This window comes from Ktedonospora formicarum (assembly GCF_016587355.1).
Taxonomy (GTDB): Bacteria; Chloroflexota; Ktedonobacteria; order Ktedonobacterales; family Ktedonobacteraceae; genus Ktedonobacter; species Ktedonobacter formicarum.
This window is the reverse complement of record NZ_BNJF01000001.1, coordinates 57672-288357: the sequence shown is the minus strand read 5'-3', so window position 1 is coordinate 288357 and position 230686 is coordinate 57672. Positions and strand designations below refer to the sequence as shown.

The 230686-nt window shown below is 50.4% G+C and carries 199 protein-coding genes and 6 pseudogenes (2 of these 205 only partly in view); 111 read left to right on the top strand and 94 right to left on the bottom strand.

Annotated features, from left to right (window positions below; translation table 11 throughout):
- Nucleotides 1-453: the 5' portion of a helix-turn-helix transcriptional regulator gene (locus K3T82_RS01230; protein ID WP_220191685.1), read on the bottom strand. It extends 180 nt beyond the left edge of the window; the window shows 453 of its 633 coding nt (coding positions 1-453); it begins with the start codon at nt 451-453; its stop codon lies off the left edge, out of view.
- 186 nt (nt 454-639) lie between these two features.
- On the opposite strand from K3T82_RS01230, the gene K3T82_RS01225 reads away from it, so the two are divergent.
- Nucleotides 640-1518 carry a Rieske (2Fe-2S) protein gene (locus K3T82_RS01225; RefSeq protein WP_220191684.1) on the top strand — a complete coding sequence of 293 codons (879 nt, stop codon included), beginning with the start codon at nt 640-642 and terminating at the stop codon, nt 1516-1518.
- A gap of 262 nt (nt 1519-1780) precedes the next feature.
- Entirely contained in the window at nt 1781-2383 is a 603-nt protein-coding gene (folE, locus tag K3T82_RS01220) for a GTP cyclohydrolase I (RefSeq protein ID WP_220191683.1), read from the top strand.
- A gap of 289 nt (nt 2384-2672) precedes the next feature.
- Here folE and K3T82_RS01215 read toward each other — a convergent pair whose 3' ends face one another.
- A complete protein-coding gene (locus K3T82_RS01215; RefSeq protein ID WP_236030928.1) occupies nt 2673-5204 on the bottom strand; it encodes a DNA polymerase domain-containing protein in 2532 nt (843 codons plus the stop codon).
- Nucleotides 5205-5826: 622 nt separating this feature from the next.
- Between K3T82_RS01215 and K3T82_RS01210 the strand changes: the two genes are divergently transcribed.
- On the top strand, nt 5827-6207 hold the full coding sequence (locus K3T82_RS01210) for a hypothetical protein (protein ID WP_220191682.1): 381 nt from the start codon (nt 5827-5829) through the stop codon (nt 6205-6207).
- A gap of 245 nt (nt 6208-6452) precedes the next feature.
- On the opposite strand, the gene K3T82_RS01205 is transcribed toward K3T82_RS01210, so the two are convergent.
- The 9 genes from K3T82_RS01205 to K3T82_RS01170 form a co-directional block, all read right to left on the bottom strand.
- A complete protein-coding gene (locus K3T82_RS01205; RefSeq protein WP_220191681.1) occupies nt 6453-7058 on the bottom strand; it encodes a class I SAM-dependent methyltransferase in 606 nt (201 codons plus the stop codon).
- A gap of 157 nt (nt 7059-7215) precedes the next feature.
- A complete protein-coding gene (locus tag K3T82_RS48925) occupies nt 7216-7338 on the bottom strand; it encodes a hypothetical protein (protein WP_268886608.1) in 123 nt (40 codons plus the stop codon).
- Between the two features lie 43 nt (nt 7339-7381).
- The gene (locus K3T82_RS01200) at nt 7382-7606 is read right to left on the bottom strand and encodes a hypothetical protein (RefSeq protein WP_476630033.1); all 225 of its coding nucleotides are present in this window, start codon (nt 7604-7606) and stop codon (nt 7382-7384) included.
- Between the two features lie 64 nt (nt 7607-7670).
- Complete coding sequence (locus K3T82_RS01195) at nt 7671-7862, bottom strand: hypothetical protein (protein WP_220191680.1); 192 nt, start codon at nt 7860-7862, stop codon at nt 7671-7673.
- 42 nt (nt 7863-7904) lie between these two features.
- Nucleotides 7905-8891, bottom strand: coding sequence for an NAD(P)-dependent alcohol dehydrogenase (locus tag K3T82_RS01190; protein WP_420799251.1), 987 nt, complete (start codon nt 8889-8891; stop codon nt 7905-7907).
- 33 nt (nt 8892-8924) lie between these two features.
- Entirely contained in the window at nt 8925-9635 is a 711-nt protein-coding gene (locus K3T82_RS01185) for a DUF4386 domain-containing protein (protein ID WP_220191678.1), read from the bottom strand.
- A gap of 70 nt (nt 9636-9705) precedes the next feature.
- Nucleotides 9706-9936 (bottom strand): hypothetical protein, encoded by a 231-nt coding sequence (locus K3T82_RS01180; protein WP_236030926.1) that lies wholly within the window; start codon nt 9934-9936, stop codon nt 9706-9708.
- Between the two features lie 270 nt (nt 9937-10206).
- Nucleotides 10207-12852 (bottom strand): winged helix-turn-helix domain-containing protein, encoded by a 2646-nt coding sequence (locus tag K3T82_RS01175; RefSeq protein WP_220191677.1) that lies wholly within the window; start codon nt 12850-12852, stop codon nt 10207-10209.
- A 312-nt stretch (nt 12853-13164) separates the two neighbouring features.
- Complete coding sequence (locus tag K3T82_RS01170) at nt 13165-13488, bottom strand: LLM class flavin-dependent oxidoreductase (RefSeq protein ID WP_220191676.1); 324 nt, start codon at nt 13486-13488, stop codon at nt 13165-13167.
- Between the two features lie 158 nt (nt 13489-13646).
- Between K3T82_RS01170 and K3T82_RS01165 the strand changes: the two genes are divergently transcribed.
- Nucleotides 13647-13904 (top strand): hypothetical protein, encoded by a 258-nt coding sequence (locus K3T82_RS01165; RefSeq protein WP_220191675.1) that lies wholly within the window; start codon nt 13647-13649, stop codon nt 13902-13904.
- 184 nt (nt 13905-14088) lie between these two features.
- On the opposite strand, the gene K3T82_RS01160 is transcribed toward K3T82_RS01165, so the two are convergent.
- Nucleotides 14089-16752 (bottom strand): GH116 family glycosyl hydrolase, encoded by a 2664-nt coding sequence (locus tag K3T82_RS01160; protein WP_220191674.1) that lies wholly within the window; start codon nt 16750-16752, stop codon nt 14089-14091.
- A 333-nt stretch (nt 16753-17085) separates the two neighbouring features.
- Here K3T82_RS01160 and K3T82_RS01155 point away from each other — a divergent pair, with 333 nt between their 5' ends.
- The 10 genes and pseudogenes from K3T82_RS01155 (at nt 17086) to K3T82_RS01105 (ending at nt 28445) form a co-directional block, all read left to right on the top strand.
- Nucleotides 17086-18456 carry an ABC transporter substrate-binding protein gene (locus K3T82_RS01155; RefSeq protein ID WP_220191673.1) on the top strand — a complete coding sequence of 457 codons (1371 nt, stop codon included), beginning with the start codon at nt 17086-17088 and terminating at the stop codon, nt 18454-18456.
- A 41-nt stretch (nt 18457-18497) separates the two neighbouring features.
- Entirely contained in the window at nt 18498-19466 is a 969-nt protein-coding gene (locus tag K3T82_RS01150; RefSeq protein ID WP_220191672.1) for a carbohydrate ABC transporter permease, read from the top strand.
- Nucleotides 19467-19481: 15 nt separating this feature from the next.
- Nucleotides 19482-20354, top strand: a complete 873-nt coding sequence (locus tag K3T82_RS01145; RefSeq protein WP_220191671.1) for a carbohydrate ABC transporter permease — start codon at nt 19482-19484, stop codon at nt 20352-20354.
- A 78-nt stretch (nt 20355-20432) separates the two neighbouring features.
- Nucleotides 20433-21470, top strand: a complete 1038-nt coding sequence (locus K3T82_RS01140) for a LacI family DNA-binding transcriptional regulator (RefSeq protein WP_220191670.1) — start codon at nt 20433-20435, stop codon at nt 21468-21470.
- A gap of 293 nt (nt 21471-21763) precedes the next feature.
- A complete protein-coding gene (locus tag K3T82_RS01135; RefSeq protein ID WP_220191669.1) occupies nt 21764-23131 on the top strand; it encodes a dipeptidase in 1368 nt (455 codons plus the stop codon).
- Nucleotides 23132-23764: 633 nt separating this feature from the next.
- A complete protein-coding gene (locus K3T82_RS01130) occupies nt 23765-24310 on the top strand; it encodes a hypothetical protein (RefSeq protein ID WP_220191668.1) in 546 nt (181 codons plus the stop codon).
- Nucleotides 24311-24684: 374 nt separating this feature from the next.
- Nucleotides 24685-25754 (top strand): annotated as a pseudogene (locus K3T82_RS49755) (lactonase family protein).
- A gap of 387 nt (nt 25755-26141) precedes the next feature.
- On the top strand, nt 26142-26600 hold the full coding sequence (locus K3T82_RS01115) for a BlaI/MecI/CopY family transcriptional regulator (RefSeq protein ID WP_220191666.1): 459 nt from the start codon (nt 26142-26144) through the stop codon (nt 26598-26600).
- Nucleotides 26600-27580, top strand: coding sequence for a M56 family metallopeptidase (locus K3T82_RS01110; RefSeq protein WP_220191665.1), 981 nt, complete (start codon nt 26600-26602; stop codon nt 27578-27580). The genes K3T82_RS01115 and K3T82_RS01110 overlap by 1 nt, the downstream gene beginning before the upstream one ends.
- A 223-nt stretch (nt 27581-27803) precedes the next feature.
- The gene (locus K3T82_RS01105) at nt 27804-28445 is read left to right on the top strand and encodes a DUF305 domain-containing protein (protein ID WP_220191664.1); all 642 of its coding nucleotides are present in this window, start codon (nt 27804-27806) and stop codon (nt 28443-28445) included.
- 141 nt (nt 28446-28586) lie between these two features.
- Here the strand turns inward: K3T82_RS01105 and K3T82_RS01100 are convergent, their stop codons facing one another.
- Nucleotides 28587-30824, bottom strand: coding sequence for a heavy metal translocating P-type ATPase (locus K3T82_RS01100; RefSeq protein WP_220191663.1), 2238 nt, complete (start codon nt 30822-30824; stop codon nt 28587-28589).
- 332 nt (nt 30825-31156) lie between these two features.
- On the bottom strand, nt 31157-31414 hold the full coding sequence (locus K3T82_RS01095) for a heavy-metal-associated domain-containing protein (RefSeq protein ID WP_220191662.1): 258 nt from the start codon (nt 31412-31414) through the stop codon (nt 31157-31159).
- A 773-nt stretch (nt 31415-32187) separates the two neighbouring features.
- On the opposite strand from K3T82_RS01095, the gene K3T82_RS01090 reads away from it, so the two are divergent.
- Complete coding sequence (locus tag K3T82_RS01090) at nt 32188-34176, top strand: hypothetical protein (protein WP_220191661.1); 1989 nt, start codon at nt 32188-32190, stop codon at nt 34174-34176.
- Nucleotides 34177-34457: 281 nt separating this feature from the next.
- Here K3T82_RS01090 and K3T82_RS01085 read toward each other — a convergent pair whose 3' ends face one another.
- The 3 genes from K3T82_RS01085 to K3T82_RS01075 form a co-directional block, all read right to left on the bottom strand.
- Nucleotides 34458-35735 (bottom strand): glycosyltransferase, encoded by a 1278-nt coding sequence (locus tag K3T82_RS01085; RefSeq protein WP_220191660.1) that lies wholly within the window; start codon nt 35733-35735, stop codon nt 34458-34460.
- A gap of 29 nt (nt 35736-35764) precedes the next feature.
- Nucleotides 35765-36403 (bottom strand): TetR/AcrR family transcriptional regulator, encoded by a 639-nt coding sequence (locus K3T82_RS01080; protein WP_220191659.1) that lies wholly within the window; start codon nt 36401-36403, stop codon nt 35765-35767.
- 440 nt (nt 36404-36843) lie between these two features.
- Nucleotides 36844-38073 carry an ISAs1 family transposase gene (locus K3T82_RS01075; protein WP_220191658.1) on the bottom strand — a complete coding sequence of 410 codons (1230 nt, stop codon included), beginning with the start codon at nt 38071-38073 and terminating at the stop codon, nt 36844-36846.
- 659 nt (nt 38074-38732) lie between these two features.
- Between K3T82_RS01075 and K3T82_RS01070 the strand changes: the two genes are divergently transcribed.
- Nucleotides 38733-40424, top strand: a complete 1692-nt coding sequence (locus K3T82_RS01070) for an ABC transporter ATP-binding protein (protein ID WP_420799280.1) — start codon at nt 38733-38735, stop codon at nt 40422-40424.
- A 159-nt stretch (nt 40425-40583) separates the two neighbouring features.
- Here the strand turns inward: K3T82_RS01070 and K3T82_RS01065 are convergent, their stop codons facing one another.
- Nucleotides 40584-42911, bottom strand: a complete 2328-nt coding sequence (locus K3T82_RS01065; protein ID WP_220195028.1) for a discoidin domain-containing protein — start codon at nt 42909-42911, stop codon at nt 40584-40586.
- A 173-nt stretch (nt 42912-43084) separates the two neighbouring features.
- Nucleotides 43085-43639 carry a discoidin domain-containing protein gene (locus K3T82_RS01060; protein WP_220191657.1) on the bottom strand — a complete coding sequence of 185 codons (555 nt, stop codon included), beginning with the start codon at nt 43637-43639 and terminating at the stop codon, nt 43085-43087.
- A 989-nt stretch (nt 43640-44628) separates the two neighbouring features.
- On the opposite strand from K3T82_RS01060, the gene K3T82_RS01055 reads away from it, so the two are divergent.
- Nucleotides 44629-45177 carry an RBBP9/YdeN family alpha/beta hydrolase gene (locus K3T82_RS01055; protein WP_236030922.1) on the top strand — a complete coding sequence of 183 codons (549 nt, stop codon included), beginning with the start codon at nt 44629-44631 and terminating at the stop codon, nt 45175-45177.
- Between the two features lie 98 nt (nt 45178-45275).
- Nucleotides 45276-45476 (top strand): hypothetical protein, encoded by a 201-nt coding sequence (locus K3T82_RS01050; RefSeq protein WP_220191656.1) that lies wholly within the window; start codon nt 45276-45278, stop codon nt 45474-45476.
- A gap of 244 nt (nt 45477-45720) precedes the next feature.
- Here the strand turns inward: K3T82_RS01050 and K3T82_RS01045 are convergent, their stop codons facing one another.
- Nucleotides 45721-47232 carry an FAD-binding oxidoreductase gene (locus K3T82_RS01045; protein WP_220191655.1) on the bottom strand — a complete coding sequence of 504 codons (1512 nt, stop codon included), beginning with the start codon at nt 47230-47232 and terminating at the stop codon, nt 45721-45723.
- Between the two features lie 663 nt (nt 47233-47895).
- On the opposite strand from K3T82_RS01045, the gene K3T82_RS01040 reads away from it, so the two are divergent.
- On the top strand, nt 47896-48159 hold the full coding sequence (locus K3T82_RS01040; protein ID WP_220191654.1) for a hypothetical protein: 264 nt from the start codon (nt 47896-47898) through the stop codon (nt 48157-48159).
- Between the two features lie 474 nt (nt 48160-48633).
- Here the strand turns inward: K3T82_RS01040 and K3T82_RS01035 are convergent, their stop codons facing one another.
- Complete coding sequence (locus tag K3T82_RS01035) at nt 48634-49269, bottom strand: LysE family translocator (protein WP_220191653.1); 636 nt, start codon at nt 49267-49269, stop codon at nt 48634-48636.
- An 806-nt stretch (nt 49270-50075) separates the two neighbouring features.
- On the opposite strand from K3T82_RS01035, the gene K3T82_RS01030 reads away from it, so the two are divergent.
- The 6 genes from K3T82_RS01030 (at nt 50076) to K3T82_RS01005 (ending at nt 57321) form a co-directional block, all read left to right on the top strand.
- Entirely contained in the window at nt 50076-53294 is a 3219-nt protein-coding gene (locus K3T82_RS01030) for a winged helix-turn-helix domain-containing protein (protein ID WP_220191652.1), read from the top strand.
- 142 nt (nt 53295-53436) lie between these two features.
- Entirely contained in the window at nt 53437-53667 is a 231-nt protein-coding gene (locus K3T82_RS01025; RefSeq protein ID WP_220191651.1) for a hypothetical protein, read from the top strand.
- Between the two features lie 96 nt (nt 53668-53763).
- Nucleotides 53764-54210 (top strand): YybH family protein, encoded by a 447-nt coding sequence (locus K3T82_RS01020; protein ID WP_220191650.1) that lies wholly within the window; start codon nt 53764-53766, stop codon nt 54208-54210.
- A 166-nt stretch (nt 54211-54376) separates the two neighbouring features.
- Nucleotides 54377-55234, top strand: a complete 858-nt coding sequence (locus K3T82_RS01015) for an SDR family oxidoreductase (protein ID WP_220191649.1) — start codon at nt 54377-54379, stop codon at nt 55232-55234.
- 199 nt (nt 55235-55433) lie between these two features.
- Nucleotides 55434-56978 (top strand): FAD-dependent oxidoreductase, encoded by a 1545-nt coding sequence (locus K3T82_RS01010; protein WP_220191648.1) that lies wholly within the window; start codon nt 55434-55436, stop codon nt 56976-56978.
- Between the two features lie 37 nt (nt 56979-57015).
- Nucleotides 57016-57321 carry a hypothetical protein gene (locus tag K3T82_RS01005; RefSeq protein ID WP_220191647.1) on the top strand — a complete coding sequence of 102 codons (306 nt, stop codon included), beginning with the start codon at nt 57016-57018 and terminating at the stop codon, nt 57319-57321.
- A gap of 502 nt (nt 57322-57823) precedes the next feature.
- Here the strand turns inward: K3T82_RS01005 and K3T82_RS01000 are convergent.
- From K3T82_RS01000 to K3T82_RS00985, 4 genes are all read right to left on the bottom strand, one after another.
- Nucleotides 57824-58009 (bottom strand): GyrI-like domain-containing protein, encoded by a 186-nt coding sequence (locus tag K3T82_RS01000; protein ID WP_220191646.1) that lies wholly within the window; start codon nt 58007-58009, stop codon nt 57824-57826.
- 117 nt (nt 58010-58126) lie between these two features.
- A complete protein-coding gene (locus tag K3T82_RS00995) occupies nt 58127-58336 on the bottom strand; it encodes a GyrI-like domain-containing protein (protein WP_220191645.1) in 210 nt (69 codons plus the stop codon).
- Nucleotides 58337-58655: 319 nt separating this feature from the next.
- Nucleotides 58656-59207: a cupin domain-containing protein gene (locus tag K3T82_RS00990; RefSeq protein WP_220191644.1), complete on the bottom strand. Its 552-nt coding sequence runs from the start codon at nt 59205-59207 to the stop codon at nt 58656-58658.
- A gap of 25 nt (nt 59208-59232) precedes the next feature.
- Nucleotides 59233-59676, bottom strand: coding sequence for a hypothetical protein (locus K3T82_RS00985; protein WP_220191643.1), 444 nt, complete (start codon nt 59674-59676; stop codon nt 59233-59235).
- 165 nt (nt 59677-59841) lie between these two features.
- On the opposite strand from K3T82_RS00985, the gene K3T82_RS00980 reads away from it, so the two are divergent.
- Nucleotides 59842-60402: a TetR/AcrR family transcriptional regulator gene (locus tag K3T82_RS00980; protein WP_220191642.1), complete on the top strand. Its 561-nt coding sequence runs from the start codon at nt 59842-59844 to the stop codon at nt 60400-60402.
- Between the two features lie 707 nt (nt 60403-61109).
- Here K3T82_RS00980 and K3T82_RS00975 read toward each other — a convergent pair.
- Nucleotides 61110-63674, bottom strand: a complete 2565-nt coding sequence (locus K3T82_RS00975) for a PAS domain S-box protein (RefSeq protein ID WP_220191641.1) — start codon at nt 63672-63674, stop codon at nt 61110-61112.
- A gap of 699 nt (nt 63675-64373) precedes the next feature.
- Between K3T82_RS00975 and K3T82_RS47440 the strand changes: the two genes are divergently transcribed.
- The 3 genes and pseudogenes from K3T82_RS47440 to K3T82_RS00970 all read left to right on the top strand — a co-directional run bounded on the left by K3T82_RS47440 (nt 64374) and on the right by K3T82_RS00970 (nt 67174).
- Complete coding sequence (locus K3T82_RS47440; RefSeq protein WP_236030920.1) at nt 64374-65225, top strand: MalT transcriptional regulator family protein; 852 nt, start codon at nt 64374-64376, stop codon at nt 65223-65225.
- Nucleotides 65210-65401: pseudogene (locus tag K3T82_RS50845) on the top strand (winged helix-turn-helix domain-containing protein); the annotation flags it as partial. The gene K3T82_RS47440 and the pseudogene K3T82_RS50845, both read left to right, overlap by 16 nt.
- Nucleotides 65402-65509: 108 nt before the next feature.
- Entirely contained in the window at nt 65510-67174 is a 1665-nt protein-coding gene (locus tag K3T82_RS00970; protein WP_476630035.1) for a LuxR C-terminal-related transcriptional regulator, read from the top strand.
- Between the two features lie 169 nt (nt 67175-67343).
- On the opposite strand, the gene K3T82_RS00965 is transcribed toward K3T82_RS00970, so the two are convergent.
- Both K3T82_RS00965 and K3T82_RS48920 read right to left on the bottom strand, forming a co-directional pair.
- Nucleotides 67344-67961, bottom strand: coding sequence for a TetR/AcrR family transcriptional regulator (locus K3T82_RS00965; protein ID WP_220191640.1), 618 nt, complete (start codon nt 67959-67961; stop codon nt 67344-67346).
- A gap of 219 nt (nt 67962-68180) precedes the next feature.
- Nucleotides 68181-68315 (bottom strand): hypothetical protein, encoded by a 135-nt coding sequence (locus K3T82_RS48920; RefSeq protein ID WP_268886607.1) that lies wholly within the window; start codon nt 68313-68315, stop codon nt 68181-68183.
- A 50-nt stretch (nt 68316-68365) separates the two neighbouring features.
- On the opposite strand from K3T82_RS48920, the gene K3T82_RS00960 reads away from it, so the two are divergent.
- Both K3T82_RS00960 and K3T82_RS00955 read left to right on the top strand, forming a co-directional pair.
- A complete protein-coding gene (locus K3T82_RS00960; RefSeq protein ID WP_220191639.1) occupies nt 68366-69253 on the top strand; it encodes an SDR family oxidoreductase in 888 nt (295 codons plus the stop codon).
- A 513-nt stretch (nt 69254-69766) separates the two neighbouring features.
- Complete coding sequence (locus K3T82_RS00955) at nt 69767-72361, top strand: glycoside hydrolase family 38 N-terminal domain-containing protein (RefSeq protein WP_220191638.1); 2595 nt, start codon at nt 69767-69769, stop codon at nt 72359-72361.
- 238 nt (nt 72362-72599) lie between these two features.
- Here the strand turns inward: K3T82_RS00955 and K3T82_RS00950 are convergent, their stop codons facing one another.
- From K3T82_RS00950 to K3T82_RS00920, 7 genes are all read right to left on the bottom strand, one after another.
- Nucleotides 72600-75002: a xanthine dehydrogenase family protein molybdopterin-binding subunit gene (locus K3T82_RS00950; RefSeq protein WP_220191637.1), complete on the bottom strand. Its 2403-nt coding sequence runs from the start codon at nt 75000-75002 to the stop codon at nt 72600-72602.
- Nucleotides 75003-75573: 571 nt separating this feature from the next.
- Entirely contained in the window at nt 75574-76743 is a 1170-nt protein-coding gene (locus tag K3T82_RS00945) for a hypothetical protein (RefSeq protein WP_220191636.1), read from the bottom strand.
- Complete coding sequence (locus tag K3T82_RS00940; protein ID WP_220191635.1) at nt 76736-77335, bottom strand: RNA polymerase sigma factor; 600 nt, start codon at nt 77333-77335, stop codon at nt 76736-76738. The genes K3T82_RS00945 and K3T82_RS00940 overlap by 8 nt, the downstream gene beginning before the upstream one ends.
- A gap of 362 nt (nt 77336-77697) precedes the next feature.
- Entirely contained in the window at nt 77698-78681 is a 984-nt protein-coding gene (locus tag K3T82_RS00935) for an aldo/keto reductase (protein WP_220191634.1), read from the bottom strand.
- A 180-nt stretch (nt 78682-78861) separates the two neighbouring features.
- Nucleotides 78862-79287, bottom strand: coding sequence for a PPOX class F420-dependent oxidoreductase (locus tag K3T82_RS00930; RefSeq protein WP_220191633.1), 426 nt, complete (start codon nt 79285-79287; stop codon nt 78862-78864).
- 549 nt (nt 79288-79836) lie between these two features.
- Complete coding sequence (locus K3T82_RS00925; protein ID WP_220191632.1) at nt 79837-81216, bottom strand: MFS transporter; 1380 nt, start codon at nt 81214-81216, stop codon at nt 79837-79839.
- A 125-nt stretch (nt 81217-81341) separates the two neighbouring features.
- Entirely contained in the window at nt 81342-81680 is a 339-nt protein-coding gene (locus K3T82_RS00920; RefSeq protein ID WP_220191631.1) for a helix-turn-helix transcriptional regulator, read from the bottom strand.
- 187 nt (nt 81681-81867) lie between these two features.
- Here K3T82_RS00920 and K3T82_RS00915 point away from each other — a divergent pair, with 187 nt between their 5' ends.
- The gene (locus K3T82_RS00915) at nt 81868-82305 is read left to right on the top strand and encodes a nitroreductase family deazaflavin-dependent oxidoreductase (protein ID WP_220191630.1); all 438 of its coding nucleotides are present in this window, start codon (nt 81868-81870) and stop codon (nt 82303-82305) included.
- Nucleotides 82306-82695: 390 nt separating this feature from the next.
- Here K3T82_RS00915 and K3T82_RS48915 read toward each other — a convergent pair whose 3' ends face one another.
- Both K3T82_RS48915 and K3T82_RS48910 read right to left on the bottom strand, forming a co-directional pair.
- Nucleotides 82696-83124 carry a YbfB/YjiJ family MFS transporter gene (locus K3T82_RS48915; RefSeq protein WP_220191629.1) on the bottom strand — a complete coding sequence of 143 codons (429 nt, stop codon included), beginning with the start codon at nt 83122-83124 and terminating at the stop codon, nt 82696-82698.
- A 94-nt stretch (nt 83125-83218) separates the two neighbouring features.
- On the bottom strand, nt 83219-84037 hold the full coding sequence (locus tag K3T82_RS48910; RefSeq protein ID WP_220191628.1) for a YbfB/YjiJ family MFS transporter: 819 nt from the start codon (nt 84035-84037) through the stop codon (nt 83219-83221).
- Between the two features lie 135 nt (nt 84038-84172).
- Here K3T82_RS48910 and K3T82_RS00900 point away from each other — a divergent pair, with 135 nt between their 5' ends.
- Complete coding sequence (locus tag K3T82_RS00900) at nt 84173-84319, top strand: hypothetical protein (protein ID WP_220191627.1); 147 nt, start codon at nt 84173-84175, stop codon at nt 84317-84319.
- Here K3T82_RS00900 and K3T82_RS00895 read toward each other — a convergent pair.
- Nucleotides 84312-85148, bottom strand: coding sequence for an alpha/beta hydrolase family protein (locus K3T82_RS00895; protein WP_220191626.1), 837 nt, complete (start codon nt 85146-85148; stop codon nt 84312-84314). The genes K3T82_RS00900 and K3T82_RS00895 overlap by 8 nt on opposite strands.
- 165 nt (nt 85149-85313) lie before the next feature.
- Here K3T82_RS00895 and K3T82_RS00890 point away from each other — a divergent pair, with 165 nt between their 5' ends.
- Nucleotides 85314-85631: a LysR family transcriptional regulator gene (locus K3T82_RS00890; RefSeq protein ID WP_220191625.1), complete on the top strand. Its 318-nt coding sequence runs from the start codon at nt 85314-85316 to the stop codon at nt 85629-85631.
- Nucleotides 85589-86281, top strand: a complete 693-nt coding sequence (locus K3T82_RS00885) for a LysR family transcriptional regulator substrate-binding protein (protein WP_220195026.1) — start codon at nt 85589-85591, stop codon at nt 86279-86281. Before K3T82_RS00890 ends, K3T82_RS00885 begins: the two co-directional genes overlap by 43 nt.
- 267 nt (nt 86282-86548) lie before the next feature.
- Here K3T82_RS00885 and K3T82_RS48905 read toward each other — a convergent pair whose 3' ends face one another.
- The 4 genes from K3T82_RS48905 to K3T82_RS00870 all read right to left on the bottom strand — a co-directional run bounded on the left by K3T82_RS48905 (nt 86549) and on the right by K3T82_RS00870 (nt 87988).
- On the bottom strand, nt 86549-86671 hold the full coding sequence (locus K3T82_RS48905; protein WP_268886606.1) for a hypothetical protein: 123 nt from the start codon (nt 86669-86671) through the stop codon (nt 86549-86551).
- A gap of 47 nt (nt 86672-86718) precedes the next feature.
- A complete protein-coding gene (locus tag K3T82_RS00880; RefSeq protein WP_220191624.1) occupies nt 86719-87045 on the bottom strand; it encodes a cupin domain-containing protein in 327 nt (108 codons plus the stop codon).
- A 218-nt stretch (nt 87046-87263) separates the two neighbouring features.
- Nucleotides 87264-87728, bottom strand: a complete 465-nt coding sequence (locus K3T82_RS00875; RefSeq protein ID WP_220191623.1) for a metallophosphoesterase — start codon at nt 87726-87728, stop codon at nt 87264-87266.
- Nucleotides 87725-87988 (bottom strand): metallophosphoesterase family protein, encoded by a 264-nt coding sequence (locus K3T82_RS00870; RefSeq protein WP_220191622.1) that lies wholly within the window; start codon nt 87986-87988, stop codon nt 87725-87727. The genes K3T82_RS00875 and K3T82_RS00870 overlap by 4 nt, the downstream gene beginning before the upstream one ends.
- Before the next feature lie 508 nt (nt 87989-88496).
- Between K3T82_RS00870 and pepF the strand changes: the two genes are divergently transcribed.
- Nucleotides 88497-90371, top strand: coding sequence for an oligoendopeptidase F (gene pepF, locus K3T82_RS00865; protein WP_420799250.1), 1875 nt, complete (start codon nt 88497-88499; stop codon nt 90369-90371).
- Between the two features lie 353 nt (nt 90372-90724).
- Nucleotides 90725-91258 (top strand): MaoC family dehydratase, encoded by a 534-nt coding sequence (locus K3T82_RS00860; RefSeq protein WP_220191620.1) that lies wholly within the window; start codon nt 90725-90727, stop codon nt 91256-91258.
- Nucleotides 91259-91334: 76 nt separating this feature from the next.
- Here K3T82_RS00860 and K3T82_RS00855 read toward each other — a convergent pair whose 3' ends face one another.
- On the bottom strand, nt 91335-91700 hold the full coding sequence (locus tag K3T82_RS00855; RefSeq protein WP_220191619.1) for a DoxX family protein: 366 nt from the start codon (nt 91698-91700) through the stop codon (nt 91335-91337).
- A gap of 90 nt (nt 91701-91790) precedes the next feature.
- Nucleotides 91791-92729, bottom strand: a complete 939-nt coding sequence (locus K3T82_RS00850; RefSeq protein WP_236030916.1) for an NAD-dependent epimerase/dehydratase family protein — start codon at nt 92727-92729, stop codon at nt 91791-91793.
- 300 nt (nt 92730-93029) lie between these two features.
- Here K3T82_RS00850 and K3T82_RS00845 point away from each other — a divergent pair, with 300 nt between their 5' ends.
- A complete protein-coding gene (locus tag K3T82_RS00845; RefSeq protein WP_220191618.1) occupies nt 93030-94208 on the top strand; it encodes a HEAT repeat domain-containing protein in 1179 nt (392 codons plus the stop codon).
- Here K3T82_RS00845 and K3T82_RS00840 read toward each other — a convergent pair.
- Entirely contained in the window at nt 94199-95164 is a 966-nt protein-coding gene (locus tag K3T82_RS00840; protein WP_220191617.1) for a helix-turn-helix transcriptional regulator, read from the bottom strand. The two genes, K3T82_RS00845 and K3T82_RS00840, sit on opposite strands and share 10 nt — an antisense overlap.
- Nucleotides 95165-95359: 195 nt before the next feature.
- Between K3T82_RS00840 and K3T82_RS00835 the strand changes: the two genes are divergently transcribed.
- Nucleotides 95360-96028: a GyrI-like domain-containing protein gene (locus tag K3T82_RS00835; RefSeq protein WP_220191616.1), complete on the top strand. Its 669-nt coding sequence runs from the start codon at nt 95360-95362 to the stop codon at nt 96026-96028.
- Between the two features lie 214 nt (nt 96029-96242).
- Here the strand turns inward: K3T82_RS00835 and K3T82_RS00830 are convergent, their stop codons facing one another.
- From K3T82_RS00830 to K3T82_RS00795, 8 genes are all read right to left on the bottom strand, one after another.
- Nucleotides 96243-96629 carry a PPOX class F420-dependent oxidoreductase gene (locus K3T82_RS00830; RefSeq protein WP_220191615.1) on the bottom strand — a complete coding sequence of 129 codons (387 nt, stop codon included), beginning with the start codon at nt 96627-96629 and terminating at the stop codon, nt 96243-96245.
- 298 nt (nt 96630-96927) lie between these two features.
- Nucleotides 96928-98001 carry an LLM class flavin-dependent oxidoreductase gene (locus K3T82_RS00825; protein ID WP_220191614.1) on the bottom strand — a complete coding sequence of 358 codons (1074 nt, stop codon included), beginning with the start codon at nt 97999-98001 and terminating at the stop codon, nt 96928-96930.
- A gap of 612 nt (nt 98002-98613) precedes the next feature.
- Nucleotides 98614-99213, bottom strand: a complete 600-nt coding sequence (locus K3T82_RS00820) for a TetR/AcrR family transcriptional regulator (protein WP_220191613.1) — start codon at nt 99211-99213, stop codon at nt 98614-98616.
- The gene (locus tag K3T82_RS00815; RefSeq protein WP_220191612.1) at nt 99210-100217 is read right to left on the bottom strand and encodes an aldo/keto reductase; all 1008 of its coding nucleotides are present in this window, start codon (nt 100215-100217) and stop codon (nt 99210-99212) included. Before K3T82_RS00815 ends, K3T82_RS00820 begins: the two co-directional genes overlap by 4 nt.
- Nucleotides 100218-100506: 289 nt before the next feature.
- Nucleotides 100507-101745: an MFS transporter gene (locus K3T82_RS00810; protein WP_220191611.1), complete on the bottom strand. Its 1239-nt coding sequence runs from the start codon at nt 101743-101745 to the stop codon at nt 100507-100509.
- Between the two features lie 390 nt (nt 101746-102135).
- Complete coding sequence (locus tag K3T82_RS00805; protein ID WP_220191610.1) at nt 102136-102945, bottom strand: ABC transporter permease; 810 nt, start codon at nt 102943-102945, stop codon at nt 102136-102138.
- A gap of 4 nt (nt 102946-102949) precedes the next feature.
- Complete coding sequence (locus K3T82_RS00800; protein WP_220191609.1) at nt 102950-103810, bottom strand: ABC transporter permease; 861 nt, start codon at nt 103808-103810, stop codon at nt 102950-102952.
- Nucleotides 103797-104927, bottom strand: coding sequence for an ABC transporter ATP-binding protein (locus tag K3T82_RS00795; protein WP_220191608.1), 1131 nt, complete (start codon nt 104925-104927; stop codon nt 103797-103799). The genes K3T82_RS00800 and K3T82_RS00795 overlap by 14 nt, the downstream gene beginning before the upstream one ends.
- A gap of 650 nt (nt 104928-105577) precedes the next feature.
- Between K3T82_RS00795 and K3T82_RS00790 the strand changes: the two genes are divergently transcribed.
- The 3 genes from K3T82_RS00790 to K3T82_RS00780 all read left to right on the top strand — a co-directional run bounded on the left by K3T82_RS00790 (nt 105578) and on the right by K3T82_RS00780 (nt 107453).
- On the top strand, nt 105578-106519 hold the full coding sequence (locus K3T82_RS00790; protein ID WP_220191607.1) for an aldo/keto reductase: 942 nt from the start codon (nt 105578-105580) through the stop codon (nt 106517-106519).
- Between the two features lie 107 nt (nt 106520-106626).
- Nucleotides 106627-106881: a hypothetical protein gene (locus K3T82_RS00785; RefSeq protein WP_220191606.1), complete on the top strand. Its 255-nt coding sequence runs from the start codon at nt 106627-106629 to the stop codon at nt 106879-106881.
- Nucleotides 106863-107453: a hypothetical protein gene (locus K3T82_RS00780; protein WP_220191605.1), complete on the top strand. Its 591-nt coding sequence runs from the start codon at nt 106863-106865 to the stop codon at nt 107451-107453. The genes K3T82_RS00785 and K3T82_RS00780 overlap by 19 nt, the downstream gene beginning before the upstream one ends.
- 224 nt (nt 107454-107677) lie before the next feature.
- Here the strand turns inward: K3T82_RS00780 and K3T82_RS00775 are convergent, their stop codons facing one another.
- Nucleotides 107678-108325, bottom strand: a complete 648-nt coding sequence (locus K3T82_RS00775; RefSeq protein ID WP_220191604.1) for a dihydrofolate reductase family protein — start codon at nt 108323-108325, stop codon at nt 107678-107680.
- Between the two features lie 312 nt (nt 108326-108637).
- On the bottom strand, nt 108638-109114 hold the full coding sequence (locus K3T82_RS00770; protein WP_220191603.1) for a carboxymuconolactone decarboxylase family protein: 477 nt from the start codon (nt 109112-109114) through the stop codon (nt 108638-108640).
- A gap of 210 nt (nt 109115-109324) precedes the next feature.
- Here K3T82_RS00770 and K3T82_RS00765 point away from each other — a divergent pair, with 210 nt between their 5' ends.
- From K3T82_RS00765 to K3T82_RS00755, 3 genes are all read left to right on the top strand, one after another.
- Nucleotides 109325-109819: an RrF2 family transcriptional regulator gene (locus K3T82_RS00765; RefSeq protein WP_220191602.1), complete on the top strand. Its 495-nt coding sequence runs from the start codon at nt 109325-109327 to the stop codon at nt 109817-109819.
- A gap of 282 nt (nt 109820-110101) precedes the next feature.
- Nucleotides 110102-113293 carry a winged helix-turn-helix domain-containing protein gene (locus K3T82_RS00760; RefSeq protein ID WP_220191601.1) on the top strand — a complete coding sequence of 1064 codons (3192 nt, stop codon included), beginning with the start codon at nt 110102-110104 and terminating at the stop codon, nt 113291-113293.
- Nucleotides 113294-113423: 130 nt separating this feature from the next.
- Nucleotides 113424-114596: a cytochrome P450 family protein gene (locus tag K3T82_RS00755; protein WP_220191600.1), complete on the top strand. Its 1173-nt coding sequence runs from the start codon at nt 113424-113426 to the stop codon at nt 114594-114596.
- 369 nt (nt 114597-114965) lie between these two features.
- Here the strand turns inward: K3T82_RS00755 and K3T82_RS00750 are convergent, their stop codons facing one another.
- From K3T82_RS00750 to K3T82_RS00740, 3 genes are all read right to left on the bottom strand, one after another.
- On the bottom strand, nt 114966-116792 hold the full coding sequence (locus K3T82_RS00750) for a S9 family peptidase (protein ID WP_220191599.1): 1827 nt from the start codon (nt 116790-116792) through the stop codon (nt 114966-114968).
- Between the two features lie 558 nt (nt 116793-117350).
- Nucleotides 117351-117854 (bottom strand): DUF302 domain-containing protein, encoded by a 504-nt coding sequence (locus K3T82_RS00745; protein WP_220191598.1) that lies wholly within the window; start codon nt 117852-117854, stop codon nt 117351-117353.
- Nucleotides 117855-118233: 379 nt separating this feature from the next.
- On the bottom strand, nt 118234-118479 hold the full coding sequence (locus K3T82_RS00740; protein WP_220191597.1) for a hypothetical protein: 246 nt from the start codon (nt 118477-118479) through the stop codon (nt 118234-118236).
- Nucleotides 118480-118499: 20 nt separating this feature from the next.
- Here K3T82_RS00740 and K3T82_RS49750 point away from each other — a divergent pair, with 20 nt between their 5' ends.
- The 3 genes from K3T82_RS49750 to K3T82_RS00730 are packed head-to-tail and all read left to right on the top strand — an operon-like array spanning nt 118500 to nt 119216.
- Nucleotides 118500-118811 carry a hypothetical protein gene (locus tag K3T82_RS49750; RefSeq protein ID WP_420799278.1) on the top strand — a complete coding sequence of 104 codons (312 nt, stop codon included), beginning with the start codon at nt 118500-118502 and terminating at the stop codon, nt 118809-118811.
- Nucleotides 118727-119044 carry an MDR/zinc-dependent alcohol dehydrogenase-like family protein gene (locus tag K3T82_RS00735; RefSeq protein WP_220191596.1) on the top strand — a complete coding sequence of 106 codons (318 nt, stop codon included), beginning with the start codon at nt 118727-118729 and terminating at the stop codon, nt 119042-119044. The genes K3T82_RS49750 and K3T82_RS00735 overlap by 85 nt, the downstream gene beginning before the upstream one ends.
- Nucleotides 118998-119216 carry a hypothetical protein gene (locus K3T82_RS00730; protein ID WP_220191595.1) on the top strand — a complete coding sequence of 73 codons (219 nt, stop codon included), beginning with the start codon at nt 118998-119000 and terminating at the stop codon, nt 119214-119216. The genes K3T82_RS00735 and K3T82_RS00730 overlap by 47 nt, the downstream gene beginning before the upstream one ends.
- Before the next feature lie 195 nt (nt 119217-119411).
- Here the strand turns inward: K3T82_RS00730 and K3T82_RS00725 are convergent, their stop codons facing one another.
- The 4 genes from K3T82_RS00725 to mgtE all read right to left on the bottom strand — a co-directional run bounded on the left by K3T82_RS00725 (nt 119412) and on the right by mgtE (nt 123107).
- Nucleotides 119412-120056 carry a DJ-1/PfpI family protein gene (locus K3T82_RS00725; protein WP_220191594.1) on the bottom strand — a complete coding sequence of 215 codons (645 nt, stop codon included), beginning with the start codon at nt 120054-120056 and terminating at the stop codon, nt 119412-119414.
- Nucleotides 120057-120119: 63 nt separating this feature from the next.
- Entirely contained in the window at nt 120120-120713 is a 594-nt protein-coding gene (locus K3T82_RS00720; protein WP_268886605.1) for a TetR/AcrR family transcriptional regulator, read from the bottom strand.
- Between the two features lie 263 nt (nt 120714-120976).
- On the bottom strand, nt 120977-121465 hold the full coding sequence (locus tag K3T82_RS00715) for a DinB family protein (RefSeq protein ID WP_220191592.1): 489 nt from the start codon (nt 121463-121465) through the stop codon (nt 120977-120979).
- A 214-nt stretch (nt 121466-121679) separates the two neighbouring features.
- Complete coding sequence (gene mgtE / locus K3T82_RS00710) at nt 121680-123107, bottom strand: magnesium transporter (RefSeq protein ID WP_220191591.1); 1428 nt, start codon at nt 123105-123107, stop codon at nt 121680-121682.
- Nucleotides 123108-123862: 755 nt separating this feature from the next.
- On the opposite strand from mgtE, the gene K3T82_RS00705 reads away from it, so the two are divergent.
- Together K3T82_RS00705 and K3T82_RS00700 are read left to right on the top strand one after the other, a co-directional pair.
- Entirely contained in the window at nt 123863-125026 is a 1164-nt protein-coding gene (locus K3T82_RS00705; RefSeq protein WP_220191590.1) for a tetratricopeptide repeat protein, read from the top strand.
- A gap of 81 nt (nt 125027-125107) precedes the next feature.
- Nucleotides 125108-125314, top strand: a complete 207-nt coding sequence (locus K3T82_RS00700) for a hypothetical protein (protein ID WP_220191589.1) — start codon at nt 125108-125110, stop codon at nt 125312-125314.
- 195 nt (nt 125315-125509) lie between these two features.
- Here the strand turns inward: K3T82_RS00700 and K3T82_RS00695 are convergent, their stop codons facing one another.
- Genes K3T82_RS00695 through K3T82_RS47430 form a run of 3 tightly spaced genes read right to left on the bottom strand, consistent with a single transcriptional unit; the run spans nt 125510 to nt 127502 of the window.
- Nucleotides 125510-126148: a response regulator gene (locus K3T82_RS00695; protein WP_220191588.1), complete on the bottom strand. Its 639-nt coding sequence runs from the start codon at nt 126146-126148 to the stop codon at nt 125510-125512.
- The gene (locus K3T82_RS00690; RefSeq protein WP_338001093.1) at nt 126145-127143 is read right to left on the bottom strand and encodes a GAF domain-containing sensor histidine kinase; all 999 of its coding nucleotides are present in this window, start codon (nt 127141-127143) and stop codon (nt 126145-126147) included. Before K3T82_RS00690 ends, K3T82_RS00695 begins: the two co-directional genes overlap by 4 nt.
- A complete protein-coding gene (locus K3T82_RS47430) occupies nt 127128-127502 on the bottom strand; it encodes a hypothetical protein (RefSeq protein WP_236031336.1) in 375 nt (124 codons plus the stop codon). Before K3T82_RS47430 ends, K3T82_RS00690 begins: the two co-directional genes overlap by 16 nt.
- 277 nt (nt 127503-127779) lie before the next feature.
- On the opposite strand from K3T82_RS47430, the gene K3T82_RS00685 reads away from it, so the two are divergent.
- The 5 genes from K3T82_RS00685 (at nt 127780) to K3T82_RS00665 (ending at nt 133052) form a co-directional block, all read left to right on the top strand.
- Nucleotides 127780-128658: an FAD binding domain-containing protein gene (locus tag K3T82_RS00685; RefSeq protein WP_220195024.1), complete on the top strand. Its 879-nt coding sequence runs from the start codon at nt 127780-127782 to the stop codon at nt 128656-128658.
- Nucleotide 128659: 1 nt separating this feature from the next.
- Nucleotides 128660-129172 (top strand): (2Fe-2S)-binding protein, encoded by a 513-nt coding sequence (locus K3T82_RS00680; RefSeq protein WP_220191586.1) that lies wholly within the window; start codon nt 128660-128662, stop codon nt 129170-129172.
- Nucleotides 129172-131541: an aerobic carbon-monoxide dehydrogenase large subunit gene (locus tag K3T82_RS00675; protein WP_220191585.1), complete on the top strand. Its 2370-nt coding sequence runs from the start codon at nt 129172-129174 to the stop codon at nt 131539-131541. Before K3T82_RS00680 ends, K3T82_RS00675 begins: the two co-directional genes overlap by 1 nt.
- Nucleotides 131542-131623: 82 nt before the next feature.
- The gene (locus K3T82_RS00670; protein WP_220191584.1) at nt 131624-132577 is read left to right on the top strand and encodes an XdhC family protein; all 954 of its coding nucleotides are present in this window, start codon (nt 131624-131626) and stop codon (nt 132575-132577) included.
- Between the two features lie 7 nt (nt 132578-132584).
- Nucleotides 132585-133052: an SRPBCC family protein gene (locus K3T82_RS00665; RefSeq protein ID WP_220191583.1), complete on the top strand. Its 468-nt coding sequence runs from the start codon at nt 132585-132587 to the stop codon at nt 133050-133052.
- A gap of 311 nt (nt 133053-133363) precedes the next feature.
- On the opposite strand, the gene K3T82_RS00660 is transcribed toward K3T82_RS00665, so the two are convergent.
- Nucleotides 133364-133543: a nitroreductase family protein gene (locus K3T82_RS00660; protein ID WP_220191582.1), complete on the bottom strand. Its 180-nt coding sequence runs from the start codon at nt 133541-133543 to the stop codon at nt 133364-133366.
- A 35-nt stretch (nt 133544-133578) separates the two neighbouring features.
- Between K3T82_RS00660 and K3T82_RS00655 the strand changes: the two genes are divergently transcribed.
- Nucleotides 133579-134016 carry an AAA family ATPase gene (locus K3T82_RS00655; protein ID WP_220191581.1) on the top strand — a complete coding sequence of 146 codons (438 nt, stop codon included), beginning with the start codon at nt 133579-133581 and terminating at the stop codon, nt 134014-134016.
- 457 nt (nt 134017-134473) lie between these two features.
- Here K3T82_RS00655 and K3T82_RS00650 read toward each other — a convergent pair whose 3' ends face one another.
- Complete coding sequence (locus tag K3T82_RS00650) at nt 134474-134998, bottom strand: MarR family winged helix-turn-helix transcriptional regulator (RefSeq protein ID WP_220191580.1); 525 nt, start codon at nt 134996-134998, stop codon at nt 134474-134476.
- Nucleotides 134999-135142: 144 nt separating this feature from the next.
- Here K3T82_RS00650 and K3T82_RS00645 point away from each other — a divergent pair, with 144 nt between their 5' ends.
- Nucleotides 135143-136507, top strand: a complete 1365-nt coding sequence (locus K3T82_RS00645) for an FAD-dependent oxidoreductase (protein ID WP_220191579.1) — start codon at nt 135143-135145, stop codon at nt 136505-136507.
- 496 nt (nt 136508-137003) lie between these two features.
- Here the strand turns inward: K3T82_RS00645 and K3T82_RS00640 are convergent, their stop codons facing one another.
- Both K3T82_RS00640 and K3T82_RS00635 read right to left on the bottom strand, forming a co-directional pair.
- Complete coding sequence (locus K3T82_RS00640; protein WP_220191578.1) at nt 137004-138053, bottom strand: phosphotransferase enzyme family protein; 1050 nt, start codon at nt 138051-138053, stop codon at nt 137004-137006.
- A gap of 80 nt (nt 138054-138133) precedes the next feature.
- The gene (locus K3T82_RS00635; protein ID WP_220191577.1) at nt 138134-138745 is read right to left on the bottom strand and encodes a TetR/AcrR family transcriptional regulator; all 612 of its coding nucleotides are present in this window, start codon (nt 138743-138745) and stop codon (nt 138134-138136) included.
- Between the two features lie 126 nt (nt 138746-138871).
- Between K3T82_RS00635 and K3T82_RS00630 the strand changes: the two genes are divergently transcribed.
- Nucleotides 138872-139816, top strand: a complete 945-nt coding sequence (locus K3T82_RS00630; protein WP_220191576.1) for an alpha/beta hydrolase family protein — start codon at nt 138872-138874, stop codon at nt 139814-139816.
- Nucleotides 139817-140218: 402 nt separating this feature from the next.
- Here the strand turns inward: K3T82_RS00630 and ctaD are convergent, their stop codons facing one another.
- On the bottom strand, nt 140219-141907 hold the full coding sequence (ctaD, locus tag K3T82_RS00625) for a cytochrome c oxidase subunit I (protein WP_220191575.1): 1689 nt from the start codon (nt 141905-141907) through the stop codon (nt 140219-140221).
- Nucleotides 141908-142214: 307 nt separating this feature from the next.
- Here ctaD and K3T82_RS00620 point away from each other — a divergent pair, with 307 nt between their 5' ends.
- The 5 genes from K3T82_RS00620 (at nt 142215) to K3T82_RS00600 (ending at nt 146102) form a co-directional block, all read left to right on the top strand.
- Nucleotides 142215-142661: a GNAT family N-acetyltransferase gene (locus K3T82_RS00620; RefSeq protein ID WP_220191574.1), complete on the top strand. Its 447-nt coding sequence runs from the start codon at nt 142215-142217 to the stop codon at nt 142659-142661.
- Nucleotides 142662-142873: 212 nt separating this feature from the next.
- Nucleotides 142874-143443 (top strand): DinB family protein, encoded by a 570-nt coding sequence (locus tag K3T82_RS00615; RefSeq protein WP_220191573.1) that lies wholly within the window; start codon nt 142874-142876, stop codon nt 143441-143443.
- Between the two features lie 262 nt (nt 143444-143705).
- Nucleotides 143706-144230 (top strand): YceI family protein, encoded by a 525-nt coding sequence (locus tag K3T82_RS00610; RefSeq protein WP_220191572.1) that lies wholly within the window; start codon nt 143706-143708, stop codon nt 144228-144230.
- A 604-nt stretch (nt 144231-144834) separates the two neighbouring features.
- Complete coding sequence (locus K3T82_RS00605) at nt 144835-145626, top strand: hypothetical protein (RefSeq protein WP_220191571.1); 792 nt, start codon at nt 144835-144837, stop codon at nt 145624-145626.
- The gene (locus tag K3T82_RS00600) at nt 145575-146102 is read left to right on the top strand and encodes a hypothetical protein (RefSeq protein ID WP_220191570.1); all 528 of its coding nucleotides are present in this window, start codon (nt 145575-145577) and stop codon (nt 146100-146102) included. The genes K3T82_RS00605 and K3T82_RS00600 overlap by 52 nt, the downstream gene beginning before the upstream one ends.
- Here the strand turns inward: K3T82_RS00600 and K3T82_RS00595 are convergent.
- The gene (locus K3T82_RS00595; protein WP_220191569.1) at nt 146091-146423 is read right to left on the bottom strand and encodes a DUF7007 domain-containing protein; all 333 of its coding nucleotides are present in this window, start codon (nt 146421-146423) and stop codon (nt 146091-146093) included. The two genes, K3T82_RS00600 and K3T82_RS00595, sit on opposite strands and share 12 nt — an antisense overlap.
- Nucleotides 146424-146782: 359 nt before the next feature.
- Between K3T82_RS00595 and K3T82_RS00590 the strand changes: the two genes are divergently transcribed.
- The 4 genes from K3T82_RS00590 (at nt 146783) to K3T82_RS00575 (ending at nt 151604) form a co-directional block, all read left to right on the top strand.
- On the top strand, nt 146783-148435 hold the full coding sequence (locus K3T82_RS00590) for a VWA domain-containing protein (protein WP_220191568.1): 1653 nt from the start codon (nt 146783-146785) through the stop codon (nt 148433-148435).
- Between the two features lie 10 nt (nt 148436-148445).
- Complete coding sequence (locus K3T82_RS00585; protein ID WP_220191567.1) at nt 148446-149069, top strand: 5-bromo-4-chloroindolyl phosphate hydrolysis family protein; 624 nt, start codon at nt 148446-148448, stop codon at nt 149067-149069.
- Between the two features lie 13 nt (nt 149070-149082).
- Nucleotides 149083-150222, top strand: coding sequence for a hypothetical protein (locus K3T82_RS00580; RefSeq protein ID WP_220191566.1), 1140 nt, complete (start codon nt 149083-149085; stop codon nt 150220-150222).
- Between the two features lie 74 nt (nt 150223-150296).
- Complete coding sequence (locus K3T82_RS00575) at nt 150297-151604, top strand: toxic anion resistance protein (RefSeq protein WP_220191565.1); 1308 nt, start codon at nt 150297-150299, stop codon at nt 151602-151604.
- Nucleotides 151605-151687: 83 nt separating this feature from the next.
- Here K3T82_RS00575 and K3T82_RS00570 read toward each other — a convergent pair whose 3' ends face one another.
- The 3 genes from K3T82_RS00570 to K3T82_RS00560 form a co-directional block, all read right to left on the bottom strand.
- Nucleotides 151688-152863, bottom strand: a complete 1176-nt coding sequence (locus K3T82_RS00570) for an alpha-D-ribose 1-methylphosphonate 5-triphosphate diphosphatase (protein ID WP_220191564.1) — start codon at nt 152861-152863, stop codon at nt 151688-151690.
- A gap of 180 nt (nt 152864-153043) precedes the next feature.
- Entirely contained in the window at nt 153044-153562 is a 519-nt protein-coding gene (locus K3T82_RS00565; RefSeq protein WP_220191563.1) for a 2'-5' RNA ligase family protein, read from the bottom strand.
- A 121-nt stretch (nt 153563-153683) separates the two neighbouring features.
- On the bottom strand, nt 153684-155405 hold the full coding sequence (locus K3T82_RS00560; RefSeq protein WP_220191562.1) for a PhnD/SsuA/transferrin family substrate-binding protein: 1722 nt from the start codon (nt 155403-155405) through the stop codon (nt 153684-153686).
- A 420-nt stretch (nt 155406-155825) separates the two neighbouring features.
- Between K3T82_RS00560 and phnC the strand changes: the two genes are divergently transcribed.
- From phnC to K3T82_RS00505, 11 genes are all read left to right on the top strand, one after another.
- A complete protein-coding gene (phnC, locus tag K3T82_RS00555; RefSeq protein ID WP_268886604.1) occupies nt 155826-156620 on the top strand; it encodes a phosphonate ABC transporter ATP-binding protein in 795 nt (264 codons plus the stop codon).
- Between the two features lie 114 nt (nt 156621-156734).
- On the top strand, nt 156735-158021 hold the full coding sequence (phnE, locus tag K3T82_RS00550; RefSeq protein ID WP_220191561.1) for a phosphonate ABC transporter, permease protein PhnE: 1287 nt from the start codon (nt 156735-156737) through the stop codon (nt 158019-158021).
- An 87-nt stretch (nt 158022-158108) separates the two neighbouring features.
- A complete protein-coding gene (locus K3T82_RS00545) occupies nt 158109-159044 on the top strand; it encodes a phosphate/phosphite/phosphonate ABC transporter substrate-binding protein (protein ID WP_220191560.1) in 936 nt (311 codons plus the stop codon).
- Between the two features lie 178 nt (nt 159045-159222).
- The gene (gene phnG, locus K3T82_RS00540; RefSeq protein WP_220191559.1) at nt 159223-159639 is read left to right on the top strand and encodes a phosphonate C-P lyase system protein PhnG; all 417 of its coding nucleotides are present in this window, start codon (nt 159223-159225) and stop codon (nt 159637-159639) included.
- A gap of 16 nt (nt 159640-159655) precedes the next feature.
- Nucleotides 159656-160342, top strand: a complete 687-nt coding sequence (gene phnH / locus K3T82_RS00535; RefSeq protein ID WP_220191558.1) for a phosphonate C-P lyase system protein PhnH — start codon at nt 159656-159658, stop codon at nt 160340-160342.
- A complete protein-coding gene (locus tag K3T82_RS00530; RefSeq protein WP_220191557.1) occupies nt 160339-161595 on the top strand; it encodes a carbon-phosphorus lyase complex subunit in 1257 nt (418 codons plus the stop codon). Before phnH ends, K3T82_RS00530 begins: the two co-directional genes overlap by 4 nt.
- Nucleotides 161596-161601: 6 nt before the next feature.
- Entirely contained in the window at nt 161602-162567 is a 966-nt protein-coding gene (locus tag K3T82_RS00525) for an alpha-D-ribose 1-methylphosphonate 5-phosphate C-P-lyase PhnJ (protein WP_220191556.1), read from the top strand.
- A 27-nt stretch (nt 162568-162594) separates the two neighbouring features.
- Entirely contained in the window at nt 162595-163458 is an 864-nt protein-coding gene (locus K3T82_RS00520; protein WP_236030907.1) for an ATP-binding cassette domain-containing protein, read from the top strand.
- Nucleotides 163459-163487: 29 nt separating this feature from the next.
- Nucleotides 163488-164189 (top strand): phosphonate C-P lyase system protein PhnL, encoded by a 702-nt coding sequence (locus K3T82_RS00515; protein ID WP_220191554.1) that lies wholly within the window; start codon nt 163488-163490, stop codon nt 164187-164189.
- Nucleotides 164190-164255: 66 nt separating this feature from the next.
- On the top strand, nt 164256-165458 hold the full coding sequence (locus tag K3T82_RS00510) for an alpha-D-ribose 1-methylphosphonate 5-triphosphate diphosphatase (RefSeq protein ID WP_220191553.1): 1203 nt from the start codon (nt 164256-164258) through the stop codon (nt 165456-165458).
- Nucleotides 165459-165509: 51 nt separating this feature from the next.
- Nucleotides 165510-166076 carry an HD domain-containing protein gene (locus K3T82_RS00505; RefSeq protein WP_220191552.1) on the top strand — a complete coding sequence of 189 codons (567 nt, stop codon included), beginning with the start codon at nt 165510-165512 and terminating at the stop codon, nt 166074-166076.
- Between the two features lie 540 nt (nt 166077-166616).
- On the opposite strand, the pseudogene K3T82_RS00500 reads toward K3T82_RS00505, so the two are convergent.
- Both K3T82_RS00500 and K3T82_RS00495 read right to left on the bottom strand, forming a co-directional pair.
- A pseudogene (locus K3T82_RS00500) lies at nt 166617-166892 on the bottom strand (SDR family oxidoreductase); the annotation flags it as partial.
- A 13-nt stretch (nt 166893-166905) separates the two neighbouring features.
- A pseudogene (locus tag K3T82_RS00495) lies at nt 166906-167205 on the bottom strand (aldo/keto reductase); the annotation flags it as partial.
- A gap of 245 nt (nt 167206-167450) precedes the next feature.
- Between K3T82_RS00495 and K3T82_RS00490 the strand changes: the two are divergent.
- Entirely contained in the window at nt 167451-167840 is a 390-nt protein-coding gene (locus K3T82_RS00490) for a cupin domain-containing protein (protein ID WP_220191550.1), read from the top strand.
- A 144-nt stretch (nt 167841-167984) separates the two neighbouring features.
- Here K3T82_RS00490 and K3T82_RS00485 read toward each other — a convergent pair whose 3' ends face one another.
- Nucleotides 167985-168761 (bottom strand): amidohydrolase family protein, encoded by a 777-nt coding sequence (locus tag K3T82_RS00485; protein ID WP_220191549.1) that lies wholly within the window; start codon nt 168759-168761, stop codon nt 167985-167987.
- Nucleotides 168762-169195: 434 nt separating this feature from the next.
- On the opposite strand from K3T82_RS00485, the gene K3T82_RS00480 reads away from it, so the two are divergent.
- Nucleotides 169196-169882 carry a dienelactone hydrolase family protein gene (locus tag K3T82_RS00480; RefSeq protein ID WP_220191548.1) on the top strand — a complete coding sequence of 229 codons (687 nt, stop codon included), beginning with the start codon at nt 169196-169198 and terminating at the stop codon, nt 169880-169882.
- 339 nt (nt 169883-170221) lie between these two features.
- Nucleotides 170222-171079, top strand: coding sequence for a sugar phosphate isomerase/epimerase family protein (locus tag K3T82_RS00475; RefSeq protein WP_220191547.1), 858 nt, complete (start codon nt 170222-170224; stop codon nt 171077-171079).
- A 192-nt stretch (nt 171080-171271) separates the two neighbouring features.
- On the opposite strand, the gene K3T82_RS00470 is transcribed toward K3T82_RS00475, so the two are convergent.
- Nucleotides 171272-171454 carry a hypothetical protein gene (locus tag K3T82_RS00470; protein ID WP_220191546.1) on the bottom strand — a complete coding sequence of 61 codons (183 nt, stop codon included), beginning with the start codon at nt 171452-171454 and terminating at the stop codon, nt 171272-171274.
- 42 nt (nt 171455-171496) lie between these two features.
- On the opposite strand from K3T82_RS00470, the gene K3T82_RS00465 reads away from it, so the two are divergent.
- The gene (locus tag K3T82_RS00465; RefSeq protein ID WP_220191545.1) at nt 171497-171874 is read left to right on the top strand and encodes a hypothetical protein; all 378 of its coding nucleotides are present in this window, start codon (nt 171497-171499) and stop codon (nt 171872-171874) included.
- A gap of 311 nt (nt 171875-172185) precedes the next feature.
- On the opposite strand, the gene K3T82_RS00460 is transcribed toward K3T82_RS00465, so the two are convergent.
- The gene (locus K3T82_RS00460) at nt 172186-172578 is read right to left on the bottom strand and encodes a hypothetical protein (RefSeq protein WP_220191544.1); all 393 of its coding nucleotides are present in this window, start codon (nt 172576-172578) and stop codon (nt 172186-172188) included.
- Between the two features lie 437 nt (nt 172579-173015).
- On the opposite strand from K3T82_RS00460, the pseudogene K3T82_RS00450 reads away from it, so the two are divergent.
- Nucleotides 173016-174088 (top strand): annotated as a pseudogene (locus tag K3T82_RS00450) (aldo/keto reductase).
- A 241-nt stretch (nt 174089-174329) separates the two neighbouring features.
- Here the strand turns inward: K3T82_RS00450 and K3T82_RS00445 are convergent.
- Entirely contained in the window at nt 174330-175496 is a 1167-nt protein-coding gene (locus K3T82_RS00445) for a helix-turn-helix transcriptional regulator (protein ID WP_236030901.1), read from the bottom strand.
- Between the two features lie 168 nt (nt 175497-175664).
- On the opposite strand from K3T82_RS00445, the gene K3T82_RS00440 reads away from it, so the two are divergent.
- Complete coding sequence (locus tag K3T82_RS00440) at nt 175665-176465, top strand: SDR family NAD(P)-dependent oxidoreductase (RefSeq protein WP_220191542.1); 801 nt, start codon at nt 175665-175667, stop codon at nt 176463-176465.
- A 342-nt stretch (nt 176466-176807) separates the two neighbouring features.
- Here K3T82_RS00440 and K3T82_RS00435 read toward each other — a convergent pair whose 3' ends face one another.
- Complete coding sequence (locus tag K3T82_RS00435) at nt 176808-177938, bottom strand: RNA-guided endonuclease InsQ/TnpB family protein (RefSeq protein ID WP_220191541.1); 1131 nt, start codon at nt 177936-177938, stop codon at nt 176808-176810.
- A 597-nt stretch (nt 177939-178535) separates the two neighbouring features.
- Between K3T82_RS00435 and K3T82_RS00430 the strand changes: the two genes are divergently transcribed.
- The 8 genes from K3T82_RS00430 (at nt 178536) to K3T82_RS00395 (ending at nt 188857) form a co-directional block, all read left to right on the top strand.
- Nucleotides 178536-179315 (top strand): L,D-transpeptidase family protein, encoded by a 780-nt coding sequence (locus K3T82_RS00430; RefSeq protein WP_236030899.1) that lies wholly within the window; start codon nt 178536-178538, stop codon nt 179313-179315.
- 295 nt (nt 179316-179610) lie between these two features.
- A complete protein-coding gene (locus K3T82_RS00425) occupies nt 179611-180675 on the top strand; it encodes a LacI family DNA-binding transcriptional regulator (protein ID WP_220191540.1) in 1065 nt (354 codons plus the stop codon).
- Nucleotides 180676-180743: 68 nt separating this feature from the next.
- Complete coding sequence (locus tag K3T82_RS00420) at nt 180744-182090, top strand: extracellular solute-binding protein (RefSeq protein WP_220191539.1); 1347 nt, start codon at nt 180744-180746, stop codon at nt 182088-182090.
- The gene (locus K3T82_RS00415; protein WP_236030897.1) at nt 182090-183061 is read left to right on the top strand and encodes a carbohydrate ABC transporter permease; all 972 of its coding nucleotides are present in this window, start codon (nt 182090-182092) and stop codon (nt 183059-183061) included. Before K3T82_RS00420 ends, K3T82_RS00415 begins: the two co-directional genes overlap by 1 nt.
- A gap of 18 nt (nt 183062-183079) precedes the next feature.
- On the top strand, nt 183080-183958 hold the full coding sequence (locus K3T82_RS00410) for a carbohydrate ABC transporter permease (protein WP_236030895.1): 879 nt from the start codon (nt 183080-183082) through the stop codon (nt 183956-183958).
- Between the two features lie 117 nt (nt 183959-184075).
- Nucleotides 184076-185467: a hypothetical protein gene (locus tag K3T82_RS00405; protein WP_220191537.1), complete on the top strand. Its 1392-nt coding sequence runs from the start codon at nt 184076-184078 to the stop codon at nt 185465-185467.
- A 22-nt stretch (nt 185468-185489) separates the two neighbouring features.
- Nucleotides 185490-187748 carry an FAD-dependent oxidoreductase gene (locus tag K3T82_RS00400; protein WP_420799277.1) on the top strand — a complete coding sequence of 753 codons (2259 nt, stop codon included), beginning with the start codon at nt 185490-185492 and terminating at the stop codon, nt 187746-187748.
- Between the two features lie 179 nt (nt 187749-187927).
- Complete coding sequence (locus tag K3T82_RS00395) at nt 187928-188857, top strand: LLM class flavin-dependent oxidoreductase (RefSeq protein ID WP_220191535.1); 930 nt, start codon at nt 187928-187930, stop codon at nt 188855-188857.
- 131 nt (nt 188858-188988) lie between these two features.
- On the opposite strand, the gene K3T82_RS00390 is transcribed toward K3T82_RS00395, so the two are convergent.
- A complete protein-coding gene (locus K3T82_RS00390) occupies nt 188989-189765 on the bottom strand; it encodes a GNAT family N-acetyltransferase (RefSeq protein ID WP_220191534.1) in 777 nt (258 codons plus the stop codon).
- 18 nt (nt 189766-189783) lie between these two features.
- The gene (locus tag K3T82_RS00385) at nt 189784-190638 is read right to left on the bottom strand and encodes a helix-turn-helix domain-containing protein (protein WP_220191533.1); all 855 of its coding nucleotides are present in this window, start codon (nt 190636-190638) and stop codon (nt 189784-189786) included.
- A gap of 453 nt (nt 190639-191091) precedes the next feature.
- On the opposite strand from K3T82_RS00385, the gene K3T82_RS00380 reads away from it, so the two are divergent.
- The 4 genes from K3T82_RS00380 (at nt 191092) to K3T82_RS00365 (ending at nt 196518) form a co-directional block, all read left to right on the top strand.
- Nucleotides 191092-192078, top strand: a complete 987-nt coding sequence (locus K3T82_RS00380) for a carbon-nitrogen hydrolase family protein (protein ID WP_220191532.1) — start codon at nt 191092-191094, stop codon at nt 192076-192078.
- A gap of 510 nt (nt 192079-192588) precedes the next feature.
- Nucleotides 192589-193350: an exonuclease/endonuclease/phosphatase family protein gene (locus K3T82_RS00375; RefSeq protein ID WP_220191531.1), complete on the top strand. Its 762-nt coding sequence runs from the start codon at nt 192589-192591 to the stop codon at nt 193348-193350.
- Between the two features lie 64 nt (nt 193351-193414).
- Nucleotides 193415-195052 carry an MAC/perforin domain-containing protein gene (locus K3T82_RS00370; protein ID WP_220191530.1) on the top strand — a complete coding sequence of 546 codons (1638 nt, stop codon included), beginning with the start codon at nt 193415-193417 and terminating at the stop codon, nt 195050-195052.
- A gap of 233 nt (nt 195053-195285) precedes the next feature.
- Nucleotides 195286-196518, top strand: coding sequence for a glycosyltransferase family 4 protein (locus K3T82_RS00365; RefSeq protein ID WP_220191529.1), 1233 nt, complete (start codon nt 195286-195288; stop codon nt 196516-196518).
- 27 nt (nt 196519-196545) lie between these two features.
- On the opposite strand, the gene K3T82_RS00360 is transcribed toward K3T82_RS00365, so the two are convergent.
- The 3 genes from K3T82_RS00360 to K3T82_RS00350 all read right to left on the bottom strand — a co-directional run bounded on the left by K3T82_RS00360 (nt 196546) and on the right by K3T82_RS00350 (nt 201853).
- On the bottom strand, nt 196546-199479 hold the full coding sequence (locus K3T82_RS00360; protein ID WP_220191528.1) for a tetratricopeptide repeat protein: 2934 nt from the start codon (nt 199477-199479) through the stop codon (nt 196546-196548).
- A gap of 415 nt (nt 199480-199894) precedes the next feature.
- Nucleotides 199895-200344 carry an RDD family protein gene (locus K3T82_RS00355; RefSeq protein ID WP_220191527.1) on the bottom strand — a complete coding sequence of 150 codons (450 nt, stop codon included), beginning with the start codon at nt 200342-200344 and terminating at the stop codon, nt 199895-199897.
- 303 nt (nt 200345-200647) lie between these two features.
- Nucleotides 200648-201853: a cytochrome P450 gene (locus tag K3T82_RS00350; RefSeq protein ID WP_220191526.1), complete on the bottom strand. Its 1206-nt coding sequence runs from the start codon at nt 201851-201853 to the stop codon at nt 200648-200650.
- 364 nt (nt 201854-202217) lie between these two features.
- Between K3T82_RS00350 and K3T82_RS00345 the strand changes: the two genes are divergently transcribed.
- Both K3T82_RS00345 and K3T82_RS00340 read left to right on the top strand, forming a co-directional pair.
- The gene (locus K3T82_RS00345) at nt 202218-202589 is read left to right on the top strand and encodes a VOC family protein (RefSeq protein WP_220191525.1); all 372 of its coding nucleotides are present in this window, start codon (nt 202218-202220) and stop codon (nt 202587-202589) included.
- Nucleotides 202590-202642: 53 nt separating this feature from the next.
- A complete protein-coding gene (locus K3T82_RS00340) occupies nt 202643-203011 on the top strand; it encodes a VOC family protein (protein WP_220191524.1) in 369 nt (122 codons plus the stop codon).
- Between the two features lie 140 nt (nt 203012-203151).
- Here the strand turns inward: K3T82_RS00340 and K3T82_RS00335 are convergent, their stop codons facing one another.
- Together K3T82_RS00335 and K3T82_RS00330 are read right to left on the bottom strand one after the other, a co-directional pair.
- Nucleotides 203152-203919 carry a ferritin-like domain-containing protein gene (locus K3T82_RS00335; RefSeq protein ID WP_220191523.1) on the bottom strand — a complete coding sequence of 256 codons (768 nt, stop codon included), beginning with the start codon at nt 203917-203919 and terminating at the stop codon, nt 203152-203154.
- Nucleotides 203920-204247: 328 nt separating this feature from the next.
- Nucleotides 204248-207169 (bottom strand): PAS domain S-box protein, encoded by a 2922-nt coding sequence (locus K3T82_RS00330; RefSeq protein WP_220191522.1) that lies wholly within the window; start codon nt 207167-207169, stop codon nt 204248-204250.
- Nucleotides 207170-207535: 366 nt separating this feature from the next.
- Between K3T82_RS00330 and K3T82_RS00325 the strand changes: the two genes are divergently transcribed.
- Nucleotides 207536-208078 (top strand): RDD family protein, encoded by a 543-nt coding sequence (locus tag K3T82_RS00325; RefSeq protein WP_220191521.1) that lies wholly within the window; start codon nt 207536-207538, stop codon nt 208076-208078.
- Between the two features lie 219 nt (nt 208079-208297).
- Nucleotides 208298-208924 (top strand): hypothetical protein, encoded by a 627-nt coding sequence (locus tag K3T82_RS00320; RefSeq protein ID WP_220191520.1) that lies wholly within the window; start codon nt 208298-208300, stop codon nt 208922-208924.
- A 296-nt stretch (nt 208925-209220) separates the two neighbouring features.
- Here K3T82_RS00320 and K3T82_RS00315 read toward each other — a convergent pair whose 3' ends face one another.
- Both K3T82_RS00315 and K3T82_RS00310 read right to left on the bottom strand, forming a co-directional pair.
- Nucleotides 209221-209436 carry a dodecin family protein gene (locus tag K3T82_RS00315; RefSeq protein WP_220191519.1) on the bottom strand — a complete coding sequence of 72 codons (216 nt, stop codon included), beginning with the start codon at nt 209434-209436 and terminating at the stop codon, nt 209221-209223.
- Nucleotides 209437-209640: 204 nt separating this feature from the next.
- A complete protein-coding gene (locus tag K3T82_RS00310) occupies nt 209641-210045 on the bottom strand; it encodes a nuclear transport factor 2 family protein (RefSeq protein ID WP_220191518.1) in 405 nt (134 codons plus the stop codon).
- A gap of 585 nt (nt 210046-210630) precedes the next feature.
- On the opposite strand from K3T82_RS00310, the gene K3T82_RS00305 reads away from it, so the two are divergent.
- The 4 genes from K3T82_RS00305 (at nt 210631) to K3T82_RS48900 (ending at nt 215984) form a co-directional block, all read left to right on the top strand.
- A complete protein-coding gene (locus K3T82_RS00305; RefSeq protein ID WP_220191517.1) occupies nt 210631-210963 on the top strand; it encodes a hypothetical protein in 333 nt (110 codons plus the stop codon).
- A 456-nt stretch (nt 210964-211419) separates the two neighbouring features.
- Entirely contained in the window at nt 211420-213543 is a 2124-nt protein-coding gene (locus K3T82_RS00300) for a TOMM precursor leader peptide-binding protein (RefSeq protein WP_220191516.1), read from the top strand.
- A complete protein-coding gene (locus K3T82_RS00295; RefSeq protein WP_220191515.1) occupies nt 213540-215549 on the top strand; it encodes a TOMM precursor leader peptide-binding protein in 2010 nt (669 codons plus the stop codon). Before K3T82_RS00300 ends, K3T82_RS00295 begins: the two co-directional genes overlap by 4 nt.
- Nucleotides 215550-215852: 303 nt before the next feature.
- On the top strand, nt 215853-215984 hold the full coding sequence (locus K3T82_RS48900) for a hypothetical protein (protein ID WP_268886603.1): 132 nt from the start codon (nt 215853-215855) through the stop codon (nt 215982-215984).
- 108 nt (nt 215985-216092) lie between these two features.
- On the opposite strand, the pseudogene K3T82_RS00290 reads toward K3T82_RS48900, so the two are convergent.
- Together K3T82_RS00290 and K3T82_RS00285 are read right to left on the bottom strand one after the other, a co-directional pair.
- Nucleotides 216093-217690: pseudogene (locus K3T82_RS00290) on the bottom strand (ISNCY family transposase).
- Nucleotides 217691-218052: 362 nt separating this feature from the next.
- On the bottom strand, nt 218053-218844 hold the full coding sequence (locus tag K3T82_RS00285) for an SDR family NAD(P)-dependent oxidoreductase (protein ID WP_220191514.1): 792 nt from the start codon (nt 218842-218844) through the stop codon (nt 218053-218055).
- A 151-nt stretch (nt 218845-218995) separates the two neighbouring features.
- On the opposite strand from K3T82_RS00285, the gene K3T82_RS00280 reads away from it, so the two are divergent.
- From K3T82_RS00280 to K3T82_RS00265, 4 genes are all read left to right on the top strand, one after another.
- Entirely contained in the window at nt 218996-219346 is a 351-nt protein-coding gene (locus K3T82_RS00280; protein ID WP_220191513.1) for a winged helix-turn-helix transcriptional regulator, read from the top strand.
- A gap of 314 nt (nt 219347-219660) precedes the next feature.
- Nucleotides 219661-220440 (top strand): aminoglycoside adenylyltransferase domain-containing protein, encoded by a 780-nt coding sequence (locus K3T82_RS00275; RefSeq protein WP_220191512.1) that lies wholly within the window; start codon nt 219661-219663, stop codon nt 220438-220440.
- Between the two features lie 278 nt (nt 220441-220718).
- The gene (locus tag K3T82_RS00270) at nt 220719-221594 is read left to right on the top strand and encodes a class I SAM-dependent methyltransferase (protein ID WP_220191511.1); all 876 of its coding nucleotides are present in this window, start codon (nt 220719-220721) and stop codon (nt 221592-221594) included.
- A gap of 383 nt (nt 221595-221977) precedes the next feature.
- On the top strand, nt 221978-223378 hold the full coding sequence (locus K3T82_RS00265; RefSeq protein ID WP_220191510.1) for a mercuric reductase: 1401 nt from the start codon (nt 221978-221980) through the stop codon (nt 223376-223378).
- A gap of 98 nt (nt 223379-223476) precedes the next feature.
- Here K3T82_RS00265 and K3T82_RS00260 read toward each other — a convergent pair whose 3' ends face one another.
- Entirely contained in the window at nt 223477-225111 is a 1635-nt protein-coding gene (locus tag K3T82_RS00260) for a glycoside hydrolase family 10-like protein (RefSeq protein ID WP_220191509.1), read from the bottom strand.
- 362 nt (nt 225112-225473) lie between these two features.
- On the opposite strand from K3T82_RS00260, the gene K3T82_RS00255 reads away from it, so the two are divergent.
- A complete protein-coding gene (locus K3T82_RS00255) occupies nt 225474-226229 on the top strand; it encodes an MBL fold metallo-hydrolase (protein ID WP_220191508.1) in 756 nt (251 codons plus the stop codon).
- Between the two features lie 112 nt (nt 226230-226341).
- On the opposite strand, the gene K3T82_RS00250 is transcribed toward K3T82_RS00255, so the two are convergent.
- Nucleotides 226342-226797, bottom strand: a complete 456-nt coding sequence (locus K3T82_RS00250; RefSeq protein WP_220191507.1) for a PPOX class F420-dependent oxidoreductase — start codon at nt 226795-226797, stop codon at nt 226342-226344.
- 227 nt (nt 226798-227024) lie between these two features.
- Here K3T82_RS00250 and K3T82_RS00245 point away from each other — a divergent pair, with 227 nt between their 5' ends.
- Both K3T82_RS00245 and K3T82_RS00240 read left to right on the top strand, forming a co-directional pair.
- Nucleotides 227025-230180 carry a winged helix-turn-helix domain-containing protein gene (locus K3T82_RS00245; RefSeq protein ID WP_220191506.1) on the top strand — a complete coding sequence of 1052 codons (3156 nt, stop codon included), beginning with the start codon at nt 227025-227027 and terminating at the stop codon, nt 230178-230180.
- Nucleotides 230181-230327: 147 nt separating this feature from the next.
- A protein-coding gene (locus tag K3T82_RS00240; protein ID WP_220191505.1) for a glycoside hydrolase family protein crosses the window boundary here: on the top strand, nt 230328-230686 show its start. The gene runs 1105 nt beyond the window's last position; 359 of the gene's 1464 nt are visible here — the first part of the coding sequence; its start codon is at nt 230328-230330; the stop codon falls past the right edge of the window.

The window sequence follows — 230686 nt, the reverse complement described above, 5'->3', positions numbered from 1 at the left end:
CCCTTGCTCTAGCTCTGCTAGCCCACCTAGCGCATCAAGGAGCGCAAGCGCTTGCTCCAGACGATGCACTGGATCTCCTTGCGAGGAAGGCCATAAGCCTGCAAGACGTCGACCCGTCGTTCGCATCAACCGATCAATCTCCTCAGTGGTCAACTGGTCTGTGAGTGTCTCTAGAAGTTGATGTAATACCAAGCCATATGCTTTTGGGAAGCGCTCCTCAGCGACTGAGGTAAGAGCATAGAGTGTTGCAGGTTTACTTCGACTCCTACGCTGTCCCTGCTGCTGGACTAACCCATCGCGTTCCAAAACCATTAATTGTGCACGGATCGCGTTGTCCGTGAGACCAAGTTGCTCAGCTAACTCTTCGACGGTATGACTGGATCGACGCAAGAGTCTGACCAGTTTCCCGCGCGTACTTGTAAAAAAGGGGGTATCATCTGGTTGCTGCTGCATATTTTTCTTCCCTTTTTCTCTCATTTCCCTCCCACTCTATCACGCTATCAATAATTAAGTCAAGAAAGTCAAGAAGTTATTTGACTTTCTTGTTGATTTATGGTATAGAGATAGGCAAGAGTCTATTCACGTTGTCGACTGGCTTTTTGGTCAGGACGTTCTGAGGCATATGAGAGGAGTACCATCATGGACGAAAACCCTCCTGTATCATTACCATTCGTAGAACGGTTGAGTGAGCAATTGCAGCACGTCATCCAGATTCTCACGGGAGCACAGCGCACCCCACCTCGGCATTTCAAAAGTTTCCTTACTGGAACCTGGTTTGGACATCCTCTACATCCGGCACTTATCACTGTTCCTATCACTGCCTGGCTGTTAACAACTATCTTTGACGTGCTTTGGATCATTGGATCTGGTGCTTTTGCCTGGGCTGCTCGTAGTGCGGAGATCACCATCCTGCTTGGTTTGCTTGCGGCGTTGGGTGCAATCGTCACTGGATTGACTGATTGGAGTGATACCTATGGAGCAGAACGACGAGTAGGACTGTATCATGCGGCTTTCAATGCAATTGCAACCCTTCTCTATCTTGTTTCCTCTGTACTGCGCTTCTTATATCCATCAGGTGAGAATCTTCCTGCGGCGGTGCTCAGTCTGGTTGGGTTAACTGCCGTCTTGTATGCGGCCTACCTGGGAGGCGATCTTGTCTTCACAAAAGGGACTGGTGTCAATCACACTGCCTGGGAAGCAGGAAGTGAACAGTATGAAGTGGTGCTCTCAGAACAAGAGGTCGAAGACGATAAGCTCTATCGGGTGACAGCAGCAGGTGTTCCTGTCCTCGTGCTTCGGCAGAGGGAACAATGGTACGCTATCTCTGCAACTTGTCCTCATGCCGGCGCTCCCCTCGATGAAGGAATGCTACAAGGAGACATTGTGGAGTGCCCTTGGCATGGGTCTCGTTTCTGTCTACGTGATGGACGTGTGCTCACTGGACCAGCCACCGTCAATGCTCCTCGCTATGATATACGAGTCCGTGAGGGTCAGGTAGAAGTCAAGCGCCAGGAGTGAAATGCCCACGAGGTGTGTCCGCAGAAACATTGATGCTCTTAGAGCATGCTCGAAAGAACCTGCCAGAGAATGTTTTGAGCTGTTGCTTGGCAGATGAAGGCCGGCAATGAAATGCTGCTCATATGCAAGAGAGCCAGGAGAAGATTACATTTTTTTATATGGGGATCTTCCCTGGTTCGACCATGAAATGCAGCAGAGGAAAAAGAGCCATATGTCAGTAATTTTTTCGTCTCTCTAGTGAATAATAAAGAAAGATATAGCGATGATAGAGAATGATCATCTTCGTAGCAATGAACTACTCTCCCACATGAAAGAGCCGCCAAAACGGGTCGACTATCAGAGGCTGCTCTCATTAGGTCGTGAGTTACTGATAGCTATTGGAGAAAACCCTGATCGTGAAGGGCTCCAGGAGACGCCCCGCCGCTGGGCAGACTCTTGGCGTGAATTTATTGAGTATGATCCTGGTGTGACTGAGACAACCTTTTCTTCGAGAACGACTGGTCAGATGGTGTGTGTTTCTGGGATACGAGTCTCATCACTCTGTGAGCACCATCTTCTTCCTTTCTGGTGTGATGTTTCAATTGGCTATTTTCCTCACGAAAACGTGTTAGGCCTCTCCAAATTTGCACGTATTGCCCATCAATTCGCTCATCAATTGCAACTCCAGGAGCAATTAGGGCAACAGATTGCTGATGAGGTCAGTCGCATTACAGGGTCAGAGAATGTGGCGGTTGTACTTAAAGGGGAACATCTCTGTATGACAACACGGGGCATTCGGACACCTGGAAAGATGGTTTCATCAGTGATGCGCGGTATTTTTCACTCCAAAAGCGAAGCGCGCATGGAGTTTTTGCAGCTCATATGATGAGTGACGCTGATTCCTGGTATCAAATGATCATTTCTCCAGGTGAAATATGATCCTGATGTTCGACCATTTTGGTCCAATTTGAAAACGTAGAATGGCGATCAGAATGAAGGATAAGGTGCTCTCTCTTTTAGGTAATTCAACCACAGTTTCTGCTCTCCATAGGCCTCCAGCCTGTTCATGCTACCTTCGCACAGCCATTGAGGCGATATCCCTCAACCGGTTCGAAATTTTTCTGGTGTTGAGATTTACACATACCCTTCTTTCCCTGGCCAAGATTCCATACGCATCAGTCGTGAGGATCTGTTAAGACAGGCACATCAGGCGTGCAGCGGATCCACCGTACCTGCATCTGCTCGATGGGACGGTCGAAAAAACTTGTTTGCGCGTCCAAACGAAAGAGTTGGAGAAAATCCTCTGGCTCCAGGGCAACTCGCAGGCGCTCGGCATACGAATGCAACAACACCTGTTGATAATAAGTGCTATCGTAGACTAATAGATCTGTGGAATATCGAAACGTAGAAGAGAGAGAGGAGACCCGTAACGTTTCCCCGTTGTCTTCTTCGTGCTCTTCCAGAGGGGAGATGTCGTCAATATCGTCAGGTAACCACACAGGAACGCCATTGAACGCACGGTAAAAACGAACATGCTCGCCACTCTTCCACTGCTTTCTCCCTGCCTCCAATAACGCTTCGTATTGCGCCTCTTTCTGCTTTGTGCGGCTGGCGAAATAGGTCCGCGCATCTTTGGTTAGCCGTAAGCGTGTAGCTACGTCAGAGGCAGGAAGCGATCGTGTCCGTAGCGCTTGAAGCATTTCCTGATACCCATGTGCTACTTTAACCAGATCCCCTTGCATTACCCAGCGCAATGCCTGACGTAAGAACCTCTCCCCATAGGGTTCTGAGCGGCTCGAACGCATAGCCGCCCCTCGTACAATCACTTCTCCTGAATACGTCAAGAGCGCATAATTCTTGATCGCGTGAGAAAACATTGCGGCATAGCGCGCTTCATACTCTAATTTCACTCCCTCAGGCAAGATTGCGCCTACCTCTTTGACTAATGCTCGTTCTTGCTCTTCATCCCACTCCTGAGGGACGGCAAAATAAACCCCATCAGTATCCGCCTCAATGGGCATCATTCCTCGCTCTTGTAGGGCGGTAAGGATTCCATCGAGCAGCGCTCTACCTCGCCTGGTTATCTCATTTGCTGCTTCAAGATCCGCAAAAAGCGCCATTGAAGTCGCGCCCAGATATCCATATGCCGCGTTAATGACTGTTTTCATAGCGGCCTGTGTGCCATCATGCTGATTGGCTTCCATTGAGCCCGCAGGAGCATCCCGAGCTGCTCGTTTATGGGTAAGGCGCAGCTCTGTTAACCGATCCAGAAAATGTAGAAACACCCCCAGGTGATCGCACTTGGGTCCAATTCTAAAAGCGCGAATTAGTGAGGGATACAGCGAAGCCACATCCGCCTTGACGACATGCTCCGCCACGCCCTCCGCCAACAGATATGAGGCACCACCTTGATGCTGCCCATAGCGTTCTACCTGACCAGCCGTATAGGGCGGCAGAGCCGCCCCTGCTCGTAGATATGCTCGAACCAACATCGGCTCCAGAATCCCCATAGCGGGACCAGCCGAAGCTACGCGTTCATAGCGACGTGGAGCCATTCCAGCAAGAGCGAAAGCTGCTCCCATCAGGCGACGAGAAAGCTCATCCACCTCACGCACATCGTCAAGCGCGTATCTACATACAAGATCTGGGTCTTGTTGATATGTCTCATAGATCTTGCTTCCTTCGAGGTAGACACGTTCTGGAGATGCCAAGCCGAAATAGCGAGCAACCTCTTTTAAGCGATAGGATGGCAGGGAACGCGCAACAAAATCATACCTACGCACCGCATCCAAGGTATCGATCAATTCCCGTCCCGCAATGCTAAAGCGCCTGCGTTTTCTACGATAGGCCCCTGCTTCATCAAATGATTCCAATGGTAACGGTGCCCCAGATCGCCCGAGCAGCAACGGTACATGGAGAGTTTGAGCGCGGGCCTCAAGAAATGGAAGATCAAAGCCAAACAGGTTATGGTTCTCAATGATATCTGGGTCCAGACAACGAATTAAAGCGCATAGCTCAGTGATGAGGGAACCTTCCTCCTTAGGAGTTGGTGCTTCCAAAATCTGTTCATGTCCCCGGTTGTCTCGGATCGCTACCAGAAAAATGCGACCCTGTGAAGGGTCAAGTGAGGTCGTTTCTAAATCAAATTGCAGGCGGTGAAGATCATCGTATGCCATCCCTCGAAAGAAGACACGACCAGTCTGCATCAGATACTGTTCCACAGGGCCAACGCGATAGTAGTCTTCCCACAAGGAACTCAGCGAGGTGACCTGTCGCCCCAGGCGTCGTGAGGCTCCCGCAAGTAGCATCCGTTCGAGCATTCGACCATCGCGAGCTGACAGCAGATATTGAAATGAGCCAGCAGAGCCGTCCAATATGCGATAGCTCACTGGAGAGTGGTCCATTTCCCAAGAAAGCAAAGCTGAAGACTGCACAGGAAGTTGAGGGAGATCCTCTAACGTTCGTGCAAAGAGCCAGGAGCGAAACGATGCTTGGGTACATATCACCTGCCCATCTTGTCGTTGCCAGATAAGCGCTTTCCCTGTTCGGGTTGCCCAGATGGAGACAATGCCAGGCATCGGATCCCAGCCAAAAAGCATCTTGTCATGATGGTGGGCAAGGGTACTCACTTCGGTATTCGCAGTCACTCGTTCGTCCTTTCTCATCAGACCGTTTTTATCGCTGCTCGCATATTGCAGACAAGTCATGCTCCTTTCATGATACTGGTGAAAGCGGTAAAATTCCATCCTGATTGAGAACATTCAACAAATGTGAGCACATTCGAGAAGGAGAGAACCTATGCATCTTGTTGTCTCTGAAAAAGCATTCTTGCCAGATCTCTCTAATTCCTTATTTATGTGAAAATACAAGTAAATTCCGTTCACTATCGGGAATCCTGGCAAGAGATCCCGACGCGCAGCGATTGAAGGAAAGGCAGTGTTATCTTCAAATGATGGATCTAGAACAGAGCAGGTTGATCGCAGATCGTGCCAGAGAAGATTGTCTCTCTGTTCTGGTGATGCTCCAACAGAACCATGCGCTCATGCGCAACAACTGGATCTTGATCGAACAGAGGAGCGATGGTAGACTGGTCAGGCATACCAGATGTAGGAATTCTATTGAAGAGCTTTATTGTTGGAATGATGGAAATAAACACTTTGGAAAGAAGTCCACTTCTTATTAAGCGGAAATGGTAGATGTGGTAAAACAGGTATAGATATTTTTCGATTCTGAGAAATACCGACTGTAACGCTCTTTGGGATTTCTAATCTTCACAGTGTAATATATTCGACCATAGAATCTCAAAGTGATTCTTTAAAAGGGCAACGCATGATACTAAATATCTTCACTCTTCTTATTCTAACGGGCATCGTATTGCTTGGACTCTTGATATTTATCGGTTTCCGTATCTATCGGAGTCGCTGGTATAAAACCCACGGGAAAGAGGTTGCTGCCACGGTTGTCGATATCGAGGAACGCGAACGCATCTATTTGCGCCGCACGAATGAGTCGAGCAACCTGTACACTACGGGGCGAGTATATACCAAATACAAAGTCTATGCACGCTGGCAAGATCCCTTAACTGAGCTCAACTATGATTTTGAAAGCCGTTGGGTGAATACTCTTCCACGCGTCCTCCATCCCAACAAAAGCAAAGTGAACGTCTATATTCAGCCAGATGAGCCTGGAAAATATCTCTTTGAATTATAGTTAGAGCCTGGAAAAAGATCATGGCGTAGCTTGTGCAAGATGACCACAAGCATCTGATCTAAAATCAATCATGCAATGTTTTTGGGATATGAATGAGCAGGGCTTTCTCGCTGATTGCATCCTGGAGACATCTAGTAACTCTGTAATCAGGCGTTCTAGTTGCATTACAGGCCCTTGCGTCGAGCTGGTACATTGGATGCGACGCGCGACAGATAGTGAGGCGCAATGGAAGCAATCGACGTCAGTCATCTGCTGGCGCGCGTCCCAATGGTGATACGCACAAAGCGCGAAACAATTTCTGGCTGTGCCTCTACATCCAGGCCCGCCTGTTCAAAAAGTGCACGCATCTGTGCTGCACTGTGAAAACGAGAACGTGAAAGCAGCCATACAAGCCAGGTAGGTAAGGTGAAATCAGCGAGAAGAAAGGTGCCACCAGGTCGTAGCACTCGGGCGACCTCACGCACACCGGCAGCCTGATCTTGCCAGTGATGAAATGAGATGGTCGAGAACGCTAGATCGACCGGGGCATCCACCAGTGGCAATGCCTCACCGGAACCTATGGAGAAACAAGCCTCTGGGGTGAGTTGGCGTGCAACTTCAAGCATTCTTTGCGCTGGATCGATCCCAACAAGGTGTGTCTCCGGCCAAGAGTCGTGTACTTTTCGCAAGAGCCTCCCGCTCCCACAGCCGATATCCAGCACACTCGCCGGTTTGAAGCGGCTTTCGGCTTGGCATAATACTGCAGCGTGAACCGGATCAAACAGGCGTTGCTGTATCCAGGAACGTTCGTACGTCGATCCCCAGGGGTCGAAGATCTCAACATCATGTGCGCGGGGTTTGCTTTTCATCATATATTTCCCCTTTTTCAAAAGCAAGCTTTGGATACTCATCTTTTTTTGACAGACAGGATCGACCTGTCATCTCCTTTCTCAACATCTTCTAGGTGTGGCTGGTTCAACCAGGAGTGAAATGCGCTCAAGATCATGTGTGATTCGCTCTCGACGACGTTTACTTCCCGGAGAGTCGGGCGACCACAGGGGCAAAGGCTTCCAGGTCCGGTTCGAAGACACTGATATAAGAAAGACCAAAGCGTTCACGGTTGGACAGCACCTGCTCACAGATCTGATCCACCGAGCCAACCAGAGTATAAATGCCTTGAGGGATCTGCTGCTCTCTAGTGGCCCGAGACCGAAAGGAAGACGCAATCCTTGGATCGACTCGCTGCTCTCTCTCCGTTCTCGATCTGGGAGAATCGGTCTCTAGCAGCCTCGCGAATCCAGGCAATTTGCTGGTCGGTCGCTTCCGCCGTAGCCCCGGCCATGGCAATGCTATTGCCGTCTGGTGCCACAGGAGGATTAAGGGTAATGATGTCAGCGAAGCGACCAGCAATCGACAGCATCCGTTTCCCTCCGCCAGCTAACAGTAGAGGAGAGTGGGGATGTTGGAACGGTTTGGGAAAGACTTCAAATCCGTTTATCTCGTAGTAGCGACCTGTTTACCTGGCTCTGTATGGCAAGCCCGTTCGCGCTTACCGCGTTGCTTGTGATCCGCTCTTTGGTTTTCTCAAAGAGAGCCGGGACACCAGCATCTGAGTTCATAGAGGCATCATAGACAAACATCTGATGCTGAAACGGAACAACATCAGCATGCTGCAAACGCCATGCTGATGTTGTTCCCGCTGGGTGCATAGAGTGGTGTCAGATGTGCTTGTTCTGTTGCACAGTAATGACAACATCTCCCTTTTTGTGCCCCTGGTCAACATACCTGTGTGCCTCGACGATCTGCTCCAATGGATAGCGTCGATCAATGATAGGTTTGATTTTTCCTGCTTCAATGAGTTCTTTGAGGGTGATGAGATCCTCAGTCTTTGGGGTTGCCGTCCCTCCTATGAGTGTCTTGCTGCTTGTCATCCCTGCCCAGAGCATTTGTATACTGAGTGCCGGTGCAGCGACAGATTGTAGATAGACACCTTCTTTCTTAAGCGATTTCAGACAGTCTGGAAATGAAGTCTTGCCTACCGTGTCAAAAAGTATATCATAGGTCTCACCACTGCTAGTGAAATCCTCTTTTGTGTAATCGATGACCTGATCTGCTCCCAACGATTTCACCAGTGTTACATTTGTTGTACTGCAGACAGCGGTAATGAGAGCGCCAAAGTGCTTTGCAAGCTGCACGGCATACACTCCGACGCTACCTGAAGCGCCATAGATCAGCACATGTTGTCCGCTGTGGATCTTCCCTTGTTTGAGGAAATGCAAGGCTGTGACGCCCCCAAAGGGAATGGCGGCAGCCTCCTCATAGGTAACAGTCGATGGTTTGAATGCTATCGCGCTGTTTTCTGGCAGACAGGTATACTCGGCATACGTACTGAATTTGGTAATATCATAGGCAAACACCTGATCCCCACCTTTAAAGCGTTTGACTTCTTTCCCTACAGCTTCAACTTCTCCGGCTACTACCATCCCCGGGATAGCTTTTTTGGGTTTTCTCAGACCAATCGTGAGTCGAGCGGGGAGCCAGTACGAGGGAGGCACTGTAAAACTTCGCATTCTGGACTCCCCTGCTGTTACGGTTGTCGTATAGATTTTTACTAAGACTTCATTGTCCCCGGGAACAGGTTTTTCAACATCCTGGAGTTGAAGAACTTCGGGTGGTCCGTATTTTGTACATATGATGGCTTTCATTTGATTATCCATTCTTCTTTGAATATGCTCATGCTATCTTGTTACTACTATTTTTGCAGACAGTGAAGCGATGGCAGGTGCATTGAAGCCTTTCACGATGAGCCAGAATGCGAGAACGATTTCTTGTAGGAAGATGGGAACAATCAGTACGATCATCAAAGGCGAAAGAGGTTTTTCGCCAAACATCATGAGTAAAGCCGCTGCGAGCGTGAGTGTCGCTGCAATCAATCCCCAACCTGAGAGCCAGCGAGGGATGAGTTGTGATTGATACAAGACCACATAATACATCAGAGCGCCCAGGCTAAAAGCGCTGACCCCAAACACATAGCCTGCCCAATTCCGAATTGCCAGGGCTAAAGTGCCTAAGAGTTGAAAAGAGGAATCCCCAGGTACCCTTGCTTTGACAAATTCCTGACTTAACAGCAAGAGTGCGAGCAGGCTTATGATATTCACTATATAGAACACTGCCTCAATAAGTCTGAAACCAACAGATGCGAGAGCCAGAGCTTCATTATATTTCTTCAAGACTGGATAGAGTGAAATGGCAATACTACCAGATACAACAGCAGCGATAAACGCAAAAAGTGCTCCTATCATAACCTGGTTGCCGTTTGCAGAAAGGCTCGTAAGGTAGTCTGGACCATCTAAATGAGACCCTATAAAAAAAGTAGGGAGTAAACCCGTAATCGTCCCAGTGAGAAACAATGCTCCGGCAATTCTTGCAATCGTTCTGTCTGAATTCATGGATTTCTCCTTTTTGATGCTATCGATGGTTTTCCTGTGTGTATCTCCTGGTCAGATGAGAGTGATGGGGTCAAGGTTTAACATCGGGTTCATTTGCCTGCTTGGGCTGAATACAAATGACTGAGACCAATGGCAGGCCAACATCACGTACTTTTCTGAGCAAGCTGTGCAACATGGCCTGATCGAGCACCGGGCCGGTTAACAATGTTTCGCCATTCTCAAGCGATGTGATGTTCAGGCCAGAAAACCAGTCGGCCCACTTGCGATCCAGATGACACTTGATTCTGATTTGATAGATCATAAGTTGAGCCTTTTCACCGCTCGAGTTGCTATCGTTTGACATGCCTTTTGACCTTTGTGTATCCGTCATCTCTACCTGCGCCACGTGCTTCATGTAGCTTCTTGCAAGGAGTATAGCTTCTCCTGAGCAGGAATAGAGAGGATCTAAAGTTATGTGTGAGGTTATGTTTTTTCTTCTCTGCGGTAGAAGCAGAGAAATACCAAAGGTATGTATGGGGAAGCGTTGTGGAATATGAACAGTTCCATGCGGGCCAAATGGCAACAGATCGGCTTATAGCAGTCCCAGCTCACGAGCTCGTGCGATCGCTTCGGTTCGCCGCTGGACTCCGAGTTTACCAAAGATTTTATGATTGTGGCCTTTCACGGTACCCAGAACCAGAAAAAGCCGCTCGCTAATCTCCTGATTGGAGAGTCCCTGAGCAATGAGACGGAGGACTTCCAATTCGCGTTGGCTCAATGGTTCGAGAAGGGGCTGGGCAGGAGGCGGAGACGAGATGTTTTCGTTCTGCTGCTTCTCGGCCTCATATGCAGTCAACAATTTCTTGATGTAGTTGGGCATTCTCCCAAGCGCCATCGATTCGGACAAGAGGGAAACCATCGGGAGACCTTCATTGAGGAAGAGGCGGATGAAACTGGCAGGTTCGGCCATTGCTAGTACATCAACGAGCAGGTGTACCGCCTGATCCTTTTCGCCATGGGCCTCTAGCGCGACCGCTTGCAGTACCATCACCTTGAGTTGCTCATCCTTCCAATCCTTTGCCTCCACCTGCTGGCGCCATGCAGAGAGTACCTTCAGTGCTGTGGATGGATCTCCCTGAGCCAGATGGACCCGGGCCTGGCTGAGAGGGAGTTCGTGTGCTTGAGCCAGATGAACCGCCGCTGTCAGATGACCCTGGCGAAGGAATGTGAGCACTTGCGCGTCTGCAATCTCAGGCATGCGAGCCACAAAGTTGTGCTGCTGCGCGGACTGACTGGCCTGAGAGAGCACCGTAGCCGCGTTGGACACATCTCCCCAGGCCAAAGAGAGGCGGGCAAGAAAGATTTCACAGACAATGAAGCGGTCAATCACCTTGTCATACTGCCTCGCCAGGTGAAGGCTCTGTTGCCCATGTTGCCAGGCTTCATCCAGATAGTTCCATTCGTAGAGGATACGGGCCAGGCCAAGATGCGCTTCGTAGATAATCTGAAGTGGCTGATCTCCCGCCAATTGCAGAACGCGTCGGTAGGTCTGGGCCGCCAGCACAAGCTGGTTGTCTGCTTCCTGTACCTGACCCAGGCCGATGGTCGCCAGAATGGTTGTGAAGATATTTCCAGATGCCTGGCTCAGAGAGATGGCTTCGGTAAGGGCCTGGCGAGCACTTGCTCGGTCTCCCTGGAACTGGTAGGCAGTTGCCAGCGTCCAGTGAGCGGTTGCACGCTCAAGCATGTTAGAGGGAGACAAATACTCCAGGGCGCGGCGCGACTGGATAAGCACGGCTTCTAGTTCGTAGCGAGTGAGAGCTAATGTGGAGCGTATGGCGGCAATTTGCCCGATAATGTTTCGGGTCGTTTCGTCATCCTCGCTGCCTTGTAGGGCAGCTTCAGCCGCCTGCAACTTCTCTTCCACGCCGGTTGTCTGGCCATTGACCACCAATAATGAGGCATACCTCACCCACAACCACGGCCTGACATCCAGTACGCTCGTTGGCAACGATTTCAGCCAATCGAGAAGAGTAGTCACCGCGCCACGAAAATGCCGGGGAATCTCCTTTTCTTCTATCAAACGCTCGGCGCGCTCCACATCATTGGCAGTAGCCGCATGATGAAATGCTTCCATCGTGAGGCCCTGGTTTTCATACCATGAACTGGCACGGATGTGCAACTCGTTCACCTGGCTTTGCGCAATTGCTGGAAAGGTGGAAATGCTTTGGTGGAGGCGCAGTCTGAGCAAATCCGCAAAGAGATGGTGATAGCGGTACCAGCGTCGCTCGTTGTCCAAGGGGATGAGGAACAGATTGGCGCGTTCGAGGTATTCCAGAGTGGCTTGCCCGCTCATAGTGGAGTCGAGCACCACGGCATCACACAAGGGTCCTGACATTCGGTCGAGGATTGAGGTGTGCAGCAGAAACTTCTGGACGCGCCCTGACTGCTGTCCGAGGACTTCTTCCATCAAGTAGTCCAGCACGAAATGGTGGCTGCCAGTGAATGATGCGATGAAACCGGTGGCATCTTCATGTCCCTGTAGTGAAAGCGCAGCCAATTGCAGACCGGCAATCCAGCCTTCGGTGCGCCTTTCCAGGGCGTCGATATCTTCGGCTGAGAGCGTGAGGCCCATCATCTGGTTGAGAAATGCGGTGGATTCGGAGGAGATAAACTGCAAGTGGATGGCCCGCAATTCGATCAATTGATCCCTGGCTCGCAGACGCGCCAGAGGTAGGTGAGGATCTTCCCTCGTGGCGATGACCAGGTGCATGTGTGGGGGCAGATGAGCGACAAGATACGCGAGGACCTGGTTAACTTGTTTGGCATCAATTGCATGGTAGTCGTCAAGGACGAGGACGAAATGGTTCGGGATGGTGGTGATCTCATTGAGCAGAGCCGTAAGTATCGCTTCGTTTGGCGGCGGCTGAGGAGATTGGAGCAGACCCAATACCCCTTCCCCAATGTTGGCCGCGATGGTCTGTAAAGCAGCGATCAGGTAAGCCAGAAACCGCGTGGGGTCATTATCCTCTTCGCCCAGGGACAGCCAGGCAACCGGTCGCTCAAGTCCCTCAATCCATTCACTGAGCAGCGTGCTTTTGCCAAAGCCAGCGGGAGCAGAGATGAGGATCAGTTTGCGGTGCAGCCCTTCGTTGAGACGCTCGATCAGCCGTGGGCGGAGAACAATATTTGGCCGAAGCGGGGGGATATACAGTTTCGTAGCTAAAATTGGCGTCACTTTTTTTCTTCCCTTTGAATAGATCAATGCCATCTGTTGCTGATGATCGCATCAGCATTCTTCTACACGAGTGGCCTGCGGAGCTTTCTCACGAAAAGCTAATCTGAGATGCGCGAACGCCATTGGCAAATCCCAGAGGCAGTATACCAGATCTAGAGCGTTTTTCCCAGATCCTGGATCATCACGCGGATTGCCCTAAAGTTTGGGTAATCTGCAGCGTCACGCATTAGGCATGAGCATTGAGACGATTGTCCTGGGAAAATAGCGCATCAGGTGCGCTTGTTCTGTTGCACAGAAATGACGACATCTCCTTTAGGGAGATATTGTGTCCATCATATGAGGCTTATCCTGGCTCCAGATGGCTAGCATGGCTTCCAGGTACTCCTCAGTGCGGATGCCACGATCCTCAAAGGGAACCCCTAGTGCTCGAAACTCTGGTTGAAGGTAGCCAACGCCAAAGCCTACCAGGACACGTCCGCCAGAGATGTGATCCAGACTGGCAATGGCTTTTGCCAGCACGAGTAGATGATGCTGCGAGAGAATAAGCACACCAGTTGCTAGCTTCAGTGTGCTGGTAGATGCGGCTACGTAGGCAAGTGCGACCAGTGAATCGAGAAAGCGTGACTCGGCTGGCATGTACCATCCTCGCTGAAGGATGTGATAAATTAACTCAAGGATGGAAATTTATGCTTCGATAACTCGCGCTCTTTGATCTTAGCCCTCTCTGCGTGGTTACTCTACTGGAAAACTCTGGAACTGGCCCCACTCGCCGGAGGCACTGTGTAGCTGGCATCATGCAATTGCGGTTGTTCGATCCCAAACCAATCGATCTGGCTGTAGGGACTGATGAAGGACAGGATGCGCCACCCCATACATACCCAGGTTCTGCTGGTTGGAGTGCTTGCGGTCGTTTCGACCGCATTGTTTCATCTGGCGCGGCCCACCATTCACCGAAACCGCCGCAAGGTGCCCTTGCCCTTTCAGACATGGGGAAGAATGCGACGTACTGGAGTGAACCCGAGATGCCAGCCCAGAGGTTGAGAGCGCTGTGATACAGTGAAAAGGCTTTCTCCGCCACTCTTCCATAGAAACGTATGAGTGTACGATTTTAAAAAACAACTTTGCACCTGTTCTGACAGTGCTCAAGAGGTAGGGGTGGTACGTGAAGTAATCGGGCGCCCGATTGCTTCACGTACCACCCCTACCTCATCGGCCTGGAAACGACTCGTATTGGACTTAATCAATCTCCAGGCAGGAGTCGGCAGGTAGTACAAGTGGTTCGGCGAAGACGAAGGTCTGGTTGTCGTCTTGCCGCGTTTCGACGCGAATGTGCTTGCCATCCAGCGTGACACGGGCGTTTGCTGGGCAGCCTGGCAGTGAGAGCTGCCTGATGTGAATTTTACCATAGGCACATGTGAGGCGAATGTGGTCTTCAGTCCACTCGAATGTACCCCAGCCGGAACCGGTGATGAAGGGAACGCGGAATTCAGGGGCTCTTTCTCGTGGCGCAAAGGAAAGCAGCCCCTTGACCGCGTGATAGGTGAAGCCACTGAGCGCCTCCAACATGGACCAACCTGCCATCGCGCGGGCGTAGTGGTCGCCACATTCAACTTCATTATAGGGATTGCGGTGTGTGCCATCATAGCGCTGACGCAGGGCGGAAAGAATGCTCAGTCCCTCATCATGAAGTCCCTCGAAGAGACAATGGACCCCCACCTGGTACTCCATGCCGGTCCAGACCTCATCACAGTAGCGCACCGGAATCTCCGGGCGTCCACCATGAGGCCAGGTACATACAAGCAAGCCACTATCCTCATCATTGGCGAAGACGCGATAGTGATGTTCAAAGTCGCGGAAACCGTGGCGCACATTGTATTGTACAATAGAGCGCAGTGTCGTTTTGACGTGTTGCTCAGGGAGAAGATAGCCCAGGTCCAGCATATGTGCCCACCATTGCCCGAAGAGCTGGTCTGCCAGGCAGCCCTCGCCAAACTGATCGGCCTGGGGCATGGTGTCATCGATGATCTGAATATAATATTCGCCATTCCAGAGCAATTCGTCATAGCGAGTACTACCACGCTCAAAACGTTGACGAACCTCGCGCGCAAAGGAGGCTTCACCCTGTTGCTTTGCTAATTCCTCTGTCGCTCGAAGCGCCGCCAGCCAGAGAGCGCCGATATACATATTGGGTCCATAGAACGCGATATCGTAGGTATTGGGCTGCTCGCCTTCCAGAACTCCATCATCATTTTCATCCCAGTGCGCTACGATATACTGGACAAGCATCTTCACGCGCGGCCAGAGGCGATCAAGCCAGGCATCCCCGGCCCCTTGACGCACCTCCCGATAGGTCTTGAGAATAGTGCCAAGCATTCCATCAAGCGCCGGATTGGTAGGACCGCCGATAGGCTCATTCCAGAACTGAGGCAGGTACAGAGGCAGTACCGTCCGATGAGGGATATAGCCTTCGGCGGACTGTGCATGCTCGAAGTCAGTTTCACGCATACTCTGCTCAAGCCTGGGGAAGAGCCGAGAGAGCGCCATCTCGTAGTTCCAGACATGGGTACAGTTGAGAGGACAGGAGCCACCATAGAGGGCATTCCACATCTGGGTCGAAGCGCCAAGCGAGCCTTCGAAACCATAGAAGCGACCATCCTCAGTCTGGAAGACTGTCGGGCTACGCATAAATATTCCCTGGGCAGCCAGTGCTTCCGCCAGCCAGGAGTCCAGTGTTGATTGGAAGATGCCCTCAGACCAGCGGCGCGAAGCATCTTCCAGACTCGCGCGGTTGTCTATGAGATATTCCGTTACCTCCAGGGCATCGGCGAAGCGTGTCGTGTAGGCGTTCCCGAGCCAGAACTTACTCTTGCCGTAGTCGCGCCGTGTCCCAAATTGATCGAAGTTAAGATAGCGGTTGGGGAAGTGCCAGCTCATAATGAAGATAATAGTGGTCGTTTCGCCAGGGGCTAGGCGGAACGGTGTGAGTAACCCGCCATTGCAGGTCTCTCCAGCAGGACTGGACCCGCCAGGCACCAATGGGCTGTTCTGACTGACCGGCTGGCGTGTAAAGCGCGTCCCCTGAGTAAAAAAAAGATTTCCCTGCATATATTGAATGAATTGCTCGGGCGTTGTCCAGCGCTCATACGTGATTGTGCCGGGAGTAAGGCATGAGAGGACCATTTGCCCCGCGCCTGGATGATCTCCTGACAGTGAGGGATTCTCCATCACAATCGATGTGTAGCGCGAACGCCGATGCACGCGGTTGACGTTGCCACCATACAGAGAGCAGCGATTGCCGGAGATAGGAGTCAGGCCATCCCAACCGATGGCGTTTTGCAGGGTCGCGCCCAGGTTTCCATGAACCTCATATGGCAGGCGGTTTCGCACATTGAAGGAGAAGAGAATTGCAGGGAGCGAACTCTTTTCGGCGTCCAGGGGAACGAAGGGTGTATATGCCTCCAACTCGACCTCTACTGGCAACTGTTCATCCTCATAGCCGATGCGAGCGAAAGGATAGGCGCCTGTGAATGTAGTACGTGTCACACCAGGGAAGCGTTGGAGCAGCATTCGCTGGTCCTCTGGAATAACGTTATCATTTACCAGTGGTGTCTGCTCCGTGGGAAGATTGAGTACCTCACGCGACTGCAAGATACGCACTTCATTGATGGGTGGTTCTCCACAGGTGGCACGAATGGCGAAGAAGCTATCGGGAACAAAGCCCAGATGATTGATCTGATTGACCATTTGCCATTGCCGCAAGCCTCCATCGCCTCCCAGGGCGATCTGTCCGCAGCCGATTCCTCCTAGCGGCATCGCTACGTGACGAAGAGTTTCTCCTCTATACAAATATCCAGTTCGGCGTTGTTCTGGATGCGTTGGTTTTGAGACAAGATCGGTCATTGTATCTCCTTACTATGTCATACAAAACGCTATCAAGTCCCATTTGGGGCAGGACCATTTCATTCTGTCATGGTGGACCCCTAGCCCGCTGTGTGGGCCTTGGGTAAGGGGCGTGCGTAGCAATCGGACATTCTCCTGATTGCTACGCGCAAAGGCTAATTATAGCCTACCATAGAACATCTTGTTTTTCAACTAAAAAAAGACTTTATTTTAAATATATTTTAAATTGTTTTTTGTTAAAAACATTGACAATTTTAAGCATAAGATGTTAAGCTGAACGCAAATGAGTCTGTCTGGCAACGAATGGCCATGAGAGAAAGCCAAGGAGGACTTATGGACAGCGAGAAATACGCTCTCTTTTCTCAACATGGAAGATGGAGAGATGTATCGCGCCGAGATTTTCTCAAGCGTGCTGGATATACCAGCCTCACAGCATTGGGTACGACCTCACTCCTGGCGGCATGTGGGACCAGTGTCGTCGCGGAAGACACGAAGCCCGCGCCCAAAGGTACGAAGATATCGGGTGAACTTACCCTGGTCTATATGGGATCGGCCCAGGATCAGGCAAGTTGGAACGCGCTATTTAATCTGTTCCGTTCGAAGTATCCTGATGTAACTTTTAAGGCCAAAGGTATTCCTAGTAGTAGTTGGGCCGCGTTCTTTGACGTCATCGCGACTCAAATCGCGGGTGGCGAGGCATTTGACCTTATTCAAGTCGCGACAGAGGGGCAGCGCCTCTTCGCCAGTCGGGGTCTTGTACAACATATCGACGCCTTTATTGAGCGCGACCAGGATGAATTGGCGGACTTCTTCAGCGACATCCATCCCAATCTCATCAAGTGGAATAAATTATCATCACCGGATGGTAAGACATACTATCTACCTGGCGAATTTAATACCATGTGCGTATGGTACAACAGCGAGATGTTTCACCAGGCAGGAATCGCCGATCCCACAGACAACTGGACCTGGGATGCATTCTTGGAGATCGCCAAAACGCTGACGAAGCCGAAGCAAACCTATGGAATCTATGTGCCTCCTGCGTATTTCGCTGGTATCATGTCCTGGTTGCTCACAAATGGCGCAAGTACCCTAAACGCTGACTGGACGCAAGCAACTGTAGCATCGCCCGCTGCAATTGAAGCCACGACGTTTATGCGCTCACTGATAGCTCAGGGGATTAGTCCATTGCCGGGCGGTGTCTTCGACAGTTTCGCGGCGATGGGCCAGGGGAAACTGGCAATGTTTGGCGGAGGTCGCTGGCCCGTGACAACAATGCGGGGCCTCAACATGATTAAGAAGCTCAAAATTGCCGCCTGGCCCCATAAAACGCAGCAAGGCTCTCCCATTGGCTGGAATGCCTATCCCATCCTCAAATCTTCTCAAAACAAGGAAGCAGCCTGGGCTTTTGTGAAATTCATTACCTCCAAACAGGCGAGCGAATATTTCGCGAGGCAGGGGGGAACGATTGTGCCGCCGCGCAGATCGGTTGCCCTGGGCGATGCCTTTCTCTCCAACTCGCCTGCTGGAAGCGAGAAACTCTACGAGGCCCTGGACTATTCAACTCCGATTCCCTCGCCGGATAAAGGGAACATTATACAGAAAGCCATTGAAGATTCCTATGCGCAACTCCTGACGGGCAACATGGACGTAGCGCAAGGGCTGAGAGATTTGAACGAGGTTATTCAAGAGAATCTTGTGTAGAGAACAAAGAGGTTATGTAATTTTCATACCAGGGAGGCAACATGTGTGCACAGGTAAACCTGGATACAACAAGGCAAACAGGGACACATGCCATTGTAGGTTCTAGTGGCGCAGGAAGAAAGCGGCGTTCGCCTGGAGAAAAGCGTGAAGCGTTGGTAGGCTATCTCTTCCTGAGCCCAGCCTTCTTTCTCTTCATCGTCTTTATCGGTGGTCCAGTCATTGCATCGATTGTCATCAGTTTTTACAAATGGGACATTCTGACCGCTCCGACTTTTGCCGGATTGGCGAACTATGCCAAGCTCTTTACGGATAAGGCCTTTCTCCAATCATTGCTCAACACCTTTATCTTCACTTTCTGGTCGATGGTGCTCCATATCGGCCTCGGTCTCTTGCTGGCTCTGGCCGTCAACCGCGCGATGCCCGCGCCATTGAAGTACTTTTTGCGCACAGCATACTTTTTTCCCATGCTTATGTCATGGGCCTCAGTTGCTCTAATGTGGAAATTCGCACTGGACCCAAGCTTTGGCTTTATCAACTACTATTTTGAGCTGTTAGGAATACAACCGCCTAACTGGCTCTTATCGCCACAATGGGCCATGCCCACGATCATCTTTGTTGATCTCTGGCGCACATTGGGCTTCACCTTTATTATCCTGTTAGCTGGCTTGCAAGGCGTTCCGGCGCATCTACATGAGGCTGCGAGGATAGACGGAGCGGGCACTTTTCAACGCTTCTGGCATGTGATTGTACCTCTCCTGTCGCCTACAATCTTCTTCACCAGCATCATGACCTTTATTGGCGCGTTCCAGGTGTTTGAGCCAATGTACATCATGACGCAGGGAGGTCCTGGTAACGCTACCAGAAGTATTGTGCAGCTTATCTTCGAGAGCGGGTTTCGCTCGTTCCAGATGGGATACTCTTCGACTATCGCGCTCGTTGTCTTTGTGGTCATTATGATGGTGACACTCATTCAGATGCGTGCAGGTCGCTACTGGGTTAATTACGATTAGAAAGGGGAAGAAACAATGGCAGTGACGTCGTTTTTTGCAACCACAAAAAGGAAAAGCCACATCACCCCGCGCCGAGTGGGAGGCTGGATTCTGAATCTCATATTGATTCTGATTGGTCTGCTCATGTTCGCACCGTTCTACTGGGTACTGGTCACGTCGATTTTGCCATCGGATCTGGCCTATGCGTTACCACCCACGTGGCTTCCAACACGAATCACTTTTGAAAACTTTGGAGAGGTCTTTAAACTGATGCCGTTCGGGCTGCTGGTATTCAACAGCCTTAAGATCTCGTGTCTCGTTACTGTTGGCTCAATTATTGTCTGCTTGCTTGCGGCATATGCCTTCTCGCGCTTGAAGTTCCGTGGCCGTGATACGCTCTTTATTATCCTCCTGGCGGCGCTGATGGTGCCTACTCAGGTGACGGTCATTCCCGTCTTTTACCTGATACGCGTCCTGGGACTGATGGACTCGCACGCGGCGATCATTCTCCCTGCGCTTATCAATGTGCTGGGAATCTTCCTGCTACGCCAGGCCTTTCTGACAATACCAAAGGAACTGGACGACGCGGCGAAGCTCGATGGAGCAGGCCATCTGCATATTCTCTTTCGGATCTATGTGCCGCTTTCGTGGCCCACGATTTCGGCGCTAGCAATCGTGATCTTCCAGGCGATCTGGAATGACTTCTTCTGGCCCAATCTCTTCCTGACCTCGCCAGAGAACATGACGCTGCCCGTTGGTCTGGTTGCCTTACAGGGACTGTATGCCAGCGGATCGCCAGCGGTAATTTTTGCCGCGATTTCTATGGTGCTCTTGCCTATTCTGATCTTCTTCATCTTTACGCAACGTGCCCTGACAGAGAGTTTAGCGACAACTGGATTGAAGAGATAGCGGAGTAGGTGCTACAATTGTGCATCGGGATAACATGTAATATGCCTGGAAAGAAAGTTTTAGGAGCAAATACACAACATGGCAACTGAAGGTACGGTAACACTGCGCGATATCGCCGAAGCCGCAGGAGTTTCAATTGGAACGGTATCGCTGGCACTCAATGAGGGGAAAGGTATTGCTCTTGCGACCAGGCAACATATTCTGGAAGTCGCTCGCACTCTGGGATATGAGCAACGTTTACCACGCCGAAGCGTCAAGGTTCCCAAGACCGTGGGAATCCTGATTGAACGCTTGCCCATAGCTCCCACCTCTGACCCGTTTAACAAAACCGTCCTGCTTGGTCTGGAGGCGGCAGCAAGACGCGAGGGCTATCGTATAGCTTTGGAGTTTGTACATCCCGATGATGGCCTGAATATGGATCATTGGACACCAGAGGTAACCGCTGGCATGATTATCCTGGGGGGGGGGGATCTCGATAGAAATCTCGTGCAGGCAGTCGTTGAGAGTCATTTACCTGTTGTCATGGTGGATCACTATATCCCTGGAATAGGCCTACCAGCTGTCGTACCAGACAACTTTGCTGGGGCTTATACGATGACCCAATATCTGCTGGAAAAAGGACATCGGCGTATTGGTTTTGTGCGAGGGCCTTCCAAGTACTGGACGCTGAGTGAGAGGTTGGCAGGGTATATGTTAGCGATGCAGCAGGAGGGCCTGGGTCCGGATCAAGAGCTTATCCCTCCACGCATTTCGAGCGGAGAAGAGAAGGGCTACGGGGAAACGCTCCGTCTGCTAGACCTTCCTGAGCCGCCAACCGCGATTTTCGCTGTAAGCGATAAAACAGCGGTTGGCGTGTATCGGGCGATCCACAAGCGGGGCCTCTCGATTCCTGGTGATATCTCTATTGTCGGATTTGACGATATTGAAATTACGCGCGTCTTGAGTCCCGCGCTCACTACAGTGCAAATACCGGCCGAGATGATGGGGCAGGTCGCCTTTGATCGGCTCCTCAAACTGAAGGACACACCCGAAGAGTCAGCCACGCTTCCGATAAAATGGTCGCTACCGACAAAGCTGATCGTGCGTGACTCGGTGCGCAACCAGCACACTGATTAAGCGTTGTTTCAGCTATCGGGTAAACCTTCGTGCCTACGTAGCTCAAGGCCCACTCAGCTAACCGCCAGGGGCGAACTGGATGCCCTGGCACAATGTGTGGCACAGTGAATGTGTCTGTCTGTCTTGCTAAAGAGCAGTTGTGGAGAGTATGCTGAAGCTTAGTGAGAAAAGTCGCATCGGTTCCAGCGTTGTTGTGCGGAACTGGGTATTCTGTAGGGACATATCCGTAGCTCGATATTTTGCAGAGAGCACCCTATGTACGCTTTCCTTTTAGAAAGGCAGAATCTACAATCATGACATGGGAAACGTATCTCGTAGAGCATCAGTCCCAATATCAGGACGAGCTTCTGCAATTTCTCAGCATCCCGAGTATTTCATCGCTGCCCGCACATGCTGTTGATGTGCAACGCGCTGCTCAATGGGTAGCTGATCGTCTGACAACTGCCGGTCTAGAACATGTGCAGATCTTAGCGACGGGAGGGCATCCAGTTGTCTACGGAGAATGGCTCCACGCGCCTGAGAAGCCAACTGTGCTGATTTACGGTCATTTCGATACCCAGCCGGTAGATCCGCTTGCGCTGTGGACACATCCACCATTTGAGCCGACAATCATCGAGGATCGCGTGTATGCTCGTGGTGCGTCAGATGATAAGGGGAATATGCTCACGCCTATCCTGGGCGTAGAAGCCTTGCTCAAGACAGAGGGAGCCTTGCCTATCAACGTGAAATTCTTCCTGGAAGGACAGGAGGAAATTGGCAGCCCGCAGTTGTCGTCCTTTATCACGAAACATCGTGATCTGCTGGCTTGTGATCTCGTACTCAGTTCCGATGGTGGTCAGTATAGCGAAGATCAGCCCTCGTTGATGCTATCCGCCAAAGGGTTGGCTGGTATGCAGATCGATGTGCGTGGCGCGAATGGTGATTTGCATTCTGGCATGTATGGCGGCGCCGTACCCAATCCCATTCACGCCTTGACTGCAATCCTCGCTTCCCTCCGTAGCCCCGAAGGCAAAATCCTGGTGGAGGGCTTTTACGAGAGTGTACTACCCCTCTCCAATGCAGATCGCGCTGCTATTGCCGCTCTGCCATTCGACGTGCAGGCGTATCAGGAAAAGATCGGTGTGACCACGTTGTTGGCTGAGCCAGGCTATACCTCTCAAGAGCATCTTGCGGCGCGTCCCACGTTGGAGATCAACGGTATCTGGGGAGGATTCCAGGGTGAAGGGGTCAAAACGGTTTTGCCAGCAGAAGCGCATGCTAAAATTACCTGCCGTCTTGTCGCAGATCAGGATCCAGTCGCCATCATTGATCAAATTGCCAAACATGTCGAGAAGCATACTCCTCCTGGCGTCCAGGTCGTAGTGCGTGCCCTTCCTGGCGCGGCGCAGCCATATCTGATCCCTGCGGAACATTGGGGCAATCAGGCGGCGGCAGCTGTGCTAGAGGAACTCTACGGCAAAGCCCCCTATCATAGACGTGTGGGTGGGAGCATTCCTGTCTGCGAGTTATTTCTGACCCATCTGGGCGCCTACACCGTTGGTTTCGCCTTTGGTCTAGAGGACGAGCAGATTCACGCGCCCAATGAATTTTTCCGTTTGGCCAGCTTCCGGCGTGGTCCTGTTGCGTACGGTAAGATTCTTCATCGTTTGGCTCACAAATAAAAAAGAAGAATTGATGTGTTTTTTGCAAGGTGCCACAACCTTTGTAAGTGATGAACGTGTTCCAGTGGCTTTGTGAAGTAAACGCAGGGGCGTTAGATGCGCTCTTGTTCAGTTGAATGGCACGGGCAGGAGGCGAGCAGCTGTAAGCGGACTTTTCCTCTGCGTGAGTTTGGGTCCGCTTACGAGCAATTTTAGTACATGTATTGTCGGAGGGCGTTGGGTTTCCTTTATCCCAGCGTGTAGATTTCCCCTCCTCTCTAGCTGGCACATTCGTCGCGGATACAAGTCATTTCTTCATGAACGTTGATAGCTTCTCCGGCGAACTTGAAGAGCAGGTGTATGGCAGTCTCGTTACTGAGCCAGCCGTGGGATAGAGCTGTGGTGAGCGCCTTGACGAGCGTATTGACCGTGCTGGCGTTCTTTCCCACTATCTATCAGTTGACCGGTTTGCAGAGAAAATGTGGCTGTGCATTGCGCTCCAGAATCGCGACCTCAGCCATGTGTAACCAACTGTTGTATTTGGGGAGGGGGAATCCCACAAGCTCGAGGAGACGGCTCGAGGGGAAGGATGCATATGGGTAAACTCTACGAGCAGCTGTAACCGCTTTTCTTGGCTCTCTCAGGAGGTCGCTTATGTCGTATCAAGAACTGCCATCAGACGTACTAAAGATGCTCACCAAATATGCGGCGCCACAGAGGTTAGTTGCTCATCTAATTATCGTGCATGATGTTGCTATGACCCTTGTGAAACAGATAGATGCGTGCTGGCCTCTGCTTGTCTATGACCGAGAAGGTGTTCTGATTGGAGCCGCAACCCATGACGTGGGGAAAATCGCCTATCCCAACGAACTGAACGGTCCCGGCTCTTACCATGAAGAGATTGGGCCGCAGCTCCTTCTGGAGAATGGCTTTCAGGAAACCCACACACGTTTTGCTCGTACCCATGGCCAATGGGACCGAGAAGCATCGGTGCAGTTGGAAGATACTCTGGTTGCATTTGCCGATACCATCTGGAAAGGCAAACGAAACGAATTGCTGGAACAAGAGATTGCTCAGCAAATTGCGAAGCAGCGTCAGGAAGAAATTTGGGAGGTGTATATGAAGCTCGACGATATGGCATGTGAACTGGCAAAAGATGCCCACAACCGAATTCTTTGGCAGGGAAAATATCCTCTCTAAGAGAACATCAAAGATAGGTAGGTCTTCGATGTTCCGCCCACTCATTTCTTGCTAGAGTGTCGATAACAGTCGTTTCTTTTCTAGAGTATCAAGAAATTCGAGGTTCTCAGGGTCCCTATCTGGACAAAACCATCCACCTTTCGCATTTCTTCCTTGGTCGCAAAGGCTTCGATCCGTCAGGGGTTCTGCAAGGTTTGCGACGAGTGCGCTTTACGTCACTCGCTATAAGCGTTGGGAATTGCACAAGTTGAATTGCTCCCAGACCACCAGTCGAAAATAGCTACAAAAAATGGTAATATGTGTCCTACAAGAGCAATCGATTGCCCTATCCCTCACGAAGACCAGTCTCCGTCTAGTTTAGGAGCTATTTGAGCATGAAATCCCAATATAGTGTGTACGTTGGCAGTTATGCCTCCTCCGATACTCCTGGCATTCATACCTTTCTTTTTGACACCGCAACTGGCAAATTGACGCCACAAGGATCTTCTTCTGGTATTACCCATCCATCTTTCCTCATCGCTCATCCCAACAGGCGCTGGCTCTATGCCGTCAGTGAGATGAATCAGCAAGAAGACGGCCAAGAAGGGAAAGTTTGGGCTCTGACTCTGGATGCCTTCGGCGAACGCGAGGTTTTTTCCCTCCTTAATAATCAGGCCAGCGGTGGTGATGCGCCCTGTCACCTGGCGCTTGATGCCAGTGGCAAATGGCTCGTTGTCTCCAATTATGGCAGCGGCACTGTTGCCATCTTTCCCATTCAGCCAGAGGGCAGCCTGGGCCCAATGAGCGACCTTGTTCAGCACCACGGGCGCGGACTACATCCAGCCCGGCAAGAAGGCCCCATGCACATTCGGCTATCTTTGCGCCTGATAATCGTTTTCTCATCGTGGCAGATCTGGGCATTGATCAACTAATAATCTATGCCTTTGATGCAGCCAAAGGGACAGCACACGCGCACTCCCAGGTACACACTCGGCCTGGAGCAGGTCCTCGCCATATGGCATTTCACCCACTGCGCCCACAATTTGCCGTTGCTTGTGAATTAGACAACACTGTTCTCATCTATGACTACACCACTGAGGCAGGTCATGTGGAGTTGCTCCAGGTCCTCGAAACAGTACCAGTACATGCTCCTGAGAATGCAGTCGCCGATATTCACTTTGACTCCGCAGGCGAACGGCTCTATGTTTCTAATCGTGGGCATAACAGCATAGCAGTTTTTGTGATCGGCCCAGACGGTCGCTGGCAGCGCTTGGCTACTGAATCCTCGGGTGGCAATTGGCCGCGTCACTTTGCTGTTGCTCCTGATGGACGGTTTTTACTGGTAGCAAACCAATATAGTGGTGAGGTCACGGTTCTCCCTGTCGTGGAAGGCACACGCGCCCTTGGGGAACCAATGACGAGCGTTACCGTTCCAGGCGCATCATGCGTGCAACTGATCAGTTGAGAACGCGCAGGCTAATATGCAACGGTCCTTCATTAAGGTAGAGAACATTGCTCTAAGAGCAATATCATATCTGCTTCCAGGTCTTGCACTCCAACAGGGCACAAGGCCTGGAAGCAGATATGATGGATCTGTGTGGGGAAGGAGGGTCATAAGCTGGGGCTCATCATTCGGAGGCGAGTCTCACGGGATGCGCGCCAGAGGCCTCTAAAGGGATGCCATCCTATTTTCGATTGAGTTCTTCTCCTTTGATGAGGTGTTCTGGCAGAACAACTTTGATTTGACAGAGATTGCGCTGTTTCCTATACTCTCTTAAGAGCTCGCATGAACAGCGCTCAGACCCATTGCATTCAGGAGTGTAACCATAGCATGATATGAAGGGGCAGGCATATGACGACAGAGCCACCAGAACCCGATATTACCACGTTTCGAACTGACCGTACCGGCATTCGCAAGGTATTGGGCGATTTGGAAGCAGAAATCATGGAACTGATCTGGGCTCGTTCTCCTGAGAAGGGGGTCCTCGTTCGAGATATTTTTGAGCCTTTGTATGAACGGCGACGTCTTGCCTACACGACAGTGATGAGCACGATGACACGGCTAGCCAAGAAACGCTTACTTCGGACTGAAAAGAGAGATGCTGCCTATGTCTATTATCCTGTCATGTCTCAGCAAGCCTTCATTGAGAGTTTTGTGGGTCGTATTTTAGAAGACCTCTACGTCAATTTCTCTGGGGAAACATTTGAGCACCTGAAAACGTTGCAGTCTTCACAACATGCTTCACATATGCGCGAACAATTAGACGATATTTTGCAACAGCGAGCAGAAGAGGAGGAGGAACCTGACTGATGCATACGGTGTTAAGCCTGATCAGTCTACTATTGGTGGTGGGGAATACATTGGTGTTGCGCTACACACTCAAACATGCGCAGTCCTGGCTCCAACGACAGTGGTTACAATTGAGCATCTTGCTCTTGCCGTTTCTGCTCCTTGCCATCGGAGTAAGTGGATTACATCATATACTGGGTGCATGGTGTATGCTTCCTACATGGGATGTGCTCCTCGGGATTGACCTTCCTCTTCTTGTTGCCGGGGTTGGTTGTGCTGCTATGGGGAGACGTGCGATTCATCTGCTGCGTATCAGGAAACAGGCTACCCAGGTTGGCTCTCCTGCCCCCCCTGTGCTGCAACAATATCTTCATCGACTGGCGAAGCAACGAGGGATCGCCTGCCCTCGCCTGCTTCTGTGCATGCTCTCCTTTCCCGTTGCCCTGACCTATGGCGTTACTCGACCCGTGATTCTCCTCTCAACCTGGATGATAGAATATCTAGATCCTCAGGAGATCGAAGGTGTTCTTGCTCATGAGTTGGAGCATGTGGTACGCCATGATTATCTGATACTCTTTCTTGCGACCCTGCTTCGTGATGCCTTCTTTTTCCTTCCCTGGCAAAAGACCATGTATTGGCAGATGCATCAGGAAAAGGAGTTGGCCTGCGACGAAGGCGCCGCCTTTACGACACGCCGTCCTCTAGCTCTCGCCTCGGCCCTGCTCAAAGTCAATTTATATGCGCTTGAGCAGGCGTCTCAAGGGAAATGCCTTGAAACGTTGCCATCCTTTGCAGATGAGCAAACGATTATAGAACAACGAATCGCGAGATTGCGCCACTGGAAGAAACAGTTGGGTGCTCAAGATGGGTTGGCACAAGCATTCCAGGAGCGGCACCTCAATCTGAGATGGCGTGTGAGCTTTGTCATCTTTTTTGCCCTTCTGGGGACAAGCCTGTGTGTCCTTGTCTTCTACAGTGTGCAATGTGCACTAATGCTCTAGATTGCTGCTTGCAAGAAGGGCATATTCCAACCGCACTCTCTCTCCTACATTTGGAATCTGATTCCCCGAAACATCTTCTATTATTGACATGCGTACTATTGACGATAGTAGAATGGATTTTTATAATATTCCTATCGGCGGAAGAATGCCAAGAAAGACAAAAAACAAATCTTGAGCTTGTTGATTGAGACCTGTACCGGACAATAAAGGATAGAGGGTGGTTATGAAGAAAAATATAGGACTTTTCGTGATTGTTTCCCTGTTCATTATGCTCGTGCTCGCCGCATGTGGGGGAACGTCATCAGGTGAGGGCAGTATGACTGGTATGGATCATTCCGGCATGACCAGTACAGCAACTGCGACGACAACGACGGGAAATGATCCCATGACCGAGAGTCTGAAGCCGTTGAGTGGCAAAGACTTTGACATCAAATTTTTGCAAGAGATGATAGTGCATCATCAGTCCGCGATTGATATGGCAAAGTTGGTTCCTTCGCATACCAAACGCCCAGAACTCATAACCCTGTCGAATAACATTATTACAGCGCAGAGCAAAGAGATCGATGAAATGAAACAGTGGCTGATTCAATGGTATAATGAAAAACCACTCACCGATACTATGAGTGTTCCTGGAATGATGAATATGATGGGGGCTATGGATCAACTCAAGAACGCGAAGGACGCAGCGTTTGATAAGCAATTTACCGATATGATGATTGAGCATCATCAGCAAGCCATCAATATGGCAAACCTGATTCCTCAGAAAACCCAGCGTGTCGAGCTGAAACAACTGGGGCAAAATATTATAAAGACACAGTCCCAAGAGGTTCAGCAGATGCAAGACTGGCAGAAGGCGTGGTTTTAGACTCTCCATTATTGCAAACTCATCTCTTTGAAGGCTACGAGTATCTATTGGCCTCTTGAAAACATATCCGCCTCTTCCTCATCAAAGGGAAGGGGCGGATGTGTTTTCTGTTGAAGAAATGAAGTTATTCGCCTTATTTGCTTAGGCTAGCCGCAGTTGTCGTAGGGTTTGGGCATTGAGCGCGACAATGATGGTTGAGAGCGACATGAGCACCGCTCCAAAGGCTGCCGGAAGCACAAACCCAATTGGGGCTAGGACACCTGCAGCGAGAGGTAGGGCTATCGCATTGTAGCCGACTGCCCAGGCAAGATTCTGGATCATCTTCCTGTAGCTCGCTTTGCTCAAGGTGATAATACGTGCGATATCGCGGGGATCATTCTTGACCAGGACAATGCCAGCCGAGGCACGCGCCACGTCCGTTCCCGCCCCAATAGCAATTCCCACGTCAGCTTGCGCAAGGGCTGGCGCGTCATTGACGCCATCACCCACCATCGCTACCTTCGCCCCAGTCTGCTGTAAGGCGATAATCTTCTCGCTCTTGTACTCTGGGAGCACCTGGGCAAAGACTTCTTCAATCCCCAGTTCAGCTGCAACCCAATTGGCAACTTCATGTGAGTCCCCTGTAAGCATAGCGACGCGTATCCCCTGTTGCTTGAGCGAGGCAAGCGCTTCCCGACTCTCTGGCCGTATGACATCCGCCAGCGCAAACGCTGCCAGTACGTTTTGTTGTTCAACTAAGTAGACCACAGTCTGCCCACGCCGCCCCCACTGCTTGACCTCCTGGGACAGATCAGCGGGGAGTTGAATCTCATCCTGTTCGAGCAAACCCGGTCCGCCCACTTTCAAGATTCGTCCCTCAATCTGCGCCTGCACGCCTTTACCAGCAAGTGCCTGGAAATCGGTCGCAGTTGGAATGGAAAGATGCTTTTCCTGTGCCGACCTCACCAGGGCGCGAGCAATGATATGTTCACTATCGTGTTCAATGGCGGCGACCAGCGCAAGGGCCTTCTCCTCACTGCTGCTACTCGTTGTGCGAAGTGCCACCAGCCCCTGTTCGCCTTTCGTGAGCGTGCCTGTTTTGTCGAAGACCACGACATCCAGGAGTCGGGCCTGTTCGAGTGCCAGTCGGTCGCGCACCAGGATACCATGACGGGCGGAAAGCGCTGTGGAGATGGCAATCACGAGCGGAATCGCGAGCCCAAGTGCATGCGGGCAAGCGACCACTAGTGTGGTGACCACTCGCTCCAATGTGGCATCATTGAACCCCTGCACGATTGTCCAGGCAATCAAGGTCACAAACGCAACTCCTGCGGCAATGAAGGTCAACCAGTAGGCTGCGCGGTCCGCCAGAGCTTGGGCCTGGCTACGACTCTGCTGAGCCTCCTCAACCAGGCGCATAATGCCTGCGAGCATCGTTTTATCACCTGTATGTGCAACCTGGAGTCTGAGCGATCCGCTTCCATTCACCGTTCCAGCAATGACCATATCGTCTGGGTGCTTATGAATAGGGCGCGATTCCCCGGTGACCATGCTTTCATTCACCTGACTCTCGCCCTCAATGACCCGTGCATCAGCGGGAACCTGCCCACCAGGGCGAACCAACACAAGATCGCCCTCTCGCAACTGGCTCACAGGAACGCGTTCAATCTCCCCATCAACAATGCGTTCGGCCATATCAGGAAGCAGTTTTGCCAATTCTTGTAATGCGCTTTGTGCACTTCCAATGGCTCGCATCTCCATCCAATGCCCCAACAACATGATCGTCACCAGGGTTGCCATCTCCCAGTAGAAGTCCATGCCCTGGACCAGATGTAAGGTTACGGCCAGGCTATAAAAGTAGGCGGTTGAGATCGCGAGTGAAACCAACGTCATCATACCCGGCTTTTTGGCTCGTACTTCTGAGAAGGCCCCACTGAGGAAGACCCAGCCTCCATACCAGAAGATGATGCTTCCTAACACCGGAGCGAGCCAGGTCGCTCCGGGGAAGGATGGGATTTGTAAGCCCACGGCCATAGACAACATGGGTGCTGTGAGAACAACAGGAAGAGTCAGGATCAGTGAGATCCAGAAGGGGCGCTTGAACATGTCTGCATGATGTCCTGCATGATCTCCGTGCTCGGTATGGCCCGCATGAACTTCATGCTCACTGTGCGCCCTCTGGCCTTCAATGCGTCCAACATACTTAGTATTTCTGATATGCGCAGCATGCGCTGTATGATCCCTTTCCTTCCCATGTTCTCTATGCTCGTCATGAGCACGCGAAGGAGAGGCATGTCCATCACGTTCCAGATGCGAATGATGGTGGTGTTCCTGATGTTTACTGTTCCCAGGCTCAGGAGTAGATGTCTCATGGGTTTCATGCTCGGGTACATGATTCATGGTCAAGCTCCTTTTACAGACATTCGATTTCTACCATGTGTTGTACCCACGCGCCTGCCCTTCAATATGGCACAATCGCGTGAGTACATTCTTTTTCTCGGTATCATATGCTGCTGTCATCACCTCTTCAGAAGTATGCCAGGAGTGGAATGTAGTGAGTGAGGGATTATCAGCAATTCTGTTCTGCTGGTGTATTCTCGCTTTGCTCTGCCCATACTCAGGAGAGTGAGGTAGTGTGCAGCGAAAAAGTTTCTGCGAGAACCCAGAGAACAGTGGTTGAGCCTTCACTTAAAGAGGAAGCACTTGCCCTTCGGCTGCCTCCTCAGTAGCAATTAGATCAGAGGAAGAGCTTTCCCTTTAGAAATTCCAGGTCGTTTGGCAACAGGATATCCTGCGTCAGCAAGGGCAGATTCGATGCCTGAACGTGGTACCGCTTCTGTATCAGTAGTCAGCCGAACTGTTTTTGTTGCGAGATCGACCTGAACATTCTGTGTTCCGGGTAAGCCAGCGAGCGTCTTTGTAATTGTTTGCACACAATGCTGGCAACTCATGGCTGGTATATTCAACGTGATTTCTTGATCGTTTATCATGGTCACAACTCCTCTCACAAATATCCTCTCCATATCAGCCCTCAAGGGTGAATGAGCGTTAAAGCACAATGTAGATATTTCCCTTATGGAAGAGGATCTCACTTATCCTCACGCAGTTAATTTCCTGATCAGTGTTTCTTCTCAATGAGAAAATCTCTCTCATTGAGAAGATGTCATCGGTGTCATAATTCATTAGATGCGCATGGCGCAAAAAATGCTGCTTTTATCACTCCGTCTACAGCTTTCGCATTTTTCTTCTCTGTAAACCGTACCCCCATGGGTGGGGTACGGAAAGTATAACATACCCTAGCGGGGTATTGTCAAGATTCTTCCTGAAGCGAAAAGTGCTTCGCTCTATGAGTGATATCATAGGCAACGCTCACATCGTTTGTTACCAACAGGCTACTATTGCCCTCCATGTGAGCCTCCAACGTTTCGCCCAATGCTAAGAAGAGGCTGAGAAAATTAACACATCCATTACATGTTCCTGTGAGAAGCACTCGTTTCTCTACTTCATATCCACTTTCTTAACCAATTTCGCTCTATCTTGGTCACCACTTCTCAACCATTGCATCAGTATATTTAAGTGTGGTGCTTGCTGTTCCTCACATGCATGCCTTCTGCACGGTGCCAGCTTTTTTATGTATATCTCATCTTTATTGTTTGTTGGCAGAGAAGGGCCTCAACCCATTCATCTGTCTTTTTGGTCCGTTGTCTAGCGCACAGGACGCGTCCACCAGGACGTAAGCACTGTACAGGGAGAGTACATTTCTATGCAACGCAGATTACGACCACTCTGGTTTGCCGCAAGCAGTCTGACGCTTCTCTTGACACTCCTCGCTACCGTCTTTATCTATCATGCTGAGGCTCACGCTTCAACGACTCCAGGGGGAGGAGCGATCGGCAAGCCGTTTATCCGCCAAATCACAAGTTCCACCACTACTCAGTCTCAGCCTTCCACACCGGGCAAGGATACCAAGGTGCAAAATCCGGAAATACGCGATGAACCGGAAGGTGATGATGGAGAGGACGCTATTGCCCAGAATCAATCTCGCCTTGCCCCCAATGGGACATCCTGGAAGGGGACGAATCGGAGCATTGCCCCAACTAGCAAACAAAAAGGATGGAGTGTTGCCACCCCTGCACACAAAAGCTCCTCCTATGGAACCCTTAAAACAAGCTTTGATGGCTTAACGCTTCGCCAACAGCGCCTTGCTAATAACGGCAATCAGTTCACCGTTGAGCCGCCGGACCAGGGCCTGTGTGTCAACAGCAATTTCGTCCTGGAAACGGTCAATGATGTTCTCAATATCTATGACCAAAGGGGACATGAGGCGCTGGGAGTCACTGACCTCAATACGTTCTATGGGTATTCACCCGCGATTACCCGTACCAGCACACCTCCTACCTTTGGGCCTGCCATCACAGATCCAAGCTGCTACTATGATCATGAGACCAATCGCTGGTTCCATGTCGTGCTTACCCTCGACGTCGATCCTGCGACCGGTGACTATTTGGGCAGCAATCACCTCGATATCGCTGTCAGTAAAACTGCTGATCCACGTGGGAAGTGGACCATCTACCGCCTGCCTGTACAGGACGATGGTACTGATGGCACCCCCAACCATCAATGCGATGGAGGTCCCTGCCTGGGAGATTATCCGCATATCGGGGCAGATGCCAATGGCTTCTATATCACTACCAATGAGTTCCCATTCTTTGGTGATGGATATCATGCCTCGCAGATCTATGCTTTCTCCAAGCAAGCACTTGTCCACAATGAGAAAACCGTGACGGTGGTGCAGTATGATACCTTTAACTCGGTCAATGGCAATCCTGCCTTCACCGTTTGGCCTGCCTTCTCGCCAGATACTCAGTATGCCCGTGAGCGCAATGGCACCGAGTACTTCTTGAGTACGGATGCGGTTCTGACAGATAGCGGCACTTCAAGCAATCTGATAACCTGGGCATTGACCAATACCCATACGTTACGCAACAAACAACCTGCGGTCTCACTCACCTTCAGTATCCAAACGGTCAAGCCCTATACAGTTCCTGAGCGTGCCCCACAAAAGGCTGGGAACTTCCCACTGGGACAGTGCCTCAACGACGCAGCCTGTGCGACTGGAGTACTCGGGGGCCCCGATCCCTTTGTTCCTGAAACGATCGGGCCACTTGATAGTTCTGATACGCGTATGCAACAGGTCATGTACGCGAATGGGCGCATCTGGGGTGCGATAAATACGGCTGTCACTATCAACGGGCAGACCGAAGTTGGAGTGGAGTACATTATCGTCAAGCCACAACAGGGGGGTGCACAACCACAGTATCAGGTAGAGAAGAGCGACTACTATGCGGCCTTTGGCGCGAATCTACTCTACCCAGCCATTGGCATTACCAGTTCAGGAAAAGGAGCCATCGCCTTCACGCTGGTTGGTCCCAATGACTACCCAAGTGCCGCGTTCGCACTGGTTGATCGCAATGGCATCGGCCCAGTGCGTATTGCAGCCGCAGGAAAAGGACCACAGGATGGGTTCTCCGAATACAAGGCATTTGGCAATCCTCCTCGCCCACGATGGGGGGATTATGGAGCAGCGGTTCCGCTGGGAAACAGCGTTTGGATCGCTTCTGAGTATATCGGGCAATCTTGCACGCTGCAACAATACCTTACCGATACAACTGCGTCACCGCTTTACACTTGCAATAAGACACGTGTCGCGTTAGGAAACTGGTATACACGCATCAGCGAAATCCATACCTAGACCTTGCGAGGCTGTGTTGCTTGCACCATGATGTAGCGATGAGGCTCCAGTACTGGAGCCTCATCTTTTCTCCCCTCTGAGAAGAATTTCCGCTCTCTTCAAACGCTTACCACTCGTTCTGGGATGACGGGCAAGCGTGTCAGCCCACACATTTTCCGTCACTCTTTTTGCTATCTGGTGTCGGGGAATGACCCTTTCAACCTTCAGGAATTACTGATTGTAATTTGTGTATAAAAGTCAGGGTTTAATCCGTGGGGTGTTTGTCAACAACATAATCGTTGCTAATCAGAGGGTATCTTTGCAGTCAAGGGTATCCGCTGGCGTATGATATTGATGGCGTTGGCGACGCCGTCTTCTTCCCGGATGCGGGCACCGAGAGCAGCGGCACGGGCGCTCATGGCCTGATCTGAGACGGAGGTCGTGATGGCCGTTGCCAGATTTTCGGCTGTCAGCCGCGAGTGCGGGATCGGCTTCGTGGCGACACCCAGGCGATAGACTATCTCGGCCCAGAAGGGCTGATCGGCGAAGAAGGGTACCACAACGCTTGGGACACCGGCGCGCAATCCCGCCGCTGTTGTGCCGCTGCCTCCGTGATGGACCACTGCTGCCATGCGAGGGAAGAGCCAATCGTGTGGTGCTTCCTCTAGTTGAAAGATGGTGTCGGGCAGGTCGGCGTTACTTAGTCCTCCCCAGCCAGTGGAGATGATACCTCGTTGTCTCGAACGTGCCAGAGCATGCAGGACAATGCTGGTGGTTTCTTCCGCTTTGCGGCTCGCCATGCTCCCAAAGCCGATGTAGACGGGTGGTGGTCCATCTGCCAGGAAGTTGAGTAGGTCGGCTGGCGGCTGCCAGGTTGATGGCGCGTCCAGGAACCAGTACCCAGTGACGTATACCCAATCAGGCCAGTCCATAGGACGAGGCAGGGCCAGCTGGCTGTTGCCGAGCAGTATCGGTTGGCGCTGTTTGTAGAGCCAGGAGATCGATCCCCAGATAGGAATCGGTGGTAGGCCAAGCTCATGGCGGATCGGTTGCATGGTTGAGCGCATCAGTTGCCAGATGCCCATGTTGACGAGCCTGTGGGTTAGCAGGTTGCCAACGCTCCCCAGTGAACGCGAGAAGCCGGTTGGGTATGGAAAGGCACGCGTTGGTAGTATCGGTTGTAGTGGCACCAGCATGGCTGGAATGTTGAGCGCTTCGGCGACGTATGAGCCAGCAAAGCAGAGGATGGAATATAAGAGGAGGTGTGCACCGGGTAGCACACGCGATGCTGAGCGCGTCATAGCTATCTGGTTTTTCTTGATCTCCGCAGACAATCTGCGCATAAAGTGCATCGCATTCCCTCCCGATTCGAGGAGCCGTAGTCCCTCCTTGCTTTCCACCATCGCGCGCGGATTGCCGTCGAGCGCGGCAAATTCGAGGCCATACTGCTCGATCATGGGCGCGAAGATACTGTGAGTGAACATGCAGACCTGGTAGCCGGCTCGCTGTAAACCCAGCCCTAGCGCAATATAAGGCTGTACATCACCACGCGAACCCGACGTCATAATCACAATGCGCATTGCTGATGACCTTCTTTCTGTCAATAAGCTCACATCGTTTCCATGGCAGACGCTGTATCAGGCGGTAGCATGCCCCTGATCTGTAGCTCGAACAGCGACCGTAACTGCTCTAGAGAAGCCGAGTCCATCACCAGGAAGCTGCCTAGCCAGGCTGTCACAGTCGCAAAGTAGATGGCGAAAAAGCTGCCTGCCGCCTGCTGTGGATCAACATCCTGGCGGATCTCGCCGCGCTCCTGTGCCCGCTGGATAATGTGGGCTAGCCGTTGTATAAATTCCTCGTTTTGGAGACCAACTTGCTGGCTCCGACTGTGATCATCCTCGTGGAAGAGCAGTTCTTTCAAAAAATGGCGTGCATTCTCAGGATGACGTCCATACAGCTCGAAGAAAGGGCCGAAGATATGCAGGAGCAGTTCTGGCAGTGGACGATCCTCAGGAACTGTCGCAAAGGTTGCATCCATCAACTTGCCGATGGCATTGGCATAGATCAGAAGCAGGAGCTCTGCTTTGTCCTGCACGTAGAGGAAAAGGGTGCCCGTAGCGATCTGCGCCTCCTCCGCGATTTCGCGGGTCGTGGTCGCTGCATATCCTTTGCGCTCAAACAGATCTTTGGCGGCTCGCTGAATCTGCTCAAAAGTGCGCTGTTTGTTTTGCTCACGTAAACGACTCATAACTTATTCAATGCCTCTCTATGGCGGCAAAAGCCTTATGACGTAAACCTGCCTCGTTTCTGGTGAGAACGAAACTGATGGGAAGGGGACCATCGTTTTCATAATGAGCATAGTCATTAAGTGACTGCAGTCATATTGTAGCATAAGGCGTAAAGGGTCGGATTGTGAAGAGCTGCTATGCTTGAATGGCTTCATCCTCACCAATTTCTGAGGTTAGCTGAAGTTTAGGTTGCGAAACAGATTGAGTGTATTTCGCCGCATGGCCTGTTGCCAAGATCCTCTTTATAGAGGATATATGCGTCAGTGGTTCATAGAGCAGGACAAGGCTGTTAACGAGCATCTGGCCGTCAGGGTTGGTGAACATAGTGCCCGAAAGCCGTTGCAGTGATGAACCAAGTCTTTTGAGAGACCCTGGATTTATTGCCCAGGGCTTTCCAATTCTAATAAACGGAACATTGCCCAGTGAGAAGAAGATTGAGAGCCTGGTCCAGATGAGCATCCAAGAAGCGCATCTGGCGAGCGACATTGCGAACCCCAAGGTGATCCATAAGGCTTAATGCCGTACTATTGAGCTGAGCAAGCAGGCTGGGAACTGAGCCAGTGCGCGTCTGGCAGCTATCTTCGCCTAGGGAGACATCTCGTCGATAATGGAGGCGATTTTCAATGGCCCAATGCGCCCTGATAAGCTCAAGTATTCGTGCAGGAGGAGCCTGACGTAACGAGAGACTGCTGATCCCGTACACCACCTCGTGGCGCATCTTGCCTGACTTGAGAAGGCGTGTCGTTCGTTGGAGGCGAAAAACCTGTTCAATACCGACCCAATCTCTGCCAAACCACTCATTGAGATCTGGACTACAGAGGAGTTGGCGATGTTCCAACCGCCCATGACCCTTGCTCCAGGTCTCTGCCTGCTGCCAGCGCCGCCGATCAGGGAAGGGATCATCCAGCAGATCCGCAATGTCCTCTCGCAGCGTCGGCTGGTTGCCTTTGGCGATGAGGAGGTAGTCCCCTCCCAACTGCTGCACCAGAGCACACAATGCCCGTTGCGTGTGCATAGCATCCAGTGTCAGAATGCGTCCACTCACGCAGGTAGAGGTCAACAAGGGTTTGAGGGCGCTGATTTCGTTCTCTTTCTCCCCCACGTTGCAATGCCACAGCACCGTGCCCGTTGCCACCTCATAACAACTGAGTTGATGTACAGGATGAGCCCCTTGGGTGGTCCCTCTCAACGTTTTGCCATCAATGGCAATGTGAGCATGATCCGCTTGGGCAGATGGGGTGTGTAAGCGACTTGGTTCCTCCCCACAGCGGCTTTGGGCCTCCCACCGGGTGAAAAAGGCTGAAAGCAGCACGTCGAGGTGCTTGTCATCTACTCTTGCGAGCACATTGCAGTAGGTCATCTGGCATGGCATCTTCTCCCGACGCAGCCCGAAGCGCTGTGCGAGAACCCCTCCGCGATGACGAATCCATTCGGTGGCTCCACTCAGGGTCTTTTGCCCTGCCAACTTGGCGAGCACAAGGAGCGAGAGAATCAAGGCGAGTTCGTAGCGCTTCCCTTGTCCTCTTCTCTTGTCTGAAAGTGCTTGTAAGCTCTGATAAAGCGAGGTCACTGGAACTCTCTCAGGATCCTCTTCGGCTCGCGCTGTTAGCGTCCATATGTTATAGTCCATGCAGAGTTTTCCTTTGTAGGTCTTGGTTTTTGTATTCTACAAGGAAAGCTCTTCTTTTTCACCTCCTCTTCTAGAATTGGAAAGCCCTGATTTATTGCCTCTCATAGTTGACCAGACGTTTCTCTTATGCTATTATCGCTTCTGTGCTTGATTGTCATTGGCGTGTTTCTGATACGCTGCAAGTTCAGAAAGGAGGTGCAGTGATGCTTAGAAGCGCATACCGCGCGACATCGATGCCTGGCATGAAGAGATGGAGATCCGTCGAGGATATTCTGAGCGTGTAGACATTGAGATAGTATGGTACACTAGATCATTGTCGTTCGCAAAAAACACATCCTCTTTGTTATCTCCACACGTCATATCTTCGCGTCTCTTGGTCCGGCCTTCCACGTTATCCCTTCTCATGCTGGTATTCCTGTTGCGCCCCCCTACTCTTCCTCCGCTCGCCTGTTTTGAGTTGGAGCAAGTTTCCTTGTGCCTTTTGCGCTTACTTGCATACCACCCTGAGGAGCATCACTTTGCAATCAAACGATTCGATCACGAAAAAAACGTCAGCCTCGACGAAGCATTTACCCGAATCCAAAGCTGGCTCTCAATCTGACACGGTCAAGCCAGCTCATTCACGCGGCAAAAAGTTTTTGTCGTATTACAAACCATACATGGGTCTGTTTTTCGCAGATATTGCCTGTGCCCTCATCGTCTCCGCGACCACACTACTCCTTCCGCTTTGTGCGCAATACATTACCAAAAATATTCTGCAAGGTCATGACCCACATCAGCTACACGACATCTCTTTAATGGGCGCGTTTATGCTAGCGCTGGTTGTGGTCCAGGCCCTGTGTACGATGTTCATCGACTTTCAGGGGCATATGATGGGCGCCAGGATGCAGAGTGATATGCGCACTGAACTCTTCGAGCATTATCAAAAGCTCTCGTTTAGCTTTTATGACGAACAAAAAGTAGGCCAGCTCATGACCAGGCTTACCGATGATACCTTCTGGCTAAGCGAACTCTTTCACCATGGCCCCGAGGATATTGTCGTGACCTTCTTAACAGCTACTGGCGCGTTTCTCATTCTTGCGAAGATCAATCTTGTGTTGACTTTGCTTCTTTTTCTTTTTCTGCCCATAATGATCGTGTATGCATGGCACTTTAATAAGAAAATGAATAAAGCGTTACGCAGCAGCAAGGATCGCATCGGGGACATCAATGCACAGGTTGAGGATACGCTTGCTGGTATCAGGGTGGTCAGATCCTTTACTAATGAGGAGTCCGAAAAGCGCAAATTTGCCTACGCCAATCGTCGTTTTCTTGCCAGTCGTAGCGATGGTTATAGAAGTGAGGCGTACTTTTTCGGTGGGTTGGGGGTGTTTGCCCAACTTATGACTATTGCTGTAATAGTTCTTGGCGGCATTGCGGTTGTTCACGCAGCCTTGGATCTGGCTGATATGCTGACCTATTTGCTATGTGTTGGCATTCTCGTTGATCCCATTAAAAAACTGATCAACTTCGGCGAGCTTTATCAGGAAGGCATCACCGGTTTCCAGCGCTTTATGGAGGTTCTGGAGATAGAACCCAATCTGCAAGATGCGGCAGACGCGCGTGAGTTGGCACAAGTTAGAGGAAACATCGAGTTTCAGGCGGTCAGTTTCAGATACAAAGAAGGGCACAGAGATGTTGTGAAAAATCTCTCATTGAGGATTCGCGCTGGAGACTATATCGCCCTGGTTGGGCCTTCTGGTGTTGGCAAAACCACGCTTTGCTCGTTGATTCCGCGTTTCTACGATGTCAGCGCGGGAAAGATTCTGCTGGATGGATATGATATCCGCGATGTAACCCTGCGCTCATTGCGCAGAAATATTGGCATTGTCCAGCAAGATGTCTATTTGTTTGCCGGGACCATCGCGGAGAATATCCGTTATGGCAAGCTCGATGCCAGTGAACAAGAAATCATTGAGGCAGCCAAAAAGGCGCACGCGCATGATTTCATTATGGAGTTGCCGGATGGCTATGATTCGGATATCGGTCAACGTGGCGTAAAACTCTCAGGCGGGCAGAAGCAGCGCTTGAGCATCGCGCGCGTCTTCCTCAAAAATCCCCCTGTGATCATTTTTGATGAAGCGACGAGCGCGCTGGACAATGAGAGTGAGAAGGCTGTGAAAGACTCATTGGAGAAGTTATCTGACAATCGTACAATGCTAGTCATTGCTCATCGTTTATCAACTATCCGCAATGCTCAAAGGATCCTGGTGTTATCAGAGAGCGGGATTAGCGAACAGGGAACACACGAGGAGCTTATCACGCTGAATAGTGCCTACGCAAATCTGTACAACATGCAGGCAAAAATATGAGACTGGCTCCATTTTTACTGCCTACTTGGCTGGGAATGCCAGGAGTGGAATGTCTTGGTTTTTTGCCAAAATGTTAGTGAGAGTATCTCATGTAGAGAAGGGAAGATCCACAATGGAGTACCTACCACATACTCCATCGTGGATCTTCCATGGAAGTGGTCAGGACAACGTATAGATGCCAAACTCATAGAGTGAGTAACCATATTGTGTCGCGCGTTGTGTGCCATTCAGGCGTACGTAGCGCCCCGAGTTGCTTACATTGAAATCATCGATACCCCCATCACCGGTCGTTGTCGAGTAAATCGTCGTCCAGTTCGTGCCATCATTAGATACCTGAATTCGATATCCCGATGCATATGCCGACTCCCAATAGAGCTGGATATGGTTGATCGTGGTTGATTTTCCAAGATCGACCTGAAGCCATTGAGGATCGCTCCAATCGCTGGCCCAGCGCGTGCTAAAGCTGCCATCAGTCGCGTTGGTTGGGGGGAACGGAGCACCATTGCCTGTGCCCTGGTAGGAAGAGGCTGTGGTAGGCTTGCCAACAGCGACATTCGTGCCATTTACTGGTGGCGGAACAACCTTGAACGAGAGCGTCTCGATACCGACATTCCCCTGTCCATCGTAGGCATATAGGTACACCTTCCATGTGCCTAGCGTCGAGGGAGCCGTCACTGAGAAGGCGGTTTCGCTCGTTTGGGTAAAGGTCGCGGATTTGAGTGTTGTGCTCGCATCTACGTATTTGCTTGTGAACATCACATTATAGCGTAAGGGATCGCCATTGGGATCGCTCACATTCGCGTTAAGCGTGAACTGCCCTCCTGCTGAGACGTTGTTCTGGTTCAACGAGAGGCTAGAAATGACTGGTGGCGTATTGGCTCCATTCTGTCCGCTATAGATCTTCTTCACTGTATAGTACGAGAGCCGATTCCAGCGACCTGGAATCAGGTTATACCAGACGCCACCAAAGTCGTTTTCGATACCATAGTTGAAGAGTGTCGCCCCTAGTGCAACTCCCGTATGCCCGGTAATACAGTTCCACGCGGTCTGGTATCCCTGAGCTTTCTGGACATCGGTGGGTTCGGTAGGAGCACCATTGGCGTCATTTGGGACTTCCCATTCACCCGAGGGGCCACCCTCGGTGACGATGTAGGGTTTAGTATAGCCCTCACTAATCCAGTTCTGCTTGACGGAACAGATGCTCCCATAGGAATTAACCGCGTATAGATCGAGGTGTGGCGTATTCGCTTTGTAGTAAGGCCAGGCACCAGTCCAGGCATCGGTTGAGGTTACGGGATGATTGGGATCGATAGCATGGATGGCCTGAGCGACCTGATCTACATATTGCGCATAGGCGTTGCGTTCCTGTTCTAGCTGTGTGCCAGAATAGGTGTTTTGCAGCGTGAGCAAGACCTCATTTCCTACATCCCACATCAGCACGCCGGGATGGTTTTTATAGGTATTCACCCAGTTTTTGATATCATTGAGTGTATTGGTCCTGTAGGTCGTATCATTGAGATAATCCGCCCCCTGATTGAGCCAGAAGCCATTAATGACTTTGAGACCGTAGGCCGCCGCCGAATCGAGCAGTGGCTGGGTTGTGGCGTCGGTTCCCCAGGTTCGGACTGTATTGACTCCCATGTCCTTCAGGTCAGACATATAGGCACTGGCTGCAGCCGTTGGTGGGCCATAGGTGACTCCCTTAATCTGATAGGGGGAACCATTTACCTGTAATTGCCAGTTTCCCTGTGACCCTGTCACAGAGACAACGCTCGGTGTTGTCGGAACGGGTGGCGTCGTCAGAGGCGTTGGCGGTGTCCCGGTTGATTGGTAGACTCCTACAGAGGCGATACTTAGCGTCCCGCCAGAAGAGGTGGTGCTTGTTGGTGTGGTGCAACCACAGACGCCATTGGGAAAGGAACCACCGATGGCGAGATCGAAGATAATGAAGAAGCCATGATCCACGGCTGCCTGCCATGTGCTCACGCCTACCTGACTCTCACGTACAACGCCTATTTGCTGATTGTCGAGATACCACCGAATTTGCTCATCTGACTGCGTGCGGTCAATGATTTCGGTATAGGTGTGGTAGCCAGTCTGGCAATTGGGGCAGGTTGCCATTCCACTCCCAAAGCCGTATGGCTCGTTGCATGCACCCCCTGGATTGACCCCACAATGTAGCGTTGCTGCCTGCTCGCTAAGCCCATTGACATCCTCCATAATGTCAGTCTCGCCGATGGCAGGCCATGATCCACCGGTGCGACTCCCCGCGCCCAGCGTCCAGAAAGCAGGCCAGTAGCCAAGAGCATTTGCTGGATTGGGTTGCTTGATGGACGCTGTGATCTGGAGCATCCCGCCAGCGGGGGCCGCGAAATCGCTACGTTTGGTCTCGATACGCCCGGAAGTCCAGTTATTACCGTTGCGCAATGCCGTGATATTGAGATGGTTATTGCCATCCAGAGAGACATTGTCCGTTGAGTTACTCATCGTCTCAACTTCGCCAGTACCCCAGTTCGCCGGGCCTCCAGGGGCGTTTGTCCCAGTATCCGCAATCCAATTGTTGGCAGAGGGAGGAGTACCTGCCGTACCAGCGAAATTGTCGCTCCATACCAGCGCCCAATTCCCACCAGGGGGTGTTCCTGTCGGTGTAGGTGTTGGTGTCAATGCGCCAGTACTTGCGAAAACTGAGAATTCCCAGAGCGAGTAGCCATAGCCTCCCGATCTGATCGTTCCGTACATACGGATATAGCGACCTGTGCCAGAGACATTGAGTGTTTGCACTCCCCTGTACCCGTTGTTGTTGTATAGATAGTTGTCCAGTTTGAGGCATCATTTGAGACTTGAATTTGATAGGCGGTTGCGTAGGCTGCTTCCCATTGCAGCACAACCTGACAAATAGTTTGCGAGCTCCCAAGATCGATTTGCAACCACTGAGGATCGCTGAAGGCGCTTCCCCAGCGCGTATTGACGTTGCCATCGTTGGCAGCGGAGGCTGGCCAACTCGCGCTTTCAATTGACGATGCTGTGGTTGGTTTATTCAGTGCGATGTTGGTGGTACCACAGCCAGCGAGGGCCTGAGAGGTCGCAGCGTAAGCGGTAGGAATGCGCGCCGAATAGATGAGGGCACCAATCATGATACAGAGTACCATGAAGATCCCTATCAAGCGCCGAACAGGCTTTTGGCTCTTTTGGGAACCGACAGAATGTGCATCCATGACATCTCCTTGTTGTCCCATGAGTACGAAAGCGGGCATTTCGGGTTTGAAATCGAACGTGGGTCGCTGCTCACCGCAGTGCCACTATGCGTAGCTCGTGTTCTCACACTCAGATATGAGAAAGCAAAAGCTTTGTGATAGTCGCTTTTTGATGAAGGTTCTGCTTGCAAAGCATAATGAATTGCAAGAGCGTGTTACGCGTAAAGGTGAGTAGGTGCTTCATGCCTACATTTCATCTTGGTGCCTACATCCACATGTCAGGCAGAGATGAACGAACATGTTTGTGTTCCATCTACATGGGCGTGCTTATATGAGGGTGGGATAGTTGTGTGTGGGAGGGTGGTGAGGTTTGGCACCAAAAAGCCTGTGATCGGATGATGATGTGCATAGGAGTTGCATGGAAGTTCCCTCCTGCTTTGAAGGCAAGACGATCCTTGTCTTATCATTTACCATATATGCCGAAAATTTACGAAATGATATATCTAAAACCTATTTAGAATGTAACGAATTTTTCGTTGATTGTCAAGCGTTTTGCACGAAAAAACGCAACCTCTTTGCCACTTCTTCGCATCCATTGGCATCATGGTGAAAGTTTTCGGCTCGCTGCGAGAAGGCCTGAAGTGTCTTCATGGCGATTAAAATCGCATGAGGAGGCATATCCCTCATCTCAAAACCTATATTTAGAGTAAGAGGTATGTCTTCTCCTATGAGTATCGAAATTTTGCGAAAAAACTTCACGTTACTTGGTTAACATTCCCTTGCGAAACGACAATGTGTTGGAAAAGTTCTCGTAGTGTCATCAGCCGCACGTTCTTCGCGCGTTTCCGATTTTGTCGTTGCGTTTTGGAAAAAGCAACTATGCGTTCTTGCGTTTTGCAAGCAAGCTTGTTGAAGAGAATCGATTCATGCTGTGAGAGTAGTTATGGATGGAAGATGCATACTCTCTCAACAGTGCTTGGAGCGAGAGCAATCATATGAAAAGAAGGAGAATGATGAGCAGACAAGTACTTTTCATTCAGGGAGCTGGCGATAAGTGCAAGCCTTTTGGCAGTGGGAAGCTAATTGCATACCTACAAAAGCAGCTCGGGAACAATTACGAAGTCCTCGCTCCAGATATGCCCGACCCTGAGCACCCTCAATACCTTGCCTGGAGGGACCAGATTGAGCAAGAACATGGCAAGCTTGATGCTGATGCGCTGTTCATCGGGCACTCGTTAGGTGGTTCAATGTTACTAAAATACCTGGCGGAAGGAACCTACCAGAGACCAATTGTTGCGTTGTTTCTGGTGTCCGTGCCCTACTGGGGGAAGCAGGATTGGGAGCTTGAGTACGCTTTGCCAGATGATTTTGCTTCACACCTCCCCCCGATTCGGCAACTCTTCCTGTATCATAGTCGTTTTGATGAAGTTGTTCCGTTTTCTTCTCTAAGGTGTTATCAAGAACAACTGCCTCAAGCAACTGTTCGAGTGCTCGATGGGAAGGAACATTCTTTCACAGAAGGGTTACCTCTGCTCGCTCAAGACATCAAGCGGTCGTAACCCAGAGTCGAGTCTCGCTGAATTTAACGGGAATGAGCAAGCAGCCAGCACATAGCTCCCACGTTGAGTAGGCTTCGGATGTCTAGGAGAACAGTGTGATGGGGCAGAAGTCATACAACAAGGCGCACACAAAGGAAGCTTTGGCCTTGCTCATATATGAGTATATTCCGCTTGGCTGCCCAACCAATCCGCATGAGAACGCTACGCGTAACCTACTGCGCAGCTATGAGGAGCAAGAGTTGCTTCTTGAGAACAAGAAACGCGCGCCCGTAGGGTGGCTGAGGCGGGAGCTTCGATAGCACTCGGTTGCCTGCGAAGAGGCAACCGAGTGCTATCGAAGCTCCCGCCTTTAGGTGTGGGGTACTTCACGGAAGAGCCTACCCTCCGCTGAAAGATCTACCAATTTCACAAAATCCTCCCAATTGGAGAGGAAAGGCCTACTCACTGCCGAAACGATCTATCTCGTCAGCTTGAAAGCTCATCAAGGCACGTAGGGATTCGTGCTCTTGGCTCTTGAGTATCTCAAACTCAAATCTTGCGATGCTAAGTGAGAGGAATGCTCTGCTCAAAGTGGAAGACATTCTCAGGGTCGTACATGCGCTTGACCTCCTGGAGCCTGGCAAGGTTGTCGCCATAATAGACCCTGAGGTCGGTGATGCTGCGGTCGGGAACGTTAATATAGGACCCATTGACATAGGGTTGCAGCGCTTCACGGAATTGCTCAACCCATGCGGTGGCTGGACCCTCCTCTGTATCATTCGTCCAGGGGGAGTCCCACTCCATGTAGAACTGTGCATCTCTATGGTAGAACGCCGTGGCATCGGTTGGTATCCTGCTCACTTCGCCACCCCAACTCAAGCACCAGATATTGGCCTGCGAGATGGGGGCATTCGCCAGGAAACGGTGGACCGTTTCAAGTGCCTCAGGCGGAAAGGCGTCATAGACCCAGACCGACGAAAACTTGTCAGGGCGCGGCGGATCGGGAGGGGCAGCGAAGTGCAGCCAGGCATCGAGATAAGGCATGGTCTGAATCGTCACTTTGGGCGTGCCAATCCCAAACAGCGGTTGGAGCAACTGGCGCAACGGTGTCTCCTGTGATCCGATGAAGAGACCAGAGGAGGTAATGGTGCCATCTTTCTGGGAATTCGCGTTGAAGACCGAGCCCAGTTGATCGTCGGCAGAGGGAGTCAAGGACTGCCAGACGCTCAAAAGCTCACTCACATGTTGCCAATCGGCGGAACCCCAGGTTGCCTCATAGATCGTGACGGTAGAGATAGGGCGAATTTTGAAGGTGAAGGAGGTTGCGATGCCGAAGTTGCCACCACCGCCCCCACGGCACGCCCACAGCAGGTCGGCATGGTTGTTCTCGTCGATCTGGATGACCTCGGCACCCTGCTTGCCGCTGGGGATCACCATTTCGACGCCAACCAGGTTATCAGAAGCCAGACCCATGGATCGAGCGAGCATACCAATACCTCCACCAAGCGTCACTCCACCTATACCGGGGGTTTTCTCTCCTCCGCTAGGAATGGCGTACCCGATCTTCCCCAGCGCAGTGACTACCGCCCCTTGGGTGACCCCAGTCTGGACCGTCGCGACCTCTGCGCTTGTATCAACGTGAATCTGGTTCATATCACTCACGTCAATGACGACCCCATCATCCAGCGATGACCATCCTTCCAGGCAGTGCCGACCGCTTCGTGCTCGCAAGGCGACATGGTGTTCCCGACACCAACTGAGCGCATTCACGACATCCTGCACGTTTTGACAAAAGACGATGACGATGGGGAACTTGGAGAACTGTCGAGCCCAGCCCAAACGAGCACTGTCATACTCCGGACTATTGGGAAATACGAGACGCCCTGTCAACTTGGCCCCTCCAGTAGCAGGATCACCAGGTCCTCCATCGTGAAGGGCAGCCATGGCACGATCATCGAGACCAGCTATTTGAAGTCCTTCCAAACAGCTGGTTCCTGCGAGGGCTGCCAGAGCCTGGAGAACCTTTCGCCGCGAGGTTGGGGCTTTGGCGAATGCATCAAATCGTGTTGATTTCATCTTCGTTTGCACCTTTTGGAGGATGTGCACACGATGTTCTCACATCCATAAGTCTACTAGAACAGCCATGTATATAAGTAGCTTTTTACAGCTAATACCTAAGGAGAAGCTCTATTCTTCTTTCTTAGTTGCCGCAAGACACTATCTACTGGCAGTCTAGCCAATGGGCTAAAAAGAGAAATCTACCTACACTTACTTATCATAGGAAGTTCCATGGAGAAGGGAATTTCATTGTCTTGCGAACAAGATTGCTCTGTGGACAGCACGTGTTCCATCAGATAAAGGGGTGAACGCTGAAAATGGCTGAGGCTTAGCACGACAACCAGGCTTCCGTTTTTGTTGGACTTTCACATTATTTCTTGTGTTTGTTTTCATTTTTATAAAAAAAAGAGACCTGGAAAAGAAATTGTAGCGTTTGCCAAATTTAGGAGTAAAATGTTTGTTTTCATAATGTAGATGTGCTAATTAACCTTTAGGACATCTCATTCAAAGAGAGGGGCTTGATGAAAATTTCAGTTCGTGCGAAGCTTGTGTACCTTACTGTCTTCAGCAGTTTGCTCGCCCTCTTGCTGCTCCTTGGTACGGCCCATTCGGCATCAGCTGCCCGTGTCAAGGCCAATGTGCCAACGAAAGCTGCAATGTCTCAGCAAGGTTGGGAGCTTGGTGACGTACCAAGAATGTCATCCTACGAAAGGACATATCCACGATCGTACTCGTATGGATCGTCCTACCGACCGTACTCGTATGGATCATCCTACCGACCGTACTCGTATGGATCATCCTACCGACCGTACTCGTATGGATCGTCCTACCGACCGTACTCGTATGGATCGTCCTACCGACTGTACTCGTATGGAGGATATTCTCATCCATACTACGGATCCATGCGCTAAGAGGAACCAACACATGTTGAGTAGTTGGTCATGACCGGGTCGCTAGTATTCCGTCAAAGCGCAAATGTACGATCGGAGAGAAAGGGGTGCAGAGGGGATGACGCCCCTCTGTACCCCCGCTGCAGGAAGCACACCTTGCAAACGACGCTTGACAGTCCCCACTAGTAGGAAAATGCAAGTGTGGTCAAAGTGCATGCTCTGGAAGAGGTTCAAAAACTTAAACAACTGTCTGACAGGGGATATGATGATTATTTGGTGCGCCAGCCTCATTCAACGTTTTGCGAAGGCTGGCCTTATTGATGAATCCGTCTGTATGTCCATCCTTTTTAGTGGGCAGTGGAGCGCCCTCAAACCGATAGAAATAACGCTGTTTGGTCACAGCATTGTAAGATTGGCCTATCATAGTATTTGAAAGTGTGGCGAAAAATAACAGGTGAACAGGGGGGCGTCACCTATTTGCGACCCCCTCTCTATCAAAAGATGCGACTCGGGAGAAAAACTGAATCAATTACTTTTTCTCTGAACCGGCAAAAGCTGCGGTGAGACCAAGAGCAATATATATACTTCCTGTCACATAGCGATGGAAACGCTGAAAGTGTGTATTTTTTTTGAGAAGTGTTGCAATTGCCCCTGATAAAAGCCCATAAAATGTTAAACTACAGAGGCCCAGAATCGCAAACAGACTTCCGAAGATGAGGAACTGTAATGTGACCATCCCATGAGAAGGATTAACAAATTGGGGCAAGAAGGCTAAAAAGAAGAGCGCCGTTTTCGGATTGAATAGTTCTACGGTCATTCCTTGGAAGAACATACGAGGAATGGTTTGGGGTTTCTCCTTCTCTGTACTATGAGGCTCATCGTGCCTCAAGAGCGTGCGAAGGCCAAGATATATTAAATAGGCTGCCCCAAGATATTTCACGAAGCTAAAGGCAAGGGCAGAAGTCATGAGGAGTGCAGAGAGTCCAAAGGCTGCTGCTGTAGTATGAATGAGATCCGCTGCCCCAATGCCCAGTGCGGAGATGGCTCCGGCTCGCTTTCCTCCATCCATACTGCGCGTCATGATAAAAAGGACGGAGGGGCCAGGAATGAAAAGCAATCCCAGAGCGGTAAATAAAAAGAGTGAGACGGTTGTCAGAGTAGGCATGTCATCCTCCTTCACTGTATGCGTGGTGCGCCCTGCACGAAAATTTCTTACTGTACCAGCAAAAACTCTTTTACTGTCTAGTTGGCAGTGGCGCAATCATCCATAGTATAGAATTCATCAAATTTTATACGTCCTCAGATGAAAAAGGTATTCAGCCATCTTTTTCAAATACCCTGGGTATTCGGCATATTGCATTTGCTGTTGACGATATAGAAGCTATTGCTGTCAAATTGAAAAAGAAAAGGACGGAAATTTCCTGAGGAGAAGATTTACACATATATTTCTCTTTACTCTAGTAGACTGCCAGGGTCCTCTGCAGAGGAAGAGATGTGCGGCATCTCGCATCAAGTGTTGCAGGCACGCAAGTTCACGAATATAATGTTGATCAACCCCCCTTTTTTCTACACTGGTGTTCGTGGCAGTGAGTTCGGTTAGGGGGTGTCGATCTGGAGCGCTGTCAGATCTGGATCAACGAGAGGAAATGGGGAAAAGATCGCCCGGTTCTTTTTTTTTATGCCTTGTATCCAGGCGGGTATGTCTTGCGAGCAATCTGGTGCGAGATCAACATAACGGATTTTTTCAACCACCCCGCGCACCATGGCGACGTGGTTGGCTCGCAACACGATGCAAGAGAGCAGACGTATCTCCCAGCAATGGCACACGGGCTTGTCATAAGAGGCAGCAGTCACATTCTTTTCTTGAGATATGTCAAAAGAGCGATGAGGGAAATCCAGTCGATGTGACTGGAAGATATCCTTCCTCATGTTGGGGAGTTGGGGAGAACAACTGTATGGTGAAAGGAGCCTATGCCGAAAGTCCCGACGCATGCCCTCCTCTGGATAGCCTCACGTGGCTTGTATGAATTGCATCCGGCTGATCCAGCCCTCTCCTCTGTGGTGCCAGGAGAGGAAGAAGCGTGGTTCGCCTGGTTAGCCACGCATACCTCCTTTGCTTTCCAGGGGCAAGCTGGTCACCTTAATGTGCTCAAAGAGTCGCGGTCGCGAGGCTCTGGCTACTGGTATGCCTATCACTCGCACCAGGGGCAGGCACACAAGCGCTATCTGGGAAGGACAGAGACGCTCCGGCTCTCGCGCTTAGAGGAGACAGCCAGGATGCTCTTGTCCGAACAGAAGCCTGAGTACGCAACTTCCCAAGGGATTGCGCCGCTTTCCAGCAAGCTCTTCCCACCGCGCCTGCCGAACTCATTCATTGTACGCGAACGCTTACTGGCTGCGCTCGATGCGGCGCTTGCCACAAGGCTCATACTCGTCTCCGCGCCAGCAGGCTTTGGCAAAACGACGTTGCTCGTAACCTGGGCCAGTCGGCGTCGCGTTCAGGTTGCCTGGCTCTCGCTGGACGACTTAGACTCGACGCCAACGCGCTTTTGGGTTGCGCTCATCGCGGCCCTGCGTCGTTGCCCCAGTTTCACCCCAAGCTTTGGAGCAAGCGCGATGGCGCTCTTGCAATCACCCCAGCCGCCACCGCTCTCTACCATGCTCACGACGTTGCTCCAGGAGATGGGCGGTGATGAGGGGCATGTAGCCCCCATCGTGGTGATTGTGGACGATTATCAGGTGATCCAAGAGCCAGCCATTCACGAGGGCATGAGCTTCTTTCTAGAACATTTACCTGCACATGTCCATTTGATTCTCTCCAGCCGCGTAGACCCGGATGTGTCCCTTGCACGCTTGCGGGCGCGTGGACACCTGACTGAGATCCGTGCAGACGAGTTGCGCTTTGGAGAGGGGGAAGCGAGCCAGTATCTGAGCCATCTGCTCTCCCCAGTGCTCGAAGCAGATGAGGTTCGCAAGCTGGTGAGACGGACTGAGGGCTGGATTACTGGCTTGCACCTGGCCGCACTTACCCTCCAGAAACGCGCAGATCGCGCAGCCTATCTTGAGAAGTTGACCGGCAGTCAGCGGTACCTCCTGGATTACGTGCAAGAGGAGATCCTGGCCTGCCTGCCTGAGAGCGTGCGCGACTTTCTGCTCAGGAGCGCTCTCCTCTCGCAAATGTCAGCTGCCGCGTGCCAGGCCGTAACCGCTGCACCCACCAGTGCAGCCAGCCAACAGATGCTCGCCTTCCTGGAGCGAGCTAACCTCTTTGTCGTGCCGCTGGATGAGGAGCGCCACAGCTATCGCCTGCATGCGCTCTTCCGTGAAGCTCTACTCGCTGTTCTGCACGCTACCCTGCCAGATTTGGTGCCGCTTTTGCACCGCCGGGCCTCTGCCTTTTATCAGGAAGCGGGCGACGTTCACGAGGCGATGAGCCATGCCCTCCAGGCTGCTGACTATTCTATTGCAGCCAATCTCATGGAGCAGACGGTCGAAGAGTTCTGGCTGCGTGGAGAGATAGCGACGATGGCCCGTTGGGCACTGATACTGCCAGAGCAGACGGCGCGTGAGCATGCACATCTTTTGCTTACGATAGCACTCTACCTGCTCTCCACAGTGACCCAGGCCACCCATGACCGGCGCACCAGAAGCTCTCAGGAGGCTCGGCAACTCATGACACGGGTGGAAACGTTCCTGCGGCTGCCTGGTGGCGAAATTGATCAGAAGCTCTCGCCCACAAGAGCAGGCATTTCCTCTTATACCGAAGGTCGAGAAACTCAGCCCAGCAAGGACATTCTGTTGCCCCGGCGTTTGTATCTGCTTCAAATCCATCTGGTCTTTTGGGAAGCCGTAGCCCGTGGGGATGAGGAGCGCATGAAGAGCATAGAACAGGAGATCGAGGAGGTGCTTGAGAACGAGGAGGAGGCGATCTGGCAGCTCGTGCCGCTCGCCTGTAGTTTCCTCCTTCATCACGGGGTTCAACAAGAGGGGGCAAGTCTGGTGCCGCGGCTGCTCTCTGCCAAAAAGCAGGCGAGCCAGTCAGAAAGTCGCTATGCAACCTACAAGGTTGGGCAATGGCTGGCAATGGCGGCGCTGGAGGCGGGACAACTGCGTCTGGCGTATGAGGAGAGCCGGGCGGCTCTTGACCTGATCGGGCAAACAGCAGGCTATGCTCTGCTCAAAGGCTACTTTGAAGTTGTGCTGGCACGAGTGTACTACCAGTGGAACCGCCTTGAGGAAGCACGCAGCTTGTTGGAGACAGTCGTGCATGACGCCACTACCTGGCAGCATCTGGATGTGCTCGCAGAAGGATACATAGAGTTTGTAGGAGTTGCGCTAGCGAGAGGTGTGTGGTTGGAGGCTGAGTTTGCACTGCACGAGCTAGAGCAGTGGATGCAATGCGAACGCTCGGCAGTCTACTCTGGCAGGTTACCCATCGTGCGAGCACGGTGGTGGTTGGTGCAAGGACAACTCAAGGAGGCGTCCGACTGGGTGCGTGGCGTCCTTTTTCCAGAGGGGCCATGGGACAGAAACCTATACGATGCCTTCCCGATTATGATTCGCGTGTATTTTGCCCAGCAGCGCTTTCGGGAGGCATTGGACTTGCTACAACGCTTCCGTGGGCACCTGGATCGACCGTCCAATGTCAGGATCACCATGACATATCTGGCTCAGTTGCTGGTAGCGCTGCATCAGACAGGTCAGAACGAGCAGGCGCACATGACTGCGGAGCGCCTCTTTGTTCTAACAGAGCCAGAGGGCTACCTGCGCGTGTATCTGGACGAAGGCGAACCGATGAAGGAGGCGCTTCAGGCGCTGTTCGCCCTACACTCCCAACAACACGAGTGGGCAGTCTCTCTCTTAGCCTCCATCGCAAAGCTGCTAGCCGCCTTCGAGCAGGAGCAGTCTGATGTGAGCAGATCGCTAGAGAGGGCAACCGCATCCGAGCTGGGGAAAGCACAGGCTCGGCAGACATTGGTCATCTCCTCTGTGCCAGGGATTTCATTAACCCGACGTGAACAGGAAGTCCTGCGCTTGTTGGCAGCTGGAGCTTCCAATCAGGACATCGCTCAGACCCTGGTGATTTCACTAGATACTGTCAAGAAACATGCCAGTAATCTTTTCGGCAAGTTGGGAGCGAGCAGCCGCACACAGGCAGTGGCCCTGGCGCGTGCTCACTCGCTGCTCTAACACCTCATCTCCCCAACAGCGGGCCTTCCAGCCTTTCAAAATTCCTCATTTTCTTCCACTTTTGTGTACTGTGTAGGAAGGCACACCCCATTTATACTTTCCTCATAATCAGAGCACTCTACACAAACAGAGGAGGGAACCGATGCACTACCGCATTCACATCCAGGGACACCTTGATTCTGGGTGGCAAGACCGCTTTGCTGGATTACACATCGAGCAGCAGGAGGTAGGCACCACGCTGCTTGTGGGGACGTTGCCAGATCAGGCTGCACTCTATGGAGTGCTCTTACAGCTCATCCGGTTGGGTCTGGTTCTGCTTTCACTTGAAACGAGCCAAGCGGAGGGTGACGAGGAGGCGGCGCCACGCTCATGAAGGGTGTGCGCCTTGCTAGTACATGGTATTGGTTCTCAATACAAGTGAAAGTGCCCAGAATGTGATTTCTTATAGGCATATTTTTAGGAGGAAACTATGACGGTTGAAGACAACAAGAAAAACGATGAAGCCGCAATTAGAAAGGTCATTGAGGATGGGGTCGAGGGGATTTGTGCAAAGGATCTTGATAAAGTGATGTCCATGTACGCACCTGAACTGGTGTCGTTCGATATTGTGCCCCCACTGCAATATGTAGGAGCAGATGCATACAGGAAACATTGGAGAGAGGCGTTCTCGTTGTTCCCGGGCCAGGTCAACTATGAAGTTGTTGACCTGGCCATTACGGTGGGCGATGACGTGGCATTCGCCCACAGCTTCAACCGGCTAAGCGCAACTATGACCAATGGACAGAAGGTTGGGAACTGGTTGCGTTGGACCGCTTGCTTTCAGAAGATCAATGGTAAGTGGTTGATCGCACACATGCAGGCTTCGGTGCCCGTCGATTTAATGACAGGCCAGGCTGTGCTTGACCTCAAGCCATAACTCTTATTGAAGAGATATTGTGAGATGATTCTGGTCATATGGTGTGTATGTGCGCGTTGTATGGGCAATTGGATATCTCTCATGACACATCGTCATGTGGAACATTCCACACAATGAGCACATGTACGCCATGTACTGAGAAATAAAGAGAATGAAAGAGCAATGCATGTCACCGATACTCATTACCGGAGCAACTGGCCACATTGGAACTCACCTGATCAAACAACTTACTGCAAAGGGGTATCCAGTACGCGCTCTGGTGCGCAGCAGTGAGAAAGCTGCGGGTTTGCCAGAGGAAGTCGAGCGGATCATCGGCGACCTGGCTCACCCGGCCACCCTCTCTGCGGCAATAGAGGGAGTTGATCGCGTCTTTCTGATGGATCCCAGCACTGGCCTGGATTTCACCAGGAATATGGTGCAGGTCGGCAGACATGCTGGAGTGCGCTTGATCGTCAATCTCTCCTCCGTTACCGCTGGACTTGATCCTATGCCAATATTGGGCCGCTTGTTCTTTGACCGAGAAGCCCTCATCAAAGATTCGGGAATCGCCTGGACCTTGCTGCGTCCGGGACAATTTATGCCGAATGTGTTGTGGTGGCTATCCTCCATCAAAGCCCAGGGAGTCGTACTCGACTCAATTGGGCCTGGACGCATCGCTAGCATCGACTCCGCCGATATCGCGGTCGTCGCAGCTACCGTGTTGACACAAGAAGGCCATGTTGGTCAGACCTATACCTTGACTGGTGGTGAACTGCTGATCACGAAGCAGCAGGTCGAAATCCTGTCCAGGACACTCAATCGGGACATCAAATATATCGAAATTACCCCACAAGAGGCAGCTCAGGCGGCGCTGGCAAATGGGATGGACCCCACTCAGGTGGCGGCAAATAGGGAAAACAATGAACGGCTGCGTGTTAACCCCGATTGGGGAGCGATCATCACGGACGATGTTGAGCGGGTGACAGGACACAAGCCCACAAGCTTTGAGAGTTGGTGTCGGCGCAACGCTACTGCTTTTGCGTGATGTGTGCTCACACAGGTGGACATGGAGGGAAGACGCTCTCGATAATTTGCCCTTTCCCCTGGGCGTCTCGCAGGCCTTATCCCGCGAGAAGGGTTTCATAGATGAAGGACAGAGAGAAGCCTTGAACAAAAGTATGGCAAGAAATCAGCAAAATCCCTCTTGCAAAAAGAAGTAAAAGAATAAGAAAGATGCTATAGATATGCAGAATGAAACAACAGTAACACAAGAAAAGCAACAGCAGGCAGTAGTGATTGGTGCAGGCATTGCTGGCCTGCTGGCTGCGCGGGTTCTTGCGGAGTACTATGAACAAGTGCTGGTGGTAGAACGAGACGCATTACCCGTAGAGCCCCAACCACGTGCAGGCACGCCTCAATCACACCATCTCCACCGATTGTTGCCACGTGGCAAGATGATCCTGGAACACCTGTTTCCAGGTTTTCTTGATGGCTTGCTTGAGCATGGGGCCTTCTCTCTGGAGCATACCAAAAGTCTGCTGATTGCCAAGGATGGACGTACGGCCCTCAGCGCTCCCAACGCGACGGGCAAGGATGCATCGTGTAGCCGGGCCTTATTGGAGTGGGAAATACGACAGCGGGTACAAGCGCTTGCAGGTGTGCGTTTTCTATCTCATCAGGACGTGGTAGGCCTTATTGCATCACCTGACCGTAAATGCATCACGGGCATCTGTGCACGTGAGCATGGACAACTCGCTGAGCGAACAACCATAGCAGCGAATCTGATAGTTGACGCCAGTGGACGTTCCTCAAAACTCCCCCATTGGCTTCAGGAGTTGGGTTATCAGCTACCTGAGGATGAGCAGGTCCATTCCGCTATTGGTTATAGCACCCGCTATTACCAGTTCCCGGTAGACGCGCATCGCGAGTGGAGTACCGTGCTCAAACCTTTCGCTCAGAGCGATGGGGTAGCGTTCTCGCTCCTTGAGAATCATACCTGTGCCGTGATTATCGGCAATCTTGGAGGCCATTATCCTCCTACTGATGCCGTTGCGTTTGAACAACGACTTGCCGCCGCCATCGGGTCATACCTTCCCGCGCTGTTGCAAGACGCTCAGCCGCTGGGCGATCCTCGTGGTTATCGTATCCCGGTGTGTGTGCGTCACCACTTTGAACAGATGGAGGCATGGCCCACTGGTCTGCTGGTCATGGGAGACGCCCTCTGCAATTTTGATCCCATTTACGGACAGGGAATGAGCGTAGCCGCGATTGAGGCGGAGACCCTGGCACGTTGTTTACATGAGCAGCAGAGCCATCCCCAATCTGGCTTTGAACGACACGTGCTTCAGCGCATGCAGGAGGCCATCGCTCCCGCCTGGTGGCTCAGTAGTGTCTCTGATCTCAATACGCCTGGAGTGAACTATACGGGTCCCTCACCTTTGCGCGGAGTCAGGTTGATCCAATTGTATCTCGACCTGTATCTCAAAAATGGCCCAGTACATGATCGGGAATTGATACAAAAAGGCATGCAAGGGCAAACGTACATGCTCAAAAACTTCCTGATGAATGGACTGCTCATCTCACCACGCGAAGTGATCAATGCACGCGTGCTTGCCACCTTACTCGCAGTGGAAGAAGCTTCAGTGGAACAGCAACTACTGGTAGAGCTTCTCCATGCGTATCCTGGGAGCTTTGAGGTGATCCTCGATGAGATTATCCCCGACTTCTCCCGCTCTTTTGAAGGCCTACAAGCCTTTACGCAGGAGGAGTTTCTAGCCCCTTTGAGGTAGGTCATAGGACTGTAAACCAACTAGAATGAAGCCTGGCGTGCTGGGAGTACTTTGGAGCCACGCAGAGGAGCCAGAGGCGATCCGGCAAGAGCTGGAAGGGCCGATGGATCTCTTGCAGCCTGGCTGGTGTGCTGAAGTCGTCGAGCAGTCTTTCTTGCCGCGTATGATTGCCTCCAATGTGATTGCCCAGGCGAGGCTTGGCGGTCTATCTAGGCGACCCGGTCCAGAGGTTCCAGGACTCCCCAATCTGTATGTCGCGGGCGATTGGGTTTGGCCCAGAAGGGGAAATGGCCGACGCTTGCTTTGCCAGCGCCAGGAGCGCTGCCAGACTAATGACAGCTAAATTCAGCAACAGGTAGATGCACCCTGGTCTGCTCATTGGATGTCAGAGACGAAATTGAAAAGAGCTTCGTCTCATTTGCTGGTATGCGCGCTCGTGGCCTCTGGCCACGAGCGCGCATACCAGCAAATGAGATATTTCACGATGAAAAGATCATTCGCACAGCTGGAAACAGTGTACCGCGAAGTCTTGCCGCAGTTCAACTTGCGACAATGGACGAATTCTATTTACACCTGGCTGACACAATACGTTCGCAATCCAACTCTCTCTGGTTGTGTCACCATGGATATCTCATGAGGCTCGTCAAAACTGCCTTAGGATGGGCGTACTCTGCTGGAGAAACCGATGTGCGAGCAGAGACGCTTCCCAAGCAAACTCATGTACAGACTGCTGGCATAGCAATAATCGCCGCTTCCAACAAAGGGAATCATAGGGCTTGGCTTCCTTTTCTGCCTTGATGACCCTGGTCAGGTATCTCGCAACACGTTCAGCTCGACCTCTCGTGTCAAGATTGATCCGCCACCCGAATCGCCACTTCAGTTTCCCATTTGTCTGGATCAGATTCGTTTTCCGGCCCTTTAATGTATGATTCCAAACGCGCGCCGAAGGCGCCACCCTGTTCGGTTTGCCTGCTATCCCACGCGACGCCATGCTCTGCTCCCCAGTCTATTAGCGCGCCATTGGCTTTCATAAGAGCTTTCCCTTTGTATGGTCCGATGGAGACAAGTGAAGCATATCGACCGGTTGGCAGTATACCAGCACGAATGCGCTCGGTGCCTGACAGCAGGCTCGCAACGGGCCAGCCCAGTTAGAGATCGAACTTAGTTGACATATCGATGACGAGATAGCGGATGAAAGGTGCGTCGGTTGGCTCGATGCCCTGCTGTTCCAACCAGGTATGAACTTCACTAAAAAGCCGGGCGACCAGGCCTTTTCCCAGCCCTCGCGGTGTCACCTGAGTGCGAATTGCGACATAGGGTTGCTCGCTGCGTTGTTCTACCTTCGGTTCGGTGATCATATGTTTTTCCTCGCTTTCTTCTGAATCACTTTCCCATGCATGCTTTCTCGTCGAAAGCTCGAGGAGCACAAGACGGATCATCTGTAAGAACATGCCATGCAAAGCGGTCTGATCTGGGCGAAATCCTGAAAGTAGGGTTGTTCCAGCCTCCTTATGCCAACCAAGATGCCATCACCAATTCACACGGCAACGCCAAAATTCGCTAATGGTAACTCTTGTGCCAGTGCCAGCAGCGAAGCCCACACTGAAATCAGCAGTAACCACCAACTCCTACGGGAGTGAATGGGAACCCTTGGGCGACGTCATTTGCCTCTCTTGGTCAATCCCCCTTGAGAGTATGTATCGCACGATAGCCGCAGAGTCTTCCCAGAGATGCCAGGAGCACAAAAACGACTTTCTGAACAATGAGCGGAGGCCGAACCGGACGAAATTCTCGACGATACTGTTGCAGAATGACCGCGAGTTGCAAGAGGTTTGGCAACCCGGCTTTGTTGGTCTTGCCTGCCTGAGCAAGTCCCCACATCATTTCAAGGAATTCATCTGTGTGTAGTGCTGGTCGCGTTTGCCAGAGGAGACATGCCTCTGTGCTGTCCCCATTCCACATTTGATGTGCAGCGCCAGCGGGAATACGAAAGCTTTCGCCTGCTTCATATCTTTTTTTTCGGTTATTGACTCGCGTCTCAATACTGCCAGCCAGTACCTTGAAGTATTCCTCCTGCTGGGGATGGATATGTTCAGGTGGTGCCTCCGAGCCAGGCCGATAGAATGCCTCCACTTCCACCAGCTCTCCCTTGCTCTCCCGAGCTGTTTTACGAAAGATGAGGCGCTGACCTCTGATGGGATCATAGAATTCATCACCTGCACGAACCATAGACATCTCCTTTGCTCCATCTTGTTTATTTTGTTTGAGCGGTTTTGAAGGTTGCCCAACCGCTGTATCCTCGGGTTAAGATATACGCCAGTGCGATGATGAGGGTGAGCGCTCCGTCAAAAAACAAGATGGTTGATGCATCTTTGGTGCCGTGTCCCAATAAGATGAGGCCAGTGAACGCAAGCGCTGCTTTGTTCAAGATTGCTAACTCCCAGATGCCAGGATAGCGGCGTGGAAAAAAAGCCAATAGCAGAAACAGTCCGCTAAAGAGGCCAAAGCCATAGGTGCGCCAGATTTCGACTACCTGGGTAATTGGACTGGCGGCTACGCTCTCTCCAAGACCACTCAGGAAAGAAAAGAGAGCTCCTGCAAACGCTAAGAGCATCAATACCATTGCCGTTCGATCACGCCAGGACACAATGTTCCTGGTGTGCGCTGTTTTTGCAGGAAAGGAGGATGAGTTTGTCATAGGTTGTTTCTCCCATTGTTTTCAGTGTTTCCCTTCAAGAGAAACACTGTTCGTCTTGGTGTGGAATATACCATCGGTTACAAAGAATGTCAAGACGAACAGTGTTTTGTAAAAAGAAAGAGAGAAGCTTGACAATCGATATACAGAAAATGTACACTGTTAGACATGGTCTATACACAGAAAATTCGCCGTGAAATCCTGGTGGAATGCGCATATGAACTGGTGGAGCGCGAGGGCGTTGAGGCACTTTCGATGCGTCGGTTGGCTCAGATCGTCGATGTGCGCGCTTCCTCACTTTATCATCATTTTCCTGAGAAGTCGGCGTTACTCAGTGCTGTCGCAGAACAAGGACTCTTTCACCTCGCGGCAGCATTAGAGAGAGCATCTACGCTGGTATCATCAGACCCACGTCGTCAGATCTACGCCATGGGGATGACCTATCGTGAGTGGGGCCTACAGCATTCTCACCTCTATCGGCTCCTCTTCGCAGGAACGCCGCCGATCGAGGATGCCTCGTCAGCATCTCCTTCCGCTACTGTTGCGCCCGTACTCGCTGCCACGGAAGTCCTGGTTGGAGCGTCTCAGGCTACAGCAGCTGCACAGGCCATCTGGGCGTTTGTCCATGGCTTTGTGATGCTCGAATTGACCGGGCATATGCAGCAGTGTCTTCCAGTTGAAGGCTTTCAACTTGGATTGGCATGCTTTGTCCAGGGGCTAGGTCGCTAACTCTCTTATCTGCGCGCCTGGGTTTAACGTTGGGAGGTCGTGATGGGTTCCTTATCTCTCTTTGGTAATCTTTCAGCTTCCGTTCCTGTATTGTAAGATGAGCGAGCCATTCTAGCACATCGTCATCAAATGCAGCTTGTTCTTCATAATGAGGATAATGGGCACTTTGTTGGTAGAGACGGAATGTCGCGTGAGGAAATTGTTCAACCCTTCCTTCCCTCTCCTAAAAACGTTTGTCGTCATGAGGTACGTCCGCTTCTTGCACCATCTGAGTTTCATAATTCTGAATTTTTGTCTTGATAATCCTGAGAAACTCCTATATCTGCCGCATATGATCTTCTAGCCTTTGTTGATGGTCTTGAAGGAGCGTGACTCGTTCCTCCAACGATAATTGCCCTAAACGCTGAAGTTCAGCATAAGGAAGTATCTGTTGAATGGACATGCCAGTTGCACGAAGCCTCAAGAGGAATTCGATCCACTCTCTATTGTAAAACCTGGAGCGCGCTCCAGGTCAAGCGCTTTCTTGGTGTTCAGCGATGTGGTTGAGAAGTGGTGAATGTGTTTTTCTATGTTCGGGGTCGTGGCTCCCGGTGCACGCCATTGTTTTGCCTGCACTCACCAGATATGTGGGTTCATGAGCGCCACCTTCTAAGGTGATTGATCCGCGCAAACACTTCTTGATGGTGCCTGTGCTGTGCTTTTCGCGGCTAAGTCCCCCTCTTCTTAGGAAGGGTAACCGTAAATGTTGAGCCTTTTCCGACCTCGCTGTCTACCGTGATAGTTCCACCATAGTGGTTGACAATCTCGGCCACAATGTAGAGTCCCATACCCAGACCAGAGATCGCTCGCTGTCTGGAGCCAGTGACCCGATAAAAGCGTTCAAAAATCTTGTCGCACTGCTCGCGCGGGATGCCTAGGCCATGATCGCGCACACGAATTATGATTATCTCAGACGAGGTGGAGAGGCCTATCTCAACCGTTTCGGCGCTTGGAGAATACTTGATGGCATTGCTGAGCAAGTTAGTGAATACCTGTCCCAGTCGATCTCGATCCGCTAGTAGACCGACCTCCGTAGCGCCATACACCAGGATATGATGGCTGGGGTGGCTGTGTTGCATGGTCTCGGCGATCTCCCGCAACAACGTATCAAGATTCACCGGCTCCTGGACATATTCCAGCTTGCCCGCCTGGATCTTGGAGACATCCAACAACTCATCCACCAGGCGGGTGAGTTTGTTGATCTGGGTCTCTATGCTGGAAAGCGCTGGAGCAGGGGTCTGGAGACCTTGCCTGACCAGTTGTCGGTGCAACAAAATAGTTTGTAATTTCAAGGCAGTAAGGGGATTCCTCAGTTCATGGCTAGCCATGCTGATAAAGGTATCCTTGCGTTGTTCCAACTCCTTGCGCGCCGAGTTATCGAACACAAAACCAATTGTCTGATTGGGATGATGTGGTAAGGCAACAAGACCCACAAGCACTGGAAGGCGACTGCCATCTTGACACACGTACACTTTCTCAAAGGGGCTCGTTGATTGCTGAGCGATCAATTCCTGATGAGCCTCTAACGTACGCGCCAGGCATTCTGGAGGGGTCATCCGCATCCAATTGATGTGTCCTTCATGCAGATCCTCGCGTGTATACCCTGTCATATGCAGAAAGGCGTCGTTGGCTTCCACAATTTGCTCTCCTTCAGCGATCGTGATCCCAATAATGCAGGAGTTCATCAGGGCATCCACTCGTTTCTGGCTCTGGCGCAAGGCTGCCTCGATCTGCTTCTGTTCGTCGATATCGGTACTGGTGCCAGCCCATTTGAGGACCACGCCCGCTTCATCGCGCACAGGCATGGCGCGGGTTAAAAACCAGCGATACTCTCCTGTCTGTCCATTTCTGATTCGATGTTCATACTCAAACATGTCTCCTGTCTCAAATGCATGCTGGCAGCGCGCTTGATTGCCTTCACGATCATCGGGATGGATGTATTGGCGATGAGTCCATCTATCGCTTTGTCCAGGCTCACGTATGAGCCTGGTGTAGTTATCCCAACGCTGGTTCGTATACTCGAATTGGCCATCAGGTCGTGCCACCCATACGAGTTGTGGCACCGCTTCGGCCAGTACACACAAGCTCTCCCGGCTTTCTTTGAGCTGCTGCTCCGTCTGTTTCTGCTCGTCGATGTCAGTGCATGTGCCAACCCATTTGAGAATCTGACCCGCTTCATCACGTACGGGCATGGCGCGGGCTAAGAACCAATGATACTCGCCTGTCGTATGATGGCGCAGGCGCAATTCCGTTTCATACACCCCGCCGGTCTGGATGGCACGCTGCCACTCAGAGCACACATGCTGTCGATCCTCTGGATGCAGATACTGCATCCATCCCTCTTTCTGAGTCCCTTTGGTGCTCAGACCAGTATAGTCACGTCGCCGTTGATTACCTGATTCAACAGAGCCGTCTGGTCGCCTGATCCAGACCAATTGGGGAATGGTTTCGATCAGGGTGTGGAGTTCCGTTTCGGAACGCTTGCGTGCAGTGATGTCGGTCTCGATATATATGAGGTACTCGACATGGGAGTCCGCGCCTTTGTGGGGAGTGATTGTTGCCTCAAGGTGAAGAATGTTTCCTTCCCTGGGGCGAACGACTGTCTCGAAACGCACGGTTTCTCCTTTGCTGGCGCGTCTGATAGCCGCGCGTAATTGGTGTTGACTCGCAGAGGAAAAGGACCACCAAGGAGCCTCAGTCAGCGGTTTGCCAATCACCTCTTCGCGTCGGATCTGCGCATCTACGAGTGGAACCTTATTGAGATCCAACACAATTCCCTCGGGGGTGAGCACTCCGACCCCACTATATATGTGCTCCAGAACATCAGCGGCGAGTTGTTCGTTTGGGAAACACGCCTCTTGTCGGGGGGACGGCCCTCTTTTCTCATGGAACTGTAACAGGAGCCCCCCAACTGTCGGCGAGAGCTGTACGTGCAACCCACTCTGGGTGGCGGGAGATACATACTGTACTTCAGTCCGTGCCCGGATCTGTTTCGTCTTCTGGATGGCCTGGTAGAGCGAAGGGCTCACCAATTGTGGAGCGCTACGCCAGAAGTTGTTTCCAGCCAGTGTCTCTGCCGTGACTCCGGTCAAGGCTTGTGCGCTTGCATTGGCATAGATAATCGTTGAGGCATCATCGAGCACAAACAAGGCCTCTGGAAGTGTCTCGAGAATAGTGAGGAGCGTCTCATACCTGCCTCGAGTGAGACGCTTGATCTGTGATAAGTGCAACATAGTGTGGCCAATATTCCCCTTTCACGTGTCCTTATTGCTGGTAGTGAAGCTGCATATCCATTCTGATCTGAAGGAGAATCTTACAAGAAGGCTATCAGAGACGAGTAGAAGGAAAACGATGCTTGTTGTCCGAAACAAGCTAGCTGTACGATTGGATACTGGAGAAATTGCCTGTCTGTCTGGGGATGAAGTGGACCTCCCATCATAGCGTGGCACCATCTGGAGGTGTCTTCTGTTTGGCCAACTATCTGACGCATGAGTTTCTGAATAAAGAATGCCTTCTCTCTCCACCCTTTCCACTTCGTACACCCGCTTTCGCCATTCACAACATAGGCCTATGTTATGAATGCGCAGATGCTAGTCTGGCATTTACACATCTTCCTGATCTTCGTCTTGCCGAGCCAGGAGGGTGAGCATTTGGATGTCGTTCTTTGGAGGGAGATAGACCTCTCGCATTGGATAGCGTCGCCAGAGGCATGTGGTAGCGAGTGTTATTCATCACATCTTGCTGGCGCCTATGCTAGCAGATGACCTCTGACTCTTGGAGTATAGTAGAAGGAAGAGGGAAAGGCATGGATCGAAGGTGACAGAAGAAGGTGAGCAGTAACAATTGGCACCCAGCACGAAGGTCATATGCCTTGGTCAATTGCCTGCGTCGACGACAGATAACGAGAGTTACTCCATAAGGGCGAAACGATCATGGACCATACGAACCAGGAATCATACGGTAACGTGCCCGAACCTACCTCACACGCCTCGTCTGGCCCTCTGCTTGTGACCAAGTTCCTGCCCCCGGCATCTTCCCATGAGATCATTGCTCGCCCTCATCTGCTCGCCCTGCTTAATACAGGTCTCCACCGACGCCTTATTCTCGTCTCTGCCGCTGCGGGCTTTGTGAAAACCACGCTGCTTGCAAGCCGGGCGAGCTCCTTTGCCCCAGGTCACCCGCCAGTAGCCTGGGTATCGCTTGATGCCAGTGATAACACCCCCTTTCAGTTTTGGACCTATGTCCTGACTGCACTGGAGCAGTGCCAGCCCGGGCTCTCGCGCCTCCCTTTTACATCCCTGCACGATGCCCTGCAACCCTGCTACCAGGTGATGCTCACCGACCTGATCAATGGCCTGGCCCAGCAAAGCGAATCCCTGGTACTTGTGCTGGACAACTATGAGGAGATAACCGAGCCCACCATCCATGCTCAGCTCGCCTTGCTGCTAGAGCACCTGCCGCCCACGCTGTGTGTGGTGCTCTCGACACGGACGGATCCTTTCTTTCCCCTGGCTCGGTTACGCGCTCAGGGCCACATTCTGGAATTACGGACCGCGCAGTTACGAGCAACCAGAGAGGAGATGACCGCTTTTCTGCGCGATGTGATGAAGCTTCGATTTTCTGAGCAGGCCATCCAGGATGTGGACGCACGCATACAGGGGTGGTGGGCGGGCTTGCAACTGACGGCGCTTGCCTTCAAAGAGCAGGCACCCCGAAAGATCTGCTTCAGGCGTTCCAGGGAACTCTGCCGGCTCTGTACGAGTACCTGGTGCAGGAGGTGCTGAATCGCCAGCCAGAGCAGGTACAGGCATTTCTCCTACGAACATCGATCTTACCTCACCTGGGTAACTCCTTCTGTAATGCTGTCCTGCTGTAGCAGGACAGCCAGGTCTTCTTGGAGAAAGTAGAACAGGCCAATCTCTTTCTGAGCCCCCTCGATGAGCAGCGTCAGTGGTATGCCTATCATCCTCTCTTTGCCGAGGCCCTGCGTGCTCGATTAGAGCAGACGGCTCCCGCAGAGATACCACTTCTGCATCTGCGGGCCAGTCAGTGGTATGCGGCGCAGCAGATGCACAGCGAAGCAATCCAGCATGCGCTGCAAGCGCACGAATGGCCCTGGGCGGCGTGGCTTCTGGAACAGATCCGCAGTAAGTGCATCCGGAGCCGGTTCCAGGATGAAGTGCAACTGTTCTGGATGGAGCAACTTCCCCGCGAGGTCGTGCGTGAGCGACCCCGTTTGTGCCTGGCCAAGGCTCATAGTCTGTTTTGGGTTGCTCCTCCGGATGTGACTGAAAGCTGGGTGAATGATGCCAGACGTGCCTGGATACGAACCCATCAGCGTGAAGAACAGAGCCTTCTGACGCGAGATGTATACGAACCGGAGGCACCGCTCCATCTCTTGGGGGAAATCGCCACATTGCAGGCCAAGATTGCCGGATTATATTATGGGGATGCAGGAGCAACACGGGCTTTCTGCCAGGAGGCTTTGACCCATCTTGAGGAGAAGCAATGGGCTGCTCGGGTCTATGTGACGATTCATCAGGCCCGGGCGAACGCCACTCAAGGATATCTTGAGCGTGCTCTGCAGCAGGTACTGGCGAACTTGAGCCGAATCAAAGCGGAAGGGGATCGTGAGTTTGAAAGTATCTATTTGTTCGAGACAACAGTGCTTATGACGATAGCAGGCAAACTGCGTCAGGCATGGCAATATAGCGAAGAAACAATCCACACGCTTCAAACCCGTAAGGGACACCAATCAGTTCATTTATGTTGGCCCTATGCCTTTCAAGCCAAGATCTTGCACGAGTGGAACCGGTTGGAGGAAGCCCAACACCTCGCTGAACAGGCGATCCAGATGGGCGAACAGACTGAAATACTGGCCTTTTTACCCCTCGCTTATACCCTGTTGTTACGGATTGTTCTCTCGCAAGGGAAGTTAGAGGAAGCCGGAAGAGCCTCTCAGCAGCTGGAATACGCCTGGAGAATGATGCCGTCGCCCTATCGTATAGCGCTTTGGAGCTGCGTCGATCAGATGCGGTTCTGGCTCGCATGTGGCGATCTGGAACAGGCGCGACGCTGGGTGAGCGATTTGCAGTGGAAAGAACCGCTGGTTTCTCCACTGGCGCGAGAGCGGCAAAGCGTTGCGTTTGCCCGTCTGCTGCTTGCCGAATCCCAACCAGAGCCTGCCTTGAACCTGCTCACACTCCTGATGAAACGAGCAACAGCCACTCAGCGGTGGTATCATGTGGTGGAAATGTTGCTCTTGCAAGTGCAGGCGTATCAAATGCGGGAGCAACATCAAGATGCGATGTCTCTGCTTTCGCAGTCTGTGCGTCTAGGTGCTCCAGAAGGCTACATCCGTTGCTTTGTAGATGAAGGGCACCTCATTGCTGACTTGCTCTACCAACTCTGGCAACAGAACTCCGAAATGGAGAATCTCCCCTATCTGGAGACGCTTTTGGCTGCGTTCAATCAGCAGCCGATACCCCAGCCAACTGATCGAAAAAAAGAGCTATCCCTGAGCCCACAAGCGTTGTTGGACCCCTTGACCGCACGTGAACAGGAGGTGCTCCGCTTGCTCGCACGTGGTGCCTCGAACAAGGCGATTGCGGATACATTGATTGTTGTGCCTGGTACCGTCAAGCATCATATTTCACATCTCCTCAGCAAACTCGAAGCCACCAATCGCACACAGGCGGTTGCACGAGCACGGGACCTCGGCCTCCTTTCCTAAGGAGACTAAAGGCTCTCTGCGCTCAAACTCCATCACTTATACACAACTGTTGGCGTGCTGAAAAGAAAAGCAAGACCAAGCGAAGGGGGAAGGCTCATGAACAAGAACTTTTGCTGTGTGCCGATCTGGCCATTTGTATTTCGGAAGATCCTGCCACCAGAGTCAAATATCACTTGAGCCGGTTTTCAAGGTAGCTGCACAACATCGTTTTCAGTTCGCGCATGAGGAGTCTTCGCTCAGCCTCCTCAGCCTGCAGGAGCAGTGGGAGGATCGTTTTGAAGAGTTGGACGCTCATCGTGGCACATAAGATACGTTGCGTCGCATCGAGGCTGGGTGCGCGTCTCTGAAAGCCAGCCTCAAAGCGTGTCTGTACCTCTTTTTGCAATGCATGAGTGGAAGATGCGTATTGGGCAATTGCCGTGCTTCGAGAAAAAAGTAATAAAAAAGCTGGATGAGCAAGATGAAATGCAACCAGCCTGTCAAAAATCTGATCAAGCCACTGAGGAAGGGGAAGAGCTGTGGCTTCAATGGAAAATACAGAATTATAGATTTCCTGGAGTTCCTCTGTGTACCGAGCAGCCAGCGCCTGGACAATCTCCTCCTTATTGGAAAAGAATTGATACAAAGAGCCGGGGGAGATCTTGGCTCTGGCCGCAATATGATTGGTCGTTGCCTCATCATATCCCATTTCCGTAAAGACGGTTTCAGCGGCATCGAGAATAGAAACGATACGCTGTACTCCTCGTGACCTTCGCTGAATGGGCTGGGTCTCCTTCTGCTGATCCATATGTCCTCCAAAACAACCTTCCAGAGCGTGCGGGATGGCAGGTATTTCTCATTTTTCTCTTGACAATGCGAGTTTTTGCTCGTATAATTTTTAGAACACAAGTATTTGCTCGCTTAGAGTAGTATAGCGCGACACATTCGCTTTGTCTACCAGATAAGGAGGATGACGTCACTCTCTGAGTGAAAAATGCTTAAAGACTTGTCGCATGCTGCATGGGTTTTAGGGATGACGTCGCCTGATCCGGAGTGAGACAAAGCGGCCCTGGTAGAAATTCACCACATCGAAGGCAGGTGGGAGCACATAGAATGCAGCAGCATGAATTGTCATATAGTCTTTGCGATTTTGGGGCAACATGCGCCCCTCATAGCATTCGTATGTGAGTAAATTGAGAAAGGACGATTTCTATGATTCTCGTGACAGGAGCGACTGGGGTGAGCGGATCTCTTATCATCCGTGAGTTCGCTCGGCAGAATGCGCAGGTTCGGGCGCTCGTCAGGAACAGCGCGAAGGTGCGTGCAATCGAGGCATTTCCCACTGTAGAGGTTGTAGAAGGAAATATGCTTCAACCTGAAACTCTGGGAGCCGCGCTGGACAATGTAGACCGTGTGTTGATGATCTCTTCCGCTGGTGAGCGGATGCTAGAAACACAGTGCACATTCATTGATTCTGCCAGAAAAGCAGGGGTTCGCCACATTGTCAAACTCTCCGGGAGGGGGGCAGGTGTTGGTTCCAATATAAAGCCTTTCCGCACTGTGCGGCTACACAATGAAGTCGAGCAGTATCTTGAAGGGTCAGGGCTCGCATGGACGCATCTGCGCCCCAGCCAATTCATGCAATTTTACTTCCCGGGAGCGACAGCGATGAATCTCACTGCCAACATGCTCTCTCTCCCTATGGAGAACGCTCGGCTTGCCCCCGTTGATATTGAGGATATCGCGAAAATTGCCTTTGCGCTGCTCCACAGTGAAGGGCATGAGGGCAAGAGCTATGAGATAACAGGCCCAGAAGCGCTGACGATGGCGGAAGTCGCTAAGCAGATCTCACAGGTAACTGGTAGGACCGTCGAGTATGTCAACATCACTCTGGAGGAATACCGGCGAGCGATGTTGGCTGTGGGGGCTCCACCGGAGCGTGCTGACGGGTTCGTCGAATTATGGAGCGATCGGCGTAGGGGGAATGCCGAATCGAAGGTGGACCTTGGGACGCACGAGACTTTCGGTGTTCACCCGACAACATTTGCTGAGTTCGTACATCGGACTGCTGCTGTGTTTCGTGGCGAGTCGATGCCCTGATAATCCCCCCTGCTCTGAGGAATGTGTGTTTTTGCCAACCAGCGAAGAGGCTTTCCACAAAGAGAGGGGAGACAGAGAAGGTAGCCTTTCTCTTCTTCAGCGGGCTTGACAAATGCTCTAGAAAAAAGCCATAATAACGTCATGCTTAGCTTGTTATAACAAGCTAAGCATGACCGTGGTACACTACTTGTCAATGCAAAGAAAACGGCGACGAAGATCTATTGCGAGGGTATGTGAACAGGTGCTCCAGTTACGGGAGTACCATCTACCTTGATACCCAAATATCATCAAGTGAAGGAATGCCTGTTGGCTTGCATCATTGACGGCTCGTAGATATTGATATGCTTATCCCATCAGAGGTGGGGCTAGGCCAAAGCTACAGAAGCACTTTGTGCAGTGGATGTTTGGATGCAATCATGCAGGTACTGCAGTAGGCGAAATACCTGCTACTATTGAAGTGGCAATGATGCTTAATCACAGGCTCTCTTTCGCCAGGCAACTCTGGAGCTATAGATGTCAAAAATTAAAGAGGTGCTCGTTCTGCACCACAGCCACTTGGACGTAGGCTATACCCATCCTCAACCAATTATTCTGGAATTGCAAAAACGCTATATCGACCAGGCGCTAGACCTGTGCGAACGCACGGAGGACTGGCCCGCAAACTCTCGCTTTCGTTGGACCTGCGAGGCCTCCTTCGTTGTGTTGAAATGGCTTGAGGAGGCGAGTGAGCAGCAAATCGCCCGCTTCTCTCGCTATTTGCACAACGGACAACTCAGCATCTCGGCCTCTTTGATGCATATCACGCCCCTGTGCAGCGCCGAGGAAGCAGCCCGAACGCTCTACCCGGTCCGGCAGTTACGTGAGCGCTTTGGCCTCGATTTCAGGACAGCGATCCATCACGATGTCAACGGTCAGCCCTGGTCGTATGGTCAGTTGCTCTTAGATGCTGGCATCGAATTCTTTATTATGGGCATCAATATCCATTTTGGCGGCATACCCTTGACGCGCCCGCTCGCCTTCCACTGGCGCGTTCCTGATGGCCGCAGCCTGCTTACCTTCCACGGTGAGCACTATTCTCTCTTCAGCCAGATCTGTCATCCTGCGTCTAATGATACAGCGATCATGGCCGCCGGGCTGGACAAATATCTGCAAAAGATCGAGGCGATGCCAGACTACCCGTTTGACTTCATCTATTTAACGGCGACCAATCCTCCCCTCTACGACAACAATCCGCCTGATCCCGAACTGGCATCCTTACTGCGTCGCTGGAATGCGGAAGGGCGCGAGCAGACGATCTCATTTGTGACTCCTGAGCAGTTGTATGCCAGGGTAAAGGCGCAGACGCATCGGCTCACCACGCACGCTGGCGACTGGACCGATTACTGGAACTTTGGCGCGGCTAGTTCCGCGCTGGAAACGAAGATGAGCCGCAGGACGAAGCAGGGGATGAAGGTCGTCGAGTTACTGGACGCTTTCCAACCTGAGTGTGACCGGCACTTCTTAGCTATGAAAGCGCAGGCCTGGGAGCAGATCCACTTGTATGATGAGCATACATGGGGAGCATACAATTCGGTGACGGAACCACAGAGCTTTAACGCGACGGTCCAATGGATGCATAAAGCCCATTACGCCTATGCAGCCCATAGCCTCACAGGGTATCTCTATGCAACAAAGCTGGAGCATCTGAACAACAATCCGCTGCAATCGGAGGAGCCAGAGGGCCTATTGCTGGTGAATCCAACCCCTTTCCCAGGTACGCATGACCTGCACATTCCGGAATCTTTCACTCAGAAGGGTAGGCATCTTGTGGCGCATAGAATGGGCCAGGATGTACTGGGGAGCGAGCTATGCGTTGAGACTGGCCCCAGCTATGGGCTTATCGATCTGCCGCCGTTTAGCTGGCGTAAAATCCCCCTCAAGACGTTGCAGGCATCTGCACCCTCGCCTGAGATCATCGTGAGCGAGGGGCGCATCGAGACGCCTTTCCACATTTGCACATTTGATCAGATCACGGGTCGTATCACCGGCCTGTATGACAAAAAGCTGGACTGGCAGGTACTCGACGATACCAGCCCCTGGACACTTTTTCAATATGTGCGCGAGACGGTTGATCCACTTTTTCATGTAGAGGAGAGAAGGACAATTTTCCCCAGAGATGTAGAAAAAGGCAACAATAGCATCAGTGTCTGGAATCATAACTGGCACGCACGGCGTCAATCCTGTACACGCCTGCTGCGCTGTTGGGTAGAGCGGCGCGAGCACTGCGTTACCCTCATCATGCAGTGGGAGGCTCCAGGTGTGGATGCATTGGAGCAGCGATTCACCTTTTTTAGTTACCGCCCAGATGTTGAAATGACAGCTATTGTGCACAAACAGGCTATTACGTCACCGGAGGGGATCTATTTTACGTTGCCGCTGAACCTGCAAGCGTGGCGTTGCCACTTTGATTCGGCGGCCCAGTGGGTGGAACTGGATCAAGAGCAATTGCCGGGAGTGTGCCGCGATTGGGTAACAGTGGACAGGTGCGTCTGCGTATACGATGAGGACCGTGGTGTAGCGCTGGCCTGCCCTGACGCCCCAATGGTCCAGGTTGGCGATTTCAATTTTGGGAAAGAGCAGAATACCATTGCGCGTAATCCTCACCCGCTGCTGCTGGCTTGGCCGATGAACAATTATTGGGATACAAATTTCCGTGCAGCTCAGCCCGGCATCGTCTCTTTTACGTACAATCTCTCGACCTTCCAGCGTTTTACGCCAGCCCAGGCGCAGGCAGCGGGCATGCGCGCCGCCAATGCGGTCGTCGTGGCGCCTGTGATTAACTGCGAGGCGCAGGAAGCCGGCCAGTGGATACGCGTGGAGGGTGCGGAGGTGGTGCTGTTTGATGTGAAACCTGCTGAGAACGGGAACGGGATACTCCTGCGTCTGCACAATCCTGGTCATGCAAGCGCCGATGTACGCATCAACTTTCCCATAGCCTCGATTCAGCAGGCCTGGAGGACAGATGCGTTGGAGGACAATAAGGAAGAGTTGCATACTACACCTGAGGAGGCGCTGCCCTTACGGCTGAGCGCACGCCAGACACAACACCTGCGCGTTATTCTCATGTAGGTTGCGCCCGGTCAACGCGCCAGGGCGGACAGACAGGCGAGGTACCTCGCAATTCAGCTTCCCTTTCCACGTTTTTCGGCTGGATCAAAACGGGTGAATCTCATGCAAACATCCATGAGATTGAGAATGGCTATTTACAGAGGAAGTCGCACACCTAGACCGCCGAATCGGCCCAGGACCGGGAGTCATGCCACTTCCTCCTCTACGCGCCTAAAATGGGATGTGCAAGTGCAACGTCTCATTTTAGGTGCGCAAGAGCGCTACCGGTCTCCTGAATAGCCCTCCAAACCTTCTCACGTGTAAGCGGCATATCAATTGTGTCAACACCCAGGGGTGTCAGAGCGTCGAGGACGGCGTTGACAACCGTGGGTGGCGCGCCGATGGTACCAGATTCGCCAACTCCTTTGACACCTAGAGGATTGGTAGGTGAGGGGACTTCAACGAAGTCACTGGTATAAGCGGGTAACTCTTTGGCCAGGGGCAGGGCATAGTCCATCAGCGTACCAGTGAGAAGTTGTCCATCCTGGTCATAAACCATCTCTTCAAAAAGAGCCTGCCCGATGCCCTGAGCTAGCGCACCGTGAAGTTGGGCTTCAGCCAGTTCGGGGTTGAGCACACGCCCACAATCGTCTACAGCGATATAGCGCAGAATTTCAATGTTGCCAGTTTCGCTATCGACCTCGACGACAGCCAGGTGTGCCCCAGATGACCAGGCGGCTCCCATGGGGCTAAAATCTCTCCAGGCAGCCAGGCCAGTGACGCCGCGCCTCTGCTCATCCTCGCTCGTTTCTTCAACGAGCAACTCCGGGCGCTCTTCCACCAACCGCGCCAGATCACTCAATGCAAGCGCGCGCCCTGGCACGCCGCGCACGGCGACTCTGCCATCTGCCAGTTCCAGATCGGCTGGCGCGACCTCCATGATATGCGCGGCGGCATGCAGTGTTTTTTCACGCGCTGCCTCAGCTGCTAACAGCACGACCGATGCTGCGACCTGCGTGGTCCGACTGCCAAAGGTGCCAATGCCGTAAACCGGTAAATCAGCGTTGTTCATCTCGACCTCAACCTGCTCGATTGGTACACTGAAGACTCCGGCTGTAATGCGGGCGAAGAGCGTAAAGTGGCCTTGTCCGTTATGTGCGACGCCGCTTTGCGCGAGAATCGTGCCATCGCGCCGCACACGCACAATCGCCGCTTCTTTGGGGCTTCCTGGTGGGCCAGACATCTCGCCGCCTGATATCTCGGTAAAAGTCGAAAGGCCCAGGCCAAGCAGACGGTTGCCACCATGTGTGCGCTGCTCTCGCTGCTTCTCACGCCAGGTCAGATACTCGCCCAATTCCAGCAACCTGTCAAGTAGCGCTGGGTAGTTGCCGCTGTCATAGAGCAGGCCGGTGACTGCTTGATAGGGGAATGCGCCGGGATCGATAAAATTCTTGCGCCGCACTTCCGCTGGGTCCATGCCTAACTCGCGCGCAATCTGATCCATAGCGCGCTCTAGCATATAGGTGGCCTCTGGTCGACCGGCACCACGATAGGCCCCGGTGGGTGGCTTGTTCGTGTAAACGCTCTCGACATTACTCTCAACCGCCGCAACCCGGTAAGGACCAATCAGCATGTTTGTGCTGATCGCAGGAAGCATGGCTCCAATCCCGCTGGCGAATGCGCCCAGGTCACCTAGCGTATGGACTTTAAACCCCAGTAGCGTACCATCACTCTGGAAAGCCACCTCTAGATTATTTATCTGCCCGCGCCCCTGGCTCTGAGCCTGCAAATTCTCGCTGCGTTCCTCGATCCATTTTATAGGGCACTCATGTTTCAAGGCCAGCCAGGCAGCGAGAAGTTCCTCTCCAAGCAGCGTGTTCTTGGCACCAAAGGCCCCACCTACGGCCGCGTTACGCACATGAACACGTTCCGGCGAAAGATCCAGGGCGCTGGCCAGGACACCTTTCAGGCGAAAGAGCCCCTGAGATGAAACCCAGGCGTAAAATTCGCCAGTCTGTGCATCATAGTCGAATAAGCAAGCCCGATTCTCCAGCGAACTGGGCGCGAGGCGTTGATTCACCAGGCGCAGGTGCGTGGTGAACTCTGCATTTGCGAAGACTTTATCAACGTTCCCAGACTTCTTTGAGAGCGTCAGGACGATATTTGTTCCCAACTCCTCGTAGAGGAGCGGCGTTCCCGGTAGCACGGCCTCTTCCGGATCTACCACGGCCTCCAGAGGCGTATATTCAATATCCAGCAGATCGCGTGCATCTTCCGCCACATAGCGATTCTCTGCCAGAATCACTGCAACCGGGTCGCCTATATAGCGCACCTTCTTGCTGGCTAGCAGCGGGCGGGGCGCTTGCTTCATTTCTGGAATCCCTGTGCTCTCCAGTGGTTTGAGTTTACCAACCAAATCCTGACCGGTGATCACATCGACGACGCCAGGCAATGCACGCGCGGCCTCGACTTCGATCTTCTCAAGGCGCGCGTGCGCGAAAATACTGCGTACCACCACCATAGATAGCACAGCCGGTCGTTCTTCCGCCAGCCTGATATCATCAACAAATCTGGCCTTTCCGGTAATCAGCCCTAGATCTTCTTGCCTTTTTTCACTACCGGCCAGCAGAGCGGGCTGCCGCTGTCTAACTTGCTTATTCATACAATTTTTATCGCCTTTCATCGCAGGTGCCCCTGCGACTATTGCTGAAAAACGACCAATGTCGTGCCAATACAGCTGATACTGCCAAGCAGATAGAGCAAGCTGTAGACAAGGTCCATCAGTACCACAGCCAAGCGTATGAACATAACTACCACCAACAATACCACATTCTAGATGTGGACATCACCGATCATACGCTGTTGATGCATCGCTTCTTCTACTTTCTGAAGAAATGAGCGCATTTGAGTCTGTGTACAGGATATGTCCAGGGCTGACCACAGCGCCCTTATGAGTGATTCATGATCTGTTCGACAATTGCTTTTCCATCCCCATTTGAAGAACTAGAGCGTTTTAGGTCCCAAACACTACATCGTTTTACAGCATTTCTTCCAGTGAGGGATTGTTTGTATTGACGAGATGGGGTTATTGTAACTTCATACATACGAAAGCCGATTGCCATGAGTAATAGTGCTGTTCGTGCCCATACATAAGAGAAGCCGCCTCCGATAAGACTGTTCACCGGAAGCAGCTTTGAGGAAACCATCAGAATCTTGTTATTGGGCTTCACTAACTAGACATTGAAAGTAAAGGTCCAGCCAGCGCCACCCTGGGGATTGAGAATGTGTAGCGTCCAATTGTGATCATTGCCGACACTTGTCCTTGGAACGTAGATGTATGTGCCCAGATAATGTGGGTCCTGCGGATTTGTTATATCCTGTCCCGTGCCGTACAGGACGAGTTTGTGATAGATCTGGTCTCCGGTGCTTAATTGTGTTTCATCGGAGCCAGATTTGTCATTGCGTGATGGCATCTTGAAGTAGCTGAGTCCATGAATGAAGAGACGTGTTCCTGACGGTGCGATGATCACGCGTTCGAGCGTTACTGCTTTGCCATCGCTTGTGACAGTTTTGTTGACATTCACGATTTTGCCCGCATGGAACGGAACCGTCACATCATAGGTGAGTTTGTAAGGATGGGTGATATCATGAGCACGTGCCTCTGGTGCGCATTGGGCACCATTCACGCCAATGCAATAGTAGACAAACTCGGCATGAATGTGCAGTGAGGTAGGGTTGCCCTGAATTTGGGAAGTATCAAAGATTGCTACTATTGATGAGGTATTAGGATCAACATGTGTGCGTGTTTTTCCTATTTCCAGGGTTACTCCATCCTCACCTCCGCCATTGGTGGTGGCATCACCCATTGGTGGTAAGAGGAGTCCATCAGACGTGGTGACTTTTCCCGCATACAGATCCCACTCTCCTCCTTTCCCGGCTGATGGGATCTTGGAATGTTTGGCTGAAAGACCCAGGATCAGCTCATTCGGGTCAGCATAGGCGGTTTCTAGTTTGCCTGTCAACTCGCCATCCTGACTGGTGAGATTCAAGGTGGTATACATCTCTGGTTTCAGCGGGTTGCCGTTTTGCACATACCCAGGCTGTATCATGGCCGAAATGACCTGGTCGAGTACACCGGAGGCATAGGCAGTTCCACTAATGATCGTGAGCAGGAGCACCGCGGCGATAATGACGGCGATGCGTCTCCCTCTGAATGAGGAATTAGGGAGCCAGGTCGGTTGACCGGTATTGCGTTTGCCCTGGAGTGTGTTCTGTGTATTGCGAGCCTGTACATCGTTCCAGGTCAGTGTCGATGGGATCTCAGCCTGGGTGTACAGATCCTCCAGAGCCTGCTCATAGTGTTGTACTGTGAGCCCATCCGCTTGTGGTGAATGCTTACTCATGTTGATTCTGCTCCTTCAAAAGAGTGATGAGGCGCGTGATCTGTTTTTTGACCGTTTCTGGTTTCTTGCCAACAATGGCGGCAATCTGTGGTGCGCTCAGACCGGCAGCGAAGCGTAGAGCGAGCAACTCACGTTTATCGGGCGACAATGAGGCGATGAGCGATTTAAGATGTGCTAATGTTTCTTGCTTGAGTGCTAAATCTTCAGGACTCTGTGGGCTGACCGGGTGGAATATTTCAGGCAGAGCGTCCCAGGAAACACTGCTTTTATATCGCCGGGCGGCATTTACCGCTGTATGATGGGCAATACGGAAGAGCCAGGCAATAAAAGGAATGCCACGTTGCTTATATCGTGGGAGTGCATCTATTGCCATGAGGAAAACTTGCTGTGTGAGATCAGCAGCATCTTCATCATTATTGACACGTGTATGTAGATAGTGATAGATCCGCTCCCGATAGCGATTGTAAAGTGGCTCAAATGCAGCTGGATTGCTTTTAGCTGCTTCAATACAAGCAGCTTCAGCTTCAACTGGCTCATTTCCCCACTCAGTTGCTTTGGTGTGGAAGACCGGAGCTGCGTGTGTTATTTCCATACAATCTCCCTATTACGTATTTATGTGTATATTGTTGCCATCTACCTGGTGCTGTCTTTGTAGAAATGCGTGTAACATCGATGTTCACTCTTAATAACACGGTCAGAGCAAAAGCGGGACAGAAAATGTTTGAGATAGTACAGATTCATAGGGGGGGCGGAGGAATTGAGTTATCACCATGCCTCATCGAGTTATTCTGTGCCAAAGGCGAGGGGGGATGTCTCTTAAGAAGAGATGAGGAAAACAGATGAGGATCGAGTGTGCTGTGACGCTCATTCCTCATCTGTTTTTCTTAAGGAGACGGAGGTTCCGCCAGGACGAGCACCTCCCTTGAAAGTAATGGGAGATCCTGGCTGGCCTGGCTACTCGCGGGAGATGAAACTCAGGTCTGCTTTACTCTTGCGCTCTCCGGCAGCCTGCCCAACACTAGCTTCCAATTGAGCGATTTCTTCCGCGCTCAAGATGATGCGCGAGGCGGCGATATTCTCTTCCAGATAGCGTAGACGCTTGGTTCCGGGAATAGGAACAATGTCGTTGCCTTCGTGTAGGAGCCAGGCCAGAGCAATCTGTCCGGCGGTCACGTTCTTCTGGCTGGCCAGGTGCTTGACCCGCTCAACCAGTTCGGTATTCCTGGCAAAGTTCTCTCCCTGGAAACGAGGGTCGGTATGGCGGAAGTCGTTCGCCGCCAGGTCCTGGGCATTTTTGATATCACCAGTCAAGAAACCCCGCCCCAGCGGACTGTAGGCCACAAAACCAATCCCCAACTCGCGTACGGTTGGCAGGATTTCGGCCTCTGGCCCGCGCTCCCACAACGAGTACTCGGTTTGCAAGGCCGTGATAGGATGGACCGAGTGGGCACGGCGAATCGTCTGCGGTCCCACTTCAGAGAGACCAATATGACGGATCTTGCCCTGCTTGACCAACTCTGCGAGCGCACCAACCGTCTCTTCGATTGGCACCTGTGGGTCAAGCCGATGCTGATAGAACAGATCGATATAATCCGTATCTAGACGCTGCAAAGACTCATCAATGACTTTGAAAATGTGATCGGGACGGCTATTTGGTTGGCGCTTGCCATTCGAGAGCCACTCCCAGCCGAACTTGGTTGCAATCACCACCGAGTCGCGTCGCCCCTTTAAGGCGCGGCCTACCAGTTTCTCATTTGTAAAGGGTCCATATGCCTCAGCAGTATCGAAAAAGGTGACGCCCAGATCAATGGCCCTGTGGATCACCCGTACCGCTTCCTCTTCGCCAAGGGGCGTTCCATAAAAGCCTGACAAACCCATACAGCCAAATCCCAGTTCCGAGACCATCAGTTTTGTTTTGCCAAGGACACGTGTTTGCATGCTTCTTCTTTTCCTTCCAATCTTGATCTTTCTCTTCGTTCACATGCCGCTTACGCGGAGACTCATAGGATGCCAGATCATCTTATGGCTGATGAAGCCATGCGCTCTTTTTTTGCAGCCTCTTGATCTTCTGAGTGCCTTCTTCTCTTTGGAAGAAGGGCTTCTGCTTGCTCGTGTTCGCTAGTCCGTGGAAGTGGCGCGTTCTGGCTGAATGTCCATGGAGGTTGTGTGTTCTGATTGGATGTAGAAGATCACGTACTCGTCTCCAGGTTGGTTGTAGGGATAGTGATCGACACCCAGGTATTTCTTTGCCAGGGAGTCGATGAACGTTCTCTGCGGATCTTCCTCGATGCGCACCACCTTGCCACGAATCTCTAAATAATGATAAAGATTCGTAGGGTCGGTGATAGACAGCGCGATATGTGGATCACGTTTCAGGTTGCGATATTTCTGGCGCGCCTTTGTCTGACTGAAACGCACATAGGTGCCATCCCAGTCAAACCAGACCGGGGTAGACTGTGGCTCGTGATGAGGCCCAATGGTTGCGATGTGGGCCAGGCTGGTAGAGTTGAGGATCTTTATCTCTTTCTCTGGAATAACACTCATGGTTTTTCTCCGTTTTCACTAAGATGCCCAGGTGGTGGTAAAATCATCTGAGCAGAAAATATCTTGCTATTTGGTATTGCAGTGGCCTATCAATCATTCATATCCTGCATCCCTACATCGTGCTCCTACGTTCCAACTTCAAAGACGCCATCCAGTGATGGATGTTCAGATTTCTCTTGCCCTCAGAGTACCTCAGATGGTTTTGACAGTCGCCTCTATTCTTGCTTGGTTGCAGCAGATTCTTGCGCTGCACTCGCGAGAAGAAAGGATGTTGTTTGAAAGCATCAAGGGCAGAAGCCCCGAACGTTTCGATAAAAACGTTCTATTATTTTCGCGAGTTAGAACCTAACCCAAAGCCAGTCGCATTAGGAAAAGCGCTGCTGTGATGAGAATATTCCTCTTTGCTGGTTGCCACACAAGTCAATGATCCCTTTGCGTTTCTGAGGCGCCTGAACAAGACCTTCCAGCTCGACTGGCCTGCCAGACAGGTCCATTGACTATACCTAGCACTATCCGAGTTGATCTGTTCTCTTTTCCCGCCCCGGCGGGTTACGCGATGGTGGTTAGCACGCTGCCCAGTAGGAAAAGCAGCGCGACCAGCAGTAGTGCAACAGGCATGCCAGTCAGAAACGCGCTCCCCTCATTCACAGAGCCGAGGATTGAGCCGATGATTGCAACGCCAAGCACCCCTCCCAGTTGCCGGCTCGCGTTTAGCAGCCCGGAAGCAACACCCACCTGGTTTTTGGGTACAGCATTCAGGAGAATTGTCGTCATAGCGGGGACGACCATACCACAGCCCAGGCCAACAATGATTTCCCCAACCATCAAGATGAGGAGCGTTTTGCCGGTTTCGCCCAATAAGAGCAAGAGCGTTCCAAGACAGCCTGCTGTCAGCCCTCCAATCAATGGCCAGCGTGTGTCCAGGCGTGCAGTGATCCTTCCTGAGATCACTGCCATGCCTCCAGTGGCACAGGTTATCGGCAGCAGCGCAACACCAGCCAGCGCTGCCGGGTAATGAGAGATATCTTGAAAAAACAGGGAAAGGACAAATAGCAGACCATACAGGCCAAAGTTGAGGATGCATCCAACCAGGAGTGGCACACGAATATCTCTAGATGAGAAGAAGTGCAGGGGGAGCAGAGGTGTATCATGTCTCGCTTCAATGAACAAAAAGCCTCCAAATGCTCCAATGCACAGCAGCAACAGGCCGATGATCTGAGGCGAGGTCCATCCCTGGCTTCGCCCCTCAATGAGCGCGTAGGTCAATGTTGCGAGGGCGACAATCATGCATCCTTGTCCCCACTGATCCCGTTTCTGCGTCGTTCTCTGTGGCGTCTCGCTGACGAAACGTCTGGTGAGAGCGAGTGCGAGAAGACCACAGGGAACATTCAGCAGAAAGATGCTGCGCCAGCCTAATGTGTCGACGAGCAGTCCTCCGATGACAGGGCCTCCAGCCAACCCGATACCTGAACTTCCTGCCCAGATCCCAATTGCTCTGGCCCGTTTCCCAGGGTTCTGAATTCCGTGAGTGATCAAAGCGAGCGAACTCGGAACCAACAGTGCGGGTCCCACTCCTTGAATGATTCGCGCTGCTATCAAGAGAGGGAGCGAAGGTGCAAGGCTACAGAGGAGCGATGCTCCTGTAAACAAGACATACCCAATAAGAAACGCGCGCTTCTGTCCAAGTTGGTCCCCAAGCGTGCCCGCACTGAGCAGCAGGCTCGCAAAGATCAGGGTATAGCCGTTGACGACCCACTGCAAGCCCTCAAGCGAGCCATGCAGGTCCTGTTGCAGAGCAGGAAGTGCCACATTGACGACGGAGGTATCGAGAATAACCATGAAAAACCCGAAGCAAATGGCAGTCAACCCAAGGGCCTGAAGCGTCCCATGCTCTTCTTGGGTGGATGTAATCTGTTGCTCTTTCCGCATTCTTTATTGCAACCTCTCGATATGTACTGTCTTCATTTTGAAGAAGCGCTTCTGCTCGTACTGTAACAGGAATTGAGCAGAGCTTGACCCAGATTCTTGTGAGAGAACAACAGATTCTTGCGCGGTTACTGGTAGTGCTTGGGAGTGAGTCTAGTGAGCCGTTTGAAGTGCCGGTCCAGGTGGCTTTCATGCACAAAGCCAATCATGTGGGCAATGGCGGTGAGCGACCAGTTCGTAGTCAAAAACAACGGCTTTGCTCGCTCAATGCGCCGTTGAATAAAATAGCGGTGAGGTGTAAATCCGACGGACTTCTTGAAGAGGCGCGAAGTGGCAGAGGCTCGAATACACGATTGCTGCGAGATCGGAGAGCGAGAGATCCTCAGCGGGATGTGCTTCAACTGGCTATTCAAATTAATGTGGTGAAGGGCACTTCCATTATTAATTCCTCTTGACTTCAAGTCCACTTGAATAAGTATACTCCCTTTCAAGTCGAGAAAAATGCCATCACCCATCCTATAAGTGAGCGGAGGGCCTGTTGGATGGATTGTTGGATTACCCTCAGGTCACAGCGCATCATTGGCTAGCTATTGGTAGCGATAAGCGTTGAAGAATGACACTTGCTATTGCACAATGTATAGAAGAGGAACATTAATGGCAGAACCAAAATTTCACCTTAACAATTGGAATCAGCAGATAATCGAGGAATTCCGCGCGAATGGAGGCAAGGTCGGAGGCTCATTTGAGGGCGTGCCTTTGCTCTTGCTAACCACCACGGGCGCCAAAAGTGGGCAACGGCGCATCAACCCACTTACCTGTCTTTGGGATGGAGAGCGCTTATTTATCTTTGCTGCGAAGGGGGGCTCGCCGACGAACCCCGATTGGTATCACAATTTGGTCGCTCATCCACAGGTAACTGTTGAGCTTGGCACAGAGCAATTCGAAGCCATGGCAGTGCTTATTGAAGGTGGAGAGCGTGACCGCATCTATGCAAAAGAAGTGCAGGCCCACCCAGGCGCAGCCGACTACGAGAAGAAGACGACTAGAAAAATTCCGGTTGTGGAGCTTGTCCGCCGTGATGGTTCACGATAAATGTAGGAGGTTCGCGCTCGTTGTAGACGCATGAATCCCCTCTCTCAGAGGGGGATTTTATAACAGGTGAGAGTTTGTGGAGCAAGACATCTGTTTGCATCTATCTTCCCTCATAAGCTCTCTCTACGATTTGCTATTCCATAGGAGCTAGGATCGCTAGGCCTTGTGTACAGCGTGGGATAGCAGTATGTGGTGGAGAGCCGTATACCTCGATGATATCCACAATCTACTTGGGTGTGCGCTCAAAACATTTTGTACTTGGTGTTAGACCAGCAGGCGAGGGAACTGTTTGAAGTGGGACAAGAGGCCGGAGCAGCAGCAATCTGAACATACACTTGAAAGGTTTCGCCCCTTGCCACAAAATGAGCTAAATTCGCCAAGAGGAGGCGGTTATGGTTCTGCCCTGGCTTCGTCTCCACCTTTTTCTTCTCCCTGAATATTTTCTGAATCAAATGCTACCTGGTGGATCAATAAAGTCATTCCCTCATCTTCTCTTTGGGCTAGCTGTACGTGAGCCCTATGTATTCGCTGCTGCACGATACCATGTCCACAGGCACAGACTGCAGCAACTCCAAGGATAAGCGCGCTACTCGCTGTACCCACAACGAGACCGTTGCTCTCAACGATAAAGCTACTGATCAATGGCCCAACGATTTGGCCAATAGCAAAAAAAGCTGTCAGCATACTCAAACTCGCTGCATAAACTTCATCTGTCACCTCGCGTTTGAGCAATGCTGTAATCATGAGAGCCGGAGCAATGAACGCACAGAGCCCGACGAGGATTGCTCCAACGTATTCCCATCCTTGACTGCGTCCCAAAACGGACAGCGCTCCCCGGCACCCAGGAGTAATGGGAGAGCGAGAGCAAAACCTGTCGGCCAACGATCCATCACCTTACCCCACACCCAGCCACTTAATGCACCAGCAAGACCAATCCCGCCCAAACAAAGCCAGCATTCAGCACGGACACGCCTTGTTGTTCGAGTAAAGCAATGAAAAAGGTAAAGTAGATAATGTAGCCACAGCCAAAGCTGCAATAAGAGAGCGTGAGAAACAGCAGTCGGTGAGGCTGAAAGAGTGGACGAAGCATCACCCACAACGGTTGAGGCGAAAGCCTCGCGCTCGACGATTCCTGGGTAGATGCTGGCGAAGCTGAAAAAGAGGAGAAAGTCGCCCGCGTTCGAGCAAAACCGATGGCAGTGACTACGCCCACCATCCCCATCCCCATCCAGACGATGCGCCATCCAGCAGTGTTACCTGCATTCAGAATAAAAGGAGCGATGAGGCCAGAGAGAACAATCCCTATTGCTCCTCCAGCCCAGATAAGCCCTGATGCCTTTCCCCGCTTTTGAGCAGGAATGCATTCCAGTGTGAGTGCGAGGGTTAGAACAGTCGCGAAAGCAGCAAAAAAGCCATTCAAGAACCGCCACACACCTAGTTGCCAGAGCGTGAAGCTCCATCCTGATGCAAACAGCGTGACACTCATAGCGCATGAGGCAATCAAATTGAGAGCCAAACGCTGCCATACCTGTGCTAGTAGAAAAGGCAATGTGAGTGTTCCAAACAAGTAGCCCACAAAGTTCATTGTGCCGAGTATGCCATAGGCACTGTAGGAGCCACCCAGATCCGTTCGCAATGCTGGCAACAAAAGCCCATAAGAAAGCCGTGAAAACCCCAGAATAGCTGCGAACGAACACGCCGCCCACCAGATAAGTGGACTCGTTCTCTGCACGGATATTTTCTGGTGGGGTTTTGCTTTCCCAAGACGGCCCAATCCATTGTACATGTTTTCTCACTTTCATCATGTTCTCAAATCATCTTTTAGCGCAATAGACTTAAGCATTGAGCCAAGGAGTAGGTGAAAAATATGAAGTCCATTCAACAGATCTACGAGAACTTGTCTCGCGAGCGGACGATGAAGGCCGCTCGCGAGACAACATCAGTGAGATGCTTGATGTCTCATGTGTCCCATGAACAACGCTCGAAGAATATGTTGGAAGTGCTTCTCATTTGATCTCATCAAGCCAGGAAAGCAGGTGTTGTGCCAGTGTCACGCGAGCATCAGAAAAGGCATGGTCAGTGTGCAGAATGGCGGAACGGATGCGAGGTGCTGGGCATTGTTCTAAGGCAGCCACGAGTGGCGTATGATGAAGATCAGGAGGGGCAACTGTATCTCGGCTGCCTGCAAGCAGGAATACACGGTGCTGAGAGAGTTGATCGAGGCACTGATCCAGGGTCCATTGTTCAGCTTGGTCGAGGACCTCTTGCACGAGCTGTTCAGCCGAAATACCGCGTAATGCTGGCAGACAGGTCTTCCAGTCTCGGACGATGGATGTATGCAACGAAGCATCCTGGCGTAAGAGCTGGGCAAATGGGCCAAAATGAAAACCTGCCAGTGAGGCAACAGCATGAAGAGAGGGGTCACTAGCTGCAGTGAGCAGCGCGGCAAAGCCTCCCATGCTGTGACCGATGAGCACAATCCTCTCAGGATCAACCCTGCATTGCTCCCGCATCTCATGTGTCCGAAGCAGGTCGAGTGCAATGGGAATATCCTCAAAGACATGCGTAAAAGAGAAAGATCCTTGACTGCCCCAGGCTCCCCGATAATGGAAGGTCATCACGTTCCAGCCAGCCCGTCGAAAGATATGAGCCAGATCACCGTTTTGTTCGTCTCCAGGAAAGCCATGTAAGAGCAGGATGGTAGGGTGTGGCCCTATTCCTTGCGCCACCAGGATGCGCCCAACAAGCTGTTGTCCATGACTGTTAAACGTGAGAGGAATGAGGGTCGCAGGATACTGTTCATCGAGAGGAGAAACATCGTGACAGAGTACATCAGCCAGCATAGATACAACCTCTTTTTTTCTATCTTTTTAAGTACGCTTTGGGAGATTGGTGTATGGATGCCGTTCTTCCCAAACTTCTTTTCCACTGTAATCCGATGTGTTATATTTGTCAATATAAATTATTTGAACATTCTATTCATTTTCATCGATAATAGGAGAAGGCGGATGGAATTACGGCATCTGGAGTCTTTTCAAGCCATCGTGAAGGAGGGAAGCTTTGTCCAAGCCGCAGAAAAGTTACAATATGCTCAATCAACTATCACGGTCCATATGCAGCAACTTGAAGCTGAACTTGGGGTGAAATTGTTTGTTCGTCGGGGCAAACACGTCCAATTGACCGAAGCAGGGCGCGCATTACAAGAACAGTCTGACACGCTCATGCAGCGTGCGATCTCCTTGCAACTGGCACTGAAAGACGTCGTCGCTGGGAGGCTGGACATCTGCGTATTGGAGCCATTGAACCAACAGCAAGCCTACGTTTAACGCCTCTTCTGGTGCAGTTTTGTCAAACACACTCAAAGCTTCACCTGACGCTTGAGGTTGGTGGCACACAAGTCATTAGCCAGAGGGTTGCAGCAGGATCCTTAGATGTGGGGATTTGTACTCCTCCTGATCCCCATATGGGATTAATCTTTGAACCACTCTTTAGTGAGCCGCTGACCGTGTTGCTTCCTGAAGCCCATCCGTTAGCAAACAGAGACCACCTTTCTTCTATAGACCTTCTTGAGCAACGGATCTTATTGACCGAGCGAGGATGTGCATATCGGGCAATGATTGAAACCGCATTGCTCTCACAAGGGAGCAACCCTTTCTCAGGCATTGAAATGGGGAGTATTGAAGTGCTGAAACGAGCGGTTCAGGGAGGGTTAGGAATTGCAATCATTCCACGTGCGGCAGCTAGTCCACCGCTTCCTCAAACAGTGATACGAGAACTTCATGGTGTAGACCTGCGCCTGACAATTGGCCTCGTTTTTCTGCCAGAAATTCGTTCCCCTGGCCGCGCTCTGGGTACTCTCTTGACTCTTTTACGAACACGTCTCCAAGAAGAGATACCTCTATCCCGGCAAGACGAAGAGGTGGAACATGGAAAGGCCAGTCTTCCACAAGAATCGCCTTTCTCTTCAACGTTATGAAGGAGACCCAGTACCTTACGAAGACATGTATAACTATCGCTGTTAATACCCATTAGCGCGATAGTTATACATGTCTTCAACCCCCAATTTTGTTGGCGGCTAAGGTTGGGGTTAGCCTATTTGCCTTCGCGTCAGCAGGGAGCGATTTGCTCGCCTCAAATCCTGGTATACAGATGACGAGAGGTTTGTGAGGAAGCTGAGGATCTGCCCAGTTAAGAATGATAGGAGAAGCAACTGGACGAATCCTCTGTACGTCTTGCTGAGTGTTTACTGCTCTTGGGCACCATGGGCTTCTTGTGGAACCAGATAGTTTCCCATACTATCTGCTAGAGTTTTGATCTTCTCAAAGGTAATATCGACACCATGCTCTGTCCACTCATCGAGTTGCAAGAAGAACCGTTCATTTCCAGCAGGCGTATAAATGATGATCAGATGGCCTATTGTATCTCCTGCATTTCGAAAGCAATGGGGGAGATAGCGTGACCCAAACACGGTGTCTCCCCCATTGCTTTCCCACGATGGACCTTTCCGTTGACCTGAAATTCCCACTCGCCATCAATGATATGCCAGATCTCATCTTCACGAGTATGGTAGTGTAACGCATTGAAGTTGCCTGGTGTATTGGTAAAGCTAATCATGGAGATCATGTTCTTTGTTTGTGCACCAGTGAGAATGACCGCTTTACGCTCCTCTGGCGCTACAATTGTCACTGGTGTCGCCTCTTCATCCTTCCACTTAGGGATGAGCAGACCGTCTTCAGCCATAGGCCCCTTGACGATATGAGGGACTTGGTAGATCTGGACATCGACCTGAATAGCTTGACTGATTTAGAGGTAACGCCATGTGTGGATGTTATATGTTTTCAACCAGGGATCGTCGAGTACTGTAAAGGAATGGAGTTCCTGATTTTGCCAGCGTAAGAGCCCCATTGATCCTTTTTCAAGCACCGAAGTGCCGCGTTCCCAATGGAGGTCTGCCAATTTTACTGAAAGCGTTCTGCCATTGCTATCGGTGCGCACCTGGGCGGCCCTCCATAGTGTCCAAAAAAATGATATGGGGGTCGATAACTGTCCAGAATGTCTTTGATCTCTTCCATCCCAGTACTCCCTTTGCTTTTCACCCCGCGTTCCAAGAGCACAAAATCGGGACGAGCGTCATGGGTCAGCAGAATATTAAGAGGTTGTTGTGGCAGTTGATAGAGACGTTCTACTTCATATTCCTGAAGATACTTGCCTTGTCGCAGGTTCTCTTCTCCTGTAGGGGCTGCAATCCGCCCAATACCCAGTATCGTGACCTGCTCGTTCCCTTTCTGAAATATCCAGGGCTGACCTGTTTTCAAATGGTACACACGTTTGTAGGCATCAATAGGAATGATGGGCTCCTCGCTCTGCTGCTCCAGTTCATCGAGCCAGAGATGATCTTCGTGATTGCCTCGTACAAAAATCATGGGCAAGTGGTTCCGGCGAGCACCTTGTCTACAGCAGAGTCATAATGGCGGAAATGTTCGAGAAATCCGAGTTCCGTTGGATCTTGTTCAGCATACCTGCGAGTGGCTTTATCTAGCCTCTGCACATCAGAAAACGCTCCTACGTCGCCAGCCTGTAAGATCAAGTCGATATTTTCTCCCGTCTCTCTCTGCCACCGTCGACAAAGCTGAAAGGCAAGGAGCAATCGACCATGCAAATCTGAAAAAATAGCGATGTTCATGTTATCCCTTTCTTGAAAGTTCCTTCGGAGAGGAACATATACATCAGATAGGCTCTAAAAGGAGCAAGTTATTTTTCTCAGGGAATGAACCACCTGTTTAAAAAGTTACCAGTAGATGAGTATATCTTAGATTTACTCACGTAGCCAGGGAGAATGTCTCCTTGTTGGGTATGTCCCTGCGTCTCATTCCGCGTGAAGCTCATGATTACAATATGATTCCTTCCATTCATCCAGCCAGTACACTGGTAGAGGTACGAATGCTTGGTTGAGAAGAGTTCTGGTTGAGATTGCGGTCATCGCGGTTGCGTCGGAATAGGAAGTACGCGGTGAGACTTTTTTTCGCACGTGTCGTTAATGTCCCTGTTCGAGATTGATTTCGACCTCTTTGTATGAAATAGCCGCAACTCACGCGTTATTGAAACACATTGGACGTGGCTCTTCGTGAGAAAATAGCTTCTGGTGTCGTATTCCAAAGAAGTTCAAAATGCATGTACTTTAGCGCGTACGAATGTTACGGAAGGCCTCTATCTTTTATCGGGTCAATTCTACAAACAGAAAGGTAACAGACCAAATGCCAAAGATTATTCTTCCCCCACGAAGCGCTCAACGTCAGGAGGATACCTGGGATATTGCCAGTGTATTTCCCAATACAGCGGCATGGGAAGCTGAATATCAGCAAGTGCAAATGGAATTGCCTGCTTTTGAAAAGTATCATGGAAAGCTGAATGAACCCACAATCATGGCTGAGGTGCTAGATGCATACTTTCAGGTCACCACGCGCGCCCAGAAGTTATCTATGTATGCTGAGCTTTTGACGAGCGTTGATACCAGCAATGAAGAGGCGACGGCTCTGATCAGCAGAGCAGCGACGCTCAATGGACAGGTGAGCGCGGCGCTGGCCTTTATCAAACCAGAGCTTCTGGCGAATGGCGCAGAAAAGCTCTCGCAGTGGGCTAACTCAGATTCACGCCTGGCTGCGTATACACATTATTTAGAGGATCTTCTGCGATTGCAGGCCCATGTACGCTCGCCTGAGATTGAAGAGCTATTGGGCGCGCTTAACGATCCTTTTACGACAACCCATAGTGTGATGAGATCTCTGACCGGCGCCGAGATCCGCTTTCAGTCCGCAACATCGAGTACTGGCGAGGAGTATCCAGTGGCTCAGGGGACGACTGTCACACTTTGGTCCAGTACGGACCGGGAGACGCGCCGCACAGCCTGGGAAAATTACCATGATGGCTATCTGGCCTTCAAAAAGACCCTGGCTCATAACCTGGAGGGCCAGATAAAGCAGAATATCTTTTTTGCGCGTGCGCATGGTTATCGTTCTGCCTTGGAAGCGCGGCTCGCGGTTGACCATATCCCTGTGGAGGTGTATCACAATGTGATTGATACCTTTCGCCGGAATCTATCTACCTGGCATCGCTACTGGGCGCTGCGGCGGCGTGTGTTGGGATACAAAACGCTCCATACCTACGATCTTTATTCGCCGTTGACCACGCAATTGCCTGCTTTGCCTTATACACAGGCAGTAGATTTAATTGCTGAAGGACTTCAGCCACTCGGTGATGAGTATATACAGATTCTGCGCCGGGGGTGTCTGCAAGAACGCTGGGTGGATATCTATCCCAATCAAGGCAAACGCCTTGGGGCATTCTCCTCTGGCAGTCCAGGAACACATCCTTTTATCTTTATGAGCTATGATGACTCTCTGAAAGGCATGAGCACTCTGGCGCACGAACTTGGGCACTCGATGCATTCTTATCTAACCTGGCAGACACAGCCGCTTGTATACAGCGATTATTCGATGTTTGTGGCTGAGACCGCTTCCAACTTTCACCAGGCAATGGTACGGGCGCACCTGTTGCGCACACGCCTTGAGCGAGATTTCCAGATTGGGTTATTGGATGAGGCCATGAACAATTTCCATCGTTATTACTTTATTATGCCCCTCTTGGCCCGACTTGAGTTGGAAATGTATGAGCGTGTGGAGCGCGGCGAGGCTCTGACCGCCGATATCCTCAATGGTCTTTTTGCTGATTTCCTGGCAGAGGGCTACGGCAGTGAGGTTGAAGTGGATGCCGCACGTGATGGCATTACCTGGGCAACCTTTGGCCATTTATATGCGAACTTCTATGTCTTCCAGTACACAACAGGTATTGCTGCTGCAAACGCCCTGGCGCGTTCAATACTCGCCTCCCAGCCTCAAGCGGTTGAACGCTACCTTGCATTTTTGCGCACTGGCAATGCACTTTATCCACTGGATGTACTTCAGCAGGCAGGCGTCGATCTGCGTACACCTGAGCCAATCGAGGCCACCTTTACAGTGCTGGCTGATTATGTTGAGCGACTTGAACAACTGACGAGCGCTATGGAGTAACACGTTCCGTACTCACCATCAGAGTTCGCTGCTTCTTTCAACTCACCATGCGATGATGCTTTGTCCAATGATGAGTTGACAGAAGCAGAAGCTGAAATCATGTATTGCTACCTCTGAAAATTGGAGACACCAATGAGAGCAGCTTATGTTACCCAATCCCTTCCTGCTACAAGAGATCATTTCCCAATCGATCTGTCATACGCAGTAATGCATCAGGTCCTTGGTGCTTGAGCAATGGAGATTTCGGCCTCACGCAAAAGAACTTGCCGCGCCCTTTGTGGCATATATAGTGACGCTTGTCATATCGTAGAATAGAGAGGATAGCTCATAACCAAAAAGGGGGAAAAGCACTCATGGCGACGAAAGAGGGCTGGAGGGGTCGCTTCTACGAGGACTTTGAGGTGGGAGATGTCTACCAGCATCCCCTGGGGCGAACGGTGACGACGACGGACAATATGTGGTTTTCTTTGCTGACCCAGAATACCGCTCCCATTCACTTTGACCACCACTATGCGGCGCAAACCAGCTTTGGTAAGCCGCTTGTCGACTCAACCTTTACTCTGGCGCTGGTTACGGGACAGAGTGTGACCGATATCTCGCAGAACGTCTTTGCCAACCTGGGTTGGGACGAGGTTCGGTTGCCCAATCCAGTCTTCGAGGGTGATACCATTTACTCCCAGTCTGAGGTGTTCCAAACGCGTGAATCTCAATCACGCCCTGATGTTGGCATTGTGACTGTGCGCACCACTGGCTACAACCAGAACGGCAAGGTTGTGATTACCTTCAAGCGCGTCATCATGGTCTACAAGCGCGGAAAAGCCCCCAATATTCCTCGCCTTCCGCCGGAAGATCCATCTAGGGAGCATAAGCAGGAAGAGAAAAAATGAGGTCGAACCTTCGGGGCTCTTTTTTTGACCCGGAGGTTCGACACAGAGATGCACAGCCACGCATTTTCGTTGTCATTTACCAGAAGCGGCCCCACGCCACAAAGGCGGTCAGGGTGAGATAGGCCAGGTTCAACAGCATGTGCTTGTACTCGTGACGGCGGAATTCCACGGTCGCCGCACCAACCATGATCAACGCCAGACCAACGGCCGCCAACGGTACCAGGATCGGTGAGGTGCCAAGCAGGGCGGGCAGGATCAGGCCGACGGCGCCCAGGATCTCGACTGCTCCAAGAGCCTTGACGAAGCCAGCGCTGAACTGCAAGACCCATCCCCCGCCGGGAGCCTTGGCTAGTTTCTCCTGAGGAATGAATACCTTGTTCGCGCCCGCGAAAAGGAAGACAGCGGCTAGCAGGCTAGCGATGATCCATAGAGTGAGGTTCATAAGTTCTCTCCTTGATGGTTACCTCGGCCCTTCCGGGCACGGCATTGTAAGTTTTTTAACGATTCGCCCATTTTATGAGCAGCTTTAACACTATTTGTTCTGCTTCTGTGCCATCATATCCCAACCTATTCGCGCATCGGGGACAATGGGTTGCCAGCTACTGACGGCCTTGAATAAATGATTGGAGATGCGTAGACTACGGCTGGTATCGGCATACTTGGCTCCCGTCATCAGGCGCATCAGCAGATCGGGCAGGGCCAGCAGACGTTTACGACCGACAGCGTGAGCAAGGATGGTGTACATTTGTGCGCGCGTTACAGGCTCATCATCAACAATGTCATAGATGCCGGAAGGTACCGGTTCCGTCAACGCAAGCAAGAGAGCGTTGATGGCATCCTGCAACCAGACTTGCGGGAGATAGCCAGTACTTGCACCGGGAAAAGCACCAAACCCTTTGCGCGCCAGATTCAACATTTCCCAGCTTGAAGGTGCTTCCGGCCCGTAAAATGAGCCCAGACGCAGTGAGATCCCGCGGCGTCTGGACGGATCGCTCGCCGCGAAGCGCGCCACAGCCTCTTCAGCCTCGACGGTTGAGGAAAGGGTCGCTGTTTTGATGGGCGTCGTTTGGGCATCCAACCAGGTGTCGCCACTGCTTGGATAGAGAAAATCGAAACTGGGATAAATGATTGTCTGGATTGTGCCTATCGCCAGCGTGGCTTCGACAAGGTTGCGAGCACCATCACGACGCAGGCGATCATTTTCCAGCCAGGCCGAACTCCGTCCCATCTGCGTCACTGGGGGGATTTTCGTTGCCAGGTGGTAGATGGCCTCGTGACCTACCAATACCTGCTTGAGTGCTTCAACATCAAAGAGGTTAACCCGTACCGGATGCGCCCCTGCACGTCGCAGGCGTTCATCATTCTCCTCAGTGCGGCTCATTGCCGAAACCGTGTATCCTGCTTCAACTAATCTAGGCACCAGAGATGTTCCGAGGACACCAGTTGCACCTGTGACAAAAATGTTCATCATATTGTTCCTTTTTATTTTGCTTCTCTTTTTTGGAGAGATCTCTTTCTAAGCGCTTCCAGAAAGGAGACAAGTGAGTTCACGAAAACGTGACAACTACGTGACGCCGATTTTTTGTCTCGAGGAATTGCCCGAATTTTGTAGCTTGGGTGCCCGCTTAAAAAATGCAGTGAAGCAAGAAGTATGCACTGCATAATGCCTGAATTGAACGAATCAGTGAGCGGGCAAGTGACCTACTTCATAGCGTTCTTTTGCCAGGCTGGTTTACTATCTGGCTAAACCACATCGGTAGAAGGAAACGTCATGCCTCTGATGAATGCCCCATTTCCTCAGCCCATTATTGATCAATTAGCCAGTATGGACCCCAAAGCGCGCCGTTCAGCGCTTCTGAAAATCAAGCGCTCCTATGCTGGTTTCCAGGCTAACCAGTTTCTGATCCAGATGCTTGCTACCGAGGGGAAATATACCAATCGTGCGCTCATTATCCAGATTCTTGGTGAGCGCAAGTGGACAGCAGTGGTAGATGCTTTGATGGAGGTGCTGCTAAAGGATGAGAGCAAGAAAGTACGCCTGGAGGCTGTCAGTGTGTTATGTACCATCCAGGATCGGCGGGCGGTGGATGTACTGCTGATGGCACTTGTGCAGGATAAGAGCATGAATGTACGCGAGAAGGCCGCTCATGCTCTGGGCGAATGGCAGGAACGATCAGCAATTCAGACCTTAGAGAATTTGCTTGCCCAAACCAAAGGCAAGTCGAGCTATGCAAGCCTGCGTAAAGAGATGGCATGGGCGTTGGGCCAATTTGGCGACCCCGATTTGGTGATGCCATTGCTCAAAAACGAACACCACTGGGTGCGTGACGAAGCCGCCACTGCTCTGGCATGTATGCATGACCCTCAGGTCATTGAACCGCTCCTGGATTTTTTGAGCAATCCGATGGAGAGCGGGACCGTTCGCCGTGCCGCGCTGATGGGACTAAGCAAATTTCAGGATGAGCGCATCATTCCAGCCCTCATCTTTGCCCTGGAGTATCGCTTCTCTACAGAGCCATCTGGCAGAGGAAATCTCGCGGCTGACATCTTGAGGTACACTGATCTTGATCTGTGTGCTATGCTGCTTGCCACGCTGCAAAATCCGCAACTAGCGACCCCCAGATGGGAAGTTATTCGCCTTCTTGGTGACATCGGTGATCAACGGGCATCGGTGCCCTTGCTCGCTCATGTGTTGGCATATGAGCAGTGGTACCTCAATGCCAGGCGTGGTGCATACGGACACAGCTTTTACAATGTATACGATAAATTCAGAGCAAATGCCTACATCGTCCCAGAGGCATTGAGCAAACTATGCACTGAAGAGACGTTCATGCAATTGCTAGAACTCCTCAATGCTCCAGCATCTGTGGCTGGTGTACGCGATCTCTGTGCCAGGACTCTGGCTCTCCTAGCCGATCCAGATGTCATCCAATTTCTATCTCATTCATAGAGGGCGACAATCTGCTGAGCCTGCGCGCGAATGGCTTCACGAAGCTCTAAGGGTTCTAAGACTTGCAGGAGATTTCCCATGCCCATAGCAACTGTCTGAGCATGGAGTAGAGAGCTGAATGTCATTGATATGATTCGCCATTCTTGATCATCCTTGTCTGGTTCTTCTCTTATTGAGGGGCGTACTGTTTCATCTACTCTCTCAAAGAATCTTTGGACCCCTTCTGGGGCAAGACGAAAACGAACAACATAGGGAGAATAATTTGCTTCCAAAGTAGACTTCCACGTTTCCCAAAATACCCGCACGTCGAAAGCTCGCGGGCGTTGACTGCTTTCCGCCAAGAGCTTTACCGTACGCGCACGCGAAACGCGGAAGATCCGAAGCTGATCATCAACCGCGCCAATGAGATACCAGACGGTGGATTTCGCCACCAACCCGTAGGGGTCAATAATGCGCTGACGAATTTGACCATCGTGGCGACGGTAATCCACCTCCACTTTTTGACCTAGCCAGAGTGCTTCATGCAACAGAGGCAAAAACGGGACTGGCTCCTTTGCCCAGAGCCAGCCTGTGGAATCCAGGTGAATGGATCTTTTGACGGTGTCTATGTCTCCATGCCAATGTGGAGAGAGCACTGCTTCAAGTTTGAGGAATGCTGCCTCTAGAGCAGATCCCAGGCCCAGGTCGTGAAGAGGCCCTGATGATTGCGATGAGGCCAGTGCATGCACTTCGGACTTCGTGAGCCCTGTCAAGCGTGTTTGATACTGTTCGATGAGGGCATATCCTCCTCCTGTCCCTGCTTCTGCATAGATAGGAATACCAGCCAGACTAAGGGCTTGAAGATCTCGATAAATAGTTCGCTCCGAAACCTCGAGACGTTCTGCCAGTTCGTGGGCAGTCATGCGCCCTCGTGCCTGGAGCAGTAACACAATGGTTAATAAACGATCGGCTCTCATCTCTGTTTGCCTCTGATTTTTCCGTGTTTTCCACGTAGTGTAGCATTTCTTCCGCTCCCTGACAAAGGATGTCAGTGAGTATCGAGTACCCTCTGAGAGGAAGCTCAACACTTTGAGCTGTTGTGTGAGTAGCGCTCGTGAGGTTGCGTCCACGCTTCGCTTTTTGCGAAGAGAGAACACAGAAAGAAGGAATGTATGAACAGAAGCATTGAGCCAACCAAACTAGATCTAAAAACGAGATTGAAGCATCTCTATACCAATCCGTTGCAGGAGGTCGTGATCGTAGAGGTTCCCACAATGCAGTTTCTAATGCTAGATGGAAGAGGCGATCCCAATACGGCACAGGAGTACAAAGATGCAATTGAGACACTATATACGGTGGCTTATACCACGAAGTTCTTACTCAAGAATGAAGCGGCTCTTGACTATCCGGTAATGCCACTTGAGGGACTCTGGTGGGCTGATGGAGGTCGGGAGGCTCCGCGCGAGAACTGGCAATGGACGATGATGATTATGCAGCCGGATTGCGTGACAGAGGTCTGGTTTGCTGAAGCATGTAGGCAGGCACAGAGAAAGAAGAACCCACGTGCGTTGGAGAAGATTCGTCTGGGGCAGTTCTCCGAGGGAACAGTGGCCCAGATCATGCATATTGGTCCATTTGCAGACGAAGGGCCAACACTCGAGAAGCTTGACCGTTTTTTTGTGGAACATGGATATGCGTTTCGTGGGAAACATCACGAGATCTATCTCAACGATCTGCGCAGAGTTGCTTCAGACAAAATGCGCACCATAATCCGCCATCCTTTGGATGAAGAACCATTCCAGAATGATGACGGATGGCACAGACGAAGAACAGTCAATTGAGATGATTGATGGTGTGAGGGCAATGTCGACACTTACCATATCTTGAGTCCAATATAATTATCTCTCTTGCGGCGGCTCTTCACACACAGATAAATGCGTAGAAGCAGGTGGATAATTTACGCAGGGCAGAGATTGGATCTCTCTGCCTTGCTATATCTGATTATTTTATAAGGCCTCTTGTGAGATAACCAGGAAGGATGCTGAAGCCGCCTCTCTAGATGATTTTTTCGGGATGGAGCACTACGATAACACGATTTGGGTCGTTGGCTACACTCTTGAGCATGTCCTCGCGTTGGGCTTCTGGCACATACTTTTCAATGATTGGACGCGTTAACTCGACGACATTGTGCTCAATAATCTCTGCTTGCCCATAGGCCACAACAGTGGTAAAGGTCGCGGTATCCTCAATGAGGAGCGAGATGGCGGGATTACGTTTGATATTGACATATTTCGCACGATCTTTTGAGGTGGAAAAGAAGAAATCTTTACCATCCCAGGCAAACCAGACAGCGGTAAGTTGTGGTGCCCCAGAGGTGCGGTTGACTCCGATGACTGCTATTTTGGGCTGTGCGAGAAGTGTCGCTTGTTGTTCAGAAATCATGATTTATTCTCCTTTGTTGGTGAGATGAGTGCAAGATGCACCTTCATTGCTGATTGAAGCGATGTCAGAGTAGCGTATGATAGTTGTCATAAAATCTCTTTCTGTTTTCCATAATCGATTGGAGGGGAAAGTAGACAAACGATCATACTGTCGACTGCTTTTTCGGTCATTAATTTAGTTTCGCATAATATTGTGAGAAGATAAATGCTTGATCTAGGAATCTCACCGCAACAAATAGGCGCATACCGGTGAATTTCGGGAATAGCCGAAAAAAGAAGCAATTGCAAGTCTCTTTATCTTATGGGCGCGTATCCACTAGCGACTCGTTGGAATCTGAGGAGGATCTGGTTTCGCGTCGTATGACTGGCGCGATTTTTGTGCCGAGCAACTCAATGGCATGTAGGATATTCTTATGCGGCATCGCGCCGATGCTCGCCTGCATTAAGAAGCGCTGGTGTCCAAAGAGTGAGTGCTGGTAGAGGATCTTATCGATGACCTCCTCTGGGCTCCCAACCATCAGCGCGCCTCGCTGTGAGGTCTCCGCATCGTATGCGCTTCGACTCATAGGACGCCAACCGCGCTCTTTTCCTAGTTCATTCATTACTGCGAGGTGGTAGGGAGCGTGCTCATCTCGCGCCTGCTGTGATGTGTCCGCAATGTAGCCATGCGAGTTGATGCTTATGGGCAATGTTGTCGCATCATGTCCAGCGCGGGTTGCTGCCTCGCGATAGGCCTTCGCAAGTGGCACGAAGCGCGGCGTCTGCCCTCCAATGATTGCCAACGCCATTGGTAAGCCAAGCGTTCCCGCGCGCATCACAGAGGCGGGAGTGCCACCAACGGCGATCCAGATTGGCAAGGGATTCTGAAGGGGGCGAGGATAGATGCCACGATCTCTAATGGATGGACGGTGCTTCCCTGACCAGGTGACGTGTTCCTCCTCGCGGAGATGTAGTAGAAGGTCCAGCTTCTCGGAGAATAATTGATCATAGTCATCGAGGTCATAGCCGAACAGTGGAAACGACTCGATGAATGAGCCACGACCAGCCATAATCTCTGCCCGCCCGCCGGAAAGCAAATCGAGCGTGGCGAAATTTTGGAAGACCCGCACCGGATCGTCCGAACTCAGGACGGTGACTGCGCTTGTCAGGCGAATATTACGTGTACATTCGGCTGCTGCTGCCAGTGCGACCGCTGGTGCCGAGACTACATATTCGGGGCGGTGGTGCTCACCGAGCCCAAAGACATCGAGACCAACCTGATCAGCCAGCTCAATCTCTTCAATGAGGTTACGCAGACGTTGTGCGGGACTGATTTTCTCCCCGGAAACGGGAGAGGTCATCACATCCGCGAATGTATAGAAACCCAGTTCCATCTTAAACTCCTCGTCGGGCGATGCGTGGTGGAGGCGCGCACAGTCCAGGCTCTATCAGTTTATCAAGGTAGTTTCTCTACCCTTGGCACTTGTAATTTGTATGTCGCTTACATATAGATTGTGGCACACAGCGCTGTGCTCGTCAAGTCTGTGATCCCTTGTAACCAGTTTCCAGACCCAGCGCCGGAGGCAGACCTGTTGGGGAGAAGTATTTATAGGAAAAGATCTTTTGTTGCGTTGAGAGCATCTCCCCGAAATCACCCTTTTCACTGCATCTCTCCAATTCAGTGAGGTGCTCACCATGCGCAAAAATCACGGGTGCAAAACGATGTGCGTCTCACGCGCTCCTATGAGATGGACAAAACGACCTTTCCAGGAATGCGGCAATTCTGGAATTGCTGGACAACCATGGTTATTCCTGTCCAGGGAGCTTCTACGCCAATGAGTGAATGTAAGTGCTTCTCAGCACCAGGCGGGCCCGCCTGGTGAGCCCCTCCGCTTCAGATTTGCTTTTCAGTTCTAAAGATAAGACCAGCGTAGAGAGATGCATGTTGCCTATCCGCATGAATATTTCTCCAAGATTCAGCATCACTTCTGAAGTCCTTTTTCCGTTCATGCGTGTGGAATATCGCGCGGACTCAGCCCGGCGAGAATCAGAGACCAGACGCCGTCGAATGTGGCATCGAGGTCGGGATCAGACCATGCGGCAACGTGGGCCGGGTCATGGAAGAGGGTTGTTGCAGCAAACACCGCACGAGCAGTAACAACGGGATCATCAGTGGCAAACTCACCCTGAGCAATCCCATCGCGAATAATGTAGGTGATTTGCTCGACGAGATGATCGAGGTGTGTCCTGACGACATTCCTTGCCGAGTTCGCGAGTTCTTTGTGGGTCGCGAATAATTCAGGATCGTCGAGCACGTTTTTTCGCGTTGTGGAGCTCAAAAGATTGAGCCAGCGTCGCAGACGCTCTGTGGCTGGCCCATCCTCGTTCGCTATTGCGATAAGCGGCAACGATTTTCTCGCCAGCCAGCGTTCGGCAATAGCATCCTGAAGCGCCGCTTTGCTCGGGAAGTGTCGGTAGATGCTGCCATGGCTTACTCTCAGGGCCCGGGCAACATCTACAACCGTTGTCTTAGAAAGCCCATAGCGGCGGAGAACCTCCTCCGCCGTTTCTAGAATACGCTCGGGCGTGAGTGTTTCGTCAGTCATTGATTCTGCTCTCTATCTCGTTCACTATCGAGTAGTGCCATTAGTGGCGCGGGATACCGTTCGCCCGCAGCTGTGCCTTTTGGGATGGCCTGCTCAATCTGGGCAATATCATCGGCAGTCAATTGCAGACTGAGGGCCTTTAAGGACTTGCCGAGGCTCTCGCGCCGACTTGCTCCGACCAGCGGCACAATATTCTGTCCACGGGTCAGCACCCAGGCAATAGCCATTTGAGAGACGGTTACTCCCTTGGCCTCTGCAAGCGAGCGCAGCGCCTCGACAAGAGCGAGGTTGTGATCGAGATTGGTTCCCTTGAAGCGAGGGCTAAAATTGGTGAAACTACCGGGAACATGTGCACGCTCTTTCGACCATTGTCCACTGAGAAGGCCATGTGACAGGACGCCATACGCAGTAATTCCGATGCCGAGCTCACGACAGGTAGGGAGAATAGTTGATTCGATGCCGCGCGAGAACAGCGAGTATTCGAGCTGTACGTCGGAAATAGGGTGTACTGCCTGCGCGCGCCGTATCGTATCGGATCCAACCTCTGAGAGACCAATAAAGCGAACGTATCCAGCCTTGACCATGTCTGCGATAGCGCCAATGGTTTCTTCAATAGGCACAGTAGGGTCAAGACGGGCCGGACGATAGATATCAATGTAGTCGGTGCCAAGCCGACGCAAGGTGTAGGCAAGAAAGCTCTTGACCGAGGCAGGACGGCTATCGATGCCAATAAAGCGGCCTTCGGGGTCACGTAATGCCCCAAATTTATCACTAATAACGATCTGCTCACGTGTCCGTCCCCGTAGTGCCTTACGTAGCAGCATCTCGTTATGTCCCATCCCGTAGAAATCGGCTGTATCAAGCAGTGTGATACCATACTCGATGGCTGTGTGGATGGTCGCGAGACTTTCAGCCTCATCTGCTGTTCCGTCAGATATGCCTCCGCAGCCCAGGCCAATAGCCGATATTTCTGGACCATGCGTTCCAAGCGACCGTGTAATCATTTTCTCAATTCCTCTATATAAGGGTTTTAAAAGTTTTCTGGGCAAAGGATGTTCATCGTGAGCGTATGAGAGAAGTGTAGTCTATAAAATGACAAAAATCAATATTTGTCATTAGAAAGTTGTTGCTTTCATCCGGGAAATAGGGCGAAGAGAAGCGTGTTTTTAAATAGAGCAATACATTTCATGTACTAACCTTGCTATGTTTGTGCACAGATCTTCAATAGATCAATCATTGAAGACCTGTGCACCCAATTTGAGACACCCCATGATCTACATCTCATTGATACTATCAAAGCCGTATCTTTTCTGAAATGCGTATTGCGGCTGTGGGCAGATGGGGTTCGATGAGCAATGTCCCCAGGTTAGCCAGCAGAATGAGTCCAGCCGCGATGGCCCAGGGCAGTGCCGGGTGGATGCTGAAGAGTACGGTAAACATGGTAGGGGCTACGAGGTTCGCGATGGCCCAGGAGATCTGAAAGGCCGCCAGGTAACGACCACGTAGGGCCAGTGGACTGGCCTCAACTGCCAGGGCATTGGAGGTAGGTGCATGTATGGCTTCCGCGAACCCCTGGATGCAGGTGGCAATGATGAGGTAGGGAATGATGATTGTGCGTGGTAGGGGGAGCGCCAGGATATAGAGCAGGCACCACAGCATTAGAATAAAACCTGCCAGGATAATTGTACGTGTGCGGCGCAATGAGCGCAGATGGCGAATGAGAAATGTTTGCAGCAGCGCGATCAGCGCCATATTTAGTCCCATGGCGACTCCGGCCACCCATATCGGGGTATGCAGGGCATCAATGGCGTAGATCGGCAGCCCTAATCCAAGAAGGCAAATACAGAGTGCGAAGGCGGTGTTGGTAACGATCAGCCCCAGGTAGGGGCGGTCTTTGAGCATTAGTCTGTAGTCCCCCTGTGATTCCCTATGTTCACTCTCTGTATGCCGCTCGACTGGCACGAAGAAATAGAGCATCCCGGCAGCCAGGAAGAAACTGAGCGCATTCACCAGTACAATGCCATAATATCCCAGCGTCCCCAGTGCCGCGATGATCACACCGGTGAGCGCAGTGCCGATTCCCATCCCGACCGTTTGAGAGGTTCCTAGCAGGCCAAACCAGCGGTCCCTCTCTCCCTTGCCCGCCAGGTCGGATGCCAGCGAAAAGTAAGACGACCAAAAGATGCGCTGTCCAATATTGACAAAGACGGCCATGATGATCAAGAGGACCATATTGTTCACGAGCAGATAGCCAAGAAAGCCCACGCCTTGTAGCAGTTGTGCAAAGATCACCAGCCGCCGAGCGCCAAACCTATCTACCAGTGTACCAGTGATCGGCACAATTGGTATGGTAAAGATGGTCGCGATGCTCAGCGCCACCCCCACTTCTGTGAGCGGCAGGGCGGCAATAATATGGAAATATAAGATTGAGAAAGGCGCAAATAAGCCTGTTCCCAATGCATCTGTTAGAAGTATAAGTAGAAAGCTTTTCGTCCCTTTTTTTTGAGGAATACCCAGTTGTTGAGCTAGCATGACACGAAGATCTCCTTCAGAGCAAATCCAGGACCACTTGACGCAAAGCGTTTAATATAACAAACTTATCCATATTTCGCAAGTGTGTATTACATAAAAGCGCGTATTGAGGGGTCAATTATGTGTATATCATTGCGCTTGATGTTGTAACAATGGGGTATATGTTTATCTGCCATTGCATCAGGCGCACTATCTTCATAATATTTTTGTCATGAGCTTGCTCAATCTCTTGAAGAGGGGAGCCTTTTGCGCTTGTGGTGCTCAGGGGAAGGGGATCAGCGTGGAACACAGCGAAGACATGTTCCACGCTGATCCCCTTCCCCTGAGACGAGCAGAGCCAGCCGAAGCAGCCCAAAAGAGAACTGGGTCCTTCCCTTTATCCTTTGATAACTAAATTTGTGAGCCCATCAAATTTCCGCTTTCGTAGCGACGTAAGCCAACTTCGAATAGTCCAGTGGCTGCCAGAGCGAAGATGATGACCGCGCAGATAAGTATGCCTAGCAGCGACCACGAAAAATGGCGAAGCAGTTGCAAGGGTACAAACGAGATGAAACCAGCCGGTAAGACAGTGAAGAGCAGCACGCGCACAAATCCATTGAAGATATCCATTGGATATGTGCTAAACGAGATCAGGGCGCCAAACAACTGCTGTGCCAGCCCTTCAGTGTTGCCAAGGAAAAACGCTAATGAGTGTAGCAGCACCATAAAGGAGGTATAAATGAGCGAGACCAGAGCCACAAGGAAAAGAAAGAGTCCTATATGCGCTAGGTCTGGTCGTACTAAGAGCAGGTAGGAGCCGATAGCAAAGATGATATCTCCCCAGGCGGTTGGGTCGGTCGCAGCAATACATACATGGATCAGCGCATAGCGAGGCATTCCCAGGTACGCATCCAGACCACCATTCATCACCAGGGCCGAAATCTGGCGGGCATTGCCAAAGATAGCAACACTGATACCAAATCCACAGGCTGAGACGGCCCATAGGATGACGATATCGGTCTCTTGCCATCCATTTACAAGCGGGAATTGATGAAAGTAGTTCCACCAGAAGAAGAGCCAGAGCGAGTTGTTGGCGAGCATTGCCACAACCTGTACTATAAAGGCTGTACGATATTCAAGCGCCGCCTGCGTATTCGCGATAGTATAAGCCAAGATTAAGCGGGCCTCGGAGAAGCAACGTTTCAGCCAAGTCATCATCATGTTTTTACCCCCCATTAATGTTCACGCGGCGCACAGCAGCATGATAAATGCTTAGCATAATAATTGTTCCAATTCCCAATGTCGCGCATTGTTGCATGAGCAGGCCTGCAAAGTGGGCCATTTCAAAGTGGACCAGAGTGCGTGATGGTCCATAAAGAATGGCACTAAACGGTAAGGCCTGGGCGATACTCCGTAATGGCTGGGGTAAGATCTCAAGTGGGGCCAGTACACCTCCCAGGACCAGAGTGAGTCTGCTAAAAATGAGTGAAAATGATTGCGTTTCCTCGCTCCAGAAAGCCAGTAATCCAATACCAAAGTGCATGACGAAGTCAATGCTAAGCGCGAGGAAGGCGACAAGTGGCCAGGCTAGTATTCCCTGCCAGGTGAAATGGGGCGGGCCAGCCATAATGAGGGCCAGAACAATTCCAATCAGCGCATTCATCAGCAGGCGCACTAAGCGCTCCCCCAGGTAGTGGGCGTAATTGTAAAGTATGTAACTGCTTGGGCGCCCCAGCAGATAGGCCAGTTGTCCAGAGCGAACTTCTTGATCAATACGCCTTGTTAAGGCGGGTAAACTCATGGCAATGGCTTCACCAGCGACGAGATACCAGATCATATCTGTGATGCTAAAACCGCTCAGAGTGCTGGTACCACGCAGCGCAAAGGTCGTTTTCCAGAGTTGGGTGAGAACGAAGACTAATACGATCAGTAATAAGGCTCGAAAGAAGACCTCCATCATGTAGGCCAGGTTATTTAAGATGCTCACCCGTAAGACGGCTAGGTATTTGAGGGTCGAGAGGTGAAAGCGCCTCACGAGGCGCTCGATGATTCCCCATGCTGGCCCCCCCTCGCTATATATCTTCATGGAGTAATTCTCCTTCTGCTCTCGCTTGCTGTCGTACGACCTCTTTAACCTGAGTGTGAGTGGTACTCTTTGCTTTCTCTCTCTGTTCCCCATAGATTGAGGCGATTATTTTCTCCATCGGTGGATCAGAAATGGTCATATCCAGAATGTGCTGTTGATTCATAATAGCAGCGATGACTGGCTCCAGGGGGCAGCGCGTCGTATCAACCTCCAGTGTCAGACTATGTCCTTGCGCCTTTACAACCTGGATACCCTCTTGGGTCAATGCCGGTGTTGCTACCCTCAACCGCAAAGGGGATTGTGGGTCATAATCGCTGGCTACCAGGCTCTCAACATGCTCTGCCAGTTGCAGCTCGATGGTCTTCGCCTTCAAGTAATCTCGCTTCAAGACGGCAACTGACTCATCCAGGATGATCTCCCCATGATTAATGACCACGGCCCGGCGGCAGACCTGTTCGACATCGCCAGCGTCATGAGAGGTGAGAAACACCGTCACACCTTCCTCCACATTGAGCAGACCAATGAGATCGCGGATGCGTTGCTTGGCAATGACGTCCAGCCCAATTGTTGGCTCATCCAGGAAAACGATCTTCGGCTTATGCAGAAAAGCTGCTGCCAACTCGCAGCGCATGCGCTCACCTAGACTCAACTTTCGCGCGGGCGTATGAATGTAGCTGGCGATATCAAAGACCTCGATCAGAAAGTCTCGTCGCTTACGATACTCAGTCATATCCAGTTCATAGATACGAGCCAACAAATTGAAGGTATCTTGTGGTGGTAGGTGATACCACAACTGTGATTTTTGACCAAACACACTGGAGATATGGTAAGCCAGTTGTCTCCGTTGTTGCCAGGGGGCGAAACCAAGCACCTGGGCCTTGCCTGAGGTTGGGTGGAGGATACCTGTCAGCATCTTAATGGTTGTGCTTTTCCCAGCTCCATTGGGGCCAATAAAGGCCAGAACTTCACCTGTTTCAAGGGTAAAGCTAACATGCTTCACGGCCTCACGTGTCCGATAACGCGGTGCCACGAACGATTGGAGACTCTGGGCGAAACCCGAGTTCCGCTCTCGACTCCTGAACGTCTTGACTAATTGTTCCACTTCGACGATTGGCATACATACCCCTTCCTTTACCTGACAAACCTTCCCACTGACATTGGTAGAGCTAGCGTAAAAAAAGAGAGAGGCGCAGGTGTGTCGCCTGCGCCTCTCTCTTTGTCTTTTCTATGCTCTCTATAAGCGGTTATGCTGTAGCGTTGAACTCACCAATGAAGAGCAGCTTAGAGGACAGCGACACCTGACCCGAGGATATTCCACAAGGGAATAACAATGGGTAATGGAGGCAAACATGGTAGTGGTAAGCCACACGCTCTGCGCCTGCATGGTAGTCATCGCAATCCTTCTACTCTCAATGCATAATTTAACAGAACACAGCTTCATAAAGCGGAAGCTGCATCTATACGCATATAGGTAACTTGAATAAAGTGTACAGGTAAAAGACCTCTCTTGTCAAATCGGTGAAGCAGGGATTTCTAGCGCTAAAAGTGCTCTCAGCGTGATAAGCAGATACAGTTTCATGGGAAGAGGATAATAACGCTTGAGCTTTAGGAATATCTCCCCTTCCTGGAGTCGTTAATAACTAAGGGTGGAAGATAACGTGTGTGTCAATGCGCTTTCGTAGCTATTTGAACCTCAATGATATCCCCATCATGAAACCATAGCATACAACCTCAATTATGAAGCCAAATAAAAGGAAGGAATGCACGATGCAAAATATTCAGCAGAATCCAGCCCATGCGAGCGGTACTCTCACACTAGGAGGTGACCTCAAAGTCTATCGTCTTGGTTTTGGTGCGATGCGCATTACTGGTGAGGGCATCTGGGGACCACCTGCGAACAAACAGGAGGCCATTGCGCTGTTACGGCGCACACTGGAGTTAGGCATTAACCTGATAGATACAGCCGATTCTTATGGACCCAACGTTAGCGAAGAGCTCATCGCAGAGGCACTCTTTCCCTACCCTGAAGGACTTGTCATCGCCACCAAAGGGGGCTTGCTGCGCACCGGTCCAGGGCGGTGGCCACTGGATGGACGACCAGAGCATTTGCGTGAAGCCCTGGAAGGAAGTCTGAGACGCCTGCGCGTAGATCATATCGATTTATACCAATTCCATCGTCCCGATCCCAAAGTACCCTTTGAGGATTCCGTAGGCGAGATCGCGAAGATGCAGCAAGAGGGCAAAATTCGCCACGTTGGTCTCTCCAATGTGACAATAGATGAACTGGCGCGGGCGCAGAAGATAGTTTCTATCGTCACAGTCCAAAATCACTATAATCTCTCCAAGCGCGAGTCTGAGCGCATGACGGCCCAACAATCTGAGGAGATGATTGATATCTGTGCGCGCCAGGGGATTGGCTTTATCCCTTGGAATCCTCTCTCCACGGGCGCGCTGGCGCGTCCCGGGAGCAAACTGGATCAAGTCGCCAAAAAACATAACGCACAGTCCAGCCAGATTGCGCTAGCCTGGCTCCTGCATCGCTCACCTACGCTCTTACCTATTCCAGGAACCTCTTCTATCAAACATCTTGAGGAGAACGTTCTAGGTGCAACCATCGAACTCTCCCAGGAAGAGTTCGACGCTATCAACCAGGGGGCTAGTAAATTCAGTACTTCTCAAACTTCGCTATTCATCCCCATGCCCTTCTAGACATGGGGATGAATAGCGAAGTTTTTTTCTAAGGAGGTGAGCGAAATACTATAAGCATTTTTCAACCTGATCGTTCTGAGCTCTGTGCCAGGCTGGAGGAAACACGTTTGGCTTTTCATTCTCTGGTAGGGCCCCTCTCGGATGACGAGTGGTCTCGTAAGCAGGGGATCTCTGGGTGGACAGCTTGCGAGTTAATCTCGCACATTGTGGACGGACTCGCCCATACCCCGGACGCCATCGACCACGCCCGGCAAGGGAAACCCTTTCTTAATCTTCCCCCCTTTCTGAGCTGGCTGACAGATCCTATCAATTTCTGGCTAAGTAAATGGGGGCGCATTCTCAAATGCGCCAGACAGTTCTGATCCGCTATGACGCTGCTCATCAGGCGCTACTCTCTAAAATAGAGGGGATTGGGCATCTTCTGGTTCGGTGGTGCGCTATACCCGAACATCATGGTGATTCCGATCATCCTGAAATTGCCATTAGGCCAGCAGCGAGAGGTTGCGGTTCCGCTTGGTACCCGGTCAAACCAGATCTTGCCATTCGTCGCGATCCTGGTTATTCTTCTTGGCATTCTCCGAGGTACCGTCTGGGGCCAGTTAACTCCTTCTCCTTCCCGTTTGGTACAGCTTACGGTGTGATCTTCCTGATTTCTCTAGTGGCTGCTGGTGTTGTTGAATGCCGGGGGCATTTTGTGACGGGGAAAGCTGCCGCACATATGAATGACTTTTCGCTAGAGGAGATGATGAAACCCGAGAGCTCTGTGGCAAGAGCTTTCAACTGGCAAGTGAAGCGCGTGATGCTCTTCACCATCATTGAGCTACTCGGCCTTTTCATCATCTTTACTTGCATGCCCCTGATGTGCTTTGGGCTCCAGGCTCTAGTGGCAAATAGACTTTCTGATGAGATCCCGGAAGAAAAACAGATATTATAGGAAAAAGGCGGGGGCTGAACCGCTATAGAAGATACCCCAACAATTGGGCATACCCCAGATTTTCTCTGAGGACAAATCGTTCCTCTTGTGGGGTGCCAGAATATGAGCTTCTTCTTTCCAGGGTTCTGTGGGTGGAATCAGCCTCTCTTGTTAGTTTGCCCAACCCGACACGTGTTTCAGATTCCATCCGCAGAACCCTGGTGAAATGGGTAATCAGAGGAACTTTATTTCTTCTCAACTTCGTAGGTGATATGAACAACTTCTTTAGATGGGATGGTTTCTCTCATTTTTACTTTGATCTCGGGGTTCATATGTGCAAAAAGTGATGTGCCGTGGCCAAAAAACACTGGCACGTAGTGAATAGTGAACTCGTCGATTAGTCCCGCGTTGAGATACTGCTGGATACAGTTGGCTCCTCCCGCTATTCTGATATCTCCGTTTCCAGCAACCTCTCGCGCTTGGTGAAGCGCACTCTCGATGCCATCATTCACGAAGTAGAATGTTGTGTCACCGGGGCGCTGCCATGGGTTGCGTATCTGGTCGGTCAAAACAAAGACGGGAGTATGGAATGGGGCCTCCTCGGGCCAGAACTGCTCACCACCATTGAACATATTCTTGCCCATAATGCTGACGCTGGTACGTTGGAATGTTTCTTCCATCATGCGATTGTCTTGACCTGTTTCACCTCCTTCGCCCAGGTGGAGATTCTCGCGGAAGAATTTCTGTCGAAACACCCATTGTTGAAGAGCCATCCATTTGTTCATCCACTGTTTGTACTCCGGGTCATTGGCATGAGCCAGGTCCATTCCTTCCGGAGCAATGAAGCCATCCAAAGACATCACTACATCGAAAAACACTTTGCTTGTTTGCATGGTCGAGCCGTCTCCCTTGCTTTAGGTGCTTAAATTTTACGTCAATCGCCACAGGTAGAGTCTTCTGGCTTAAGAGTGCGTGGTATTGACCACATCTCGTCTCCTGCCCTGTGAGTGATCGTTTCGCCCTCAATAGGAACTGTCACCAGTGGAATGATACCTCGGACATACGGACCTCGTCTTGAACAAAATGGACAGCTATTTTAAGTGGCACCGAAAAAAGGAGGCGATAGAAAAAATCCCATTTAGGGATTTTTTCTATCGCCTCCTTCCGAATTCAAGTGTGTTAAAGAGCAGCACACTCTTCCTCATTTAGCTCAATTGAGTCTCTCTTTGGCGGGGTTTGTAACTACCAGCGGGTGTGCGGAAAGCGACGTTCAAGCGATTCCAGGAATTGATGGCTGCAATGGCCAGAGTGAGGTTGGTCAGTTCCTCATCAGTGAAATGAGGATGTACGCGATCATAGACATCATCGGGAATCTGATCTTCAGCTACCAGTGTCACCGCCTCGGTCCATTCGAGGGCTGCCTGCTCACGCTCACTGTAGAACGATCGGGCCTCGCGCCAGACAGGCAACAAATTGAGACGCTGTTCACTTTCTCCAGCAGCGCGTGCATCTTTCGAATGCATATCCAGGCAAAATGCGCATCCATTGATCTGCGAGGCGCGCATATCCACAAGATTGAGCAGAGGCTCTTCTAACCCACAATGATGTGTATATTCTGAAAGTTGGAGCATTGCTTTGTATACTCCAGGCGCGGCTATAGCATAGCGTAGACGGGCACTCATAAATCATTTCTCCTTTAGTCCTGATTGAATGTGATAGGCAAAGATGCTATAATCCAGGACAAATTATATCCAGATTATAGAATCGTGGACATTTTTTGTCAAGGATACATTTTGTCCATGATATGCAATCAAGTTGGCGATGAGCAACGGAAGGTCATCATTAACGATCTGAACGAGTAGAGAAACAATTGCCTGAGGAGGAAGAACGTTATGAAGTTGAGCGAAGGAGTCGAGTGGGGATTGCATTGTGTGACCGTTCTGGCAGGGCTTCCGCCAAGAGCTACATTACCAACCAAAGCATTGGCTGAATATCATGGACTTTCGGAAACATACCTGGCCAAACATCTCCAGGCGCTTACCAATGCAGGAATTATTGAATCGCTCCCCGGCCCCAAAGGTGGTTATCGCTTACGACGAGCCCCGGAAGAGATTACGATGTTGGAAGTTGTCGAGGCAATCGATGGACGAGAACCGCTGTTTCGTTGCGCAGAAATTCGCCAGCGCAGCCCGCTCACCCAGGAATCAGCGCAGTACCGTGTGCCTTGTGGTATTCACATTGCGATGGCGCGCGCCGAAAAAGCCTGGCGCGACGCGCTCCGCACCCAAACGATTGCTGATATTGTCTCCCACTATCAACAAAGCACTGGGGAGCAACGCCTGCAAGAAAGCGCAGAGTGGATTGCGGGAAGGATGCGCCAGATATAACAGAATGGTTTAGCCTTACTCCTCGGCATGGAGAACCAGGGCAATGCCCATGCACGGCTTCCCCCGTGCAGTGAGCATAAACATCGGGGGAAAGGTGCCAAAGATTGCCTATCGTGTGATGCTGCTCGACTGTTGTTTGTGCGTATGGGAGCCACAAATTTTGCATTTTGCTATATAACGCGCTTCTTCCTGAATACAACTCAGCATCAAAGCAAACGTAGTACTCAACAGATGCTATGGTGTTAGGTAGCATAATTGCACGCTGTTTTTTGCGAGGAGACGATGCCGAGACGCATATCTTTCCAGTTACAATGGTTCGCGCCGAGCCAGAAATATGTTATCCTTCACGATGGAGCGCCGATCATTCCACCAATTGAGCCAATCGGTTCGCCCTGGTTTGCCTGGCTTGAGAGTATCTCCTCTTTCTCCTTTCAGGGTCGCTATGGCGGCAGTTGTACGGTCCGGAAGGAGGCAGTGCAGAGAGGAGGAACTTACTGGTATGCCTATCGACGCAAGGAGCGGCGTATGGTCAAGCGCTACCTTGCTCGCAGCACGGACCTGACACTTTCGCGTTTAGAGATGATAACTGCCGCCCTCAATGATGACGAAGTGTTCTCTGGATCAGACCCTCTTGCTGATGTAGAGGTCTGCTCCCAGATGGGCGCAAAGAAAATACAAGCCACATCCTTGCCCAATTCTTCGCCCTCTGCTCAACTGCTTCTTGCAACCAGGCTACATATTCCGCGCCTGCCGATGCAGCATGTCTCGCGTCCGCGTCTTCTCACACTTCTACTGCAAGGTATACAGAAGTCATTGACGCTTGTCTCTGCCCCCGCAGGCTCCGGCAAGACAACCCTTCTGGCGGAATGGGCCTCTACCACTCCTCTCCCGCTGGCCTGGATCACACTTGAACCAACGGATAACGATCCGTTGGTATTCTTTTCCTATCTGAAGGCCGCTCTGGCAAGCCTGGATACCCGCGTTGAGAGCGCGATACAAGATTATCAATGCACGGATGCTCGGGATATCAAGCGCGTGCTCACCCTTATTCTCAACGATTTAACAGGTCTGCTGAAGCAAGATTCTATCTTGATTCTCGACGACTACCATGTGCTGACAGCGAACGCCATTCATGCCCTTCTGTCTTTTTTGCTTGATCATCTTCCTACTCATTTACGTCTTGTCATCGGAACGCGTGTTGACCCGCCTTTGCCCCTGGCACGTCTACGGGCGCGGAGTGAGTTATGCGAAGTACGCACGGAAGCGTTGCGCTTTGCCTCAGGTGAGGTTGAAGCTCTCGTACAGACCATGGGACTCGCGCTCTCTAGCGAGGCAACGAGCTTACTGGAACAACACACCGAGGGCTGGATTGCTGGTGTGCAGTTGCTATCGCTTGCGCTGCGCGGACAATCTGATGCGACGAACTTCTTACAAACATTTCGCGGCACACATCGCTTTTTTCTAGACTATGTGAGCGAGGAAATTCTGACACAGCAGACGCCTGAGACACAACGATTTCTGCTCATGAGCTCCATTCTAGATCGAATGACGGGATCACTCTGTGATGCGGTTACGGAACTACCTGGCAGTCAAATTCGACTGGAAGCACTCCTGCGAGCAAACCTCTTTATAAGTGCTCTGGATGATACGGAGACCTGGTATCGTTACCATCCTCTTTTTGCCAATGCCTTGCGCACTCAACTTCAAAAGCTCGAACCGGAGTTGATTCCACAACTCTATCAACGTGCCAGCGATTGGCATGAGATGCAAAATAATATAGAAGAGGCGTGCGATTACGCGTTTTGGGCTGATGATCTTCCTCGTGCTGCACGTCTGGTCGCGCGAATTTTACCTCATATGGTAGAGCAAGGACGTATCGAACGGCTCAAGTACTGGTTAAGCCAGCTACCGCCAGATCTGATTGCTACATCGCCCCAACTCTATATCACAATGCCCTGGCTTCGTGCATTAGGCAAACGCTCGCCCGAAAATACGGAACGAGCGCTCCAACGCATGGAGCAGTATGTTCAGGAGCAGCAACAGAGCAAAACTGTTTCCTGGGCAGAACCACGGAGCGTCCTCACTCTTTTCCGTGCGCTTACTGCATTGTCACAAAACAATCCTTTACAAGCATTTAACCTTGTGCGTGAGGCACTGCGCAACTTGACACCACATGAAACGGACTTGAGCCTGCTACTCAGGCGCTTTCTCTTGATCCTTCTCAGTCTTACCTATGGCGCACGGGGAGATCTGGCGACAGCCGAACATATATTGCTTGATCTCAGTGTCTCGCAACCAGCGGAATCGCTCTCACTCATACACATGGCGGCAACATTTTTGCTCGGCGAACTACGTAAAGCTCAGGGGCAGTTACGCAAGGCCGAAACACTCTATGATGGTATTTCCCAGGCTTTTGGAGCGAGGCAGGATCTTCCGTCTATGCCTTTGCTCCTGGCAAGCTTCACCCTCATGCGTAGAGCCTGCTTGCTGTACGAGTGGAACCGTTTGCCAGAAGCCGCGAGCGAGCTACAACGGGTCATTGAGGCCCTTCCTCGCGCGATACTGGAGATTATACCGCCTCCGGGCCAGAGTCCCCTGGTGACCTTCGGTCTCTGGATGCAGGCGCGCATTGAACTGGCTCAGGGGCAGTCACAGTCCGCCAGACATTTTCTTGAACTGGTGTACAAGCGGCCAGAGATAGGTGAAGAATCCTCCCAAGGCAAGGGGCAGACTCCGATAGACATACCTACATTCGCCGCGCGTCTCGCACTTGCATGTGATCAGATAGAGGAGGCTGAGCATTGGATAGGCACCTGGAAGATACGCTATGACGATGCTCCCATCACGCCTCTAGAGAGCCGACATGTATTGGCATACCTCACGCTTGCGCGTATCTTGATCGCGCGTGGACGCATACAAAACTCAGGAATGGCGCTCTCGCAGGCCCTGATTCTGCTTGACTGCTGGCGAGATGGTGTGTTGCGCCTGGGTTTTCATGGCTGGTTGCTTGAGATTCAGATGCTCACAGCGCTCGCTCTGCAAGCACAGGGCAAAACCAGCCAGGCGCTTATTACGCTTGGTCCTGTTCTGGTGCAGGCGGAAGCGGAGGGCTATATACGCCTGTTTGCCGATGAAGGCTATCCAATGGCAAACCTGCTCGCGCAGGTTTCCGCGTATACCACAGCTTCACCTGATTATATACAGAAACTTCAATCCGCTATCTCCTGCCCGCGCCAGATCGCACATGCCCCAACGGGACCTGAAGTATGGCAAGCGCTCATTGAACCTTTGAGCGCCCGTGAATTGGAAGTACTGCCACTTCTGGCTGTTGGTGCGTCCAATCAACAGATCGCTGACCGCCTGGTGATTAGCCTCAATACGGCCAAACGCCACGTGAAACATATCCTGGCAAAGCTTGCTGTAACGAATCGTACCCAGGCAGTTGCCCGTGCCCGCGAACTCCATCTGTTGTGAGGAGAGCCAGAATACTCCCTGAGAATGCTCCCAAAGGGGCATGGTTATCGTCTCTCGATACGCTATGCTACGTAACGACAACGATAAAACACTTTAATTCACAAAGCCAACTTCTCGGAAGGAGTTCCAGATGTCTCAAATACGCTTACAAGAATTTCAGTCACAGGAAACAAAGCGAGATCTCCATGTCTTCTATGCGCAATTACGTTCTATGGAACCACTCCACTATGTGGAGGATTTAAATTTCTGGCTTACCACGACCTATGAGGATGCGCTGTTTGTTCTGCGGGACCCACGCTTTACCAAAGACAGGCGCAAACTCTCACCGCAGCAGTATGAGCAGGATCCAATATTCGCCAGCATCTTCCAGAATATGCTCACTGTCGATCCGCCCGACCATTCACGTCTGCGCCGCCTCGTTTCTAAGGCCTTCACCCCTCGCATGATCGAGCAGTTGCGCCCACGTATCCAGCAGATCGCTAATGAATTGTTGGACGCGGTACAGGAGCGGGGGAGCATGGATGTGGTTACTGAATTTGCCTATCCACTGCCCATCACGGTCATCTCTGAAATGCTAGGTATTCCTGTTGCAGATCGGGCTTCGTTTCGCACCTGGACCCAGACTATCATCAATCATGAGGAAGATACGCAGGCCGCACTAGCGGCTTTCCTCCAATATATTCAGTCTCTTCTGGCCTCTAAGCGCGCGAATCCAGGGAACGATCTGGTAAGTGGCCTGGTGCAGGTAAGAGAGAACGAGGATCGGCTGAGCGAGAATGAACTAGTATCGATGGTCTTCCTACTCATTGTCGCCGGGCATGAGACGACGGTCAATCTGCTTGGCAATGGCACACTGGCCCTCCTGCAACACCCTGATCAGATGAATCTGCTCCGTGCCGATTCTTCTTTGCTACCAACAGCAGTTGAGGAGCTATTGCGCTACACTGCTCCGGTCAGTCTCTCCGATGAGCGTTGGGCCAGCGAAGATATCTCATTGCATGGAAAGGTAATCCGCAAGGGAGAACAGGTGGTGGCGGCTTTGATCTCCGCGAACACTGACGCACAACAGTTCTCCGATCCTGCCAAATTGGACATCACTCGCCAGGAGAACCAGCACCTGGCCTTTGGCAAAGGTATTCATTTTTGCTTAGGTGCGCCCCTGGCGCGCCTGGAAGGACAGATTGCCTTCGGTACACTGCTTCAACGTCTGCCCAATCTGCGCCTGGCCGTTGAGCCCAACCAACTCACCTGGAACAATAATCCCATGCTGCACGGCCTTACAAGCCTGCCAGTCGCATTCTAGACAAAATCAATGGGCGCTCTTACAGTTTGAGCTTACATAACCTGTTCCGTCGCCTGGTAAAATTCTGACATTTTGCGCTTTATATCGGGCTTGCTGCTGCTTTTGTTCGTAGTACCAGCACCGATAGATCCCTAGCCTTTAGCAGAGTTACTGTACCGAAAGCTCTGGTATCTGCTCCCGTTGGGCATCAATTACCTGATGGTGTTGGTGGACGGAAGCTGATACCAGGCTTTTTTGCATGCTCTTCTCCAAGATGAGTTGGCTATAAAAGCGCTTCAATACCTTCAATGTGAACACTTGGTCGTTTAAAATAATTTGCCCCTCGCGTTAGCTAGAAGCCCTGTTAATACCATAACACTACAGGTACAGTCAAGTTCTGCTCTCAGAAACAATTTTCCAGGCGAAATGCAACATGCGCTCTTGGTGAGAAATTTGTTCGTTTGTGTCATGTGTGCCATGGCCAGCATCAAACCAGATCACCTCGATGTTCTTACCCAATTCTCGTGCGCGTTTTTCGTAGACTTGAATGGACCGAGGGGGACAACGTGTATCATTATGCCCTTGTATTATGAGCAGAGGAGCCTGTATGTGTTCCAGATAGGTCATGGCTGAACTTTCATGGTACGCTTCAGGCTTTTCCTGAGGTGTGCCACCCATCAGTCCACGATCATAGGCTTTGAGTTGTTCTGATTCGTCCTCATAGGCGATGAAAAAGTCTCCAAAGGTTGCGCCTGCCATTCCACCAGCCCAGAGATCTGCCCGTTTCCCTAGACCCATGAGTGTGAGATAGCCACCGTATGACCAGCCAGTGAGGAAGACTTGATCAGGGCGGGCAATTCTTTGATGAATCAGCCACTGGCGAGCCGCGACCATATCTTCAACCTCCCACTTGCCTAGCTGACCGCGAATTTGCTCCTGGAATGCGCGCCCAAAGGTGAGTGATCCTCGATAGTTAATCGAGAGGAATGCAAAACCTGCATCCAGCCAGCACTGAGCCCTGGGAGAAAAGCATTCTGTCATAACCGCATCAGGCCCACCATGCATTTCTAAGATCGTAGGGAATGGCTCACTCCCTTCAGGCAAAGCGAGCCAGCCCTGAACCATTTGACCATCTGAGGAGGGGTACGCAATAGACTTCCAAGGGCGGCTTGGTGGTACATCATCAGTAGGGAATACAACGCGCTTCTGTTTACCAGTCTCTCCATCAAGGCATAAGAGTTGCATCGGTCTCGTTGCGCTCTCCAGATGGGCATAGATATTTCCATCAGGGCTGAAATACTCGTAGAGCGAAAGACCATCTGGATGGTGAAGAGGTCTTGCCTGCCTCTGGTCGAGATCATAAAGATAGAGACGCTGTCTGGCTGCGGAAAAATGACGGAGAAGGAGACGTTTCCCATCCGGCGACCAGTCAACGGGCTCTACCTCACCTTCAAGTTCGTCTAGTGCCAGGTCTATGCGCTCTCCGCTCCTGATATCCCATATGAAAGGGCGTTTTACCCCACTGACATCTGATGTTGCTAGCAGACGTGTGTCTCTGGGAAGTGGAGAGAATTTTACGCCTTCGATACTCGCCCGTTCGTCAGAAACCTGGTTGAGAAGTTCTCCACTTTCTCCATCGAAGGCAGACACACGAAAATGCATAGTGTCAGACTCATTTGCGGTGTTTACAGTGATGATTTCGCCGTTAAATGAGAGCGAAAGGGACATTGTGAGATGCTCTGACTGAAAAAGCTTCTTAGACGCACCAAGGGAATCATCAGGTGCAACAGACATTCGATAAAGCGCAAACCCACCCTGGTTATATGTCAGGAAACCCAGACAATTTCCTGATCGGCTCAACGCAAATGCTATCGAGCCATAGAGTGGAAATGTTGGTGTAATATCCTCCGGAGTACCACCAGTAAAAGGTATGCGAACAAGGTGCCCTGTCTCGTTTCCTTTCTGGTCTTCAAGGTAATAGAGAAATCTTCCATTGGGGGAGAGTGTACCCCGTTGATAGACCCCCTCCGGTGTGGCTGTGACCTGGGTAAGTTGTCCTGTGGTAACATCCCAGCCGCATAACTGGTAGACGCCAGAGCGGTTGCTAAGAACGAGCCCTCGCGAGGGAGACTGCGCCGCAATCTCGAGTCCGTACGTCACTGGTATCCGAAAACGCATTTTCCATGGTGCGTCAGCATTAAAACATGTTGTTATCACAGCGTACTCCTTTTACTCAAACAACCGTTTTAAATAAACTTCGTCTCGCTGGCAAAGAAAATCACGTACAGCGTATGTTTTGTACCAGAATAGCAATATAAAATAAAAAAAGAATTTGATAGAAGTAAAAAAATATATTGAGCATGCATCTTTAAAAATATGAATAAGTTTCCTTTTGCCATGGCAGTCAGACTCACGGTTTGGCAATATTAGAAGTTTTATGTAAAGGTTGGAGAAAATGGGAATCTTTGCCGCGAATCGGTCATCGCAACCACAAAGCGTTTTTTCAGATGACCATACAAGGCGTCTTCTGCATGGTCCGCAAGACGCGTTTATGATTAACCTTCTAACCTGTTTGTGCTAGAGCACGAGTAACTCGACCTCCTTCCGCTCAGGATAATGAGCAACTCTCAGAGATGGTGTAGGCACAGCAGGCGTGGAAGCGTAGCATATATATCTTGAAGTGGAAGAGACAATTCCGTCGCTCCTTGGTATTTGTTTACTTCATAGTGCACATATATAAATTGACGCAGATGAAATGAGACGTACACACTCTCTTTACTCGCCTATCGCTTCCATCACCAGTGCTGCCAGCTTTTGCTGGACCACTTGCGCCGTTTTGTTGATCTCCTCGTTTTGATACTGGGCAAGCAACGAAGCAAAGTTGTCATATGCCACAATGGTTCTATCTTCTTCGTCCTGGTACACAACGAGTTTGAATGGGGCATACAGGGCTGCTTCTGGTGTGTGCCTCGTCATGTACGAGGCAAGAAGTGGATTGCCAATGGTATATTGGGTGGCTCGGCTGCTTTTCCCTAACACTGTAAGGTAAGGGCTGTGTCCCACCTTATAAAAGAATGTCAACCCGCTGTGTCCGATATGCGCTTCACATTCTTTGGTGAGTTGTTCCCAGGAGACCTTGGCGTCCATCAGTGGGTATAAAATCTCGTCCCAGTTAACCACCGGGCCAAGGCGAGCTTCAAGTGCGTCAATCACCTGCTGATATGGCCGTTTTGATGCGACGACTACATGCTCAATGGAAATGTGTGTTGTATGGCTCATTGTATTTCTTCCTTCCTTTTCAGCAAGCAAGAGAATATTCTGGTGTTTTCGTCAGTGTTTCGGGAGGAAACGCAGGGGTATTTCTTTCGTTTTGGAAAGAAGCTCCCTTCTCATTTTGGTAGCCCTCCATGAAAAAGGCCATGATCTCTCCCATTTGCCTCTTTGGGGACATACTTCACCTCGTCCCCAAATGATGGCAGGAGGTTTCTCTTTTTATTTTATTGCCATTGAAAAAGAAATATGTTAGGCTGCCTATATTTCTCGTGACTTTCCTACACATTTACCAAAGGAAGGAGAGTCCATATGAGATGTGGATTGACAAGCCTGAGATGCGCAAGAGATCTTTAGTCAACTCTTTGGTGGTGGCGAGAATGATGCCCTAGCTGAGCGTGGATATCTTGGGGCGCGTCTGCGGCATCTGGTCGAAAGCGGGCAGGTGCGTCTCCTCACCAATGTCTCCATTCAGAAGCTGACTCAGACGGAGGCGGGGATTCGCCTGATGAGTGGAGAAGCAATGCTCCCGGTCGTTGATGAGGTTATTGCGACCACCGGGTTCCGCCCTGATCTCTCTCATTAGAGAACTGCGGCTCGCGCTTGATCCAGCAGTGGAGAGCCCGGTGGTCACAGAGTCTCTTCGGGACGCTTGTGGTTCCAGTGAGTCAGACTTTTCACTGGAGTCGGGCTGGCGTATCGGGTGTTTGCTCCATAAGTTTGCTGCTCTGTGGGCTGCTTGGTGTTCCTGTGGGGTATATAGTGGACCGGTATGAGGCACGCCTGCTCATGATGCTTGGCTCGTTGCTAGGAGGTGGCACGCCCTTTGGATTCGCCCTGTCACAGACATCCTGGCAATTCGCGCTGTTGTACCAGCTCATATGTGTTTACCACTTCCTGATAGTATTGACGATGTCACCGCCGCTGCGATGTTCAATCCTAGAATGTCTGCGTGGTTCTCGTTAAGCTGGCGGGCGCAATTGACGCCGGGCGAAACGGTGCTGGTGCTTGGCGCAACGGGTACATCCGGTAAAATGGCAGCACAGTTTGCGAAGCACCTTGGCGCGGGTAAAGTCATCGCGCTTGGGCGCAACGAGCGCATATTGCGCACTCTACCAGAACTTGGCGCGGACGGCAGGTGCCAACTTTACTTTGCCCGCCGCCGTGCTACGCAGCTCCGGGCTGGAAATCTATGGTAGCGGCGCGGGAACTGCTCCCGTCGAGCGCATTATGGAAGCCATGCCCCAGTTTATCGCGTATGCTGTCAGTGGCAAACTGCACATTGATGTGAAGACTGTGCATCTCTCCCAGGTTGAGAATGCCTGGCACGACAAAGACGACGACAATAGACGTATCGTCTTCGTCCCTTAGACGCAAGAGCCGCCTGGATAGCTATAGTTTCATCCTCTGATTACTTCCTGCGGAAAATGCCATGATTTGGGTGACCGTGAGTGGATATCCGGCTCGGGTTTCGGAACGGTCGTTATTGGATTCGATGGAATGGTTCGGATGCTGATAGCGAGAAAGGCTTCAAGAGGCTACCTTCCTTAAAGCCTTTCTTGCAATTTAGTCGCGGGTAGTAGATATTTGGAAGTCAATGCCCTTCGCGACGGCCTGAGCCATCTGTACCCCTATGAGGCGCTCGACGACATGCAAAGCCATATTGAAGCTCGATGTGACTGCTGCTGATGTAATAATGGTTCCTTCATCGACAAACTTTCCTGTATGTTGGACATGGATCTGAGGAAACTGTTGCTCAAACAGATTGAGAGCGCCCCAATGAGTAGTGGCTTGCTTCCCATTGTGAAGACCTGCTTGGGCGAGTAAAAATGCTCCCGTACAGACGGAGGTCATAAGTTGGCTTTGGGAAGAAGACTGTGCGATCCAACGTATGATCTCGTCTTGGGTAAGGACATGGGCAATGATGTTAAGGCTGGCACCAGGTATGACCACAATATCGAAAGATGGAGACTGTTCAAATGAATAATCAGGTTCAAGGCGAAGCCCATTACTGGCTTTGAGTGGTTGTCCAGTCTGAGAAACAGTGCTGACGGCAAAGGCGTGGTTCTCGGAAACATCCTGTCCTAGAAAGATTTTTTTGAGATCATGCATTGTATACCCTGCATTATGAAAGACTTCATAAGGACCTGTTATATCCGTCAGATCTACGTGGTCAAAGAGCAGAATCCCCACGGTCCATTGTTGCTTCATAGAGTGATGTTCTCCCCTCTTTTTTGAATACGGACGTTCGTATTTTTTGCATTGCAAAAAAAATCAACGCGAGGATCGTTGAAAAAGATCGGCGATGGCTTTCTTGCCCAAGAATATAGCCTGATTTTCGCGCTGCAATCCTCGCCACATCACGGCTGATAACTTGGCCCCAAGAAATTCAAAGGCAAATTGATGAACCTCCAGGTCTGATCGGAACTGACCTTGTGTCACTGCATCACAAGCACATCTCTCAATGAGATTGATGAAACGGCTGTATTGGCGTACCACTGCTTCACGTACCTCATTGCCCTCTAGATCGTCCACCTCAAGCAACACATTGGTAAAAAAACATCCACCCTCAAACGTCCCTGTAACCAGATATTGAAACCAGGCGTTGCTTAGAGCCTGAAGTTGTGGAAGGCCAGGAGCCTCTTCAAGTGCAGGTGCGACCACGACATGTTGGAAGATGTGGGCAGCCTTTTCTACAACTGCTACCTGCAAATCAAACTTGGAGGGGAAATGCGCACAAATTCCTCCCTTCGAGAGTGAGAGGGCAGTTGCTAGCCGACCGATTGTCAAACCATTCAATCCTTGGACGGATGCCATTTGAACGGCGCGATCTAAAATAAGATCCTTAGAATTTTCGCGATGGCTCATACCTCAATTTTAAAATACGATCGTATTTTTGTCAAGAGCGAACCCCCGTTTGGACTTGCCTTTGTGGCAGAATCTCTAAAATGTCTCGCTCATGCAAGATAAATGAAACCTTTGCCAGAGATCGGGGAGACCTCTCTGACCTTGCCCAGTTTTGAAAAAAACTGGGTATGCAGTTGTCCTGGATGGTGGAATTAAGTACTTCGATGACAGGAATATCTCCCTCTGGCTCCTCTGCGGTTCTCACTAAAATGTCTTGGAGACCCTTACGAAAAGGCTTGGTGTAACTGCTTAAATTGCTTGTAGTGCGAGCGCTCATGAGTGGCAAGCCATTCGGCGTAAAACTTTACTGTGCGAACGAGAGGCTTCCCGGCACCTGTTATCGTAGCAGTGCGAGACCATGCGGCGACAGATAAGGATCTCAACAGAGTCAAGAGTTCGACACGCTGAGCAGTGTATGCCTGTAAGGAGGGCTCAAATTCTAAGGTGTGATAATCCTTCTCCTTGATCCAGGCCGATGGGTGGATTGCGCGAAGAGTTGGTTGTTTCTCAACCAGGATGGCATATATACATTGACCCCAAACATCCGCGCATGAACGCAGATGGGCTAATATGTCGGTAGCGGACCATGCTTCCCCATGTGGGGGCATGCGCAACTGTGCGGACGATAGGTCGGAGGTGAGGGCTGCAATCCGTGTTGGCCCTTCCTCCAACAGAGAAAGGATCTTCTCGACAGGCAATTCAGTATGAGACATGGGAAAGCATCTCCTGTTTTGAAGCGATTCTACCACAGAATGAGTTCTCATCAAAAGCAAGGAATTGTGGTGGTATGAGGCCCAGAAGTGGGTGGGAAATGCTCTCAAAGAGCAAAAATAGCCTGTTTGATACTATTATGGAGCCATAGATCAGGGCGCGTTGCAGGAGAGCAACGAAGATGATCTCACGCAACGCACCTACCTTTTCCGTCTTTCAGAGCAGGAATCTTATCATCGCCGTAGCGATTCCCAAGAAAATGCTGATTCCTACGACATCCTGGAAGGCGGTTTCAAAAGGACCAGAGGTCAGTGCAGGATCGAAGCCAAATGATTTGGAGATCAGAGGTACAATTGTCCCAACCACTCCTGCGATATTAACCGCTAGAAACATCCCAACGAAAATGATTAGGCCAAAGGCAATCTTTCCATACCAGATGCCTCCAATCACACCAAGCGTCGCCCCTGCAACCGCCCCCAGAATGAGGGTCGTTTTCACTTGTCTCGCCACTGCCGTTTGCCAGTTGGTGAGGCGAACCTGACCAGTGGAAAGCCCACGCACGATGATGGTTGCCGATTGTAAGCCTGTATTGCCGCTGATGGCGGAGATAATCGGCATAAAAGAAGCCAGCAAAATGACCTGCGTCAGCGTGCTATCAAAGACATGGATCACAACTCCAGCTAACAATTCAATGAACATTGTTGCCATGATCCATGGCAAGCGTAACATGGCGATACGGGTTGGAGAACGGCGTTCTAGCTCTTCGGCATCTGAGCCCGCTGAACGCAATGCGTCCTCGGTCGCTTCCTGTTCCAGGACATCAATTACATCGTCAGCCGTAATCACCCCCAGTAATTGGTTGGTACCCGGCTCAACGACAGGTAACATCAGCAAATTATAACGAGAGAAGAGGTTGGCTACCTGTTCCTGATCCATGTCTGCCGGGATACCCAATACATCGGTCACCATAATCTCTCGAATGAGGGTCGTGGGTGAGGCACTGAGTAGCTGGCGCAAATCAAGCACGCCAGAGAGCGCGTCACGTTCGTTGAGTGCATACAGGTAAAATTGGTGCTCAGCATTGGGAGAGTCGATAAATGCCCGAATGGCTTCAGCTTGTGTTGTGGTTTCAGGGACAGCCACAAACCCGGAAGTCATAATGCCCCCAGCACTCTCCTTGGGATAGGACAACAAGGTACGGATAGCAGTAGCCGTCTTCGTCGGAAGAAGGACCAATACCTGCTCTCGCTTCTCATTTTCAATCGTTTCTACAATATTGGTTGCCTCATCAGGCATCAATTCGCTCAGGATTGCAGCCAGTCGCTTTGGGGAGGTGTATGCGACGAGGCGGCTGCTTGTCTGGGTATCGAATTCGTTGAGGACCTCGGCTGCTTCGGCTGGATCAAGCAGATCAAAAACCGTCTGGTTCTCTATATCATTCAAAAAAAACATGCTATCAGCGAGGTCCGCAGGATACTCGGTATGAAGCAAGATGCGTAACTGATCGATGCGAGTTGTGTCGAGAAGTTGGCGAATGGTGTTAGCACGTATTTCACTATCAGTGCGTGCTGTAAGCATTTTGCGGCGCAAGAGAAAGCGGTGTTTTGGATCGAGACGGACTGCCCGCCCGGCGATATGTTTCATAGGTCAAATCTCCTCATGTTTATAGGAAGCTTAGATTTTGGGCAGGGATTCACGCTCAGCGCTCTTCCAGGAAATGAAAAGGGCTGATATACAAGTCGCGTGAAACGAAAGCGAAGCCGAGGAGATAGACCTGGACATCCTAAAATCAGAATGAATCACAGGAGAAAATCCTCACACGCCTCGCCTGGCAAAAGAATGAGGGACAGTGAAAAAACCAGGCATGCGGTGAGAAGTGGGGAATACTAAACAAAAGAAGCAAACCAATCAAGAGGTTAGCGGTTCATTTCCCTCCTCCGACACACTGGAGTTTTCACCAGGTGTAGGAACCTCCAACGTTGGGGAGGTTGACTACTACCACCGTCCATATCGGTTCCTCCTTTATATGCAAAACTATGATCCTTCCCGCATGTGCGGGAATACACTCCACTTCTCATCTTAGTTCCAGATGAGATTTTTGTCAAGGGAACCAAGATGCATTACCTCGCAGGTTCCTGCCTTAAAGAGAGCAGATGTTGTTGGAATAAGGGAGTAGTCCTGTCGTCTGTGTTATATCTCAGTGTGCAAGTTTACGGGCTGAAGTGGAACAAAGATACGTCTCAATAGAGATAAATACGCAATCCTTTCTTCACAGGTCGAGAAGAGGTCCTTACGACGCTACATACATTCCTTTGGATACCATGACAGAGGATGAGCAAATTGAATGGAACACGCGCGTGATTAATGCGCTTGACACAATATTTCCCGAAGAACGCAATATGACAGAATATGCAACTTGGAAGGAGCGAGGTGCAAGGCTACTACCACATGTGCTGACCTGCATTCGCCGAGCAGGAGATACACAAGATTCCCTTTCTCTGGCTTCCTTGGCCTATAAGGCGGCCCATTACCTCCATGAGCGAGGCCAATATGCGGAAGCAGAGCCACTTTTGTTGAGTGCATTGCGCATTCGCGAGCATATTCTAGGAGCACATCATCCCTTAATCGCTACTACGCTTAACTATCTGGGGGATCTCCTCTGGTTCCAAGGGCGATATAAAGAGGCTGAGCCACTCTTTCACCGTGTACTGATCATCCGAGAACAATTAGCTGGCCTGGATTATCCAGACCTGGCACAGACGCTCAACGACCTCGCTCTGTTGTATTGGAGGCAGGGCAAATACGCAGATGCAGAACTCCTCTATCTGCGGGCTCTGATCATCTGGGAGCAAGCACAATGCCCAAAGGACATCCTGGCGGCTCATCTCCTGAACCACCTCGCTCTAATCTATTGCAGCCAGGGCAAATATACCGAGGCGGAACCTCTCTATCTGCAAGTCCTACTCATCTGGGGGCAAATTCTAGGAACGGATCATCCCAATACAACCTACACGCTCAATAATCTGTCGGAACTCTATCGAGCACAAGGACGGTTCACCGAGGCAGAATCTCTCTTACGACGCGCATTGCAGATCCGAGAGGAGAACCTCGGTCCAAACCATCCTAATGTCGCAACCGTACTCTATAACCTCGCAGAGCTTTGTCGAGAGCAAGGGAAGTATGAAGAGGCAAAAAAACGCTATTGGCGTACCTTTGCGCTCCGAAAGGAGCTCTTGGGTCCCACGCACCATCTCGTGGCTGATCCGCTCAATGGTTTGGCAAACCTCGCTCGTGATCAGGGCAAGTACACCAGTGCGAAAACGCTCTATCAACAGGCACTTTCCATTCGAGAGCAGCAACTTGGACCGCAGCACCCAGAGACAGCCCAAACATTGCATGATCTGGCTATCTGCTGGCATAAACAAGGCAATCTGGATAAGGCGCTCTCCTATGCTGACCGTGCGCTTCAGGCTCGTGTATTATTTCTAGGAGAAGCTCATCCCAAGACCGCCGTTACCCAAACACTCTATGCCCAACTCGTACAGGAACATGGGCTGCATTGAAATTGTGTGCCTTTTATTGCTGTGAAGCACTTTATGGGTTCGAGCATGATTGGTATTTTTTCTTGGAGGAAAATGAAAGACATGGACCCTTTAGCCTACCGTTATCACACATTGGGATCTATTGAAGGCGCTCGTCAAGAAGTGCAGCGTTTGCAGCAAGCGCAACTGGAATATGGAGTCTATGCCTGTATTCCCGGAACCCGATGTACCTATGAAGATATGATTCAATTGCTTGTCGGGCTCGATTTACTCAGCCAATATGAAACACATAAGCAAAGGAAGCAATAGTGTTCACTAAAACGGCACAAAACCATCAAAGTGAAGAGGCCGCAACCCGAAGGAATAATTGATCCAGCCGAGAGAGGTCCATTTTTACACAGTTATAAACGTTAATCGCACCAGGACATTATGTCTCCTTATGCATTGCTCGACAGTGTATTGAGACAAAAATTACAGATCTAGGCCCACGGCGAAGACCAGCAGCTATAACCATCCATGTTTAACTGCAACCATCACAGCCTCGGTACGATTTTTGACATTGAGACGATGCAAAATTTCTTGTACATAGCCTTTGATGGTATTCTCACTCAAGTAGAGCTTCTTGGCGATTTCACGGCTAGAGAGACCTTGCGCGACCAAACGCAGAATTACAAGCTGCTGCGCACTGAGAGGTTCAAGAGGGAGTTCTGGATTTGTCTGGGGAGCACGACGAAGTTGCGTCATGAGAATAGCAGCAGTTTTGGAGTCAATAGCACCTTCACCTCGAGCGACGGCCCGAATAGAGCGTTTCAAGTCGAAGCGTTCTATATCCTTGATTATGTAACCACGCGCCCCTGCCTGAATACATTCAGCCACTAACTTTTCATCCGTAAACGTGGTAAGGATAATTACTGCCGTTCCTGGGAAACGCATCGTTACTGTGCGGCAGACCTCAACTCCACTCACATCAGGAAGGCGAACATCGAGCAATGCGATATCTGGCTTGAGATGTTCAATCAATTCGAGCGCCTGGGCGGCAGTGGCAGCATCGCCAACAATACGAAAATCTGGCTCGGTCATGAGCATCGCTTTGAGTCCTTCACGTACCATCTCATGATCGTCAATAAGCAGTAAGCGAATCATAGTGGGATCACCGCCTTTACGATCAGCCCACCCTCTTCGCCATTTACCAGCGAAAAAAGTCCGCCAAGTGCTTCTATCCTATGCCTCATCCCTCGCAAACCCAGATGCATGGCATCCTTATCATATGATTGTAAGACCTGTACGGGGAGGCCAATGCCATTATCTTGAACAACCAGTATCGCATATTCACCAGTTACCTGTACTGTCACAATCACTATCGTAGCACATGCATGACGGCGCACATTAGTAAGAGCCTCTTGAGCAACTGTCAGCAGCGTTTTCTCAATACACGCTGATGGCGCTAGCATCCATTCAGCCACGACCAGATCCGCTTCAATCGATGTCGCTTCTCGCACATCACGAATCTGGGAATAGAGCATTTTCACCAGGCCCTCTTCGGGAAGTTCTGCCGAGGATAGCGCAAAGATGGCATCGCGCACCTGAGCCGTCCCTAAAGAAGCAAGCTGTTTCATTGAGCGTAATGCATTAAGCAGTGGTGAACCAGGCTCTAATTGCTCTTTTACCCAATCCGCCTTCAAACCAATCGTGAACAATGTTTGTTGTACACGATCATGGAGTTCCTGAGCAATTCGTTTGCGCTCTTCACCGAGCATCTGACGCTTCTGAACCTCGGTGAGTTCATGATGTAATTGCTGTAGATGTGTTGCGAACGTGCTCAATTCCTGATTCTGACGCTCTAGTTCGGCGGTACGCTCACGAACTTCACTCTCCAGATGGGCTGCATATGCTTCCATCGCCCGACGTTCACGCGCGATAAGTTGAGCATTATGGATAGCAACTGCTGCTTGCGCACCCAACGCCTCTATGAGTTCAAAGTGTCGATTTGTAAAACGTCCAGGACGGGTATCGCCAATCAGGAATGCTCCCAGAATGGTGCCCTCACGGGTACGTAATTGCACACCAAGAAAGCTGCGTACAGAAATATGGCCCTTGGGGATGCCTACATAGCGAGGATCCTTCAGAACATCATCGATAATAATAGAGGCCCCTTCCCAGAAAACAGGATAGAGGATTCCAACCCCGTCAACTGCCCCAGGTGGCGAAAATGAGCCGCTATATGCTCCGATGCTCCGGAGATAGCAGCCAGGCGAAAACTTGCTTTCTTTGTGGGTGGTGTGGCACATTCTTCCACAATTTCGGGGATGAGAAAGAATGCAGCATATTTAGCAGCAGTGACTTTGCGCGCAGCATCCGTCATCATCTGTAAGAGCCGCTGTAAGTCAAACTCAGAAGTCAGTGCAATTGCAATTTTGTTTAATTGTGCTAACTCTTCAGCCTGTTGCTGCAAGTTTGTAATGAGTTGAGCACGACTCTCATCGATGGTTTGGGCCATATCGTGACTTACTCCCAGGTAAGAGACAGCAGAGGGAAGCTATTGAGCAAAGTATACCATATTCCCTATCCTTCTACCTGATTGTTGTTTCCCTCCTTTTATATGTCCTTATTCCCTCCTTTTGTAGGTAACATTGGAGATGAGATGCAACTATACTGAAGGTGAAGAGAGCGGCTTGTATGTCTCTCCTCTACGAACCTCCCTATCGGTCTGGCGTTTTCTATTCAATGACGAAGTGCAAAAGATGTGCGCATCAACAGATGTTGGAGGTGTTCTTTTGATTCCTGGTTCCTTCGATTATGTAACAGCGAGCAGTGTTTCAGAAGCAATCGCACTGCTACAACAACATGGTGATGAGGCCAAGGTACTGGCTGGGGGTCACAGCCTTATTCCTATCTTGCGTTTCCGCCTTGCCAGCCCATCATTTCTCATCGATATCAATCGTATTGCTGAATTGGACTATATTCGAGAGACTGATGGCGTCTTGCATATCGGTGCCCTTACACGCGAAGCTGATTTAGATTATTCTCCCCTGATTCGTGCTCGCTATCCGATACTCTGGGATACCGCAAAGGTCGTCGCTGATCCGGTCGTGCGCAACTGGGCCACGATAGGAGGTAATCTTGCTCACGCGGACCCTGCGAATGATCATCCAGCAACGATGCTAGCGTTGGGGGCAAGCGTGGTTGCGGTGGGTCCTGCTGGGCAACGTGTCATCCCTATTGAATTTTTCTTTACAGATGCGTCTTTTGAAACGACGCTTGATCCCCTTGAGATCCTCACGGAAATTCGCATACCTGCCCCCTCTGAGCATAGTGGTGGTGCCTACTTGAAGCTTGAACGGAAAGTAGGTGATTATGCTATTGCAGGAGTCGCGGCCTATGTGACTTTGGATAATGATGGACTGGTGACTCGGGCAGGCCTTGCCCTTACGAATGTTGGCCCCACTCCACTCAAAGCTCGAGATGCTGAGCAAGCGTTGCTTGGCAAGCCCTTGGATGAAGCAACTATTCGGCAAGCGGCTGATCTTGCCGCGACAGCCTCCCAACCCACGAGCGATACTCGCGGTACCGCAGAATACAAGCGCGCAATGGTACGTACCTTGTGTCTTCGTGCGTTACGGAAAGCCTCAGCGCGTATCACAGGAGGGGAATAAGATGAGCAAACATGCGATCAGTGTCTCAATCAATGGGACGACATATGAGGATATTGTCGATTCACGCACCCTCCTTGTGCACTGGATTCGCGATGGTTTACATCTCACAGGTACCCATGTTGGCTGTGACACAACCTCCTGTGGAGCCTGTACGATCCTCGTCGATGGCAAAGCCACCAAGTCATGTACGATGTTCGCTGTCCAGGCCAACGGTCGTCAGATTGTGACAGTGGAGGGTCTGGAGCAGGATGATAGGCTTCACCCTATGCAAGAAGGCTTTCATGAGAAGCACGCCTTGCAATGTGGCTATTGCACACCGGGAATGATGCTGGCAGGCGTCGCGCTCCTGCAACGTAATCCCCATCCGAGCGAACAGGAGATACGAGAGGGCATCTCGGGGAATCTGTGCCGCTGTACAGGCTATGTCAATATTGTTCGTGCTATCCAGTATGCCGCTGAAAAAATGAGCGCGTCTGAGCCAGTTCCGGTCCCTGCCGGAGAGGGAGATGACTAATGGCAAGCGAAGTACATGCCCATCATCGCCTGGGCGAACCCTATAAACGGAAAGAGGATGCGCGTTTTATTCGCGGGCAGGGACAGTATGTTGACGATGTGCAATTACCAGGCATGCTCTACGGAGACATTGTTCGCAGCCCCTATGCGCACGCGCTCATTAAAAGTATTGATAGTAGTGAAGCACTGAAGGTTTCTGGCGTTGTAGCAGTTATCACGGGGAAAGACCTGGAAGCAGCTAATCTGGCCTGGATGCCAACGCTTTCCGCCGATATGGAAGCAGTGCTCGCCGTTGATCGTGTTTTGTATCAGATGCAAGAAGTCGCCTTCGTTGTCGCGACCAGTCGTTACGCGGCTGCTGACGGAGTTGCCGCTGTCGATGTCGATTATGAACCTCTACCCGTTGTTGTTGACCCCAAGAAGGCGCTTGCCCCTGAGGCGCCGTTGCTGCGCCCCGATAAAAAAGAGAAGCAGCCGACCAACCAGATTTATCACTGGGAGACAGGGGATGAAGACGCGACCAATGCTGCCTTTGCTGAAGCTGAGAGCAATGGGGTGGTGATCAGGCAAGACCTCTATGTTCCGCGTATCCATCCTGCGCCAATTGAGACCTGTGGCTGTGTTGCCGACTATCGTAAGGCAACAGGAAAACTCACTGTCTGGCTTACCTCACAGGCTCCGCATGCCCATCGCACGCTCTTTGCGCTGGTGGCTGGGCTACCAGAGCATCGTATCCGTGTTATCTCTCCAGATGTTGGAGGCGGGTTTGGCAACAAAGTTCCCATTTATCCAGGTTACGTCTGCGCTGTTGCTGCCTCGGTGACGACAGGTAAGCCAGTGAAATGGATCGAGGATCGCTCTGAAAATATAGGGAGTACTGGCTTTGCTCGCGATTACCATATTCATGCGGAGATCGCAGCGGATAAAGATGGCATGGTCAATGCGCTACGTGTCCATACCCTGGCCGATCATGGAGCCTTTGATGCCGCAGCACAGCCAACAAAATTTCCGGCGGGCCTATTCCACATCTGCACAGGCTCTTATGACTTTAAGCATGCCTTTGTAGATGTTGATGCAGTGCATACCAATAAAGCGCCAGGAGGTATTGCCTATCGTTGCTCATTTCGCGTCACGGAAGCATCGTACCTGATTGAGCGTATGATGGATACTCTGGCGCATGATTTAGGGAAAGATCCGGCGCAGTTACGTCTGCAAAATTTTATCAAGCCAGAGGCGTTTCCCTATCGCTCGGCATTAAACTGGACCTTTGATAGTGGCAATTATGAGGGCGCGTTACGCCTGGCGATGAAAAATGTCGATTATGAAGCGCTGCGTCAGGAGCAGGCAGAGAAGCGGGCGCGCGGCGAACTGATGGGCATTGGGATCTCAACATTTACTGAAATTGTTGGGGCTGGGCCAGGAAAGCACTTTGATATCGCGGGTATTCAGATGTTTGATAGCTGCGAAGTGCGGGTCCATCCAACAGGAAAAGTGCTCGCACGGATTGGCGTGCAAACGCAAGGGCAGGGACATGAGACAACCTTTGCCCAGATTATTGCGGCGGAGTTAGGGCTCTCGCCAGATGATGTTGATGTAGAGCATGGCGATACCGATACTGCGCCTTATGGACTGGGAACCTATGCCAGTCGTAGTACGCCAGTCGCTGGCGCCGCAACGGCCTTAGCTGCTCGCAAAGTACGTGAGAAAGCCAAAAAGATTGCGGCCTATCTCTTAGAAGTAGGTGAGGAAGATTTAGAATGGGAGCTTGGGCGGTTCTTTGTTAAAGGCGCACCAGCCAAGGGGAAGACTATTCAAGAGTTAGCCTTTGCTGCCTATACCAATTGCCCACCATTTCTGGAACCGGGATTGGAGGCGGTCAACTATTATGATCCGCCCAACCTTACCTACCCCTTCGGGGCCTATATCTGTGTGGTAGATATCGACTGTGGCACTGGTATGGTCCATATCCGTCGCTTTATGGCAGTTGATGACTGCGGGACAGTTATCAATCCGATGGTAGTTGAGGGACAAGTCCACGGTGGGCTAACACAAGGGTTGGCGCCTGCCATGTATGAGGAACTGGCCTACGATGCGGATGGTAATATCCTGGCTGGAAATTTCCAGGATTATCTCATACCAACCGCAATGGAGACCCCTCTCTGGGAGACGGACCGGACCATCACTCCTTCCCCCCATCATCCCATTGGAGCGAAAGGGGTTGGCGAATCGCCGACAGTAGGAGCGCCTCAGGCGATTGTGAACGCTGTCGTGGATGCATTGGCACATGTTGGCGTACGCCATATCGATATGCCACTGACGCCCTGGAAGGTATGGAAGGTTCTCGAAGAAAAGGGATTGACCTCAGACTGATCGTTTCTCGGTACTTCTGGGCGGCGCGACTACGCATCAGCAGAAAGCCTCGTCGCCCTCTCTTTTTCTGTCGGAGGTCGGTATGTCTTCTACGCATACGCTCCTGGAACTCGCACACCAGTTGGAGCAAGCAAAAACACCTTTCGTCATTGCGACCGTCGTGTGGTGTGAACGTCCAACGTCAGCGAAACCAGGAGCCAGAGCTATTATTGAGGTTGATGGGCACATTACGGGGTGGATTGGAGGAAGTTGCGCCCAACCTGTGGTGGTGCGAGAGGCTGTGCGTACACTGCGCGAGGAAGGTGAACCGTATCTATTACGCCTTGGTTCGCCAGATATCGCTGGCGTCCATCGTGAAGCGCACGTCTTTCCCATGACGTGTACCAGTGGTGGCACATTGGAGATTTATATGGAGCCGCATTTTCCTCAGCCTCAGCTTCTCCTTGTAGGCGACTCGCCTGTTGTGACGGCGTTACAGCAACTTGCGCCAGTACTTGACTTTGCGATCACGCATCTGGATCATGCTGATATTCGTCAGGTTCCCATTGATCAACGAACACTCATTGTTGTAGCGACGCACGGCCAATATGATGAGGATGTGCTCACACAGGCATTGCAAAGCCCGGCTGCATACGTAGGAATGGTTGCAAGTCGCCGCCGGGCAGATACTTGCCGCGCCTATTTACGCACATCAGGCTTGGAAGAACGTCATATCTCGCGCTTACAAGCCCCGGCTGGCCTTGATATTGGGGCGAAAACCCCTGAAGAAATCGCAGCGAGTATCCTGGCCGAACTAGTGCAGGTTCGTAGGCAATTACGTCTGCTGGAGGAGGATCGCGCCACTGAAGGGCAAGACGCTCTCGCTTCTGCGATACAGGATACGGCTCTTGATCCTGTGTGTGGCATGATGGTAACAGTAGCTGATGCCCGCCATCACAGCACCTATAATGGTCGTGAGGTCTATTTATGCTGTCCGGCCTGCAAACGCCTGTTTGAAGCGAATCCAGAAGCGTATCTCGTACAAAGCGAAAGGTGAGCAGACGATGGAATTTTCGGGTTCTCAGACGATTGCGGTATCTATTGAACGCGCGTGGGCCTATCTACTGGATGTACATAAAGTGGCATTATGCGCCCCTGGTTTTCAGAGTTTGGAAGAATTGGAAACTGAGCACTGGAAAGCTGTGATTGCGGCGGGCGTGGGGCCTGTGAAGGCAAAATTTACACTTGATATCACCCGTCCAGAGATGCATGAGCCAGATCATATGGTCATCAAGGGGCGTGGGAATGCTCCAGGAAGTGCCGTTGAATTGGAAGGTAGTATGCGTCTCGTTGCGGAAGAGGCAGAGCAGACGCGTATGGATTGGAACGCCCATGTTGTGGTGCGTGGCACGCTTGCCAGCGTGGGGGCACGCCTTATGAGCAGCACTGCAGAGAAGCTTACCAGTCAATTCTTTGATTGTTTGAAGGCTCATTTGCTAGCTGCTGATGCCACTGGTGCGAGTAATTGCTAATCTCGATCCCTTATGGAGCCTCATGTTTGGAAGGTGCTGGCATTCCCTCCTCCTTCCAAACATGATCCGCGCCAGCTTACCAGATATATGGGATGAAGCGATCTTTGGCATGTGTCATATAGTCATTATATCCTGGCAATTCCTCTCGCAATACGCGTTCCTCCAGGACTGCTCGTACCGTCATCCCCGTGATCATGACCAGAGCGAACAGTAAGCCATACCACGATCCAAGCAGTAGAGGCGTTCCGAGAAAGAGGAGGAGCCACCGGCATAGAGCGGATGACGCACATAGTGATAGGGGCCGGTGGAGATCACCGTTTGTCCCTGTTCTTCCTGTTTGTGTTTTCGCGTTCCTGCCAGGAGTCGACATGAAGTATCTGTTCCACTGGTTTGCGCGTCGCTGGTTTGAACTCGTCTCCTAATGTGTACGCCGTTGGAATGAGCGCAACTTGTGTCACCGTCTCGTAAGGGATATTGAGAATATTTGCCACTTCCCGTTCTTTTAACAGGTGTAAGGTTGTCAGAGATGTTCCGAAATGAACTCGATGGCATCGCGTCCGACAATAGCGAGATATTGGTATTAGGGGCAACAAATAGCCCCTGGTTCGTAGATTCATCGTTGCGCCGTCCTGGCAGATTTGATCGCGTGCTTTTTGTCCCTCCTCCCGATCTACAGGCCCGCGCGGAAATATTACAACTGCATATGAAAGGCAGGCCAGTTGAAGCCATCGATTATGTCAAACTAGCCAGGAACATGCAAAAATATTCTGGCGCGGATATTAAGGCGATCTGTGATGCCGCCGCAGACAGCGCGATTGTGAGCGCTATGAAAACAGGCAAAGTCCGCCCCATTCGGACAGAAGACATCGTTGTCGCGTTGCAAAAGGTTAAACCTTCAACCCTGGAATGGCTTCAGACTGCAAAGAACTACGCAACCTATAGCAATGCTGGGAGTTCATATTGAGCATTTCCGAATAGCTTTAATGCAAAAGCCTGATGCCCCAGGGGATCGCAAAAATCTTCAGCTCGCATTAAAGGCCAAAAGCCGACTCTATCAGTTCAAAAGATATGTACGCCGTAGGCTAGGGAAAAGCTACGGCCGGATCATATTTCTTGTATTTTTTGCTACAGGTATTCTCTTGGATATATGCAGATATATACCCGCGTTCTTTCCGTTTTCCTTCGTACTTTGTTGTGTGCTCTTGCTGTTTAATGCCTATCTCTTGACTGTTGATCCGATACTCAACTTTCTCATAAGACGCGGCTGGCTACGCTAAACAATGTCAGGTTTCTTATATCAAAAACTTATCCATTGGATAAGCGATTCGGCTCTACTACCAGAAGCAGTCGCATGTGTATTCCTTCTACGCTTTGTGCGATCACCGATTGTTGCTTGGCCCGAACGGGAGGAAGTCTCGATGCTACTTGCTATCGTTTTTCATTCCTTGCAACACCTCTTCAGCCAGTGTATTCAGCTTCTGCGTAAAATGGACAATTAGAGACAGCTGCTCATCAGTTAGCTGAGTCGCGGCCTCGGTCGTAACCTCGGCCATGCGCATAAAATATTTGCCGATTTTATCTTCGAGTGCTTCAGAATTAATTTCCATGAGCACAACTCGGCGATCTTTCGCCGAGCGCACGCGACGAGCATAACCGAGCTTTTCCAGGCGATCGAGCACAAAGGTGATTGCCCCCGTTGTCAGCCCGCTGAGATCGGCGATGCGGCTTGCGTTAAGCGGACCCAGGCGCTCGATCAGGCTCAGCACTTTCATATCGGTGACATGAATACCTGTTTGGGCCGCCACGAAGTGAAGAAAAAAGGTTGAGACATCGGTGCTGCGCTGCATCTCACTGATTAGCTCTCTCAACAATTCGGCGCGATCATGCTGCTGTTTGGCCTGCACACTTTCTTCTGTTTGCGCCTGCGTCTGCCTCTCTCCCTCCAAGTTGTCCTCTCCTTTCTGATTTCTCTGCAACATTTTTGCTTCCTCCTGCGTAACTATTTTAGTTATTGTAATATCAAGTGGCTGTCATTTTTATTCGATGTGATGTTTGGCTACTAAAATTAGTGTAGCAGAAGGAGTAATTCGATGTCTACCCAACCATTGCATATTATCATTATCGGGGCCGGTACCGGCGGGTTGTGCCTGGCACAAGGGCTGAAACAAGCTGGTATTAGTGTGGCGGTGTATGAACGTGATCGTACGCGCATCAATCCCTTGCAGGGCTTCCGCGTTGGCATTGGTCCCGATGGTATTCGGGGCTTGCGGGCCAATCTGCCACCTGAGCTGTTTGAAACCTTCCTTGCCACCTGTGCGCGGCCTCCACTCTACTTAAATTTGCTCACCGAGCAGATGCAAGAGTTGATGATCATGGAGAGCACACTGATGGCGGACGATCCTGATCCAGCGAAACGGGAGCATACAGTCAGCCGCATGACGATGCGTCAGGTTCTTTTGAGTGGGCTTGAAGAGAGTGTTGTTCACTTTGATAAGACATTTACGCGTTATGAGCAGCATGAAGATGGTACGGTGACTGCCTTTTTTGAAGATGGTTCCAGCGCGACAGGTACGGTCCTGGTGGCGGCGGATGGGGCAAGTTCGCGGGTGCGTCGGCAATATCTACCTCATGCTACGCTCGTGGAGACAGGTCTGCTTTCCGCAGGGGCCAAGGTGCCGATGACACCGGAAAATGTGGCGCTGGTTTCGGAGAAGGTGTTCAAGGGCATGAGTATGATCTTCGCGTCTGGAGGTCTTGGGTTCATTCTACATATGGTGGAGTTTCCCTGGCGACACGATGGCCAGCTCAAGCCAGGGATTGGCGTGAATGAGGCTGAGGTGCTGGCTCACTGGCCGGGCATGTTATACGACAATGAGAGCGACTATATCGGTTGGGGCTTGTGGGCTCCTCGCCATAAATTTCCGCGCAATCCCATGAGCCTGCGCGGAGAAGAACTGGTGGCAGTGACCCAGGAAATGACCAGCTCCTGGCACCCTAATTTGCGCACCCTGATCGCGCGTTCAGATCCCTCGACGGCACTGCCGGTGAACATTCGCACATCGCTGCCTATCGAGCCCTGGGCGACCACGAATATTACATTGCTGGGCGATGCCATCCACACAATGACTCCAGGCCGGGGAGCTGGCGCAAACACTGCTCTACGTGATGCTCAACTGCTCTGCAAGCAGCTTGTAGCTGTGCACAATGGCAAGCTGGATTTGCTGACCGCCATCCACGGCTATGAGGAGAAAATGCAGAAATACGGTGCGGAGGCTGTCAAACAATCGCTTGCTCAGATGGACGCCAATGCGCCCATTCATAAGCCGGTGATCGGACCAGCTATTATGGCAACCCAGCGCACGATGCTGCGCGCTATTAATCATATTCCCCCCGCCAAACGCGCTATGGCACGCGCCTTCAGCCGTGGACGTGGGGCGGATCGGCAGGATGATTAAAATATAATCAGACTTCACCTTATTCGGCACCAGAGGCTTTTCACGCTTTTGTAGAGCCTTGAGATAAGCAGGCATCCTAACCATTCAGGATGCCTGCAATTTTAGTATCCTCTTGCGCTGCATCGTTAGAACTTGACGATTGAGCGAGCGACTATGCGCGAGTGTTGGCTTCGCCTTGTTTATGGAAAGCGGAATGCAGTGCAATGGCGGTATAGATGAGAGCGATGAGAGCAGGTAGCCAGATAACGGGCGTGCGCAACGCGCCGTCAAAAGGGATTAGCAAGAGAATGTCTACGACGAAGAGGAAAATACCAAAGAGTATCTTCCCAATACATTTCGCTCTGCGAAGAAATCTGGGAGCCACAGACGCGACATGGTTGTAGTGCAGTCACGATATCTCTCCTGAAATATGTATATGCAATCTTCTAATCCATAAACTGCGGATAAGCCTTTTACAGTCGAGGTTTTAAAGCACAACTGGTCGAAGAATGATCTCTCACTCAGCGTTCCTCCTGATAGGAACAGTAGGATTAGGGGAAAGATGAGCCGAGACATGAATGGCAGCATCAATCTCGCCGCCCTCCGCCAATACATCCTGGAATAGCTGAGCTTCACTCTCCTTATCACCCTCTCCCAGATCATCCCTCAGACACACATTCTCAGCACAGGCGATCACATCTTGAATCACGCGCTCGTAGCGATAGTAGGTGAGCGCGATCCAGTCGATCTCCACTTGTCCATAACCGTGAAAAAAGGCTGGAGTTCCGGGCAATGTCTCACTAGCGTCTGGCGATTCCTTAATAAAGAGGAAGTCGCGCTCCTTGGGGGCCAGCATTACTTCATCCCAGTCGATCACAAATACCCGTTCAGATGGAGCACGAAGCAGATTGGCGGGATGAAGATCCGCATGGCAGATAACAAAGGGAAGATTGCGCTTTTGAAGCATTTCTGCGAGCTTTTCTAGAGAGCTCATTACCGCATGAATGACTTCCTGGTTCTTAATCCAGGAGGAGCGAAGAGCTTGCTGTGAGGAACTTTCTCCACCAGATGTATGTAGATGTTGGGTCTCAAACATCTGTATCCACTGGATATAGCCAGTTGGGTCAAATGTTTCCTTGCGTAATGATTCAAAGCCTGCAGATAGTGGAACAACCTCGTGAATTTGTTTGAAGATAGATCCCGTCTCCTCCCACTGTGTATCTGTCATACCTCGCCAGGTTGTCTCGCCTTTAATAAAAGGGTACACGATGACAGTCAAATCCTCGATTTTTGCCCACAACGCATGGTCTTTGGTGGGAAGAGGGGCGACGACTGCTGCAATGCCTTGCTCACTGAGGTAGGCTGGCACAAGGCATCCTGGCTCATAAAGTATTCCTGACCGCACCTTGAGCAAATAAGCATCTCCCTCCTGGCTTATTATTTGGTAGACACCGGCCCGATAATCCAGACCCAGAGGAAGAAAATCTAGTGTAGCAGGGATCAGATGGTAGTGCTCCTGTAAGCAGCTTCGTAGGAGTTCCGCTGAAATTTCTGGTTGTTCGCGCATGGTGCATTGCTTCCTTTCTTTGATATTCTCCATTGTTTTGGCGAGGTATTTACAGGTGCCTCTTCTATGGATCTGCTGTATCAGGTTAAGCGCGATTGGAGGAGGCCTGCGATGAGCAGTTTAACCATATGGCGGGCATCGTAGCGTGGGTCGTTGTCGGTGCCAATGCAAAGGTTTCCAATGCCACGCATTAGTTCATAGGCATCAATATCGGTGCTGGTCTCGCCGGCTTCAGCGGCGGCATTAAGCAACTGAGCGCAAACGGGCACAAGGCGGTCAAGAAAGTAGGTATGCAGCGCTTCGAAACCTGCGCTGTCGGATCGCAGAACCGCGGCGAGCCCATGCTTTGTGACCAGGAAATCAACGAAAAGGTTGACCCACTGACTGAGTGCGGCGTGAGGCGAGCCACCTTTCGCCAGCAGGACCGGACCCGCTTCGGCACAGGCCTCAACCTGATGGCGATATACGGCAACCACGAGATCAGCTCGCGTTGGGAAGTGACGGTAAATCGTTCCCATCCCAACACCAGCCGCAGCAGCAATTTCACGTACTGGCGCTTCTACACCGGACGCGACGAACACAGTAGCGGCTGCTGCGAGCAAAGCCTGCTGGTTGCGTTGCGCATCGGCACGCTTCTGCCGGACTGGTTTCTGCTGGGCAGGTTGCCCCGCCCCTTCGTCGTTGGTAGTCATCTCTTCATTCTCTCTCAAACAAATAATTTGACAAAACGGATCAATGTTCCGTATAATTTCTAATCGGAGCACAGCTCCGATTAGAAATTATACCATACACGAAATAGCTGGAAGGAAGATCTTTCTATGAATGAATCAGACATGGCAATGCCGAGCATGGAAATTAGTGTGCCTACCCCTGTTGTTTCGGTGAAGCCAGTAGTGCTATCAGCCCCGGGCCGTGGTGAGGATCTGAAAGTGCAAGTGTCAGCGCCCGTGATTGGGCGCGAATTGCCTATCATTGTTTTCTCGCATGGCTTTGGCTCGTCGTTAAATGGTTACGGCCCGTTAGTCGACTTCTGGACTGCCCACGGCTTCGTGGTCATGCAACCCACTCATCTCGATTCGAGGACGCTGAACCCCCCTCCTGACGATCCCCGTACACCATTAATCTGGCGTTTCCGGGTTGAGGATATGAAGCGCATCCTCGACAATCTTGATCTCCTTGAAACTTCCGTTCCTGGCCTCAGTGGGCGACTCGATCGAGATCGCATCGCCGTAGCCGGCCACTCCTGGGGTGCCCAGACGGCAAGCATGTTGCTGGGAGCACGAGTCCTCGATACCGAGGGTGGAACTGGAGAGAACATGGCAGATTCACGGATCAAGGCAGGGCTGTTGCTTGCCGCGCCTGGCCAGGGTGGAGCGGACTTAACTCCATTTGCATCCGAGCATTTCCCATTTATGAACCCGAGCTTCGCGGGCATGACCACACCAACCCTTGTGATTGCGGGCGATCGAGACCAGTCCGCCTTGTCCGTTCGAGGGCCAGACTGGTTTACTGACCCGTACTTCATGAGCCCAGGCGGCAAGAGCCTACTTACTTTGTTTGGAGCAGAACACTCACTTGGTGGTATCCCTGGATACAACGTCACGGAAACGACAGACGAGGACCCTGAGCGACTGTCCGCTGTCCAGCAGCTTACCTGGGCGTACTTGCGTACCGCGCTCTACCCTGAAGATACCGCCTGGTTCACAGCGTGTCGGGCTTTAATGGAGAGTCCACATCCACTGGGGCGAATCGAATCCAGGTGAAGCTCTGAGAGGCTCAAGCCGCTCACAGCGTAATCTGGGTTGATGTGGATTTTCGTCAAGCATTGGAGATGGCACAAAACTTTATTGAGGTTGAGGCAACTCAATTCGCCTTGAATTTGGCTGCATTTTATCAACAGGAAAAGGTTATTCCACGCCTGCTTAAGGAATGGAGTATAGCATACTCCATTCCTTAACGCTTCCATTCACCATCTGTGGCCTCTTCCAAACAAATCACATAGGTGTCATGTCTCCCTCCATATAGAAATGAGCCCATAATGAATCTCATCTTACTTACCAAAAGTTTGTTCTGCTCGACTTTTAAATCAGGAAAGAAACGATGAATAGCGTGACTCATCAATGAATGAGGAAGCCCATGCAATACAAGATAGAAATCGTCAATTTCTAGTGAATGACCGATTTCCAATCCGCGATTTCGGGATTCTTCTTGTCATAGAATGGGCGGCGACTGCGGACGATAGGGAGGCGAAGGAAGTTATATGGTTTAGGGGGAGATGTAGTGTCCCATTCCAGGGTAAAGCCATCCCAGGGATCATCTCCTGCCTTCTGGCCTGATTTCATGCTTAAGATGAAGTTGAAGACGAACATCATGACAGCAATACCAAGCAAGAAGGCACCGATGCTTGACATCAGGTTCAATTCATTCCATCCAAAATAGGCTGGATAGGTATAGATACGGCGTGGCATGCCCAGTAATCCCAGAATATGCATTGGGAAGAATGCCAGGTTCATACCAATCATCATCAACCAGAATTGTATATGGGCGAGCTTTTCATTCATGAGTTTACCTGTCATCTTGGGGAACCAGTAGAAAATACCCGCGAAGATTGCCAGGACACTTCCTCCAAAGAGTACATAGTGAATATGTGAGACCACAAAGTAGCTGTCTGTGGCTTGATAGTCAAATGGCACAACAGCCAGTGCCGCGCCATTCAGACCCCCAATGAGGAACATCGCGATAAAACCGAGTGCGAAGACCATAGGAGGCTTAAAGCTCAAATTTCCCTTGTAGATTGTTCCTAGCCAGTTGAAGATTTTCACTGCGGTTGGTATTGCAATGAGAACCGTGCTGGTCGCAAAGAAAGCCTGGGCGATAGGTGGTAAGCCAACGGCGAACATGTGATGTGCCCAGACGGTGAAGCTCAAAAAACCAATTGCTACGCCAGACCAGGCGATAAAGGTATAGCCAAAAATGGGTTTATGTGAGAAGACCGGCAAGATTTCAGAGGCAATACCAAAGGCAGGTAGAATGAGAATGTATACCTCTGGATGACCAAAGGACCAGAAAAGATGCTGCCACAAAAGCGGGTCACCACCATAGGCAAACTGATAGAAGTGTGTCCCGAGATGGCGATCGAATAGCAACATCAAGCTTGCAGCCGTTAAACTTGGCATGGCGAATAATATCAAGAATGCCATGACCAGGATCATCCATGTAAAGAGCGGTATTCGGTTAATGCTCATGCCAGGAGCGCGTAACTTCAAAATGGTCACCACAAAGTTCAGTGATCCCGAGATTGAAGAGATGCCTAGCATGGTGATTCCTAGAATCCAGAAATCCGCGTTCATTCCAGGTGTGCACTGATAGGCATGGACTCCGCAGGCAGCGGCTGTCAGACTTAAAGGAGCATACATAAACCAGCCGCCATTTGGAGCGGTGTTAAAGATGAAGCTTGACTGTAAGAAGAGACCCCCAAATAGGAAAATCCAGAAGGCAAAGGCATTCATGCGTGGGAATGCCATATCACGTGCTCCAAGCATCAAGGGGACAATATAGTTGCCAAATCCTGAGAGTATTGGCATGATGAACAAGAAGATCATTGTCGTGCCATGCATGGTGAAAAGCTGGTTATATTCTTCAGGGTTGAGCACCTTGCCATTTGGAATTGCCAGTTGGGTCCGAAGGAGGAGGGCCTCTAGACCACCAATCAGGAAGAAGAAGAAGGCTGTGACCATGTACATAATGCCGATCTTTTTGTGATCGGTGGTTGTGAGCCAGCTACCAATGTAGGTTTCGCTGAAATCCCTTTCTCGTATTCTTGTTGGAATCCTATTACTAGCGCGAGTTGCCATATACAATCCCCCCCAAATGGCTCTTCTATCTATTTACTAGTAACAGTATATACTTCACGATGTCATCTCTTTATAATCAATGAAATCTTAATCTGTGCATTTATTGTTTGGCCCATAGAATTGACCCTTTGCTTTGGGTGCGTTGCGAGCACAATCAGTTTTGATCTTGCCATCAGTAATACTTTGTGGGCTTACTGTCTTTCTGTTTGCACATGAATAAGACTTCATTGCGCAATAGTATCTGTGAAAAGTTTCTGATAGGATAGGCATCTCAGGCTGAAATATGTTTTGTAAATGTGAGGAAAAGATGGTGAGTAAGTTAGATGTGCGTCATGCACAACCTGAAGATTGGCAAAATATTTTGCCGCTGTTAATGAGGAATAGTGATTCTGAAAAAGAGGTAAAGAGACGATTTGAAGAATATTGCCGTCGTTCTGACCATCATCTTCCCGTTGCTTTCGTTGATGACCATCTTGTTGGCTATGGATGGGTACAAAACTATGGCGCTCATTTAAGGGCTGGCTTTCAATCTGCTCGTCTTCACGACCTATTTGTCCTTCCTGAGTACCAGAAGCAAGGGGTTGGCGCGGTGCTTTTCAGCTCCTGTAAGGCGTGGGCACAGCAGGCAGGAGTACGTTATCTCGAATGGCAAGCCAATCAGTCATCTCTTGGTTTCTATCAGCGGCTTGGTTACACTGGTGACCCTTGCCCTCAGCCCGATTATCCATTCTTTGAAATTGATTTCCACTCTTGATATCCTCTTTCTTTTCTACAGAGCATAAGAGTTCGTTGATAATACATGCCGGAGGGGACACGCAGCGGGACTCCTGGATGAAGATGGAATAGACCGCATTGATCAGATGTTTTGTAGAGAGGAACATTCTCAGCTTGCTTGCGCAAACAGCACAAGGCTTGTGAATATTTTTTTATTTCTCATTACACAGTTATGTATGAAGAGGTTCCTCTATGCTCGATTTTAGTGCCGTCAAAAGTGGTTCTCTGAGCTTTGCAGATATGGCAAAAGGTCTGACCAAAGCCGATCTGTATCAGTCTACCAATGAAATGATTGATGTCATGCAGGAAATCGTCGGTGATGCTGTTGACGTAGACGTGACATTTGTGCCACAAGACCCCAACGCGGATGATACTTTCGGGAAGCCTGAAGACGCTAACCTGGCATGGACATTGGGCCATGTGGTGGTTCACGCTACCGCCTCCTCTGAAGAGTCTGCTGCCCTCGCGCTCGAACTGGCTCGTGGACTCCCTGTTGAAGGTCGCTCACGTTATGAGGTCCCATGGGAGAGTGTGACCAGCATTGCCCAGGTGCGTCAGCGCCTTAAGGAGAGTCGTCGAATGCGTCTCGCCTTGCTCGATGCATGGCCTGACGAGCCTCACCTGGAGAACACCTATTCACCTTTCCCACAAATCGGTGAACTTAACGCCGTTGGCCGCTTCCTCCTTGGTCTTTTTCACGATGCGGACCACCTCGATCAATTACGTGAAATTATGCGACAAGCACGTGAAGCTCGTGGGTGAGAAAATAGGTTGACCTTACCGGGTCTGCCATTATATTGATATGTCATATGTCAATGGCACTCGTTTCATATATTTTTCATTTCATGTGGAACGATGTGCCATTGGCGTCTATTGGCGAAAATCTTGTACTGCGCTCACTTATCTAGAAAAACGTATTTATGTTTGAGCTCTGGAAGAGGCTTGTCAACCCCATCGACTTGAGAGACTGTCTACTAATGTGGATAGACTATTCTCTCTATCCTGCACAATAAGGAAGAGCAATATGCCTTGGGAAATTGATCCCCATCATACTCTTGTCGAGTTTTCGGTGACCCATCTCACTATTAACATTGTCAAAGGACGCTTTAAGGATGTGCATGGTACCATTCATCTCGATACACAACATCCAGAAAATTCCTGGGTAAAGGCTCGCATTCAAGCAGCCAGTATTGATACAGGTGTTACTCAAAGAGATGCCCACCTCCGCTCGGCTGATTTCTTCGAGGTCGTTAAGTATCCAACCATCACCTTTGAAAGTACCAGCGTACGACCGATTGGGCCAAAAAGCAGTATTGTGACAGGAAATCTCACGTTACATGGCATTACTGGTACCATAGAATTGCAGACCGAATTTACTGGTTCGGTTCGTGATCCCCTCACAGAGAGTATCCGAATCGGATTAACGGCTAGAGGCATTCTTGATAGAAGAGCGTTTCAGATGCGTTTCAATCAACTCGTAGGAGATGGTTTACCTCTTGTCGGAAATAGAGTCCATATTGAGTTACGCATTGAAGCGTTACATGTGTAAAAGAAAGCTCAATTTTTCGAGCCGTCGTATTGGGAAGTGAAAGCCATTGCCGAGTGTGCTGAGATAAAGGTTGTTGAAGTGTTTCTCGCCCTGCTAAATAATTTTTCTCATTTTTCAGAGCAGGATCGACGCCTTTCATTAGCGCTTATTGCCAAGCAGTTCATAGTGTATCGTGATGATGTCTCATGGATCGATAGAGATTTTGATCAATTCCGAGAGATGTATCCTGAAGAAGCCCTCGTGTTTTTGAGAAGGAGCGATATGGGAACTAACTCTCACTAGCTCTTTATCGCATCGTTGCTCTACGATGGTGAAGCGGTTGTGCTAAGCATGGCAATGAGCAGCCAATTGTCGGTAAACGCCGTTCCCTTACAAGTTGATGCCACCTTTTTTACACTTCTTTAAAAGATTTGTATTCCCAAAATGGATCGAGAACCATACGAGCAGGTAACACTTTTAATCTTTTTAGTCATAGAAACCGATTTTGCACTATCTATTTGAGATGGTTGACAAATTGAAGAAATAAAGGTATAGAATATATAGGTATAAAAATACATTGTAGTGCCATGAAGGACCATTCTTCTCTATTCTATCAGGACGAGAGATGATGCACTCTATTAACACACTACGTGTAATTGCTGCTTCTCAGGCTACTACACATCCTATTCCGTATTATGTGAATCTCAATTATGCGGATCTGTTCAAAATACAGCATATTAGCAATCCCTTTGTGCTCAATCCCGTAAGTTATTCAGCCCTTGCCTCATATCTGGAGTGCCCCAGCTGTTCGCTTGAACAGCGACGGAAGAGGCGTCCGAAGGAACCTAAACACTATACTAATGTTCGCCAGCAGTCACTTTTTAGTGGCGGCGAGCCTGATCCTCGCCTTGTTGGTACGCTTCTTCATACACTTATTAACCTTCTCCATGATCCTCAGGGGCCTCTTTTAGCTGAACAACGGTCCATGCTACTCTCTCATCCAACTGTACTCAGCAATTTTCTCTACAATGATGCGCTCGCAGCTTTACAAGAAACGGGGAAGTTGCGGCTTGCGATGTTCTTTGAGGAACTTAGTATGCGTGAGAGTCGGTTCTCTGCATCTGTCATTCAGCCGTTATTGCGTTATCAACGTGAGCTTGCTAGCACTGGTTCGAGCATTCTAGCGGCTTCGGAGCGCTTCAAATGCAAGTTGCTTTCAACTAGCCAGACCTTTGAGGGGCATGCTGATTGGGGGGATATGTTGGTCTGGTGGGGGAATTTGATCAGATACGTTTGTGTAAGAGAGAGCATGCCGGACAAATATATAGAGTGCCTGCGATCATTGAATTTAAGAAGGGGCTGGGTATGCGCAAGAAAAAGAGCGATCCCTTGCCTGGTCTCTTCGCGAACCTCGTAGAGGAGCATGAGAAAGGCGAAGATCTTTCTGAAAAATCGCAGCCTAGCGAGTTTCATGCTATGCAATTAATGGTGTATTGGATAGCTTTTCAAACCCGTTGGGATGTACGTGACTACATAAGTCGTCAGAAAGGTATGCTAGCAGACATACATATGCCTTTACATCAGGAACTAGATCTTATCATCTATAACCTGAATGATGGTTGCCAATATCGTTTCTGTCCGTCGGACTTTCATGGTGCTCTTCTGGCTTTGATCAACTGTATTTTCTATCTTGATTGGGCGCTAAAGAGCGGCTATGCGGTGCAATCACCGGACCATGATTGCCCCAAAACAAATCTCCTTGCCATTCTCAATCCCCAAGTCCAGGTAGGAAGCATGACGCTTTCCTCAGAAGAATGCTATCTGCGTGCCAGAGAATCCTTCGATAGGTTTAAAAGCGCCATTCAATGGGAAGCAATACCGTTACTTCATTAGACAGAGTTCCATTTTCTCGTGGGTTCGAAAATAGTTGGGGAAATCGAGGCGTAAGCAATCCTCTGCGAGTTTTGCGCTCAATTCTTCTTCGACCCAGGGATAAAGATGTGGTTGTTCATAAAATACGACAAGCATAGCATGGTCTTGCTCAAATGCCAGAAAATCACACCAGGGTCGACCGATGCTGCAGGCTTTAGCGCTGAGCAGCACCTGGGCATGTTGGCTCTCAACGAGGATACCTCCAGCTTCATTTGTTGTGACCCAGAACACACCTTCTTCGAGCTGCTGATTCGTTATTGATTCTCCCCACGGCGTCTGCATAGCATTTCCCCAATTACAGAAGTTGTCCTGATAATAATAGAACTTTTGTCTAGTCTAGCATATCTCGCGCAGATTTCATAGCCCTCTGTGCTCTTGTATTGTCATTCTTGTGATGGTTTGAATATGTGGAAGTCTGCTTCTTATCCGCATCTACGAGATGAGATAATCAAGAGGGAAATCGTACAACAACAAGATAAAGTCGCTTCACAAGGTTGAAAATGATGTTTTGTTTTTTCCTGCCCATTACGTCTACTTTGTTGGGTAGTAGCAGAGCTCGATAGTCTTCTGGCTCTCCTTCATATCAGGACTCTGGTAATCACAAGATGAAGATAGTCTGATTTCGTATATCAGGAGGAATCATGCCGAAAAAGCTCTTTCTGTTCTTCACAAGCTTGCTGCTGGTGAGTATGTTACTTGCCGGGTGTGGAGGACCTGAGAATGGAAACAAGCAAGAGCTTCAGTATACAGATGATGCAAAAGTATTGAATATCATTGCTGGTAGCGAACAACAAACAATTCTTGAACAGATTGTTACTCCATGGTGCAAGTCGAAAGGCTTTACCTGTAACTTTGTGCTGAAAGGTAGCGTTGATCAGTCATTCTTGCTCAAACAAGGAGGGGGAGCGTATGATGTTTTCTGGTTCGCAAGTTCTGTATTTGAGCAGATAGGCGATGAAAAAAACGTCCTCAAAGATGTCCAACCCATGTTCATCACCCCACTAGTTTACGCTGGCTGGAAATCGGAGATGCAGAAGTTAGGTTTCGTGGGGCGTGATGATATTTCCGTTTCCGAAATCCTCTCAGCCGTTGAGTCACATAAAACGACTGCCTGGCTGACCAATCCTTCACAGTCAAATAGTGGTGCGACCGTCTTTTTCGGCTTTCTCAATTACTTCGCGGGTAACAAAGCAGGTGTACCGCTCTCAAAGCAGCAGTTAGAATCACAGCCTGTTCAGGAGGGAATCACCAAGTTTATCAGGTCGATGGATCAGACACCTCCATCTACTGGTACTCTTATGAACAATTGTATTGCCAATAAAGAGAAATGCCGGACATTGTTCACTTATGAAGCGTTGGCTATCGAGAACAACAAGCAGCTCGTTTCTAAGGGGCAGGAACCTCTGTATGTTGTCTACCCAAAAGAGTCCCTGGCTATCGCGGATGCTCCTATGGGATTTCTTCCACATGGTGGGAGCGCGAATAGTGCCAAGGAACAGACATTCCGCCAATTACAGCAATATCTCTTGTCGGCTGATGTTCAGCATAAATTGCTTCAGCTCGGACGGAGACCGGCTGGTGGTGGTGGTCTATCACTCACGAATGCTGATTCAGCGACATTTAATCCTGATTGGGGGATTAAAGCCACTCTACACCAACAAGCAATTACCTATCCTGCTCCAGATGTGATTAACCAGGCATTAGATAACTACCAAACATCATATCGTCGCCCTGTGCATACCGTGTATTGCCTTGATGGTTCAGGTTCAATGGATGGTAACGGTGGGTGGGATCAGTTGAAAGAATCTTCGGAACTACTCTTTGATCAGACGAAGGCGCGTGAGTACCTGCTACAAACGCATCCACAAGATCTTACCTCTGTCATGATTTTCAATAACACTATTGCCGCAGGACCAGATGGCTCATGGACTGTAGAGGGAAATGATCCGCAAAAGATGCGCGGATTATATAACAATATCCAGTCACGCGGGCCAGATGGTGGCACAAACATGTATGTCTGTTTACAAAAGGCCGTTGAACTTTTCAACCAGCAGCCGAATGAAAACCGCAAACGACTCATCATAGTCATGACAGATGGACAGAGTGAGCAGGGTAACAATGCCAATCAAATCATTCAATCAATCGCTTCGCTAGGGGTCCCTGTCATTTCGGTGGCGTTTGGCAGTGACGCGGATCTCACCCAATTGAAAGAAGTCTCCACAGCAACGCATGGATCAGTAACTCAAAAGGATAATATGACTGAGGCTATGCGTGAGGCCACAGGCTATAAATAGGAGTTCAATCATGAAGATCGAGCGTTATGCGACCTTGATAGCGCTTGGGATAGGCGTGGCGGTGTTTCTTATCGCCTATTTTCTCTTGACTTCAGTCGGATGGTCGCTATGGATCGCAATCGGCATTGCTGCTATTAGTTGCCTATGTATTTCAGGCGCTTCCTGGCTACTACTAGATAGACGCAGTGAGCGAGAAATACACTTCGATACCTATCTCGATGAGGCTGAGCAAAAGGTACGTATTGTACAGCTCAAACTCCGTCAGATCAAAGCGTTCGCAGCAAAATTACGCCATCAAGCAACAGCAGCGCTCTTGAATCAGATCTGCTATGACGTCGACCAGCTTATCACGCGGATTCGCGCGAAGAATGCCACTGAGCTTCTCTCATCAGCCGAAAGGGTTGATAACTACCTGAAACAGGTTGTCTCCGTTACAGAGAAGTATGTTGATATTGAGGTGTACCCACGCTATTACAAAGAACCCAACATCAAGCTTGAACAGATCCGACAGGGGTTGCAATCCTTTGATGAATATGTTGTCGCCAGCGCTATTGCCCTCGAAGAAGGTGATGCCTTCGCGCTTGACGTCGATGTGCAAATGCTTGATGCCGCTAAATATAGAAGATTGACATAAGGAGAAAACAGCAATGACTCGTACTGTCCGTTTTGGATTGGCCGCAGTCGGCGTGACGATAGGACTGGTTTTGCTGATCATTTTTACAACTGTGCTGAGACCATCACTCGCAACGCCTGCGTTAACACCAACACCCATTCCACAGACGACCATCTCTTGCGTGGGTGGAAGTGAAAAGAATGATTTGATGCAGGATGCCGACATTCAGAAGATATTGCGTGATACCTATGGCCTGACGGTTCAATTTCAGTCAATGGGCTCTCTTGCTCAGGCTACGATGTCAACAAGTGATATCAAACAAAAAGGCTTGGATTGTCTCTGGCCTTCGAGCATCGCCGCACAAACGGTCTTTGAAGCACAACACAAGTCCAGCGAATTTGAAGCCTATCGGGCGGAGAATGTGCTAAGCAGCCCTGAAGTGATCTATGCTGGCCCTAATGGTACGGCAGCTTTGCAGAAAGCTGGCATCGTTACTAAGCGTGGGAATAACTACTACATTGTCAATATGAAAAAGCTGCTCCTCGACTATGTGCTCAAAGGCAAACAATGGGAGGATATAGGGGCGCAACAGCTTCAAGGACCCATTCAGATTGGCAGCACCAATCCGGCAGAATCCAACAGTGGCTTTATCCTCTACCTGCTGAAGCTGACTATTGTTGCGACGAATGATCCATTCAAGAGCCCAAATGTAGCGCAGGCCAAAAACGCCCTTCCTACTATACGTGCCCTCTACGATGCACAGGGTCTACAAGCGCAAAGCTCAAGCTTTGGCTTTGATCAATGGCTCAACCAGGGTGGTGAGTTTCGTGCTCCACTCTACTCTGGCTATGAATCCCAGATCATTGAGAAATCTCTCGAATTCCCTCAGTTGAAAGATGTAAACATTCTCTATCCGGAACCAACGGCATATAGTGATCATCCAATTCTGGCACTGAACAAAAAGGCTCAGCACTTTATTGACGCAATGAAGGACAAGAAAATCCAGCAGATTGCCTGGAAGAAGTATGGTTTCCGTTCAGTACAATTAGGCGTTACCAATGTACAGGATTTTCCGAAACTTCCACTTGCGGGAAACATTTCTTCTATCAATGTTCCTTCAGCGGATGTTGTTATGATGCTGAATAACTGTCTGAAAGATAGGAATCAGTGTTAATCTTCCCGGATTTATGCAATCGCTCGAACTAAGCTAGCAGACAGGTTGAGGAATGCAAAGAAAGGACGATGACTGTGGCAGAACAAGAGCCAATTCCAAGTTTTAAAGTATCATTTCCAATGGTGCCAGGGGCGGGCTCTACCGTACAGGTTCCCCCCACACCCAAAAGCGAAGCTGATCCCTTTATGTCTCAATACGCGCAAAGCCAGCAGTCCCGACAGCAGCTTGTGTGTAAGGATCTACTTGATCCACAGAGCTATGAGCAGGCCCAGCAGTATGCCAAACAACTCTATCCCCAGATGATCGCCAACACGCAGATCATGATGGCCTTTGGGAGCGACTCTGTTGAGGGTATGAATACGCTCATTAATCGGCTGTTAAAAGAGGTCGAGCCGGTAAACATTCCCGAACTGACTCAGATTATGCGTGGTCTTAATAATGAAATGCGCAAGATTCGCCAGAAATATGATGTCAGCAATGATAAGACGCGCGAGAAACTGGAGAAGTGGGCCAATGGAGTAGGTGGTTTCTTTGGGCGTATGAAGTCACTTATCCAGGCGCTTATGGAAGATGCCATGAAGCTTGAAGAGCAGATTGATCGTGTGAAGAAGGAACTTGCTGGTAGCGAGCACCAGATTATACGAAATGTTGGCTACTATGATCAGTTGTACCGCAGAAATGAAGAGGAGATTCAGAAGGTCATCGCCGCTATTGCCGTCATGGAAATAGTTCGCGATCTGGCGGTTGAAGAAGGCCAGAGCATTACAGTTGCTTCTTCTGTTGAGCACCAGAAAGAAGAGCGAAAACGTAATCTGGCGCAATTTGCCCGCAATATGGAAATCAAGATTGCCGAGTATAAAAATCGTCTCTTTGTAGGGTGGACGACTTCCCCCCAGGTGACGAATATGCGCGATCTCGACGTCTCACTGGCCCAGAAATTAGATCTGCTGATGAACCTGACGATACCAGTCATGTTAGGAACCATTCTGCAATGGCGCATGATGATTCAAAGTATGCAGGCTGCGCAACTGGAACAGCTTGTTGCCAGTTCCGCAAATGAATGGCTGACAGCATATTCTCAGGCAGGGGATCAAATTGTGCCATTGGTTGCTCAGGCTGTTGAGACTCCTACTCTTACCCCGGCAACTATTTCCGCGATGGCCGCCGCTGTTGAGAGGCAATCGCAGGCAATTGTTGAGGCGTATGAGCAAGGAAAGGTGCAGCGCGCGGAAAACGATGATGCGATGATGAAGGCGCGCGAGATCATTTCTGCCGCAACAAATGAAGTCAGCACGAGGCTTATTGAGAGCCAGAGCAAAGTAGTGGATGCTCTGGTGCGTAAGGCAGAAACCCCTGCGCTTCCTCCTCCAACACAATTATAATCCGCTGAAAGGCGAAAGAAATTAATGCTGCACCGAGCACTTCAAGAATAGGAAGCGCTCGGTGCAGCATTGTTTGAACCCTATTAAAGCTGGACGTAATCAGACTGATAGACGATCTCGCCCTGAACCAGCGTTTTGCGCACCAGCGGATAGCCGTTATATTCCTCGACCATTGCCAGATCTGCCCATTTCCCGGGTTCAAGCGAACCAAGATCATGATCAATTTTGAGCGCACGTGCTGGATTGAGCGTGACTAAGCGAAATGCTTTTGCCATATCCATACCGTCGCGGATTAGGCGGAATACTGAGACTAGCATTGCCGCTGGATAATAATCGGAACAGATGATATGTGCTGCATTTGCATTGATCGCTTCCAGTGCGCTCAGATTCTTGCCATGCGAGCCGCCGCGTACTACGTTTGGAGCTCCCACGCTTACCTGTAAACCGCGTTCACTGGCATAGAGTGCTGTCTTCAGGTTCATGGGGAATTCGCACACCGAAACACCACTCTCCTGCATCTGATCGACCTTCTCGTAGGTATCATCATCGTGGGATGCCACTGGAATACCTGCCAGAATCGCAGAGTGCGCCAGATGTTTTACCGCCTGCCAGTCAATATGCTTATGTAGTTCTACCATCTCTTCTGCCTTGGCTCTTGCTGCTTCCCCCTCTAATTCGTAGGTCTTGCTCACATAGCGCGCATAGGAGCCAGGCATACGATATTGCCCTTGACCGGGCGAATGATCCATCAAGGAGAGCAGATGAATTGAGCCTTCGCGAATATGCTTATGTGCGATCTCAATCGCGGGGAAATTGAGCATTTCGTAACGCAGATGGAGGCGGTGACGCATGAGGCAGCGTTCCTGTGCCAGCCGATAAAATGTCTGCAATGCTTGTTCGACCACTGTATCGCTGCGAGGCCCTACGCCACCGGCCATCGAGAGCCCATGATAGATCGTCGTGATCCCATGCCCAACCAGCTTCTTTTCTAATTCATAGAAAGCAGTTTCCATGGGGAAATGCGAACCGGGGCGCGGCTCGATCTCCTTTTCAATGGCATCACTATGCGTATCGATGATACCTGGCACGACATACATGCCATCTGCGTCAATCGTTTTGTGAGCAGATTGGACGACACCTGTCTGTTCTGCTGGCACGATGGCTTCAATACGCCCATCCCGGATGAGGAGAGAGCCTTTTACGATTTGATCCGGCAGAACGATTTTGCCGCCCGTAATTACAGTAAAGTTTTTATCCATCTATTTGGCAACATTTCATTGAGAATGATTTACGATTATGAACTATATGCTTTCCTGGCTCTCGCTTCGCTTCTTATGCGCGTCCCCGCGTTTGTCTTATTTTCACCCTATCACATTTCCGCTGCCCATGCCAACCTGCGGAGCCGCTAAATTTCCGGGCTAGAGCGAAAGGGCAAGCTCTTACTGTCCTCGGAGAGGAAAAGCGCCAATTCTTTGCCAATCACTTACAGGGCCTTGAGTGCGATAGAGATAGAGCGTGGTTGCTTCAAATGTATCAGTGAAGCTCTCCCCTATCATGCTGATGATCTCTTTTTTTGTCTCAACAGAAAAGTCTCCGTAGAGGAGACTGAGGTGGGGCATATATTCGGGTTTGGTTACGTTAGGAAAGAGGCTTTTTGCCCGTTGATAGGCACTCATTACCTCTTCTGAAGCTTCTATTCTTACTACCAGCGTCCTGTAGTAGAGGTCTGTGTAATCGACGTTTGCCAATTGGAGATGGTAAGGATGGAGTAGCGACGCCAGTTCCTTGGCTTTTGGAACGATCTCATCCTCTTGTGCCTCTATACTCCCAATTAAGGTGACATGTGGGGGAAATTGTGGGGAAGAGTAACGTTGGGCTAATTGGGTAATGAGTTCCGAAAATTTTTGCGCTGTGGCCCCTGCTGGCATGAGCCACAACGAATATTTTTGAAGCGACATCTCGCTTGTTCCTTTCGATATTGTTTGTGAAACGAATGTGTTAAGTGCGATCACCTGTGATCACAAAGAACGATATGGTTATAAGCATATAGCTGCTCAAGGTCGTCGAGATGACTGTCTGCTATGCATAGTTGTCATCTATGGAAGATACGGTCCCAGTCTCAACGCGGAAGTTGATATGGTCTTCATACTGAGGGAGAGGTATATTGAGCATTCTCAGCAAACGTCCAGCAACTACGCGACCCAGGATCGGCCCATCAAAGGTCAGGCTTGGCCATCCGATGAGATGAGACAGCGAGGTTTGACCGCAACTCACCAATAACGGTTGATCTATGCGCACTTTGAGAGATTGTTTCACATGCCAGGCAGTCTGATCATCACTACACACAAAAGCATCTGGAGGTTCTAAGGAGTTTTGAAGGTTTTCAATAAGATGCCCACATTGCTCAATATCTGTCCATTGATGTACCGTAATATCTGAAAATTGTGCCCAAAATCGCTGCAATGTCGCGGGTTCAAGCCAGGCCGTTGGCCCAATGATAAGCACCATCTTTCTGCTTCCTCGCTTACGCACCCAGTTATAGATAGCTTGCAGACCCTCACTGAGAATATCCTGTTCAAATACTACATAGGGATTGCCACTGCGAATGACACTATCAAGAGCTGAGGAGTCAAGGGTACTCCATTGAGTGAGAATAACGCCATCGAAACGGCCACTTGTGAGCATCTGCAGATAGGCTTTCTGGTGCGTCGTTCGATCCTGTGCTGGATGGGTCCCAATAGGACAAACAAGGAGTTGCATCTGGGCTTTCAAAAGTTCACTCTGGATGCCGGATATAATTTCATTTATCTGTGGATAGTCCAGAGTTGGCAATAACATCGCGATTAGATCGCTACGCCCTTTGTGCAGGCTGCGCGCATTAATGTTGGGGTGATATCCAAACTCCTCAACCAGACGTAAAATTCTGGCAGTCGTCGTAGACGAGATGCGATCACGTCCATTAATAGCCCGTGAGACGGTCGCATAGCTTACTCCAGCAAGATTGGCGATTGTTTTGAGTGTGTGTTCGCGATGGGTAGCTGGGGCAAAGCGCTGATTGGGAAAGAGAAGCAGTTCTGTAAAATCTTCCTGGCTCTGGTGCAACTGCTCAAGAGCCGTCAGCAAGTCTCGCTCTACCTGTGTTGGTAACCCTGAGCGGATGACCACAGGACCGCGAGATAAGAGCGGCGATGTTGCCAGTCTCCTCAGAGGGAGAGAACGCTCTTGCTGAGCAAGGCGTATCCATTCTGCCTCCATCATCGCTCCTCCTGCCACTTCTCCCTTCAATACCGCTTGTGCTACCAAATGGTGGCTGTGCAAAAATTGCGCTTGTAAATCAACATTGGCATCAATACCTGCCTGCTGAAGCAAAAATGTCGCGACAAGGAAACCAGAAGTCGAGTGCGGGCCAACAAAGCCAAATGACTTGCCTTTCAACTGCGCCAGGTGGGTTATCCCACTATCAGTGTGCGTGAAGATCAGGCTTCGATAAGGAGGAGGCAATTCACCCTGAGTCGAAGGAATTTCGATAGGATTCGCAAGCGGTTTTACTCCCAAACGAGCCTGAGCAAGGGCAAACGCATAGGGTCCAAGTTTTGCCCCATCAATTGTCCCCTCTTCCAGGCCCGTGAGTATCTCTTCATAGTTTTGACTGAGCATCACCTGGACCTCCTGCTGGAGGTATCGGCTTAAATATTGCTCTAGTTGAGGTACCCTCGTTTGTGAATGACCAAGTCCACGTTCGAAGCCTGGGTCAGTTGCAAAGACGAATGGGGATGTGGCTCGTTGCACTTCTTGTTTCATGAATATGAATTATAACTTGCCACCTGACTATTTACAACTATTCCTTTAAGCATATATCAAACTTACGAGCCTCATTCTTCTCACTGGCATTTTTTGCTACTTATTAAGTTACTGTTTAGCGATTGTTAAGAAGCGCGCTTCACTTTTTACTGACGCTTTACCTCCTCTTGATTGACTTGCCCTTCCAAAAAAGGTACAACATAAGTGCGTAAAGCCTTACGCGACTGAAGATTGAGATACAGAGAATGCTCACTCTTTACACGAACATCTTGGCGCGTGTGTGCTAACTGCCTCAGAGGTGGTGTAAATGCTCGTAGCAGCAAGCGCACTCAGGTTTTCGCATAAGGAGTAAGAGGCGTTTGATACCAGAAATTGGATAATGCTTTCTAAAGAAATGAAGAAAGAATAGGCAAAGAACTCTTGAGTACGTCAAACACAGCCATTCTTGAGGTTGAAGGCCTCTCAAAAATATACTCAAACGGCTATGAAGCCTTGAGCTCTATGAGCTTCAAAGTCGAGCATGGCGAATTTATCTGTATTATTGGTCGCAGTGGCGCTGGGAAATCAACGCTACTTCGCTGTCTCAATGGATTGATTCCTGTGACGCAAGGGAGTATTCGCGTTCAGGGAAAAGATCTGGTGAGTATGGATGATGATCAGCAATTAGCTCTACGCCGTCACATTGGTTTCATATTTCAGGAATTTAATCTGGTAGACCGCTTATCTGTTTTGCACAACGTGTTAACCGGACGACTAGGGTACCTAAACAATTTTGAAGCTTTAACAGGCTATTTTGGCCGTTCACATCGCGAAAAGGCCCTTGCCTGCTTGGAGCGTGTTAATATGCTCCCACGGGCGACATATCGCGCAGACCGACTCTCAGGAGGAGAGAAACAGCGTGTTGCCATTGCACGAGCCCTGGCACAAGAGCCACTCTTGCTTCTTGCGGATGAGCCTGTTGCGAGCCTTGACCCTGAGCTTTCCTGGAGCATCATACATGACCTGCGTAGAGTTGCGAAGGAAGAGGGTGTTCCAACATTGGTCAATATTCATGATATAGATACTGCGAAACAATTTGCTGATCGCATCATTGGTATTGCTCAAGGGCGGATTCTCTTCGATGGCCCTCCATCCGATCTGAATGCGGAAATCCTGCGTGAGATCTATCGCGGCGCGAACCTTACTGGCGTTTCGCGCTACGAACAATCTGCGTAGACAAAACTATTATGAGCTTCCACCTTTGCGCGTTCTCTGTTCTAAAGAACGTGTTAAGAAGATAAGTGGGCGTATCTCGTAGAATTTGAGGAATTATGAAGGAGTTTGATAGATATGTCTGTCCCTGTTGAAGAGAAAATTCCTTCGGTATCTCCTAATGGCACAAGAGCTGTTGCTCAGAATCAGGTGCGTACTGGCTTCCAACGCTGGTTGCGTGGTCCCGAACCAGATTTACGCCTTCCTTTGGGGAAACTACGTTGGATGCTGGCTCTTTCGTCTGGGGGGTGTGCATTACTGGCTGCTTTGCTTGTCTCGCGGGTTATTGATTTCGGCTCAATGAATGCTGGCTGGATGATCTCTTTTCCAGTCAACATGACCATTGGAATTCTGCTCCTGCTTTTGATGCTCTATAACATTGGCGTAAAGGCATTCAAACGACCACGAACAGACGCATGGCGTAGCCGCAATTCACTTATCTCATCGATCTTGCTCCTGGCGCTCGCTGGCTTCTTTTTGCTTGGGGCTGGTCATCTTGGGCCTCTACATGGCATCGACCTGGGGATATTTACCTATACAGTACAGGCAGTGGACATAAATCTGCTCCTCGTCCTGGTGTTGGTTATGCTATTGGCTTGCCTTGCTCTTATGAGAAGTGCGCTTGCGGGCGTTACTTTGCTGGTGGGCTTTGTCTGGTGGGGTTGTAGTATTGATGGCTTTGGTTGGCAATCATTCGTCGATCTCTTTACCAGCCCGAGTGGAGGACGTTTCCTTCAAGATATGGTGCCGCCGGACTGGTCCTATTTCGGTAATGTCATCAATCCACTGCTCCTTACGATTCAGACAGCCGTACTCGCAACCTTGATTGGCGTCGTAGGAGCCTTACCACTCAGTATTTTAGCCGCTCGTAACACAACGCCGCATCCAGTGATTTATAACGTCGTGCGTTCCATTATCAATACTCTCCGCGCGATTCCATCCCTGATCCTGGCAATGGTATGTATTACCTTCGTTGGTCTAGGTCCTGTCGCAGGTGCCTTTGGTCTGGGAATTCACTCTCTTGCGGTGCTGACAAAACTTTTCGCCGAAGCCATTGAATCAGTCAAAGTGCAACCTATTGAGGCACTACGTGCGACGGGAGCCAATGGTTTGAAGATTTTTCGCTGGGGAATTATTCCTCAGGCGTTCCCACTTCTTATAAGTTCATCAATTTACTACTGGGAATCCAATGTGCGTGACTCAACGGTGGTCGCTTTTGTAGGTGGAGGCGGTATCGGCTTTATCTTACAGGCAAACCTCTCGCTCTTTGAATACGCGCATGTCTCAGTCATTATTGCTTCACTTGTCCTGGTCGTCATTCTGCTCGACCGTGTAAGCGATTATATTCGCTCAAAAATTCTCTAGTCCCTGGTTTGGGACTAAGTAGTACATAGATGTGCATATTTAGCTTCTCTATCTTTGAGAACAAACATGAAAAAGGAGTTTATTTTTATGTCAAGCGTAAAGCTTTACGCAAAGAAATTTGGCTCATTGGGTACTTTGCTGGTGCTCTGCCTCATGGTGCTCGCCGCTTGCGGAAGCAACAATGCTAACACAAACGCGGTCACTTCAAGCGATCCTAACTGCCACAAAGTGAGTTTGAGCCAGGTGAACCTGGGTGTCATTCCTGCTGAGAATGCCACAAAAGTGATGGAGACGACTCGCCCCTTTGCTGACGAATTGAGCCGCCAGTTGTGTGGTGTGAAGGTAAATCTGACAGTGGGTACCAGCTATAGCGCCACGATTACGGCAATGAGCAGCCAGAAGCTCGATGTTGCATGGTTCGGCCCCTTCAGCTATGTCCTGGCAGCTGACAAATATAATGCTCAAGCAATTCTGCGCCAGTTGTCTGTTGATGGTTCTGACCATTATCAGAGCTACATCATCACAACACCTAAAACGGGCATCAATTCGTTGCAGGATCTTAAGGGTCACAGCTTCTCGTTTGTTGATCCCGCCTCTACAAGCGGTAACCTGATCCCTCGCTATACGATGGTGAAGAATGGCCTCAACCCTGATAAGGATGTCAAGGGGATTTTCACTGGCTCGCACGACCTCTCACTGCTGGCTGTCCTCAACGGGAAAGCCGATGCTGGTGCGGTCGCAAGCGACACGTTCGCTGAGCTGGTCAGACAGGGCAAGGTCAAAGAGAGTGATGTGAAGATCATCAGCAAGAGTGATCCTATTCCCAACAGCCCGATTGCCGTTCGCAAAGAGTTGAGTCAGAGTGACAAGGACGCGATTCGCGATGCCTTCGTGGCAATCAAGGATAAGAAACTGCTTGAGCCAATGAATGCTGGTGGCTTCACTAAGGATGATAACAGCTCGTATGACAATCTGCGTGATGTCGCTAAATCCCTCAACCTGGATCTTACCAAGCTGAAATAGTTTGAAAGGACCTGTGCGATGGGAGAGGCTGTCCTCGCAAATTCATGGTAATTGAGTGTGACCGCTTCTCACATCGCAGGCAAAGAGTAACCAGTACGATAGCTGGAGACGACATCTGGAAGACTGAGAGGGCGACCAGGTTTTGATCTGGTTCCCCTCTCCTAGAGAGACACGAGGCATGACACACTACCGTATTCTCGCGAATGCCCCAGAAGCTGATATCTGCCGACTAGCCTCGCTGGTAATGCATGAATATCCTCGCGAACAGGTAAAAATTCTCCATGGCCCTAGCGTGGGTTTAGTTATGTTGCGAATGCGTGAGACCGTTGCCAATAGCCTGTTTAATGCTGGTGAAGTCCTGGTGACAGAGGTACGACTTACGCTCAATGAACAATTTGGCTTTGGGATGGTTATTGGTGATAGCCCTCGCCGCGCCCTGGCGGTTGCTCTGGTTGATGCCGCGCTGCGCCTGGAAGGTGCAATAGCTGCCCGCCTTCGTCAAGAGCTAGAAACTTTGGACCAGCACATCGCGGCTTACAACGCGCAGGAACAAAGACTGGCCCTGGCAACCAAAGTTGAATTTGAGCGCATGTAGGAAAGGCGAGATAATAATGGCAACTGCACTGGATTGGCAAGTATTCTATAACACGCGTACCTTCCGCCTGCTCCTCGACTGTATGGCGCGACCTGGCAAGTATAACAAGCTGCCCATATTTGCGGACACGTTTCCTCCCTATCAGGTGGAACATGAGGCCCCAAAACATGTCAATAGTTTCGCTCTGGGCGCTCTGCTCTCTCTCCTTGATCGTGAGGTATCCTTTACGGTCGCGGCTCATGGAGAGTGGCTACCCCGGGAGAGTGCCCTTATGCAATGGATGTCCTTATGTACTAACTCAGGGACAACAGCTCCTGAGAAAGCTCACTTTGTTCTCTTTGGTGATGATGCCTGCGCTGAGCTCGTTTCGCAACTCCATATAGGCACTCTCCTGGAACCCGAAAATAGCGCGACCGCATTTGTATGCGTTGATCGGCTCGTACAGCTTGGAGCGCATGAGGAGGGGGGGCGTATTGACGAAGGAGGGTTACAGCTTACATTGAGCGGCCCTGGCATTGAACACACACACGAAATAGTGCTCTGGGGACTTTCTCAAAGCATGTATCACGCACTGCAGCAGGCACGCCAGGGATATCCTTTGGGCATTGACCTCTATCTTGTGGATCAGGAGGGGGGCTGTATCGGCTTGCCACGCACCACGCAAATCAGCATGCGAGAGCATACAGAGGAGGTAAAAGCATGACCTATGTTGCGGTAAAAGGTGGCTCACAGGCAGTCTTAAACGCCGAACAATTGGTAGAGTATTACCGCTTGAAAGGACAAAGTGAGCCTATTCAGACGCGCCAGATCCAGGATCAAATGCGCCTGGCTGTTGATCGCGCTATGAGTGAGGGGGCTCTCTATGCGCCAGAACTGGCCGCTTTAGCGCTGAAACAGGGCGAAGGTGACTCGTTAGAGGCAAGCTTTTTACTGAGAGCCTATCGTTCCACCATTCCACGCCTGGATTATAGTCTCCCCATTGAAGGTGTGGGCATGCGACCAATACGCCGTATCTCGGCTACTTTTAAGGACATTCCCGGTGGACAGATACTTGGCCCAACGCGCGATTACCACCTACGTTTATTGAACACGCTGCTCACCGAAGAAAGTAGCGCCTCGACCCGTGAAATCTTATGCGAGATCGAAGAGAAATTGCTCAAGCAGGCAGAAGATGCGGAGCTCGCACCAGTTTTCCCAAAGGTGATCGAAAGCATGCGTGAACAGGGCATACTCGTTGATATTCCTGCCCAGGAACGAGTGGAGACCGAGGCGGAGCCATATGACATCACTCGCAAGGCCCTGGTTTTTCCGGTTCCCCGGAGCGCACGCTTACAATCTCTGGCACAGGCTGATGTTGGTAGTTTGCTCGCTTTCGCGTATAGCAGCGTGCGAGGTTATGGCGATGCACATCCCACACTTGGAGAGGTGCGTGTAGGCTATTTACCAGTACAGGTCGCGCATCCCCTGACTGGGGAAGCGGTAGACATCGGTGAAATCTTTGCGACTGAGTGCGAAGTGGTTTCTAAAGCTTTTACAGATGATGAGGAAAAAAAACAAGCGGGACCAGAGGTTGTAGCGTCTGGAACCCCCAAATTTGGCCTGGGTTATGGCTTTAGCTTTGGACAAAACGAGGTAAAAGCTATGAGTATGTCTATGCTCGACCGCGTAATGAGTGCGGCCAAAGAAGGGAGCTCACATGGAGCTTCTGGTCCTGCTGCTAATGAAGAGTTTGTCTTGCTGCATAGCGACGGCATTGAAGCCAGTGGTTTTACTGCCCACTTCAAGCTGCCCCACTATGTTACCTTCCAGGCAAATATTAGTGTGCTGGAGCGTGCGCAGGAACATCATTCATCTCTCTCTGCTGAGTCCGCAGGACAGCGCCATCAGGCCATGCAACAGATCGATGATTTATTGCAGTTGATTCCCGAGCAGGGCAAAGAGCAGGAGCAGGAATAAGCGGACATGCAAGAGGACATACTTCAAACACTACTACAGCAATCACAGAAGGATGAGGAGCAGCATAGCTCACAGTCAACTACAGGTGAGCGCGAGGCGCTCTACAACTTTGCCTTTATCGATGAAGATTCCAAGCGCGAAGTCCGCCGCAAACTCCTCAAATCGGTTGCTATCCCAGGCCATCTGGTGCCTTTTGCTAGCAGGGATCTCCCTATTGCCCGTGGCTGGGGGACTGGCGGCTTGCAGGTGACGATGACGTTGGTTGAGCCATCGGACACTGTCAAAGTTATCGACCAGGGTGACGATGATAGTGTAAATGCCGTAAACCTCCGCCGACTCATCCAAAAGACAACTGGGGTTGATTTCACAACTGATACTACTCAGGCATCTATCATTCAGACACGTCACCGCATCCCAGAGGAAGCGCTCCGCGACGACCAGATTCTTGTCTTCCAAGTGCCTATGGCTGATTCATTGCGCTGGGTGGAGCCCGTCCTGGAGCATTCTGCACAGATGCATGCTGAAGCTGATTATGGGCGGATGTGGGTCTTTATGTATGAAAGTGTTGTACGCGCTGGCGATGTTGAAATCTCTTCGCAATATCCGGTAATGGTTGAGGATCGATACATTATGGATACCTCGCCAATTCCTCGCTATGATGTGCCGCGCCTGCACATGGCGGAGACGCTCTATCTCTTTGGGGCTGGCCGTGAGAAGCGTGTGTATGCCATTCCTCCCTATACAAAAGTAGTGCCCCTTCAATTTGAGGATTACCCCTTTAAGACGGAACATGATCCCTCTCAATTCTGCGAGCGCTGCGGCGCTAATGATACATTCCTGACGCGCTCTTTCGTTGAGCCGAAAAGGCCTGGAGATGAGGGGCGCTGGATGTTTACCTGCTCAGATACAAGCTATTGCGACAAGCGCTTACGCCAGCAAAGCTCATCTGAGAATTCTGAGGTTTCATTGTAGTGTGCAGCAGAGATGGAGAGAGAATATATGTATACAGAAGAACGCCCCTGGGTTCTCAAAGCGGAGCACCTTCATAAACGCTATGGTCCTGGCTGTGCTTACTGCGAAGCACTCACCGGGGCAGATACCACCAATCGTTGTCCGGTGTGCGGAAGTGTTACCGGATGTGTAGATGTTAGCTTTACACTTGAGCAGGGCGAGGTCTTGGGCATTGTTGGCGAGAGTGGTAGCGGTAAGAGTACGCTGATGCAGATTGTGAACCTCAGCCTGCCCGCCGAGCAAGGCCAACTCTGGTATCGTGAGCTTGATGAGCAGCAGACATCTCAGCATGAGCCAGTCAACCTCCTCACCTTAGATAAGTACGCACGTCGCCAGTTTCGCAACGAGCAGCTCGGAATTGTCTACCAGCGTCCGGAGCTTGGCTTAAACATGAACTTTACTGTGGGGGGTAATGTGGCAGAAAAATTGCTCCTCGCGAATTGGCGTCATGTTGGCAATATCCGTTCGCGAACGAGCGAATTGATGCGCTTGACCGAGCTACCACCCGAGCGCATCGATGAAGAGCCGCGCAAGTTTAGTGGTGGCATGCTCCAGCGTGTGCAGATTGCGAAAGCACTCTCAAGTAACCCCACTGTTCTGCTCCTGGATGAGGTGACCAGTGGCCTGGATCTCTCAGTTCAGGCAAAAGTGCTCGATCTCATCAAACGCCTGCGCTGGGAATTGCAGATGACCATGCTTCTGGTCTCGCACGATCTGGGGGTCATCAAGCAGCTTGCAAACCGCACGATTGTCATGAAGAACGGGCGTATTGTTGAAAGTGGCTTGACCGATCAAATTCTGGAAGATCCACAACATCCCTACACACAGTTGTTGGTCTCCTCAGCACTCTAGTTTCTTAACAGCAAGTAGCAGGGAATAAGATGCATACTATAGACGCTCCCTACATCCTAAATGTCGAAAATCTCGGCAAGCAATTTCAGCTCCACCTTGTGGATGGTCGTATCATTACGCCATTTATCGATGTGACATTTAACGTGCGCCAGGGCAGCCTGTTCATGATTAGCGGCAAGAGCGGCGCTGGAAAAACGACCATTTTGAAGTGCATCTATCGGACCTATCTAACGAACCAGGGCCACATATGGTATGACTCAGAGGAATTTGGCACGGTAGATATTGCTTCGGCGGATGAAAATATTATTTCTCGTCTACGTGAACAAGAACTTGGCTTCTGCTCACAATTTCTGAAAGTATTGCCGCGTGTCCCAGCGCTGGACGTCACGGCTGAACCATTGATCAGGCGCGGCGTGCCGCGTAATGAGGCTTTAGAAGAAGCTTCCCGCTGGCTGGCTCGCCTACAAATTGAAGAGAGCCGCTGGCTGGCTAGCCCTCTTACCTTTAGCGGTGGTGAGCAGCAACGTTTAAACCTGGCACGGGCTTTTATAGCTGAGCCGCGCATTCTCTTGCTTGACGAACCAACCGCCAGTCTCGATGCCGTCTCCAAATCAATTGTGCTTGACATGATAGGCGAAGCCACTGCGAAAGGTGTCACGATTCTTACTGTCTCACATGATATTGCGGCAATTCAGGATCTTGCTGACGATACCTTCTGGCTTGAGGTATAAAGGCGTTTTTAATATTCAATAGAGACGCAAGCAGAGAAAAATACTTGATATAGTAGGAGGATGCTGGTGAAAACACTCATAACGAATGCCAGGCTTGTACTACATGACCAGGTGCTCGATGATGGTTGGCTACTCATAGATGGTGAGCGCATTCTCGACCAGGGACAAGCACAAATATGTCCACAGGTCGAATCCAACACTCACGTGATTGACGCTGCCGGAAATTACCTGCTTCCAGGGCTGATCGACCTTCACTGCGATATGATAGAGAAACTCGTCGAGCCCCGCCCGGGTGTCCAGGTTGACATATCTGTAGCGCTACAGGAGGCGGATTTGCGCCTGGCTGGTTGTGGCATCACCACGGAGTTTCACGCTCTCAGCCTGGATGACAATGAGTTTGGGGTTCGCTCGGAAAACTTTTTTAGCGAACTCACCGCGCATGTACAGAGTGTGCAGAAACGGCTCCTCGTTCGCCATAAGATTCATGCCCGTCTCGAACTCACCAGCCAGCATGGATGTGAGAAGGGAATCGAGATGATGCGTAAAGGCATAAGCGCTCTGGTTTCTATGATGGATCACAGTCCGGGTCAGGGCCAGTATCGAACCGAGCAGGCATTTAAAGAGTATGTGGTTCGCACTACTCATCGGACTCCTGAAGAGGTTGATGCGTTGATTGCGCGTAAGCGCCAACAAATTGCTGAAAAGCCTGCCCGTATTATTGCTCTTAGTCAGGTGGCACGTGAGACCGGCATTCCTCTTGCGATCCATGACGATGACACACCCAAACTAACCGACCAATGGCATTCACTTGGTGTCTCGATTAGCGAGTTCCCTACAACTATGGAGGCCGCTCAGCGGGCCCATGAGCTTGGTGTGAAAGTTTGTATGGGTGCGCCCAACGTTTTACGTGGATGTTCAAGCGGCGGGAATTTAAGTGCGCTTTCAGCCATAGAAGCGAATGCCGTTGATGCACTCTGCTCTGACTATTATCCGTCCGCGATGCTTGCATCGGCCTTTTTGCTGGCAAAGAAGCACTATATGACTTTGCCAGAAGCGGTGCGCATGGTTACGTTGCATCCGGCTCAAGCAGCAGGAATCGGCCACGAGTATGGCTCGCTTGAAAAGGGGAAGATCGCCGACCTGATACTGGTTGACGTCAACGAGCATTTCCAGCCACGTGTTCAGCGTGTCATCCTCGATGGACAAGAACACTTCAGTATTGCTGGTGTTCGTCACTTACAAAAAGGCGCAGAGGCAGTGGTTTTGTAACGATCGTCTAGACACGAAAATCCGAAGCACAATATGTAGGAGACAATGGCAATGACACATGGAATTTTGGAGCCATTTCAAAATGCGGATCAAGCCTGGGCAGCCCTTGAAGAGCAGCAAGGCATGAGTGATGGCGAAGTGATTGATCTCTGGCAGCACCAACTCCAGACCGCAGAACAATTACGCCGCCAGGGCGCAGAGGACGATCTCATCGTTGCGGGACTTTTGCATGACCTTGGTGATGGCCGTGTCGCAGAGTCTGACCATGCATCCTGGGCAGCGCAATTGGTACGACCTCTTTTTGGAGAGCGAATCGCCTGGGTCATAGGCGCCCATGCAGATGCAAAACGTTATCTCTGTACAACTGACCAGGAATACTGGTCTACTCTTTCCCCTGTCTCGCAGCAGACGATGATCCGTCAAGGAGGGCTTATGAATCAGGAAGAGGTCGCGGCTTTTGCAGCGAACCCCTGGGCCGAGGATGCTCTCCTGTTGCGTAAGTGTGACGACGCGGGAAAGAATCCTGAGTATGAAGTCACTAATATCGAGTTCTTTCGCGCAACACTTCAGCGCGTAGCTGCTTTACGCCTGGCAGATAAGAGCCGCTCCCACGAATAAGGATTGAGATTCCCTATAGTAGGAGCGAGATGCTATTCCCATTTCACTACAACTGGCGAGTAGTATCCAGCATTTACGCCTGATATGCAGAATCTCTGTTTAGTAACGATTCTGCATATCAGGCTGCATTGCAAGAATGAATAGTAATTCTATCCAAAAATGTTGAAGCCGAGTCGCTGCCTGATATCTAGCAAGCTCTCGGCTTCGACTCATTTCTCTCAGTCATGAAAGTCTAAGAGACACTGAGAGAAATGCACCTTTGCTGGCGGTGTTTTCAGCGCAACTTTCATTCGCGCGACCCACATAGCAGAGATGGTCTTCAATACTGACGCGTCTGTTGATTGAGACATTACGAGTATAGACCTTCTGTCTCCATTTTGCAAACACAACTTACTTTCTTGGCTTCCCATTGCTAGAGAGAAGCTCACACCGATTGTCGCATGAGCTATTTGAGATGATGCAACCCCCACTGCTATAGAATTTGCACGATGCGTGGCTCAGTTTTGGTGCTCACTGGTTGGTTACTATGTTTGTCTCCCCTCAAAGCTCCTGGCTTGTGGGCTGGAACAAGATTTCATTGATGTCCACGTTGTCGGGTTGGCTTATGGCAAAGGCAACAGTCCGTGCAAAGGAGTCAGCTGGAATGGCCATTTCATAGAGTTTCCGCACATTTTCAGCAATATCTGGCTCAGTGATGCTGCTGGGAAGTTCTGTGTCTACCGCGCCCGGTGAGATCATCGTCGTGCGAATGTTATAGGGTTTGACTTCCTGGCGTAGCCCTTCGGAGATTACCAGCACAGCTGTCTTGTAGGCAGCCAATATCCCTGCCTTAGTAGCGATCCCCCAGGACAGTGATCGTGGAAAATGTACTGTTGATCTTTTCTAAATCCTCTTTAGTAAGATGGATATGGACTGCGTCAATGTTCTCTTCTAGACGCTCAATCTTGCGGCTACCTGGTATTGGTATGATCCACGGCTTTTGAGCGAGCAGCCAGGCGAGCGCGACCTGTGCTGGGGTTGCCTGTTTCTCCTCTCCAATCTGGACCAGCAGGTCGATAACGGCTTGATTTGCTTTGACGGCCTCTGGAGTGAAGCGAGGGTTGCGGCTGCGAATGTCTGAGGTATCGAATCAGTCGCGAGTATAGAAACCTCTTTGGCATTTCCCCTATGCACGATGTACAGCGGTTACGGAAAGAGAAACTTTTTGGCGCGGATTGATGGAGCACGAAGAGAACTCTTTGCCGCTGGTGTTGGTTTCAGGGCTCGCACGAAGCGATACTCTCCGTTTTGATGTGTAACCGCATTTGTGGATCATTGTGGGAATTATTCAATGTTCTGAGAGTCAGTTAAGGCACATGAGAGGAGACTGCTACCATGACTGAACCCATTATCGTTCCAGATCAGCAAGTGCGGGAGGAGTCCCAACCCTCCATCAGTGCAACAGGGAGGACCTTTGACGTTCATGAGTGGAGTGGAAGTGGCCCAGATTATCTGCATGTCCATTACGCCGATGATGAAGCATGGCACATCTTGGAGGGAACTTTGACCTTTCGGTTTCGTGATAGAACTGTTGAGGCCTCAGCTGGAACAACCGTATTTGTGCCAGCGGGAGTTGCGCATACGTATTTTGAGGCTGCGGGCCCAACACGCTATCTTATTATCATGACACCAAGGTTGCGGAAGTTGATAGCTGCCTTGCATAAGGCTCCTCTTCAAGAGCATAAAGAGCTTATGCGCCATTTTGCCTCAGAGGTGGTGGAGTAGGCATCTATTTTAGACCATTTTTGATTGATACGTTGGCTTATGCGCGAAATGTATTGATGTGTATTATGTATATCTGGACAACATATGGAATCGATCCATATGTTGTCCAGATGCCATTTGACTACTATTCCGTCACCTGACGAATCACCCAGGCTGTCCCTGCCTGGGTTTGTAGAGGGCTAACGCGTTCTTGATGAAGGCGTTATGTGCCATCTCTTCCCCTAATGTTTCCAACACAAGTGTGACATCCGCATCTTGAAATGTGCGTGGAGAGCGGGTGCAGGGCAGATCTGTCCCAAAGAGGAGTGCATGTGGATTACGACGTGTAATCTCACGCAACGCTGTTGGCACATCCATGTTGACGCGGCCAAAACCAGAGGCTTTGACGTAAACGCCACGTTCAACCAGTCTCAACAGTTCAGGGAATCCTTCGCGTGAGAGGCCAAGGTGATCGATACATACTTTGGGCAGGTCAAGGAGTCGTGGCGCAAGAGATGAAAGATCCCGTGAGTCTATGTAGACTTCGATATGCCAGCCTGCGAGAGAAAAAATGCGTCGCGCCATCTCTTCGAGCCAGTTGAGCTGTTCTGTTCCACCGCGTCGTAAGTTGAAGCGCACCGCACGCACTCCTAGCTTGTGTAAGGATAGGATAATTTCATCAGATACATCCACTGGGAGTTGTGTTACCCCAACATAGGCTGGCCCCAGCCGTCGCAGAGCCTCAAGCAGATACCCTTGATCATGTGCTTGAAAAGATCCGGAGACGATCGCGCCGCCTTGCATATTAAATGCTGCGGTTCGAGTGCGATAGTCTTCAATACTATAGGGTTCGGGGACAAAGCCTTGATTGGGGGCGAGAGGAAAACGTGGATCAATAATGTGGAAGTGACTGTCAAAAATGGGATAATGAATTGCATCCATACAGATAACCTTCTTCATTCGAAATGGCATCCCATCTCATCGCCTGAAAATCCATTTTGCGATAAACGATGATGACGATGTGTGTGGAATGATGTGGCGAAAATTGGAGGTACCAGTCCTACGTGACCCGGCTTTCCGCCTGCTTTCAGTGTATCAGATGAACACAAGAAAGGTAAAGATGATATCATACTCCGATTCCCGAAAATTATATTTTACATCGTATGCATGAGGTGTTCGTTTCTTAACAGCTCTTGTGAATTCAGCGATTTGCGCAAGTTGCTCAGAACCTGTTTTGCAATACAGGTAGCGAGAGTCCACTCTTTGCTCAGTGCGACTTTAGGTCGTTTACCGGTTTTGGTGTGCCTGAGCGGAATGTTTCTTGAAGAACCCATTGGCTTTTCGATGGGAAATAATTTTGAAATAGAGGAGGTCCCATGATTGTATTTCCAGGAGGCGAAAGCACAACACCCGGCTATCTCGCGTTGCCCCAAAGCGGACAGGGGCCAGGGGTCCTGGTCCTGCATGAGTGGTGGGGGCTGACAGAGCCGTTCAAGCAGGCATGCGATCGGCTCGCAGAGGCGGGCTTTGTGGCGCTTGCCCCCGACTTCTACCGTGGGAAGACAACCGCGTCGATCGATGAAGCCGAAGCGTTGGGAGCGGAGCTGGATCGGAATGAGAAACGCTGGCGTGGTGACATCATGGGTGCGTTGCAATTCTTGCGCCAACACGGCGCGACTCGCCCAACAGACGGTCACGGCGCGTTCGGCTTTGTCGCTTTCTCACTGGGAGGTTCTTACGCGCTTGATATGTCGATCAATTTGGCCGAGGAGATCGCAGTCGTCGTGACCTTTTATGCCACCTATCCTGGTCTGGATTATCACAGCGCGAAAGCGGCCTACCTATGCCACTTTGCTGAGAAGGATCCCTACGTGTCGGCGGAGTCAGCCATGGAATTGGAGCAGGCACTTGGGGCAGCAGGAAGGCAGGCGACCTGTTATACGTATCCAGGAACGAGGCACTGGTTTTTCGATGCCAATCGTGTGGAGGATTACGATGCTTCTGCCGCTACTTTGGCATGGGAACGAACGGTCGCCTTCCTAAACGCCGAATTGTGCCGCTAGCTCCAGGCAGTTTTTTGTGGAGGTGATATTCGTGTGGGGAGTGTTGCTTATGCTGTTGACTTTCTGTCCTGCAAGACATGCTCTTAGATGATCCGATTCAGCCTCGAAAGCAGCAGTCGGATCATCGCCACCTGGATCATTGTCTCGCTCGTCTGCACTTTCCAATCTCCTCCGATGGGTGTATTCCCAAAGACGGATAGATATTACAGGGTAAAGTCGTATTTTCTCACCATGGTGTCGCTTCACCACATTGAAAAAGCGTAAAATCGTAACGTACAATTTATTTTGACGAAGACAATTGATAGCAATTTCAGTAGAGAATTTCGCAGGAGATTGAAGATGTTTCGTTGCCTGAATACGGGTGCATTGTCATTATCTGTGCCTTTTGAAGAAGCACTGGGACTGGCTTCTCGTCATGATTTTGCCGGTCTGGATCTTCCTCTCGGTGAATTGTTTCGACTCGCGAAAGCATCATCTGTGCAAGAGGTGAAGGATCACTTTCATTCAGCTGGTGTGCTTGCTGGAGGGTGGGGGCTACCAGTTGATTATTATGGCGATGAAGCGTCGTATCGTGCTGGATTGGAGCAACTCCCTGCATATGCAGAACTCGCTCAAGCATTGGGGAGTTCCCGATGCTATACCTGGATTAAATCATTCTCTGATACGCTTGAGTATGACGCTAACCTGGAATTCCACATCCAGCGCTTACGGCCAGTTGCGCGCATTCTTGCAGATTATGGTTGCCGCTTTGGGCTGGAGTTTGTTGGGGCGAAGACGTTTCGAGCTGATCATCGCTATGAATTTATCTCTACCCTTCAAGGGGCTTTAGACCTTGGTGAGCGCCTTGCCACAGGGAATGTTGGAATATTGCTTGACAGCTTCCATTGGTATACGTCGCATGGATCATCTGAAGATCTTGCATCTTTAAGCGTTGATCAGGTGGTCTCTGTTCATGTGAATGATGCCCCTGCTCATCGAGGCGCTGATGAGCAGATCGATAATCAGCGCCTTTTACCTGGCGCGAGTGGACAGATCAATATCAAAGATTTCCTTCAAGCATTGAGGCGTATGAACTATCAAGGCCCTGTCGTCGTAGAGCCATTTAATGCTGAATTGGCGAAATTGCCTGCCGATGAGCGTGTGGAGGCAGTCAAACAAAGCCTGGACAATGTTTGGGCTTTGGCTGACCTCGGGTAAATCGCGGTATAGGCAACTAGATATACATACGAATGGATGCATACATGTTTACCTTCTCACTTCTGACCATTAGTGGGGAAATCTTTCTTCATAGAGGGATGATTTGAACTTGCCTTTGAATCAGTGTTGACCTATACTTGGGGATATGAACCCATTGGTCGTTACCGCCAAAAATTGCGGCTTGCTGATTCGTCAGTTCGCTCGTAAGGTGACCGGGTCCTTGTTCGTCCCCGTAATGGTTCTTCCACATGTCTTGATCGCTGAGACGTAGCGGAGGACGCTGGAGGAGCCGCGAGGTAAATTGGCCGTTTGCCTCCAACGATGAACTTCCTTCCGTGTAACGGAAGCAGAGGCCGCGCCAAAGCGCAGTACCATGTCATGTTCACTCCATCTTCTTAAGGGAGGGAAGGAATAGTTATGAGTCCTGCCCAGAACAATGATGCCCTCATCACCGCGGTGCAGGCGGCAAAGCGTGAGGCAAAATGGGCCTCACTTACCAGCTTGAACCGCGGCTACTTTGGGCTGTTCAGGGCCCTGAACAGGCTGGCGAAGGCTCTTCGTCTACCGAGCAATGCCACTGCCTTGGATGCTCGGGGCGACATGAGTGCCCTCGAACAGCTTTCCACCGCTCTGGACGCGCTGGCTGCCCGGCTCGATGGGATGACCAACGCCAACGAGGTGGATCGGATGCCCAGAGCGTTACCCCCAGGTCCTTTGTCCGAAGCTCTGGGTGAGCTTCTCGACGCGCTCATCGAGCGGCTCGGCGGCGTGGACATCGTCAGTGCTGTCGGGTAGGTACTGTGCATGGTGAGTGGGAGGGGTCTTCCTATAGGATCCCTCCCGCTTCACTGGGCTTTCTCCATCTGCTCCAAGACTGAGACCCTCTGTATTAAAATCAATCGAGTTTGCCCTCGCCTCACACTCAGCTGCGTTCATGAATTACAAAGTAAGTGTTGTTTTTCGTTGTATCGATTGCACCTGCTCTCCTGTGACCAGATTTACCACAGCCGTATTTCTCCTTGGAGAGGGGAGAAAAAAGCGCGGGCCGGGGGCTCACCTCTACAGAGGCGAGCCCCCGGCCCTTGTGCATGAGAGCGCTGCTCCTGTCAGGCGTGTTGCAAGGAAACAGTGAGTGACACGGTCTCCTTACCCTCCTTGCCAGCTCCGGTGAGCGCCCAGTCTCTCTGCTTCTTCACGATATTCCGGACTGTGTGTTCCGGCCGGCTCCCGTCTCCTTCCATCAGTAGCCTCTTGGCCTCACTGAAGTCGCTCACGGGAAGAGATACTCTGTACGTGTTCTTCGCGTGTGCGCCATCGAACTTGAGTTCGATGCTCACGGCCGTGTTGAGGTGGGTTGGGGCATCGGTTGAGTGACCGAGTTTCTCACGGATGAACTGGTCCACAGCCTTATGGACAGCTGCCTCGACGAGTTCTGCCAGTTGGTCGTTGTCGGTCACCTCCATTCCTACTTTGGTTGAGCTACCCTCAAACTTGGGCATGCTGCTCCTCTCTGCTCTTTTCAAGGAGCAAGATGAGTGACTTGTTGGACAGGAAACCTCTGGACAGATAGAGCTTGTCCGGTCTCCTGAAGGCAACTCATAGGATGAGTAACCATCAAGGGGAACGGCGTAAACCTTCAATCCAGCTTGCGCTCTCTTACTCATTCGAACTGTCTTGTCACAAGGAGCTTCGCCAATGCAGCGAACGAGCGCGCGAGGGGCTGATGAGCTACAAACTTGTGGGATGAGCAGATAAATGAGTGTTATGAAAAGTAAGAATAGTGTAACAGGCATGAATGAATGAAACAAGGGGAAGTAAGGGGGAAATTAGGGAATGAGACTAAGCTAGATCGATTGTTTACAACAATTTGAGACCTGCTTGCCGTTTGGTAAGTTTTGGTTTTAGAGTCGGTCATAGGTTTTGCTTCTTTAGGAGGATGCGTGGCAGCAGGTATCGAGCATATGATAAGCACATCATTGAAGACAATAAACGTTCTAGGAGGAAACATATGGGCAATCCTATGACACGCACATTAGGGAAAAGCGGGATCGAAGTGAGTGCATTAGGAATGGGGTGTTGGCCTATTGCAGGCATCACTCGCGCTTCTATTGAAGAGGGAAGTGGACCCTTTGGTTGGGGTGATGTGGATGATCATGAGTCGATCCAGGCCATCCATGCCGCTCTCGCACAGGGGATCAATTTCTTTGAAACGGCTGATGTCTATGGGGAGGACACAGCGAAGATCTCTTAGGGCAGGCACTCACTGGCAAACGGCAGGAGGCCGTGCTTGCCACAAAGTTCGGCTTTTCCTTTGATAGCCCCACGCGCCAAATGCTCGGTCGAGATGCCAGCCCATCCTATATTCGCCGCGCGTGCGAGGGAAGTCTACATCGCCTGCGGACTGATTACATCGATCTGTATATGCTCCATATCGGTGAATATGATCCTGTCTACCTGGACGATGTGTGCGATGTCTTAGAAAAGCTCGTTTCAGCTGGAAAAATCCGCTCCTATGGATGGTGTACCTGGCCTGATAGAGTGCAGGGAACAAAAATCTTCGGGGCGCGAACACATGCCGCCGCTATTGAATACCGACTCAACGTTTTGGAAGATACTCCTGAGATGCTTGCGGTTTGTGATGAGTATCACCTCGCTAGCATTAATCTGGCTCCCCTGGCGATGGGACTGCTCACAGGCAAGTATACCCAACAATCTCAGTTCCCTCAGGACGATGTCCGCCAGGATTGGAACTTGCGGACTGGCCTCCAGGCCGATCAACTTAGGCAGCTTGAGCAAGTACGCGAAATCCTAACCAGCGATGGTCGTACTCTGGTACAAGGGGCTCTCGCCTGGATCTGGGCACGTAACAATAACACTATTCCAATTCCAGGATTTAAGACCCTCAAGCAGGTCGAAGAGAACGCTGCCGCACTCCAGTTTGGTCCTCTCAATCAGCATCAGGTATCTGAAATAGAACATTTACTGCAACGCTCGCAAGACCCACAATAATCTGCGCGTAGCGAAGCTCTTTCCAGATTCTCACGGGTTGAGTACATTCTTTTATCAGAACGCTTGCCAAATTGAGGGAGGCATACACCAAACCAATTCTGCAAGCGTTTTTTACGAGAAATGGATGAGCGTGCAATTCACCAGGGAAAGTGCGGTGTATATGGATTGAAAAGAATCTGCATACAAAGAAAACCCAATGTGTATGCGTTTAGAAAGAATCTGCATACAACCTCAAGCAGTTTTAGAGAATAACTATCCCTCTGACGCCGCGTGTCATTTTGCGGCGATGATGTTCGTCGAGGACTCTTTTGTTGACACCAATTTCCAAACCGTGAGTCGCCAGAGATTGTGAGATGCCTTTCGCTTTCTTTGGTTCATATCTGTTTGCCTCACACCAAAGTGTATAGGAGGTCATGATAGTGTTGTTGGCAACCCATGCTCCCTCCACTTTTTGACAGCATTCTGCTAACCACAACGCAACAGTATCTTGTTCTAAGCGTTGAACCTGTGGCAGACCGAGGGCTGCTTTGGGCGTATGGGGCTTCTGCCCTTCTTGTTGATACCACTGCTCTAGCAGGTGCTCTAGCTTGCGAGGGGTATCTGCCTCATCCAATGGTGTATACACGGTGGTTTTAAAGTCTGGTGTGTCCAAAACCTGAAAGGTGAGGCGTTCAAACACGAGATATCCCACTTGTGGATGATTGAGCGTTTTCTTTACTTCCTGAGCTCCCAACACTTCATGGTCAGGCCACCATGCGCGAAATTCAGGGCTGTAGTGCATAAGCTCATGGATTAACTCGGTCAATTGGGGATCCCCAAGATGGCGACCACAACTACTGCGGAATTGTGCTAAGATACGTCGCGCATCTTCTTCCCAATCGACGACGAATTGTCGTGATGCGGAATCAACGAAGAGGCTCCAGACCGTATTGCGTTCGCGAGTTGTCTTCAGGCGAAAATCGCCAAAGACCGCGCATCCTGCGTCGTTCCAAGCTAAGATATCCCATTGCCTGCCTGACACAAAGGCCGGGCGATAACCGAAATGATCGAGGAAATGTTGTAATGTTGGACTCACAACTTCAGGTTCTTGTGATAGTGCTGGTGGTGGTTGCTGGTGTGCCAAGAGGAAGAGATGGCTGCGTTCATTCACATCCAGATGCAAGGCCTGTACCAGGCGCTCTAATACCTGCGTTGACGGCGAAATAGAACGCCCCTGCTCTAACCATGTATACCAATCAACGCTGACACCTACTAACTGTGCGACCTCCGCTCGTCTGAGTCCAGGTGTTTTACGCCTGTTTCCTCTGGGCAGCCCCACCTCTTCAGGTGTAAGCCTGGCTCTGCGCGTTCGCAGAAAATCTCCAAGCTCGTGTAGACGATATTCTTGTTGTTGTTGTTGACTGACCATTCCAACCTCTTTCATTCTGGTGTATGGAACGAGTAGTGAGTGAAACGGAGAAGTATCATTCCTATGATTATCGCTCATCTTGTTCTAGGACTGCACTCAGTATACCATCTTCATAGATTTGTGAGTGATGTGTCCACAAAGAGTCAAATCAAAGGTAAGGAAAACACAATGGATTTAAGACTGACGGGGAAGAGGGCTTTGGTGACTGGATCGAGCTCTGGGATTGGAGAGGCGATTGTGAAGTTGTTTGCTGCGGAGGGTGTTGCTGTCGTTGTACATGGACGCAATGAAGTTCGTGCCAACGCAGTTGCCCAGGCAATCCGGGTTGGAGGTGGGAGCGCCGAGGTTGCACTTGGTGATCTCACAACAGACGTCGGCGCTGATGCGGTTGCTGACGCTGCGCTAGCTGGAGGGCCAATTGATATTCTGGTCAATAATGCTGGAGTTTATGGTTTCCTCTCATGGACGGAGGCGGCAGTTGAGGACTGGGCCCAGAAATACAACGTTAACGTGATTTCTGGTGTGCGGATGATCCAACGTCTGGTGCCGCAGATGCGCGAGCGACATTGGGGGCGAGTGATTCAGATTGGTGGTGCCTCGTCACAGCAGCCTCATGCTATGCAACCAGACTACAACGCAACATTGGCTGCCCGCCATAATCTTGCGGTATCTCTCGCACGTGAATTGAAGGATACCGGCGTGACCTCCAACATTGTGGCTCCTGGCGTGGTCCTTGTGGAGGAAGTCAGAGTCATGATAACTCATCTAGCGTCGGTTAGTGGCTGGGGAGAGGCGTGGGAAGAAATCGAACCTCGTGCTACTCAGGCTCTGGTGCCAAATGACGTGGGCCGCTTTGCTCGGTCAGAAGAGGTTGCTGCTGCTGTCGCATACCTGGCTAGCCCGGTTGCCAATTATGTGAGTGGGGCGACCATTCGTGTTGACGGTGGTACGAGCCGTTCGGTTTTTTAATAATTTGTAGATCAGGGAGAGGGCTACAAATCCTCTCCCCGGTTTGTATGCCCCCATTTAGCATGGAGCGAGTGGTTGTATGTAACCACACTTGAGCCGTATAGACAACTAAATCAACGGCTTCGGTTGCTTGGGTTGTTCATGAACTGGATCATACGCCCATGATAGAGCACATCTCACGTAAAGTGTAAGCAGGTTAGAGCCGTTCTCCGAAATTGACCTAAACATGGACAGGCCATACTCAGCATTCGGTTCCTGCTTCAGCGCAGAGAGCAAGCCTTTCGCTTGTCTTCCATCTGCTCCACAGGCGTCACTTCCCGCAGAACTTGCGGTACGCTCTTTTCATTGTGCCAATGCTGCGAGATTGTTGGCAGCGTTGGCATCTCGGTCCTGGACGTTTCCACACTCCAGGCAGACAAAGACTCGATCCGAAAGGGTGAGCGCCTCATTGATCCAGCCACACCAGGAACAGGTTTTTGAAGAGGGTTCCCAGCGCGAGGCCAGCAGCACCTTCACCCCTGCCTGTTCGGCTTTGTAAAGGATTTGCCGCTTGAACTCGTACATGCCCACATCCGCAATCGCTCGAGATAACCTGCGGTTCTTGAGCATGCCTGCAATATGTACATCCTCGAGGACGATCACACGCGGGCGCTCGGCATCGGGCTTGGTTCTCGCCACGATCTGAGCGGTCGCTTGGTGCAAGGCATTGGTGCGCACGTTGGCGATGCGGGCATACATCTGTGAGAGGCGCTGCCTGGCTTTCTGGCGATTACGTGATCCTTTGGCCTTGCGGCTATGGTGTCGCGACGTGCGCTTTAACGCCGTGATCTTCTTGCGTAGCGCCTTGGGATTCTCGAAGGTACGTCCATCTGAGAGGGTTGCCAACCGCTTGATCCCTAAGTCAACCCCAATGATGTCACCTGTGGCTGGTTGGGATGCTTCCTTTTCCTCATGCACACAGATGGAAACAAACCATCTGCCTGCTTGCTCATGGATGGTAGCACTGCTGATCTTGCCGTTGAGAGGGAAATAGCCGTGCTCTTTGAGTCGGAGCCTTCCCAAACGAGGCAACTGGATGGCATCAGGAAACACCCGAATGCTCCCGGTGAAGCGAGCGCCACCGATGGCTTTCTTGCGGCTTTTGAAGCGAGGATAGCCACACTTGCCCTTCCATGTGCCCTCTTTTTTGAGGTGGCATTTGCGGAAGAAATGTTTGAAGGCGGCATCCAGGTCGCGCAATCCCTCTTGAAAGGCACATTTGCTGACATCATACATCCAGGGCTCAGAGGGTTTGAGGGCATTGATCTCGCGATGCAGATCGATGGCGGTGGGCGTTTTCTGCCCGGCTTTGTAGGCCTCTTGTTTGCGGCGAAGGCCATAATTGAAAGCCCAGCGAGCGGCTCCAGCATGTTTACGGCAGAGCGTCTTTTGCGCGTTGTTGAGGTCAAGTTCTCCCCGATACCCATGGACCATCTCTTGCTCTTCTCCCTCGGTGTTGAAAGTAGAACAAATATACCAGAAAAACACAGCTTTGGCAAGGGGCGGAATATATGTCATTATTTATCTCTATATGTCCCAATAATAGAAAACGAATTATACCCCTTCAGCTTCTGTAGCAATGCTTTTGAGATGCCAGGTCCACATATGGGAAAAAGTGGTCCCGCTTGGCAATTCGTTGCTGTTTTTAGCAGTAGATATTGTTGCATACTTCTTTATCCGCAGAAAAAAGCTGTATATTTCCCCTATAGCGCGATTTTTGAGACGCTCCTGTCATTATAGAGAAGAGAAGTACAATGCCTGTGCTTATAAAATCCTGAACTGCTTATAGTCATTATGCCGCTGTTCGGCCATGCAGCCGTATTCTGGCTTATCGTTAGAGAGCCAATCTGTGTTTTACGTCTTATAGGGACTAGTAAAAAGAATTTTTGCAAGAAATTACTTTTGAATCCGTTTTTGCGAAAAATTAAAATAATATATTCTTCTCTGTCTATATATGTAATTTTAGCGCAAAATATGTATAATTGCATTATTCGGAGGTAATTTGAAATTTCGCACAAAAAGGATTATTGTATGCAAACACTAAAGAGGCTGCTTGTTCTTGGTGTACTTGTGCTTGTGGGTGCGTGGTTTCTCGCTGTAACTCCGGTCTCCGCGAATGCCCAGATTCGTCAGAGCACAATTGTGCAAAGCACACAAACGATGTTTACGACGGGTTGGGCAAATGTGCGTACAGGCGCTTCGACGAGTAAGAGTGTGGTCATCACCTATGCTCCCAATACCAGAGTAACCGTTTATCAAACAGTGAACGGGCAGGTTGTCTGGGGAGGTATTCGTACCTGGTACCGCATCTCAAGTCTCAGTAGCGCGCCTCGCTACATTTATGGTGGCTTGCTCTCAAAAAGTAACGGCTTCACACCCCCTACGCAGGGAAAATCCATTGTTGTCAACCTCTCCCAGCAGCGTCTGTATGCGTATGTGAATGGCAAACAGGTCTATACAACCCTGGTGACAACGGGTCGACCGGAGTTGCCAACACCAACCGGAACCTTCCGCATCTTCGTAAAGTTGCATCCAACTACGTTCTACTCGTCTTATCCCATAGGATCACCGTATTATTACGCGCCAACCTATATCAATTATGCCCTGGAGTTTCAGTATGGCGGGTATTTCCTGCACGACTCCTGGTGGCGCAATAATTATGGTCCTGGTACTCAGTATCCTCATCACGATTCCAGCGGTAACCCCAGTGCCAATTTTGGTTCACATGGTTGTATCAATATGCCTGTTTCTGCAGCAGCATGGCTCTACAACTGGGCCCCCATTGGTACAACAGTCAAGATTACCTATTAGTGGTCCTGGCGTCCGATAAAGAGACGTACATGTGTAATCCAATGATATGCAAGTACGTCTCTTTATAATGTGATGATGTTTTATTTCTGATATTAATATGACTTTTATAATGTTTTAGTGCTCAATGTCATATATCGCTTTCCAAGCCTTGAAATCCTTCCAGGTGTTTTGAGTCTTCACACTCTCTATGAAATTTTTTTGCAGATATTTTCAGTATATTGAATAAATGTTTCTTTGTTATGTATACTTCTTTCATCAATGATGATAAATATTCTCGATGTCAGGAAAGTGTTTCATGCGGATCAAATTGCGTGACATTGCTGAACGCGCCAATGTTTCGACAGCCACCGTTTCCCGTGTGCTCAACAACAGCGCGGGTGTTGATGAGCGGACCCGCTCGCTTGTTCTGCAAGCGCTCTCTGAACTCGGTTATCCCATGTACCAGGAGAGTGCCCTCCCGCGTACGCGTACCGGAAATGGAGTTGTGGTCGCTATACGCGGTGTCGATAGCGAGAGTGAGCCAGTGACACAGAAGCAGGGCAGTCAGAATATTTCCAGCTTTGATACCTTTGTTATTGATGGTATTGAACGAATTTTACGGCGTAAAGGGCTCCATATGAGCCTGCGCCGGGCGATCTGGGAGGATCCGGCTGAAAGCGATCTGCATCATCTTACGCAGGCAGATGGGGTTGTAATCATTGGTGGTATTATTTCTACTCAGGTCATTGATGCTCTAGAGCAAGCACATATCCCATTTGTGCTTACAGCGGCTCACGTGGGCGAACGCGAAATCAACTGTGTTATGGGTGACTACATCCATGGCGCTTCACAGGCGGTTGCCCAATTCGCGCGTATGGGACACCATCATATTGCGTTTATCAATGGCCCCTCTACTACGTCTACCAGCCAGGATAAATTGGCGGGTTATAGGCTTGGCCTATGCGAGGCTGGTTTACCATTTGATGTCCAATTAATTGCTACGACCTCAGATTTTGCCCCAAATGATGGCTATCAAGCGACTCAATCATTGCTGGCTCGCAAACGCGAATTTAGTGCCATCCTCTATGCCGCCGATATGTTAGCAATTGGGGGCCTGCGCGCACTCAAGGAAGCGAATATTCTTGTGCCTGAGCAGGTTTCGGTCATGGGATTTTATGATGAGCCCATTACGGAGTTTACTGTGCCAACCCTTTCCAGCGTGCATATTGGCTGGCAACGCATTGGCGAGATAGCCGCGCAACGCCTGATAGCTTTGCTTGAACGTCACGATGAAGAGCGTTTACGCATTACCACTCCTACTACCGTTATTTTGCGTGACTCAACCCGGTCGGTCGGAGGGAACCAGCCGCCTACTCGCTAGCCCTGAAACGACAAGACAATGTAATCGTCTTTGCCAAGTTATCCTATCGATAACTGAAAAAGGAGTCTATGATGACACTACAACATGATGCCTTTACGAGAGTTAGCCGCCGTTCCTTTCTCTACCAGGCAGGAGGTGCCGCGCTTGCTACTTCCGCTTTGCTCGCTGGTTGTGGCGCCGGATCGGGCGCTGGTGGAGGCGCTGTGGCGTTGAATGTTTGGGGAGGAGTTCCTGCGGAAAACGGCCCCAAAAAGTTGATCGAGGCCTTTCACAAAGCTCACCCAAACATTCAAGTGAAATACACGCGTTTCGTCAATGACGACACTGGGAATACCAAGCTTGATACAGCTCTGCAAGGCGGTACACCTATCGATATTTATTTCTCCTATACCGTCGCGCGTATGTCCCAGCGTATTAAGGCTAAGCTTGCCGTTGACCTGACTTCCTATGTGAGTGGCGATAGTGCTCTCTCATCCTGGTCCCAGAACAATGATGCCATTTTTAAGGTCGATAGCCAATACTATAGCCTTCCTACCACGCGTGAACCAAACTTTGTCGCTATCAATAAGAAAATGCTTGATGCCGCAGGGTTAAAGGTGCCTACTAGCTGGACGGTGAGTGAGTATCGAGAGATGGCAAAGAAACTGACCAGCACCAACGGAGGCAAGACAGTGTATGGCTCATATGCCCCTCCCAGCTTACCGCTTATTACGCTGGGCCCGAATGCTAGCTATAAAGATGGGGGAAAAGAGTCTAATTTCGACAACCCGGTCTTTAAGCAGGATTTGCAACTCCATGTCGATATGATGAAAGAGAAAAGCGCTTTTCCCTGGACTGAAGTGCTGGCACAAAATCTACGCGCCTACGCGCAAAACCCCTTCCTGACGGGCCAGGAAGCGATGTGGATAACATCTCCCTTCTCGCTACGGTATGTGAATGATGCCAGTAAGTATCCGCATGACTTTGTGACGACCTTCGCGCCTATGCCCAAGCCTGATACTGCTTCCACTTCTTACAATGGTGGCAGCCTGAATAACTGGATCATGATGCATCCCAAATCGAAGAATAAGGATGCGGCCTGGACCTTTATTCGTTTCTGGCTGGGTGAAGGCAGCAGATATATGCTGACCGCTGGCAAGAACCCCGTTCTCCCCGAGATTGATCAGGAGACCCAGGTGAATGGTATTCTGGGGGACAAGAAAGCGATACTCTATGATGTTGATGCGTTTAAGAATGTCGTCTTTGCCCCTGACCTCAAGTTTGTCACGGACACGATAACAGTGGCGGGTGCGCAGATGTCGCAGATTACACAGAGTCAGACCGACCGCTGTTTGATAGGTGAGATCAGCCCTGATCAGTGGGTGAGTACCGTGAAACAGCAGTGCGACGATGCGATTAAGAAAGCAGGAGCTTGATGATGAGCACGTTGTATGACAGTGAGGCAACGATCACTGAAAGGCAGAACGAGGTGAATGCCAAGCGGAAGCGAGCGATATCACGTGCCAGGGGCGAGTCTGCCGGATGGATAGGATATCTCTTTATTGCTCCCAATTTCATTGGCTTTCTTATTTTTACGTTGTTGCCGCTCATCTTCGCCCTTTTCGTTGCATTCACGCAGTGGGATGTGGTATCGGGCCTGGGCGGTATGCAGTGGGTTGGCCTGGAGAACTTTACCACACTGCTGTCTGATCCCAGCTTTTGGGAGAGCGCGCGCATTACGCTGATCTATGTGGGTTTAAGCGTTCCCCTGACCACTGTCGCAGGGCTCCTTGTTGCTCTGGCTCTCAATGGTCCAATCCCTGGGAGAGCGGTGTTGCGCGTCATCTTCTTTATTCCCTTCATCGCGAATAGCGTGGCTATCGCGACGACGTGGATTCTGCTCTACCATCCCACCTATGGGCCGATCAATGCCGTTTTAAAGGCGTTAGGAGTGACCCAGCCACCTTTGTGGCTGGTCTCCTCCCAATGGGCGCTTCCGGCCCTGATTGGTATGGCGGTATGGGGTGGTGTAGGATACGCTTCGATTATCTATCTTGCGGCCCTCCAGGATGTGCCCCAGGAACTACATGAAGCGGCGGCAATTGACGGAGCGGGAGCGTGGGCGCGTTTCCGTGTGATCACTTTGCCTTTCCTCTCTCCCGCCATCTTTTTCTTGCTGGTGACAGGCTTTATCGGTGCATCACAGAACTTTGGCATGATTAACCTGATGACTCAGGGAGGACCAGGACGCTCAACGACTGTGCTCTCCTACTATATTTATCAAAGCGGTTTCCAGTTCTATCGCTTTGGGTACGCGGCTGCTATGGCCTGGGTGATGTTCCTGGTTGTTCTGCTGCTGACACTGCTTCTCTGGCGTATCCAGCGACGCGGCATCTTTTATAGTTAGAAAGGATCGCGTATGGTAATGCCTGCATCGACGCGCGTGCAATCACAGCGAAAAACCTGGACGATGAAGCAGCGCCAAAGGGTGCAATGGTCTATTATCAGCGGTATTATGTGGCTGCTGGCAATTCTCTTCTTGCTTCCTTTTGCCTGGATGCTTATCACCTCGTTCAAACTGGAGATAGATGTGTTTCGCCTGCCAGTTCAATGGCTCCCGAACACACTCAACTGGCAGAATTATGTCACTGTGTGGACTGGTGAGCATCCTCTGACAATGTATATCGGAAATTCAGTTGTGGTTGCGATTGCGCGTGTGTTTGGAGAACTTCTGACCTCGTCGTTGGCAGCCTATGGCTTTGCGCGCCTGCGCTTCCGAGGGCGGGACGCACTCTTTTTCCTCTATATTAGTACGCTCATTATTCCAGGGCAATTGTTGTTGGTACCTCGCTTTATCCTGTTTCAGCAGCTAGGTCTCTATGATACCCTCTGGGCATTGATCTTGCCGGGGATCTTTACGGCTCTGGGAACGTTTCTCCTGCGTCAGTTCTTTCTTACTATCCCACAGGAGTTGAGTGACGCGGCACGTATCGATGGCGCGAATGATTGGCATATCTATTGGCGGATCATCCTGCCACTGGCGAAACCCGCGCTAGCCTCACTTGCCATTTTAGCCTTTGTCTGGAGCTGGAATGATTATGAGACGCCACTTGTGATGCTGACCAGCGAACCCAATTTTACAATTCCTTTGGGTTTAACAAGCTATGTTGATGAGAGCGGAGGAGCAACGGCGTCCCTGATTATGGCGGGAGCCGTTTCATCGGTCGTACCTATTATAGTTGTGTTCTTGTTTATGCAGCGTCAGTTTATTCAAGCCCTGGCCCGCTCAGGCTTGAAGGGCTAAACTAAGGGGCCAGGCACCATATCCCTGGTCTGGCCCCTTACTTCTTCATTTGAGTGGTTGAATAGATCGCTATCAGCTCTCATTGAGCTATATGCAATGGGGAAAGGTAGACCGTATATGCGTACATCAGTACAGCAAACCAGCTTACTTAATATTGGTGGGGTGATTCCAGGCCTGTCTGTAAAAGGTGCTGCCCTGCCAGCACGAAGTGAAGCTGGTATTGGCGGCCTGATGGCCTGGGCAGACCGTCTATGGTTCGTGACCTATGTGTCTCATACGCGTACCACAGGTGCGGGAACCGGGTTGTATGAGATTGACGAAGATTTACAGATTCGAAAGCGCCCTGAGAGTGTCGTTGGTACCTATGCCAATCGCTTGCTCCACACTGAGACCAACCAGGTGATTCTAGGGCCCCACATTATTGATGTTGAAGGTAATGTGCGCACCATCGAAGCCTTGCAGGATCACCGGTTGGCGGCGACGATGAGACACCTGTATGATCCTGCCAACAAGGTCTATTACCTGACGATGGAGGGCCTGTTTCTTGAGTTTGACCTTAATACCTTCCATATTGAGCAACTCTATGATCTGACTCAGGAGCTACAGGTTCCACAGGGGGCGCAACCGCATTTCAAGTCAGGCCACACCGCGCAAGGGCGAGTGGTTGTGACCAATAACACCTATGATGAGCGCGATTTCGCGGGAACACAGGCGGCGGGTCGCCTGGCTGAGTGGGATGGAGAGCGTTGGACGATCCTAGAGCGCACAGGCTTCAATGAAGTAACGGGACGTATGAACTTCGGGAGCACGATCTTTGCTACTGGCTGGGATAAAGCCTCAGCTATCTTGCGTGTCTTCACGGAGGGTTCCTGGTCGCGCTATCGTCTTCCCAAGGCATCGCATACATTTGATCATTTCTGGCAAACAGAGTGGCCGCGCATTCGCGAGGTGGAACATGAGCGCTTCCTGATGGATTGTCATGGTATGTTCTATGAACTTTCTCCCACCTCCTATGGTGGCAAAGTTTGGGGAGTGCGACCAATCTCTACCCACCTGCGCGTTGTCCCCGACTTCTGCGCGTTCCGTGGTTTCCTCGTCATGGGTGGAAATCAGGTCACGCCAACGGGGGATAGTAACTTGTTGGCGGGTGAGCCACAGGCTGGTCTCTGGTTTGGGAAGACAGACGACCTGTGGCAGTTTGGTAAACCCAAAGGCTGGGGTGGTCCCTGGTGGGATGCGGCAGTAGAAGCAGGTGTATCCTCCGATCCTTACCTGATGACTGGCTTTGAGCAGAAAGGGCTTCATCTCTATCATGATGCTCCACACGCTGTGAATATTACGATTGAGGTTGATTTCCTGGGAACCCAGAACTGGCAGACCTACGATATCCTCACTGTCCCCGCTGGAAAATATGTCCACCATGAGTTTCCAACCGCTTTTAGCGCACATTGGGTACGTTTTACAAGCAACACAACCTGTAATGCGACAGCCTATTTGATGTATAACTAGAAAGAAGGAGTATAGAATGCCAATGCAGCAGGAAGCGCCAGCCGAGAGGCGCGCTTATCGCAGCAGAGAGCTACAAAGTGATCTAGTGATAATTGGTGGCGGGATGTCTGGTGTCTGTGCCGCTATTACCGCTGCCCGCGCGGGTGTGAAGGTGACAATAGTGCAGGATCGTCCCGTGCTGGGTGGTAATGCGTCGAGCGAGGTGCGCTTATGGGTGCTGGGCGCGACCTCTCATATGGGGAATAACAATCGCTGGGCACGTGAGGGTGGTGTTCTCGATGAGATTCTGGTTGAGAATCTCTATCGTAATCCCGAAGGGAACGCTATCATCTTTGATACAATTCTGCTGGAGAAAGTGACTATTGAGCCCAATATTACCCTTCTATTAAACACTGCCCTGATTGATATTACGAAAACACAACCGGATCGGATAGATGCTGTTCAGGCTTTTTGTAGTCAGAACTCAACAATGTACCATGTGCACGCCCCGCTTTTCTGTGATGCCTCCGGCGATGGGGCTCTGGCATTTCTGGCGGGTGCTGCCTTTCGTATGGGTGCTGAGTCACGTCATGAGTTTGATGAGGGCTTTGCCCCTGATGCCGAGTATGGAGACCTCCTGGGCCATTCGATCTATTTCTATAGTAAAGATGTTGGTAAGCCAGTAACCTTTGTCCCTCCCGCCTATGCTCTGGACGATATTACCAAAATACCACGCTTCCGTAGTTTCAATACGAAGGATTATGGGTGCCGCCTCTGGTGGATGGAGTATGGTGGTCGCCTGGATACAGTTCATGATACGGAGACCATCAAGTGGGAGTTGTGGAAGACGGTCTATGGTGTCTGGAATTACATCAAGAACTCAGGTGAGTTTCCCGATGCTGAGACCCTGACGTTGGAATGGGTTGGTGCTATTCCGGGGAAGCGAGAGAGCAGGCGCTTTGAGGGCGCGTATATGTTGAACCAGAGAGATATCGTTGAGCAACGTCATCACTATGATGCTGTCGCTTTTGGTGGCTGGTCAATTGACCTGCATCCAGCGGATGGCGTCTTTAGCGAGCGCCCTGGGTGTAATCAATGGCATGCGCGTGGTGTGTATCAGATCCCTTATCGCTGCTTGTATAGCCGTAATATTGAGAACCTCTTTCTAGCGGGCCGCATAATGAGCGCATCGCATGTCGCCTTTGGTTCTTCTCGCGTGATGGCAACATGCGCTTATGCGGCGCAAGCGGTGGGTATGGCTGCCGCGATCTGTACGCAGCAGAGCCTGCTTCCCACCACTCTCAGCGAATCCACGTATACCCGAAATTTGCAACGTGCGCTCATCCAAAGTGGACAGCATATTCCCGGCTTCAGCCTGGATGACCCCGATAATCTGGTAACGCAGGCTCGCATGAGTGTATCTAGCGAATTGCGCCTGACCGAATTGCCCGCGAATGGCCCATTGATTCCGCTTTCAAGCTCATGGGCACAGATGCTGCCTGTGCTGGCAGGTCCTATGCCCATCGTGTCCTTAACTGCCGATATCGCCGAGGCGACCACGTTACGACTTGAACTTCGTACGAGCAATAGGCCCGATAATCATACACCAGACGTGGTCCTTGGAGCGCTTGATATCAAGCTGGAAGCGGGTGTTCAGCAGGAAATTATGGTCCGTTTCCCTGTCACTATTGATGAGCCTCGCTATGTCTTCCTGTGTGCGATGCAAAATGAGAAGGTCGCGCTTCATGGAAGCGAGCAACGCTTAACGGGTTTACTCACCACGAAATACAATCGAACGCAAGAGCCGCCGGAGGATATTGGTGTTGAGGCGTTTGAGATGTGGCAACCGCAGCGGCGACCTGGAGGGCATAACTTTGCCTTGCGTTGTGAGCCGCCGATAGCGGTCTTTGGTTCAGAGAACCTCTTCAATGGAGTTGCGAGACCTACGAATCAACCCAATGCCTGGGTTGCCGCGCTCAACGATCCTATGCCCACCCTTGAATTGCGTTGGGAGCAACTTCAGCGTATTGCACGCATAGAGCTTTCCTTTGACACGGACTTTGATCATCCGATGGAATCGGTGCTTATGGGGCACCCTGAGCGTGTTATGCCCTTCTGTGTTAAGCAATATCGTATCTGTGCGAATGAGCGCCTAGTCGCTGAGAATACAGAGAACCATCAGACGCGGAATACGATCATACTTGCTGAGCCAATTGTCACTGAATCCCTGACTATCCACTTGTTGGAGCGGTATGGGGATGTTCCCGCCTCTCTCTTTGAGATTCGCTGTTACGCTGAATAGTGCTTAGAGCCGATCAGTTGCAGAACTGATCGGCTCTTTTGACCAGTTTCCCAATTTGAAGCAAAAGGTTTTCTGTTATCTTTAGAGTAAGAGGTATTCCTATTATAAACTCCTCTTCAGGCTGTATAAGAGGTTATACTGACTTGCGAGAGGAAATACCGCTTATTCGGGAGGTCACTATGCGTTTTGCTATTTCTATTCCACAAATCGTATCCGACGGGACATTTGATCCGGTCGGACTACGTGATTATCTGACAAGAGCCGAGTCGCTTGGTTTTGAGAGTGCCTGGACACAGGAGGGCGTGTTGGGGTCTTCGCCAACGCTCTCTCCGCTTGAACTTATGTCGTTTGCCGCAGCTTATACAACGCGTCTGCGTTTGGGGTGTTCTGTGTTTGTCAGCTCTCTCCATAATCCCATTCACTTGGCGAAGAGCCTGAGCACCCTTGATCAGCTTAGTCGTGGGCGTATTGAGGTTGGCCTTGCCAGTGGTGGGCGCAGGAGTCAGTTCTCCGCCTTTGGTGTTGATCCCGAAAGCTTTGTGGCTCGCTTCACTGAAGGCGTGCGTTTGATGAAGGCATGTTGGACCGAATCCCGCATCACTTTCCCTGGCCGTTTCTGGCAGCTTCAGGATGCGGCAGTAGAGCCCAAGCCTTTCCAGAAGCCTTATCCACCTATCTGGTTTGGTGGTGGTCATCCGGCAGCCGTGCGGCGCGCGATTCGCTATAGTGATGGCTTCTTCGGTGCTGGCTCCTCGACGACTGCGCAGTTTGCAGAACAGATGCGCGTTCTGCGGACGGCACTGGCAGAATCCGATCGTAAAGCTACGCCTTTTCAGATTGCGAAGCGTGTCTACATCGCAGTTGGTGATGATGAAAGCCAACCCCGTGCGCGTATGGATGAGGCGCTGGCGCAAATTTATGGGAGGACGGGGCTGTCCACCGTTGCTGTTACTGGAACGCCGGCAACCTGTATCAGTGGATTGCGCGAGGTTGCGCAAGCGGGAGCTGAGCTCATTTTGCTTACCACTCTCTTTGATCAGGCCGAACAGATGGAGCGTCTCGTCACCGAAGTTATTCCTCACGTTGAGGGAGGCATACAGCAAGCATAACAGTTTTCGGGCACGGCATGCTAGAATGTGTTCTATCGTCACATCTAGCATGTCGTTCACCTAGTGTTATTGTTATTTTATATGCTCTTCGTGTGTTATTGTGATCTCGATTTGGTGCTTCCTGCTCTCTGCTATTTTCTGACCTCAAATGTCAGGACATCACCTGTTCGTTTGAAACCAGCTCTCAGGTAGATCCCAAGGCCATCATTTGAGGCTTGAAGTATCGCAAAGCGACGGTTAGAGTCCCTGGCCTCCTTGAGTAGGTGTTGGAACATAGTGTTGCCAATGCCTCTTCGGCGATAGTCGTTGTGGGTCACAAGATCGTAGATCCCAACGGTCTGGCTGCCAACAAATATCGTTCCGATGGTGACAATCTTGCCCTGAAGAGTTCCCAGGTAGTAACGCATGGCAGGAAAGAGGTTCTGTGGGGATGCGCTGAGCCTTTGAAAATACGTAAATACCTGGCGTCCCTCGCTTGCGTCTCCGAAGAGATCAGCTATTATTTTTCCAAATTGAAGCAGTTCGTTGGTCGTGGTAATTTGCGTTATCTCCAGCCCTTCAACATAATCCTCTGTCATCTGTAGCTGGGAGAGGTCGATATACATTGCTTGATGTGTTTCAGTATGCACCAACCCATGGCGGGCAAGTTGAGAGAGGCTTGCTTTATCGATGGTGCTCTCCCAGCACCAGAGGGCGAACGGGAAACCTTTGGCGATAAAACGGTCAACTTCAGCTATCATCGGGGTCATGGCGCGCAAGTCTCTCCCTACTATTACATTAAAAGTATCGCTGGGGAGACCGCAATCTACGGATAGAAAAGAACTTTGGTCATTGATCAGCATTCCACTGAGATGTTGAGCCACATAAGAGACTTTTTCTTCAAAATTTTTGCGAATATCCAGGTGCATCTGCTTCTCCTTTTTCTTTTAACGCTTACGATATTGCGAGGGGGTGAGCCCATAGTGGCGTCGAAATGCTTCTGTGAGGTGAGCCGGGCTGGAGAAGCCCAGACGGTAAGCAATGTCTGAGACCGGCTCATCTGATTGGCTGAGGAAAAGTGCGGCCTGCTGTAAGCGTAGGCGTCGTAGATATGCGTGCGGAGTAATACCTATCTGTTGTTTGAAAAGTCGAAGGAAATGATAGGGACTGAGAGAAGCGCTCGCCGCCACTTGCTGAAGCGAAAGATCCTGTGTATAGTAGGCATGGATGAAATCGACACTGCGCCGAATCTCAGGGGAAAGCATAGCGCTCACTCGCTGAAGTTCCCCCTCATCTTCTCCCTGTTGTTGAGCGCGCAAGAGTTGGACTGTCAACTGGATGCCTAAACTCTGAAGCATGATTTGCATCCCGCTAATAGAGTGCTCGACTTCTGCTGCAATAGCTTTGAGCAAGGTAAAGATTTCCCGCTGGGCTAGAGCAATGGTTGGGTCCAGAAACGTTTGTTTCTTGATACTCATCAACTCCTGTACTACTTCCTCAACCTGTTGCTTGGGGAGATTCACGAACAGGGTCCGAATATGTGGATCGACTTCCTGGCTATGTTCCTGGTCAGGTCTTAGCACATAATATTGACCCTGCCCAACGAGAGAACGTCGCTTTTGTGGTTCGAGCAACCACATTGAGCCCTTATCGACGAATTCCAGCCTATATCCCTCATGGGCATGGAAGCCTTTCCTCGAACAGGGCGAAGTTCCTCGCATTTGCCCAACTGCTAACTCACCTGCCACATAAAGTATGTCAGGTCGGCGGTCTAATGCTATAGTGATAGAACGCTCCATCATTCTCGCCTCCAGGGAATACAGAAGTGTTTCTATTGGATCATACTACCAAATCTTCTAACAACGCTCAAGGCGTATTTATAGCAAGGAGGCTCTCGCTTTCTTGACAGAGCTTTTTCTTGCCAGTTATACTAAAAAAATACGTGAAAAAGATGAATTTCCCTGGATTTTTGAAGTAGGTTATACGAGAGGACCTCAATGCATAAATATTGACGTAAAATTTCTCTGTTCGTTCGTAACCTTTGTGCCTTCTTCCACTATGCTCTCCTCTTCAAGAATAAACAGCTTCTTGTTGTACAGCTTTTTGTCTGCTCCCAATGTCCTGCTCTTTTTCGTTTCTCCGGCACCTTTTCGGCTCGCGCACCTCCATCTCTTTGCGGGCATTATTGTTTTGTGCAGAAAATCTTCTCATCTCCCTTCAATTATGTGCTTCAATGAAACGAAAAGGTTTTTACTATGAGGATTACAGTTGCGCTTCTCCAAATGGCAGCTTGCGGCGATGATCAGGATGCCAATCTGACGAAAGGCGAGGAGTTCTGTAGGCGGGCTCGGGCTATGGGCGCGGATATCGCACTTTTCCCTGAAATGTGGAATATTGGGTACACATCCTTTGCTCCAGACTGCAATGGCATCGAAGATGACCTCTGGAAAGCGCCTGCTCTCTGGTCACAGACCAGTAAACCCACGACCTCCCCAGAACTGGAACAGGCTCGCGAACGTTGGCAGGCTCAGGCGATCAAGCGAGATGCACAGTTTATCCAGCACTTCCAGGTACTCGCCCGCGAGCTTCAAATGGCGATTGCGTTGACCTATCTGGAGCAGTGGCCCACTGCCCCACGTAACAGCGTCTCACTTATCGACCGGCATGGTGAGCTTCTCATGACCTATGCCAAGGTTCACACCTGTGATTTTTCTGTCATGGAGGCTGCTTGTACCCCTGGTGAGGATTTTACCGTCTGTACACTAGAAACGGAGCAAGGCCCACTCCAGATTGGCACCATGATTTGTTATGATCGCGAGTTTCCCGAAAGCGCGCGTATCCTTATGCTCAAAGGGGCCGAGATCATTCTTATTCCCAATGCGTGTGAGATGGAAGCCAATCGTCTTGGTCAGTTGCGTGCACGTGCCTATGAAAATATGGTCGGCGTTGCTTTGAGCAATTATGCTGCGCCAGATGCTAATGGGCATTCGGTAGCCTATGACCCGATAGGCTTTGATGAGCATGGTAGTCATGATACTCTGGTCATGGAGGCTGGTGAGTCGGAGGGGATCTATCTCGCGACCTTTGATGTGCAGAAGATACGAAATTATCGCGAGCGCGAGTCCTGGGGGAATTCCTTCCGCAAGCCCCACCGTTACGGTTTGCTGACCTCATCGGCAGTTGAGCCTCCCTTTGTACGTGTGAATATCCACGGAGAGAGATACGACCACCTACGCAGGTAATGGATAAAATGATGAAGCAAAGTGCTTGAAAAGCCATTATGATCTCATAGCGTTGAACGCTTCATCTGGGTTAAGGGAATGTGGTGAGATTCGAAGTGTTTCTCACTATATTTCCCCCCATATGTATCTTTATTTTTCCTGCTCTATATTCTCTAACCATTACCATGCCCCAATGCCTCTCGCTAAGTGGTGCCGTTGACCTTTTCGCTCTCCATAATCTTTCTCCTATTTTACATACAAAGCGGGACAGTGTTCTGTGATTTGTAAACGAGACTCACAAATGACTTGTAGATGATCTTCTTTCTGATGCGGCATTACGGCATACTTTGAGCAGTTCCTATACAAACTGGTAGCATGCATAGATGTACGTGAATGGCATGAAAATAAAAAATGCACAGAAAGCAATTTTTTATTTTGAGTGTGTTGTGATGCTCCTGTTAAAAGATTTTGAAAGGACTGCGTTTCCCAACGTAAGTGGTTGGGAAATCTGGAAGTAAAGGAGAGTAATCATTGGCTCGCATTATCTCATGGAACATCAAACAGTTTTCGCTGAATAAGTGGGATAGTCCAACCAAGAAAAAAATCATGCTAAGTGTATTCAGCATTGCAGATCTTGTCTTTGTTCTTGAAGGACCGAAAGGGGATATGATCGCTGGCGCTCTTGCTGATAGCATTGTGCAGGACCTCGGCAGTGCATCATGGGACAGTAACTATATCGTTAACACCGCCCTGGGTGATGAGAGCGATAGTACGCTCATCTTGTGGAAAAAAACTGCGCTTAGTGTTACAGCAGTAGAACCCTTAACGATTCCCAGCAATAGATCATGGGATCATAGCCTGCGTACCCCGGCCAAAGTCTCTTTTACAATCAAAAGGAAAAACTACGAGGTGGGCGTCTGGCATGCGCCTCCGAGCACTTCGGATAAAGCTATTCTGATAGCTTCAGCCTGGGGAGTACTAAAAAATATTGAAGGTTTAGATCTTTTTGTGGGCGATTTTAATGTTGATATCAATGTCTCGAGATCAGAATATGCCTCGAAAGGGCCAGATCGCGGGACTGTGTTTAACAATCCCTCCCTCGTATCTGTCAGTGACTGGGATGATTTTCTTATTGGTAGCTCTCGGTACGATAAAGTGCTGGTTGGGAAAAGGTTGCCCAGTAAAGATACAGTCAAAAACACGATCGCGATATGCAAAACCCCATTTAAGCCATATTCATTTCGAGACATCTATAGCGTATCAGATCATTGCCCCATTACCTGTGTAATCTAGTTTGAGCACAACTACTGCCTCTCACCATTCAAGGTATGGCTCATAAGAGCCAAAGGAGCGACTTATGTCTTTTTCAGAGAAAGAAACATTGCAGGATTCCGATCAGGTCGACGATAATTACAGCGAAGATCCTGGTGACGCTAGCTATCTCGACGCGAACACTGATAGCGATACGCCTGCGCTCTCACAAGTTGGCTTTGTCGGTCAGGGCTTCAATGTCTTTGGGCCCCGCGATTTAATTGATGGGTTAATTACCCCTTTGTTGGATTTCACTGATGCTGATACTTCGACCTTTACCCTGCTAGGGAAGGAGTACCTTGTGCCAACAGGCATCAAAGCCATACAAAACACGCAGGGATATGCCGAGAGCGGTGTCTTTCTTTCCCGCGAAGGATTTCAGAACAATATTGCAGCCCATTTAGGAGTGGGGGGCTCCTACGGAGCGTTCAGCGGTGAAATGCAGGCTGACTATTCTGGTGAGTTTTCCACCAATTCGCAATATATGTATGCCTATACCATTATCCATTATCCGGTGGCTGTCTTACAATTGCTGGACTACTTACCCTATGTGAAAAGTGAGTTCGCCGAGCGAGTCACGCAATTGCCAGATCAAGTGACAGATACGAATCTCTCCGTGTTTAGTCGCTTTTTTGAGGACTTTGGCGTCTACTATACCGATAAAATCGTGTTAGGGGGTTCCGTTGAGTTATATGTCGCCGTCAGTCAGAGTGAAACATTAAGCAAACAAAAGGTAGAAGCGATGTTTCAGGCTCAATATGAATCGCTTTTCGAGACAGGCAGCCTGAATGCGAATACAAAGGGGAGTGTTGAATGGCAAAACTATTCGAATAATGCTCGTAATCATACGGTCATTAAAGCCAATGGTGGCGCATTAACGGCTATTCAGCAGGTTCAGGATATCGACCCCTGGAATCCAAGCGCATCCGCCCTCTCTCTGTTGCAGAATTGGTCTAGTAGCGTTGAGGCTCACCCTTCTGTCACCGACTTTAGCTTAAAAGGGATCTGGCAGTTGTGTGGTTCAAAAAGCACAGCGGTGCATGAGGCCTGGCAACGCTATGCGAGTATCCTGCGCCCTCGATTAACTATCCAGACGAGTTCGCAGGTTTCCTATAATGCCCCTAAACCGGCTCCGCCAGTTATTACACTGGGTCGGCATATCCTGCCTGTTGATGCGCCAACCAGCCCTATGGGTTATCAAGTGGTTGTACTGGAGAACAAAAACCTCATAAGCCCTCAAGGAGTGCTGCTGAACCGTTACTACGGAATACCAACGAATGTAGATCCCGTTTCTGGATATCAGAATATGTATGATGAGATCGCTCAAGATTTGCGCGCGTTTTCCGCAGGAAGTGTTCTGATCCTGGCGAGTTTTGGCCTTGATGCGGACTTTGGTATCAGCCCTCATATGAGTATTCATGGTCTGTTGCTGTCGACTGGAGCTGGTTCTCAACTCCAGCAGTTTGAGCATAACCCCAATATGGGGAGCCGGGGACCATACTGGGTGACCAATCCTGCCAACTATATCCTTGTCGGTATTATCGATAATGGCCCTAATACAGGTATTGAACTCTTTTCACCACAGGCACAGAATGAGAAGACCGTCAATTCAGATGTGACTGTGAACTTTTATCGTACATCTTTTGATACAACCTATACCCTGGGGCCTGGTATAGATGGCTAACATATCGTAACGATGAATGAGCGTGGTGGTGCGTGTGAACCTGATGGCTTTCCAGATGTCAGGTCCACACATACCACCACACTCACGATGATAGAAGTGTGGTGGACTCTATCCTGGTGCAAAGCTGGATTAGAGTGTTTCTACTTGAGTGAATTTTGCAAAAATTTAATTACTGCCTGATCAAACTGGGGCACCACAACGCTATACTCAGCATAATGGGAGTGGAGGCAGGAGTGTCGATAAAACCGCGTTTGCTCATACTGGGGCATGGTATCTCTTCAACTGGCTATGGGCGTGTTCTCTCGAGCATTTGCAATCGCCTGACGCAAAAATATACAATCTTTCAGATTGACCTTACTGGCAAAGGAACAGAGTATGATCACTCAAACTGGACTATGGTCCCGGCGCAAGGGGTTATCAATGCGTTAGCTAAGCAACAATTAAACACTCTCATTGAACAGTTTCAACCGCAACTTCTCTTTTTATGCCATGATCCCTGGCTCTATCAGTTCCATCATCAGGAGCTCACAGCGCACAGAGACACACTAAAAACGATCTTTTATTGTCCTATTGAAGGCCCGTTTCGATCTCCAGAGCAGGTCGCAAGTCTCGTAGATCTTGACGCGCTGGTTCTCTATACGAACTATGGTCGTCGCCTGCTTCTGGATGCCTTTGCCCAATTGCCTCAACGCAATGCCCCTTTGCCGTCGATAGCTGTTTTACCACATGGGATCGATACGGAGCTGTTTTTCCCTTTACAGCCATGTACCTCATGGGAGGAGCGTCAACGCAGTCTTCGACAAGCGCGACAAATACTTTTTCCCCACTGTCCTGAATTGCAAGATGCATGTATTTTTCTCAATGCGAATTATCATCGGCCTCGCAAGCGCCTGGACCTTACACTCCGGGCATTTGCTGAGTTTACCCATGCGACACCCGGCAATATCTGGCTTTACCTTCACGTTGGCGAGCAAGAACAGAAATTGCTTGATCTTGCATCCTATTTAGGTATCCGTGATCGTGTGCTTTATACAGGCCTATTCGCGGACCAAAGGGCAGTCGATGATTGCATGCTCAATATCATTTATAATGCTTGTGATATAGGTATCAATACCGCGACGAGTGAGGGCTGGGGATTAGTTGCCTTTGAACATGCTGCTACTGGAGCCGCGCAGATTGTACCAGCTCATAGCGCCTGCCAGGAACTCTGGCGAGACCACGGACTATTAGTCCCTTTGCAGACACGGCAGCCACCACACTACTCGCCAGAGGAACTGCAAGTGGGAGAAATTGATATCTCTGAACTGGCTTCGATATTTGCCAGGCTCTATCATGATCGCGCACTGAGATTGCACTATTCTCAACAGGCATATGCCCATGCAACTGCATCGAAATTTCGCTGGGATACCGTTGCTGCCCACTGGGATCAGTTGTTCCAACATCAGTTGCAATGCGTAACAAAGTAGTTGTACCTGATATATATGCCATACTGATTATGAAGGTCCGTTTATGATGCCATCCATGATTTGCTGGATAGTGGCTGACCATATTTCCGGGGATATCCCATAGGCAGGCTCTGGTGTGGTGTGTGTGAGTTGGTGTACCAGTGTGAGAAACAGTTGTGTCCCAAGTCGCATGTGGAGGCGACGGAGTTGTGTTTCCACCTCCGGGCCTTCATACCACTGCATCAACTTCATTCCAACCAGGGCGCTGAGCAGATAGTGTAGTGCTTGTTCCATGTGGTCTTCTTGCCACGCGAGTTCGCCCAGTTCACGGAGTGCACGGGGCGCGTTGCGGCGATCCTGCATCTGACGCATCTCGGTCAGTGCTAGAGTCAATAAAATGTGAGCCTTTTCTGGGTGACCCTCTAGACGGGCCAGTGTCCCCATTTCCTGGCGTGCTACTGCGGCTTCGCGCTGATCCCCCAATTGCTCAAGAATGGTCAAAGCCTCAGCCAGTAGCAGGTGAGCTTCTTTCAGTTGTCCCTGCATGCGAGCCAGCGCGCCAAATTCGCGAGCAGTCAAACTTGTCTGACGCTGGTCGTGTATTTTGCGGAAAAGCGTCAGAGCTTCATCCAGATGCTCGCGAGCCAGATCTAGCTGTCCTTCGGCGATTTCCTGGCAGCCCAGACCCTGAAGGGTCATGGCGAGGTTGCGCTGGTTCTGGAGTTGACGGAAAATGGGGATAACCTCGTAGAATAGTTGACGGGCCTGTTCGAATTGTCCTTGATCGCTAGCCAGACTTCCAAGATTTAAGATCGTAAAAGCCAGGGCCCGGCGGTTCTCGGTGCGTTGATTGATTTCTAGCGCTTCTTCATAGAACTGACGAGCAAGTTCTGGCCGGCCTTGCTCTCGGGTCAGATTGCCCAGGTTGATGAGTAATCTGCCGAGGTTATTCTGGTCACCAATCTGACGAAAGATGGTAAGTGCCTTGTCGTAGAGCTGGCGAGCAAGTTCTGGTTGGCTCTGCTCGCGAGCGAGTACCCCTAGTTTGCCCAGGACCAATGCAGTTCCGCGTTGATCTCCCATCTGGCGAAAGATGGTAAGGGCTGCGGTATAGAGGGTGTGGGCGTTTTCTGGTTGTCCCTGGTCTGCGATCAGATCGCCCAGTGTACATTGAGTCTCGGCGGCGCCGAGTTGATCGCCAATCTGGATTTGAGCTTCGAGCGCCTGTGAAAGGAATTGGCGAGCCTGTTCTGGCTCGCCCTGAGAGTGGGCCAGGTTACCCAATTCCCGTAATATCTTGGCGCTGCCACTGATGTCTGCATGCTCCCGAGCCAGGGGAAGCGCGTTTTGCCACGTAGCATGGGCCTCAATGTAGTTGCTGCGTAATTCGGCGATTTTTCCAAGGTGAAATTGCGCCCTGACCTGTTCGGAAGGGATTGCCAGGGTGCGTGCTGCTGCTAATGAGCGTTGGAGGAGCGTTTCTGCCACAGCGTAAAGACCGCGAGTAATGAGAAAAGGTGCGAAGGCATGCGTGCCCTGAACCAGTGACTGTTGCATGGAAAGAGTGTAGGCAGCTTCCAGAGCTGTCAGAATATTGTGGTTTTCACGGTCAAGTTCCGCATAGTCCAACCAGTGCTTTTTCGTGTGGCGGACGTAATAGGTGGCTAGCCGTTCCCTAGCCGTTGTTTCGCTCAGGAGAGTCACGGCATAATCAGCGATGGTTTGGTGCAGGGTATAGCGCTCTGGGCCACTGCTTTCAAGAAGTCCAGCATCACTTAGTTCATCAAGTGTTTCCACTGGCATGGCGCTAACCTCCATAGCAGCCTCTTCTGAGAAGGTATTGGGTTTGGGAGAAAATACCGCTAGAGCGCCCAGTGTAGTGCGAGCATCTGAGCTAATTTGCTGCACGCTTATGCCAATGGCGACCTGTAGTGAGAGAGGGGTTCCCACTTCCAGACTGGGATGACTACCAATCAGTGCTTGTGGTTCGGTCAAGTGCAGACGCTCATCCGCGCGCCGTAGGCGTTCTAGAGCCGCATGGATTCTGCGAGGCTGTCCACTGTGGGCCTGGGTGCGCAAGAAATTTCCTAGCAATGTCAATGCGAGCGGCAGACCTCCTACTGCACCTATCAATGCCAGTGTTTCTTGTGGCTCGGACTGCACAGCGTCAGGAGCCAGACGCGTGAGGAGCAGGCGGCTCTCGTTACTTCCCAATTCGCGAATAATAATTGTACCTTCAGAGGAAAAGCGTCGTGCGATGGCAGGAATGCGTGTGGTAATAAGATGCGCACTGTTATTGCCCCCGATCTGGAGAGCCAGCGCATCCGCAAAATCCCAGACATCATCGATTATTAGCAGTATATGGCGTTGGCCGATAGCAGCGTGAATACTGGCAGCCCAGGCTTCTGGTTTACTGCGCTGTGCCAGATCAACTGGAGCGCAGCCCAACATTGAGCCCCAGCGGCTTAATAAGCCTAAGATATCTGGTTGGGGTCCCAGTCCAGCCCAGAGGATGCCATCAGAAAAGTGTGCCTGGATCTCTTCATCATGCGCGAGCGCGGTGGCAAGTGCGGTTTTGCCAACACCTGGGAGGCCATTGAGTGCGGAGAGCGCTACTTGCTTTTTTGTAAGTAATTGCTGATTTATCTGACGTAATACGCCGTCTCTTCCTATCAGGCCTGTCTCACCAGCAGGTGGAGGAGGGATTGCTGGGTCTAGAAGTGGCTTTGGGGTTTGTGAAGAAAGCTCTTCCTTCTCTTCCATCTCCTGGGGAACCAGACCAAGTTCTGTCGCGCTCATATTGAAGAGCGCGCAAAGCTTGGGGCGAAAATGTGTGCTGGGTATAGTAACCCCGCGCTCCCAACGACCAACGGTAAAGGCGTCTGTCCCCACTTCCCTCGCGACATCCTCTTGTGACCAGCCACGACTCAGCCTCGCCTGTTTGAGCCGTGGATTGGGAGTGATTTGAGTTGGCTTTTTCATAACATAGGCCCTTTTTACCGGTATTTATGAAATTCCTGACTCTGCCATTGAAGGTGATTCATCGGTATATTTGGCGAAAACAGGGAAAAGGTAGTACTAGGTGCTTATTGTAATTTAAGAATTTGAGAGAAATCCGTCCATCTGGTATGTAGAAAGTAAGAGATATTATAAAGCTTAAGTGACGAAAAAGCTATATTGAAGTATATCAATCAATTGGCCGCCTGTGCAGGGAAGGGAAAACACCTGTTGCTAATGCTCACTCTTCACCTCGGCAATTTTGCGATGCAGCTTCTAGTCATACTCAAAAACAATACCAGTCATCCCGAATTGGGAAGGTAATAGAGAGAAGAGCGTACCATAGTTCGATTGAACAGTGGCACGCTCTTCTCTCTACGTATAGATATGAGTCCTGACTTTAACGAGTCTTGATAACAACTGTGTGTGCGAGTTTATCACCAAGGCGCTGCTTGAGAGGCGAGGTCCAGATGAAGATCGCGCCTAGAAGGTAAGCAAACAGCCCGTCAATGATACGTAGTAAAGTGCGGATGATGGATTCGCTCCACCCAATAGGTGAACCATCCTCTTTCACGATGCGCAGACCAAGGATTTTCTTGCCGAAGGTTCCTCCCTGGGTCGCTTCCATGAACAAGATATAGATAAGAGCGATCAGGCTACCTAGACCGCCTCCCGTGCTTCCAGCGCCTGCGGGGTTGTCGTGCATCGCCAGGCTAAGAATGCCACTGAGGATACCAATGACGATACCAATGATGATCCCATCGATGATTAGAGCCAAGAAGCGGATGCCTACACCCGCGTACTGCGTGTTCGCCTGTTGTGCGGCTGCACCTGGCATTTGATCGGCCATATAACCTCCAAAGATTATATAAAAATAAGTATAGTAGGGTCTCTACTACTGAATACAATATAGTGGAGTTCATCTATGAAAGTCAAGTCAAAAGATTGCCAATAATATGGAAATTACCAGATTCTCTTAAACATTACTCATCCCGTCGCGATACTCCTATTGCCCCACGATCATATACCGAGGCGCGCCTGCTTGAATGGCTGGGAGAATTGCCACACATCCCATCTTCCATGTGACAACATGAAAAAGTGGGATGCGTGGAATGAAACTCTGGAATCATCCTCGATTTCACATAATGGGATATCAGTGAATGCTCGGCTCCGAAGCTGTGAAGGTGACTGGAAGATGTTGGAAGCCAAAGAGCGTGCGCCCCTCAAAGAGCTCTAAAGGCCGATCATGGACCACATGTAGGTCAGGTAATTGCTTAATTAGCATGGGGAGGGCAATCGATACTTCCAACCGTGAAAGTGGTGCGCCAATACAAAAGTGAATGCCGTGCCCGAAGGCGATGTGGCGATTAGGAGTCCGCGCGATATCAAAGCGCTCTGGCTCCGGGAATTGACGTTCGTCACGGTTGGCGGACGCTAACCAGGCAAAGACAGGTGCATGTGCTGGAATTGTTACGCTGTCTATCGTTACGTCTGTTTGGGTAATACGGGAGAGTCGCCAGACGGGTGAAGCATAGCGTAATATCTCTTCAATCGCACTCGGTATGAGTTCTGGTTGTTTTCGGGCTTGCTCAAGAGCGTCGGGGTGCTCATCAAAGCAGCGAATTGCTTGACTGAGTAGATTCGTTGTCGTGACATGACCTGCGAGCAAAAGAATGATGCAGAAGCTAATCGTGTCCTCGTTGCTCAGATGCTCGCCGTCAACCTCCGCTGCCAGCAAGTCGCTTATCATATCGTTGCGTGGTTGGCTGCGCCTCTCTTTTAGCATCTCCTCAAAGTAGTCTGACATCTCCTCGAAGAGATTCCTGAGTCGCTGTATTTCAGGATTCTCTTGTTGAGCCTCATCTGGTCGGAAAAATTCTGCGTCGCTTAACTGGCGATTGAGTAGTCCGTCAGCCCATTGCTTGAACAAGGGGCGATCTGAGGTGGGAACACCAAGCATTTCTGCTATGACAATAGTCGGCAATGGATAGGCGATATCTGCCACCATATCCATCTGCCCTGAGAATCGCACCTGATCGAGCAAATCCTGTGTGATACTCTCAATCCGCCCTGAAAGGCGTGCGAGCGCGCGTGGGGTAAAAGACTGCGAGACCAGATTCCGGTACTGACGATGCTGGGGTGGATCCATTGCAATAATGCTACGGCCTGCACGGCGCTCGCGACCATCCTGAGTCGCTTCGGTGGCGATTGCTGTTTGACGGGTTCGCGCAAAGGCACCCTGCCGCCGCTCCGAGGAGAAGGATTCATAATCAGTGATGACTCGATTGACATCGCTATAGCGAAATACATGCCAGCATTTACTAGTCTCATCAAACCAGACGGGGTGTGTATCCCTCATGTGCCGAAACCAATCGTACAATCCCTGTACATCTTGCAGCGTCGAAAGTCTTTGCAGCAGGTGAAATTCCTTTCTCTGAGATGGCTAATTCGTCACGCTTCATTTTTTTGACTTTGAAGTCTGTAAAATGACTTTGTAGTCATACTATACCTGCTCACCAAACCAAAATCAAGCAGAGCGAATCCATGGTGTTTATAGGGCAGTGTTTTTTTGACGTCTGATCATTTCAATATTTATAATGTGAATCTCGCATATGGTATATGAAGATGAGCTTTTGTGTGTTGCTCTCTTATTGCCGGATGATATCTGATCTTCTTGTTTCGATGCCTATGTTTTAGGGGATAGATGATAAGGTAGGATTGCCATGGTTAGATATGAAGCTGCCTTTGTGACTATATCTACCTTTGATTTGGGGAAGATGACGCAATTCTACCAGCAACTCTTTGAACAGGAACCCCTAAAGATTATTTCTCAGAGTTATGTTGAGTTCCATGTGGCGAGCCTGTACCTGGGAATTTTTCGTCCACATGTAAGTAGCAAAGAAGAGTTTGCAACAGTCGGAAAAAATCCAATGAGCATCTGCCTGGAAGTAAGTGATCTCGATGCGGCAATTGCTCGCCTGACAGCGCTTGGGTATGCGCCGCCAGGAGAGATTATTCATGCCCATCATGGGCGAGAAATTTATGCTTATGATCCTGAGCAGAATCGCTTGATTTTTCACCAAACTGAGACGTGACAAGCATCCAGCCTGCTTGACAGACTCTTCTCAAAAGAGAAAGGAGAGATATCGTGGTTTCTTTGTATAAATATGGACGTCTTGCCATAGCAGCCATTCATTTTGATGAAATGAAAGAGTTTTATACCAAGATTCTGCAAGAGGAGCCAATACGCCAGGTCAAAGATGTGTATGTAGAGTTTCAAATTCCTGAATTGCGCATTGGCCTGTTTAAACCACGCCCGGATAATCGGCCAGAATTTATGCATGATACTCGCTCGACCGCTAGCATAGTTCTGGAAGTTATTGATATTCATGAGGCAGCCAATCATTTTAGATCGGTGGGATGCACACCTGGCAAAATCGTTGACACCTTTCATGGTCAAGAATTCTATGCTTACGATCCGGCTCAGAACCGTTTGATTGTGCATCAGGAGAAGTAGCCAGATCAAAACGGAAGCAAGGATCTCTTTGTGTTTCACGTTTTCATCTGGCTGTAATCACTTAATACTGACTTGAAAGTGCCACATTGGCAATCCTGGTCATTTTTTACGTATGAGTAGGTCTTGTAAATCTTATTGCTTTATGCTTGATTCGCCAATTCTACCGAGTGTCCTTTGAGTGTTGGTCGAAAACAACTTTGCCTTGCTGTAGCATAGGCTTGCATGCACTCATGCCAGCAGATGGATGGGGTCATTCCAACGGCTCGTAGAGCGGTATGATGATCCCAGATCACAATACCACACACCAAACGAAAGAGAAGGTTCCAACTGTTGGATATTAACCAACGAACCAATGGGGAAAGTTTGGAGAATGTCTGGTGAAGATAGGCACAGTGGAAAGCAACATGGCCGTCTTCATCATGAAGAATCTGTCCAAAGACACTTCTGAGGACGATATCAGTGGTCCCATCGAAGAGCGCCTTGTAGTAGACCTGAGCGATTACTTCAGCTATGAGCAGAATGAGTAGCTCCATGCGCAAACCAAGCAAACGCCTCAAGAGGACAAAGCAGGTATCACTCCAATGTGATGTTAACAGATTCCCTCCCATTCCTTTAATGATTTTTGCGAGCATACGGCTATGCTCTTGCTCTTCCTTTATAAAGAGCGCCATTGCGGCTTGATATTCGGGATTCTGTGTTCTTGCAACTGCTTCGAGTAGATGACGCCCATCGCCCTGTTCTCCAACCTGAAAGCGTTGGAGTGAGCGGAGCAACGGTCGACGTTGCTGTGTTTCGACGACGATACCATGATCCCAGAGAATCAATGGGCGTTGTAGAGCGTTCTCCTCAAAGTAATGAAGCCACTCTTCTGCGTGAAAAACAGATTTTTGTTTGGGGTATTTGCTCATACAGTTATTATCTCCATTTATATGTTAGACCATGTATTAATGCTTTCTGAAATAGCTTACACTGAAACGCATGGGAAGAAAATGTCTTGTGTTCATGTCTGTGAAGGTGCGGAGACATGTAGAGAAGCACCTGGGGGCGCTGGATACTGCGCTCGGATGCATATTGAGTAACGATGGACTATAGGGGGAACTGGTTGCTGGTGTTTCAGGAGGGGAGCAGCGTGATAGGTAAGATGTCTAGGTGGTTGATCGATGATGATAGCATATCGCGTGGATACGATATCTACCATCATCATCGTATTCCAGAAAGGGAGTAGGTTGTAACTGGTCAGCTCTCCCGCTTCCTGGGAAGGGTTACCTGAAAGGTGGAGCCTTTACCAACGGCGCTTTCTACCGCCAGAGTTCCCCCATGATGCCTGACAATCTCCGCCACAATGTATAAGCCCATTCCTAAACCAGGAATGGCTTTCTGGTTGGGACCCGAGACCCGATAGAAGCGTTCAAAGATTTTGTCCCGTTGTTCCTGTGGGATACCAAGGCCGTAATCATGTACCCGAATGGTTGCTGTTTCTGAGGAGGTAATGAGGTCCACCTCAACTTTTTCTGCGCCAGGAGAATATTTGATGGCATTACTGATCAGGTTGATGAAGACTTGTCCGAGTCGATCTCGGTCTCCAATCAGCAGGCAAGGGGTCTCACCACGCACTTGAATAGTATGTGTCGTCTGAATTTGTTGCATGGTATCAGTCACTTCATGGAGTAATGCATTAAGATCAACTTCCTCATGCAAATACTCTAACCTGCCTGCCTGGATTTTGGAGACATCTAGTAATTCCCCAACGAGGCGTTCAAGCTGTTTAATTGGTCCATCTATTCTGGATATGAGTGTGGCAGCTTCATGGTGAGACTGCCGTTCCAGGCGTTTGCGTACCAGTTGGGCCTGCATCTTTAAGGCGGTAAGCGGCGTCTTTAGTTCATGACTTGCCATGCTAATAAAAGCATCTCTGCGTTGCTCAAGTTCCTTGCGAGCCGAATTGTCCAGCAAAAAGCCAATAGTTTGGGAGGGGTGGTGTTGTAAGGCAACACGTCCCACAAGCACCGGGAGGCGGCTGCCGTCTTTACATATATATTCCTTTTCATAGGGCGTCATTGTGCGCTGCGTGGCAAGTTCTTGATGAGCCTTTTGGGTGCGTTCTAGATATTCTGGTGGTGTCATATCCATCCAGCTAATCTTTCCAGCGTGCAGATCTTCACGTGTATAGCCAGTCAAACGTAGATAGGTATCATTGGCATCCATGATCCTTTCACCATCGGCGATATTGATCCCGATGATACTTGAGTTCATTAGAATGCTTGCTTGCTCCTGGCTCTCGCGTAAGGCCTCCTCTGTCCGCTTTTGCTCCTCAATGTCGGTGCAAGTGCCAAACCACCGGACAATGCGCCCGGTATCATCCCGGACGGGCATTGCACGTGCTAGAAACCAGCGATATATGCCGGCATGTCCACTCCTGAACCGATAAGCGACATCGTAGGGTAGACCGGTGCATAACGCTTGCGCTCTCGCTGCCAGGGTGCGCTCACGATCCTCCGGGTGTACGAACTGACTCCACCCATAGCCGTGCAGTTGTTCCCATGTAGCACCTATGTAGTCATAGAAGCGCTGATTAAAGTAATCTGATAAGCCATCAGGACCAGTGCCCCATACCAGGTGGGGCAATGTTTCGGCCAGCACGCGCAAGTTCTCCTGGCTTTCTTTGAGCTGCTGCTCGGCTTGCTTCTGCTTATTGATGTCGGTACAGGTGCCAAACCAGTATATGATGGCGCCCTCTGCATTGCGTTGCGGCACGCCTCGGACAAGAAACCAGCGATACTCTCCGGTTGTGCCATCTTGCATGCGATGTTCGACTTCATAGGGCTGGCCTGTCTGGATGGATGCCTGCCACACCTGCTGAACCCGTTGCTGGTCGTCGGGATGCACACAAGTCATCCAGCCTTCACCTCTGACTTGCTGGAGGGTCTTTGCTTGATAGTCGATCAAACGCTGGTTGTTATAGAGGATTGACCCATCGGGTCCAGCGATCCACACCAATTGCGGGATGGCGTTGACCAGGTCACGTAGTTTGTCTTCCCTCCTCTTTTTGTCATCGATGTCAGTGCAAGTACCTACATATTTGAGGATAGTGCCCTGCTCATCTGTATAGGGAGTGGCTTGCATCAGGAACCAACGATATTCTCCAGTTGCGCCATTGCGTAGGCGCTGCTCTACTTCATAGGGCATGCCGGTTTGGATTGCGTGCAGCCATACTGAGAGGACATGTTGTAAGTCATCAGGATGAGTACACTGTTTCCATCCATCTCCTTGAGCTTCCTGGCAATTCAGGCCAGTATAAGCGCGCCAGCGTTTATTGCAATAGTCAACAGTTCCATCCGGCTTTCCTGTCCAGGCCAATTGAGGGATGGCGTCGATGAGAGCGGATATGTCAGTTTCATCCCGATTGTATGCAGGGTAGGCAATCTCAACGATGACAAGGGATGTGATATGCTGATTCACATCCAGATTAGGTGCGATGGTTGCCTCCAGGTGGAGATCCACCTCTTCCGTTGGGTGAATTATAGTTTCTAGGTGAACGGTGTCTCCTCCGCTGGCCTGGGTGATGGCTGCGTGTATCTGCTCTTGAGTGGTAGGTGAACTGGACCACCAGGACGTTTCAGCGATTGATTTGCCAAGCACCTCTTCTCGTCGAATGTGCGTGCCGTCAAAATGCTCGTCATTGTTTTCTAGCACAATCCCTTCTGATGTCAGATATGCGATTCTTACATGCAATCCCTTGCATGTGTTGGCATTGAGGTGCAGATTTGGGGTAACTGTCTTCAGGTGTTGTGGTGCTGCTTTTATTTCATGGAACTGTAAGATGATCCCCCCAATAGTGGGCGTGAGTTGTACATGTAGCCAGGCTGTGAGCACAGACGACCAGTATTCTACTTCAGTTGGCTCCTGCGTCTGTCTGGTCTTGCGTACTGCTTGATAGAGAGTGGCGCTCATTAACTGTGGCACGGAATGCCAGAAGGGTTGTCCTAATAGTTGCTCTTGTGGTACCCTGGTTATGGTTTGTGCGCGTGCGTTCACATATACAATTGTCTCTGCGTCATCGATGCAATATAAAGCATCAGGAAGGTGCTCAAACATATTGAGAAGCGCGCATTGCGATGTATGAGTGAGAGATTCTTCATTTTGTGGATTGAATGTCATACTGCCTATATCCCTTTCACGTACCCCCATCCCTGGTGACAAAAATGTGTTCCCATGTTACAGCTCAGTAAATATTGCCTTATAGCTTTGCTGTAGATAAAAAAACAAGCAAGCTGTCCCATTATATTCCGAATGCATTTACTCGTCCATCTGCTGATAGATGATCCATCATCTGTTGGCGCCTTGGGCTTCCCTCTCATACTTTGATTGTTCCGTTTACCACTGGCTTCCTTTTGAGAGGCGGGTACATGTGGTACACTATACCGTTGTTTGTGGTGGTGGTGGCTCTGAGGAAGATTTAGTAATATGTCTTCTTCCTAAAAACTCTCTACTCAGATGGAGTTGTGTAGAATAGGAGATTTCATCATGACGTTTGCAAGCATATGGCGGCGTTTAGTCGCATTTTTGCTTGATTATCTTATTATTTCGGTCTATCTCATATTTCTGGTTATTGTTGGTGTTGGGTTGGGGTTAGGGCCTCTTAAAACCATCTTTCAAGTTATGTTTGCTAATCCTAATGTCAGCGAAGCCAGCGCGTTTCTTCTGCTGGTGTTGCCTGTCCTTCTCTACTTTGTGCTCTGTGAACAGTCCCCTTGGCAAGCAACCTGGGGAAAACGCAAGCTGGGATTGCGTGTGACCGATGCCTCTGGTGCTAGGTTACGTTTCCCTCGCTCGCTTGTGCGTTCCTTGCTCAAATTAGCTCCCTGGGAATTGACTCATGCCTGCCTCTGGCGCATCCCAGGCTGGCCTACTGCTCCTTCAACTCCATCTCCTATTATTACTGTGGGCCTGGTGCTGGTCTGGGTATTGGTGGGAGCATACCTGATAAGTATGTTTGTGGGGAAGAAGCATCAAACGCTCTATGATTGGATAGCCAGAACCTATGTGGTTCAAGTACCACACCCTTAAGGAATTCCTGTCGAAGCACGAACGGGTGTATAGCGATGTATTGGATTATCCACATTCTTTCCACATCCCCTTGGAAAAGTTCGTGGATAATCGGGTTGTCTAAATGCTTCAAGAACAGGTATGCTTTCCCTGGACCAAGCTTCTGGACGTTTCTATCCTCCAGGTTTCTTTATTTCTTATCATGTTTTGTTGTGCCTTACCGACTTAAGGAGGAATGCCATGCCTGTCGCTATTGAAGAGGAAACTCGCCTTGCCCCTCGAAGCCTGGTTGTTCGTCATCATCCCGTTCGTAAAACGTCTGAATCGGGAAATGTACAGATCGCACGTGCATCGCAACTGACAAAGACTAGGTCGCGATCTACGTCGGCTACTGATATACCTCCCTGGCAACATACTGCTTCTTCCATCTCGCATATGGGTGCGCGAAAGATACGCGGTTCCTGGTCTTTATGGATAGGGGTAGGGATGCTGTGCGCGTTGTTTTTCTCCATGGTTGGGCAACTTTTAGTGGTTTGGGGAACCACCCTTAAAGATGATGTGCAATATGGTCGACCGCGTACAACACATGTCGATCATTTTGTCGGACATGAACGCAACGCATCACTACCAACCCACTTTACCGCGATCAACTTACAAGGACAGGTCTACATCTTTGAGATGCCAGGGGGAGACGAGGAGCATACCCATCTCTTGATTGGACCACACCTGATTGACTCAGGTGCTGACCTTGCTCCTGTGACACTGACCTTCTTAGGAGATGCGCGCCATCCAGACCTGGTGGTGAACGTAAACGGTCTTCAAGTTCGTTTCCGCAATACTGGAAGCAGCTATGAACCGATAACATGATTGAGATGTCAGTGCAAATGTTATGGCTCATCTTGCCAATTGGATGTGTGCATAGGCTAGAGTTGCGCTCTGCCAGAATCGCCGACTGCGAAGAGAAGCTGTGTCTTTCTCTCGCAAGGCAGACAGAGCGCAACGAGCATCGCACCATTCATGTGGGAAGCTCTTGAGCGGTGCAAGCGCTTCTTCTCATTTCTCCCCAACAACGAATGTCATTTCTTTGAGTACTAACTATATATCCACGTGCAGAGGAGTGAACGGCACTATTGAAGTTCAACCCTGCTGTGTATCAGTGCTGATTATGTTTGCTCCTCGTACTTGAAGGAGAGTTCCAACTTTACCCGATAGGTTAAAGCGTTTCCAGGTTCGATATGGATATCTTGTTCAACAATGCGTGCGATTCGTAAATCTCGCAGGGTCTTTGAGGCCTGTTCAATAGTGGTTGCGGCGGCTTTATCCCATGATTCGTTACTGGTTCCAACCAATTGAATTACCTTATAAACACTATCTGCCATTGTTGTCTCCTTTCGTTCAGAGGGTAATCCACTCTTTTTCAATCACGTTACAGAAAACTGGAAGGAAACAGTCGTCATTTTGAACAGGCTAGATGTGCGATGAGATCTTGATAGAGAGAAAACTTCAGTAACAATTATTTTCTCAAATACACCAGATGTAATTGAGAAGCAACTTGAAACGAAATCTCTCTTTGTAATTTGATATTAATGAAGTAGTCCAAGGGCTTTACGGGCCTCGATAGGATCAGAGTACGCTTGCATTTGCACAATCTTGCCATCTTGAAATGTATAAACATCAGCAATGTGACCTTCTCGCGGCTGACCCTCTCCCTTCGGGGTTGCCTGGAAATGTAAGAAAACGGCGATCTTATCCCCCACCTCTATGATCTCTTCTGGCACGTTCAGAACGTGACTTGTTGCTGCATATGCGAGTGTAAGGTAGTCAATGACTCCCTGGAGTCCGTGATAAGTGCCACCAGCGTAAAATTCCTTGGGTTCGATCCACACGACCTCTTGGTCTATGTCGAGGGAAGCAACGGCGCCTTGGATGTCCCCATGACTATAGGCGTCGTAAGCGCGTCTAAGATCATCATTGACTTTCTTATTCATACTCCAGGCTCTCTCCTTCTGATTATTTGCTTCTATAAATGAAAATTGAAGGCGATATCCAGTATACGGTGCTGATAGTAGATAAGGCAATCAGTTATATATGCAAACAGCATATATAACTGATTGCCTTATCTTTAGGTTTTCGTTTGTGCAAAAAATAAAACCTGTATTGCTGCAGCAGCATGTCGTCAAGGGAGAGAAGGTAGAGATAAAAAACGTTGAGCGCCTCTTCCTACAACGAATAATTTTGAGATTTTTTGTTCATGTGAACAACAGTATATGCACGATATTTTTCCGCCCTAAAGTGGGTTAAGAACGTGCCTGTCGCCTGGAATGTTGCATAAAAATACATCAATTTGGTTGGGTTTACCATACTCATCCTGTAGGCGGTTTATCGATGTCTAATCGCGAAATTGACGCCGGAAGTTTTTTACTGTGTAAACAAGCCGGTACTTAGAGGCGCCAAGCAGAAAGGGAAAAGACGTATGATACCGACAAATAACAACTTTCGGACAGAGGAGAAAAGCCTTTCCGAACAGCTTGTTGATGTTATAGATCTTACAGACGAAAATCTGGAAGAAGTCTATGTACCTGGATTTGGTGGTATTCGGGGAACTGGCTGTAGCTGTAGAGGGTGTAGTTGTGGCGGAGGTTGTGGCTGTGGAAGTTGTAGCTGCGGAGGCTGGAGTTGCGGAAGTTGTGGAGGTTGGGGAGGAAGTTGTAGCTGCGGAGGCTGGAGTTGCGGAAGTTGTGGAGGTTGGGGAGGAAGTTGTAGCTGCGGAGGCTGGAGTTGCGGAAGTTGTGGAGGTTGGGGAGGAAGTTGGGGAAGCGGCTGGGGAGGAAGTTGGGGAAGCGGCTGGGGAGGAGGCTGGGGAGGAAGCTGTGGAAGTTGTGGAGGCTGGGGCTAATCTTGCCTGATTCCTGTCTGGAGTGATATCACTCTCTGTTCTAAGCATTAGACCATTCTTATGCTAATACTCTCTTCTAACCAGGGATGTATAAGCCATTCTTGGTTGGAAGAGAGTTGCGTTAGATTAGCATACTCAGACGTGCAATAGAAAGCCTTCTGACCCTATTTTTGTTATTTGATTGCTTTTGTTATGTTTCATCGCAAATAGAGCGATGCGGGTTTATACGAGACTATAACGTCACTGTCGTGACTCGCGCGCACCTCTTGCACGAACGTCTGAGCGCGTGAGCTCTAGCCACCGTACAGGCGGCGTTGGTTCTCGTATCAACGCACTCAGGTACTCAGTAAGGGGTGAGCGCGAACTGCCGTGAAGGCGGCGTTGATGTTCGTATCAAGAAAAACGCACTCGAGTTTTGAATTAGGCGTAAAATTACTTACCAGGAAATTGCTCTGGGAGAAGATATATGGTAGAGCAAACGATGCGGCCCTATTGGAAGGCCGATACTTACTGCCTCCCATTACACAATGGTGTGTATCTACGCGGGAACTCTGATCGCCTTTTCCTAAAAGGGAAAAGCTTATATCCATTATTGCAATATCTCATACCTCACCTCAATGGCAATGTAACACTTGAAGAGATAACGCGAGGTCTGGATGCAGATAGAAAACGTATGGTAGTGAATTTGATCGAGAAATTGATCACCCATCACTTCCTTACTGATAAGAACCAGGATCAACCTGATATGTCTCACTCGTTAGAGCAAGAAGATCATGCCCCAAACCTCGCGTTTATCCAGTCTTTTCAATCATTTGGTTCTACCCGTTTCGAGGCGTTCCGTCACAAGCGCTTACTGATCATCGGCGATGGGGCTAATTGTGACGCACTTGTTCAGGCGGGGTTGCGAAGTGGTTTACAGCATATCAGTATCATGCTCGCCTCTGAAAGGGATCAATTGCGCTCAAGCGTCTGGTCTAACTATGATGCCTCAACAGAAGGTGTTCGCGTTATTGCTTCACCTCCCTGGGATAACGAGGCGCAATTGAATGCTCTTTTCCAGGCTTATGATGCTATTCTTCACTGCGCTTATTACCCTCAGCTTGCGCGTGCGCAATTGGTAAACAGAGTATGTATTGAGAAGGGGAAAATATTGATTCAGGCGGTAATGAACAATGGTGTTGCCTGGATCGGCCCGCTCGTATGCCCAGAGATGCATACCTGCTGGGAGTGTGCCTGGCGGCGTTTGCAAGCGAATGTGTTTGACGCAGACCTCCTCGCGAGAAGCGATAGTTCATTTGAGGTTGAGAGGCGGGTTCCAGTCGCATTAGACGCTGAACTGATTGCCAATCACTTGCTTTTTGAGCTTTTTCGATATTTTACGCAGATTGACTCTACGGAAACAGGCGGAAAGATGAAGGTGATGGATCTCAATACCTATGAGAGCGAGATCCATCCGTTTGTGAAACATCCTCTCTGTCAGGCCTGTCAATCTCCTGTGCCACAAACCTCAGAACAATTTCTTCAGCGAGTCCTTGGCTTGCAGCATCAGAGCCCAATGGACCCACAAGACTTGCTAGAGAAATTTTTCAGATATGTTGATGCGAAGACCGGGCTTTTTCCTTCAGTGGAGAATAGCCATTTTGTCAGACTTCCTCTCGCTGTCTATGCTGCTAATCTGCCCAACCTCCAGCATGATACAGATCCGCTCACAGTTATCGGGGCGAGCATAGATACACGAAAAGCCAGCATTCGTGCGGCCCAGAAAGCGTGCGAATGCTATGCAGCCAATTGTGTAGACAGGCGACGTCTGCTCTCTCTTGATGTGGTCAATAATGCGGATTTTCCTGTTATCTCAGTTGAACAGCTCGTTGGATCATGCATGTGTTCTTCCAAAGAGAAGATGTGGACCTGGGCCATGGATACGCAAACCCAACACGTCGTGCTTGTACCTGCCACACAGGTCTTCTCCTCTCTGTGTAAGCATGAGTGTGGGCTTGGATCGGGAAGCACCTGGGATGAGGCGGTATGCCAGGCGCTAACGGACTGGTGTTCCTCCTACACAATTGAGCATGTACAGAATACTTACCAGTCATATCCCCAAATTGATCTTGCTAGTTCATGCCAAACTCCTGAAGGCGCATACCTCTATCGCCTACTGAAATCCATTGACAGACACGTTACCGTTTATGATGTCACAGGCCCATTGCATGTTCCTACTTTTGCTGTGTGTCTTGATGAAAAGACAATTTCGTATAGTAGTCACTATGATGGAATGCAGGCATTGAATAGAGGGCTGGAGCAGGCATTACAACAGTACCAATCGATCAAATTTGACCAACCAGACTATGCGCTACCTCCTGTACCTGATCTTCCAGTTCATTTGCGTGGCGATCATCTCGTTGTGGTTTCTCCTATGGAGAATAGCGCTTATAAGCTGCACAAAGAGTTTATTTTGCAGCAATTGCAGATGAATGGGTTCAGGACTTTCGTCACTCCATTGGATCATGATTCGTCATTGATGAAGATGTGGCCGTATATAGCTCGTGTGCTTGTTAGCAGAGGAGAGCGTGGGAAGGAAATTGCCTTATGAGTAAGAACAGTACATTCTCGATTGGGATCATTGGGCAAGGCCTTATCCGGCAGCACCTGGAGCGCCGCCTGAAGGCCCTCTACCGCATTATCCCCTTAATGCCAGAGCATGTGTATCAGCACGTAGTGAGCTGTGATCTCATTGTCTTTTGCAGTGATGTCTGGTCGCCCAAAGCGCTGCAAGCAATCAATAAATGCAGCCTGCAAGCAGGTGTCGCCCTACTCCCGGTTTTTACCCAATTCGATGAAGCTATTATTGGCCCTTGTGTTATTCCACAAAAACGAGGTTGTTCCGCCTGTGCTGAGCTCCGCAAATTGGGGGCAACTTCGCTGGAAACTGATCGAGCCCTTTTGTATCAATATCTCTTTCAGGATCACCCGCCAGTCGAATCTCAACCCTGGTTCTCCTCGTTTAGCCTGGAAACGATTGCAGGGCTTGCCAGCAGAGAAATCGTATCTTCCATGCAGAAGCGAGATGCTAACGAGGAGCACTGTACACTGCTGACTGTTTCGCTTGCGACCCTGGAATGTCACAGGCATCGCTTCTTGCCTTTCCCAGACTGTCCTGATTGTGGTGGTCTTACTCAAGATAGTGCCGAATTGGCTGTCCTTGCTTTGCGGTCTCGCCCCAAAAAGGATGCCTCTACCTATCGTATCAGCCAGCCTGTCGCCAGCCCTGAGCATCTTCTTTCCACCTATGTTGAGCCACAGAGAGGATTGGTTGCCTCACTAGTCATGGAGAGTTCGGATCTATTGCCAGTTGCCTCATCTCACCTGGTCTCTGCGTCTGGAGCCATGACTGGCAATGGTTGTACACTACTTCCCCAGCAGAGCAAGATGGTTTCCGTGTTAGAAGCTATTGAGCGCTATGCGGGTTCGTATCCCCGTGGAAAGCGCACGGTGGTCCAGGCGAGCTATAATCAACTCAGAAAGGGCGCGCAGCCAGTGCTTGATCCTACGACATTGGGACTACATAGCGCGGAGCAATATGCACAATCTCAGCAGCATGCGTGTCGCCAGTTGCAGCCCTATCATCACGATCTGGTCTGCCATTGGGTGTGGGGCTACTCCTTTCAGGAGCGGGCATCCTTACTCATACCAGAGCACTGTGCCTATTATAGTGTTCCTGCGAGCGCAGATAATCCGGTGTTTATCTTTGATGTGTCGAATGGCTGCGCGCTTGGTAATTGTGTAGAAGAGGCTATCTTTCATGGGATGCTAGAAGTCGTTGAGCGTGATGCATTCTTACTCACATGGTATGCTCGCCTCCAGGTTCCGCGCCTTGACCTGAACTCTCTGACTGATCCTACTGCCCGCATGCTTCTCACGCACCTTGAGTATCATTCAGGATATACAATTTATGCCTTCAATACCACACTTGATCACGCGGTCCCCTGTGTGTGCCTGTTGGGTGTTGATGAGCATAATCGTGACGAGACACCAAAGGCATTTGTCGCGGCTGGCTCGCATCCGCATCCTGAGCAAGCGCTCCTGAAAGCGTTGCGGGAATTCGCGATGTTTCTGAGCTTCCCTCGCCAGCTGAATGATCAGAATAGAGCTGAAGCAAGAAGGATGCTAGCGGATTCAAGCCTAGTACAGAAGATGGATCATCATCCCCTGGTATACTATCTACCAGAGGCATTTGAGCGCTTGCATTTTCTCTATCACACTCCTCGTCAGCAAACCTTCCAACAAGGCTTTCCGGCTTGCTATCAGGAAGAACCTCAACACATGGACCTGCGCGAGGATCTGGAAGATCTTATCAGCTACTACCACAAGCAAGGTATTGATACGGTGGTGGTTGATCAAACCGCGCCTGAACATCGCCCCTGTGGCCTCTCCTGCGTCAAAGTTATCATGCCAGGAATGCTTCCTATGACCTTTGGGCAGGCCAATCGTCGGATAATAGATTTTCAGCGCCTGCATCAACTACCTTTGAAGCTGGGCTATCAAGATCATTCTCTAACCGAGGAGGAGATAAACCCTTATCCTCATCCCTTTTTCTAGCTTTGGTGATCTTAGGTGAGCTGATCTTGATGTTTCCCCTTTTTGTTGTGATCGATAGTACAAGCGCTTAAGCGCGGCGCGAGATTGCTGGGCAATTTGTTCCTGGACATGGAGGTGCGTGGCTTTTATAGACATGGGCAGTATGAGCAAACTCATCAACTCTACTAACGTGTCCTGGCGATCCGTCAGCATTCACTTGCTTCCCTTGATTCTGCGCTCGCGGATACGCTCCACGATCTTGCCTGCTTCCATCATGTTCAGCGACAGACAACGAAGGCTCTTGCACTCTATGAGTGGGCGCAGATGATTCGTGAACTGGCCTGCGGCTTTGAGCACCCAAAGACGCAAGAAACCAAAAATGCGATTGATCAACTCATGCGAGAAATGGAACAGGAGAAGGGGCATACGATCGGGGATGTGGTCGCGTTTGGATAGGTCATACCCATCTTATGTGCATGTGGATGCTGCCGCCAAATAGATACAAGTAAGAGCCTTGGCGAACCGAGATGCTTCTTCTCCGAGACATGTAAAACAGCTTTTTTTCTACGGCGGTAATCTTTCCTTGCTGAGCTTTTCTTCGAGAGCAGCGAGATACTGTTCAGGAGACTTGCGGAAGCGATATTGCATGCGCCGGGCCTCGTGGCGGTGGTTTAATTCGCTGCGCAAGGTGTGCCAGCGGGTCAGATCAGTCGGATAGAGTTCTGGTCCAGAAAAAGGATGCTGGCGAGAAGCAACGGATGCAACGACTCGCACAGCGCCACGGATAACTACCCCTGGTGACGCTTGTTTGCGCCCAGTTGCTCGTCGTTCATGATAGCGCGCTGAGCCGAAATACTGTTCCAGGTCATTGTTGGTGCGGGGGAGATCAACATGATCGTAACAATGAAAGAGGCCAGGCCAATAACTGGCGGTCACTTTGCGAAAGGTGGAGAGCATGGTGGCGAGGAGTTCAGAGGATGTCGGCGCTTGCTCCATCTCTGCCAAAAGTGTTTCATACGTCTGGCACACCTGAGTTGCCGACAGTTTGTTGTCATTGGAGAGCAGATGAGCAGCACGATGCACCCAGGCATATCCTTGCTCGACATCAGGCCACAGGGCGGCGGTTTCAGTGAGTCCTTTTGTCAGGAAAGTAAGCATGCGTTCGAGCTCACCCGGCAAGCCCCCTTTTCAGAGACCCGCGTGAGCGAAGCCGCAATGGCAGTCATCCGTTCATAGAGCTTGAGACCAGGTGCCGAGAGTGGTAGCCTGCCATCGTCGGTTAAAGCACTGCGAACGGCCAGGCAATAGCCACGAATCGCTTCCGCTTCGGCGTCCTTCCGTTTTTCCACCGCGTGTTCAATGGGCCGGACACCACGCAGATGCTTTTTGAACTCTTTTTTCGCGTGCTTGTCGGCTTCATACACCGGTTTGGCTGCTTCCTTGAGGTAATGGAAGTGGCATAACTGATGTGGAACATCCGGCAACACCGCCCAAACAGCATTGCGCAGAGAACGTTGTCCATCAGAGATCACCCCACGGATAGGAACGTCAACCGCCTCCTGGACCTCGCGAATCAAGCTGGCGAGGTCCGCTTCACACGCACTGAGGAGGCTTCGAGCCAGGAGCACTTCTCCAGAGAGACAATCGCGCAGGACCCAAAGGATTTCATGCCCAACATCGGGTTGGAGGCCATCAATGGCAAGGATGATCTGTCCTGGCTCTTTGAACTGGTCACGTAATCAGCGTTGATCTGCCAGATGCACTGCCACCAGCTCCTCATACCGTTGGAGCAAATGGGTCACGGTTCGTTCGGCAATCTGGACACCCCGATCACGTAGGGCCTGATGAATTTCAGGAATACTCCGATGGGAGGTGTAGCGCAGCGTGCCTACCAGGGCAATCACGTCCAGGCCAAACTCACCATGCGGTAAGGCCCACTTACCTTCTTCCTCTGGCCGGTAGGGCCGATGATACCACCCACACGTGGGATTACGACACCGACGAACACGCAGGGTGAGCAGATGATTGCCCTGCAAGGTGGTAATGGTTCGCTGCGTGCGGTACGCCACTGCTACCGGGTGCCCACAGAAGCCGCATTGGGTACGCAGGCACGTCAGCACTTGCTCCGTTGTCGCAGGAGCTCGACATGCTTTTCTTGCCATCGAATGGTCCCTTTCTCGCAGAGGGGGAATGCCATGCCTGACACGTGTTCAAAACGGCTGGTCTGCTGACCTCCATCCGCACCTCGCGCATCATTTCCTCCCACAGCCCAGTGGTATCCAGCTCTCACCTGCAGAAGACAGACAGATCCGCAGCCAGGCTTCCAGGTGCTCCAATGCGACCGTGAGCACGCCATCAATCATCATGTCCATTGATGCTCTTCATCGTGAGCTCCAGGGTTCCTGGCAGAGCGTCCGGGAGAGAGGTTTCGTTTGAGAACAGCAGGGACGGTAGTTTCTCCTTCTGGTCAACCACCGCCATTCCATCATGTCCAGGAAACTCCTTCCCATTCAGAAAGGGATGATCACTGTGCAGTCGGGAGGGAAGCATCCATCCTGGAGTACACATCCATCGTAAAGCCTCCATCTACTGGTGTATAGGTTCCGGTTAAGAACCTGCTGTCATCGCTTGCCAGGAAGGCAATGACGCGGGCAACATCATCAGGTTGTCCCATGCGGCGAAGTGGCGTGAAGTTCCTGAACGTTTGCTTGACCTGCTCCGGGAGGAAGGCGGTCGCAGCGGTTTCGGTGAGACTGGGAGCAATGACATTCACGGTGACCCCAAGAGGACCAAACTCGTGGGCAATGTATCCGGCAAAGGTATCAAGTGCCCCCTTGGCTGTCCCATGGGCAATAAGCCCGTCCATGGGATATTTTCCCGGACCGGCTGAGAGATAAATGATCCGCCCAGCGTGTTGTGCGACCATGGAGGGAAGAACCGCTTTCGTCAGAAGGAATGCTGACTTCAGTTCTCCGTTCACTTTCCGCGCAAAGTCCTCCCAGGAGGCTTCGGCAAAAGGGGAAAAGTGAAAGGGAATGTTGGCGTTATTCACCAGAATATCCACATGAGCGCCAAAAGTGGCTTTTGCAAACTGCACGAGCGAGTCAACAGCTTGTTCCTCGCGCACGTCTGCTTGAAAAGCGGCAGCCTCACCTCCTATTGTCCGAATATCCGTAACAACGGACGAGGCCGCCGCTTCATTGTTCAGATAATTGACGACGACTTTCGCGCCACGCTGAGCAAGGAGCTTTGACGTTGCTGCCCCAATTCCACGGCTGCCTCCAGTCACAATCGCTGTTTTTCCGTTGAGATTCATGTTCCTCTCCTTTGTTGGTACTCTCTTTCCTGGCCCTTTCCTGCTTGTGCAAAAATGGCCTCTTGCACAAGCATAGTGAACCATGGTAGATTTGTAAAGTAGTTTCAAAAAAGTGCAATAGTTTCCAAAAGTGAACTGAAAGGACCCATTCATGAGCGATCCTATCTGCCCTGGCTCAATAGAGCGCCTCTTGGAGATCTTAGAAGGCAAGTGGACCCTTCTGCTCCTGCGTCACTTGTTCAATGGCATCAAACGTTTTGGAGAATTGCGTCGTGCGCTGCACCCGATTAGCCCGAAGACCCTCACCGATCGATTACGTCTGTTAGAAGAGCGAGGAATCGTGACGCGTACGGTATACTCAGAAGTGCCTTTGCATGTGGAATATCAGTTGACCGAACGGGGACGGCGTCTTGAGCCTATTTTTATTGCCATGGGTGTATGGGTTCAGTCTGAAGCTTCCGATCCCAAAAACGAACTGGTGAGCAAGTCTCTTTCATCGTAACATGCCTTTTCTTCAGCGATCTTTCGCTAAAAGCTCCCTCGTGGCTCTTCAAGAAAAGCTCAGCAAGGAAAGATTACCGCCGTAGTTTTTTTTACTGAAACGCTCGGCAACAAAAGTGTAACGGTAATTGCACAAAGCCCTTACCATACCGCCTGCTAACAAACGCCTGGAAATGATCGGACGATTTGGATGGTGGCTTCAAGGTGTCGGTATGCTCTATGATATACTAAATCTGCTAAATTCTTAGACTTACCAAGCAAAACTAGGCATGATACTTTTGAGCAAGACACATGTAGCCTATAAGGAGTGAAATAGTGCATATTAACCCCGATAGCCGCCTACAACAGCTGCCACCAGAAATTCAAGCCTATGCCAGGCAAGTGGTAGATGTACTTTATAACACCTTACATGAGCAGCTTATCGGTGTGTATCTTGTTGGTTCCGCAGCATTAGGTGGATTTCTCTTAGGGAGAAGTGACATTGATATACAGGGAATCTGTGAACGCCCTCTCTCTCAGCAAGAAAAAGAGTATCTGACTGCTCTTCTTGCTCATCCCTCAATAGCGTGCCCAACTCGAGGATGTGAATTTGTCCTCTACAGGAGGGAGAATGTCATTAACCCCTCTTTAAGTGGCGCGTTTGAAATAAATCTTAACTCTGGTCCTCAAATGCCCTATCACGTTACCTATGATCCGAAAGAAGAGTCATCTCACTGGTTTATCCTCGATAGAGCCATTGCGCGAGAGCATGGGATCAGTGTTTGGGGGCCACAGGCGCATGATCTCTTTGGCGCTATCGAACGGAGTCAATTACTTGAGGCTATTCTGGTTTCCTTGCGTTGGCATATAGAGCATGACGGGGTGGGCTATTCGAGCGTGCTTAATGCCTGCCGGGGATGGCGCTATGCTCAGGAGCATCAATGGACTTCAAAACGTGATGCTGCGGCGTGGGCCAAAGCGCAAGGTGCTGACCATGATCTCATTACCCAGGCGCTTGCTTTACGTGCTGGCACCACAGAGACACCTTTAGATCAAAATAAGGTGAAACAGTTCATTCGTCGAATCATTGAGGTTGTAGTGCAACAAGCCGAGTAACAACCGATTCTATCCCATATAGCTCATTATAAACCTCTCTCCTCACTACGCCATTCTAATGGGTCAGTCCAAAATTACTTTGGGCTGACTCATTTGTTCATTCGTGTTATGCATATGAAACAAATGAACTCTCATTGAGGTTATGAACAGCATTGCTTCTTTTCAATACCTTGTTACTCTTAAACCAAACAAACGGTTTTAATAGTGTGTGGAACTCTGCCTCAGAGTAATTTAGCTCGTTATATTTCTATCCGTATTTGATTTAGGAGGGAAATCCTATGCCTTGGTTCTGGCGAGCACCCAAAAACACGACACACAAGAACAGTAGAGTGGTTCATGCCGCCAAACGCGCGAATGATCCTGTAGATCTCGATATGCTTCCCAAGGATCTACGCGAGGTTAACCGTTTGGACTTCCAGCATTATTTTATGCGGCAGGCTTTGAATAGCAATTATCTTGCTCCTATTCAACGACCAACAGGTATTTTGGACATTGGATGTGGTACTGGACGCTGGATGGCTGAGATGGCTCAAAAATTTCCTCAAGCCAGCGTGACCAGTACCGATGTGACGCCTATCTCACTCACGAATTCATCTATACCCTTTTCATCCAATTGCCACTTCCAGCAAAATAATGTTCTCGATGGTTTACCTTTTCTTCCCAACACCTTTGATTTCTCGCATCTGCGTTTTTTAAGTTTTGCTCTCCCATTACAGACCTGGCCTTCTGTCGTCCAGGAGTTAATTCGTGTGACTCGCCCTGGTGGCTGGGTCGAATTGGTCGAGCCAGATCTGACATTGCGTAACCCGGGACCAGAAACAGTGCGTCTCTTGCAATTGGTTGGGCATTCCTGCGAAACCCGTGGCCTGGATGTTACAATAGGCAAGAAGCTTTCATCATTCCTCCAAAATGCCGGGCTTACTAATGTTATTGAGCGAAAGATCTCTATCCCTATGGGGAGCTGGGGCGGTCGTATAGGTAGTATGCTTGCTATCAATTACGATGAAGCCGCTGTCGTTCTCAAGCCTCTAGTGACCGCGATTACGAAAGTGCCACCAGAGGAGTATGATTTCATTGTTGAAGCGTGGCAACGCGAAAATAATATGTATCATACCACCTGCGATTTTTACGTGGCGTATGGACAGCGCCCCTAGGCTATTCCCTGAACCATTACTTATCCCAAGGTTAATACGCAAGGAAGAGATAATGTTATCTCTTCCTTGCGTATGTTTTTAGATCTTTTAGTATCTCCTCTCGCATCGTGGATGCGTAGACTGTATGCAAAATGCGCTGCTACACTGACTGCATCTGCTTGCTCTATCATGTTCTTTATGCCAACGCATCTCATCTCTGGCAAAGCCGACATGCTGAGATAGGCTTCTGAGGCAACAGGATAACTCCGATATCGTAAAGGGGTACATATCAAGCAGTTGTACTCAACGTATATCTTGAAGTTGGAATGCCTCTAGCGGTGTTTGTATTTCACTCAGAAAAAGTATCTCATATGTTTGCAGAGAAGCAAAAAGGAGACAGGCAGATGTCCCAGATTACCAATTATGATGCAATTGTCATCGGGACCAGTCAGGGGGGTAGATTTCTTCCTATTGCTCTGGCGGATGCCGGTAAAAAAGTGGCAGTGATTGAGCGCGGACCTATCGGCGGGGCCTGTGTCAATGTAGGTTGTACCCCTACCAAAACCATGGTCTCTAGCGCACGTCTTGCCTATCAGGCGCGGCGTGGGGCTGACTATGGAGTACAGATCGGTTCCATTCTGCCCAATCTGCAAGATATTCGCCAACGCAAACAAGAGATTGTCGAGGGTGCTCGCCTAGGTTATCAGAATCGTCTGGAAGCAGTGCGAGGGCCTAATCTGGAACTCCTGAGAGGTGAGGCCCATTTTATTGCTCCCAAGATACTCGAAGTCTCTCTCAATGGAGGCAAGACACAGAAGGCCACTGCGCCGCTGATTTTTATCGATACTGGTGATCGTCCTGCACAACTCGCAATCAAAGGGGCGGAGCGCATCCCTGTGCTCAATTCAACGACTCTTATGGAGTTAGATACCCTGCCTGAGCATCTGCTTATTATAGGAGGTGGCTACATTGGGCTGGAGTTTGGACAGATGTTTCGTCGTTTTGGTAGTCAGGTTACGATTATCCAGCGCCGTCCTCGCTTGCTGATGAATGAGGATGAGGATGTCTCAGACGAGATCACAAAAATCTTGCGTGAGGATGGTATCACAATCCTCACCGAGACCACGTTGCAACAGGTGGAGCCAATTAGCGGGGGAGGTGTGCAAGTGACGGCACGTACCCCTCAGGGAGAGTTGCAGATAACTTGCTCGCATCTTTTAGAAGCAGCTGGGCGAGTACCCAATACTGAAGCGCTTACTCCCAAAGCTTCTGGTATCCAACTGGACGGTGCGGGCTATATTCGGGTTAATGAGCAATTAGAAACGAATGTTCCCGGCATTTACGCGTTGGGAGATGTCAAAGGGGGGCCGGCTTTTACCCATGTCTCGTATGATGACTTCCGCATTTTACGTGATAATTTACTTGAGCATGGACATGCCAGTACAAAGGGGCGCCTTGTCCCTTATACCATCTTTATTGACCCTCAGCTTGGTCGGGTTGGTCTGACCGAAACCGAGGCTCGAAAACAGGGATGTAATATTCATGTGGCTAAATTGCCCATGAGTGCTGTACCCCGTGCTCTGGAGACTGGCGAGACGCGCGGGTTTATGAAGGCCATCGTTGATGTTGATACTCAGCAAATTCTGGGTTGTGCCGTTTTGAGCACGGAAGGAGGCGAGATCATGACCATTATCCAGGTGGCGATGATGGGGAAATTGCCCTACACTGCGCTAAAGGAAGGCATTTTTACCCACCCAACCCTGGCTGAAGGGCTCAATGCTCTTTTCCTGACGCTTGATACGTAGGAGAGCTGACTTTCCTTACGCGGGAAGAGCCAGCAAGGTCGCCACTGACGATCTTGCTGGCTCTTTCTATTTGAGCTCATACACCCTGTTTGTTCTCTTTAAACGTGAACGGAAACGGGTTGTCCGCCGGAAGGCCGGCTCTCGTTATGTAAGCGGTCAAGGGCCGTTACATAGTAGGTGTATGTATGGCCTGCTTGCACGCTGGTATCGACAAAGGATTGCTGGGTGCTGTCTTTGGTTTTGCGCATTGTGGTGAGCAGGTTGGCGGTATTCTCGAAGTCCGTCGTCGCGGCCTGAACTTTGCCATTGAAGCGATAGATAGCGTAGTAGGTCGCATCGTTGTGTGGTAGATCGACCCAGCGCAGATCAACGCTATTCTCTCCTTGTTTGGCGTGGTTGAGTTTCACAGCGCAAGGTGCTTCATCATCAATCCAGGGCATGGTTGGAACAAGAGCCTTTTGTTTGTAAATGTCATTAATCAAGCGATCTTTGAAACCGAGTGGATTGTGATTGAGGTCCTTTAAGCTGAAGAAGATGCTGCCCTGGACCTCCGGATAATTGAGGTTGAGTAGAAGCTGATTCGGCATTTCATCGGGATTCTGCCATTCAACCGGGCTACTTGTGCCGATTTTATAGGTCGCCTGACCAATAAAGAGTTGAACGTGTGTGCCTTTCACTTCATTGGCCCACCAGTTGACGAGCTTGTCGTAGGCCGCTGGTGCGAAGCCTATGTTCCAGTAGATCTGAGGCGCGATATAATCGAGCCAGTTATTTTTGATCCAGGTGCGCGTATCGGCGTAGAGGTCGTCATAGTTGGTCTGGCCCGCTGTCGTATCAGAACCAGTTGGATCTACCGAATTGTTGCGCCAGACGCCAAAGGGGCTGATACCAAATTTGACGTAGGGCTTAGTCTGCTTGATCTTCACTGCGAGTTCATGAACAAGCTGGTTGACGTTATCGCGCCGCCAGTCGTCCTTATGCGCGAAGCTAGCCGCTCCATATTTCTGAAAGGTAGCCTCATCAGGAAAGTCCTGTCCGGCTACCTTATAGGGATAGAAATAGTCGTCAAAGTGGACTGCATCAATATCATAATTGCGCACCACTTCCAAAATGCTCTGCACAATAAACTCGCGTGCTTCGGGGATGCCTGGATCATAGTAGAGCTTGCCACCATAGCTTATCACCCAGTCTTGATGCTGGCGCGCGGGATTATCCGCCGAGAGTTTGTTGATATCCGCCTGCATACTAATACGGTAGGGATTGAACCATGCATGGAATTCGATATTGCGCTTATGCGTCTCACCAACGAGAAATGCCAGGGGATCATAGCCAGGATTTTTTCCCTGTACGCCAGTTAAATACTCGGACCAGGGGGCGTACTGTGAAGGATAGAATGCGTCTGCGGTTGGTTTGATCTGGACCACTACAGCATTCATATTCATCTGTTGCAATTCATTGAGATGCGTAAGATATTCTTGCTTTTGGGTCTCCACAGGCAAACCCGGTTTAGAGGGCCAATCGGTATTTTGGACTGTGGCGATCCAGGCCGCGCGCAGTTGTCGCTTAGGCGAGTTGTTGTCTGGGGAAAGTGTACTTGCTTGCGAAGAGTGCGTTGCCGCATAGACGGTAGATGGGCTTTGGAAGGTGCTACTGAAGGCTGCCGCGATACAAAAGATGACTGCAATTGGTATGAGCCTACTTACATGGTGAAATCGAGCTGGTGATAATCTCATCAAATAGTATCTCCCATTTCATTATGAGAATGTACAGAGAAAACGAACTCCTTTGTGCAAACTGTATTATCGCATAGCAAGATAACCTTAGCTACTGATACACCATTTATATTGGTTGATGAGTAGTACTTCCTTCGCAACTTGTTTGATGCCCCCCATCTGTTCGCAATTCATGTCAAATGGTCCAGACAAATGTCGCGCTCGACAATTTTTGACATCTTTTCGGGCAATAATTTCCTAAAAAATATATATACTACGAGTGATACAATAGAGGCAAAGTGATACTGAACTGGGCAGTGGGCGGTGTATGATCGTTAGGTTCAATGATATGAGAAGTGGTTTTACGAAGCAAAGGGGCTTATATGCGAATACAACTTATTCGGAGCGCAACCCTCCGAATCACTTATGCAGGGCATACCTTTCTTATTGATCCTTATCTGGCCGCAAAGCATACCATGCCGTCTTTCACTGGTGCTTCCCCTAATCCATTGGTAGATCTTCCCTGTTCCCCTCAAGAGGTTCTTGCTGATTGCGAGATGGTCGTGATTTCTCACCTGCATTCTGATCATTTCGATGCTGTTGCCCAAAGTCTTCTCTCAAAGGATATGCCGATTTTTTGTCAACCCGGCGACGAAACGACGCTTTCTACATATGGCTTCCAGAATGTGAGTCCCATAACTCACTCTATACTCTGGAAATCTATTCAGATTACTCGTACCGATGGTCAGCATGGCAGTGGTGAGGTCTCGTCTGAAATGGGTCAGGTTTCTGGTTTCCTCTTTCAACATGAGCAGGAGCCGAGTTTGTATTGGGCCGGGGATACCATCTGGTGTGAGGTGGTGGAAGACACCATCGAACGGGAGCATCCGTCCATCATTGTGACACACTCCTGTGGTGCCGTATGGCGAAAGAGTACGCTGATCGTGATGGATGCGCAACAGACAATGACTGTTTGTCAGAGGGCACCGGAAAGCGTTGTGATCGCGACACATATGGATTCGCTCGATCATGCCACCGTTTCCCGAAGGGACCTCTTTGCTGTTGCCAGGGAGCACCGCATTCGCAGTGACCAACTCTTTATCCCACAAGACGGCGAAGTTCTGATCTTTGGTGAATAGATTTGCGGCATGCGCTTTTAACTGATACACGGGAAAAGCGCGTGCCGTAAATGTTTGGTAATTGCTATTGTCTCCTTTTTGGTTCCTTGCCTGCTGGCTACCTTGATCCTGTTTAGGATCGTGCAGGTTGCTCTTTCTCAATGACTTCATTCTTTATGTCGGCGTCTCTCTCGTCCAGCACGATTTCATACACAGCAGTTTGCTCGCCCGGGTATTTGCGGTCAAAGATGAAGCTGAAGAAGTGTCCCAGGATGCCGATACGCAAGATTCCACGTGCGCGTTTTGCTTCCTCTGTATATAGGCGGCGCGCTGTGCCTTCAATCGTCGGACCAAGTGCCCCCCCTTTGCGGTTGCCTGGTGCGAGTGTGACGTGTGGATTGTGAGCGAGGCGCTTTGCCTTCCAGGTCTCCGCCGCCGTCATAAAATAGAGTTTGTCATGCGAGGCGACCGTACTTACCGGGGTTCCGACGCCTGCACCATTGCGGCGGAAACTAATAAGCAGGGTCACATGTCCTTTGCCAGGAGTGGTCAGGTATTCTCGTGTCGTTTGAGGTGTTTTCTCACTCATGCTCTGTCTCTCTTATCCCGTTATTACATGTTTTGCATTCGTAGTGAACCTTAAAGCCAATGTTGGTAGAATATGTGTCCCTATCTTATTTTTCTATGCTAGGGAAGATACTTCCTTTCCTGAGTGGGTTTGTTATTACCTAAAAGTGGTCCCTGTGCTATACTTTGCCACAAAGAACGCTTATTAGGTAATATATTATACCCTCTTTTCGTTCGAAGGGATCTACTATGCCCAGGCGGTCAACATATCTGGTCTATTGGTCTCAGGATGCGCAGGCTTATGAGCTTTCTGGGCCTGACGATGCCAATCTAAAACACATTCCCTCTAACAAATCAGCCTGGTCTGCCTGGTTAGAGGACATTTCTTCCTTTGCCTTTCATAGCCGGTCGGGCATGCGCTACACAGTTCGTAAAGAACAGGTGCGGAAGAACGGTCCTTACTGGTACGGCTATCGTTCTTTTCAGAGGCGAACCCTCAAGCGCTACCTGGGGCGAACGGCAGATCTCTCGCTTTCGCATTTAGAGGATGTGGCTCAACAGTTTCTTCTGCCTGCACCTTCTCAAGACGTCGTATTGCCACCATCTTCCCCTCCCTCATCCTCTGCGCCCATGCTTATCTCCCGTTTCCATCCTCCTCGCCTCCCGCTTACGCTGGTAGAACGCTCCCATCTTTTTACCAGGCTCGATACCTGGCAAGCCTTTCAATGCACATTGGTTTGGGCATCCGCAGGTTTCGGCAAAACAACCTTAATTAATGCCTGGCTAGCGAAGCGCCAGTTGCCCGCCATCTGGGTAACATTAGAAGAGAACGACAATGATCCCATTCATTTTTGGCGCTCTCTCATTGGTGCCTGTCAGCGTCGGCAGCAAGGGCTTGGGCAAACTGCACTTGGACTCCTGCTCTCAATGTATCAGCCACCATTTGCCCTTCTTTCTCTCCAAAGTATCCTTACCAGTCTTCTCAATGATCTTACGGCCCAGGAAGGCCCTGGTATAGTGGTTCTTGATGAATATCATCTGATTACAGAATCTCGCGTTCATGATTCTCTGGCCTTTTTTCTTGATCACCTTCCTCCACAGTATCATATGATCCTTTTGACGAGGAATGAGCCGCCATTTCCTCTGACACGCTGGCGAGGACAGGGCACTGTACAAGAGTTCTCTTCAACCGATCTTCGCTTCTCTCTGCTCGAAACCGCAACCTTTCTGCGCCAAATGATGGGCTCGGTGCCCTCTGATTCAACAATCTCTCAGGTGGAGGTTCTTCTGCATGGATGGGCTGCTGGCCTTCGCCTGCTGTGTCTGGCTGCCCAAGAAATCTCCGTGAATGTTGAGCATTACTTGACTACACTATATGGAGGGGCGCACCTCGACACCTATAATCAGCAGTTGCTTGACTATTTTGTGAGCGAGATCCTGGAAAACCAACCCGCCCCACTACAACTCTTCTTACTCCAGACAAGTATGCTGCCCCGACTGACAGGTCCTCTATGTGATGTTGTGACTGATCAACAGGATAGCTCTTCTCTTCTGGAAATGCTCGAACGTGCGGGACTTTTCCTGGAAGCGCTAGACGAAGTCGAGTCATGGTATCGCTATCATTCTCTCTGGGCTTCGGTCTTGTATGTCGAGGCCCGGCGACGCCTGGGCGAAGAGGCGCTCTCTGTTCTTTCACATCAGGCAAGTCTCTGGTATGAGCAACATGGATTGCTTGAGGAGGCTATCGACATGGCTCTGAGCTCTCAAGACAATCAAAGGGCGGTTGTGTTGATAGAACAGCTAGGTGTAGGTAGACAACGGTATGATTTGCCCATCCTGAAGGGATGGCTAGACCAACTCCCAGATGTCGTTGTGGAGGCCCACCCGGCTCTCTGTCTCTATATGGCTACTATTCTTCAATTCCAGGATGAGCAGAATCTTCCATCCCAGGAAAGAATGCAGCGTATCAATGCCTTGCTTCACAAGGCTGAAGAGGCCTGGCTCCATATGGGGAAACGTTCGTGGGTTGGGGTAATCTCTGCCTTTCGTGCTCTCCGCGTACTCCTTATTCATCATTCTCAGCGTGAGGCTGTGGCACATGCTATGAACGCGTTGACCTTTTTCGAGGATGCTCACTCTGATGCGGATGCTCACTCTGATGCGGATGCTCACTCTGATATAGAAGTCTTACCAGCAGGCACATGGGAGTGGTATATCATCAGCTTGGGAATTGTTGGCTCAGATGCTATGCATCAGGGACGCTTTGATGAGGCCCAACGGTTGCTACTAGAAGCGCTTGCGCTGTGCCAGCGGATGCCCAGTCGTCAGTTCCTAAGCGAAATTTATTTGAGGCTAGGTACTGTCTGTACAGCCATGGGCGAACTGTACCAGGCAAGTGAATATTTCCGGCTGACTCTCTCCGTGGCTGGTTCGCAGGAAAATAGCGAGGACCATGCACGGGCTCTCCTCGGCCAGGCTCAACTGTCTATGGAATGGAACGATCTTAAAGCCGCTGAACAGTATTGTAACCGGGCTCAGGAACTGTTGGATTCGTCAGCGCGAGGAGCCAGTGAACATTGCAAGTACACCCAGGCTTTTCTGTACATGGCTCAAGGGCAGGTGACCACAGCCTTGCATCAGCTTGCGACGCTCCTGGTTCATCTGTACGTCACCTCGAATGCGGAGGCAAAAGACCTCATTCCCGAGGTATTGATCTTACAGGCTCGCCTTCATCTCGCAGCAGGTGATTGTCTTGCGGCGGGACGCAGCCTGACCAAACTAGATAGCCTGGATGCGACGCTATCCTCTATTCAGCGGACAAAGAGAGATATCCTTCAGGCACGTCTTCATTTTGCGCAAGGAGAGACCAAAGCTGCCATCTTGCTGCTTGAGCAATTGCTCCCAATCGTGCGGGAGAAGCAGTATGCGCGTGGGCAAATCGAGATTCAGATCCTTCTCGCTTTCGCGTACGCTGCTAACAAACAACCGGAAGTGTCTCAACGGTGGCTTCAGCAGGCCCTCTCTCAAGCTCACCATGAAGGATTTCGCCTCGTCTTCCTTTTGGAGGGTGCATCTCTAATTAACTTGTTTTGTTCCCTTCTCCCTGGTATTCGCGAAAAAGTATTGCGTTCTTATGGACAGTCGCTTTTGAAATCCCTTATGGCTCCAGGCGAGGCGCGCACTTCTACCCCTTCGCTCTTTGATCCGCGCCCATTTGAACCACTTTCTCCGCAAGAGCGACGTGTCTTACGACTCCTGGTTGCCGGATATACCAACCAGGAAATCGCGAATGAACTGGTTATATCAATCAATACCGTCAAGGATCATGTCAAACATCTTTATCATAAGTTAGGGGTAAACAATCGTTTGCAGGCATACGAGGTTGGGAAGCATCTATTGACATAGTGCTAGCTCACACTTTCCTTTTTTCTATACCACCCATGGAACCACCCAATAGGAGGATGTGCTCCCCTCTCCCTGCCTTCTATACTCTCATCGGACGCTTGAGAAAGCGTGGGTTTGTAGAAGTATTGTGAGTAAGGAAGAGCACAAATGCATCAAGATTACCATTCACAAGAGTATGCTATGACAGATGGGAGAGACCATCACTTTGGTATTGTGCGAGGACCTCTCTATGGGTATATGGGGACCAAAGCAGATGTGTTTATGCCACAGATCCATCGCCTGGGAGTGGGATTGGTCAGGCTCTTTCTGTTCTGGAATCAGGTAGAACCTGAGCGAGATCACTTCACCTGGGAGGTGGTCGATACCTTCCTGGAACAATTGGGGCCTTCAGACGAAGCGTGGATTACGTTGCATTCCAGTTCTTTGTGGGCGACGCGCCAGGCGACTGGTTTTCAGCCTCCCTCTCCAGCCATTGACCCTGAAGATTATGAGCGTTTTGTCTCAAC

Bases quoted from the DNA above. Each gene is read 5' to 3' on its own strand.
- K3T82_RS00600 (WP_220191570.1), top strand. From the start codon at position 145,575: ATGCGCAAGAAAAAGAGCGATCCCTTGCCTGGTCTCTTCGCGAACCTC.
- K3T82_RS00595 (WP_220191569.1), bottom strand. From the start codon at position 146,423: ATGCAGACGCCGTGGGGAGAATCAATAACGAATCAGCAGCTCGAAGAA.
- K3T82_RS00795 (WP_220191608.1), bottom strand. From the start codon at position 104,927: ATGCCAATCGTCGAAGTGGAACAATTAGTCAAGACGTTCAGGAGTCGA.
- K3T82_RS01190 (WP_420799251.1), bottom strand. From the start codon at position 8,891: ATGAAAGCCATCATATGTACAAAATACGGACCACCCGAAGTTCTTCAA.
- K3T82_RS00760 (WP_220191601.1), top strand. From the start codon at position 110,102: ATGCCGAGACGCATATCTTTCCAGTTACAATGGTTCGCGCCGAGCCAG.
- K3T82_RS00735 (WP_220191596.1), top strand. From the start codon at position 118,727: ATGTGTTTACCACTTCCTGATAGTATTGACGATGTCACCGCCGCTGCG.
- K3T82_RS00445 (WP_236030901.1), bottom strand. From the start codon at position 175,496: ATGGTCAGTCAACAACAACAACAAGAATATCGTCTACACGAGCTTGGA.
- K3T82_RS00630 (WP_220191576.1), top strand. From the start codon at position 138,872: ATGAATGAATCAGACATGGCAATGCCGAGCATGGAAATTAGTGTGCCT.
- K3T82_RS00675 (WP_220191585.1), top strand. From the start codon at position 129,172: ATGGCAAGCGAAGTACATGCCCATCATCGCCTGGGCGAACCCTATAAA.
- K3T82_RS00770 (WP_220191603.1), bottom strand. From the start codon at position 109,114: ATGAGTGCCCGTCTACGCTATGCTATAGCCGCGCCTGGAGTATACAAA.
- K3T82_RS00390 (WP_220191534.1), bottom strand. From the start codon at position 189,765: ATGCACCTGGATATTCGCAAAAATTTTGAAGAAAAAGTCTCTTATGTG.
- K3T82_RS00410 (WP_236030895.1), top strand. From the start codon at position 183,080: ATGCCTGCATCGACGCGCGTGCAATCACAGCGAAAAACCTGGACGATG.
- K3T82_RS01205 (WP_220191681.1), bottom strand. From the start codon at position 7,058: ATGATGAAAAGCAAACCCCGCGCACATGATGTTGAGATCTTCGACCCC.
- K3T82_RS00640 (WP_220191578.1), bottom strand. From the start codon at position 138,053: ATGCGCGAACAACCAGAAATTTCAGCGGAACTCCTACGAAGCTGCTTA.
- K3T82_RS00995 (WP_220191645.1), bottom strand. From the start codon at position 58,336: ATGATCACCGAACCGAAGGTAGAACAACGCAGCGAGCAACCCTATGTC.
- K3T82_RS00505 (WP_220191552.1), top strand. From the start codon at position 165,510: ATGACACATGGAATTTTGGAGCCATTTCAAAATGCGGATCAAGCCTGG.
- K3T82_RS00980 (WP_220191642.1), top strand. From the start codon at position 59,842: ATGGTCTATACACAGAAAATTCGCCGTGAAATCCTGGTGGAATGCGCA.
- K3T82_RS00285 (WP_220191514.1), bottom strand. From the start codon at position 218,844: ATGAATCTCAACGGAAAAACAGCGATTGTGACTGGAGGCAGCCGTGGA.
- K3T82_RS00295 (WP_220191515.1), top strand. From the start codon at position 213,540: ATGAGTAAGAACAGTACATTCTCGATTGGGATCATTGGGCAAGGCCTT.
- K3T82_RS00965 (WP_220191640.1), bottom strand. From the start codon at position 67,961: ATGGATCAGCAGAAGGAGACCCAGCCCATTCAGCGAAGGTCACGAGGA.
- K3T82_RS48920 (WP_268886607.1), bottom strand. From the start codon at position 68,315: ATGTTGCCCCAAAATCGCAAAGACTATATGACAATTCATGCTGCTGCA.
- K3T82_RS00700 (WP_220191589.1), top strand. From the start codon at position 125,108: ATGGACCCTTTAGCCTACCGTTATCACACATTGGGATCTATTGAAGGC.
- K3T82_RS00385 (WP_220191533.1), bottom strand. From the start codon at position 190,638: ATGATGGAGCGTTCTATCACTATAGCATTAGACCGCCGACCTGACATA.
- K3T82_RS00840 (WP_220191617.1), bottom strand. From the start codon at position 95,164: ATGAGAGCCGATCGTTTATTAACCATTGTGTTACTGCTCCAGGCACGA.
- K3T82_RS00620 (WP_220191574.1), top strand. From the start codon at position 142,215: ATGGTGAGTAAGTTAGATGTGCGTCATGCACAACCTGAAGATTGGCAA.
- K3T82_RS01085 (WP_220191660.1), bottom strand. From the start codon at position 35,735: ATGCGCATTGTGATTATGACGTCGGGTTCGCGTGGTGATGTACAGCCT.
- K3T82_RS01090 (WP_220191661.1), top strand. From the start codon at position 32,188: ATGCAACGCAGATTACGACCACTCTGGTTTGCCGCAAGCAGTCTGACG.
- K3T82_RS00265 (WP_220191510.1), top strand. From the start codon at position 221,978: ATGTCCCAGATTACCAATTATGATGCAATTGTCATCGGGACCAGTCAG.
- K3T82_RS00935 (WP_220191634.1), bottom strand. From the start codon at position 78,681: ATGCAAACACGTGTCCTTGGCAAAACAAAACTGATGGTCTCGGAACTG.
- K3T82_RS00720 (WP_268886605.1), bottom strand. From the start codon at position 120,713: ATGAGCCATCGCGAAAATTCTAAGGATCTTATTTTAGATCGCGCCGTT.
- K3T82_RS00360 (WP_220191528.1), bottom strand. From the start codon at position 199,479: ATGAAAAAGCCAACTCAAATCACTCCCAATCCACGGCTCAAACAGGCG.
- K3T82_RS01075 (WP_220191658.1), bottom strand. From the start codon at position 38,073: ATGGACTATAACATATGGACGCTAACAGCGCGAGCCGAAGAGGATCCT.
- K3T82_RS01045 (WP_220191655.1), bottom strand. From the start codon at position 47,232: ATGAAATCAACACGATTTGATGCATTCGCCAAAGCCCCAACCTCGCGG.
- K3T82_RS00525 (WP_220191556.1), top strand. From the start codon at position 161,602: ATGCAAGAGGACATACTTCAAACACTACTACAGCAATCACAGAAGGAT.
- K3T82_RS01170 (WP_220191676.1), bottom strand. From the start codon at position 13,488: ATGCCAGCCGAGTCACGCTTTCTCGATTCACTGGTCGCACTTGCCTAC.
- pepF (WP_420799250.1), top strand. From the start codon at position 88,497: ATGTTACGGAAGGCCTCTATCTTTTATCGGGTCAATTCTACAAACAGA.
- K3T82_RS00805 (WP_220191610.1), bottom strand. From the start codon at position 102,945: ATGATGATGACTTGGCTGAAACGTTGCTTCTCCGAGGCCCGCTTAATC.
- K3T82_RS01025 (WP_220191651.1), top strand. From the start codon at position 53,437: ATGCACTACCGCATTCACATCCAGGGACACCTTGATTCTGGGTGGCAA.
- K3T82_RS00435 (WP_220191541.1), bottom strand. From the start codon at position 177,938: ATGGTCCATGGGTATCGGGGAGAACTTGACCTCAACAACGCGCAAAAG.
- K3T82_RS00470 (WP_220191546.1), bottom strand. From the start codon at position 171,454: ATGGTACTGCGCTTTGGCGCGGCCTCTGCTTCCGTTACACGGAAGGAA.
- K3T82_RS00420 (WP_220191539.1), top strand. From the start codon at position 180,744: ATGATGACACTACAACATGATGCCTTTACGAGAGTTAGCCGCCGTTCC.
- K3T82_RS00705 (WP_220191590.1), top strand. From the start codon at position 123,863: ATGACAGAATATGCAACTTGGAAGGAGCGAGGTGCAAGGCTACTACCA.
- K3T82_RS01110 (WP_220191665.1), top strand. From the start codon at position 26,600: ATGCATACGGTGTTAAGCCTGATCAGTCTACTATTGGTGGTGGGGAAT.
- K3T82_RS00530 (WP_220191557.1), top strand. From the start codon at position 160,339: ATGACCTATGTTGCGGTAAAAGGTGGCTCACAGGCAGTCTTAAACGCC.
- K3T82_RS00790 (WP_220191607.1), top strand. From the start codon at position 105,578: ATGCAAAATATTCAGCAGAATCCAGCCCATGCGAGCGGTACTCTCACA.
- K3T82_RS00985 (WP_220191643.1), bottom strand. From the start codon at position 59,676: ATGACAAACTCATCCTCCTTTCCTGCAAAAACAGCGCACACCAGGAAC.
- K3T82_RS00680 (WP_220191586.1), top strand. From the start codon at position 128,660: ATGAGCAAACATGCGATCAGTGTCTCAATCAATGGGACGACATATGAG.
- K3T82_RS01145 (WP_220191671.1), top strand. From the start codon at position 19,482: ATGGCAGTGACGTCGTTTTTTGCAACCACAAAAAGGAAAAGCCACATC.
- K3T82_RS00260 (WP_220191509.1), bottom strand. From the start codon at position 225,111: ATGAGATTATCACCAGCTCGATTTCACCATGTAAGTAGGCTCATACCA.
- K3T82_RS00780 (WP_220191605.1), top strand. From the start codon at position 106,863: ATGCGCCAGACAGTTCTGATCCGCTATGACGCTGCTCATCAGGCGCTA.
- K3T82_RS00485 (WP_220191549.1), bottom strand. From the start codon at position 168,761: ATGGATGCAATTCATTATCCCATTTTTGACAGTCACTTCCACATTATT.
- phnG (WP_220191559.1), top strand. From the start codon at position 159,223: ATGACACACTACCGTATTCTCGCGAATGCCCCAGAAGCTGATATCTGC.
- K3T82_RS01155 (WP_220191673.1), top strand. From the start codon at position 17,086: ATGGACAGCGAGAAATACGCTCTCTTTTCTCAACATGGAAGATGGAGA.
- K3T82_RS01200 (WP_476630033.1), bottom strand. From the start codon at position 7,606: ATGCTGTCGATTGCTGGTCGCTTCGCTGACATCATTACCCTTAATCCT.
- K3T82_RS00350 (WP_220191526.1), bottom strand. From the start codon at position 201,853: ATGAGGGATACACACCCCGTCTGGTTTGATGAGACTAGTAAATGCTGG.
- K3T82_RS00325 (WP_220191521.1), top strand. From the start codon at position 207,536: ATGACGTTTGCAAGCATATGGCGGCGTTTAGTCGCATTTTTGCTTGAT.
- K3T82_RS00585 (WP_220191567.1), top strand. From the start codon at position 148,446: ATGAAGATCGAGCGTTATGCGACCTTGATAGCGCTTGGGATAGGCGTG.
- K3T82_RS00380 (WP_220191532.1), top strand. From the start codon at position 191,092: ATGAGGATTACAGTTGCGCTTCTCCAAATGGCAGCTTGCGGCGATGAT.
- K3T82_RS00890 (WP_220191625.1), top strand. From the start codon at position 85,314: ATGGAATTACGGCATCTGGAGTCTTTTCAAGCCATCGTGAAGGAGGGA.
- K3T82_RS01050 (WP_220191656.1), top strand. From the start codon at position 45,276: ATGGGGCAGAAGTCATACAACAAGGCGCACACAAAGGAAGCTTTGGCC.
- ctaD (WP_220191575.1), bottom strand. From the start codon at position 141,907: ATGGCAACTCGCGCTAGTAATAGGATTCCAACAAGAATACGAGAAAGG.
- K3T82_RS48900 (WP_268886603.1), top strand. From the start codon at position 215,853: ATGATTCGTGAACTGGCCTGCGGCTTTGAGCACCCAAAGACGCAAGAA.
- K3T82_RS00825 (WP_220191614.1), bottom strand. From the start codon at position 98,001: ATGGAACTGGGTTTCTATACATTCGCGGATGTGATGACCTCTCCCGTT.
- K3T82_RS00645 (WP_220191579.1), top strand. From the start codon at position 135,143: ATGTCTACCCAACCATTGCATATTATCATTATCGGGGCCGGTACCGGC.
- K3T82_RS00310 (WP_220191518.1), bottom strand. From the start codon at position 210,045: ATGAATAAGAAAGTCAATGATGATCTTAGACGCGCTTACGACGCCTAT.
- K3T82_RS00395 (WP_220191535.1), top strand. From the start codon at position 187,928: ATGCGTTTTGCTATTTCTATTCCACAAATCGTATCCGACGGGACATTT.
- K3T82_RS01225 (WP_220191684.1), top strand. From the start codon at position 640: ATGGACGAAAACCCTCCTGTATCATTACCATTCGTAGAACGGTTGAGT.
- K3T82_RS01130 (WP_220191668.1), top strand. From the start codon at position 23,765: ATGTCGTATCAAGAACTGCCATCAGACGTACTAAAGATGCTCACCAAA.
- K3T82_RS01035 (WP_220191653.1), bottom strand. From the start codon at position 49,269: ATGCCTACTCTGACAACCGTCTCACTCTTTTTATTTACCGCTCTGGGA.
- K3T82_RS00945 (WP_220191636.1), bottom strand. From the start codon at position 76,743: ATGAGTAAGCATTCACCACAAGCGGATGGGCTCACAGTACAACACTAT.
- K3T82_RS00570 (WP_220191564.1), bottom strand. From the start codon at position 152,863: ATGGATAAAAACTTTACTGTAATTACGGGCGGCAAAATCGTTCTGCCG.
- K3T82_RS00305 (WP_220191517.1), top strand. From the start codon at position 210,631: ATGTACCTGGATTTGGTGGTATTCGGGGAACTGGCTGTAGCTGTAGAG.
- K3T82_RS00915 (WP_220191630.1), top strand. From the start codon at position 81,868: ATGGCAGAACCAAAATTTCACCTTAACAATTGGAATCAGCAGATAATC.
- K3T82_RS00460 (WP_220191544.1), bottom strand. From the start codon at position 172,578: ATGCCCAAGTTTGAGGGTAGCTCAACCAAAGTAGGAATGGAGGTGACC.
- K3T82_RS01055 (WP_236030922.1), top strand. From the start codon at position 44,629: ATGATGAGCAGACAAGTACTTTTCATTCAGGGAGCTGGCGATAAGTGC.
- K3T82_RS00655 (WP_220191581.1), top strand. From the start codon at position 133,579: ATGTTCCGAAATGAACTCGATGGCATCGCGTCCGACAATAGCGAGATA.
- K3T82_RS00670 (WP_220191584.1), top strand. From the start codon at position 131,624: ATGTCTTCTACGCATACGCTCCTGGAACTCGCACACCAGTTGGAGCAA.
- K3T82_RS01095 (WP_220191662.1), bottom strand. From the start codon at position 31,414: ATGATAAACGATCAAGAAATCACGTTGAATATACCAGCCATGAGTTGC.
- K3T82_RS00415 (WP_236030897.1), top strand. From the start codon at position 182,090: ATGATGAGCACGTTGTATGACAGTGAGGCAACGATCACTGAAAGGCAG.
- K3T82_RS00870 (WP_220191622.1), bottom strand. From the start codon at position 87,988: ATGAACATCGCTATTTTTTCAGATTTGCATGGTCGATTGCTCCTTGCC.
- K3T82_RS00990 (WP_220191644.1), bottom strand. From the start codon at position 59,207: ATGGTTCGTGCAGGTGATGAATTCTATGATCCCATCAGAGGTCAGCGC.
- K3T82_RS00765 (WP_220191602.1), top strand. From the start codon at position 109,325: ATGAAGTTGAGCGAAGGAGTCGAGTGGGGATTGCATTGTGTGACCGTT.
- K3T82_RS00315 (WP_220191519.1), bottom strand. From the start codon at position 209,436: ATGGCAGATAGTGTTTATAAGGTAATTCAATTGGTTGGAACCAGTAAC.
- K3T82_RS01070 (WP_420799280.1), top strand. From the start codon at position 38,733: ATGGGTCTGTTTTTCGCAGATATTGCCTGTGCCCTCATCGTCTCCGCG.
- K3T82_RS00330 (WP_220191522.1), bottom strand. From the start codon at position 207,169: ATGACATTCAATCCACAAAATGAAGAATCTCTCACTCATACATCGCAA.
- K3T82_RS00665 (WP_220191583.1), top strand. From the start codon at position 132,585: ATGGAATTTTCGGGTTCTCAGACGATTGCGGTATCTATTGAACGCGCG.
- K3T82_RS00775 (WP_220191604.1), bottom strand. From the start codon at position 108,325: ATGCAAACAAGCAAAGTGTTTTTCGATGTAGTGATGTCTTTGGATGGC.
- K3T82_RS00975 (WP_220191641.1), bottom strand. From the start codon at position 63,674: ATGTTGCACTTATCACAGATCAAGCGTCTCACTCGAGGCAGGTATGAG.
- K3T82_RS00480 (WP_220191548.1), top strand. From the start codon at position 169,196: ATGATTGTATTTCCAGGAGGCGAAAGCACAACACCCGGCTATCTCGCG.
- K3T82_RS00835 (WP_220191616.1), top strand. From the start codon at position 95,360: ATGAACAGAAGCATTGAGCCAACCAAACTAGATCTAAAAACGAGATTG.
- K3T82_RS00745 (WP_220191598.1), bottom strand. From the start codon at position 117,854: ATGAGCCATACAACACACATTTCCATTGAGCATGTAGTCGTCGCATCA.
- folE (WP_220191683.1), top strand. From the start codon at position 1,781: ATGATAGAGAATGATCATCTTCGTAGCAATGAACTACTCTCCCACATG.
- K3T82_RS01115 (WP_220191666.1), top strand. From the start codon at position 26,142: ATGACGACAGAGCCACCAGAACCCGATATTACCACGTTTCGAACTGAC.
- K3T82_RS00605 (WP_220191571.1), top strand. From the start codon at position 144,835: ATGATGCACTCTATTAACACACTACGTGTAATTGCTGCTTCTCAGGCT.
- K3T82_RS00280 (WP_220191513.1), top strand. From the start codon at position 218,996: ATGAGCGATCCTATCTGCCCTGGCTCAATAGAGCGCCTCTTGGAGATC.
- K3T82_RS01030 (WP_220191652.1), top strand. From the start codon at position 50,076: ATGCCGAAAGTCCCGACGCATGCCCTCCTCTGGATAGCCTCACGTGGC.
- K3T82_RS00430 (WP_236030899.1), top strand. From the start codon at position 178,536: ATGCAAACACTAAAGAGGCTGCTTGTTCTTGGTGTACTTGTGCTTGTG.
- K3T82_RS00725 (WP_220191594.1), bottom strand. From the start codon at position 120,056: ATGAAGCAACAATGGACCGTGGGGATTCTGCTCTTTGACCACGTAGAT.
- K3T82_RS00850 (WP_236030916.1), bottom strand. From the start codon at position 92,729: ATGATGAACATTTTTGTCACAGGTGCAACTGGTGTCCTCGGAACATCT.
- K3T82_RS00335 (WP_220191523.1), bottom strand. From the start codon at position 203,919: ATGAGCAAATACCCCAAACAAAAATCTGTTTTTCACGCAGAAGAGTGG.
- K3T82_RS00300 (WP_220191516.1), top strand. From the start codon at position 211,420: ATGGTAGAGCAAACGATGCGGCCCTATTGGAAGGCCGATACTTACTGC.
- K3T82_RS00940 (WP_220191635.1), bottom strand. From the start codon at position 77,335: ATGGAAATAACACACGCAGCTCCGGTCTTCCACACCAAAGCAACTGAG.
- K3T82_RS01215 (WP_236030928.1), bottom strand. From the start codon at position 5,204: ATGACTTGTCTGCAATATGCGAGCAGCGATAAAAACGGTCTGATGAGA.
- K3T82_RS00490 (WP_220191550.1), top strand. From the start codon at position 167,451: ATGACTGAACCCATTATCGTTCCAGATCAGCAAGTGCGGGAGGAGTCC.
- K3T82_RS01160 (WP_220191674.1), bottom strand. From the start codon at position 16,752: ATGACCGATCTTGTCTCAAAACCAACGCATCCAGAACAACGCCGAACT.
- K3T82_RS00400 (WP_420799277.1), top strand. From the start codon at position 185,490: ATGCAGCAGGAAGCGCCAGCCGAGAGGCGCGCTTATCGCAGCAGAGAG.
- K3T82_RS00560 (WP_220191562.1), bottom strand. From the start codon at position 155,405: ATGAAACAAGAAGTGCAACGAGCCACATCCCCATTCGTCTTTGCAACT.
- K3T82_RS00440 (WP_220191542.1), top strand. From the start codon at position 175,665: ATGGATTTAAGACTGACGGGGAAGAGGGCTTTGGTGACTGGATCGAGC.
- K3T82_RS00810 (WP_220191611.1), bottom strand. From the start codon at position 101,745: ATGCTAGCTCAACAACTGGGTATTCCTCAAAAAAAAGGGACGAAAAGC.
- K3T82_RS00970 (WP_476630035.1), top strand. From the start codon at position 65,510: ATGCACAGCGAAGCAATCCAGCATGCGCTGCAAGCGCACGAATGGCCC.
- K3T82_RS01135 (WP_220191669.1), top strand. From the start codon at position 21,764: ATGACATGGGAAACGTATCTCGTAGAGCATCAGTCCCAATATCAGGAC.
- K3T82_RS00520 (WP_236030907.1), top strand. From the start codon at position 162,595: ATGTATACAGAAGAACGCCCCTGGGTTCTCAAAGCGGAGCACCTTCAT.
- K3T82_RS00580 (WP_220191566.1), top strand. From the start codon at position 149,083: ATGACTCGTACTGTCCGTTTTGGATTGGCCGCAGTCGGCGTGACGATA.
- K3T82_RS00590 (WP_220191568.1), top strand. From the start codon at position 146,783: ATGCCGAAAAAGCTCTTTCTGTTCTTCACAAGCTTGCTGCTGGTGAGT.
- K3T82_RS00715 (WP_220191592.1), bottom strand. From the start codon at position 121,465: ATGTCTCATACTGAATTGCCTGTCGAGAAGATCCTTTCTCTGTTGGAG.
- K3T82_RS00955 (WP_220191638.1), top strand. From the start codon at position 69,767: ATGTCAAAAATTAAAGAGGTGCTCGTTCTGCACCACAGCCACTTGGAC.
- phnE (WP_220191561.1), top strand. From the start codon at position 156,735: ATGTCTGTCCCTGTTGAAGAGAAAATTCCTTCGGTATCTCCTAATGGC.
- K3T82_RS00880 (WP_220191624.1), bottom strand. From the start codon at position 87,045: ATGGCTGAAGACGGTCTGCTCATCCCTAAGTGGAAGGATGAAGAGGCG.
- K3T82_RS00855 (WP_220191619.1), bottom strand. From the start codon at position 91,700: ATGAACCTCACTCTATGGATCATCGCTAGCCTGCTAGCCGCTGTCTTC.
- K3T82_RS00845 (WP_220191618.1), top strand. From the start codon at position 93,030: ATGCCTCTGATGAATGCCCCATTTCCTCAGCCCATTATTGATCAATTA.
- K3T82_RS00515 (WP_220191554.1), top strand. From the start codon at position 163,488: ATGCATACTATAGACGCTCCCTACATCCTAAATGTCGAAAATCTCGGC.
- K3T82_RS00820 (WP_220191613.1), bottom strand. From the start codon at position 99,213: ATGACTGACGAAACACTCACGCCCGAGCGTATTCTAGAAACGGCGGAG.
- K3T82_RS47440 (WP_236030920.1), top strand. From the start codon at position 64,374: ATGGACCATACGAACCAGGAATCATACGGTAACGTGCCCGAACCTACC.
- K3T82_RS00635 (WP_220191577.1), bottom strand. From the start codon at position 138,745: ATGACTACCAACGACGAAGGGGCGGGGCAACCTGCCCAGCAGAAACCA.
- K3T82_RS01165 (WP_220191675.1), top strand. From the start codon at position 13,647: ATGCAATTGCGGTTGTTCGATCCCAAACCAATCGATCTGGCTGTAGGG.
- K3T82_RS00815 (WP_220191612.1), bottom strand. From the start codon at position 100,217: ATGATTACACGGTCGCTTGGAACGCATGGTCCAGAAATATCGGCTATT.
- K3T82_RS00405 (WP_220191537.1), top strand. From the start codon at position 184,076: ATGCGTACATCAGTACAGCAAACCAGCTTACTTAATATTGGTGGGGTG.
- K3T82_RS00610 (WP_220191572.1), top strand. From the start codon at position 143,706: ATGCCTTGGGAAATTGATCCCCATCATACTCTTGTCGAGTTTTCGGTG.
- K3T82_RS01150 (WP_220191672.1), top strand. From the start codon at position 18,498: ATGTGTGCACAGGTAAACCTGGATACAACAAGGCAAACAGGGACACAT.
- K3T82_RS00615 (WP_220191573.1), top strand. From the start codon at position 142,874: ATGCTCGATTTTAGTGCCGTCAAAAGTGGTTCTCTGAGCTTTGCAGAT.
- K3T82_RS00320 (WP_220191520.1), top strand. From the start codon at position 208,298: ATGCCTGTCGCTATTGAAGAGGAAACTCGCCTTGCCCCTCGAAGCCTG.
- mgtE (WP_220191591.1), bottom strand. From the start codon at position 123,107: ATGAAACATATCGCCGGGCGGGCAGTCCGTCTCGATCCAAAACACCGC.
- K3T82_RS00565 (WP_220191563.1), bottom strand. From the start codon at position 153,562: ATGTCGCTTCAAAAATATTCGTTGTGGCTCATGCCAGCAGGGGCCACA.
- K3T82_RS00860 (WP_220191620.1), top strand. From the start codon at position 90,725: ATGGCGACGAAAGAGGGCTGGAGGGGTCGCTTCTACGAGGACTTTGAG.
- K3T82_RS00370 (WP_220191530.1), top strand. From the start codon at position 193,415: ATGTCTTTTTCAGAGAAAGAAACATTGCAGGATTCCGATCAGGTCGAC.
- K3T82_RS00355 (WP_220191527.1), bottom strand. From the start codon at position 200,344: ATGGCCGATCAAATGCCAGGTGCAGCCGCACAACAGGCGAACACGCAG.
- K3T82_RS01060 (WP_220191657.1), bottom strand. From the start codon at position 43,639: ATGGATGCACATTCTGTCGGTTCCCAAAAGAGCCAAAAGCCTGTTCGG.
- K3T82_RS00930 (WP_220191633.1), bottom strand. From the start codon at position 79,287: ATGAGTGTTATTCCAGAGAAAGAGATAAAGATCCTCAACTCTACCAGC.
- K3T82_RS00270 (WP_220191511.1), top strand. From the start codon at position 220,719: ATGCCTTGGTTCTGGCGAGCACCCAAAAACACGACACACAAGAACAGT.
- K3T82_RS00245 (WP_220191506.1), top strand. From the start codon at position 227,025: ATGCCCAGGCGGTCAACATATCTGGTCTATTGGTCTCAGGATGCGCAG.
- K3T82_RS01100 (WP_220191663.1), bottom strand. From the start codon at position 30,824: ATGAATCATGTACCCGAGCATGAAACCCATGAGACATCTACTCCTGAG.
- K3T82_RS01080 (WP_220191659.1), bottom strand. From the start codon at position 36,403: ATGAGTCGTTTACGTGAGCAAAACAAACAGCGCACTTTTGAGCAGATT.
- K3T82_RS00900 (WP_220191627.1), top strand. From the start codon at position 84,173: ATGAAGTCCATTCAACAGATCTACGAGAACTTGTCTCGCGAGCGGACG.
- K3T82_RS47430 (WP_236031336.1), bottom strand. From the start codon at position 127,502: ATGGCCCAAACCATCGATGAGAGTCGTGCTCAACTCATTACAAACTTG.
- K3T82_RS01015 (WP_220191649.1), top strand. From the start codon at position 54,377: ATGTCACCGATACTCATTACCGGAGCAACTGGCCACATTGGAACTCAC.
- K3T82_RS01210 (WP_220191682.1), top strand. From the start codon at position 5,827: ATGATACTAAATATCTTCACTCTTCTTATTCTAACGGGCATCGTATTG.
- K3T82_RS00950 (WP_220191637.1), bottom strand. From the start codon at position 75,002: ATGAATAAGCAAGTTAGACAGCGGCAGCCCGCTCTGCTGGCCGGTAGT.
- K3T82_RS01000 (WP_220191646.1), bottom strand. From the start codon at position 58,009: ATGAAAGCCAATGGCGCGCTAATAGACTGGGGAGCAGAGCATGGCGTC.
- K3T82_RS00545 (WP_220191560.1), top strand. From the start codon at position 158,109: ATGTCAAGCGTAAAGCTTTACGCAAAGAAATTTGGCTCATTGGGTACT.
- K3T82_RS01185 (WP_220191678.1), bottom strand. From the start codon at position 9,635: ATGAATTCAGACAGAACGATTGCAAGAATTGCCGGAGCATTGTTTCTC.
- K3T82_RS00250 (WP_220191507.1), bottom strand. From the start codon at position 226,797: ATGAGTGAGAAAACACCTCAAACGACACGAGAATACCTGACCACTCCT.
- K3T82_RS00695 (WP_220191588.1), bottom strand. From the start codon at position 126,148: ATGATTCGCTTACTGCTTATTGACGATCATGAGATGGTACGTGAAGGA.
- K3T82_RS01140 (WP_220191670.1), top strand. From the start codon at position 20,433: ATGGCAACTGAAGGTACGGTAACACTGCGCGATATCGCCGAAGCCGCA.
- K3T82_RS00960 (WP_220191639.1), top strand. From the start codon at position 68,366: ATGATTCTCGTGACAGGAGCGACTGGGGTGAGCGGATCTCTTATCATC.
- K3T82_RS00425 (WP_220191540.1), top strand. From the start codon at position 179,611: ATGCGGATCAAATTGCGTGACATTGCTGAACGCGCCAATGTTTCGACA.
- K3T82_RS01180 (WP_236030926.1), bottom strand. From the start codon at position 9,936: ATGATCTATCAAATCAGAATCAAGTGTCATCTGGATCGCAAGTGGGCC.
- K3T82_RS01010 (WP_220191648.1), top strand. From the start codon at position 55,434: ATGCAGAATGAAACAACAGTAACACAAGAAAAGCAACAGCAGGCAGTA.
- K3T82_RS00925 (WP_220191632.1), bottom strand. From the start codon at position 81,216: ATGCGGAAAGAGCAACAGATTACATCCACCCAAGAAGAGCATGGGACG.
- K3T82_RS01065 (WP_220195028.1), bottom strand. From the start codon at position 42,911: ATGAGTAACTCAACGGACAATGTCTCTCTGGATGGCAATAACCATCTC.
- K3T82_RS01105 (WP_220191664.1), top strand. From the start codon at position 27,804: ATGAAGAAAAATATAGGACTTTTCGTGATTGTTTCCCTGTTCATTATG.
- K3T82_RS00830 (WP_220191615.1), bottom strand. From the start codon at position 96,629: ATGATTTCTGAACAACAAGCGACACTTCTCGCACAGCCCAAAATAGCA.
- K3T82_RS00800 (WP_220191609.1), bottom strand. From the start codon at position 103,810: ATGAAGATATATAGCGAGGGGGGGCCAGCATGGGGAATCATCGAGCGC.
- K3T82_RS00755 (WP_220191600.1), top strand. From the start codon at position 113,424: ATGTCTCAAATACGCTTACAAGAATTTCAGTCACAGGAAACAAAGCGA.
- K3T82_RS00465 (WP_220191545.1), top strand. From the start codon at position 171,497: ATGAGTCCTGCCCAGAACAATGATGCCCTCATCACCGCGGTGCAGGCG.
- K3T82_RS00875 (WP_220191623.1), bottom strand. From the start codon at position 87,728: ATGATTTTTGTACGAGGCAATCACGAAGATCATCTCTGGCTCGATGAA.
- K3T82_RS00345 (WP_220191525.1), top strand. From the start codon at position 202,218: ATGGTTAGATATGAAGCTGCCTTTGTGACTATATCTACCTTTGATTTG.
- K3T82_RS00255 (WP_220191508.1), top strand. From the start codon at position 225,474: ATGCGAATACAACTTATTCGGAGCGCAACCCTCCGAATCACTTATGCA.
- K3T82_RS00895 (WP_220191626.1), bottom strand. From the start codon at position 85,148: ATGCTGGCTGATGTACTCTGTCACGATGTTTCTCCTCTCGATGAACAG.
- phnH (WP_220191558.1), top strand. From the start codon at position 159,656: ATGGCAACTGCACTGGATTGGCAAGTATTCTATAACACGCGTACCTTC.
- K3T82_RS01020 (WP_220191650.1), top strand. From the start codon at position 53,764: ATGACGGTTGAAGACAACAAGAAAAACGATGAAGCCGCAATTAGAAAG.
- K3T82_RS00475 (WP_220191547.1), top strand. From the start codon at position 170,222: ATGTTTCGTTGCCTGAATACGGGTGCATTGTCATTATCTGTGCCTTTT.